The organism is Frigoribacterium sp. VKM Ac-2530, assembly GCF_015350835.1.
Classification (GTDB): domain Bacteria; phylum Actinomycetota; class Actinomycetes; order Actinomycetales; family Microbacteriaceae; genus Frigoribacterium.
This window is the reverse complement of sequence record NZ_JADKSE010000001.1, coordinates 1,048,295-1,269,686: the sequence shown is the minus strand read 5'-3', so window position 1 is coordinate 1,269,686 and position 221,392 is coordinate 1,048,295. Positions and strand designations below refer to the sequence as shown.

Sequence of the window (221,392 nt, the reverse complement as noted above, 5' to 3'; positions counted from 1 at the left end):
GCCCATCCACATGGTGACCGCGAGGATGTACTTCGCCGAGTCCGGCAGCCGGTCGGTGAGCCCCGTGCTGAGGCCGGACGTCGCGAAGGCCGAGATGCACTCGAAGAGCACGTGGTCGAGCGGCTCCTTCGTGATGTGCATGATGAGGATGCTCGAGACGGCCACGATCGTCGCGCCCCAGAGCACGACGCTGACCGCGAGGCGCAGCACGTCGCTGGGGATGCGGCGGCCGAAGGCCTCCATCGAGCGCTGGCCGCGGGCCTCGGCGAAGGCAGCGAGGAACAGCACCGCCAGGGTCGTGACCTTGATGCCGCCGGCCGTCGAGGCCGAGCCGCCGCCGATGAACATGAGCATGTCGGTGACGAGCAGCGACGAGCCGTTGAGGTCCGAGATCTGGATCGTCGAGAAGCCGCCCGACCTCGTCATCATGCTGAGGAACAGCGACTGGAACACGGTCGGCCCGGCCTCGATCGCGCCGAACGTCTTCGGGTTGTCGAACTCGAGCACGATGTAGAGCACCATGCCGAAGACGATCAGGATCGCCGTCGTCAGCAGGGTCAGCTTGACGTGCACCGACCAGCGGCGGGGGTTCCGCGGGTTGCGGGCCAGGGCGTAGATCACGGGGAACCCGATGCTGCCGAGGAACACCCCGACCATGATCAGGCTGAGGAACCAGTAGTCGTTCTCGAAGGCGGCCAGGCCGTCGGCGTTGGGCGTGAACCCGGTGTTGGTGAAGGCCATCGCCGAGTAGTAGAAGCTGTCGAGCACGGCGTCGCCGAGGGCGATCCCGTCGATGACCATCCGGGGGATCATCAGCAGCGCGATCACGAGCTGGATCACGAACGAGCTGAGGGCGACGGTCGTCAGCAGGCCGCCGATCTCGCCGAGGCGAACCGCCTGGCCCTCCGGCACCGGGCCCGCGTGGGCCCGCAGCGGGTTGCTGTCCCCGGCGGCCATCAGCCGCGCCCGGAGGCCGAGCTTCCGCGACACGACGAGGCCCATGATCGAGGCGAGGGTCAGCACCCCGATGGCGCCGATCTGCACGCCGACGAAGATCACGACGTGGCCGAAGAGCGACCAGTGCGTCGCCATGTCGACGGTCGCCAGGCCCGTCACGCAGATCACGGACACCGCGGTGAAGAGCGAGTCGGCGAGCGGGGTCACCGTCCGGTCCGCGGACGAGACGGGCAGCGAGAAGACGACCGTGAAGACGAGGATCAGCCCGGTGAAGATGAGGATCGCGAACCGTGCGGGCGACTTGCGGCCGATGTCGTCGACCCAGTCGGACAGGCGGTGGAACACGCTGCGGGGGCCGGGGGAGGGTCCGCGCCGCGGCGCGACGGAGGCGCGCGTCACAGCCGACATGGTACATCCGGCCGGTCGTCGTTACTGTGGCTGCATGCCCGACATCTTCGCCGTGATCGCCGACGGCACGCGCCGGGACATCCTCACGGTCCTGCTCGACGCCCACGTCTCCGCCGACTCACGCACCGGCGACGTCAGCGTCGGCGAGATGGTGACGTCGCTCGGGCTGAGCCAGCCGACGGTCTCGAAGCACCTCCGGGTCCTCCGCGACGCGGGGCTCGTGCACGTGCGCGAGGACGGGCAGCACCGCTACTACGGCATCGAGACCGGACCGCTCGAGGCGGTCGACGACTGGCTCGTGCCGTTCCTCGGGGCGGACCTCGCCGGGGGCCTCGACGCCGCGTCGGGGGCCTTCGCCGCCTGGGCGGGCGCGAGCGTGCCCGCGCCCATCCGGCGGGCCGCCGAGTCGCTGCCCGACGCGACCGACGTCGCGAGCGGGCTGGGACGGGCCGTGGCCGATGCGCAGCACCGCGCCTCCTCGGCGCTGCACGACGCCCAGAGCGCCCTGGATGAGCGCGTGATCGACCCGGTCCGCAAGCGCCTCGGGCGCTGAGCCCCAGACCCCGGCCCGCACCGGCGGCAGGACGGCCGACGCGTCGTCCCCAGGCGGTGCCCGCGACCGTTGCATGCGCGGCACACGCGCCCCTAGAGTGACCACGAGTCACAGGAACACCTCCTGTCGCTCCTGCACCGGCGTCGTCGTCGGGCTCTCCCGACCACCAGCCCCAGGAGGCGACGTGACCCACGATCTCTCGGACGTGAGGTTCCTCACCGTCGCCGAGGTGGCCGGCATGATGCGCGTCTCGAAGATGACCGTCTACCGGATGGTGCACTCGGGCGAGCTCCCCGCGATCCGCTTCGGCCGGTCGTTCCGCGTGCCCGAGTCGGCCGTCGCGGCGGTCCTGCAGAACGGCGTCGCCGACGTCGGCTGACGCGCTTTCGACAATCACGGGTCGCCCTAGTACACTGACCCGAGGCATTTTTCCGCGGTTCTGTTTCGGACCCGGTCGTCCGATCCATGAATCAGTGAGGTCCTCTATGGGTTCTGTCATCAAGAAGCGTCGCAAGCGCATGGCGAAGAAGAAGCACCGCAAGCTGCTTCGCAAGACTCGTCACCAGCGTCGCAACAAGAAGTAGACGTTGCACGAAGTGGCCCTCGACCGTTCGGTCGGGGGCCACTTCTCGTTGAGGGCAGATCGTCGAGGCCAGCCGCTAGGGTCGAGGGCGTGCCCGTTCCCCGCATCTCCCTGCTGACGAAGCCCGGCTGCCACCTCTGCGACGAGGCGCGCACCGCCCTGGACGCCGTGCTGGCCGAGCCCGAGTTCGCGGCGGCCGAGCTCGGCTACGCCGAGACGGACATCCTCGGCGACGAGGCCCTGCGTGCCGAGTACGCAGAAGAGATCCCGGTCGTCCTGCTCGACGACCGTGTGCACACCATCTGGCGCGTCGAGCCCGAGCGCCTCCGCACCGCCCTCCGGAAGGCCCTCGCATGACCGTCAAGCACATCGTCATCTGGAACCTCGTCGCCACCGACGACGCGTCGCGAGAGCACGCCGCCGCGCGCATCGACGAGCTGCTGACCGGCCTGGTCGGCACCGTCGAGTCGATCCGCTCGCTCGAGGTCGTCCGCAACGTCGCCTATCCCGAGACGAACGGCGACGTGGCGGTCGTCGCCGAGTTCGACGACGCCGCTGGCCTCGACGCGTACGTCGTGCACCCGGCCCACCAGGAGGCGGCGGCCGAGATCCGCACGCTCGTCACGGGCCGCGGCGCCATCGACTACGAGGCCTGACGCCACAGAGCGAAGGAGGCGCGGTGCAGGTCATGCCTGCACCGCGCCTCCTTCGACGTCAGGCCCTCGGGCCCCAGGGCCCTACGGCGTGAGGCGGGTCGGTCCGCGGAACAGGAACGTGACCTCGCGGAGGTTCGGCTGGTGCAGCATGAGCATCAGCACGCGGGCCAGGCCCATGCCGAAGCCGCCGTGCGAGGGGGCCCCGTAGCGGAAGAAGTCGAGGTAGCCGCCGAGCTCCTCGGGCTTCATGCCCTTCTCGCGGATCTGGGCCTCGAGCACGTCGACGCGGTGCTCGCGCTGGGCGCCGGTGGTGATCTCGGTGCCGTTGTAGATGAGGTCGTAGCTCTTCGTGAGCTGCGGGTCGTCCTCGTGGCGCATGTGGTAGAACGGCCGGATCGACGCGTCGTAGTCGGTGAGGAACACGAAGTCGTGGTCGAACGTCTCCTTGACGTAGGCCGCGATCTGGCGCTCGCCCTCGGGGTCCATGTCGGCGTCCGCACGCGGCACGACGTAGCCGCGGTCGGCGACGATCTGCTTCGCCTCGGCGAGGGGGATGCGGGGGAACGGGGTCGTCGGCACCGTCAGGTCGACGTCGAAGAGCTCCTTGATCGCCGCACCGTGCTTCTCGACGACGGCGGTGAACGCGGCGACGAGCAGCTCCTCCTGCATCTGCATGACGTCCTCGTGGCTGTCCACGTAGCTGATCTCGGCGTCGACGCTCGTGTACTCCGTCGCGTGGCGCGAGGTGAACGAGGGGTCGGCGCGGAACACCGGGGCGATCTCGAAGATCTTGCCGAAGCCGGCCGACTGGGCCATCTGCTTGAAGAACTGGGGGCTCTGCGCGAGGAACGCGCTGCCCTCGAAGTACTCCACCTTGAACAGCTCGGCGTTGGACTCGCTCGCCGACGCCATGATCTTGGGGGTGTGCACCTCGACGTAGCCGCGCTCGACCCAGTAGGTGCGCATGGCGTGCTCGAAGGTGGTCTGGACACGGAAGATCAGGGCGTTGCGGGGGACGCGCAGGTCGAGGAACCGCCAGTCCATCCGCTTGTCGATGCCGCTGTCGGCGGCGATCGGCGTCTCGGGGTCGGCGAGGCTGTCGACGACGAGGCCGTCGATCTTCACCTCGATGCCGCCGAGCTTGACGCGCTCGTCGTGCTTGAGCTGACCCGTGACCGTCACGAAGCTGCCCTGCGAGAGGCCCGAGATCGCGTCGGCGATGTCGTCGGTCTCGCCCGCCTCGGCGAGCACGTCGGCGGCCGTGCGGGGACGGACGAGCTGGACGGCGCCGGACTCGTCGCGGAGGACGACGAACTGCACCTTCTTCTGGTCACGGACCGTGTCGACCCAACCGGACACCGTCACGGGGCCGTCGGGGAGGGGCGAGAGGTCGCTGATGAGGGTGCGTTCGATCACGGGGCCAGAGTTTACCGCGACGTCGAGCTTTCGGCCTCCCGTGAGGGAGGTGGGAGTGCAGGCCCGATCTAGACTGGTGGCCATGCCCGCCCAGCAGATCCACCTCGTGCGCCACGGCGAGGTGCACAACCCCGACCACGTGCTCTACGGCCGACTCGAGGGCTTCGGGCTCAGCGAGCTCGGCCACCGGATGGCCGCCTCCTCGGCCGCGATGCTGCAGGCGCAGGGCGCCCCCGTCGCCGCCGTCGTCGCGAGCCCGCTGCAGCGCACCCGCGAGAGCGCCGCGCCCTGGGCCGCCGCGTTCGACCTCGACGTGCAGGTCGACGAGCGCCTGATCGAGCCGACGAACAAGTACGAGGGCCGCCGCTCGGACTTCACCGTCGCGAAGCAGCTCGCGGTGCCGGCCGAGTGGCCGTGGATCGTGAACCCGCTCAAGCCGAGCTGGGGCGAGGCCTACGTCAGCATCGCGGCGCGCATGCTCGCCGCGGTCGACGAGGCCTGGTCGAGCGTCGACTCGGGCGACGTCGTGCTGGTCAGCCACCAGCTGCCGATCTGGATGGTGCACCGCAGCGTGACGGGTGCGCGCCTCTTCCACGACCCCCGTCGCCGTCGCTGCTCCCTCTCGAGCATCACGACGCTCGAGCGGCACGGCGGGCGCTTCGTCGAGGTCGGCTACCAGGACCCCGCGGCCGACCTGCTCGAGCGCGCCGTCGACCTCGGGGCGGTCTGATGCGCCGCGCCTCCTTCGTCGTCGGCGCCGTCGCGGCTGCCTCGGCCCTCGCCCTCGTGCTCACCGGCTGCACCTCGCAGTCCGACCCCCTCGCCGAGCAGTACCGCGCGGGCGGCACCGAGAACTACATCAGCGGCGCCGGCACGGTCACCGAGGTGCCCGAGGCCGACCGTGACGAGCCGGTCGAGTTCACCGGCACGACCGACGAGGGCGACGAGTTCTCGCGGGCCGACCACGACGGCGAGGTCGTCGTCCTGAACTTCTGGTACGCCAGCTGCCCGCCCTGCCGCAAGGAGGCGCCCGACCTGCAGCAGCTCAGCACCGACTTCGCCGACCAGGGCGTCCAGTTCGTCGGCGTCAACGTGCGCGACCAGGCCGACACCGCCCGCGCCTTCGCCGAGAAGTTCGACATCACCTACCCGTCGATCGTCGACACGAACGACGGCGCGGTCCAGCTCGCCCTCGCCGGAACCATCGCGCCGAACGCGGTGCCGACGACGATCGTCCTCGACAAGCAGGGCCGGATCGCCGCCCGCGTGCTCGGCGGCCTCGACGGCCCCAGCACGCTGAAGACGCTGATCAGCGACGCCGTCGCCGAGCAGGCCTAGAGGTGTACCAGGGCAACCCATTCTTCGAGGCGGTCGCGGGCGGCCAGCTCGCCGTCGCGCTGCCGGTGGCGTTGCTCGCCGGCCTGATCTCGTTCCTCTCGCCCTGCGTGCTGCCGCTCGTGCCGGGCTACCTCGGCTACGTCGGGGGCCTCGCCGGGGGCGGTCGTCGCGCCGCAGCCGCGACTCCCACGGCCACCGCCTCCTCGACCGCCTCCCGCGACCGTCGGCGGATGGTGATCGGCGTCCTCCTCTTCATCGCCGGCTTCTCGCTCGTCTTCGTCGGCGGCAGCCTCGCCTTCTCGGCCGCGGGCTTCTGGCTGATCCAGTGGCGCGACCTGATCGTCCGCCTGATGGGCCTCGTGGTCATCGCGCTCGGCCTCGTCTTCGTGGGCCAGTTCACGTTCCTGCAGCGCACGATCAAGCCCGGGTTCGCCCCGGCGACCGGCCTGGCGGGCGCCCCGTTGCTCGGCATCGTGTTCGGCATCGGGTGGACGCCGTGCATCGGCCCCACCCTCACCGCGATCTACGCCCTGTCGTTCACGAGCGGCTCGGCCACGTCGAGCGTGCTGCTCGGGCTCGCCTACTGCGTCGGACTCGGCGTGCCCTTCCTGCTCGTCGCCCTCGGCTTCGGCTGGGCGACGCGCTCCATCTCGTTCGTCAAGCGCCACATGCGCGCCGTCAACATCGTCGGAGGCTCGATCCTGATCGCCATCGGTCTGCTCATGGTCACCGGGCTCTGGTCGACCCTCATGTCGCACCTCGGGGCGGTGATCGCGAGCTATGGCACGATCGTCTGACCCCGTGAGCCGCCGCCCGGCCGACGCCGACGCCGACCAGCAGGACGTGACCGACGTCTCGTCCGACCCGCTCCGCCCGAGCGACCACTACGACTCCGCTCCCGCCCGCACGCCGGGCGACCAGGGCGCGGGCTCCGCCGACATCGTCCAGCCGCGCCTGGGGCTCGTCGGCTACCTCCGCTTCTTCTGGCGGCAGCTGACGAGCATGAAGACGGCGCTGTTCCTCCTCATGCTGCTCGCCGTCGCGGCGATCCCCGGGTCGCTCGTGCCGCAGCGCACCTCCGACCCCAACGGCGTCGTCCAGTACCGCGCCGAGCACCCCGACCTGTTCCCGGTGCTCGACAAGATCGGCGTCTTCGACACCTACTCGTCGCCGTGGTTCTCCGCGGTCTACCTGCTGCTCTTCATCTCGCTGATCGGCTGCATCGTGCCGCGCACGAAGCACCACTTCGAGGCCCTGCGCTCGAAGCCGCCGAGGACGCCGGCGAGGCTCTCGCGGCTGGCGGGCTACCGCTCCGTGACGCTGCAGACCGCAGGAGGCGCCACGGACGCCGCCCTCGCCCCCGCCTCCGTCGTCGAGCAGGCCCGCGCGCAGCTGAGGCGCGCCGGGTACCGCACGCAGGTGTTCGGCGACTCGGTCAGCGCCGAGCGCGGCTACCTGCGCGAGACCGGCAACCTCGTCTTCCACACGGCGCTGGTCGGCGTGCTCCTCACGGTCGGGATCGGCGGCGGCTTCGGCTACACGGGTCAGCGCGTGGTCGTCGAGGGCCAGACCTTCACGAACGCCCTCGTCTCGTACGACTCGTTCAACCCGGGCCGCTGGTTCAGCGACTCCCAGCTCTCGCCGTACAACATCACGCTCGACAAGTTCACGACGACCTACGAGGAGTCGAACGCCGACGCGCTCGGGCAGCCGCTCGACTACACGGCCGACGTCACGACGACGACCCAGTCGGGCGACACGAGCGAGCACGAGATCAAGGTCAACAGCCCGCTGTCGATCGGCGGCTCGAACGTCTACCTGCTCGGCAACGGCTACGCGGTGGACGTCACGGTCAAGGCTCCGGACGGCTCGGTCGCCTTCCGCGACACCATCCCCTTCCTGCCGCAGGACGCGAACCTCACCTCGCAGGGCGTCGTCAAGGTGCCCGACGGGCTGTCGGACCAGATCGGCATGATCGGCTTCTTCTACCCGTCGGCCGTCGAGACCGGCGACGGGTCGGGCATCCTCGCGTCGAGCTACCCCGACCTGCTGAACCCGGTGCTGAGCCTGAACGTCTACCAGGGCGACCTCGGCCTCGACGCCGGCGTGCCGCAGTCGGTCTACTCGCTGGACACCGACGGCATGACCGAGATCGCGGGCGCCGCCGCCGACCAGTCGGCGCTGCAGCTCTCGCCCGGCACCACGGCCGACCTGCCCGACGGCCTCGGCACGGTGACTCTCTCCGACGTCAAGCGCTTCGCCTCCCTCGACGTGCACCACGACCCGTCGCAGCTCTGGGTGCTGCTCTTCGCCGGGTTCGTCTTCGCCGGTCTGCTCACGGCGCTGTTCGTGCCCCGCCGCCGTGTCTGGGTCAAGGCCAGCACGACCGACGGGGGAGTCCTGCTCGAGTACGCCGGCCTCGCCCGCGGCGAGGACCCGACGCTGGCCCGCGCCGTCCGCGACATCGCCCGGACGCACCTCGCCGGGCTCGGCGTGCCCGCCGACGCGGCGCGTGCCGCGACGAGCGACGACGACGCGAGCGACGACGGCCCGAGCGCCACCGGCGCGAGCACCGACGGCCCGAGCGCCGCCGCGCCCGGCTCGACCTCGAACGACCCTGCCCGCTCGACCGAGGCGCCCAGCCGCGCCGGACGTAGGATGCGACCGTGACCGAAGACCTCGCCAACTTCTCGCTCGTCGCCGTGTACTCGGCGATGGCGATCTACACCATCTCGTTCGTGGCCTTCGCCCTCGACCTCGCCAAGCGCTCGGGCGACGCCCAGCAGGCGCCTGCGTCGGGCGCCGCCGCGACCGCAGGGCCCGATGTGGGCTCGGCCCGCGGGGCAGGTCGCAGCTCCGCCCGCGCCGCGGTCTCGGGCGGCAGCACCATCGTGCTCGACCGTGAGGCCGGGACGACCGTGTCGGCGGGCGAGGGCCGAGGCGACGGTGCGGCTGGCACCTCCGGTCCGGGCTCGACCCGACGCCGTCGCGGCTCGAGCTTCGAGCGCGTCGCCACCGCGATGATGGTGCTCGGCCTGCTCGTGCACGTCTCGAGCGTCGTGACCCGAGGCCTGGCCGCGGACCGCGTGCCGTGGGCCAACATGTTCGAGTTCTCGCTCACGGGCACGGCGATCATCGTCGCGGTCTACCTGGTCGCCGGTCGCTTCGTCGACCTGTCGTTCCTCGGCGCCTACGTCATGGGACTGAACCTCGTGCTGCTCGCGATCGGCAGCGTGAACTACTACGTCGAGGTGGTGCCGCTGCAGCCCGCGCTCCAGTCGGCGTGGCTCGTGATCCACGTTCTCGTGGCGATCCTCGGCACCGGCTTCTTCGCGATCGCGGCCGGTCTCTCGATCGCCCAGCTGATCCAGACGAAGCGCGAGCAGGCCCGGCTCTCCGGCCTCCGCTTCATGGACACCCTGCCCGCCGCGTACCGCCTCGAGGACCTCGCGTACCGCGTCGCCCTCGTCGGCTTCGTGCTGTGGACCTTCACGCTCATCGCGGGCGCCGTCTGGGCCGAGCGCGCCTGGGGCCGCTACTGGGGCTGGGACACCAAGGAGGTCTGGACGTTCATCATCTGGGTCCTCTACGCCGGCTACATCCACGCCCGCGCGACCCGCGGCTGGCGCGGAGCCCGGTCGTCCTGGCTGTCGATCATCGGCTTCGCCGCGGTGCTCTTCAACTTCGGCGTCGTCAACGTCTTCTTCAAGGGCCTGCACGCCTACTCGGGCCTCTGACCCCTCCTCGCCGCCGGGCTACCTGGGTCTCGCCGGCGGTCGCGCCTCAGCGCGCGAGCAGCCCCCAGGAGGCGCGCACCCGGTCCAGCCACCACTCGCGTCGGTCGTCGGGTGCGGCGTGCGCCCGCAGCAGGTCGACGTCGACGTCGACCCGCCGCACATCGATCGACCCGTCCACCGGCACCAGCGGCTCGCGGGTCACGTCGGCGGCCAGCAGGGCGGCCGTCCCGAGACCGCAGTCGTGGCGCAGGTCGGGCAGCGCGGCGGCCAGGTGGGCGCCCATGCTCAGCCCCACCGAGGTGTCGAGTGCACTCGAGACGACGACGGGCAGCCCGGCCTCGGACACGATGCGGAGCGCCGTCCGGATCCCGCCGAGCGGCTGCGCCTTGACGACGAGCAGGTCGGCCGCACCGGCGCGGGCGACGGCGAGCGGGTCGGCGGCCTTCCGGACGCTCTCGTCGGCGGCGATCGGCACGCCGAGGTCGGCCGTGCGGCGTCGCAGCTCGGCGAGCTCGGGCACGGTGGCGCAGGGCTGCTCCGCGTACTCGAGACCGAGCGGGGCCAGGGCTCGCAGCGCCTCCTCGGCTCGGTCGACGGTCCAGCCGCCGTTGGCGTCGACCCTGACGCGGCCCTCGGGGCCGACGTGCTCGCGGGCCGCGGCGACGCGGGCGACGTCGTCGGCGAGCGACTGCCCGCGCTCGGCGACCTTGACCTTGACGGTGCGGCAGCCGGGGAACCGGGCGAGCACCCCCGCGACCTCGCCGGGCCCGACGGCGGGCAGGGTCGCGTTGACGGCCACGCGGGAGGTGCGGGGAGAGAGGGCAGGACCCCAGCCGAACTCGACGGCCGCCGCCAACCAGGCCGCCGCCTCCTCCGGCCCGTAATCGACGAAGGGGCTGAACTCGGTCCAGCCGCGAGGGCCCTCTACGAGGAGCGCCTCGCGCACCTCGATGCCCCGGAACCTCGTGAGGAGGGGCAGCTGCACGACGTGCGCACCGGCCAGCAGGTCGTCGACCGGCGGCAGCTCGGTGCGGGGGAGGAGGGGGTCGGCGGGCGTGGTCACCTCGCCAGTCTCGCACCGCGCCCGCTAGGGTCGGTCTCCATGGCCGCGCCCGATCAGACCCCGTCCGACGACGCCGAGTCCCGTGCCGCCGAGCACGCCGAGCACACCGACGACGTCGAGTCGACGGACGGCGGATCGACCGACGGCGGGTCGCGCGACGCCGAAGGGCTGGCGATCTTCGACGACCAGACCCACGACGACTCGGTCGAGCCGGCCCGCAGCTCGCGGCTGGGCGTGGTCGTCCTCGTGCTCGCCGTGGTCCTGCTCGCCCTCGACGGCGTCGCGATCGCCCTGCTCGCGGCCGACGGCGTCACGGCCGCGGCGTCGATCGCGCTCGTCACGATGCTCGCCTCGATCGGCGTGGGCGTGGTCGCGCTCGTCGCCGTCGCCACGCGTCGGGGCCGCTGGCAGGCCGTGGCCGCGGTTCTGCTGAGCGTCCTCGCCAACCCGTTCGTGTTCGTCTGGCTGCTGGGCAAGCTCGTCCCCTCGCTCTGACCGTCGGCGACCGGCCCCGGTCGTAGGCTGGTGGGCATGTCCGCCGCCGTCTCCGACCTGTTCGATCCCGCTGAGTGGCGAGAGGTGCCGGGCTTCGACGGCCTGACCGACGTCACCTACCACCTGGACGTCGAGGGCCGGGTGGCCCGCGTCGCGATCGACCGGCCCGAGGTCCGCAACGCGTTCCGGCCGCGCACCGTCGACGAGCTGTACCGCGTGCTCGACCACGCGCGGCAGCAGAGCCGCGTGGGCGTCGTCCTGCTCACGGGCAACGGTCCCAGCCCCAAGGACGGCGGCTGGGCCTTCTGCAGCGGCGGCGACCAGCGCATCCGCGGCCGTGACGGCTACAAGGCCGAGGGCACCGAGGCGAACGTGGCCGACCCTGCCTCGGCGGGGCGCCTCCACATCCTCGAGGTGCAGCGGCTGATCCGGTTCATGCCCAAGGTCGTCATCGCGGTCGTGCCGGGCTGGGCGGCGGGCGGCGGCCACTCGCTGCACGTCGTCTGCGACCTCACGATCGCCAGCCGTGAGCACGGCCGGTTCAAGCAGACCGACGCCGACGTCGGCTCGTTCGACGCCGGCTACGGCAGCGCCTACTTCGCCAAGCAGATCGGCCAGAAGCTCGCCCGCGAGGTGTTCTTCCTCGCCGAGGAGTACAGCGCCGACCGCGCCCACGAGATGGGCGCCGTCAACCGCGTCGTCCCCCACGCCGAGCTCGAGAAGGAGGCGCTGGCCATGGCCCGCGTCGTCCTCACCAAGTCGCCCACCGCGATCCGCATGCTCAAGTTCGCGTTCAACGCCACGGACGACGGCATCGTGGGCCAGCAGGTCTTCGCGGGCGAGGCGACCCGCCTCGCCTACGGCACCGACGAGGCCGTCGAGGGGCGCGACTCGTTCCTCGAGAAACGCGAGCCCGACTGGTCGCCCTTCCCGTGGCAGTACTGACGCCGACGGGGCGCGCAGCAGGGCAGGACACGAGGAGGCGCGGCGCGTGACCCGCCCCCTCCTCCCCGTCGACGCGCGACGCCCGCTCGACGTGCTCGACGCCCTCCGCGAGGCGCTCGCGGGCGGTCCCGCAGTCGCCCCGCGCACGGACGGCCACGTCCCCGCCGACCTGCCCGCCACCGTGCCGCAGCCCGTGGCCCTGGTGGTCGAGACGAGCGGGTCGAGCGGCGTGCCCAAGCGCGTGATGCTGCCCGCCGACGCCGTGCTCGCCGGCGCGGCCGCCGCCGACGGCGCGCTGAGCGGACCCGGGCAGTGGGTGCTGGCGCTGCCGGCGCACTACGTCGCGGGCACCAACGTCCTCGTCCGGAGCATCGCCGCCGGCACCGAGCCCGAGGTCCTCGCGCCGGGGCACTTCGACCCGGTCGCCTTCGCCGCTGCCGCGCGCCGCCTCGAGCACCCCGTGCGCTACGCGTCGCTCGTCCCGGCCCAGCTCGCCGCGGTGCTCGACGCCGCCGAGCACGACGTCGACGTGGCCGACGCGGCACGGAGCTTCGCCGCGGTGCTGGTGGGCGGGCAGGCGACGCCCGCGTCCCTCGTCGACCGGGCCCGCGCCTCCGGCGTGGCGGTCGTCCGCACGTACGGCTCGAGCGAGACGAGCGGGGGCTGCGTCTACGACGGGGTGCCCGTCGGCCGCACCCGGGTGGCCGTCGTCGACGGGCAGGTGGAGCTCGCCGGTCCGTCGCTCGCGCTCGGCTACCTGGGCGACGACGCTCGGACGGAGGCGGCCTTCGTCGTCCGCGACGGGGAGCGCTGGTACCGCACGGGCGACGCCGGCACCGTGTCCGACGACGGCGTGCTCGCCGTGAGCGGTCGCCTCGACGACGTCGTCGTCTCGGGCGGCGAGAAGGTGTCGCTCGGGCTGGTCGAGCGAGTGGTCCGCGAGCAGCCCGGTCTCGCCGGCGCCGTGGTCGTCCGGGCACCGCACGAGCGGTGGGGCGAGGTGCCGGTCGTCGTCGTGGGGGAGCCGGGCAGCCCTGCGCCGCACCTGCTGCACGCGACGCCCCGCCTCCCGGAGCTGCCCGAGCTGCGTGCCGTGGTCTGCGCAGCCCTCGGCCGCGCCGCGGCGCCCGACAGGCTCGTCCTGCTCCCCGAGCTGCCGCTCCTCGCGAGCGGCAAGCCCGACCGCCGCGCCCTGGAGGCCCTCGTCGCGGGCGGGGACCCCGCCCGGAACTAGGATCGGTCCCGTGGCACGAGCGACGACATCCCAGAAGAAGAAGCGCGGCGGCCGACCGGGAGGCCGACCGGGAGCCCAGCGCGCCCGCCGCGTCACGCCCGGCGACTGGATCGGCGGCGCCCGCCTCCGCACCCTGCCCCTCGGCGTCGCGCCGGTGGCGCTCGGCACGGGAGTCGCGCGGGCGAACGGCAGCTGGGACCTCCCGCTGGCACTGCTCTGCCTCGCGATCGCCGTGTTCCTCCAGATCGGCGTCAACTACGCCAACGACTACTCCGACGGCATCCGCGGCACCGACGCGCACCGGGTCGGCCCGGCACGCCTGACGGGTTCGGGCAGCGTCCGGCCCAGGACCGTGCTGCGCGTCGCCCTCGTCTTCTTCGGCCTCGCCGCGCTCGCGGGCGTCGTGGTCGTCGTGACGACCGGCTACTGGTGGATGCTCGCGGTCGGGGCCGCTGCCGTGGTCGCCGCCTGGTACTACACGGGCGGCAAGCGCCCCTACGGCTACAACGCCCTCGGCGAGGTCTTCGTCTTCGTGTTCTTCGGGCTGGTCGCCACCGTCGGCACCGCCTTCGTGCAGGTGCACCGGTTCCCCGCCGACGCGTGGGTCGCCGGCATCGCCGCCGGGCTGTTCGCCTGCGCCGTGCTCATGGTCAACAACATCCGCGACATCCCGCAGGACGCGGCGGCGGGCAAGCGCACCCTCGCGGTCGTCGTCGGCGACACCGTGGCACGGGCGCTCTACGCCCTCTTCCTGCTGCTGCCGTTCCTGCTGCTCGTCTACTTCGGCTTCCTGTACTTCAACGCGCCGTACGTCTACTTCGTGCTGATCACGGCGGTGCCGGCAGCGGTCATCGGCGTGACCGGCAAGACGCCGCGCGAGCTGATCCTCGCCCTGCAGCTGTCGTCGCTGACGGCGCTGCTGTTCGGCCTCGGCCTCGGGGCAGCGCTCTTCTTCTGAGCCAGGACGCGCGTCCAGCCTCGGGCGCGTCCCGCATCGGCCCAGGAGGCGCGTGCCACGTCCGGCCTAGGAGGCGCGTCCTGCGTCGCGCTCGTCACGCTCGGCCAGCTCGGCGTCCTCGGCGAGGCTGTCGCCGTCGAGCGGCTCCGGCTTCGACCGTCGCTCGGCGAGCTCCAGCGCGACCTGTCGTCGCAGCGGGGCGAAGAAGAGGTAGGAGACGCAGAACGCCACCACGGCGGCGATGAGCGTCGCGAGGTACGGGTTCGGCAGCAGGAGCACGAGCACGACCAGCGCGACGAGGAACACGCCGAGGCGGACGATCGTGTACTTGACCCAGGGTTTCACGCGGCGAGTCTACGCGCGCACCCTGCGCCTCCTCGTCCCTGCGCGCACCTCCCTGCCGACCATCAGGCGACGCCCTGCCGGCCCGCCTATGCTCGGTCCATGGTGAAGTTCTTGGTCGTGGCGATCGTCGCAGCGTCAGCGTTCATCATCTACGCCCTGATCGACTGCCTCTTCGCCGAGTCGTCGAAGTTCCGGGCCCTCAACAAGCCTCTCTGGGCTCTCGTCATCGTCCTGCTGCCGGTCATCGGTGCCGTCCTCTGGTTCTTGATCGGGCGTGCTCGCAAGTCCGGCCAGTCCGAGTCGCGACGCTTCGTCGCGCCCGACGACGACCCCGAGTTCTCGGGTCGGTCGAGCTCGACGGTCAGCGACCTCGACCGCGAGACGACCGACGAGCGCATCCGCCGCCTCGAAGAAGAGCTGGCCCAGCTCGACGGCGACGACAAGAACGACACGAACGACAAGAACAACGCCTGAGGTCGACGGCGTGACGCTTCCCGCGAGCGACCGGCCCGACACGGCCGAGTCCGAGCTGCCAGAGGGCGCAGCCGTCGCGACCACGACCTCGGGCAGCGTCGCCACCGACTACGCCGTGGCCCTGCTCGCCGGCCTGGTCGACGCCGGGGTCCGTGAGCTGGTCCTCAGCCCGGGTTCCCGATCGCAGGCCATCGCCCTCGCCGCCGCCGAGTTCGAGCGTGCCGGCCGACTGCGGCTCCGGGTGCGGATCGACGAGCGCTCGGCAGGGTTCCTCGCGCTGGGCCTCGCCGTCGAGTCCGGCCTCCCGGCCGTCGTGGTCACCACCTCCGGCACGGCGGTCGCCAACCTCCACCCGGCCGTGCTCGAGGCCCACCACTCCGGCGTCCCGATGATCGTGCTGACGGCCGACCGTCCCGTCGAGCTCCGCGGCATCGGCGCCAACCAGACCACGCAGCAGCCCGGCATGTTCGGCGTCGCCACCCGGGCCGGGCACGACCTCGAGGCGCCGCGCTCGGGCCCGGTCGACCCGACCGCCGTCCGCTCGGTCGCGCGTGCCGCCGTCGCGACGGCCCTCGGCGTCCCGGACGCCGACCGGGCCGAGAGTGCGCCGGCCGTCCCCGGGCCCGTCCACCTCAACGTCGCGTTCCGTGAGCCGCTGTCGGCGGCGCTCGACGCGCTCCCCGCGGCCCGTCCCGAGCCGGTCGAGGCCGCCTCCTGGTCCGACGCCGCCCGGGCTGGAGCCGTGCGCGTCGAGGTCGACGTCGAGCCGGCCACGGTGGTCGTCGCCGGCCACGGGGCCGGTCCCGAGGCGGAGTCGCTCGCCCGCGCCCTGGGCGCACCGCTCGTGGCCGAGGTCTCGAGCGGAGCCCACTTCGGTCCGAACCTCGCCCTCGGCTTCCGCGCGTTGCTCGGCGACGCCGAGCTCGGCGGCGCCGTGCGTCGGGTCGTCGTGCTCGGACACCCGACCCTGACCCGCCAGGTCCCTGCCCTCCTCACGCGCGCGGGCGTCGAGGTCGTCGTCGTGCGCGGCGCGACCGCCGACGCGTACGACCCGGGCCGGTCGGCCACGGTGGTCGACGCCGTCGACGTGGTCGAGACCGCAGGAGGCGTGCCCGACGACCGCGCCCACCGCGCCTGGGTGGGCCGCTGGGTGCACTCCGGACGCCGGGTCGTCGGCGACGACGAGGCCGCGCCCGACCTCGAGGCCGCCACGAGCGACGACGGCTCGGCCCGGGCCGAGTTCCTCCGGGGCGAGGTCGCCCTGCTGCGGCGCTCCGTGACCCGGCGCGCGCTGGCCGAGACCCTCTGGCGCGTGACGTGGCCGCACGACCGGCTGGTCCTCGGCGCCTCCCGCCTCATCCGCGAGGTCGACGAGGTCGTGCCCGGCAAGAAGATCCGCGTCCACGCCAACCGCGGTCTCGCCGGCATCGACGGCACGGTGGCGACGGCCGCCGGCATCGCCCTCGCGAGCCAGGTCGACGACGGGGCGCCCGGCGTCACCCGCGTGCTGGTGGGCGACCTGACCCTGCTGCACGACGTGGGCTCGCTCCTGTTCGGCGACGGCGAGGTGCGGCCCCGGCTGCAGGTCGTGGTCGGCAACGACGGCGGGGGAACGATCTTCGACGGCCTCGAGGTCGCGGCCACGGCCCCGGTCGACGCGATGCGCCGCGTGCAGTTCACGCCGCACGGTGTCCAGCTCGCGGGGCTGGCCGCCGCGTACGGCTGGCACCACGTGCTCGCCTCGACGCGCGCCGAGCTCGACCAGGCGCTCGCGAGGGCCTGGGACGGCCCCGTGCTGATCGAGGTGCCGCTCGCGCGCTGACCGAGCGGCGATCAGGACCCGGCCGTAGGCTCGGGCGCATGGCCAAGACCTGGACGACCCAGCCCACCGAGATCCTCCGTGCCGGCCCCGAGCTGAGCCTCGCCGAGATCGACCCTGCCTCGACCCCCGGCTTCTCCGGCGACAAGCGCTACGCCGCGCAGGTGCTCGAGTCAGGCCGTGACACGCTCGGCGAGCTGCAGGAGAAGCTCTTCGCCGGCAGCCGCACCGGGGGGTCGCAGGGGAACGTCCTGCTGGTGCTCCAGGGCACGGACACCGCGGGCAAGGGCGGGATCGTGCGCCACGTCGTCGGCGCCGTCGACCCGCAGGGCGTCGCGCACCACGCCTTCAAGGCCCCCACCGAGGAGGAGCTCGCCCACGACTTCCTCTGGCGCGTCCGTCGCGAGCTGCCCGGGCCCGGCATGATCGGGGTCTTCGACCGGTCGCACTACGAGGACGTCCTGATCGGCAAGGTCCGGCGGCTGGCCCCGCCGGAGGAGATCGAGCGACGCTACGACGAGATCGTCGAGTTCGAGCGTGAGCTCGTCGACGCCGGCATGACGATCGTGAAGGTGATGCTGCACCTGTCGCGCGACGAGCAGAAAGAGCGCCTCACCGAGCGGCTCGACCGCCCGGACAAGCACTGGAAGTTCAACCCCGGCGACATCGAGGAGCGCCTGGTGTGGGACGACTACCAGGACGCCTACGAGACCGCCCTGCGTCGGACGTCGACGGACGCGGCGCCGTGGTACGTCGTGCCCGCCGACCGCAAGTGGTACGCCCGCGTGGCCGTCCAGCGCCTCCTCGTCGACGCCCTCGAGGCCCGGGGGCTCGGCTGGCCGCCCGCCGGCTTCGACGTCGAGCTCGAGCGCACCCGGCTCGCCTCGACCTAGGCGCGGCTCCGCAGGGAGTCGCCCGCGCCCCGGGGCAGCCGCAGCCCCTCGGGCAGGCTCAGCAGGGCCAGCGCCGCGAGCACGACGAGGGCGACCTGGTAGCCGGTGGCGGCGCCTCCGACGCCCTCGGCCGTGGCGACCGTGTCGGCCACCCGGACCGTGAGGGCGGTCAGCGCGACGCCGAGCCCGACGGCGAGCTGTCCCGTGATCGACGCGATGGCGTTGGCCGGGGCGATCTGGGCTGCCGGCACGTCGGCGAACTGCAGCGTGTTGTACGCCGTGAACCCCACTGAGCGGAACACGCCGCTGACGAGCAGGATCGCGGCCACGAGCACGGGCGACGTGTCCGGCCCGACGACCGCCGCGGCGGCGAAGATCGCGGCGAGCCCGACGGTGGCGACGACGATGATCGGCACGATCCGGAACCGGTGCATCAGGGGAGTCGTGAAGGGCTTGACGCCGAGGTTGCCGACGAAGACCCACATCAGCATCAGGCCGGCCTCGACGGGCGACCAGCTGAAGCCGTCCTGCAGCAGCAGCGGGACGACGAAGGGCACCCCGTTCACGACGGCCCGGTAGAGCGAGCCGCTGAGGTTCGTGACCCGGAAGGTCGGGACGCGGAAGGGCTCGAGGTCGAGGAGGGGGTGCCCGGCTCGACGGAACCACCGGCCGGCCGCGAGCCCGAGGGCCACCGCCACGACGACGAGGAGCGCCCCGAGCAGCACGGTCGCCTCGTCGCCGAGCAGCTCGAACGCGACCACCAGGGCCACGATCGCGCCGACGACGAGCAGCAGCCCCGGCCAGTCGAGCGGGTGCCGGTCGCCGACCTCGGGCGACGGCACGACCCGCCACGCCGCGACGAGCAGCAGGGCGCCGATCGGCACGTTGACGAGGAACACCCACTCCCAGCCGAGGTGCTCGGTGAGGAGGCCGCCGATCAGCGGCGCCACGACGGGCGCCGCGAGGGCCGGCCAGGTCAGGTAGGCGATCGCCTTGATCAGCTCGGACTTCTCGGTGCTGCGCAGCACGATGAGGCGCCCGATCGGCACCATCATCGCGCCCGCGGCGCCCTGCACAACCCTAGCCGTCGTCAGCGCGACGAGGTCGGGGCTGAGCGCGCACGCGAGCGACGCCAGCGTGAACAGCACCACGGCGGCGAGGAACACCCGCCGTGCGCCCCACCTCTCGGCGAGCCAGGCGCCCAGCGGGATGAACGCGGCCACGGCGACCAGGTAGCCGGTGACCGCGATCCCCAGCTGAGCGGGCTGCACCCCGAAGTCGCGAGCCACGGAGGCGGTGGCCGTCGACAGGATCGTGGCGTCGAGGTTCTCCATGAAGAAGGCCGCCGCGACCACCAGCGCCACCGGTCGCGACCAGCGCGGCGCGGCCGCCGCCTCCTCGGCTCCGGGCCCCGGCGCGGGGGTCGACGTCACAGCGAGAACGCCCCGACGACGGGCTGGAACTTCATGGTCGTCTCGGCGACCTCCCGCTCGGGGACGGACTCGGCGACGACCCCGGCGCCGGCGAAGGCGCGGACCGTGCCGTCGGGGTGCACCTGGGCGCAGCGGAGCGCGATCGCCCACTCGCCGTCGCCGTCGGCGCCCACCCAGCCGACCGGCCCGGCGTACCGGCCGCGGTCGAAGGGCTCGAGGCGGCGGATCAGCTCGAGCGCCCGCGGCGTCGGGGTGCCGGCCACGGCGGCGGTCGGGTGCAGGGCAGCGATCAGGTCGAGCGACGACGACCCGTCGGTGAGCCGCCCGCGCACGTCGCTGGCGAGGTGCCACAGGTTCGGGAGCTTCAGCGTGAACGGCTGCTCGCCGGTCACGACGTCGTCCGCGTGCGGGCCGAGCGAGAGGAGCAGGCTCCGCAGTGCGAACGCGTGCTCGTCGAGGTCCTTGGTCGAGGTGGCGAGGGCGTGGGCGGCCTGCTCGTCCGTGGCGGCGTCGACGCCTCGCGCGCTGCTGCCCGCGAGGACGCGTGCGCTGACCTCGCCGCGCTCGGTGCGGACGAGGGTCTCGGGACTGGCCCCGATCAGGCCGTCCACGGCGAACGCGTAGCAGTCGGGATAGGCCGTGAGCAGGGTGGCGGCGACGAGCCGCAGGTCGGCCTCGGCGGGCAGCCTGCCCACGAGGTCGCGCGCGAGCACGACCTTGCTCACCTCGCCGTGCCGGATCGCCTGGACGGCCTGCGCCACGGCGTCCGCGTAGCCGGGCCCGGACAGCTCGCCGTCGACCAGCCGGAGCTTGGCGGCCGCGCCCACGGGCGACGCCGGGGGCAGCTCGGCACCGTCGACCCTGGTGATCCAGGCGACCCCGTCACGTCGCCCGAGGACGATGCGCGGCACGATCAGGACGCTCGTGTCGGACGACTCGTCGTCGAACGCGAACGAGCCGAAGGCCATCAGGCCGGTGCCCGGCACGCCGACCTCGTCGACCACGGCGGCGTGGCTCGCGACCGCGCGCCAGGCGTCGGCGGCGTCGCGCATCCGGTCGGGCCCGGTGAACTCGAGCCGCAGCGCCTCGCCGATGCCGGCCATGCCGGCGCCGCCGCGAACGAAGACGAGCGGGCTGCGCGGGTCGACGACGTCGAGGAGGGGGCTGATGTGGTCGATCTGCGTGGTGCGGACGGACAAGGAGGGGACGTGCAGCGACGAAGGGACCACGTCTCGACCCTACTCGGGCCACGCACGGGGCATGCCGGTAGGATCGACCATCGTGACCAAGGCCGATATGAACAAGCAACCCGACGAGGTCGCGTCCATGTTCGACGGCGTCGCCCGCCACTACGACCGCACGAACGACGTGCTCTCCGCGGGCAACGCCGTCCTGTGGCGCGTCGCGACAGTCAAGGCGATCGGCGCGGGCCCGGCAGACCGGGTCCTCGACATCGCCGCGGGCACCGGCACCAGCTCGGCGGCCATCGCCGCGCGGGGCGCCGAGGTCGTCGCGCTCGACTTCTCGCACGGCATGGTCGAGGTCGGCCGCGAGCGCCACCCCGAGATCGAGTTCGTCGAGGGCGACGCCGAGCAGCTCCCGTTCGACGACGCGACGTTCGACGCCGTCACCGTCTCTTTCGGCCTGCGCAACGTCAACCGGCCGAAGCAGGCGCTCGCCGAGATGTACCGGGTGCTCAAGCCCGGCGGCCGTCTCGTCGTCTGCGAGTTCTCGACGCCCCCGTTCGGCCCCCTCCGCGCCGCCTACGGCACCTACCTGCGGCACGTCATGCCGGTCGTCGCCCGGGCCGTGAGCAGCAACACGCCCGCCTACTCGTACCTCGCCGACTCGATCGACGCGTGGCCCGAGCAGCAGGTGCTGAGCCAGTGGCTGCGCGGCGCGGGGTTCACCCGGGTGGCGCACCGCAACCTGACGCTGGGCATCGTCGCCCTGCACCGGGGCCGCAAGCCGGCCGACCCGTCGACCCGCGCCTCCGCGGCGAAGAAGAAGTAGCCGCCGCCCCCGGGCGGTCGACCAGACCAGACGAAGGTGACCCCTGTGAACCCGAGTGTGCCGCTCACCCGCCGCAGCAGCTCCCTGAGCTCGTCGCTCGGCCTCGGCGAGAAGCTCTTCGCCTCGCCCTCCGACCGGCGCTTCGTGCAGTCGGTCGACGACGGCCTCGAGCTCGTCGAGCAGGGCCTGCTCCGCGAGATCGCGTTCGCCGACGAGATCGCCGACGCGACGACGCGCTACCTGCTCGCCGCCGGCGGCAAGCGCGTGCGCCCGACCCTGACGCTCCTCATCGCGCAGCTCGGCGACGGCGCCACCCCGGGCATCGTCGCGTCCGCGCAGGCGACCGAGATCACGCACCTCGCGTCGCTGTACCACGACGACGTCATGGACGAGGCTCAGATGCGCCGCGGGGTACCCAGCGCCCAGACCGTGTGGGGCAACAACGTCGCGATCCTCGCCGGCGACCTCCTCTTCGCCCGGGCCAGCACCATCGTGTCCGGCCTCGGACAGGAGGCGATCCTGCTGCAGGCCGAGACCTTCGAGCGGCTCTGCCTCGGCCAGCTGCACGAGACCGTCGGGCCGCGCGAGGGCGACGACCCCATCGCGCACTACATCGACGTGCTCGGCGACAAGACGGGCTCGCTGATCTCGACCGCGGCCCGTGCCGGCGTCATGTTCTCGGGCGCGCCCCGCGAGTACCTCGCCCCCGTCGCCGAGTTCGGCGAGAAGATCGGCATCGCGTTCCAGCTGATCGACGACGTGATCGACCTCTCCGACCAGGCCGAGGAGACGGGCAAGCGCGCCGGGACCGACCTGCGTGCGGGGGTCGTCACCCTGCCGCTGCTGTACCTCCGTCAGGAGGCGCAGACCGACATGGAGGCGGCGGCCCTGCTGGGCGTCATCGACCAGGTCGTCGACGCCACCCGTGCGGCGGAAGACGGCGCGGACCCGGTCGACGAGGCCGAGTTCGCCGAGATCGTCCGTCAGCTCCGCGAGCACGAGGTCACCGACCGCACGCGCCGTGAGGCGCACCGGTGGGCGTCGGAGGCGCTGGCCGCCCTCGAGGCACTGCCGGCGGGCCCCGTCAAGAAGGCCCTCACCCGGTTCGCCGACCGTGTCGTCGAGCGGTCCGCCTGACCGGCGACGCACCTCCTCGGCACCGACTGCCCCGCACCTGATCACCACAGACACCGCACCGTCCGCACGGCCGGCACCGCCTGGCCGTACACCAGCAGAGAGAGACAACTCGTGACCACCCTTCGACTGGCCATCGTCGGAGCCGGCCCCGCCGGCATCTACGCCGCCGACATCCTGCTCAAGGCCGAGAAGGCCTTCGACGTGTCGATCGACCTGTTCGAGCAGCTGCCTGCCCCCTACGGCCTCGTCCGCTACGGCGTCGCCCCCGACCACCCGCGGATCAAGGGCATCGTCAACGCGCTGCGCGACGTGCTCGACAGCGGCGACATCCGGGTCTTCGGCAACGTCCGCTACGGCGAGGACATCACCCTCGACGACCTGAAGCAGCACTACAACGCGGTCATCTTCTCGACCGGTGCCATCAAGGACGCCGACCTCGACGTCCCCGGCATCGAGCTCGAGGGCAGCTACGGCGCCGCCGACTTCGTCAGCTGGTTCGACGGCCACCCCGACTTCCCGCGCACCTGGCCGCTCGACGCGCAGTCCGTGGCCGTGGTGGGCGTCGGCAACGTCGCCCTCGACGTCTCGCGCATCCTCGCGAAGCACGCCGACGACCTGCTGCCGACCGAGATCCCCGACAACGTCTACGCCGGGCTCAAGCAGTCGTCGATCACCGACGTGCACGTCTTCGGCCGTCGCGGACCTGCCCAGGTCAAGTTCACGCCCCTCGAGCTGCGCGAGCTCGGCGAGGTGCGCGACGTCGACATGGTCGTGCACGACGAGGACTTCGACCACGACGAGGCCTCGAAGACCGCGATCGCGACGAACAAGCAGGTCTTCGTCATCGACAAGGTGCTGAACCAGTGGCGCCAGCGCGAGGTCGGCACGGCGTCGCGTCGGCTGCACCTGCACTTCTACGCGAAGCCGCTCGAGGTCGTCGGCGACGACGACGGCCGTGTCGCGGCGTTCCGGTACGAGCGCACCCGGCCCGACGGCCAGGGCGGCGTCGAGGGCACGGGCGAGATCCGTGAGGTCCCGGTGCAGGCGATCTACCGCGCCGTCGGCTACTTCGGCTCGCCCCTCGACGGCATCCCCTTCGACGAGCGTCGCGGCGTGATCCCGAACCACGAGGGCCAGGTCATGGACGACGACAACCAGATCATGCCCGGCGTCTACGCGACCGGCTGGATCAAGCGCGGACCCGTCGGCCTCATCGGCCACACGAAGTCCGACGCCATGGAGACCGTCAAGCACGTCATCAACGACCAGGCGAGCTGGTGGCAGCCCGCCGACACGTCCGACGAGGCGATCCCCGCCCTGCTCGAGCAGCGCGGCGTCGAGTACACCGACCTCGAGGGCTGGCACCGCCTCGACGAGCACGAGCAGTCGCTCGGGGCGCAGCACGAGCACGAGCGCGTGCGCGTCAAGGTCGTGCCCCGCGACGAGATGGTCCGCGTCTCGCGGTCCGGCTCCGGTGCGGGCCCGGACGCGGGCTCCGACACCGACTCCGACGCGGCGGTCGTCTCCGTCTGACCTGCCGTCGCCTCCTCTCGGAGGCGATCCGCGCCTCCTGCGTACTGCTCTCGGGCCGATCGCAGGAGGCGCGTCGTCGTCTCCGGGGAGCGCCCCCGGCGATCGCGTCACCGGCCCCGGCGCTCGTGGCTAAGCTGGTCGACATGGCAGACAGCTCTTTCGACGTGGTCAGCAAGGTCGACAAGATGGAGGCGGACAACGCCCTCCACCAGGCGCAGAAGGAGATCGAGCAGCGCTACGACTTCAAGGGCGTGGGCGCGTCGGTCGACTGGAGCGGCGAGAAGCTGCTCCTCAAGGCGTCGACGGAGGAGCGGGTCAAGGCCGTCCTCGACGTCCTGGAGTCGAAGTTCATCAAGCGCAGCATCAGCCTGAAGCACCTCGACGCGGGAGAGCCCTTCGCCAGCGGCAAGGAGTACCGCATCGAGGCCGCCCTCAAGGAGGGCATCGAGCAGGACGCCGCGAAGAAGATCGGCAAGATCATCCGCGACGAGGGCCCCAAGAGCGTCAAGAGCCAGATCCAGGGCGACGAGCTGCGCGTGCAGTCGAAGAGCCGTGACGACCTGCAGGCCACCATGGCCCTGCTCAAGAAGGCCGACCTCGACGTCGACCTCCAGTTCGTCAACTTCCGCTAGCCGCAGGCCCGACCCTGCCCGGCCCGCCGTCTCTGCGCGCGCCGGCCCGCAAATGCCGACCGCAGGCGTCCCCGAGTGGACTCATGTGACCGGATCTCCCACTTTTGTGGCCCCTCCGGTCGGGTTCTGCGGGCGTCCTCGCGCGAGGAGGCGCGAGATGGCTGCCCAGACCGACTCCCAGTCGTCGAAGACCTGGTGGTACGAGACCTCGATCACCACGTAGCCGAGCGCGATCAGCGTGGCGATCCTCACGCGATCCTCGTTGTACTGCTTCGGCGACGAATGGAACTCGTAGCTCGTGCACTCCACGACGAGCCAGCCGTCGAGGAGCAGGTCGACCCGGATCTCGGACGTGAGCCAGACCTGGATCTCCGGACTCAGCCCGTGCTCGATGAGGCGGACCCGGGCGACGGACTCGGTGCCCGACTCGGCGCGTGCGTCCATCAGGACGAGGAGACCGGCGGCCGGCCGTCCGCGGAGGTGACGGTCGACAGCCGCCAGGGACGGGCGCTCTGCGCGGAGTCGAAGGGCGGAGTCGATCACCGCGACGGCCCGATCGACGGGCTCGCTCAGCAGAGCCTGAGCTGCCGCACGGCTCGGCGAGACGGCCAGTCGCTCGCCTGCTGTGAGCTCCGTAGCGTCGCGGAGCACGAGGACGTGAGGGTGGGCGGTGCCGAGTCGTCTCCCTGCGTCGTCGGGATCGCGGAGATCACGGGCGTTGTGCGGCACGGACACGACGAGGCGTTCACCGGGCGGCGCCCACGCGCCTCGGAGCGTCAGTGCGCTGACCCCGGCGAGCACGCCTCCCACCCGGGCGGCCCGGACGGCGCTCACCGGTAGCCCGGGCAGAGCGTAGAGGCCGTGTCGCACGCGCTCGACGTCCCCGCGGCGCCAGGCTTGGTCGAGTTGATCGCGTGTGCACCCGGCCCGGAGCAGCTCGCGGCGGTGCGCCAGCCCCTGGTGGTGTGAACGGATGACGTCGACGACTCTCGGAGGCTCCATGGCGTCTGACCCTGTCGTGGAGCCCACGTGCGTGTCTGCACCAGCGCGCGACCTGGGGACGGCTCGTCGTCCGGGCCCGCGGTGTGGAGGAACCGCGGCTACTCGCCCATGCACAAGCACACCGCGGCCGGGAGTCCGCAAATGCCGACCGCTGACGCCCGTTCGCTCCGCCCATGACGGGAAATCCCCTTCTTGGAGGCCCCGCGGTCGGCATTTGCGGCGACGCAGGAGGGGGAGGGGCGGGGTGGTCAGCGGGAGCCGCCGGAGGCTGTATATTTGTCTGGCGCCTCCGGTCGGTGATTACATTGGCCGGGCGTGCATGGCAAGTTACCCAAGCGGCCAAAGGGATCTGACTGTAAATCAGCTGGCGTAGCCTTCGGGGGTTCGAATCCCTCACTTGCCACAGTTCACCGCTCCTCCGGGAGCAGGCGACACCACGACGGACTCGAGAGATCGGGTCCGTTCGTCGTTTCCCCGGTCGATCGGGCATCACCGCCAGGAGGCCCCATGGACGACACCAGCACGAGCCCCCAGGACGCGGCCGCGCTCCTCGCCGTCGCCGTCGACGTCACCACGGCCGCAGCCCGGCTCGCGGCTGCGCGGCGTGCCGAGGGGGTCGAGGTCGCCGACACGAAGAGCAGCCTCGTGGACGTGGTCACGCACACCGACCGCGAGGTCGAGTCGTTCCTCCGTGCCCGTCTCGCCGAGCTGCGTCCCGGCGACGGCTTCCTCGGCGAGGAGGGTGACCCCGACGACTCCTCCACGGGACTCACCTGGGTCGTCGACCCGATCGACGGCACCGTGAACTTCCTCTACGGGATCCCGCAGTGGGCGGTCAGCGTCGCCGTCGTCGAGGGCGGCCCCGACCCGCTGACCTGGTCGGCCCTCGCCGCCTGCGTCGTGAACCCGCTCTCGGGCGAGGTGTTCACGGCGAGCCGAGGAGGCGGCGCCTGGCTGGGCGAGGAGCGTCTCGTCCCGTCCACCCCCGCCTCGCTCGCCGAGTCGCTGTTCGCGACGGGGTTCTCGTACGAGGCCGACCGGCGGGTCGAGCAGGCCGCCGTGGTCGGCCGCCTGATCGGGCAGGTGCGCGACCTGCGTCGCCTGGGAGCCGCCTCCCTCGATCTCTGCGCCGTCGCGGCCGGTCGCCTCGACGTGTACGCCGAACGTGGCCTCAAACCGTGGGACCACGCCGCGGGCGTGCTCGTCGCGCAGGAGGCCGGCGCAGTGGTGCGCGGCGAGGAGGGCCAGGCGCCGAGCGGCAGGCTCGTGGTCGCGTCGGCACCGAGCGTCGCCCGGGCGGCCGACGTGCTCCTCGAGGATGCACGGTTCTGACCTCCGTCCCGTGAGAAGGCCTCTGATCAGGCATTGCTGCGAGAAGTCCCGCGTCCGCACCACCGTGACACCCGAAGGCGGGTAGCCATCTGGTGAACGAGCGGCTACCCTTGACGAGTTCGTTACTTCTCCGTGACATTCGTCCGGAGTCGTCTCGATGACGACCTCGAGAGCCGATGAGCCCTCTCCCGCCCGAACCCCGAGGATCCATCACCCGTGTCGAAGTCCCACCCCATCGCCGAGCACGAAGGCGACCAGCAGTCGCGTCGTGCACCCGTCGATCAGCGGGACGGCGCGTCCGGAGCCCCGGCGCAGCAGGTCTTCACGACCCGTCGCGAGGCCCGCGAGGCCGAGCGTCGCGCAGCGGCCTCCGTGCCTGCCCCCGTCGCACCTGCTGCTCCTGACGTGTCCGTTCCCGCCGTGTCCGCTCCCGCCGAGCCCGTGACTGCTGCCCCCGCGCCTGCTCGCATCGTGCCTGCTCCCGTCGCGTCGACCGCCGTCGAGACGGCCCCGGCCCACGCGACCAGGGCCGAGCGCCGCGCCGCCGAGGCCGAGGCTGCCCGCCGTCGAGGTCGTCGCCCCGCCGTCTCCGAGACGGCCTCGGCCCCTCGGGTGAGCCGCGCCGCCGCGCGTGCCGCGCAGCGCCCCGCCGCCCCGGCTCCCGTCGCCCGGCGAGCCGCCGCTGCCACGACCGCTCCGGCCTCGGCTCCCCGTCAGCGCAGCGCGTTCCGCAGCGCGGGCAAGCGCGTCACGGTCGTCGGCGCCATGGTCTTCGCCGGCGCCATGCTCGTCTCCACGTCCGTGCCCGCGAACGCCTTCTTCGTCGACACCGCCGAGCGGACGGTGGCCAAGAAGGCCACCGCGAGCCAGACCTTCGTGGCCGGCGCGGCCGCCGACGACGCGGCCTCCCGCGACGGCTACTCCGTCACCGAGATGAAGGTCGCGCCCGTCAGCGAGTACGCCTCGACGAGCTCGAGCACCTTCTCCAACGACGTGGCCGGCACCGTCCAGTGGCCCTTCGCCACCGGGGTGCCGATCAGCAGCGGCTTCGGCGCCCGTCACGTCTCGAACTGCGGCTTCTGCAGCACCTTCCACAACGGCCTCGACTTCGTCCCGGGTGCGGGCTCGCCCATCCAGGCGATCGCCGACGGCACCGTCAGCGCGGTCACGGGCCCCGGGGGTGCGTTCGGCAACCACGTCGAGATCGAGCACGTCATCGACGGCCAGAAGGTCACGTCCACCTACTCGCACATGCAGACCGGCTCCGTCCAGGTCTCCGTCGGCGAGAAGGTCACCGTGGGGCAGCTCGTCGGCAAGGTCGGCAGCACCGGCAACAGCACCGGCGCCCACCTGCACTTCGAGATCCACCTCGGCGGCGTCCCCGTCGACCCGTACCCCTGGCTCACCGCCAACACGAACTGACCCGTCGGAGGTGTCCACCAGCCCGAGCAGGCCGGTGACCGGCCCACGCACGGGCGGTGCTGATCGCCACCGACACGACGAAGCCCCCGACCTCGGTCGGGGGCTTCGTCGTGCGAGATGGCGGGGGCGGGGCGCTCAGCCCACGTCGTCGACCGCAGCGAGCCACACGGCGGCGTTGGGCGGCAGGGCCGGCCCGTCGAGCGCCATCGTCGACAGCAGCACGTCGCCGACCGGCAGCTCGACTGCCACCTCGCCCGTGTTGGCCACCACGGTGACGCCGCCGGTGCGGAAGGCCACGACGCTCTCGTCGTAGCCGTCGATCCAGGTGAGGTGGGCGGCGCCGAGCTCGTGCTCTGCGCGCAGGGCGAGGGCCGAGCGGTAGAGCTCCAGCGTCGAGCCGGCGACGCCCTGCTGCTCGTCACGGGCGTAGGTCGACCAGTCCTCGGGCTGCGGCAGCCAGGAGGCGCCGGTCGCGCTGAAGCCGAAGGCCGGCGCACCCGACTCCCACGGGATGGGCACGCGGCAGCCGTCGCGCCCGTAGCGCTCGCCCTCGGTGCGGAACCACGTCGGGTCCTGGCGGCTCTCGTCGGGCAGGTCGACCGCCTCCGGCAGTCCGAGCTCCTCGCCCTGGTAGAGGTAGGCGCTGCCGGGCAGCGCGAGCATGACGGCGGAGGCTGCCCGGGCACGGGCCAGGCCGAGCTCGGGGATCGGCAGGCCGGCGCTCTTCGGGCCGATGCCGTGGCCCTGCGGGTTCTCGGCCGTGAGGGCCAGCCGGCTGGCGTGGCGCACGACGTCGTGGTTGCTCAGCACCCAGGTGCTCGGGGCGCCGACGCTCGAGAACGTCTCGATCGACTGGTCGACGACCCGGCGGATCGCCGTCGCGGACCAGCCCGTCTCGAGGTAGGCGAAGTTGAAGGCCTGCTGCATCTCGTCGGGACGCACCCACTTCGCGAGCTTCGACAGGGGCTCGACCCACGCCTCCGCGACCATGACCCGGTCGCCGGGGTACTCGGCCAGCACCTGGTGCCACTCGCGGTAGATCTCGTGCACGCCGTCCTGTGCCCAGTAGGGCGGGGTGGCGTCGGCGGTCTCGCCGCCGCCCATGCTGCCGGCGTCGGCGGGCGGCGTGTAGTCGGGAAGGCCGTCGGCCTTGATCATGCCGTGGGCGACGTCGACGCGGAACCCGTCGACGCCCCGGTCGAGCCAGAAGCGCAGCACGTCGACGAAGTCGGAGCGCACGAGCGGGTTCGTCCAGTCGAGGTCGGGCTGGGAGGTGTCGAAGAGGTGCAGGTACCACTGCCCGGGTCGGCCGTCGGGCTCGACGAGGCGCGTCCAGGCCGGTCCGCCGAAGACGGACTGCCAGTTGTTCGGCGGGAGGTCGCCGTCGGGCCCCGTGCCGTCGCGGAACATGTAGCGCGCGCGCTCGGCCGAGCCGGGGGCCGCGGCGACGGCGGCGCGGAACCACGCGTGCTCGGAGGACGTGTGGTTGGGCACGAGGTCGACGATCAGCCGGAGGCCGAGCTCGGTCGCGCGGGCGCGCAGGGCGTCGAAGTCGTCGAGCGTGCCGAAGAGCGGGTCGACGTCGACGTAGTCGGCGACGTCGTAGCCGGCGTCGTGCTGGGGCGACGTGTAGAACGGCGAGAGCCAGACCGCGTCGACGCCGAGGTCGGCGAGGGCGTCGAGCCGCGAGGTGATGCCGGGCAGGTCGCCGACGCCGTCGCCGTCCGCGTCGGCGAACGAGCGCGGGTACACCTGGTAGATGACGGCCGTGCGCCACCACTCGCCGCCGCGCTCGGCGCCGGACGACGGGGTCGACTCGATGTCGGGGACGGTCGTGGTGTCGGTCTCGGAGGGGGAGTCGAGCGTGTCGCCCGTGGTCTCGTGTGAGGACATCCCGCCACGATACGGCAGCGGCAGGGTGGCTCCGCCCGGTAGCGTGGGGCTCCCACGACACGGATCGGCGGACCCCTGGACTCCTTCATCGACCTCGCGAACGGCGACTGGTCCGACGACCCCCGCCCGTTCCCCCTGGCCCTCGGCACGAACGTCTTCGGCTGGACGGTCGGTGCCCCGACGGCGCTCGAGCTGCTCGACCTGTTCGTCGGCGACGGGGGCCGCATCGTCGACACGGCCGACGTGTACTCCGCCTGGTTGCCCGGCAACTCCGGCGGCGAGTCCGAGGCGATCATCGGCCGCTGGCTGGCCCGCCCGGGCAACCGCGACCGCGTCCTCGTGAGCACGAAGTGCGGTCAGCACCCGGCCGCGCCCGGCCTGTCGCGGGCGAGCATCCGCACCGCTGTGGAGGCCTCGCTGACGCGGCTCCGCACCGACCGCATCGACCTGTACTCGGCGCACTTCGACGACGACGAGACGCCGCTCCGCGAGACGGTGACCGCGTTGAGCGAGCTCGTCGACGAGGGGAAGATCCGCTTCGCCGGCGCCTCCAACTACTCCGCCGCGCGGCTGCGCCAGGCCCTCGCCATCGCCGACAGCGACGGCCTGCACCCGTTCGTCGCCGTGCAGCACCCCTACAACCTGGTGAGGAGGGGCGAGTACGAGACCGAGACCGCCCCGGTCGTCGACCACTTCGGCCTCGCCGTCCTCCCGCACTCGTCGCTCGCCAGCGGCCTGCTCACCGGCAAGTACCGGGGCGGCGACGCTCCCCGGTCGTCGCCGCGCGAGGGGCGCGCGGCGAGCTACGCGACCCCGCAGGCCCTCGGGGTCGTCGAGGTCGTGGCCGAGGTCGCGGAACGGCACGGGGTCGCGCCTGCCGCCGTCGCCGTCGCGTGGCTCGCGTCGAGGCCCGGCGTCGTGGGCGCACTGGCCAGCGCCCGCACCGTCGAGCAGCTGGACGACCTGCTGGGCTCGGCGTCGGTCGAGCTCGACGACCGCGACCTGGCGGCCCTCGACGCGGCGTCCGCACCCCAGGCCTCGTAGGCGCACCGCCCGGGCGGGCGGGACCGGCTCCGAGGAGGCGGGCGTCAGCGACCGAGGACGACGATCGTGCGGACGCTCGGGTCCCAACGCCGACCCGAGACGAGGCTGCCGGCCTGGGCCGGGGCCCGAGCGTCCTCGGGGGCCTCGCGCGCCTCCTCGTCCTCGAACGCCTCGACCGCGGCGAGGGCCCGGCCGACCGCCTCGGCGTCGAGCCGGCTCGCCAGCGTGACGTGCGGCACCCAGAGGCCGGGGGAGGAATGCGTCACATCGTCCTCGCCGCCCACGATCGCGTGCACCTCGGCCTGGAGGTCGAGCAGGGCGCGCGTCGCGACGATCGACCGCACGAGCACGTGCCCCCGGCCGTGCCCGAAGACGAGGGGTGCGCCGAGCACGACCGGCAGCGGGAGCAGGCGGTCGAGCAGCTCGGTCAGTGCCGGGTCGGCCGTGCCGTCGATGCCCCGCCGCGCCAGCAGGGTCACGTGCGGGGAGTTCGAGCTGCTCGCGTGGTCGGCTTGCGACGGCAGGCCGGCGTCGGAGAGCGCGGCCCACTGGGCGCGCACCCGGGCGTCGGCGGGCCCGTCGAGCAGGAGTTCGATGCTGTGCACCCGTCGATGATGGCCTCGTGGAGGAGGCGCGCGCACGGTGTCCTCAGAGGGGTCGCGGCTCTGCTACCCTTGTCTGGTGCCGATCGGCAGTCGCCCTCCTGGGCCGGCTGAGCGAGGTCACGCCCCGATAGCTCAGTGGTAGAGCACTTCCATGGTAAGGAAGGGGTCGTCAGTTCAAACCTGACTCGGGGCTCCGGCTGGTCACGGTCACACCGTGCAGACAGCTTGCGGCGGGGTAGCTCAGTTGGTTAGAGCACACGGCTCATAATCGTGGTGTCGCGGGTTCGAGTCCCGCCCTCGCTACCGCAAGGCCCTGGACGTGCACCCGCACGAGCGGGGCCTTTCTCCTTCCTCGAGCTGTGCTTCCTCGGGCTGTACCGCCTCAGGTCGTGCGTCGTCGGGCTGCGTTCCTGATCGTCGTGCGCCGCCGGTCGCCTACGCTCGGGGGATGTCCCCGAGCATCCACAGCATCGGCACGGCCGTTCCCTCGACGATCATCGGGCAGGACCACATCCGTGACGTGTTCCGCAGCCAGCCGGGACTCGGCCGCCTCGCACCGCGGCTGATCGGGGCCGTCTTCGACGGTGCCCAGATCGACACCCGCCACACGGTGATCGACGAGCTCGGCGCCGAGCAGCCCGACCAGCCTGGCCAGTCCGAGCAGCCCGACGCCGCCCCCGTCTTCTACGACCGTGCCGAGGGCCGCATCCTGCGCCCCGGCACCGGCGCCCGCAACGACGTCTACGTCGAACGGAGCCCCGACCTCTTCGTCCGGGCCGCCGAGGAGGCGCTGGCCGGCGCCCCGGGGATCACGGCGGCCGACGTCACCCACGTCGTCACCGTCTCGTGCACCGGCTTCTTCGCGCCGGGCCCCGACTACCTCCTGGTGCGCCGACTCGGGCTCGCGCCCTCGACCCGTCGGCTGCACATCGGGTTCATGGGCTGCTACGGCGCCTTCCCCGCCCTCCGGGCCGCCCGCGACACGTGCCTGGCCGAGCCGGGCGCCGTAGTGCTCGTGGTGTGCGCCGAGCTCTGCACCCTGCACCTGCGGAGCTCGGACGACCCCGACGCGATCATCGCCTCCTCGGTCTTCGCGGACGGCGCCGCGGCGGCCGTCGTGTCGTCCCGGCCGGCCGCCGTGGGGGCTCCGGTGCTCGACCTCGACGTGCTCGAGACCGTGCTCACGCCCGTCGGCGAGGACGACATGGCGTGGAGCATCGGCGACCAGGGCTTCGACATGGTGCTGAGCAGCTACGTGCCGCACATCGTCGAGGAGCACGTCGACTCCGCGCTCGCCCCGCTGCTCGAGGCCGGCGGCGTGGCCGTCGACGAGATCGACGGCTGGGCCGTGCACCCCGGCGGCCGCAGCATCCTCGACCGCGTCGAGTCGCAGGTCGGCCTCAGCGAGGCCCAGATGGCGCCGTCGCGTCGTGTGCTGCGCGACTACGGCAACATGTCCAGCGCGACGGTCTTGTTCATCCTCCGCGAGCACCTCGAGGGGCGTGGAGGCGAGGGCCAGGACGTCGAGGGCCGAGGAGGCGCAGGCGACGCACTGACGCCTCCCGAGGCCCGCAGGGTGTGCGCCATGGCCTTCGGGCCCGGCCTCACCGTCGAGAGCGCGTTGCTCACCCGCCGGGTCGGCGGCTGAGCGTGGTGCTCTCGGCGACGGGCGCGTCGACGGACCCGCGAGGACCCTTCATCGACGTCCGGCAGCGCGACACCGGGCTGCGGGAGCTGATGGACGACCCGGACTGCGACCTCGGCCAGCTCCGGCGCACCTACGCCGTCTTCCCGGTCGTGAACGGGCTGGTCGCGGGCTGGCGGCGTGCGTACCGGGAGCGGATCCGGCCGCTCCTGTCCGCCGACCGGACGTCGACCCTGCTCGACCTCGGATCGGGAGGCGGCGACCTCGCGCGCTCGCTCGCCCGGTGGGCCCGCCGCGACGGGCTGCGCCTGGCGGTGACGGCCGTCGATCCCGACCGGCGTGCGCACGACTTCGCGAGCGCCCGGCCGGCCGACGGCGTCGTCCACCGGTGCGCGTCGAGCGGAGACCTCGTCGAGGCGGGCGAGCGGTTCGACGTCGTCGTCTCGAACCACGTGCTGCACCACCTCGACGATTCGTCCCGGGCCGCCGTCCTGGCCGACAGCCGGGCGCTCGCCCGCCGGCTCGTGCTGCACAGCGACATCCGGCGGTCGCGCGCTGCCTACGCCGGGTACTGGGTGGGGACCCTGCCGCTCGCGCGCACCTCCTTCGTCCGGGTGGACGGGCTGCGCTCGATCCGCCGCAGCTGGACCGACGCGGAGCTGGCCCGTGAACTGCCTGCCGGCTGGGCGGCCGTCCGCCGACCGCCCTTCCGCGTCTGGGCCGTGCTCGACCTCGCCGCCGACGCCGCCGCGACCTCGGGCTCGGTCGAGACCGAGGGCGCAGGCGCAGGCGCGGGCGACGTCGAGCCCGGGCCGCGCTCGTGATCACGCACGACGTGGTCGTGGTCGGCGGGGGTCCGGTCGGCGTGCTGGCCGCGGCCCTGCTCGCCGCGCGCGGCCTCGACGTCGCGGTCTGGGAGCGCCGGGCCGAGGCGCCGAGCCTCTCGCGTGCCATCGGCGTCCACCCGCCGTCCCTCGACGTGCTCGACCGGGTGGGCGCAGCCGAGCCGCTCGTCGCCGACGCGGTGCCCGTGCGTCGCGGCGTCGCCCGCAGCGGCGGCCGCACCCTCGGCACGGTCAGCTTCGACCGGGCGCACCCTCGGTGGCCGTTCGTCGCCGCCCTGCCGCAGCACCGCACCGAGCAGCTGCTGCGCGACAGGCTGGAGTCGCTCGCGCCGGGCTCGCTCCGGCGCGGTCTCTCGCTCGACGGGCTCGAGCAGGAGCCGGACCGGGTGCTGCTCCGCGGCACGTCCGACGACGGACCGGTGGAGGCGGCCGCCCGTTTCGTCCTCGCGGCCGACGGTGCCCGCAGCCCGCTGCGCGACGCCCTCGGGATCGACGCGCCCCTGCGTCGCTACCCCGACCGCTACGTGATGTGCGATGTGGCCGACGACACCGGTCTCGGCGCCGATGCGGTCGTGCACCTCGAGCGACGTGGCGTCGTCGAGTCGTTCCCGTTGCCGGGCGGGGTGCGGCGCTTCGTCGTGCTGCTCGACCCGGATGCCCCCGGCGACGGGCTCGCGGCCGAGGGAGGCGCCGCGCCCGACGCCGAGCTGGTCGCGGGCCTCGTCGCCGAGCGCACCGGCCTCGACATCGACCCCGGCACGGCGACCATGACGAGCGCCTTCGGGGTGCAGCGCCGGCTGGCCCGGCGCACGGTCGCCGGGCGGGTCGTCCTGATCGGCGACGCCGCCCACGAGATCAGCCCGATCGGCGGCCAGGGGATGAACCTCGGCTGGCTCGACGCGGACGCCGTCGCCCCCGTCCTCGCGCGGGCGCTGCGCTCGGCAGGAGGGCGACGCCTCGACCCGACCGTGTTCCGGGCGTACGAGGAGGCGCGTCGCCGGTCGGTCGCCCGCTCGGCCCGGCAGGCGGAGATCAACATGGCCCTCGGCCGTCCCGTCGGGCCCGTGGTCGGCGCGACTCGGCAGGTCGGCCTGTCGGCGGCGCTGCACCTGCCGACCCGCCGGCTCCTCGCGTCGCTCTACTCGATGCGCTTCGTCTGACCTGGAGCTGCTCGCCGGGCCAGGCCCGGGGACCGGTCGGGCCCGTCAGGCGACGAGCGCCGTGCCCGCGAGGGCGAGCGACACGACGAGCACCAGCGCAGCGGCGATCACGAGCCGGAACAAGCCCCGCGTCGCCCCGCCTCGCCGCACCAGCCTCGCCCCGACCACGGACAGCACGAGGGCGGCGGCGGCCCCGACGACGCCCGCCCCGGTGCGGACGGGCGTCAGGGAGCCGTCGAGGAGGAGCCCCCCAGCCGTCACGACCGCCGCCGTCCCCAGGGCGGCGAACGCCACGAGCCCGGCGCGCAGGCGTCCGAGCCGGTGGGGCAGCCCGACGACGCCGGTCCGGGCGTCGTCGTCGAGGTCGGGCAGCACGTTGGTGAAGTGGATCGCGACGCCGAAGGCAGCGCCCACGGCCAGGGCCCAGGCCGCCGGTGCGGCCGGAGGCGCAGCAGCGAGGGTGACCACGGCGGGCAGGGCCCCGAAGCCGACGACGAAGGGAATTGCCGACCACGCCGTGCGCTTGAGCCCCAGGTTGTAGGCCCAGCCGGAGGCGAGGAAGATGAGGTGGGCGACGCCCGCGGCCCAGCCGAGGACGAACGTGAGGCCGATGGCGAGTACGGTCACGACGGTGACGGAGGCCACCGCGGTGCTCGTCGAGACGAGTCCGAGCGCCAGGGGCTTGTCGCGCCGACCGACCTGGCGGTCGCGCGCGGCGTCGACGAGGTCGTTCGAGAGACCGATCGAGAGCTGGCCGGCCAGCACGGCGGCACCGAGCAGCAGGGTGCGGCCGACACCGAGGCCGACCGCCGCCCCGAGGACGACCGAGAGCACGGTCACCGCGACGGTCGGACCGGGGTGCGTGGACCGCGCCAGGGCGACGACGGTCGAGCCGCTCGAGCCGGTCACGGTCGCGACCTGGCCCGACGAGAACTCGCCCGAGCACAGGTCCGAGGCGAAGCCCGGGAGCGGATGCGGGCTGCGGTGACGCGGGAGCATCCACGGAGGTGAGGTCGAGTGAGCACGCCCGGGTCGGGGGAGACCCGGACGTGCCCGTCAGCCGCTCGCAACCTTCGGTGGGACACGTGGATCAGGACCTGTCCCTGGCTGTCGATCGAGGGCTCGCGTCGAGTTACCATCCCAGACGTGGGGGAAGTGTACGACGCGAGCCCTCGCAGCGGTAGAGCCATGGAGCAGACTCGGCTACTGGCCGCGACCGGTCTTCTCCTGGAGGCGGTCGATGTGCTCGCTCGCCTTGGCCTTGCTGAGGTCGGCGGGCAGCTCTTCGCCTGCCTCGCGGGCGAGCGTGTCGAGGTAGCTCTTCTGCGGGCCGGTCATCGGCTCGTCGCCGGTGACCCAGTCCTCAGGGTCCTTGGAGGCGGTGGTGGAGGGGTCGGGACGTTCGCCGCCCAGGGTCTCTCCGGAGCCCGCGTCGGCGCCGGAGGCAGGTGCCCCGCCGCCCTCGGGTGCTGCGGGGTCGACGGGCGTGATGTCAGGGTCGATGTTCGAGTCGCTCATGGGGAGAACGTACGCCGCGCCCCCGACATCGGCCCCGGTTAGACTCGACGCCGTGCCTGTGAACCCCGATCTGCAAGGGCGGGTCCTCCCGCCGGCCCCCGCCTACCTCGTCGGCCGGGAGAAGGTGCGCGAGTTCGCCCGTGCCACCGGCTCGACCAGCGCCCTGTCGCTCGACCCCGAGGCCGCGCGCGCCGCCGGCCACGCCGACGTCGTCGCCCCGCCGACCTTCCCCGTCGTGGTGCAGGAGGCGACCCTCGCGCAGCTCCTCGCCGAGCCCGACGCGGGCATCGACTTCTCCCGGGTGGTGCACGGCGAGCAGCGCTTCCGCTACAGCCGCCCCGTGGTGGCGGGCGACGAGCTCACGGCCACGCTCACGGTGACCAGCGTCAAGTCCCTCGGCGGCAACTCCATGGTGACCGCCTCCTCCGACATGGTCGACCAGGCCGGGGCGCACGTCGTCACCGCGGTGTCCACCCTCGTGGTGCGGGGGGACGACGCGTGAGCGCCCTCGAGGTCGGCCAGGTCGTGGCCCACAAGACCTACCCGCTGACGCGGGACTCGCTAGTCCGCTACGCGGGCGCATCGGGCGACTTCAACCCGATCCACTACCGCGACGACGTCGCCGAGTCGGTCGGCCTGCCGGGCGTGCTCGCCCACGGCATGCTGACCATGGGCACCGCGGTGCAGCCCGTCGTCGAGTGGCTCGACGGGGCGGGCGACGACGCCGGCGTGATCGGCTGGGTCTCCGACTACCAGGTCCGCTTCACGCGCCCGGTGGTCGTGCACCCGGCCGACGGCGCCGAGCTGTCGGTCACCGCGAAGGTCGCCGCGGTCGACGACGAGGCCGGCACGGCACGGGTCGACCTCACGGTGACGGTCGACGAGAAGACCGTGCTCGGCAAGGCCCAGGTCGTGGTGACCCTGGCGTGACCTCCTTCTCCGAGCTGACCACGATGCGCGTCGGCGGCGAGCCCGCGCGGTTCGTCACGGCCGACGGCACGGACGAGCTGATCGACGCCGTCCGCGCGGTCTGGGCCGACGACGAGCCCTGGTTCGTCCTCGGCGGCGGCTCGAACACGGTCGCCTCCGACGAGCCGTTCGAGGGCACCGTCGTCCACGTGCGCACGCGCGGCGTCGAACGGCTGGACGACGTCGACGGCCGGGTCCGCCTGCGGGTCGCCGCGGGCGAGCCCTGGGACGAGCTCGTGGCCCGCACCGTCGACGAGGGCTGGTCCGGCCTCGAGGCGCTGAGCGGCATCCCGGGCTCGACGGGCGCGTCCCCGATCCAGAACATCGGCGCCTACGGGCAAGAAGTGTCGTCGACGGTCGTCTCGGTCGACTTCCTCGACGCCGACACGGGCGAGTTCGTCCGCGTGCCCGCGGCCAACCTCGGCCTCGGCTACCGCACGAGCGTCTTCAAGCAGGGGCGGGCGGGCGTCGTGACCGCGGTCGAGTTCGCGCTCCGCGACGGGGGAGGCGCGAGCGAGCAGGTCGCGTACCCGCAGCTCGCCGGGGCCCTCGGCGTCGACCTCGGGGCCCGGGTCTCGGTCGCCGACGTGCGGTCGAGCGTGCTGGCCCTCCGCGCCTCCAAGGGCATGGTGCTCGACGCCGACGACCGCGACACGTGGTCGAGCGGCTCGTTCTTCACCAACCCCGTGGTGTCCCGTCAGGCGGCCTCGGAGCTGCCCTCGGACGCCCCGCGATGGCCGATCGACCCCGAGCCCGAAGACCAGGTCGTGCCGCTCGGCGAGGCTCCGGCACCGCCGCCTCCGCCGACCAGCGGAGCCGTCAAGCTCAGCGCCGCCTGGCTGATCGAGCACGCGGGCGTCGCGCGCGGCTTCCGCCTGACGGGCTCGGGGGCCGCGATCTCGACGAAGCACACGCTGGCCCTCACCAACCGGGGCAGCGCCTCCGCCGACGACGTGGTCGAGCTCGCCCGCTTCGTGCAGCAGCGGGTCCTGGCCGAGTTCGGCGTCCTGCTCCGCCCCGAGCCGGTGCTGCTCGGCCTCGACCTCTGACCTGACGTCAGCCCCGCTGGGAGGGCAGCCAGCCGCGCTCCATCGCGAGAGTGACCGCGCGGGTGCGGTCGCCCACGCCGAGCTTCTCGAAGACGTGCTGCAGATGGGTCTTGACGGTGGCCTCGCCGACGAAGAGGCGCAGGCCGACCTCGCGGTTCGAGCAGCCCTCGGCGACCAGCACGAGCACCTGGGTCTCGCGTGGGCTCAGCGGCGTCGGTCGCGAACTCACGGAGCCGCCCGCGACGGCAGCACCAGCAACTCCGCCCGCTCCCTCCGACCCGGCGGCGTCCGCTTGCGCCGCCGTCCGACGAGCACGCCCGACCAGCAGCGCGGCCATCGACGGCGCGAGCGCGACCTGCCCGGCGACGACCGAGCGGAGCCCCGCGAGCAGCTCCTCCTCGGGCGCCGCCTTGAGCAGGTACCCGCTGGCCCCCGCTTCGACGGCGCCGAGGATGGCGTCGTCCGACTCGTAGGTGGTCAGCACGACGACGCGGGCGGTCGGCACGTCGCGGAGCACCGCCTCCGTCGCGGCGACGCCGTCGAGCCGCGGCATGCGCAGGTCCATCAGCACGAGGTCCGGCCGCAGCTCGGCGGCGAGCTCGACCGCCTCGACGCCGTCGCAGGCCTGCCCGACGACCTCGAAGTCGGGCGTGGCCGTGAGCATCGCGGTGAGCCCCTGCCGCATGATCGGGTGGTCGTCGACGACCAGGGTGCGGACGCTCACGACGGCTCCCCGCCGGGCAGGTGCGCGGTCACGGTCGTCCCGGCCGCACCGCTGACGACCTCGAGCCGCCCGCCGGCCAGCCGCAGCCGCTCGTCGAGGCCGTCGAGCCCGAAGCCGTGGCGGGCGGCGGCAGGGTCGAACCCGCTGCCCTCGTCCCGCACCGAGAGGACGACACCTGCGACGGCGCCCGAGCCCCGGGAGACGCCCGCGTCCCCGGCGAGGTCGGCCCCGCGGACGAGCGCGACGTGCGCCGAGCGCGACCCGCTGTGCTTGCGGACGTTGGCCAGCGCCTCCTGCGCCGCCCGGATCACGACGACCTGGTGGTCGCGCGGCAGGGCGAGCCCGGGCTCGACGTCGACCGTCACGGCGACGCCGCTCTCGCGCGAGAACCGCCCGGCGAGACGGCGCAGGGCGTCCGCGAGGTCACCGCTGTCCAGTCCCGAGGAGGCGGTGGCCGCGACGAGCGTGCGGGCGTCGGTCAGCGCGTCCCGGGCCGACGACTCGATCAGGTCGAGCTGGGCGAGGCCGGCGGCCGCGTCGCCGGCGGCGACCGACGACCGGGCCTGCTGGCTGAGCATGACGAGCCCGGTGAGGCTCTGCGCGACCGTGTCGTGGATCTCGCGGGCGAGGCGCTCGCGCTCGGCCACGGTGCCGGCCTCGCGGTGCCGGGTGGCCAGCTCGTCCTGGGCGGCGCGCAGCTCGTCGAGCAACCGGCCCCGCTCGGCGCCGGTGTGCGCGATCGACGTGATCCACAGGCCGAGGGCGATGCTGAACAGCAGCGAGAGCCCCTCGCTCGTGGCGGCGGTCGCGAGCGTGTCGGGCGACCAGCCGAGGCTCACGACGAAGCCGGCCGAGATCGAGAGGCAGAGCAGCACGTTGGCGACGATCGCCGAGCGGGGCGTCGGGAGCACCGTCCAGAGCAGCGGCATCAGGAACGCCTGCAGCACGGCCAGCGGCGGTGCACCGGCGACGGCCAGCCCGCCGACGACCACGACCGCCGCGACGACCACGACCTCCGCCCGGCCCACCTGGTCGTCGTCCCTCTGCACCACCGGCCGGGCGAGCAGCAGCCAGGTGAGGACGAACAGCCCGGTCGCGGCGAGGGCGAGCGGGCGGCTGCCGACGGCGCTGCCGACCGCGCTGCCGCCGTCGCCGCCGCTCTCGGAGGCGAGCGCGAGCACGATGAGCACCACGGCGGTCACCCCGGCCCCGACGTCCCACCAGCGCATCGCGACGCGGCTCGTGCCCGGGCGTGCGTCCGCGCCGCGGCTGGCGGTGCGGGCGCCTTCGGCTGCCGTGGTCATGTCCGTCACCGTACCGTCCCGCGCGCCCGCGGTCAGGCGTCCCTCCGGCCCCAGCGGAACGTCAGCCTGGCCGCGATCGCGCCGGCCACGAGCCAGACGGCCAGCCAGAGGGCGATGCCCGGCAGGTCCCAGGTGCCGCCGACCTCGGCGACCGCCGACGACTCGGGCAGGAACACGCTCCGCATGCCCTGGGCGAGCCACTTCAGCGGGAACGCCGAGGCGACCTGCTGCAGCCACGTCGGCAGCTGGGCGAACGGCAGGTAGACGCCCGACACGAACTGCAGCACGAGCGTGATCGGCACGATGACGGCGGACGCGCTGCGTCCGGTGCGGGGGACCCGCGACAGGGCGATCCCGATCAGCGCCGACCCGGCGAGGCCGAGCAGCCACACCCACGCGAACGTCGCCCACGACGACGCCTCGGTCGGCAGCGGCACCCGGAACAGCACCCGGGCGACGACGAGGAGGAGCGCCACCTGCAGCAGGTTCGTCACGACCACCTGCCCCAGCTTCCCGACGAACCACGAGGCGACGGGCAGGGGCGTGCCCGCGAGCCGCTTCAGGGTGCCGTCCGACCGCTCGACGGCGATGTCGATCCCGAGGGCCTGGACCCCCGAGAGCAGGACGCCCGCGGCGATCATCCCCGGCAGGTAGTAGGCGGCGGCGTCGACGGCCGACCCGTCCGGCCGCACCCCGTACGAGCCGGACGCGCTGAAGGCCGTCGAGAAGATCGCGAGCATCACGACGGGGAAGAGGAACGTGAAGAACACCGTGTCGCCGGCGCTGAAGTAGGTCCGCACCTCGTGGCGCACCTGCACGCCGGCGAGAGCGAGCACGCGGCGGAGGCCGGACGTCGAGGAGGCGCCGGTCCCGTCCGAGGGACCACGGGACGAGCGCGTCGTGGTCACGGTCCGCGGAGCCCCGGTCACGACGCCGCCGCCTCGGCGACGAGCTCGAGGTAGACGTCCTCGAGCGACGGGCGCACGACCTCGAGGTCGCGCAGCTCTGCTCCCGCGCCGTGCAGGCGCGCGACGAGTCCGCCCGGGTCGGCCGTCCTCTCCTCGTGTCGCCCTCGCGCGTCCGACCACCGCACCAGCGGGGTCCGGGCCGTGGCGCTGCCGATCTCGTCGGGGCGTCCCTCGGCGACGACGCGCCCCTCCGTGATGACCGCGACCCGGTCGCTCAGCTGGGCGGCCTCGTCGAGGTAGTGGGTGGTGAGCAGGATGCTCGTGCCGTCGTCCGAGAGCGAGCGGATCAGCTCCCAGAACCGACGCCGCGCCTCCGGGTCGAAGCCCGTCGTCGGCTCGTCGAGGAACAGCAGCTCGGGGTCGCCGACGATGCCGAGGGCGACGTCGACCCGCCGCCGCTGGCCGCCCGAGAGCGCCCGCACGCGGGTGCCCGCCTGCGCCTCGAGCCCGACCGCGGCCACGACCTCGTCCACGTCGCGCGACCGCGGGTAGAGGGCGGCCATGTGGGCGACCTGCTCCCGCACGGTCGAGGTGCCCTGCTCGGCCGACGTCTGCAGGACGATGCCGATGCGCGCCTTCCAGTCGAGCCCGCCGTCGCGGGGGTCGGTGCCGAGCACGAGGGCCTCGCCGCCGGTGCGGTCGCGATGCCCCTCGAGGATCTCGATCGTCGTCGACTTGCCGGCGCCGTTCGGGCCGAGCAGGCCGAGCGTCTCGCCGGCCCGGAGGTCGAACGAGACGCCGTGCAGGGCGGTGGCGCGCCCGTAGGTCTTGGTGAGGTCGCGCACTCGCACGACGGGCTCTGAGGTCATGCTCCGAGCCTCGGGCAGGAGGCGCGGGCACGGCACCCCGGACCGGGCTACCCGCATCCCCCGACCGGTGGATGCGGCCGGTGGACCGCCTCGGCGGACGGCGCTGGAGGCCGCGACGGCGAGCCGGTCCGGCCGACCCGGCCCGCGCCTCCTACGAGAAGAGGCGCTGGAGGCGCTGCACGCCCTCGAGCAGCTGGTCGTCGCCGAGGGCGTACGACAGGCGCAGGTAGCCGCTCGGCCCGAAGGCCTCGCCGGGCACCGTCGCGACGTCGGCCTGGTCGAGGACCAGGTCGGCGAGCTCGAGGGAGGTGGTGGGCGTGACCCCGCCCCACTCGCGACCCAGCAGGCCGCTGACGTCGGGGTAGACGTAGAACGCGCCCTCGGGGGTCGGGGCGACGACGCCGTCGATGGCGTTCAGCTCGTCGACGATGCGGCGACGGCGGACGTCGAAGGCCCGGCGCATCGACTCGACCTCGTCCTGCGGGCCGGTGAGGGCGGCGAGGGCGGCGCGCTGCGAGACGTTCGACACGTTCGACGTGAGGTGCGACTGCAGGTTGGAGGCGCCGGCGATGACGTCGGCCGGGCCCACCATCCAGCCCACGCGCCAGCCGGTCATCGCGTAGGTCTTGGCGACGCCGTTGACGAGGATCGTCTGCTCGGCGAGCTCGGGCACGGCCTCGGTGATCGAGACGGCGCGCACGCCGTCGTAGACGAGGCTCTGGTAGATCTCGTCGCTGATCACCCAGGTGCCGGTCTCGAGCGCCCAGCGGCCGATGGCCTCGACCTCGGCGGGGGAGTAGACGGCGCCGGTCGGGTTGGAGGGCGAGCAGAACAGCAGGACCTTGGTGCGGGGGGTGCGAGCGGCCTCGAGCTGCTCCACGGTGACCTTGTAGCCCTGGTCGGCGCCGGCGAAGACCTCGACCGAGACGCCGCCCGCGAGGGAGATCGCCTCGGGGTACGTCGTCCAGTACGGCGCGGGCAGGAGGACCTCGTCGCCCTCGTCGAGCAGCGCCTGGAACGCCTGGTAGACCGCCTGCTTGCCGCCGTTGGTCACGACGACCTGCGTCGGCCGCACCGTGGTGCCGCTGTCGCGCAGGGTCTTCTCGGCGATCGCCTCGCGCAGCTCGGGCAGGCCCGCGCCGGCGGAGTAGCGGTGGTTGCGCGGGTCGCGGGCCGCCGCGACCGCCGCCTCGACGATGTGGTCGGGCGTGGGGAAGTCGGGCTCGCCCGGGCCGTAGCTGATGATCGGTCGGCCCTCGGCCAGGAGCGACTTGGCCTTGGCGTCCACCTTGAGGGTGGCCGACTCGGCGATGGAGGCGATGCGGGACGAGAGGCGGCGTGTCGGCTGGGTCACGACGGCCAGCCTATCCGGCGGCCTGCGGCCCCGACAGGGCTGCACGGCCCGGCCCGGCGCGCCCCGGCTTTGCAACACCGCAGGCCCTCGCCTACACTTGACGAGGCGGTCGGACACCGCGGAGTCGGCGCGCGCCTCAGGGCGAGCACGAGTCGCAGTCCGGCCCGGGGGCTCCGGCCCCATAGGGCGGTGGCTCAATTGGTAGAGCAGCGGTCTCCAAAACCGCAGGTTGCAGGTTCGAGTCCTGTCCGCCCTGCAGCCCGGCCGGGTCGCCCCGACTGGTCCACCAGAGACCAGCGAGGCGGCCCGGATCACGGACCAGGCCCTCGGGTCGACCCTCGGAAGGTAGTACGACAGTGGCGAGAAAAGACCTCGACGTCCCCAGTGAGGACGTCGTCGACAAGGCGAAGTCGGACAGCGCAGCGCGTCGCAGCCCGTTCGCCCGCATCGCCCTGTTCATCCGCCAGGTGATCGCCGAGCTCAAGAAGGTCGTCACCCCGACCCGCAAAGAGCTGCTGAGCTACACCGGCGTCGTGCTGGTCTTCGTCGTCATCATGATGGCGCTGGTCACCGGCCTCGACTCCCTCTTCGGCCTCGTCGTCGGCTACGTCTTCGGCAACGGCCCCACCGGCAGCTGACGCTGCCCGCCGGCTGACGGACCACCCGGTCCGCGCCGTGCCCCTCGACCCCGTGGGATCGGCGAGGGCGACCCGGTCCGCCGGCTCCCTCTCCACACGGCCCCACTCTTCAAACGGAAGTTGAAATCCAGTGCCTGACAACGAGCGCGACGACATCGATCTCGCCCCCGCCGCCGAGCAGTCCTCCGAGGTCGCCGAGACGCAGGAGGGCGACGTCACCGACATCGACTCCGACGGCGACCAGGGCTCGGCCGAGGAGTCCGCGATCACCGTCGTCGACGAGGGCGACGAGGGCACGACCGACACCGACGACCTCGACGGCCTGCTCGACACGCTCGCCGAGGCCAGCGACCCCGAGGCCGACGCCGTCGTCGACGACGCGCTCGACATCGACGACGCCGCCGAGGCCGAGGCCGCCGTCGAGGCGACCGACGACGAGGCCGACTCCGAGGCCGAAGAACTGGCGAACGAGGGCGACGCCGTCGGCGCGAACGCCGTCATCGCCGAGGCCGAGCAGTCCGTGCAGGACGCCGACGCGCAGGTCGCCCAGGACGACGTCGACCTCGACGTCGTCAGCGAGCAGGCCGACGAGGTCGCGACCGAGGACGAGGCCGAGGTCGACCCCTACGAGGCGTTCCGCTACGACCTCCGCGGCAAGCCCGGCAAGTGGTACGTCATCCACAGCTACGCCGGCTTCGAGCGCCGCGTCAAGCAGAACATCGAGAACCGCATGGTCTCCCTGACCATGGAGGACTACATCTACCAGGTCGAGGTCCCCATGGAGGACGTCGTCGAGATCAAGAACGGGCAGCGCAAGCTGGTCACCCGCGTGCGGATCCCCGGCTACGTGCTCGTCCGCATGGACCTCAACGAAGACTCCTGGTCGGTCGTCCGCCACACCCCCGGCGTCACCGGCTTCGTGGGCAACGCCCACAACCCGACGCCCCTCCGCTTCGAGGAGGCCTTCCAGATGCTGAAGAGCCTCGTCCAGGTGCAGGAGGCGGCACCCGCCGCCAAGGGCTCGGCCAAGGGCGGCAAGCAGGCCCAGCGGGTCATCCCCGCCGAGGTCGACTTCGAGATCGGCGAGACGATCACCATCAAGGAGGGCTCGTTCGCCGGTCTTCCCGGTACGATCAACGAGATCAAGCCCGAGAGCGGCAAGCTCACGGTGCTGGTCTCCCTGTTCGAGCGCGAGACTCCCGTCGAGCTCAGCTTCGACCAGGTCACCAAGCTCTAGTCCCCAGGACTTCAGCCCCACAGCTCCCCTAGATCACCGGAGTCCGCACCGCGGACCACCGGGAGAGCGGACCGCGACCGCGGCCAGCTCGAACCCCACGAGAAGGAAAAGAACATGGCACCGAAAAAGAAGGTCACGGGTCTGATCAAGCTTCAGATCAACGCCGGCGCCGCGAACCCGGCCCCGCCCATCGGCCCGGCCCTGGGTCAGCACGGCGTGAACATCATGGAGTTCTGCAAGGCGTACAACGCCGCGACCGAGTCGCAGCGCGGCAACGTCGTCCCCGTCGAGATCACCGTCTACGAGGACCGCTCGTTCACGTTCGTGCTCAAGACCCCGCCCGCCGCGGAGCTCATCAAGAAGGCCGCCGGCGTCGCCAAGGGCTCGTCGACCCCGCACACCGACAAGGTCGGCAAGCTCACCATGGACCAGGTCCGTGAGATCGCCACCACCAAGCAGGCCGACCTGAACGCCAACGACATCGACGCCGCGGCGAAGATCATCGCCGGCACCGCCCGTTCCATGGGCATCACGGTCGACGCCTAGCCACACCCCCTCGTGCAGGCGACCCGCCTGCACGCACCAGACACCAGTGGGAGAGCCGGCCAGGCTCGCTACCACGTCCCCAGTACGAAGAGGTCCAACATGGCTCAGAAGTCCAAGGCGTACCGCGCCGCCGCCGAGAAGATCGAGGCCGGCAAGTTCTACAGCACCAGCGAGGCCGTCGCCGTCGCTCGTGAGACCGGCTCCAAGAAGTTCGACTCCACCGTCGAGGTCGCGCTGAAGCTCGGCGTCGACCCCCGCAAGGCGGACCAGATGGTGCGCGGCACCGTCATCCTCCCGCACGGCACGGGCAAGACCGCCCGCGTCATCGTCTTCGCCACGGGCGCTGCGGCCGAGGCCGCCATCGCCGCCGGTGCGGACGAGGTCGGCGGCGACGAGCTCATCGAGAAGGTCGCGGGCGGCTACACGTCGTTCGACTCCGCCGTCTCGACGCCCGAGCTCATGGGCAAGGTCGGCCGCCTCGGAAAGGTCCTCGGACCCCGCGGCCTCATGCCCAACCCGAAGACGGGCACCGTGACCCCCAACGTCGCGCAGGCCGTCAACGACATCAAGGGCGGAAAGATCGAGTTCCGTGTCGACAAGCACGCCAACGTGCACTTCGTCATCGGCAAGGCCGGCTTCTCGGAAGAGCAGCTGAACACCAACCTCGACGCCGCCCTCGACGAGGTCGTCCGTCTGAAGCCGTCCTCCTCCAAGGGCCGCTACATCACCAAGGGCACGCTGTCGACGACCTTCGGTCCCGGCATCCCCCTCGACATCAACGTCTTCTAGGCCGCAGCTGCTCCGGCAGCGCACCTCGATCACCTGATCGTCACGACAGGCCGTCCCGCTCTCGAGCGGGGCGGCCTTCGTCGTCCCCGGCGCCGGCACCCGTCCTTCCCGCGCGCACCCGTGAGCGTGCGCGAGGGTGTGCGCGGGTTCGGCGGGTGCGGCACCATGGAGGCGTGACCGTCACCGCCCGCCCCGCCACCGCCTCCGACGCCCCGGCCCTCGCCTCCGTGGCGGCCCTCACGTTCCCCCTGGCCTGTCCGCCCGGCACCGCCCTGGCGGATATGGCCCGATTCGTCACGACGGTGCTGAGCGAGGCGCGGTTCGACGAGTACCTCGCCGACCCGACGCGACATGTGCTCGCCCTCGAGGACGACGCGGCCACCCCGGGCACCCCGCTGCTCGGCTATGCGATGCTCGTCACGGGCGATCCTGCCGACGCTGACGTGGCCGCCGTGGTCGAGGCGCGACCGGCCGTCGAGCTGAGCAAGGTGTACGTGGCGTCCGGCGCCCACGGGCAGGGTGCTGCGCGGGTGCTCATGGAGGCCGCGCTGGCGACGGCCACGGCGACCGGCGCCTCCTCGATCTGGCTGGGCGTCAACCAGCAGAACGCCCGCGCCCAGGCCTTCTACGCCAAGCACGGCTTCGAGCGGGCCGGCACCAAGCAGTTCACCGTGGGCACGGAGACGCACGACGACTTCGTCCTCGTGCGCGCGCTCTAGGCCCGGCTCGAGGCCCTCCTCGGCCGCGTCACTCGTCGGCCACCCTCAGCACGAGCTTGCCGCGCGTGTGGCTCTGCTCGAGGCGGCTGTGCGCGTCGGCGGCGTCGGCGAGGTCGTAGATGTCGTCGACGTGCACGCGGAGATCGCCCGAGTCGATCAGGCGCGAGAGGACCGCGAGGGTCGACGCGTCGGGGCAGACGGCGAACCCCGTCGAGCGGATGCCCCTCGCCTCGGCCTTCTCGGCGAAGGCGCGCCACGAGCGGAGCGGGGCGTGGACCGCGAGGCCGCCCGGCCGCAGCACCGCCAGCGACTGCTCGGCGACGTCGTCGTCGTCGACCAGCCCGATGACGACGTCGACGTCGCGCACGCTGCGGGCCAGTTCCGCCGAGCCGTAGTCGACGACCTCGTCCGCGCCCAGGTCGCGCAGCCAGCCGCTGTTGCGCTGCGACCCGGTGGCGACGACGTGCGCGCCGAAGTACGACGCGAGCTGGACGGCGAAGTGCCCGACGCCTCCTGCGCCGGCCTGGACGAGCACGCGCTGGCCCTCGTGCGCCTTGGCGACCTCGACGACCATGCCCCAGGCGGTGAGGGCGGCGAGCGGGACGCCGGCGGCCTCGACGTGCGAGAGCGTCGCGGGCTTGCGAGCAAGGGAGGTGGCAGGCACGCTGATGTACTCGGCGTACGTCCCGCTCGTGTGCGGGAACGCAGCCATGCCGAAGACCTCGTCGCCGGGGCGGAGCGGGTGGGCGGCGTAGGGAGCCTCGACGACGACGCCGCTGAAGTCGTGGCCGAGCACAGCAGGCCAGGTGCGGACGGCGCTGCTGTCGGCGCGGCCGGCACGAGCCTCGGCGTCGACGCGGTTGACGCCCGCGGCGTGCACCTTGACCAGGACGTCCGAGCCGACGCGGCAGGGCCACGGCACGTCGGCTGCGATGAGCTCCTCGGGCCCGCCGGTCTTCTCGATCACCATGGCACGCATCGTCGTGTGCGTCATCGGGCTCCCCTGTCCGTCCGCGGCGCCCGACAGGGGCGTCCGTCTCCCCAGTGTCGACAGCAGATGAGTCGGTCGTGTTTCGCGGGTGTCACCGTCTGGCGAAACCTCGCTACGGTGACGGGATGAGACCGTCGACCACCACCGTGCCCGCCCTCGTGCCCGCCGCGCTCCGCCTGCTCGCGGCCCTGGCCGTGGTCGCGGCGGTCGTCGGCCAGTGGGTGCGCAGCGTCGAGAGCCCCGTGTACCAGTTCGCCAACTTCTTCGGCTACTTCACGATCCAGTCGAACCTGATCGCGGCCGTCGCGTTCGTCGTCGGGGCAGTGTTCCTGCTGCGGCGCGAGGCAGCGCCTGAGTGGAGCGTCGTTCTCCGCGGTGCCGCCGCGACCTACATGGTCACGACCGGCATCGTCTACAACGTGCTGCTGACGAACGTCGCCCTCGACAACTCGTTCAACGTGCAGTGGTCGAACGACGTCCTGCACAAGTGGATCCCGCTGTTCGCGCTGCTGGATTGGGTGCTGGTGGGCGACCGGGGGCGCATCGCATGGCGGCGGCTCCCGGTGTTCCTGGTCTACCCGCTGGTCTGGCTCGTCGTGGTGCTGCTGCGCGGGCAGTCGTTCGTGCCGTACCCGTTCCTCGACGTGGAGCGCCTCGGCGCGGGCGGGGTCGCGGTCTGGTGCCTGGTCATCGCCGTGGTCATCGCCGGGCTGAGCGCGGTCGTGATCGGGCTGAGCCGGGTGCGGGTCCTCGGGGTCGACCACCGGAACGCCGGCCACGGCAGCTCTGACCGCGGTGGGGAAGACCACGGTGGGGCAGGGCGCGGCAGGTCGGGCCGCGGCGAGGCTCAGCGCAGCGGGTCGTAGGGCGGCGGCTCGTAGGCCCGGACGCCGGGGGCGAACGGGTCGACGGGAGCCTGGCGGGCCAGCGTGTCGAGCACGGTGTCGGCGAGGCCCACGAGGCGGTGGATCTCGTCGTCGTCGCGGTCGACCCACCGGCACTGCGGCACGGAGTCGACGGGGACGAAGTCGAGGTGCTGCTCCCACACGACGAGGGTGCGCTCGGCCCCGAGCACGTACTGCTGCCAGAACACCTGCCGCAGGTACGAACGCGGGATGCTCGTCCAGGCCTTCTTCGTGGTCTTGATCTCGCAGAGCTCGACGGTCCCGTCGTCACGCACGGCCACGCCGTCGGGCGTGGCGAGGTGGCGCTGCTGCTCGTGGGCGTGGAACAGCTTCGAGCTCGGCGCGATGCGGTGCTCGGACAGCACCCAGCGGGCGATCTCGGGCTCGCGGGCGCGCCCGTGGTCGGTGTAGGCGTTGCCGCCGAAGCCGTTGCCGTACAGCTTGTCGAGCACGACGGCCTGCACGGCCCGCGGGCTCGAGAGGCGCGCCACGTCGGTGGCCGTGATGCCCCGGCTGCGGGCCCGCAGCCACGCGATGCGGTCGGTCGAGTCGGCGAGCACGCGGAGCTCGTGCGCCGGACGGCGCGGAGCCGGGGGAGGCGCGGCGAGGGTCTCGTCGTCGTCCCAGAGCGAGAGCATGGGCTGGACGACGGACATGCCTCCATTGTCGCTCGTGACCGGGGCAGGTCGCGACAGGGCGCCTCCTCGTGTCGGCCGCACGGAGGCGAGACGGAGGCGAGGCGGAGGCGAGACGAAGCCGCGGTCGGCGCCGGTCGGGCGTCAGACGGCGGCGGCGAGCTCGTCGATGGCCGCGGGGGAGAGGGCGTGGTGGATCGCGAGCATGCTCGCGCCGATCACGGCCGCCTTCTCGCCCGACCGCGACTGGACGATGCTGAGGTGCTCGGTGGCCAGCGGCATCGAGCGGGAGTAGACGACCTCCCGCACCCCGGCGATGAGGTGCTCGCCGGCCTGGGCCATCGAGCCGCCGATCGCGATCGTCGACGGGTTGATCATGTTGACGCAGGCCGTGAGCACCTCGCCGATGTCGCGTCCCGCCTGGCGGACGGCCTGGATGGCATCGATGTCGCCGGCGCGCACCAGGTCGATCACCTCGGCGCCGCCGGCGACGTCGTGGCCCTCTCGCCGCAGGGCGGCGGCGATCGCCGGGCCGGAGGCGACGGCCTCGAGGCAGCCGACGTTGCCGCAGTGGCAGGCGATGCCGGCGCCGCGCGGCACCTGCACGTGGCCGATGTCGCCCGCGATGCCCTGGGCGCCGCGCTGCAGCCGACCGCCCGAGATGATGCCCGAGCCGATGCCGGTGGCCACCTTGACGAACAGGAAGTGGTCGACGCCCGGCCAGGCGAAGCTGCGCTCGCCGAGGGCCATGATGTTGACGTCGTTGTCGACGAGGACCGGCACGTCGAGGTGCCCGCGCACCCAGCCGGGCACGTCGAAGCCGTCCCAGCCGGGCATGATCGGCGGGTTCACGGGCCGACCGGTGCTGAACTGCACGGGGCCGGGGAGCCCGATGCCGACCCCGATCAGGTCGCGGCGGGTGCGCCCCAGCTCGGCGAGCAGGGCGTCGGCCTCGGCGACCATCGTCGTGAGCACGCGCTCGGGCCCGTCGGCGATGTCGAGCAGCGAGCGTCGCCCGATGAGCGTCTCGCCGACGAGGTCGGTGAGCACGAGGTTGAGGTGGCCGGCGCCGAAGTCGGCCCCGAGCACGACCCGGGCCGACGGCACGAGGGCGACGCGGGAGGGCGGGCGACCGCCGGTCGAGACGGCGTCGGCGAAGGGGCCGACGAGCCCGAGCTCGACGAGGGCGTCGAGCCGCAGCCCGACGGTCGACCGGGCGAGGCCGGTCATCGCGGCCAGCTCGGCGCGGGTGCGCGGGCGGCCGTCGCGCAGCAGCTGGAAGAGCTCGCTGGCGCCGGTGCTGCCGAGCGCGGACGACCGCGTCGTGTCGGACATGGTGAGCAGTAAAGCACAGGGCGAGGCGACTGCCGAGACAAGGCTGCCGATCGGTGACGACTTTTGCTTGCGCTCCGACAGAAGTGGTCCTATGGTCGGTCTCGATCAGCGGTGATCGACTCCCCACGAGGGGCAGCGACGCCGTACTCGCCCCACTCGAAGAGGAGTCCCCCTGGTGACATCACCGATCTCGGTCCAGCTCTACACGGTCAGGGACGCCATCGCGGCCGACCTGCCCGGCACCCTCCAGCGCCTCGCCGACATCGGCTACACGCAGGTCGAGCCGTGGGGCTTCGTCGAGCGCGTCGAGGAGTACGCCGAGGCGCTGCCCGCCGCCGGCCTCACCGCGCCGAGCGCCCACGCCAAGCTCGTCGGCCAGGACCTCGAGCCGATCTTCGCCGCGGCCGTCCGGCTCGGCGTCGGCACCGTCATCGATCCGCACATCGACGAGACGCGCTGGGTCACCCGCGAGGACGTCGAGGCGATCGCCGCCGAGTTCGTCGCGATCTCCGACGCCGCAGCGGCCCACGGCCTCTCGGTCGGCTACCACAACCACGAGTTCGAGCTCGAGTCCGTCATCGACGGAACCCCCGCCCTCGAGATCTTCGCCGCGGCCCTGCCGGCCGGCGTCGTCCTCGAGGTCGACACCTACTGGGTCGAGGTCGGCGGCGTCGACGCGGCCGAGCTGATCGCGCGTCTCGGCGACCAGGTGCAGTTCCTGCACGTCAAGGACGGCCCGAAGAGCAAGGACGACTCCGAGCAGGTCGCCGTCGGGAAGGGCGTCATGCCCGTCCGCGACATCCTGCGGGCCGCCCCGCAGGCCCTCGCCGTCGTCGAGCTCGACGACACCCGCGGCGACGTGTTCACCGCCCTGACCGACAGCTACGAGTTCCTGCAGGGAGTCCGCGCATGACCGACACCGCCACGACCGCCGACACCGTCGCCGCCCGCGACGCCCGCACCGGCCCCGTCGGGGTCGGCGTGATCGGCGCCGGCGTGATCAGCGACCAGTACCTCGGCAACCTGACGAAGTTCCCCGACCTCGAGGTGCTCTTCGTCGCCGACATCGACGAGCCCCGCGCCGCGGCCCAGGCCGAGAAGTGGGGCGTGCCCGGCAGCGGCTCGGTCGACGAGCTGCTCGCCCACGACGGCGTCGAGATCGTCGTCAACCTCACGATCCCCGCCGCCCACGTCGAGGTCGCGCTCAAGGCCGTCGCGGCCGGCAAGCACGTCTGGGGCGAGAAGCCCTACGCCCTCGACCGCGAGAGCGGCGCCCGTCTGCTGCAGGCCGCGAAGGAGGCGGGGGTGCGGGTCGCCGTCGCTCCCGACACGTTCCTCGGGTCGGGCATCCAGACCGGGCTCCGCGTCGTCCGCCGCGGCGACATCGGCACGCCCCTCACCGGGCTGACGCTGTTCCAGGTGCCCGGCCCCGAGTCGTGGCACCCGAGCCCCGAGTTCCTGTTCGCCTACGGTGCCGGCCCCATGTTCGACGTCGGCCCGTACTACCTCACGACCCTCGTGCAGGTCTTCGGCCCGGTCGCGAAGGTGACCGCCACCTCCTCGAAGGCCCGCGAGACGCGCGTCATCGGCTCCGGCCCCAAGGCGGGCACCGAGTTCCCCGTCGAGGTGCCCACGCACATCAGCGCCCTGCTGCAGTTCGAGAACGGCGCGAGCGCGCAGGCCGTCTTCAGCTTCGACTCGAAGCTGGCCCGTGCCGGGTTCGTCGAGATCGCGGGCACCGAGGGCACGGCCGTGTTCCCCGACCCGAACGAGTTCGAGGGCGACACCGTCGTGCACACCGGCGGCGAGGAGCCGACCGTCGTGCCCGCCTCCGGCTCGACGTTCACCCGCGGCACCGGCGTGGCCGAGCTCGCCCAGGCGATCCGCGAGGGCCGTCGCGAGCGCGTCCCCGGCGAGCTGGCGTTCCACGTGCTCGACGTCATGGTCTCGCTGGCCGAGTCGGCCGAGCGCGGCGAGGGCGTCGTCGTCGAGTCGTCGCTCGAGCCCACGCCCGAGCTGCCCGAGGACTGGGACCCGTCGGTCCCGACCCTGGGCTGATCCGTCGGCGGGCCGGCCTCGACGACGAGGCCGGCCCGCCACCGGGACACCGTCCCCCTCCACTTTCCCTCCCACAGCACCACAGCACCACCGCAGCACTGCACCGAAGCAGCTCAGCACCATCGCACCACCGCCACACAGCACTTCCCCCGCTCGATGAAGAGACCTCTCGAAGATGAGAAACCAGGAGAAGACATGAACACGAAGAAGTTCCGCTGGGTCGCCGCCCTCGCCGTCGGCGTCGTCGCGGCAGGGTCGATGACCGCCTGCTCCGCCTCCGGCGGCAGCGGCGACAGCGACACGATCACCTACTGGGCCAGCAACCAGGCCCCCACGGTCGAGCGCGACGCCGAGATCCTGCAGGAGTCGATCGATCGCTACACCGAGGAGACCGGGGTGAAGGTCGACCTCGAGGTCATCCCGTGGTCCGACCTCTACAACCGCATCCTCACCGCCGTCTCGAGCGGCGAGGGCCCCGACGTGCTCAACATCGGCAACACCTGGGCGGTGTCGCTCCAGTCGAGCGGCGCGTTCGTGCCCTGGGAGGGCGAGGCCCTCGACGAGATCGGCGGCCAGGACCGCTTCGTCCAGTCGAGCTTCGCCACCGGCGGCGCCGAGGGCCAGGCCCCCACGTCCGTGCCGATCTACGGCCTGTCGTACTCGCTGTACTACAACACCGCCATGTTCGAGGCCGCCGGCATCACCACGCCGCCCGCAACGTGGGACGAGTTCGTCGAGGACGCCAAGAAGCTGACGATCGACACCGACGGGGACGGCCAGATCGACCAGTGGGGCGTCACCATGGCCGGCTCGAGCATCACGAACAACGCCCACCAGGCGTTCGTCCGCGGCCTGCAGAACGGCGGCTCGCTCTACGACGACGACGGCAACCCCGACTTCGGCAACGACGGCGTCGTGACCGGCGTCAAGGAGTGGGTCGACCTGATGGCCGTCGACAAGGTCGTCTCGCCGTCCGACGCCGAGAGCGTCAACGGCTCCGACATGGCCGCCACCTTCGCCGACGGCCAGGCCGCGATGTTCTTCGACCAGGCCCCCGGCGACAACCTGAAGTCGCGTGACTTCACGGACTACGCCGCGGCCCCCGTGCCGATGGAGAGCGCGGACGCCACCGGCCTCGAGGGCACCCAGAGCCACGTCGCCGGCATCAACGTCAGCGTCTTCGAGAACTCGGGCAACAAGGAGGCGGCGATCGACTTCGTCAAGCACCTCACGAGCGACGACGAGCAGAAGTACCTCAACGAGTCGTTCGGCTCGCTGCCCGTGGTCACCACCGCGTACGACGACCCGGCGTTCCAGACGGACGTCATCGAGCTGAAGCAGACGATCCTCGCGGACCACGCCCAGCCCATGCCCCTCTACCCCTCCGAGGGACAGATGGAGACCCTGGTCGGGACCGCGATCAAGGACCTCCTCGCCACCGCGGCCCAGGGCGGCTCCGTCAGCGAGGCCGACGTCAAGTCGGCCCTCGAGGACGCGAACAGCCAGATGACCACGGGTCAGTAGCCCCGTCCCACCGTGCGGGGACCCGTCCGGCCGCCAGCGCCAGCGCTGTCGGCCGGGCGGGCCCCCCTGCCCCGCCCGAGAGGACCGTCATGACCGTCAACGTTCTGCCCCCCGCCACCGCCGAGAAAGAGTCGGCCCCGGATCCGCACCAGCAGGCTCCGATCGAGCCCGCGAAGCGCAAGAAGCACCGCTCGCCGCTCGCCTACTTCCTGGTCGCCCCTGCGGCCCTGGCCGAGCTCCTCGTCCACATCGTCCCCATGGTGCTCGGCATCTGGATCGCGTTCATCACGCTGAACCAGCTCAGCATCGCCAACTGGGTCAACGCGCCCTTCGTCGGCCTGCAGAACTTCGTCACGGCCCTCGACCCCAGCTCGCCCATCGCGGGGCAGCTCTACGGGGCCCTCGGCCGCACCCTGCTCTTCACCGTGATCGTCGTCGCGATCGCGTGGAGCATGGGCATGCTCGGCGCCGTGCTGCTCACCAGCTCGTTCAAGGGACGCGGCCTGCTCCGCACGCTGTTCCTCGTGCCCTACGCGCTGCCCTCGTACGTCGGCACCATCGCCTGGGCCTTCATGTTCAACCAGCGCGACGGGGCCATCAACCGGTTCCTGGTCGACGACCTCGGGATCCTGCAGGACCGGCCCTTCTGGCTGCTCGGCGGGAACTCGTTCTGGGCGATCGTCATCGTGACCGCGTGGCAGTTCTGGCCCTTCGCGTTCCTGATGCTGCTCGCGGCGCTGCAGAACATCCCGGGCGACGTCTACGAGGCCGCCAGCCTCGACGGCGCCAGCCTCTGGAAGCAGTTCACGAACATCACGCTGCCGATGGTCAAGCCGGCCAACGCCGTGCTGCTGCTCATCATGAGCCTCTGGATCTTCAACCAGTTCAACGTGCCCTACGTGCTCTTCGGCCCGGCCTCGCCCGAGCAGGCGACGCTCATCTCGCCGCTGATCTACCAGCAGAGCTTCAACAACTGGAACTTCGGCCTCGGCGGTGCCATGAGCGTCATGCTCCTGGTCGTGCTGCTGATCGCGTCGGCGTTCTACATCCGGATGGTCCTCCCGAAGGGGCAGAACGACAATGATTGAGACCCGCGGCTTCAAGATCTTCCGCTTCTTCGGGCTGGCGTTCCTGTCGCTGGTCGTGATCATCCCGCTCTACGTGGTGCTCACGACCTCGATCAAGCCGCTGGCCGACGTGCAGGGCCTCTTCACCTGGATCCCCTCGCGCGTCACCCTCGAGCCGTACGTGCAGATCTGGCAGACGGTGCCCCTGGCGTCGTACTTCAAGAACAGCCTGATCGTGACCATCTCGGCGACGATCCTGTCGGTGGCGATGGCCGTGCTGGCCGCCTACGCGCTGGCTCGCCTGCGCTTCAAGGGCCAGCGCAGCTTCAGCCTCGTGGTGCTCTCGACCCAGATGTTCCCCGGCATCCTGTTCCTCCTGCCGCTGTTCCTGATCTTCGTGCAGATCCAGCGCACGGTCGGGGTGCAGCTGACGGGCAGCTACCTGGGCCTGATCATCACCTACATGACGTTCAGCCTGCCGTTCTCGATCTGGATGCTGACGGGCTACTTCGCCTCCATCCCGAAGGAGCTCGAGGAGGCGTCGATGATCGACGGCACGGGTCGCCTCGGCGCCCTGTTCCGCGTGATCATCCCCGTCGCGAAGCCCGGCATCATCGCCGTCGCGGTCTACGCCTTCATCACGGCCTGGGGCGAGGTGCTGTTCGCCTCGGTGCTCACGAGCAAGGACACCCGCACCCTGTCGATCGGCCTGCGGGCGTACGCCTCGCAGCAGGACGTCTACTGGAACCAGCTGATGGCGGCCTCGGTCGTCGTCTCGCTGCCCGTGCTGATCGGCTTCATGCTCGTGCAGAAGCACCTCATCACCGGTCTGTCCTCCGGTGCAGTCAAGTGACGCCGACCGGCCGGGCCTGACGGAGGTCGAGCGGTGACCGACGTGGAGGAGGCGGCGCCTCGCCTCGTGGAGGTCGCCCCGACCCGGAGGGGCGCGGCCTCCGTCGCGCCCCTCCGGGTCGGCGTGGTGGGCGGCGGGTTCATGGGCCGGGTGCACACGGCGGCGGCCCGGGCGGCCGGCGCGCAGGTGGTGGCGGTCGCGTCCTCGAGCCCGGCCAGCGCCTCCTCAGCGGCCGCCGCCCTGGGCGTGCCGACCGCCCACGACAGCGTGCAGGACCTGCTCGACGACCCCGGCGTCGACGTCGTCCACCTCTGCGCCCCGAACGCCGTGCACGCGGGGCTCGCCCTCGCCGCCCTGGCGGCCGGCAAGCACGTGGTCTGCGAGAAGCCGCTGGCCACCTCGACGGCCGAGGCCGACGAGCTCGTGCGGGCAGCCCGGGCGGCAGGCGCGACGGCCGCGGTCCCGTTCGTGTACCGGTACCACCCGATGGTGCGGGAGGCGCGGGCCCGGGTGGCCTCGGGCGTCACGGGACGCGTGCTCAGCGTCCGCGGCAGCTACCTGCAGGACTGGCTGCTCGACCGCGACGACGTCGACTGGCGCGTCGACTCGGCCTCGGGCGGCCCCTCGCGCGCCTTCGCCGACATCGGCAGCCACCTCGTCGACCTGGTCGAGTTCGTCCTCGGCGACCGCGTCGCCGCCCTCTCGGCCGTCGTCGACCGGGTCCACGACGAACGCGGCGGACGCCCGGTCGACACCGAGGACGAGGCGGCGGTCGTCTTCGAGACGGCCGCCGGGGTCATCGGCACCCTCTTCGTGTCGCAGGTGGCGCCGGGGCGGAAGAACCGCCTCCTCGTCGACGTCGCCGGCACGGCGGAGAGCCTCGAGTTCTCGCAGGAGGAGCCCGACCGGCTCTGGATCGGGCGTCGCGCCGCGTCCGAGGTCGTGTCGCGCGACGCGGCCCGGCTGGTGCCGGACGCGGCCCGCCTCTCGACGCTCCCGGCCGGGCACCCGATGGGCTACCACGACGCCTTCGCCTCGTTCGTCCGCGACGTGCACGACGCCGTGCGCGGCGGGCGGCCGGAGGGGCTGCCGACCTTCGAGGACGGCCGCCGCGCCGTCGTCGTCACCGAGAGCGTCCTGCTAGCCGCCGTCGAGCGGCGCTGGGTGGACGTCCCCTCGTGAACGACCGCCCCGTGGACCGCCGCGGAGTGGACCAGGATGGAGCTGCGCCGCGCGCCGACGCACCGACGACGAGAGAGGCCGACATGGGCGAGAGCTCGCACCCCGTCACGCTGTTCACCGGCCAGTGGGCCGACCTGCCGCTCGAGGAGGTGGCGGCGCTCGCCGCGGGCTGGGGCTACGACGGCCTCGAGATCGCCGCGTCGGGCGACCACCTCGACCTCGAGCGCGCGGACGAGGACGACGCCTACCTCCGCGGCCGGCTCGACGTGCTCGAGCGGCACGGCCTCGGCGTCTGGGCCATCTCGAACCACCTCACGGGGCAGGCCGTCTGCGACGACCCGATCGACTTCCGGCACCAGGCGATCGTGCGGCCGAGCACGTGGGGCGACGGCGAGCCCGAGGGCGTCCGTCAGCGCGCGGCCGAGGACATGAAGCGGGCGGCCAGGGTCGCCCGGCGGATGGGCGTCGACACAGTGGTCGGGTTCACCGGCTCGTCGATCTGGCCGTACGTCGCGATGTTCCCGCCCGTGCCCGAGAGCGTCATCGACGCCGGCTACGAGGACTTCGCCGCCCGCTGGAACCCCATCCTCGACGTCTTCGACGGCGAGGGCGTGCGGTTCGCCCACGAGGTGCACCCCTCCGAGATCGCCTACGACCACTGGACGAGCGTGCGCGCCCTCGACGCGATCGAGCACCGCGAGGCCTTCGGCTTCAACTGGGACCCGTCGCACATGCTCTGGCAGGGCGTCGACACGATCGGGTTCATCGTCGACTTCGCCGACCGGATCTACCACGTCGACTGCAAGGACACGCGCGTCCGGCCGAGCAGCGGCCGCGCCGGGGTGCTCGGCTCGCACCTGCCCTGGGGCGACCCGCGCCGCGGCTGGGACTTCGTCTCGACCGGGCACGGCGACGTCGACTGGGAGTCGGCGTTCCGCACCCTCGACGCCGTGGGCTACGCCGGGCCGATCTCGATCGAGTGGGAGGACGCCGGCATGGACCGGCTGCACGGGGCGCCCGAGGCGCTGGCCCACGTGCGCTCGCTGCTCTGGCCCCGGCCGACCGCCTCCTTCGACGCGGCTTTCTCGAACCAGTAGCCGCCCCGCCCACGAACAGGGAGAACCCCGTGCCCCGCACCCTCCAGCCCGGACAGTCGAGCCGTGTGCTCGTCGTCGACCCTGCGACCGGCGACGTCGAGGTCGCCCTCGAGAGCTCGAGCGTCCTCGTCGAGGCGCCCAACTGGAGCCCCGACGGCCGTTGGCTCGTCGTCAACGCGGACGGGCTGCTCTGGCGGCTGCCCGCCGAGGCGCGCGGCGTCGACGAGACGGCCCTGGTGCCCGTGCCGATGGGCGACGTGCCCGAGATCAACAACGACCACGTGATCGCGCCCGACCAGGGCAGCGTGTTCGTCAGCTCGCGCGACGGCCACCTGTACGAGGTCCCGTGGGACGGCGTCGCGCCCGGCGGCGAGGCACGCCGCGTCACGCGCGAGCACCCTGCCGGCCGAAACCACAAGAACTACCTGCACGGCGTCTCGCCCGACGGCGCGACGCTCAGCGTGATCGTCGGCGCCCTGCCCGAGGCAGTGGCCGATCCCGACGACGAGGAGGCGCGGGCCGGCTGGCAGACGAACGTCGTGCTGGTCTCGGTGGCCGACGGCGCCCCGACCTCCGTCACCGCGGACGGCCACCCCGACGACGGTGCGGAGTTCTCGCCGGACGGTCGGCACGTCTGGTTCAACTCGGAGCGGGCGTCGGGCGGCGTGGCGGGACACGCGCAGCTGTTCCGCGCCCGGCCGGACGGCGGCGAGCTCGTGCAGGTGACCGACGACGAGCTCGTGAACTGGTTCCCGCACGTCTCGCCCGACGGGTCGGCCCTGCTCTGGCTCGGCTACCCGACGGGCACCCTCGGCCACCCCGAGGACCGCGACGTGGTGCTCCGCACCCTGCCGCTCGGCACCGACGGGCTGCCGACGCCGGGGGAGCAGCCGCACGAGGTGCTGCGGCTGCTCGGCGGCCAGGGCACGATCAACGTGCCGTGCTGGGCACCCGACTCGACTCGCTTCGCCTGCGTGGACTACCCGCGCAGCTGAGCAGCAGCCACGACGGGAGCCGCCGAGGGCGGGACCCGGCGCCGAGCTGGGTCCCGCCCTCGCGCTTGAACGTCAGGCCGTCGGCAGCAGCTCGGCGACCTTCCCGCCCGCGATGCGCAGGCGCCGCTCGGCGCGCCGGGCCACGGCCGAGTCGTGCGTGACGATCACGAGGGTCAGCCCGCGGTCGCGCCAGACGCCCTCGAGCAGGTCCATGATCTCGTCCCGGGTGGCCTCGTCGAGCGATCCCGTCGGCTCGTCCGCCAGCAGCACGGTCGGCTCCTTCACCAGGGCGCGCGCGATGGCGACCCTCTGCTGCTGACCGCCGCTGAGCTCGCCCGGCAGGTGGTCGGCCCGCTCCGCGAGCCCGACCGAGGCCAGCGCCTCCTTCGCCCTCGTCCGCCGCTCGGGGCGCGGTACCGAGTCGTCCGCGAACGCCGTCTGGACGTTCTCCGCCGCCGTCAGCGTCGGGATCAGGTTGAAGCCCTGGAACACGAAGCCGACGTCGCGGGCCCGCACCGCGGCCAGCGCCCCGTCGCCCGCCGCCGAGAGGTCGTAGTCGCCGAGCCGCACCGTGCCGCTCGTCGGCCGGTCGAGCGCCCCGAGCATCTGCAGCAGGGTCGACTTGCCGCCTCCGGTCGGGCCCTGGATCGCGACCATCTGGCCGGCGGGGATCTCGAGGTCGATCCCGTCGAGGGCGGTGACGGTCTTCTTCCCCTGCGAGTAGGTCTTGGTGACGGCGGTGAGCGTGTACATGGGCGTGGTGCCTCCGGAGGCGCTGGTCGGGTCGGTGAGTCCGGCGGGTGCCGGCAGGGCGGTGGCGCGGACGTCGGTGCCGGTCGGCTCCGGGGCCGCCCCGGTCACGCGACGCTCCTCAGCGCCTCGGCCGGGCGCAGCCGCGACGCGCGCCACCCGCCCACGGCACCGGCGAGCAGCCCGCCGACGACGGCCAGGCCGACCGCGAGCAGCACGACGGAGACCGTCACCGGGGCGTGCAGGACGACGTCCGTCGTGGCCGCGGCCACCTGCTGGCCGAAGCCGCCGCCGCCTGCCGCGGCCGCGCCTCCTGCGTCGGCTGCCGCCCCGGGCCCGCCGGCACCCCCGCCGGGACCTGCCGCGGTGGTCGTGGCCGCAGCCGACAGGGTCGGGGCCACGAGGTTCACCACGAGCAGCCCGACGAGGCCTGCCGCGACGCCGACGACGCCGCCGACGAGGCCCTGCACGAGCGACTCGCCCGCCACCTGGCGGGTGATCCGCGCGTTGCTCCAGCCGATCGCCTTGAGGGTGCCGAACTCGCGGGTGCGCCGTCCGACGCCCGAGACGGTGAAGAGGATCGCGATGAGGAACGCCGCGGCGAGCACGATCACCGAGAGCCAGGTGCCGAGCTCGCCGATCAGGTCGGAGGCGGTCGTCAGCGAGCCGGAGACGCTCGACGCGAGGTCCGACTGCGTGCTCACGGTCGCGTCGGGCAGGGCGGCCTGCAGGTCGGCCTTGAGCGCGTCGACGCCGCTGGCGCTCGCCGCGGTCACGTACACGTCGCTGATCTGGTCGGTCAGCCCGCTGAGCGCCTGCGCCGTGTCGAGAGGGACGTAGGCGTCGGAGGCGGTGGCCGCGTCGGACGACGTGGACGCGACGATCCCGACCACGGTGAAGTCGGTGCCGCCGATCGCCAGCGTGTCGCCGACCGCGAGCTCGGCGCTGGTCGCGTAGGTCTGGTCGAGCACGACGACGTCGGTGCCCGCGTCGTCGGCGGCGAGGGGCCGGCCGTCGACGAGGGAGGCGCTGGTCAGGGGACCGACCGCGGCCGCGCTCGGGTCGAGGCCCGTGACCGAGAACTGGTCGACGTCGAACGCGCTGCCGCCGGCGCCGTCCGCCCCGCCCGTGGGAGGTGCGGGCTGGCTGCTGGAGTCGGTCCCGTCCGTGCCGGTCCCGGTGCCGCCGCCGGTCGTGCCGTCGGTGCCGGCGCCTCCTGCGCCCTGGGAGAAGTCGGGCAGCGTGCCCGAGAAGCTGGAGTTCTCGAGGCTCAACGTGGCCGTCGCGGCGGACACGCCGTCGACGCCCTCCACCGTCGTCAGTGCCGAGGAGGCGAAGGTCGCCGTGCCGCGGGCGGCCGAGAGGGTGCTCTGCGCGACCTCGGTGCTGCCGTCGTCGGTGGTCGTGCCGTCGCCCGAGCCGAAGGCGAACTGCTGCCCCGGGCCGCCGCCGTCGGCGCCCGGCTCCGCGGTCTGCGTGATCGTGACGTCGGTGCCGACGCCGTAGACGGACTCGAGCACGGACGACTGGGCGTTCCGCACGCCGGCCGCCACGCCGCTGACGACGATGACGAGCGCGATCGCGAGCGCCATGCCGGCCGCGATCACCACGGTCTGCTTGCGTCTGTTGCTCAGCTCTCTGAGCAGGTAGGTCAGGAACATCGGGGGTCTCCTCGGTGCAGGGGGATCCGCGGGGGATCAGGTCGGAGGCGACGCTAGGGAGGCGGTCTCGCAGCACCCGATGGGCCGTCCATGAGGTTCCTATGAGAGACGCGCAGGCAACGCATCGGAGCAGCACAGTCCGTTCATAGGAACCGGCTCGAAGCTGAGTGCGTGACCACGACGACCCCCACCCCCGCGCAGGCCCCCCGACTCACCCGGGCCGACGGCTCGCCCCTCCGAGTCCTCGTCGTCGACGACGAGAACAGCCTCACCGACCTCCTCTCGATGGCCCTCCGCTACGAGGGGTGGGACGTCAAGGCCGCCGCCGACGGGCAGGGCGCCCTCGCGCTGGCCCGCGAGTTCCAGCCCGACGCGATCGTGCTCGACTGGATGCTGCCCGACATCGACGGCATCCAGGTGCTCGGCCGCCTGCGGGCCGGGGGCGACGACACCCCGATCCTGTTCCTCACCGCGAAGGACTCCGTCGAGGACCGCGTCTCCGGCCTGACGGCGGGCGGCGACGACTACGTCACCAAGCCGTTCTCCCTCGAGGAGGTAGTGGCCAGGCTCCGCGGCCTCATCCGTCGGTCCGCGTCGGCCGTGAGCGAGGCCGGCGACAGCCGCATCGTCGTCGGCGACCTGGTGCTCGACGAGGAGAGCTACGAGGTGCACCGCGGCGACCGCGAGGTCGAGCTGACCGCCACCGAGTTCGAGCTGCTGCGCTTCCTGATGCGCAACCCGCGCCGGGTGCTCAGCAAGGCGCAGATCCTCGACCGCGTCTGGAGCTACGACTTCGGCGGCAAGTCGAGCGTCGTCGAGATCTACATCTCGTACCTCCGCAAGAAGATCGACGCGGGCGAAGAGGCGATGATCCACACCGTGCGCGGCGTGGGCTACGTCATCAAGCCCACGTCGTGAGCGCGGCCGCACCCGGAGGGTCCCGTCTCGGCGGGCTCCTCGGGCGCGTGCCCCGCGCCTCCGCCCCCCTCACCCTGCGGAACCGCCTGATCCTCAGCATCGTCGCGATCGTGGTGCTCCTGACCGTCGTCATCGGCACCGTGAGCGTCGTCGCGCTGCGCGGCTCGCTGATGAACCAGCTCGACGACGACCTCACGGGCGCGACGAACAGGGCCTTGACGGCGGCCTCGATCGGCGGCTCGTCGGGTCGCCCGAGCCTCAGCCCCGACAGCGACGCCCTCGGCGCGCCCCGGCAGGCGCCCGGCACGTTCACCGCCGTGCTCGTCGGCGACGTCGTGCAGCAGGCCTTCACCGTCACCGAGGCGGGCGAGCTCGAGGATCCCCTCACCGACGAGATCACCTCGGCGCTCGCGACCGTGCCCGACGCGGGCGGCCCGGTCACCGTGTCGCTCGGCCCGGACCTCGGCGGCTACCGGGTCGAGGCCGTCCCGGTGACCCTCGGTTCCCGGAGCGGCGGCACCGTGTCGTCGGGCTACCTCGTCGTGGGCCTGCCCACCGACAGCGTGACCCAGACGGTCGCCGGGATGATCGCCTCCATCGCCTTCGTCACCCTGCTCGGCCTCGTCGTCGCCATCCTCATCGCGTACGCCGTCGTGCGGCGGGCGCTCCGCCCCCTGGAGCGGCTCTCGGACACCGCGCTGCGCGTGGCCGAGCTGCCCCTCGACCGCGGCGAGGTGGCCCTCGCCGAGCGGGTCGACGATCAGGACACCGACACGCGCACCGAGGTCGGCCGGGTGGGAGCCTCGCTCAACCACATGCTCGGCCACGTCGCGGCGGCGCTGGAGGCGCGGCAGCAGAGCGAGAACAAGGTGCGGCAGTTCGTCGCCGACGCCTCGCACGAGCTGCGCACCCCCCTGGCGTCGGTGCGCGGCTACGCCGAGCTGACCCGGCGGATGGGCACGGGCCTGCCCGATGACGTCGTCTACGCGATGGGACGCATCGAGTCGGAGTCGCTCCGCATGACGTCGCTCGTCGAGGACCTGCTGCTCCTCGCCCGCCTCGACGAGGGTCGCGACATCGTCGTGGCCGACGTCGACCTCACCCGCGTGGTGCTCGACGCCGTCAACGACGCGGGGGTGGCCGACCCGGCCCACGACGTCGACGTCGTGCTGCCCGACGAGCCGGTCGTCGTGCCCGGGGACGCGATGCGCCTGCACCAGATCGTCGCGAACCTGCTCACCAACTCGCGGACCCACACGCCGGAGGGCACGCCGGTGCACGTCGCCCTGGGCGTCGACGAGGCGGCGCGACGTGCCGTCGTCACGGTGTCCGACGAGGGCCCGGGGATCGATCCGGCGGTGCTGCCCGTGCTGTTCGAGCGCTTCGCCCGGGCCGACAGCTCGCGTTCGCGCAAGGCCGGCTCGACCGGCCTCGGGCTCGCCATCGTCGAGGCCGTCGCGCACGCCCACGGCGGCGACGTCTCGGTCGCCAGCAGTGCCGACGGCGCCGTCTTCACGGTGCGCCTGCCGCTCGCCGCGCCGCCCGTCGCTGCCGCCTGACGCTCGCAGCGTCGGGTGCCGACCGGCCGCCGCCCGACCGCAGGAGGCGCGACTTGCGTCGACGCGCCTCCTGCGTCTACTGTGTACCCAGCCCAAGACCGCCGGTTGTCCCTGTCTGCTCGCAGACGGAGACCGAAGGTTCTCGAGAGAGAGCGACCAGCGCAGGTGTGTGAAGTCGTTCCTCGCTTCTGCGAGATCCAGCTCCGTGCGCCAGCGCCGGAGCTTTTTCCATGCCCCGTCCTCGGACGAGACGTGAGCGAGTGCCCGGGGGCTGCCGGCACACCCACGTTTTAGGAGAGCCATGGCGAACAAGGAAGCATCGGTCGCCGAGCTCACGGAGAACTTCCGTAGCTCGACCGCCGTTCTGCTCACCGAGTACCGCGGTCTCACTGTGGCAGAGCTCAAGGAGCTCCGCACCGCCATCAGTGCAGACGCGACGTACGCCGTGGTGAAGAACACGCTCAGCAAGATCGCGGCGAACAACGCCGGCATCAGCTCGTTCGACGACGAGCTCGTCGGCCCGTCTGCGATCGCCTTCGTGCACGGAGACCCTGTCGCCGTCGCCAAGAGCATGCGTGACTTCGCCAAGGCACACCCCGCGCTGATCGTGAAGGGCGGTTACTTCGACGGTAACGCCCTGACCGCAGCCGAGGTCACCAAGCTCGCCGACCTCGAGTCGCGGGAGGTGCTGCTGGGCAAGCTGGCCGGCGCCTTCAAGGCCTCGCTGTTCGGCGCTGCTTACCTGTTCAACGCTCCGCTGTCGCAGGCCGTTCGCACGGTCGAGGCGCTGCGCGCGAAGCAGGAAGCCGACAGCTAACAGCTGTCGCAGCAACCACCACCACTTACAGAACACAACAAGGAGAACACCATGGCGAAGCTCACGCAGGACGAACTGATCGAGGCCTTCAAGGAGCTCACGCTCATCGAGCTCAGCGACTTCGTGAAGAAGTTCGAAGAGGTCTTCGAGGTCACCGCTGCTGCCCCCGTGGCCGCTGCCGGTGCCGCTGGCCCCGCCGCCCCCGCCGAGGAGGTCGAGGAGAAGGACAGCTTCGACGTCGTCCTCGAGGCTGCCGGCGACAAGAAGATCCAGGTCATCAAGGAGGTCCGCGCGCTCACGAGCCTCGGCCTCGGCGAGGCGAAGGCCGTCGTCGACGGTGCCCCCAACACCGTCATCGAGGGTGCGAACAAAGAGACGGCCGAGAAGGCCAAGGCTCAGCTCGAGGCTGCCGGCGCCACCGTCACCCTCAAGTAGTCTGCGGGGCCCACGGCCCCTCGCGACCTCGGTCGCACAGCACTGCCTGCTCTCACGAGCACAGGAGGCGCTGCTCCCCACGGGGAGCGGCGCCTTCGTCGTTCCCGGGTGCGGTCCGCGGCAGGGTCGGCGGGTCGCCGTCACCCACGGCGGGTCAGCGCGGACCCGCCGCGGGCGACGCGGACCCGCCGCATGCCGCTCTGGCCCGGCTCGGGCGGCCTCAGCCGCAGAAGGCCTCAGCCGCGCGCGACGACCGAGTGGCGGCGGCCGTAGAGCGCGTACACCGCGACCCCGACGCCCATCCACACGGCGAACGCGGCCCAGGTGATCCCGCCGAGGGTGACCATGAGCAGCACGCACGTCGCGAAGCCGAGCAGCGGGACGACCGGGTACAGCGGCACGCGGAACGTGCGCTCGAGCTCGGGCCGGTTGCGGCGCAGCCAGATGACCGACAGGTTGACGAGCGCGAACGCGAAGAGCGTGCCGATGCTCGTCGCGTCGGCGAGGGCCCCGAGGGGGATGAACGCCGCGGTGAGCGCGACCGCGCCGCCGACGATCAGGGTGCCGGCCACGGGCGTGCGCGTCCGCGGCGAGATCCGGCCGAGGACCGACGGCACGAGGCCGTCCCGGGCCATGGACAGGAAGATGCGCGTCTGCCCGTAGAGCACGGTCAGGACGACGGAGGCGATGGCCGCGACCGCGGTCACCGCGAAGAGGAAGGCCACCCAGGGCTGGCCCGTGATGTCGGCGACGATCGTCACGAGGGTCGCCTCGCCGTCGGTGAAGTCCTGCCAGGGGCGGGCTCCGACCGCGGCCACGGCGACGAGGATGTACAGCACCGTGATGATGACGATGGAGGCGACGATCGCCCGCGGCAGGTCCCGCTTGGCGTCCCGCGCCTCCTCGCCGGCCGTGGACGCCGCGTCGAAGCCGATGTACGAGAAGAACAGGCGGGAGGCGGCGGCCGAGACGCCGGCCGCCCCCATCGGCGCGAGGGGCTCGAAGTTGCCAGCGCTGAATGCCGTGAACGCGACGGCGACGAAGAAGACGAGCAGGCCGACCTTGACCACGACCAGGACGGTGTTGACCCAGGCGCTCTCGCGGGCCCCGGGCACGAGCACGAGGGTGGCCAGCAGGACGAGCGCGGCGGCGGGCAGGTTCAGCAGGCCTCCCTCGGCGGGCGGGCCCGCGACGACGTCGGGCAGCGAGAGGCCGAAGACGCGCAGGGCCTCGTCGACGTACTGGCCGGCGCCCACCGCGACGGCCGCGACCGACACGGCGTACTCGAGCACGAGGCACCAGCCGCAGACCCACGCGACGCCCTCGCCGAGGGTCGCGTAGGCGTAGCTGTAGCTCGAGCCGGAGACGGGCACGCTGCCCGCCATCTCGGCGTACGACAGGGCCGAGAGCAGGGCGGCGACGCCGGCGAGGACGAACGCGAGGAACACGGCGGGACCGGCGAGGGGCACGGCGGTGCCCAGCACCACCAGGATGCCCGTGCCGAGCGTGGCCCCGATGCTGATGGCGGTCAGGTGCCAGACGCCGAGGGTGCGCCGGAGGCCCCGGGCGTCGGACGCCTCGGCCTCACGCGCGAACGCCTCGAGGGGCTTGCGACGCAGCAGCTGCTCGCCGAGCGGAGGACGGGCGGGAGCCGGGGCAGGGGCAGAGGCAGAGGAGGCGGGGGTCAGGTCGTCGGGCACCGCGAGAGGCTACCGCCTCCGCTCAGTCCTCGTCGACGTGCAGCCCGAGCTGTCGCACCCGGGCGATGGCCTCGCGGCGGGACGTCGCCTGCAGCTTCCGGTAGATGCTCCGGACGTGGCTCTTCACCGTGTTGACCGAGATGAACAGCTGGCTGCCGATCTGGCCGAGGGTCTGGCCGGTGGCCAGGTGGCGCACGATGACGAGCTCGCGGTCGCTCAGCGGCTCCGCGAGGGGCGCCACGTCGGGTCCCTCGGCCGAGTGCAGGCGGGCGAGCACCCCGAGGGTGGCCTGCGGCTGGTCGCGCTGCACGGCGCGGGCGACGAGGTGGTCGAGGAGGGGCTCCGGCAGGGTGCCGAAGACCCAGCCGGCGCCCGAGTGGCCGGCCTCGAGCAGGGCACGGTCGAAGGCGATGTCGGCCTGGGCGGTGTCGCCCTGGGCCAGGTGGGCGGCCGCGGCGACGGCGTGCACGTGCCCGATGGTCCGCTCCGAGTGCAGGTCGCCGAGCGCGAGGCACGCCTCGAGGTCGTCGAGCGCGGCCTGCGGCTCGCCGGTCGAGAGGTGGATGAGGGCGAGCACGCGGGCCGGGCACTCGATGTGGCGGTCGCCGGGCGAGAGGGGCTGGGCCAGGCGTCGCGCCTCCTGCGCCTGTCCGAGCTGGAGCATCGTCTCGGCGCGGAGGGCCGTGGCCGAGCGGCCGAGGACGACGGCGCCCGTGAACCCCTGCACGAGGCGCGAGATGCGGCCGAGGTGGTCGAGCACCTCGATCGACCGGCCCTGGGCGAGCAGGACGCTGGCCTCGGCGAACCAGCCGAGCGCCTCCCAGTCGCTGCCGCGCGCCGCCAGGTGCACGCGCGCGACGAGGTCGTCGTGCCCGCCGGGGGACTCGTCGCGCTCGAGGGCGAGGTGCAGCCGCGCGATCTGGGCGAGGGCGCCGAACGAGCTGGCGAGCAGGTCGGTGCCGTCGGCGAGCTCGGCGGCGTTCTCGAGGTGCTCGTCGGCGAGCGCGAACTCGCCGAGCAGCACGGCGACGTAGGCGAGGGCGGAGAGGCACTCGACGCGCTCGGCGATGCTGAGGTGCTCCTCGCCGAGGCCCGAGGCGAGCCCCAGCGCGAACTGGGCCTGGTCGTACTCGCCGTAGTGCAGCCGGATGAGGCCGAGCTGCAGGGAGAAGGAGGCGCTGAGGCTGATGCGCGCCGTGATCGACTCGGAGAGGTCGCTCTCGATCATCGTGCGCGCGACCTCGAGGTGCTCGTGGGCGACGACGAGGTTGCCGAGGGTCCGCAGCGCGGCGCCGAGGTGCACGTGGTAGCCGGCCCGCACCTCGAGGGGCAGCCCGGGGTCGGCGTCGATGGCCTTGGCGACGCCGCGGAACCACGGGAGCGCGGCGCTGCGCGAGCGCGAGCCGACCGAGCGGTAGCTGGCGGCGAGGGCGAGCAGGATGAGCGGCCTGCCGCTCCACTCGGCCTCGGGAGCCGAGCGGACGGCCTCGCGCAGGCGGGCTCCCTGCAGGGGGGCTATCTGCGTCCAGGCCTGCTCGATGGCGTCGAGCGAGGCCCGCGCGTCGGCGGGCTGGAGCTCGACCCCGGTCGGGTCGGGTGATGCATCGTCAAGGGTGCGCACGGGTCCTACCTCTGCCGCATCGGGTAGTTCCCCGTCGGGTAGGGGAATGCGGCGCCAGGGTGTGGTCAGGCACCCTGAGCTCCTAGCATAAATGAGCGATGTTCCCGTCTGCTCGTCTGGCGGCCAGATTGCCCCAGGAGTGGGGGGACGCGCCGCGGGCGTAGCCTCGCTCCATGAGCAGGATGGACTCCGTCGCCGCGGGCGGCGGCATGCGCGGCGCGGGCGGCACCGGAGGCGGCGGAGGCGGTGGCGCGGCCGGCGGGGCGGGCGGCGGCCGGCCGGGCGGCGGCGGCGGCGGAGGCGGCGGTCGTGGCGGCCGCGTCTCGAGCGGCGACGCGGCGGCCCAGAAGGCGGCCAACGCCGCCGCGCCCAAGATCCCCGACCTGTTCCGACGGATCCGCGGCCTCTTCTCTCCCCACCGCAAGGCCCTCGTGGTCACCGTGGTGCTCGTGCTCGTCGGCGCGGCGATCAGCGTCGCGCCCCCGTTGCTCACGAAGCAGGCCTTCGACCGCGGGCTCTTCCCGGCGGGCGGCCCCGACGTCCCGGTGCTGATGGAGCTCGTCGGCCTCATGATCGGGCTGTGGGTGCTGTCGGCCGGCATCGGCGTCTGGCAGACCTACCTCACCGCCACTGTGGGGAACAGCGTGATGGGCGCCCTCCGCATCCGGCTGTTCGGGCACCTCCAGCGCATGGAGCTCGCGTTCTTCACCCGGACGAAGACGGGCGTCATCCAGTCCCGCCTGCAGAACGACGTCGGCGGCGTCGCGAACGTGCTGAGCAACACGATCTCGAGCGTGCTCGGCAACACCGTCACGGTGATCGCCGCGTTCATCTCGATGCTCGTGCTCAGCTGGCAGATGACCGTCGTCACCGTCATCCTGCTGCCGCTGCTCGTCGTGGCGCAGCGCCGCGTCGGCCAGGTGCGCGCACGCATCGCGACCAAGACGCAGGAGTCGCTGTCGGACATGACGGCGATCACGCAGGAGGCGCTGAGCGTCAGCGGCATCCTGCTCGCGAAGAGCTTCAACCAGCAGCGCAGCGAGGTCGAGCGCTACTCGGCCGAGAACCGCACGCAGATCGGCCTGCAGGTGCGCCAGCAGATGAGCGGCCAGTGGTTCTTCGCCGTCGTCCAGATCTTCCTGTCCGTGATCCCGGCGCTGATCTACCTGGTGGCCGCCTGGCTCATCCTCCGTGACGTGCCCGTCACCGCCGGCACGATCGTCGCCTTCACCACGGTGCAGGCGCGGCTGACCTTCCCGCTGATGGGGCTCCTCCGGGTGGCGCTCGACCTGCAGACCTCCGGTGCGCTGTTCGCTCGCATCTTCGAGTACCTCGACCTGCGGCCCGCCATCACCGACGGCGGGGCGTCGGCGACGGTCGACGACGAGCAACTCGGCCGCGTCGAGTTCGACGACGTCGAGTTCGCCTACCCCGACGCCGAGCCGGGGCAGCGGACCCTCCGCGGCGTCTCGTTCGACATCGAGCCGGGCCAGTTCGCCGCGTTCGTCGGGCCGAGCGGCGCCGGCAAGACGACGGTCTCGTACCTCATCCCGCGCTTCTACGAGGCGACGGGCGGCAGCGTCCGCTTCGCCGGCACCGACGTCCGCGACCTGCGGCAGGAGTCGCTGGTCGAGAACATCGGCATCGTCAGCCAGGAGACGTACTTGTTCCACGCGACGATCGGCGACAACCTGCGCTACGCGCGTCCGGACGCCACCGACGAGCAGCTGGTCGACGCCGCCCGGCAGGCGAACATCCACGAGACGATCGCGTCGTTCCCCGACGGCTACGACACGGTGGTCGGCGAGCGCGGCTACCGCCTCTCCGGGGGCGAGAAGCAGCGCATCGCCATCGCCCGCGTGCTTCTCAAGGACCCGGCCGTGCTGGTGCTCGACGAGGCGACGAGCGCTCTCGACACCGTGTCCGAGCGGGTCGTGCAGGAGGCGCTCGACACGGCCACGAGAGGGCGCACGACGATCGCCATCGCCCACCGCCTCTCCACCGTCCGCCACGCGGACGTCGTCTTCGTCGTCGACGGCGGCCGGATCGTCGAGCGCGGCACGCACGACGAGCTCGTCGCCCTCGGCGGCGTGTACGCCGACCTCTACGGGCAGCAGGTGGCGTCGACCACGTGACCGGCGCCTCCTCGACGGCCGACGAACGCCGGGGACTCGCTCGGGGGACAGCGCATGTGACGAACTCGTGACGGATCGTGCACCGGTCGCCTTCGTCGTGATATCTGTTGGGGGACGAGTTGAGACTGCGTCAGGTCCCTCACGGGGCCGGCGCCGGGGGAACGAGGGCACGCGTGTCGAGCAGCACCACCACCACCCGTGACGACGAGACCACCACCACACGGCGGCGCTCGCCGCTTCGGGCCCTGTTCGGGCGCGGCTCGCTCGACATCCAGTCGACCCTGCTCGTCATGCTGCTCGCCGTCAGCTTCCTGGCCGCGATCGTCATCGGCAGCGTCGGCTACGTCAACGGGCGGGACTCGCTCCGTGCGGCGGCGTTCGACCAGGTCACGAGCATCCGCGAGTCGCGGGCCCGTGACGTCGAGCGCACCCTCGCGGGCGTCCAGCAGGCCGTCGTGCTCGACAGCCGCAACGACAGCGCCGTGCAGGCCTCGCTCGACTTCAACGCCGGCTTCGCCGCACTCGACGAGCAGCCCGTCGACCCCGCGCGGCAGCAGGCGGTGACCGCGTACTACGAGGACACGTTCGTGCCCCGGCTCGACGAGGCCACCGGCTCGACGACCGACCCGTCGCTGATCGAGCCGACCTCGTCGGCCCAGGCGTACCTGCAGTCGCTCTACACGGTGCCCTTCGACGACGACTTCGACGCCTCGCTCGCGCTTGACGCCGCCGACGACGGCAGCGCGTGGTCGCAGGCCCGGGCCGACCACCACGACTACTTCCGCGAGATGGTCGACCAGCTCGGCTACGAGGACGTCCTGCTGCTCGACCTCGACGGCAACGTCGTCTACTCGGCCTTCTCCGGCACCGACCTCGGCACGAACGTCGAGGACGGCCCCTACTCGCGGACGGCGCTCGCCGACGTCTGGGCCACGGCGCTCGAGTCGAACACGGTCGACTCGTCGTTCACGACTGACTTCCAGCCGTACGCGCCGTCGCTCGGCGACCCGACCGCGTGGATCGCCTCGCCCGTCGGCTCGGGCGCCGACGTGACCGGCGTGCTCGCCGTGCAGGTGCCGATCGAGACCATCGACTCGGTCATGACGGGCGACAGGGGCTGGGCCGACCAGGGCCTCGGCCGGACGGGCGAGGCCTACCTCGCCGGGCCGGACGAGACGATGCGCTCGACCTCGCGCGAGCTGATCGAGCACCCCGACACGTTCGCCGCCGACGTCGTCGACCACGGCACCCCGACCGACGTCGCCGAGCGCCAGGTGGCGACCGGCAGCTCTGTGCTGCTGCAGCCGGTGGCGACCACCGCCGTGGACGCGGCCCTGCAGGGCCGCACCGCGACGACGGTCAACACCGACTACCTCGGCCACGAGGTGCTGGCGGCCTACGCGCCCATCGACGTCGACGGCCTGAACTGGGTGATCGTCGCGAAGGTCGACACGTCGGAGGCGTTCGCGCCGGTCGACGTCTTCACCCGCAACCTGCTGCTCTCGACGGCGGCGATCATCGTCGTGGTGTCGCTGCTCTCGCTGCTGCTGGCGCAGGTCTTCGTCCGGCCGGTGCGGCGCCTCCAGCACGCGGTCAACCGCGTCAGCGGGGGCGAGATCGGCGTCGAGGTGCCCGTCAAGGGGCACGACGAGTTCAGCGAGCTGGGCGGCGCCTTCAACGACATGAGCCGCAGCCTCCGGGTCAAGCAGGACCTGATCGACGAGCAGCGGCGCGAGAACGACCGCCTGCTGCTGACCCTCATGCCGGAGGCGATGGCCAAGCGCTACAAGGAGGGCGAGGAGACGATCGCCGAGGACCACACCGACGTCGCCGTCGTCTACGCCGACGTCGCCGGGTTCGACGACTTCAGCCGCGGGATGCGCTCGGGCGAGCGGCTCGCCCTGCTCAACGGGCTCTGGCGGTCGTTCGACGAGGCGGCGGAGCGGCTCGGCGTCGAGAAGGTGCGGAGCAGCCAGCAGGGCTACCTCGCCAGCTGCGGGCTCACGGTGCCCCGCATCGACAACGCCCGCCGGGTCGTCGACTTCACCCTCGAGCTGCAGGGGATCATCGAGCGCTTCAACGCGACCAACTCGTCCCGCGTCGCGCTGCGGGCCGGCATCGACACCGGCCAGGTGACCAGCGGCCTCGTCGGCCGCACGAGCATGGTCTACGACATGTGGGGCGACGCCGTCACGCTGGCCCACCGGGTGCAGGACGTCTCGTCGCAGGCGGGCATCTACGCGACCGAGAGGGTCGTGCAGAAGATCGGTGACGGGGTGCCGGCGGTCGACTCGGGCACGGTCACGACCCAGTCGGGCGAGCAGCGCGTCTTCCGCCTCGAGCGGCCGGCCGCCTGATGACGTCGCTCTGGCAGCAGCCCTGGTTCTGGCCGGTGCTCGCCGTGGTGGTCGGGCTGCCGGTGCTGCTCATCGTGCTCACCGAGATCGCGAGCGTCCTGCAGCGCCGCGGCAACCCCGGCGCACGGGTCGTGCGGCTGCTCCGCACCTACGTGGTGCCGACGGCAGCGGTGTCGATCCTGGTCGCCCAGGTGACGATCGCCGTCGACTCGGAGGACTTCACCTGGACGCGCGTCGCCGCGACGGCCTTCGGGTTCCTCGTGATCGTCGCCGTGCTGAACGCCGTCAACCTCGCGCTCTTCACGAACGCCGAGAAGGGCAGCTGGCGCGACCGCCTCCCCTCGATCTTCGTCGACATCGGCCGCATCGTGCTCATCGCCATCGGGCTCGCCGTGCTGTTCAGCACGGTCTGGGGCACGGACGTCGCCGGGCTGTTCACGGCCCTGGGCGTCACCTCCATCGTCCTCGGCCTCGCGCTGCAGGGCGCGATCGGCAGCGTCGTCTCCGGGCTGCTGCTGCTGTTCGAGCAGCCGTTCCGCCTGGGCGACTGGCTCGACGCCGGCGGCGTGCGCGGCCGCGTGGTGCAGGTCAACTGGCGCGCGGTGCACATCGACACGGGCAACGGCATCCAGATCACCCCGAACGCGTCGCTCGCCGGCTCGTCGTTCACCAACCTCAGCCGCGGCGACGGCAGCTACACCGTCACCGCCCCCGTGGCCTTCACCACCGACGACCCGCCCGCCGAGGTCGTCGCGCTGCTGCAGAGGGTCGCGGGCAGCCTGCCCGAGCTGTGGCCCGGCACGACGCCGGTCGCCGTCCCGCTCGGCGGCGCGGCCTACGAGGTCTCGTACGAGGTGCGCGGGCCCGCCCACGAGGGCTCGTCGCTCGCGACGCTGCGCAGCTGGCTCTGGTACGCCTCGCGCCGTGCAGGGCTCGGCCTCGACGGCGACACCACCGACGCGTTCGTGACTCCCGAGCGGATCGAGCAGGCCGTCGCGGCCGTCGCCCCGACCCTGCAGGTGACGGCGGACGACGTGCCTGCCCTCGTGCCCTCGGTGCGCCTCGAGCGGTACGCCGCGGGCGAGGTGGTGCTGCCGCTCGGCGTCGTGCCGGAGGCCCTGCGCTTCGTGCTCAGCGGCGCGGTGGCCCTCGGGGTCCCGACGCCGGGCGACGCGGTCCTGCCCGTGTCGCGCGTCGAGCGGGGCGACTTCGTGGGGCAGACGGTGCTCACGCGCCAGCCGACCACGACCCGGGCCGTCGCGGTCTCCGAGGTCGCGGTGCTCGTCGTCCCGGGCGACACGCTCGACGCGCTCGTGCGGGTGAGGCCTCGCCTGGCGCGGGAGCTGGGCGAGGTCATCGACCGGCGCGGCGCCGCGGCGCGCGAGGTCGCGGAGGCGTCGGGCGAGGGCGGGGGGACCCGGGGACAGCTGGCGAGCTAGGACCTCAGGGCGAGCATCGCCCGCATCGCGTCGACGTCGCTCTGCTGCGTCATGATCATGCCGGTCGCGAAGGCGTCGACCTGGGGGTCGTCGCTGCGGGCGAGGACGGCCTGGGCCATCTCGATGCCGCCCAGGTGGTGGTCGATCATCAGGGTGAGGAACAGCCGCTCGGCGTCGACGCCGTCGGCGGCCCGCAGCTCGGCCATCTGCTCGGGCGTCGCCAGGCCGGGCATCGGCTCGCCGGGGACGTGGCTCGGCGCGGGGGAGCCGGACGCGGCGCCGCCGTGCTCGTGCCCGGACAGCTGCCCGTCGAGCGTCGGCTGCGTCATCCAGGTCATCACGGGCTGGGAGGGAGCCTGCGGCACGCCCCACACCTCGAGCCAGGCGTACATCTGGCCGGCCTGCTGCGACTGGGTCGCGGCGATGTCGTAGGCGATGGTGCGCACGTCGTCCGAGGTCGAGCGGTCGCGGATCGCGAACGACATCTCGACGGCCTGTTCGTGGTGCACCTGCATGTCGCGGGCGAACCCGGCCTCGACGCTGTTCGTGCCGGGCACGACGGGAGCCGACGAGGTGAGGCGGCCCACGGCGACGCCCGTGCCGAGCACGAGCAGCAGCGCGACCGCGGCGGCGATCACGAGTCGCAGGCGACGACCCGAGGAGGCGCCGGCAGCGCCCGCCTCGGTCGTCACGTCGTCGAGGTCGTCGCGCGGCTCGTCGCGGTCGGGGGCCCTGCGGAGGTCGTGGGTCACGACACCTTGCCGGGGCCGTCGACCCCGCCGGTGCAGGGCGCGCCGGGCTCGGGGGCGTCGGCCGACTTCCAGTACTTGGTGACGAAGTCGGAGACGGCGTCGGCCTCGGGGTCGTCGAAGGCCAGCTGGGCGCCCCAGGCGCTGACGGCCATGGGACTGTCCATGCCCTCGTAGGGCGAGACGACCGAGTAGGTGGAGGGCGCCAGGTCGGTGATCTGCTCGATCTGCTCGTCGGTGACCTGGGCCGGGTCGTAGGTGAACCAGATCGCACCGTGCTCGAGGTCGTGCACGGCGTTCTCGTTCGGCACCTGCTCGGTGTACACGCCGCAGTTCATCCAGACCGCGGCGTGGTCCCCGCCGGCCGGGGGAGTCATCTCGTAGTCGACGGCCCCCGTGACGTGGTTCGCGGTCAGGTCGTCCCAGGTCTGCACGCCGGCGACGTCGATCTCGCTGCGGTCGGCCCGGGGCGTGCCGCTCGTCACGACGACGGTGACGATCAGGGCCACCGCGGCGGCGCCCGCGACGGAGGCGGTCACGATGCCGATCGTCCGGTTGCGCCTCGACCTGGCCTGCTCGCGCTTCAGCGCGGCGACCTTCTCCTGCCGGCGCGCGTCCCGCTGCTGCTTCACGCTCATCGAGCTCGGATCGGGCGTCGCGCCCGGGTTCTTCTTGTCGCTGCTGGCCACGGATGGGGTCCTCTGGTGTCGGGGATCTCGGGGTCTGTCGGTGCCCGCCCAGTCTGCCCCGGCGGGTCCCCCCCGGCGACAGCGCGCGCCGTGCGGCGGCAGGACGTCGGGGATGTGTCACCGATTTGTCCCACACCTGTCTGGGAAGACCGTCACAGCCGGCCTGACTCGCCCCGTCATCTGCCGGGGGCCGCCGGTAGAGTCGTGGGGCCGGGGCGACACGTCCCTGCCCCACCCGCCACCGCCTCCTGGTGCCGCACGACGGCCCACGAGGTGCGGAGCAACCGCGAGGGAGCGATCCCGACCGTGAAGGAGCACCCGTGAAGTACGCCGAGACCGTCCTCGACCTGGTGGGCGACACCCCCCTGGTGAAGCTCAACAAGGTCACCGAGGGCATCACGGCCACGGTGCTCGTCAAGGTCGAGTACCTCAACCCCGGCGGCTCCTCGAAAGACCGGATCGCGACGCGGATCATCGACGCGGCGGAGCGCGACGGCCTCCTCCTGCCCGGCGGCACCATCGTCGAGCCGACGAGCGGCAACACCGGCGTGGGCCTCGCGCTCGTCGCCCAGCAGCGCGGCTACCGCTGCGTCTTCGTGCTGCCCGACAAGGTCGGCGACGACAAGCGGAACGTGCTCAAGGCCTACGGCGCCGAGATCGTCGTCACCCCGACCGCCGTCGAGCCGTCGAGCCCCGAGTCGTACTACAGCGTGAGCGACCGGCTCGTCCGGGAGATCCCCGGGGCCTTCAAGCCGAACCAGTACGCGAACCCCGCCGGCCCGCAGAGCCACTACGAGACGACCGGTCCGGAGATCTGGCGCGACACCGAGGGCCAGGTGACCCACTTCGTGGCCGGCGTCGGCACCGGCGGCACGATCAGCGGCACGGGTCGCTACCTGAAGGAGGTGTCCGGAGGATCGGTCCAGATCATCGGCGCCGACCCCGAGGGCAGCGTCTACAGCGGCGGCACCGGCCGCCCCTACCTCGTCGAGGGCGTCGGCGAGGACTTCTGGCCCTCGGCCTACGACCCCACCGTCGTCGACCGCATCATCGCGGCGTCCGACGCCCGGTCGTTCGAGCTGACCCGCCGTCTCGCCCGCGAGGAGGGCCTGCTGGTCGGCGGGTCGTCCGGCCTCGCCGTCGCCGCGGCGCTCGACGTGGCCCGCGAGCTCGGTCCGGACGACGTCGTCGTCGTGCTGCTGCCCGACGGCGGACGCGGCTACCTGGGCAAGATCTTCAACGACGCCTGGATGCGCTCGTACGGCTTCGCCGACAGCGTCGACGGGCGCACGGTGCGCGACCTGCTCGCCTCCAAGACCGGCTCGCTGCCGGCCCTGGTGCACGCACACCCGTCCGACACCCTGCACGACGTGATCGGCATCATGACGACGTACGGCGTCTCGCAGATGCCGGTCCTCTCGGCCGAGCCCCCCGTCGTGATCGGCGAGGTCGTCGGCGCGGTCGAGGAGAAGACGCTGCTCGAGGCGGTCTTCGCGGGGGGAGCGAGCATGGGCGACGCGCTGTCGACCGTGGTCGGCGCCCCGCTGCCCCTGATCGGCATCAACGAGTCGGTCGAGAGCGCGCGCGCCGCCCTCGAGACCACCGACGCGCTGCTCGTCACCGCCGACGGCAAGCCCGCCGGGGTCGTCACCCGCCACGACGTCCTGGCCTTCCTCTCCGCCTGACGCGCGCTCCGCGCCGCACCTCGCGTCAGACTCCCCGTACCTGCTTCCCCGCATCACCGAAGGACACCCCATGAGCACCTCCGACCACGGCTTCTCGACCAGGGCCATCCACGCCGGCCAGGAGCCCGACGCGCGCACGGGCGCGGTCGTGCCGCCGATCTACCAGACGTCCACCTTCGTGCAGGACGGCATCGGCGGCTTCCGCGACGGCTACGAGTACGCCCGCTCGGCGAACCCCACCCGTGACTCGCTGCAGGAACTGCTGGCGTCGCTCGAGGGCGGCACCGCGGCCTTCAGCTTCGCGTCGGGCCTCGCGGCCGAGGACGCGCTGCTGCGCTCGGTCCTCCGCCCGGGCTCGCGCGTCGTGATGGGCAACGACGTCTACGGCGGCACGCACCGGCTGGTGAACCGGGTCTGGACGCCCTGGGGTGTCACCCTCGAGACGGTCGAGATGACCGACCTCGACGCCGTCCGTGCGGCGGTGCGTCCCGGCGAGACCGACGTGCTCTGGGTCGAGACCCCGAGCAACCCGCTGATGAAGGTCAGCGACGTCACGGCGCTCGCCGAGATCGGCCACGCGGCGGGGGCCCTCGTCGTCGTCGACAACACCTTCGCCTCGCCGGCGCTGCAGCAGCCCCTGGCCCTCGGCGCCGACGTCGTCGTGCACTCGACGACGAAGTACATCGGCGGGCACTCCGACGTCGTCGGCGGCGCCGTGGTCGTGCGCGACGACGAGCTCGCCGAGAAGATCGGCTTCGTGCAGTTCGGCGCGGGCGCGGTCTCGGCCCCGATGGAGGCCTGGCTCACGGTGCGCGGCATCAAGACGCTCGCGGTGCGCGTCGAGCGGCACTCGTCGAACGCCCTCGCGATCGCGCGGGAGCTCGAGGGGCACCCCGCGATCGAGCGCGTCTTCTACCCCGGCCTCGAGTCGCACCCGGGGCACGAGCTGGCCGCCCGCCAGATGAGCGCCTTCGGCGGGATGCTCTCCGTCTCGTTGACGGCGGGGGCCGCCGCGGCCCGCCGCTTCGCCGAGTCGACCGAGATCTTCCAGCTGGCGGAGTCGCTCGGCGGCGTCGAGTCGCTGATCGGCTACCCGACCGAGATGACGCACGCGTCCGTGCGCGGCACCGAGCTCGAGGTGCCCGACACCGTCGTCCGCCTGTCGGTCGGCATCGAGGACGTCGCCGACCTGCTCGCCGACGTGCGCCAGGCGCTCGACCGCGCGCAGGCCTGATCCCGAGGGGCGCCTCGACGGGGCGCCTCCTGGCAGGACCCGGCGTCGGAGGCGGCACCTAGGGTGAGAGCATGACGACGGCCCCCGAGAGCACCCTGCCCGCGGGCGGCGTGCTCTCGCCGGCGTACCGGCTGGCCACGCTCGGCATGGTGGCGCTGATCGGCATCGCGGCGTTCGAGTCGCTGGCGATCACCACGGTGATGCCGATCATCGCGCGCGAGCTCGACGGCGAGGCGCTCTACTCGGTCGCGTTCGCCGCCCCGCTGGCGTCGGGGGTCGTCGGCATGGTGGTGGCCGGCAACTGGGCCGACCGCAGCGGTCCCCGGGTCGTGGTCACCGCCTCCATGGTCCTCTTCGCGATCGGCCTCGCCATCGTCGGGACCGCGCCCGACATGGTCGTGCTGCTGCTCGGCCGTCTCGTGCAGGGGCTCGGCAGCGGCGCCGTCATCGTCGGCCTCTACGTCATGGTGTCGAAGCTGTACCCGCCGGCGCTGCACCCGTCGATCTTCGCCGGGTTCGCGGCGGCCTGGGTGGTGCCCGGCCTCGTCGGCCCCGTGGTCGCCGGCACCGTCGCCGAGCTGGCCAGCTGGCACTGGGTGTTCCTCGGCGCGGTCGTCGTCGCCCTGCCCGCCTTCGCCATGATCCTCCCGAGCCTCCGGCGCATCCCGCCCACCGTCCCTGCGCCAGGTGAGCCTCGCGTGCCCTGGAGCGGGGGGCGCATCGCGTGGTCGGTCGCCGCCGCGCTCGCCGTGATGGCTCTCAACCTGCTCTCCGAGCTGCCCCTCGCGGCGGCGGCCGCCGTCCTCGCCATGGCCGTGGTCGTGCTCGTCGTGGCGCTCCGCCCCTTGCTGCCGACGGGGGCCCTCGTGGCCGCCACCGGGGTGCCGGCCCTCGTGCTGCTGCGCGGCCTCGTGGGCGCCGCGTTCCTCGGCAGCGACGTGTACCTGCCCTACATGCTGTCGGCGCAGTACGGCTTCGCACCGGCCGCCTCCGGCATCACCCTCACGCTCGGCGCCGTCGCCTGGGCCGCCGCGAGCTGGGCTCAGGGGCGGCTCGGCGACCGGGTCGCCCAGCGGACCGGCATCCGCGTCGGCATCGTGCTGGTGCTCGTCGGCGTCCTCTCCGCCGGTGCGTCGGCCCTGGGGCACCTGCACCCGGCCGTCGTCATCACCGGCTGGGCCCTCGCCGGCGCGGGGATGGGCTTCATGTACCCGCGCTTCTCCGTCCTCGTGCTGCGCTGGTCGCGCGACGACGAGAAGGGCTTCAACAGCTCGGCCCTGACGATCGCCGACTCGTCGGGCTCGGCGATCGCGCTCGCCGTGACCGGGGCCGCGTTCCTCCAGCTCGGCGGCGCCGACGAGCCCGCCGCCTTCGTCGCGTGCTTCGCCGTCGCCGCGGTCGTGGCGCTCACCGCGCTGCTGGTGAGCGGTCGCGGGGCGCCGCGCGGTCGCTGAGCGCGGCTCCTCGCCCCTCGGTCGAGGGGTGCCCGTCGAAGTCTGCATAATGGTCTGCAGCGCGCGATGTGTACGGTCACATCGCCGATCAGCGATGGAGCGACGTGAAGCACGAGGTCGAGAAGGTGCGCGCGCCGAACATCCGCGACGTCGCGGCCCTCGCGGGCGTCTCGTACCAGACGGTGTCGCGGGTCCTCAACGACAGCCCGAGCATCCGCCCCGCGACGCGGCAGCGCGTGCTCGACGTCATCGACCAGATCGGCTACCGCCCGAACCAGGCCGCCCGGGCGCTGTCGACGAGCCGGTCGAAGGCCATCGGCGTGCTCACCCTGCAGAACGTCCACTTCGGGCCGCAGACCATGGTCAACGCCATCGAGGTGGAGGCGCGGGCGGCCGGGTACCGGCTCAGCATCGCCAGCACGTCGCGCGCCGACGACGACGTGCGGGCGAGCGTCGACCTGCTGAGCAACCAGGCGGTGGAGGCGATCATCGTCATCGCGCCGCAGCGCAAGTTCTTCGCCGTGCTCGACGAGCTCGAGCTGAGGGTGCCGATCGTCGCGCTCGACTCGTCGCCGCGCACCAACGCGCACAGCCTCGCCGTCGACCAGCACGCCGGCGCCCGACTGGCCACGCGTCACCTGATCGACCTCGGGCACAAGCACATCGTCCACGTCGCGGGCCCCCAGGACTGGATCGAGGCCGACGAGCGGATGCAGGGCTTCCTCTACGAGATGGCCGAGGCCGACCTCTCCGTCGAGCCGCCGATCCTCGGCGACCTGACGGCCGACTTCGGCTACCTCGCCGGGCGAGAGCTGCTGAGGCGACGTGACTTCACCGCCGTCTTCTCGGCGAACGACCTCATGGCGGTCGGGCTGCTGCACGCGTTCCGCGAGGCCGGGGTCGACGTGCCGCGGGAGGTCAGCGTCGTCGGGTTCGACGACTCGCCGACCGCTCCCCACCTCTGGCCGCCGCTCACGACGGTCCGCCAGGACTTCGCGCTGATCGGTCGCCGCGCCGTCGAGCTCGTCGTCGCCGAGCTCGACGGCAAGCCCGTCGAGGGGCGCACCCTGATCGCGCCAGAGCTCGTGGTCCGGGGCTCGACGGATCGTCCCTGGTTCCTCTAGGAGGAGGCCTCGCACTCCTGTCGGGCGGCGGCCGGGCATCCTCCCGAGGGCGCGGCGACACGCGGTGGACCGAGGCATTTGACAGGGACCCCCGCCGGGATTAGCTTTGCTCCAGTCGCGGTGTGAACGGTCACATCCCGAGTCTCACAGGCCCTCCCGAAGGGCCTGGACCGGGGCGACGAGAGAAGACGATGGTTCCCGCCGGCCCTGGCCGACGGTGACGACGACGAAGTCGATACATGGAGGTCAGCGTGCGCGCAGCACAGATCACGATGAGCGGGAGCCGCGGGGGTGCCGGCCGTGGCCGTTGACTCTCCCGTCATCCTCGAGATGCGCTCCATCACGAAGGAGTTCCCGGGCGTCAAGGCGCTCGACGACGTGTCGATGCAGGTGCGCGCCGGCGAGGTCCACGCGATCTGCGGCGAGAACGGCGCCGGCAAGTCGACGCTGATGAAGGTCCTCTCGGGGGTCTACCCCTTCGGCACCTACGCCGGCGACATCGTCTACCAGGGCGACGTGATGAAGTTCCGCGACATCAAGTCCAGCGAGTCGTCCGGCATCGTCATCATCCACCAGGAGCTCGCGCTGATCCCCGAGCTGTCGATCACCGAGAACATCTTCCTCGGCAACGAGCCGACCCGCTTCGGCGCCATCGACTGGCCCGCCGCCAAGACCCGCGCCGTCGACCTGCTCGCGCGCGTCGGCCTGAAGGACGACCCCGACACGGCGATCAAGAACCTCGGCGTCGGCAAGCAGCAGCTCGTCGAGATCGCCAAGGCACTGAACAAGAACGTCAAGCTGCTCATCCTCGACGAGCCCACCGCGGCCCTCAACGAGGCCGACTCGCAGCACCTGCTCGACCTCATCCGCGGCCTGAAGGGCCGCGGCATCGCGTCGATCATGATCAGCCACAAGCTCAACGAGATCGAGGCCATCGCCGACTCGATCACGATCATCCGCGACGGCAAGACGATCGAGACCCTCGACGTCCAGGCCGACGGCGTCAACGAGGACCGCATCATCCGCGGCATGGTGGGTCGCAACCTCGCGAGCCGCTTCCCGGACCGCACCCCCTCGATCGGCGAGGTGTTCTTCGAGGTCAAGGACTGGTGGGTCCGCCACCCGCAGACCGCCGAGCGCTTCGTCTGCAAGGGCTCGTCGATCACCGTCCGCAAGGGCGAGATCGTCGGCCTCGCCGGCCTCATGGGCGCCGGCCGCACCGAGCTGGCCATGAGCATCTTCGGCCGGTCGTACGGACAGTTCGTCTCCGGCGAGATCGTCAAGGACGGCGAGCGCATCGAGATCAAGAACGTCCGCGACGCCATCGACCACGGGCTCGCTTACGTCTCCGAGGACCGGAAGGTGCTCGGCCTCAACCTGCTCGACGACATCAAGCGCTCGACCGTGGCGGCCAAGCTCGGCAAGATCTCGCGCGCCTCCGTCGTGAACACCTATGAGGAGCACTCGATCGCCGAGGAGTACCGCAAGAGCCTCCGCGTCAAGACGCCCACCGTCGACGAGGGGGTCGCGAAGCTCTCCGGCGGCAACCAGCAGAAGGTCGTGCTGGCGAAGTGGATGTTCACCGACCCCGACCTGCTCATCCTGGACGAGCCGACCCGCGGCATCGACGTGGGCGCCAAGTTCGAGATCTACAACATCATCAACCAGCTCGCAGCCCAGGGGAAAGGCGTGATCGTCATCTCGTCCGAGCTCCCCGAGCTGCTGGGGCTCTCCGACCGGATCTACACGATCTTCGAGGGCACCGTCACCAACGAGATCGACGCGGCGGACGCCGACGCCGAGACGCTCATGCGCACCATGACGTCGAAGAAGAAGGAGCAGGCCGCATGAGCGGAATCAAGGACCTGAAGAAGGTGTTCGGCGGCAACACGTCGAACGCCCGGCAGTTCGGCATGATCGCGACGCTCGTCGTGGCCATCCTGATCTTCCAGATCCTCACGGGCGGGCTCACGCTGAACCCGACCAACCTGATCGCCCTGGTCAGCCAGTACTCGTACATCCTGATCCTCGCCATCGGCATGGTCATGGTCATCGTCGCCGGCCACATCGACCTCTCGGTCGGCTCGGTCGCCGCGTTCTCGGGGATCATGGTCGCGACGTCGATGACGAGCTGGAACTTCCCCTGGCCCGTCGCCATCGTCTTCGGCCTCGTCGTCGGCGCGGCCATCGGCGCCTGGCAGGGCTTCTGGGTCGCCTACGTCGGCGTGCCCGCCTTCATCGTGACGCTGGCCGGCATGCTGCTCTTCCGCGGCGCGAACCAGTTCGTCGGCAACGCCGACACGCTGCCCGTGCCCGAGGGCTTCACCGTCATCGGCGCCGGCTACCTGCCCGAGTGGGGCCCGAACACGGGCTACAACAACTCGACCCTGCTGCTCGGCGTCCTGCTGGCCGCGGTCGTGGTCTGGCGCGAGTTCCGCCTCCGCCGGGTGCAGCGCACCATGGGCTCCGACATGGCGCCCGTGTGGGTCAGCCTCGTCAAGGTCGCCGTGCTCGTCGCGATCATCATCTACGCCGCGACCCTGTTCGGCGGCGGCCGCCCCGGCACCTCGTTCCCGATCTCGGGCATCATCCTCGGCGTGCTCGTGCTGGTCTACGGCTTCGTGACGCAGAACACGATCTTCGGCCGCCACATCTACGCGGTCGGCGGCAACGCCCACGCCGCCGAGCTGTCGGGCGTCAATGCGAAGCGCGTCAACTTCTTCGTGATGATGAACATGTCGATCCTGGCCGCGCTGGCGGGCATGATCTACGTCGCCCGGGCCGGCGCCTCCGGCCCCCAGGACGGCCTGAACTGGGAGCTCGACGCGATCGCCTCCGTCTTCATCGGCGGCGCGGCCGTCGCCGGCGGCATCGGGACCGTGACGGGCTCGATCGTCGGTGGTTTCGTGATCGCCGTGCTGAACAACGGCCTGCAGCTCATGGGCGTCGGCTCGGACAAGGTGCAGATGATCAAGGGCCTCGTGCTGCTGATCGCCGTGGCCGTCGACGTCTACAACAAGAGCCAGGGCCGACCGTCCATCACGGGCTTCCTGACCCGCGGCCTCCGTCGCGACAAGGACGGCATCGCCGCACCTGCCGCGTCGGTCGAGACCTCGACCGCCGGCCGCCAGTCCGGCGTCGGCTCGACGACCGACGCCCCCGCCGGCGCCGTGCACCCGAACGGCGACCTGACCGACGTGCAGCGACCCAAGTCGACCACGCCCAACTAGACCCGCACCGCCGCGTGCCCGTCCACCGACGGCCGGGCTCGCATTCCCCGGGAGCACCAGTTCCCACACCTGCAACCCCCCTACAAGAAAGTAGACACAGCATGCGCAAAATCGCGCTGGCGACCATGGCGGTCGCCGCAGCAACGACGCTGATCCTGAGCGGCTGCTCGAACTCGGCTCGCACCGACCCCGGTGCGTCTGACGCGGCCTCCGGCTTCGAGCAGGGCTCGACCATCGGCGTGGCCCTGCCCGCGAAGACCAGCGAGAACTGGGTCCTCGCCGGCGACCTGTTCACCGACGGCCTCACCGAGGCGGGCTTCAAGCCCGACGTGCAGTACGCGGCCGCCTCCGGCACCGTCGCGAACCAGCAGGAAGAGATCCAGTCGATGGTGACCAAGGGCGCGAAGGTGATCATCATCGGCGCGGCCGACGGTGCTCAGCTCGGCACCCAGGTCAAGGCCGCGCACGACGCCGGCGCCGTCGTCATCGCCTACGACCGCCTCATCCTCAACACCGAGGACGTCGACTACTACGTCGCCTACGACAACTTCAAGGTCGGCGAGCTCCAGGGCCAGGCCCTGCTCGACGGCATGGCGGCCAAGAAGCCCGAGGGCCCGTACAACGTCGAGCTGTTCTCCGGCTCGTCCGACGACGCCAACTCGAAGGTCTTCTTCGACGGCGCGATGAGCGTCCTGCAGCCGGCCATCGACGACGGCACCGTCGTCGTCGCCTCCGGCCAGACCGACATCAAGCAGACGGCGACCGACGGCTGGAAGGCCGAGAACGCCCAGCGCCGCATGGACTCGCTGCTCACCAGCACCTACACGGACAAGGAGCTCGACGGCGTCCTGAGCCCCAACGACACCCTGGCCCGCGCCATCATCACCTCGGTGCAGGGCGCCGGCAAGGACGTCCCGGTCGTCACCGGTCAGGACTCCGAGGTCGAGTCGGTGAAGTCGATCATGGAGGGCGTGCAGTACTCCACCATCAACAAGGACACCCGCGCGCTGGTCACGCAGGCCATCGACATGGTGACCTCGCTGTCCGAGGGCGACAAGGCCGAGACGAACGACGACGAGTCGTACGACAACGGCTCGAAGATCGTGCCCGCGTTCCTGCTGCCCCCGCAGATCGTCACCAAGGAGAACGCCGCTGAGGCGTACGCCAACGACCCCACCCTGGGCCCGCTGACGAAGTAGCACCACCCGCACCACCCGCACCACCACGAGAGCCGATCGCCCTGCACCGGGGCGGTCGGCTCTCGCCGTTCCCGACCAGTACGGTGGTGCCGTGACGGCAGGGGACGAGGAGGCGACGGTCGCGACCCCGCACCCGGTCACGATCGAGCTGCTGCTCGCGTCGCCCCGCTCCCGCTACGTCGGCCGCCCCGCCGACGGGCCCGAGCCGCCTCCGGCCGGGCCCGAGCTGCACGAGAGCATCGAGCTCCGCGCCGGCCTCGGGATCGTCGGCGACCGCTACTTCGCGAAGCCCGCGCACCGGGGCGCGTCGGTGACGCTGTTCGCGGCCGAGTCCCTCGAGACGGTCGCGCGCCTCCTCGGCCTCGACGAGCCGCTCGACGCGGCCGCCACCCGGCGCAACGTCGTCACGCGCGGTCTCGACGTCGACGCGCTGCGGGGACGCACGATCAGTCTCGACACCGGCGACGGCCCGGTCCTTCTGCGCGTGAACCGGCCGGCGAACCCGTGCGCCTGGATGGACCACGTGCTCGCTCCCGGAGCGTTCCGGGCCATGCGGGGGCTCGGCGGGATGCGCTGCGAGCCGCTGACGGACGGCGTGCTGCGGCTCGGCCCTGCCCTGGTCGAGATCGACCCGAGAGACCCGCGAGACCGGCCAGGCCTGCGCGCTTCCTAGCCGCGCGAGGAGGCGGCGGTCACTGCCACCAGGACGGCGTCATGGCGGCCATCGTGTCGAGCAGCGCCTTGCGGCTGGTGCGCTTGCCCCGCAGCCAGGCCTCGATGGCCCCGACGAGGGCGTGGGCGAACCAGCCGGCGGCGATGTGGACCGACAGCCCCTCGGGCAGCGAGCCCTCGGGGAGCCGCTCGATGTGCTGCAGGGACGAGGTCTCGAAGTGGCCGGCGAGCGCCTGGTGGATCGACGCGTCCAGCGCGTCGGGCAGCGCGAGCCGGTACATGTCGCGGTAGCGGACGACGTGGTCGACGACGCGCTCGATGGCCCGGCTGGTGAACTCCGCGCCGTCGGCACCGGACGAGGCCGCGCGGGCGGCCTGGTCGTCGAGCCGGATCTGGTCGAGCTCCGGCGTGATGACGTCGGTCAGCAGGCCGCCCGGCGACGTCGCGTGGCTGTAGAACGTCGCACGGTTGATCCCTGCGGCCCGCGTGACGTCGGCCACCGTGATGGTCGACACGGGCTGCTTCGACGCGAGCTCGACGATGGCGCCGTGCAGCGCCTTGGTCGTCTGGACGATGCGGGCGTCGACCATGGAGGCCTCCTGGATGTCGTGCCGTGGCCGCGGCGGGGGCCCCGGCTGAGCCGATCCTAGTGGTGCTCGACAGCCGTCGGCCTCGGCGACGCCGTGTCGCGAAGTCGGACTCCGTCGCGAGGCGGAGGCCGGGACGGAGGCCCTGTCGGCGGGGCCGAGGCGGGGCTACGATCGATGTCGACCACGCCCGTCGTCCGTGCGCAGCGTCACCCCTCCCACCCACCACCACGTCCAGGTCGCACGGTGTCGGATCGAACCGATTCGAGCGCGCCTGGCCGGCCCTGTCGTGAGGACACCCCCGTGAGCATCGTCGTCCACCCCGGTGACGCCCTGACCCGCCGCCAGAGGCTCGTCTACGTGATCGTCCTGGGCGCGCTGACCGCGCTCGGCCCGCTCACGATCGACCTCTACCTGCCGGCCTTCCCGTCGCTCGAGGACGACCTGGGCGTCACCGCGGGCCTCGTGCAGCTCACCCTCACGGCGACGACGATCGGCTTCGGGGTCGGGCAGCTGCTCGTCGGCCCCTGGAGCGACAAGGTCGGTCGCCGCCTGCCCCTCATCGTGGCCACCGCCGTCCACATCGGCGCCAGCATCGGTGCCGCCGCCGCACCCGACATCACGTGGCTCGCGGTCTTCCGCGTCCTGCAGGGCATGGGCGCCGCGGCCGGCGGCGTCGTCGCCATGGCGACCGTGCGCGACCTGTTCGGCGGCCTGCCGCTCGTGCGCATGCTGTCCCGCCTCGCGCTCGTCACCGGCCTCGCGCCCGTGCTCGCCCCGGTCGTCGGCTCGCAGCTGCTCCGGTTCACCGACTGGCGCGGCATCTTCTGGTTCCTCGTCGCCTACGGCGTGCTCATCCTGCTCGCGGCGATCTTCCTCATCGTCGAGACCCTGCCCGAGTCGGCCCGCCACGGCGCCGGCCACACGACCCTCCGGCAGCGCTACAAGGCGCTCTTCAGCGACCGCGTCTTCGTCGGCGTCGCGCTGATCGGCGCCATGGTCTTCTCGGGCCTCTTCACGTACCTGTCGGCCTCGTCGTTCCTCTTCCAGGACGTCTACGGCCTCGACGCCCAGCAGTACGGCTACCTCTTCGCGGTCAACTCGCTCGGCATCGTCGTCGGCGTCCAGGTCAGCTCGCGTCTCGCCCGTCGGGTTCCCCCGGCGTACATCCTCGCGGGGTCGACGACCGTGCTGATCGTCAGCGCCGGGCTGATCGTGCTGCTCGACTCGCTGCACGTGGGGCTGCTCGGCATCCTCGTGCCGCTCTGGTTCTTCATCGCGGCGTGCGGCTTCACGTTCCCGCAGGTGCAGGTGCTGGGCCTCGCGAACCACGGTGCCGAGGCCGGCACGGCGGCGTCCCTGCTCGGGGCCCTCAACTTCGGCCTCGCCGGCATCATCTCGCCGGTCGTCGGGTTCCTCGGGATCGACACCGCCGTGCCGATGGGCAGCGTGATGATGGTCACCTCGGCGGTGGCGATCCTCAGCCTGTGGCTGCTGGTGCGGCCACGCAGCGTCCCGGCGCTCGCGCACTAGGCCGGGCCGAGGAGGCGCGGAGCAGCCCCAGGAGGCGCCGGCCGACCCGGCCGGGCCGCGCGGCACCTCCGTCGGTACTGTCGGCGGATGGACACCTCGCCCCTCGCCCCCAAGCCGGCCACCCCGCGGGAGGCGACCGTCGCGCGTCGCGTGCAGCGCCGGTGGTGGGTCTTCAGCGCGCTCGGCGCGATCGGGATCGTGCTGCTGATCGGCGTGGTCGTGACGGCGAGGGCGGGGCGTCTCGGCATCGACGAACGGTTCATGAACGAGCTCGTCGAGCACCGCAGCGACTTCTGGATCGCCCCGGCCCTCGTCTTCGACACGGTCGGGGCAGGGCTGATCGGCGTCTTCGTCGTGCCGATCGGCGTCGCCGTGGTCTTCCTGCTCCGGCGGCGCCCGTGGGCGGCGCTGTACTGGATCTGCGCCTGCGCCCTGAGCGCCGGTGTCGTCCAGGTGATCAAGCACACCTTCGGGCGGGCGCGGCCGACCGAGATCCTCGTGGTGAGCGACTACGGCTCGTTCCCGTCGGGCCACACCGCCAACGCGGCGACCCTCGCCTTCGTGCTCGGCGTCGTGCTCCGCCGTGTCTGGGTCTGGGCGGCCGGCGTCGTCTGGACCGTGCTGATGCTGCTCAGCCGCACGTACCTCGGGGCGCACTGGCTGACCGACACGATCGGCGGACTGCTGATCGGCGCCGGCGTCGCGGTCGTCCTCTGGGCCCCGGTCGCCCACCGGCTGCTCGACGAGCAGGAGCGGGTCAGGGGCCGCGGCTGGGCGTGGCAGACGCGCGTCGGTGCGGGTGCCTAGGCTGACCCCATGACCGACCCCCTCGACCAGGCCAGGGCGGAGGCCGCCGCGGCGGTCGCCGCCGCCGAGCAGGCGAAGCGCGACGCGGAGGCGGCGCTGGCGCGGGCCGAGCAGCTCGCGGCCGAGGCCGAGGCGGCGGCGCAGGAGGCGGGCGAAGCCGAGCGGGACGCACCGGCAGCAGCGGCAGCGCCGGGGGCAGGGGCGACCGATCCGGTCGACGACGCCCGTCCCGCCGATGTGACGACCGCCTCCTCGAGTCCGCTCTCGTCCGGTGCCGTCGACGCGGTGCGGGCCGGCTACGCCACCGAGGGCCCGGCCCTCGAGATCGGCTCGCTCGTCAACGGCGACGCGCTCGCCGACGTCCCCGTGCGGATCCCGCTCGGCATGCTGAACCGGCACGGCCTGATCGCGGGCGCGACGGGCACGGGCAAGACGAAGACGCTGCAGGTGCTCGCCGAGCAGCTGTCCGCGGCGGGCGTGCCCGTCTTCGCGGCCGACGTGAAGGGCGACCTCTCCGGCCTCGCCGCCCCCGGCGAGTCGAGCGAGAAGCTGCTCGCGCGCACCCGCGGCATCGGCCAGGACTGGACGCCCCTCGCGGCCCCGGCCGAGTTCTTCTCGCTCGGCGACGGCGGCCCGGGCGTCCCGGTGCGGGCGACGGTGAGCGGCTTCGGGCCGATCCTCCTCAGCAAGGTGCTCGGCCTGAACGACACGCAGGAGTCGAGCCTCGGCCTCGTCTTCCACTACGCCGAGCAGGCGGGGCTGCCGCTGCTCGACCTCGCCGACCTGCGCAGCGTGCTCACCTACTTGACGAGCGACGACGGCAAGGCCGAGCTCGCCGAGCTCGGCGGCCTCAGCAAGGCGACCGTCGGGGTGGTGCTGCGCGAGCTGATCACCTTCGCCGACCAGGGCGCCGACGCCTTCTTCGGCGAGCCCGAGATCGACACGGCCGTGTTCCTCCGCACCGCGGCCGACGGTCGCGGCGTCGTCAGCCTGCTCGAGCTGCCCGGCGTCCACGACCGGCCGGCGTTGTTCTCGACGTTCCTGATGTGGCTGCTGGCCGACCTGTACAACGACCTCCCCGAGGTGGGCGACCTCGACCGGCCGAAGCTCGTGTTCTTCTTCGACGAGGCCCATCTGCTCTTCTCGGGTGCCTCGGACGCGTTCCTCGACCAGGTGACGCGCACCGTGCGGCTGATCCGGTCGAAGGGCGTCGGCATCGTCTTCGTCACGCAGACCCCGAAGGACGTGCCCGGCGACGTCCTCGCGCAGCTCGGCTCACGGATCCAGCACCAGCTGCGGGCCTTCACGCCCGACGACGCCAAGGCGCTGCGGGCCACCGTCTCGACCTACCCGACGAGCGACTACGACCTCGGGGCCGTGCTGACCAGCCTGGGAACGGGGGAGGCGGTCGTCACCGTGATGAACGAGAAGGGCGCGCCCAGCCCGGTCGCGTGGACGCGGGTCCGGGCGCCCCAGGGTTCCATGTCGCCGTTGCCGGCCGACGAGATGGCCGCCCAGGTGGCTGCCTCGCCGCTCTGGCCCGTCTACGGCACGCCGGTCGACCGCGACTCCGCGCGCGAGATGCTGGCCCGCAAGCTCGAGGCCGCCGCGCTGCGTCGTCGCGAGCTCGACGAGGCGACCGCGCGCGACGAGGCCCTCGTGCTCCAGGCGAAGGAGGCGGCGGCCCGGGAGAAGCACGACGCCGCAGCCCTCAAGGCGGCCGAGAAGGAGCGGAGGGCCGCCCAGGCCGAGTACGAGCGACAGCAGCGCGAGTTCGAGAAGGCCGAGCGGGCCGCCGCGTCGACGAGGGCGCGGCGGGCTGGTGGCTCGACCCGCTCCTCCTCGGGTTCGTCATCGGGGCGGGGGCGTGCGGGCGGCGGCGGCGCCGGCGGCGTGCTCGGCGACGTGCTCGGCTCGAGCGCGGGCAAGACGATCGTGCGCGAGGTCGTCAAGGGGATCTTCGGGACCCTGCGCCGGCGCTGAGCCCGGCGGGGCGCGGTCCTCGGCAGCGCGACGGTCCCGGAGCGCTGCCGCGAGGAGGGAGCGCTCAGCCCGTGAAGGCCTGCCAGACGAGCGCCAGCAGGCCCGTCGCGACGGCGAAGGCGACCACGACGAGCGTGGTGCTGAGCCACCGGCGACCCTCGTACCACGATCGGCTCTCGGGCCAGGTGCGGTAGAACTCGGCACCCGACATCGGCCGCGAGACGGTCGTCACGGCGCTGCCGAGCGCATCGGTGACGGCGGTGATCGCCTCGTCGGGCCAGTAGCCGCCCCGCATGCGGAAGAGGACCTCGCCGTCGTGGCCGAGGGCGATCAGCTGCGGCAGGGTCTCCGTCGAGGCGCCGCGGTAGGTGCGCGCGACGAGGACGGTCGCGACGGCGTCGCGGGGGAGCCGCACGCTGCCCGGCAGCCAGCCGCGCTTGAAGAACTCGGTCGAGCTGACGCCGGCGTAGGAGACCCGGAAGCGCCAGTACATGAGGAGCCCCACGACGACCGCGACGTCGGCGACCCACAGCACGGCCGGCCACCGGCCCGTCGGCCAGGTCAGCCAGAGCAGGGCGCCGAGCACGGGCACGAGGCTGAAGACGGCGGTGAGCACGGCTGTCCGGGCGATCGTGCGCCGGGGCACGGCGATCACCTCGAAGTCGTCGCGCGCGACGCCAGTCACCATGTCAGCCCCCTCGGCCGTCGGCTGCCTCCCCCCTCAGAGAGGACGGCCGTCTCCCGACGGCCTGCCGTGGCACCGATCATAAGGGAGGCGCCCCACGGGCCGGACCGCTCTGTCCGGTCCGCGAAAGCGCGGCGCGGCGTCCTCCCGGCGTCGGTGGCCGGTGTGTGCCCGACTGCCGCGTCAGCGGTCGCGCAGCTTCTCGAGGTCGCGGCGTTCGCGCTTCGTCGGCCGACCGGCACCCCTGTCCCGGACCGCCACCACGGCGGTCTCCTCGCGCGGGGGAGGAGGGGGCGTCAGGTCGTTCATCGCCTCAGCGGCGACGGAGGCGCCGACCCGCTTCACGAGGCAGGTGCGGACCACGAGGATCCGGTCGAACCCGGCCACGCGCACCCGGACCTCGTCGCCGGGCCGGACCGACTGCGACGCCTTGACCCGCTCGCCGTTCACCCGGACGTGCCCGGCGCGGCAGCCCGCCGTCGCCGCCGAGCGCGTCTTGTAGACGCGGACCGCCCACAGCCAGCTGTCGACGCGGGCGGAGGCGGGGGAGTCCATCCGACGATGCTACGTCGGGCCGGCCGCGCGCCGCGTGCCCGCCGCCGCCTCTTCGGTCCGCCGCCCGTCGTCGGTGCGTCCGCAGGACCCCGTGCGGTCCGCTACCATGGACGAGGTCGTGCGCCAGTGATGCTGTCGCTCGCCCTGGAGGATTCGCCTAGTGGCCTATGGCGCACGCTTGGAAAGCGTGTTGGGTGCAAGCCCTCAGGGGTTCGAATCCCCTATCCTCCGCGTCGCGATGGCCCTCCCCTTCGGGAGGGCCATCGCTCGTCCTCCTCTGGTTCGCCCTGCGGGCGACACGAGAAAGGCCCTCCCCTCCGGGAGGGCCGGTAGTGCGTTCGTGTCTGTAGGCGGCCGTTGGCACCCCTCGGACCCGCGCGCACCCGGGCGCGCGCTCGAGGGTGTGCGCGGGTTCCGAGGGTCCCGACGCGTCCGCGGGCGGGACGGGCCTAGGAGGCGGCGGTGCCGTCCAGCATCAGGGTCATGTACCGCAGGTCGAGCCAGCGGCCGAACTTCACGCCGACCTCGCGCAGCAGCCCCGCGTCCTCGAAGCCGAGCGACCGGTGCAGGCGCACCGAGCCCTCGTTGCCGGCCTCGACGAGGGCGACCATGACGTGGTGACCGGCCTCCGCGGCCCCGGCGACCAGCGCCTCCAGCAGGCTGCGGCCGATGCCGGCCCCCTGGTGCCCCTCGCGCACGTAGACGCTGTTCTCGACCGTGTGGCGGTAGCCGTCCTTGGCGTGGAACGGGCCGAAGCTCGCGTACCCGACGACGAGGTCGCCCTCGACGGCGACGATCGCGGCCGTGCCCGGGCGGCTGTGGGCGGCGAGCCAGTCGCGGCGGCCCTGCAGGTCGGGCTCCACGTCGGTCCAGATGGCGGTCGAGCGGGCGACGGCGTCGGCGTGGATCTCGAGGACCCCCGGCAGGTCGGACTCGGCGGCAGGGCGGATGATCACGGCACGATCATAGGAGGGGCCGAGCCCTGCGAGGACCCGGGCGCGTGCGGACCGACCCTGTGAACCGTCGGAGGCGCCGGACCGACCCGAGGACGCCCGCGTAGGTTCTGGTCATGACTGACGACACCTACACCGCGTCCTTCCTCGGCGACGACGGCCAGGAGGCCCGCACCGAGCAGCTCGAGTCGATCGGCGGCCAGCCGCAGAAGAGCCTCGTCCGTCCCGCGGCCGACGGCGGCGACGACGTCAACTGGGAGCTCGACCCCGACACCTCGACCGAGGGCAACGCGGTGTACCGCTCGCTCGGCGTCGCGCAGCACGACTACTCCTGAGTCGTCGAGCCACGGGGACCGGATGACCAGGTCCCACCGAAGGCCGCCGCGGGCGTAACATATCGCCACGGCGCGCCCGCGCCTCGACAGCAGACCGCGCACGACGGCGTGCGCACAGGAGGCGCTCGTGACCACACGACGTGACGGATCCCGCTCGGTGCTCCGCAAGAAGCCCGTGCAGCAGATCGAGGACGAGACCGGGGGCACCGGCCTCTTCAAGAGCCTGGGCCTGTGGCAGCTGACGGCCATCGGCGTCGGCGGCATCATCGGCGTCGGCATCTTCTCCCTGGCGGGGCTCGTCGCCCACGGCGACGACGCGAACCCGGGCGTCGGCCCGGCCGTGCTGTTCTCGTTCCTGATCGCCGGCCTCGCGAGCGCCGCGGCAGCCCTCTCCTACGCCGAGTTCGCCGGGATGATCCCGCGGGCCGGCTCCGCCTACACCTACGGCTACGTCGCCCTCGGCGAGATCATCGGCTGGTTCATCGGCTGGGACCTGCTGCTCGAGTACGTCGCGATCGTGGCCGTTGTCGCGATCGGCATCTCGGGGTACTTCGACGCGTTCCTCTCGGGGCTCGGGCTGCACCTCCCCGACGCGATCGCCTCGACGCCCGACGCGGGGCAGGGCGGCGTCGTCAACCTGCCGGCGATCGTCGTCTGCCTGGTCGTCACCTTCATCCTCAGCCGGGGCTCGAAGGCGTTCGGCCGCTTCGAGATCGTCGCCGTCGGCATCAAGGTGCTGCTCGTGCTGTTCATCATCGGCATCGGCCTGTTCCACCTGAGCGCCGAGAACTTCTCGCCCTTCGTGCCGAACGGCTTCGGCCCGGTCTTCACCGGGGCCGCGACCGTCTTCTTCGCCGTCTTCGGCTACGACGCGATGAGCACCGCGGCCGAGGAGAGCGTCGACGGCAAGAAGCACATGCCGAAGGCGATCATCCTGTCGCTGATCATCGCGATGATCCTCTACGTCGCCGCGACCCTGGTGCTCACCGGCATGCAGGACTACCGCGAGATCGACCCGGCCGCGGGCTTCGCCTCGGCGTTCAGCAGCGTGGGCCTGCCGGTGGTGGCGACGATCATCTCGGTGTTCGCCGTCATCTCGATCCTCACCGTCATGCTGACGTTCCTGCTCGGCGTCACGCGCGTCTGGTTCTCGATGAGCCGCGACGGCCTGCTGCCCGGCTGGTTCGCGCGCACCGACCGCAAGGGCGTCCCGCAGCGAGTGACGTGGATCGCCGGCATCGCCTCAGCGCTGCTCGCCGGGGTGTTCCCCATCCGCGCCGTCGCCGACCTGACGAACATCGGCATCCTCGCCGCGTTCGTCGTCGTCTGCGTCGCGGTCATCGTGTTCCGCTACCGGAAGCCCGACGAGCCGCGCACGTTCCGCCTGCCGTTCATGCCCTTCGTCCCGGCCTTCGGGGTGCTGGCGAGCGGGTTCCTCATCTCGCAGCTGCACTGGGAGACCTGGCTGCGCTTCGGCATCTGGCTGGTCGTCGGCCTCGCCCTCTACTTCGGCTACGGCAGGAAGCACTCGCTGCTGGACCCGGACAGCCCACGCCTGCCGCGCTGACCTCCCCGGCGCCTCCGAGCCCGCCGGACGTAGGCTGGGCGACGTGTCCACCCGCATCTACATCACGTCCGCAGAAGGCCACACCGGCAAGTCGACGATCGCCCTCGGCGTCCTCGACACCCTGAGCCACGAGGTCGGCCGGGTGGGGGTGTTCCGTCCCGTGGCGCGGTCGACGCGCGAGCGCGACTACGTCCTGGAGCTGCTGCTCGCCCACGACAGCGTCGACCTCGACTACGAGGAGTGCGTCGGCGTCACCTACGACGACGTGCACCGCGACCCCGACGCGGCGCTCGCCGCCATCGTCAGCCGGTTCTCCGCCGTCGAGCGGCAGTGCGACGCGGTCGTCGTGATCGGCTCCGACTACACCGACGTCGGCAGCCCCACCGAGCTGTCGTTCAACGCCCGGGTGGCCGCCAACCTCGGCGCCCCCGTGCTGCTCGTCCTCGGCGGCCGCAGCGCCGCCGACGGCACGACCCCGCGTACCGGCGCGGACATGCGCCAGGTGGCCGAGGTCACGACGGCCGAGCTGCGCAACGAGCACGCCAGCCTGCTCGCCGTCGTCGCGAACCGGGTCGAGCCCGACCACCTCGACGACGTCGTCCGGGGCATCGGCCAGGCGCTGGCGGCGAGCCCCTCGGGTGCCGTGCCCGTCTGGGCGCTGCCGGAGGACCGCCTCCTCGTGGCCCCCACCGTGCGCGCCGTGCTCGAGGCGACCGGCTCGACCTTCGTGCGCGGCGACGAGGCCCTGCTCGACCGCGAGGTCGAGGGCGTCGTCGTCGCCGCCATGTCGATGGAGAACGTGCTGCCCCGCCTGATCGAGGGCGCCGTCGTCGTCGTGCCGGGGGACAGGTCGGACGTGCTGGTGGCGACGGTGCTCGCTCACGCGTCCGAGACGTTCCCCTCGCTCGCGGCCGTCGTGCTGAACGGCGGCTTCGCCCTGGCGCCCCAGGTCGACCGGCTCGTCGAGGGACTCGGCAGCACGCTGCCGATCGCCCACAACGAGCTCGGCACCTACGACACGGCGCTCGCCATCACCCAGACCCGCGGGCGTCTCGCCGCCGACTCGCCCCGCAAGTACGACCTCGCCCTCTCGCTGTTCGAGACGCACGTCGACGGGGCCGAGCTGCTGCGGCTGCTCGAGGTCAGCCCGTCGGGGGTCGTCACGCCCCTGATGTTCGAGCACCAGCTGCTCGAGCGGGCGCGCAGCGTGAAGAAGCACATCGTGCTGCCCGAGGGCGGTGACGACCGCATCCTCCGTGCGGCGTCGACCCTGCTGCAGCGCGGCGTGGCCGATCTCACGCTCCTCGGCGACGAGACCGTCATCCGGGCACGCGGCGCCGAGCTCGGCCTCGACCTGGCCGACGCCCGCGTGCTCGACCCCTTCGACGCCAGCCTGCAGGTGCAGTTCGCCGCCGAGTACGCGAAGCTGCGGGCGCACAAGGGCATCTCCGCGAGCATGGCGATGGACACGGTCACCGACGTCTCGTACTTCGGCACGATGATGGTCAAGCTCGGCCTCGCCGACGGCATGGTCTCGGGCGCGGCGCACACGACGGCCCACACCATCCGTCCCGCGTTCGAGGTGATCAAGACGGTGCCGGGCGTCGGCGTCGTCTCGAGCGTGTTCCTCATGGCGCTCGCCGACCGGGTGCTGGTCTACGGCGACTGCGCCGTCATCCCCGACCCGACCGCCGAGCAGCTCGCCGACATCGCGATCTCGTCGGCCGAGACCGCCGTGCAGTTCGGCATCGAGCCCCGCGTGGCCATGCTCAGCTACAGCACGGGCGACAGCGGCTCGGGCGCCGACGTCGAGAAGGTCCGCGCCGCGACGGCGCTGGTGCGCGAGCGCCGCCCCGACCTGCTCGTCGAGGGACCAATCCAGTACGACGCCGCGGCCGACCCGGTCGTGGCCGCCGCGAAGATGCCCGACTCCGCGGTCGCGGGCCGGGCGACCGTGTTCATCTTCCCCGACCTGAACACGGGCAACAACACGTACAAGGCCGTGCAGCGGAGCGCGGGAGCGGTCGCGATCGGGCCCATCCTGCAGGGCCTCCGCAAGCCGATCAACGACCTCTCGCGCGGCGCGCTCGTGGGCGACATCGTCAACACCGTGGCCATCACCGCCATCCAGGCAGGCACCGAGGCCGCCGCCGCCGAGACCTCCACCACCACCGAAGGGAACACCCCGTGAGCGCAGTGCTCGTCGTCAACTCCGGCTCGTCGTCGTTCAAGTACCAGCTGATCGAGCTGGACGACGAGACGACGCTCGCGTCGGGGCTGGTCGAGCGGATCGGGGAGGCGGTGGGCCAGACCCGGCACCGCAACCACCTGACGGGTGCCGAGAGCAGCAACGACTCGCAGCCGATCGCCGACCACGCGGCCGGCTTCGAGGCGATGATGGCCGCCTTCGCCGCGCAGGGCCCCTCCTTCGACGAGCACCCGCCGACGGCCGTCGGCCACCGGGTCGTGCACGGGGGAGTGGACTTCGACCGGGCCACCCTCGTCACCGACGAGGTGGAGAAGGCCATCGATCGCCTCTCCGCGCTGGCGCCGCTCCACAATCCCGCGAACCTGCAGGGCATCAAGGCCGCGAAGGAGGCGTTCGCCGACGTGCCCCACGTGGCGGTGTTCGACACGGCGTTCCACCAGACGCTGGCCCCTGCCGCGTACACCTACGCGATCGACGCAGAGCTGGCCGAGAAGCACCACGTGCGCCGGTTCGGCTTCCACGGCACCTCGCACAAGTACGTGTCCGAGAAGACCGCCGAGTTCCTCGACCGCCCGCTGGCCGAGCTCAAGATCATCGTCCTCCACCTCGGCAACGGCGCCTCCGCCGCGGCGATCGACGGCGGCCGCTCGATCGAGACGAGCATGGGCATGACGCCCCTCGAGGGGCTCGTCATGGGCACGCGGTCCGGCGACATCGACCCGGCAGCCGTCTTCCACCTGCACCGCGAGGCGGGCCTCGACTTCGACGAGCTCGAGACCCTGCTCAACAAGGGCAGCGGCCTGCTCGGCCTCACCGGCAGCGGCGACATGCGCGACGTGCAGGACAGCGCCTCGCGCGGCGACGCCGTGTCCGAGTCGGCGCTGGCCGTCTACCGCCACCGCATCCGCCACTACGTCGGCGCCTACGTCGCGCAGCTCGGCGGCCTCGACGCGGTCGTCTTCACCGCGGGGGTCGGCGAGAACAACGCGCTGCTGCGGCGCCGCACGCTGGCCGGGCTCGACTTCTTCGGCATCCGGGTCGACGACGACCGCAACGAGCTGGCCTCGCGCGACGCCCGACGCATCTCGCCCGAGGGAGCGTCCGTCGACGTGCTCGTCGTCCCCACGAACGAGGAACTCGAGATCGCCCGGCAGGCCGCCGCGCTCCGCTGAGCCCGGCGCCGGCGATCACGGTCTCCGTGCCGGACGACGAGAGAGGCCCCGGAGGCGCACGTCGCGCCTCCGGGGCCTCTCTCGTCGCCGGAGGGGCAGCCCCCTGCGTCGACCTCAGTACTTGATCGTGGCGAGCGCGTCCGAGACCGGGGTCTCGCCCGAGACGAGCTCGAACTGTGTCTTCACCGCCGTGCCCTCGATGATCGCGGTGGCGATCACCTCCGCCACGTCGGCGCGGGAGACCGTGCCGCGCTCGACGGACTGGCCCACCGTGACCTGTCCGGTGCCCGGGTTGTCGGTGAGGCCGCCGGGGCGCACGACGGTCCAGTCGAGGCCGTCACGCGCGCGCAGGTCGGCGTCGGCCTCGCTCTTCGCGCGCATGTACACCTGGTAGACCGCGTCGTCGTCCTCGGCGGGCAGCTGGGCCTTCTCGGGGTCGAAGTCGTCCGTGCCGATGGCCGACACCATCACGTAGCGGGCGACGCCCGCCTTCTCCGCCGCGTCGGCGAGCAGGATCGCGCCGTCACGGTCGATGGTGAGCTTGCGCTCCGCACCGCTGCCGCCCCCGCCGCCGGCCGCGAACACCACGGCGTCGGCACCGTCGAGGTGGCCCGCGAGGGTCTCGACGTCGGTCTGCTCCAGGTCGAGGACGAGCGCACGGGCACCCGCAGTCTCGAGGTCGGACGTGTGGTCGGGGTTGCGGACGATGCCCACCGGGTCGTGCCCGGCGTCGGCGAGTCGGCGTTCGAGGAGCTGGGCGATCTTGCCGTGTCCTCCGGCGATGACGATTCTCATGCATCCAGGGAACACCCCGTGTCGCGCAGACCACCCAGGAGCCGCTAAACTTCTCGAGGCTCCTCACGTGGCGCCATCCAGGCCAACTCCCCCAGGGCGGAAACGCAGCAAGGGCAACCGGGCTCTGGCGGGTGCGTGAGGGGTCTTTCCTTTTGCGCGCCGCCGCCCCTGCGGCGCTTCGGCGCGGCGTCCTGCCTGGTGCGGACGGGACCAGCCGGTCACCTTCCCGAGACGGCGCGCCGCTGCCCCCGCGGCGCTTCGGCGTGGCCTCACGCCTGGTGGCGACGGGACCAGCCGGTCACGTTCCCGAGACGGTCGCCGCCGCCCCTGCGGCGCTTCGGCGCGGCCTCGTGCCTGGTGCGGACGGGATCAGCCGGTCACCTCATCGAGACCGCGCGCCGCTGACCGCTCGGCGCCGGGGTGCGGCGTGGTCACGGCGGCGACGGGTCAGGACGCTGTGCTGCAGGTGACGCCCAGGAGGCCGAAGTTCACGGTCTTGGTCGCCGAGAGCGGCGACACCCACGGTGCTGTGCCGGCCGTCCCCTGCACACGGTAGGTGGCGCTGCTGATGCCGAGGATCTCCGCGGGTACCTGGTAGCTCTTCGTCGTGACCGTGTCGACCGGCGACGTGACGCCGATCCGGTACACGTTCCATGACGTCGGCTCGGCTGCACCCGCGGGTAGCGGATTGGGGACGTCCCATGTCAGCACGGGGGCGCCGAGGAGGCCACCGCCGTTGCACCCGATCGTCGACGCACCGACCAGGGTCCCCGTGCTGGCCGTGGCGCTGGCGGTCGCTCTGTCGGCGAAGGCGGCGAGGGTGGGCTCGGGGGGAACGGCCGTCAGGGCGGCGGCGAGGGCGAGCACGACGACGGTCGAGACGACGGCTGTGCCGGCTGTGCCGGAGGTGCGGTGCCGACCGGCCGCGTGGCGTGGCCCGTCCTCGTGACCGGCACTCGCCTCCTCGGCTCGACCGTCGTCGGCGGGTCCCGGCTCGGGGGCGGTCGCGGCCAGGTCCTCCGCACGCGGGCGACGGAAGCCGATCATGGCGAGCATGCCGAAGAGCGTGCCGACGACGAACACCCAGCCGGGGGCCAGCGCCTGGTCGACCCACTCGCCGAGGCGCGGGGTCGACCAGAAGACGCGGTCGGCCTCCGCGACGACGACGGGGTCGGGGTCGGTCACCGGGTTCGCGTCGCCCTTGAGGACGAGGGACCGGGAGGCGCCGCCCGCGTCGTCCGTCTCGACCACGCGGTGGGTGACGCGGACGCCGTCCGCGCGGGGGACGCTCACGACGTCGCCGACGGCCACCTCCGCCGCGGGCACCGTCCGCGCGAGCGCGAGCGCGCCGGTGGGGATGTCCGGGGACATGGAGCCGGACCGGAAGATGAGAGGGGTGACGCCGGCGAAGACGGCGAGGGCCGCGGCCGTGAGGCAGACCACGCCGGTGAGGGCCCCGGCCCACAGCACGACCTCGCGGGCGAAGAACCGCGCCCGGGCGTTGCGGCGGGCGTGGTCGACCGGCGGCCGGTCGTGCCGCGCGCGTCCGGGGGAGGACGCCATGCGTGGCTCCCCTCGTCGTGCGTCGGGCAGGTGGATCGTGAGGGGAACGGCGGAGTCGGGCACCCGACGCCGGACTCCGCCGTTCCCGTGTCCGGGCCGCGTCCGCCACGGGTGGCGGGGGCCTCGGGACGCCCGCCCTGGGAGGCGGGGGCTGGGAGGAGCTGCGGGGCAGCTACTGCTGGGTGGCGGTCACCGTCATGGTGGCGGTCACGGTCTTGCCCTGCACCCCGTTGGGGGCGTCGGCGGCCACCTCGGCGCGGACGCAGAGGTACTCGACCTGGTTGACCGCCAGGGGCCGGGCGGCCGCCGTCGCCGGTCCGGCGCTGAGCTTCGTCGTGCTCGCCGTGACCACGGTCGCGGGGGCCGCGGCGAACGTCGCCGAGCTGCACGTCGGAGGAGTGCCGACGCTGTAGGTGCCCGTGCCGAGGCTCGAGACGCCGAAGTTCAGCACCGGCCCGAGCAGGGCGGCGTCCGTGCCGCCGGCGACCGTCGTGTAGGCGTAGTTGAAGGGCAGGTTGCCGCCGTTCCGCACGGTGAGCAGCGAGTACGTCGAGTCGCCCGGCTTCGCGGTGGTCATCGCCAGGCCGGTGAGGGCCGTCGTGACGTCCTGGTCGTTCAGCTTGAGGTCGACGGTGCCCGTGCTGAAGCTGCTGGTCGCGGTGACGCTGTCGGTGAACGCCGCGAGGGTCGCGACGGTCCCGAGCCCGAGCACGGTGCCGAGGGCGAGGACCGCCCTGACCTTGCCCGAGACGGAGAGGCGGTGGGCGCGTGAGGACGCCGTGGCTGCAGACATGCGGGTGTCTCCTGATCCTGATCCTGACCGGTCTGCCGCGAGGGTGGGTCGCGGCCGGTGCGTCTCCGCTGGTGAGGCGGTTCGGCACGAGCTGGTGAGGCTCGTCCGGTGGGTCGAAGATACCAAGGAGGCGCGGCTCGCGCCAGGGGTCGCACCCACCCCCGATGGGGGGCCGAGACCACCCCCTCCCGGCGCGGACGTCGGTGGCCCCGACTACTCTTGTCCCGTGGTCACAGCCCTGTATCGCCGTTACCGGCCAGAGAACTTCGCCGAGCTGATCGGACAGTCGCAGGTGACCGATCCGCTCCGCACGGCGCTGCGCGCCGACCGCGTCAACCACGCCTACCTGTTCAGCGGCCCCCGGGGCTGCGGCAAGACGACGTCGGCCCGCATCCTGGCGCGCTGCCTCAACTGCGCCCAGGGCCCCACCGACACGCCGTGCGGCGTCTGCGACTCGTGCGTCGAGCTCGCGCGCGACGGGGGCGGCTCGCTCGACGTCATCGAGATCGACGCCGCCAGCCACAACGGCGTCGACGACGCTCGCGACATCCGCGACCGCGCCGTGTTCGCCCCGGCGCGCGACCGGTTCAAGATCTTCATCCTCGACGAGGCCCACATGGTCACGCCGCAGGGCTTCAACGCGCTGCTGAAGGTCGTCGAAGAGCCGCCGGAGCACGTCAAGTTCATCTTCGCGACGACCGAGCCCGACAAGGTGATCGGCACGATCCGGTCGCGCACCCACCACTACCCGTTCCGGCTGGTCCCGCCCGCGCAGATGCTCGAGTACGTCCAGCAGCTCGCCGAGAGCGAGGGCGTCGCCGCCGCCCCCGGCGTCCTGCCCCTCGTGGTCCGGGCCGGCGGCGGGTCGGTGCGCGACACCCTCTCGCTGCTCGACCAGCTCATGGCCGGCAGCGAGAGCGGCGGCATCGAGTACGAGCGCGCCGTCGCCCTGCTCGGCTACACGCACGCAGCCCTCCTCGACGACGTCGTGGTCGCCCTGGGGCAGCGCGACGGCGCGGCCGCCTTCGCGGCCGTCGACCGGGTCGTCCAGACGGGCCAGGACCCGAGGCGCTTCGTCGAGGACCTGCTCGAACGGCTCCGCGACCTCATCGTGGTCGGCGCGACCGTCGAGGGCGCCTCCGCCGTGCTGCGCGGCGTCACGCCGGAAGAGCTCGACCGGCTCGTGCAGCAGTCGCACGCCTTCGGCGCCGCCGAGCTCTCGCGCTCGGCCGACGTGGTGAACCGGGCCCTGACCGACATGACGGGCGCCACGTCGCCGCGCCTCCACCTCGAGCTGATGATCGCCCGGGTGCTCGTGCCCGAGGCCGACGAGACGACCCGGGGCGCGCTGGCCCGTGTCGAGCGGCTGGAGCGCCGCGTCGGCGTCGACGGCGCCGCGGGCGACTCAGCCCACCCTGCACGCCCCGTGCAGGCGGCCGTGGCCGCGTCGGCTGCCCCGGCCCGAGGGGCAGGTGCCGCGGGTCAGCAGGCGGGCGGCGGGTCGTCCGCCTCGCAGACGACGGCCGCCGGCCCGGCGGCGACGTCGTCGGACCCCGCCGCGGCCTCGGCGGCCTGGGGCGCCGTCGCCCCCGACGTGCCGAGCACGCCCGCTGCTGATGGCCCTGACGTGTCCCCGGCCGCCTCCGACGGTCCAGCCGCCGCCGACGGTCCGGCCGCCGCCGAGTCGCCCGCGACCGAGCCGGCGACGCCCACGGCCGCGCACTCGGCCGCCTGGGCGCAGACGCCTGCGGTCGAGGGAGCCGTCCCGCCCGGTGCCGGTACGGGCTCCGACGGCTCCGCCTCTCCCGTCGGCCCGGTCTCGCTGCAGCAGATGCGTGACGCCTGGCCCGAGATCGTCGAGGCCGTCGAGAAGGCGCGTCGCACCGCGTGGATGGTCGTGGTCACCGCCTCCGTGCAGGGCTACGCCGACGAGGTGCTCACCCTTGCGTTCCCCAGCTCGCACGACGTCGACGAGTTCAAGAAGCCCCAGGGCGCCGGTGAGGGCGTCAGCGAGTACCTCCGCCGCGCGATCCAGCAGGTGCTCGGCGTCCGGGTCAAGTACATCGCCCGGGTGGAGGGCCCGGCCGACGGCCCGGCCCCGGCGGCCGCCGCGGCCGTGGCTCCGACCGAGCCGGCCCCGGCCCGCGACGAGCCGGGGCCGGTCGTCCCGGACGACAGGGCGACCTCGTCCGCCCTGGCCCCCGAGCCGCAGGCAGCGCCCGCATCCGCTCCGGCTCCGGCCCCGGCGCCTGTGTCGACCCCCTCCACGGCCGCCCCTGCCCCCCGGGAGTCGCGCCCGGCATCGCGGCCTGCGCAGCCCGAGGCGCGGCCGACCGGCCCCGTCACCGGCTGGGACGTCGCGACGATCCCGCAGACGCCCCCGCCCGAGCCCGACGAGCCCGAGTTCATCACGGAGGAGCCGCCCGGCGGCGCCCCCACGGTCGACGCGACGCCGCCGCCCTCCGACGCGGCCCCGGCCGCACCGGCGACGGCGTCGGCCGCTGCCGCAGCACCTGCCTCGGCACCCTCGCCGGCGCAGGGCCCGAGCGCGAGCCAGCGCCGCGCCGCCGCGGGTGACCCCCGACGGGGCATCCCGGCCGGGTCGCGCTACGGCGAGGCCGTCGTCCGCGAGATCCTCGGCGCCCAGTTCATCGAAGAAGAGACGATCGCTCCCCGCGTCACGCCTCAGAGAAGCGAGTAGTCCGTGTACGAGGGCATCGTCCAAGAGCTGATCGACGAGTTCGGCCGCCTCCCGGGCATCGGGCCGAAGTCGGCGCAGCGCATCGCGTTCCACATCCTGCAGACCGAGACGTACGACACGACGCGGCTGTCCGAGCTGCTCGTGGACGTGCGCACCAAGGTCCGGTTCTGTGAGGTCTGCGGCAACGTCACCGAGCAGGAGCGCTGCTCCATCTGCCGCGACCCCCGTCGCTCGCCGGCCACCATCTGCGTGGTCGAGGAGGCGAAGGACGTCCAGGCCATCGAGCGGACCCGCGAGTTCCGCGGCCTCTACCACGTGCTCGGCGGGGCCATCAGCCCGATCGACGGCGTCGGTCCGGACGACCTGCGCATCCGCCAGCTCGTCCAGCGCCTCGCCGACGACACGGTGCAGGAGGTCATCATCGCGACCGACCCCAACCTCGAGGGCGAGGCCACGGCGACCTACCTGTCGCGGATGCTCGCGCCGTTCGGCCTGCGCGTGACGCGTCTCGCGTCGGGACTGCCGGTCGGCGGCGACCTCGAGTACGCCGACGAGGTCACCCTCGGGCGCGCCTTCGAGGGGCGCCGGCTCGTCTCCGAGTAGTCGAGGGGCTCAGGGTCGAGCGGCCCAGGTCCGCCGGTTCAGGGCCGCCGGTTCAGGGCCGGGCGGCTCAGAGCCGTGCGCGGCGGGCGCGGACGAAGCTGTAGAGGCCGAAGGCGATCAGCCCGATCGCCACGACCGACAGCACCACCACACCGGCCGGCAGGCCCGCGAGCGCCTTGAGGGCCCCGTCCAGCCCGCTCGCCTCCTCGGGGTCCGCGGTGATCGCCGCGACGGCGAACAGCACTCCGACGACCGCGATCGCGACGCCCTTCGCGACGTACCCGACGACGCCGAGGGCCACGGACACGCGGCCGGCCGTCCCGGGCGGCACGACGAGGTCCTCACGGAACTCCTGCCGAAGGCCCTTGACGACGAAGTAGACGCCGATCGCGACGACGGCCAGGGCGAGGACGACGAGCAGGACGACCCCGCCGGGCGTCGCGATGAGGCGCGAACTGAGGCTCTGGGTCTGGTCCGAGCTGTCCGACGACCCGCCTCGGGCGAAAGTGAACGCAGTGACGCCGACGGCGAGGTAGGCGACGCCCTTGCCGCCCTCCTTCGCCCGGTCGGCCCACGCCTCCTTGTCGGCGCCCCGCACCAAGGCGGCCTCGAGCAGCTGGAACAGGCCGAGGGCCCACAGCCCGATGACGACCACCCAGAGCACGACGGCTCCGCCCGGGCGGGAGGCGAGCTGGCCGAGGGCACCGCCCTGGTCGGCCTCGCCGCCGCCGCCCGCCGCGACGCCGAGGGCGATGCCGCCGATCAGCACGTGGAGCAGCCCGTTCATCGCGAAGCCCACCCGCGCGAGCGTGCGGAGGGCGCGGCTGTCCTGGAGGCGGCTGGCGGATCCGCGGGCGTCCGCGACGGCGTCGGTCATGCCCCCACGCTAGAGGTCGCGAGAGCCGTCACTCCGGCCGACCCTGGGGACGAGGAGGCGGTCGTCCCCCTGCTGGTCGCGACCGGTCGTCACACGGGCCGGGCACCTCCTAGAATCGTCGGACGCAGGCGCCGCCAGCCCGACCGCGAGCGCCTCCTCGTCCTGTCCGCCCCGTTCCGTCCACCTCCTGGAGTCGCCACCGTGAGCTTGATCGTGCAGAAATTCGGCGGGTCCTCGGTCGCCGACGCCGAGAGCATCAAGCGCGTCGCCAAGCGCATCGTCGAGACGCGCAAGGCCGGCAACGACGTCGTCGTGGCGGTGAGCGCCATGGGCGACACGACCGACGAGCTGCTCGACCTCGCGGCCGAGGTGACCCCGATGCCCGGCGGGCGCGAGCTCGACATGCTGCTCACCGCGGGCGAGCGCATCAGCATGGCCCTGCTCGCCATGGCGATCCGCAGCCAGGGCGTCGAGGCCCGGTCGTACACGGGCAGCCAGGCCGGCATGATCACGGACGCCCAGCACGGCAGGGCGCGCATCGTCGACGTCACGCCGGGCCGCATCCGCGAGGCGCTGGACGCCGGGTCGGTCGCGATCGTCGCCGGCTTCCAGGGCTTCAACAGGAGCACCGGCGACATCACGACGCTCGGGCGGGGCGGCTCCGACACGACCGCCGTGGCCCTCGCCGCGGCCCTCGACGCCGACGTCTGCGAGATCTACACCGACGTCGACGGCATCTTCACGGCCGACCCCCGCGTCGTGCCCCGCGCCCGCAAGCTCGACCGCATCACGAGCGAGGAGATGCTCGAGCTCGCCGCCGCCGGTTCGAAGGTCCTCTACATCCGTGCCGTCGAGTACGCCCGACGCCACGGCGTCACCCTGCACGTCCGCTCGTCGTTCCACAACGGCGAGGGCACCTTGGTCGTCAACCCGAAAGAGGGAGAGAACGTGGAAGAGCCCATCATCAGCGGTGTCGCGGGCGACCTGAGCGAGGCCAAGGTCACGGTCGTCGGCGTCCCCGACGTCCCCGGCAAGGCCGCCCAGATCTTCCGCACCGTCGCCAAGACGAGCGCGAACATCGACATGATCGTGCAGAACGTCTCGGCGGCGTCGACCAGCCGCACCGACATCTCGTTCACGCTGCCGAAGTCCGAGGGGTCGGTCGTCCTCAACGCGCTCGAGTCCGACCGTGCCGAGATCGGCTTCGAGTCGCTCCAGTACGACGACCAGATCGGCAAGCTGGCCCTCGTCGGTGCCGGCATGCGCACGAACGCCGGCGTCTCCGCCCGCCTCTTCACCGCCCTGTTCGAGGCCGGGATCAACATCGAGATGATCTCGACCAGCGAGATCCGCATCTCGGTCGTGACGCGCGCCGACACCCTCGCCGAGGCCCTCCGGGTCGTCCACACGGCCTTCGAGCTCGACGCCGACGTCGAGGCCGTCGTCTGGGGCGGCACCGGTCGCTGACCGGCGCGTCCGCGACGACCCTCCCCGGTCACCATCCCCCACCCTCACCACCCCCAGGAGCACGAGATGTCTGAAGGTCTGCGCGTCGGCGTGGTCGGCGCCACCGGCCAGGTCGGCAAGGTCATGCGGAAGCTGCTCGCCGAGCGCGAGTTCCCGATCGCCGAGATCCGCTTCTTCGCCACGGCGCGCTCGGCAGGGACGACCCTGCCGTTCCGCGGCGTCGACGTCGTCGTCGAGGACGTCGAGACGGCCGACCCGAGAGGGCTCGACATCGCGCTCTTCTCGGCCGGCGCCACCGGCAGCCGGGCGCACGCCCCCCGCTTCGCCGAGGCCGGCGTGCTCGTCATCGACAACTCGAGCGCCTGGCGGATGGACCCGGAGGTGCCGCTCGTCGTCAGCGAGGTCAACCCCCACGCGATCGACCAGGCCGTCAAGGGCATCGTCGCCAACCCGAACTGCACCACCATGGCCGCGATGCCGGTGCTCAAGGTCCTCGACGCCGAGGCGACGCTCGAGCGTCTGATCGTCAGCACGTACCAGGCCGTCAGCGGCAGCGGCCTCGCGGGCGCCGACGAGCTGCTCGGCCAGGCACGCGCGGCTCTCGAGGGCGACGCCGCGGGCCTCGTCCACGACGGAGGCGCGGTGCAGATGCCGCAGCCGGCGGTCTACGTGCGCCCCATCGCCTTCGACGTCATCCCGCTCGCCGGCTCGATCGTCGACGACGGCCTCGACGAGACCGACGAGGAGAAGAAGCTCCGCAACGAGAGCCGCAAGATCCTCGAGCGGCCCGACCTGCTCGTCAGCGGCACCTGCGTGCGCGTCCCCGTCTTCACGGGCCACTCCCTGTCGATCAACGCCGAGTTCGCGACCGAGCTCACTGCCGCCCGGGCGCGTGAGCTGCTGGCGGACGCCCCCGGCGTCGTCCTCACCGACGTGCCCACGCCCCTCGAGGCCGCGGGCAAGGACCCGTCGTTCGTCGGACGCGTCCGTCAGGACGAGGGCGTTCCCGGCAACCGCGGCATCGCCCTCTTCATCAGCAACGACAACCTCCGCAAGGGCGCTGCGCTGAACGCCGTGCAGATCGCCGAGATCGTCGCGGCGAGTCGTCTCGCGACGGCGTAGGTCCCGCCACCGAACCTGCGCCTCCGTCGCTCCGAAGACCGGGCATGACCCGTCTCGTGCCCGGCCTCGTCGCCCTGTTCGCCGCTGCAGCCGCCGTCCTGACGGGCTGCGCCGGGCCCGTCACGGACGGCCCGGCCGCCTCGTCGGCGGTCCCGGAGGGCGACGGCCCGGTCGTGGCCTTCTACGGCGACTCGTACACCCTCGGCACGGGAGCGTCCGATGAGTCGCACCGCTGGTCGACGATCGTCAGCGAGGAGCGCGGCTGGCGCGAGTACAACCCGAGCGTCAACGGGCTCGGCTTCGTCAACCACCGCACGTCGTTCGAGGGCGGCGACCTGCCCGGCCTCGTCATCGACGCCGAGCCGGACATCGTGTTCGTCACGATGGGGCTGAACGACTCCTTCTCGTACGACGCCCGCGCCGACGAGATCTACGCCCAGATCGGCGACGACCTCGACCGCATCGCGTCCGCCCTGCCCGATGCGCGCCTCGTCGTCGTCGAGCCGTTCTGGTACACCGACGATCGACCGGCGAGCGTCGACGTCATCGGCGGCTGGGTCCACGACGCGGCCGACGAGGTCGACGCGGACTGGGTGCCGGGCGCCTCCCGGTGGCTCGAGGGGCACCCCGAGTGGATGGCCGCGGACGGGCTGCACCCGAACGACCAGGGCTACGCGGAGATGGCGCGGCGGATGGACGCCGAGCTGACGACCCTCGGGCTCTGAGCGGTCGGGCTGGCCGTCGCCGTCGCCGTCGCTGTCTCGCTGAGCTCGTCGTCGAGCCGGGCGCCGGTCCGCACCCAGACGCCGCGCCTAGACTGCACCTCGTGACCGAAGCATCGAAGGCAACGAAGCCCGTCGACGTCGCCCTCATCGGGGCCGGCGTCATGAGCGCCACGTTGGGCGCCATGATCAAGCAGCTCGAGCCCACCTGGACGATCCAGGTCTACGAGGCTCTGGGCGACGTCGCCCAGGAGTCGAGCAACCCCTGGAACAACGCGGGCACCGGCCACTCCGCCCTCTGCGAGCTCAACTACACGCCCGAGCGCGCCGACGGCACGATCGACACGAGCAGCGCGGTCAAGGTCAACGAGCAGTTCCAGGTCTCACGCCAGTTCTGGTCGTTCCTCGTCGCCGAGGGCGCCCTGCCCGAGCCGTCCGCCTTCATCAACTCGACGCCGCACATGAGCTTCGTCTGGGGCGAGGCCAACGTCGAGTACCTGCGCAAGCGGCACGAGGCGCTGCGGGGCCACCCGCTGTTCGCCGGCATGGAGTTCAGCACCGACGCCTCCGTCATCCGCTCGTGGGCCCCGTCCCTCATCCTGGGCCGCGCGAAGGACCAGCCGATCGCCGCGACCCGCATCGAGGCCGGCACCGACGTCGACTTCGGCAGCCTCACGCGCCTCCTGCTCACCTACCTCGAGGAGAACGAGGCGCGCATCGAGCTCGACCACCGGGTCACCGGCCTGACGAAGCTCGCCGACGGCACGTGGCGGGTCGCGATGCGCCGTCAGGTCGGCGGCACGCCCACGAGCGTCGACGCCCGGTTCGTCTTCGTCGGCGCCGGGGGAGGCGCGCTGCACCTGCTGCAGAAGTCGGGCATCGACGAGATCAAGGGCTTCGGCGGGTTCCCCGTCAGCGGCGAGTTCCTCCGGACCGACGACCCGGCCGTCGTGGCGAAGCACGCCGCGAAGGTCTACGGCAAGGCCGCCGTCGGCTCGCCCCCGATGTCGGTCCCGCACCTCGACACCCGCGTCGTGGACGGGCAGGCGAGCCTGATGTTCGGGCCGTACGCCGGCTTCAGTCCGAAGTTCCTCAAGAACGGCTCGTGGTTCGACCTCTTCGCCTCGATCCGGCCGCACAACCTGTACCCGATGATCCGGGCCGGGCTGGCGAACCTCTCGCTCGTCAAGTACCTGGTCGGCCAGCTGATGGCGAGCAGCGACAGCAAGTTCGAGTCGCTGCGGGAGTTCATGCCCGACGCCGACCCGGCCGACTGGTACCGCATCACCGCGGGCCAGCGCGTGCAGGTGATCAAGAAAGACCGGAAGAAGGGCGGGGTGCTGCAGTTCGGCACCGAGGTCGTCTCGGCGGCGGACGGCACGATCGCGGGCCTCCTCGGGGCCTCGCCGGGCGCCTCCACCGCCGTCCCGATCATGCTGTCGGTGCTCGAGCGCTGCTTCCCCGACCGGATCGCCGGGTGGACCCCGACGCTCCGCCGCATGGTCCCGACCTACGGCGACCAGCTCGCCGACGACGAGGCGCGCGCCGCCGCGACGCTCGGGGCCACCGCCGAGGCCCTGCGCATCCACGCGTAGCGGCTCGATCCGCCGCGCGGCCTGCCGAGCCGAGCTGAGGAGGCGCGGACCGCTCCCGGCTTGACGTCCGATCGAACATGTGTTCGACTCTCGTCATGAGGTGGAGCGAACAGGCGACGACGGCGACCGACTCGTCGGCGCTGCCCGGCCTGGCCAAGCTGTCGAACCTGGTCGCCTCGGTCACGACGCCCGAGTTCGCGGGGGTGACGTTCCACGAGATCCTCGCGAGGAGCGCCCTGAACCGCGTGCCGGGCAGCGACTCCGCCTTGCCCTTCGGCTGGACGATCAACCCCTACCGCGGCTGCAGCCACGCCTGCGTCTACTGCTTCGCCCGTCCGACGCACGAGTACCTCGACCTCGACGGTGGCGACGACTTCGACCGGCAGATCGTCGTCAAGGTGAACGTCGCCGAGGTGCTGTCCCGAGAGCTGCGTCGCCCGACGTGGCAGCGCCACCCCGTCGCGCTCGGCACGAACACCGACCCGTACCAGCGCGCCGAGGGCAAGTACCGGCTCATGCCGGGCATCATCGCGGCCCTGGCCGACTCGGGCACCCCGTTCAGCATCCTGACCAAGGGCACCCTGCTGAGGCGTGACCTGCCGCTCCTCGTCGAGGCGGCCCAGCACGTGCCGGTCGACATCGCGATGTCGATCGCGATCCACGACGACGACCTCCAGCAGTCGGTCGAGCCGGGCACGCCGACCACGGCCGCGCGTCTCGCGACCGTCCGCGCGGCGACCGACGCGGGGCTCCGCTGCTCCGTCTTCATGATGCCCGTCCTGCCGTGGCTGACCGACGACCTCGACCACCTGCACCGGGCCCTGGCGGCCGTGCGCGCCTCCGGGGCGACGAGCCTGCTGTACTCGGCCCTGCACCTCAAGCCCGGCGTCAAGGAGTGGTGGTCCGCCTGGCTCGAGCGCGAGCACCCCGAGCTCGTCACGCGGTACCGCGACATGTACGCGACGAGCACCTACGCGCCCCTCGGCTACCGCAAGTGGCTCGCAGCCCGCATGCGGCCCCTCCTGGCCGAGCACGGGCTCGAGCACGGCACGGCCGACCCAGCGACGGGCTCCACCCGCTCGAGCGCCCTCGACGACGCGGCGGCGGCCCGGGGCACGCTCGGGTTCGGCTCGGACGGACGGCCGCGGTCGCTCATCGCCCACGAGCTGCCGGGCGGTGCGCGGTCGTCTCAGCCACGTCTGTTCTGACCGCGGCAGAGCTCGTCGTCCGTCCGTCCCCGGGGTCGGGGCACAGCCGCCCCGGTGGCTCGGCCCCGTCCCGCGGGGTGACCCTAGATAACGGGGTACAGGACGAGTCCTCGTTCTGGCATGATCGTCCTGCCCGACACGTCGACCAGGAGGGGGCCGCCATGCTGCTCGGCCTCCCCGCACACCTCGTCCCGCCGACCGTGGGCCGGGCGCTGTCCCGTGCCTGCCACGTCATCGCGAGCGTCGTCCTCGCGAGTGCCGGCCTGCTCCTGATCGTGAACCAGGTCGCCGAGCCGTCGTACCTGCTCTGGCCTGCCCTCGTGGCGTTGTTGCCGATGCTCGGCATGCTCTTCGTCGTCGAGAAGTTCCGCAGCACGACCGCCGTGCTCGCGTACCTCGCCATCGGCTCGGCGTGCCTCTACTGGTACGCCGTGACCCTGTTCGCGCAGATACCGTCGGTCCAGGCGTCCGACGCCTTCTCGCTCTCCCTGCCGAAGATCGCCCTCGTCATGGTCGGCGGCAGCGGGCTGCGTTCGCGGGGCAGCCTGCTCTGGGCCACCGCCGGCTTCGCCCTGGGGGAGCTCGTCACACAGCTGGCGACCTGGCAGACCGGCGCGACGCCGCGTCTCGACGTCGCGGTCCTCTTCGCGTGGCTCCTCGTGTCCGTGACGGCGGCGTCGTCCCTGCTCGCACGGGGACGGGTCGCCCGTGCACAGCCGAGCCTGCACCGGGCGGCATTCGACCAGCAGAAGCAGGCCATCCGTCACGACGTCGAGCAGCAGGCGTCGGCACTGCTGCACGACACGGTGCTGAACCACCTCGCCTCCATCGCGGCCGGTGGGCCCGGCCCGCTCGACCCGGCGACCGCGGCCTCGATGGCCACCGACCTCGAGGTGCTCGTCGGCCAGGAGTGGCTCGTCGACGATCCCGGCACCCCGGCCTCGGCGACGACCGGGCCGGGCGACTGGACGACCACCGAGCTGGGCCACGCCGTCGCACGGGCGCGCGAGGGCGGGCTCGAGGTCGGCGTCACGGGAGACCTCGGGGCCGTGACGCGGTTGGCGCCCGCGGTCTGCCGCGCCCTGGGCCTCGCCGTGGCCCAGTGCCTGACGAACGTCGCCGTGCACAGCGGCACCGAGCGTGCCGAGGTGGTCGTGTACGGCGACGGCGTCGACCTGACGGTGATGATCATCGACGACGGGATCGGCTTCGACGCCGCGACGACCGCGCCCGACAGGCTCGGGCTCAAGAACTCGGTCGAGGCCAGGACGGCCAGGGTCGGCGGGTCGGCTCAGATCTGGTCGTCTCCCGGCAGCGGCACGTCGGTCATGCTCCGCGTCCCGGTCGCACCGGCCGCGCCGGCCGCGCCGGCCGCGCCGGCCGTCCCGATCGCACCGGCCGCACCGGCCGAACCGGTCGTCCCGGTCGTCCCGCCCGGTGCGGGGACGGGGGCTGCCCCGGTCATCGCCGATCCCGGCCCCGTCGACCTGGCGCCGCGCGCCGCCGGCGGGGGAGCACCGTGAACCGCCGCAGCCCGCAGCAGGTCGATCCGCTCGGCGCCCTCAGCTCCCGTCCCGTCACGGCGCTCGCCGCGGTGGCGGCCGTCGTCTACGCGACGGTGTCGACCGTGATCACGCGCGACGAGATCGTGATGCCCGTCGCCGCCGTCGGGGCCCTCACGGCGCTCGGGGCGGCCGGCGTCGTCCTGGTGCTCGCGTCGAGCCCGCTCCGGGCCCCGCTCACCCGCTCCTCGGTCGCGGGAGTGGTCGTGCTGGGCTCGATCGCTGCCGTCCTCGCCGCCGTCGCCTCCGCCGGCCACAACTCCATGGTCCGCGACGACTGGGCCTCCCTCGCCGTCGGGCTCCTCCTCGTCGGCCTGGCGCCGTACCGGCCCGCGCTCGACCTCGTGGTCGCCGGGCTGGTCTCCGCCGCGGTCCTCACGGCGATCGTGCTCGTCGAGAGCGAGGCGTTCCTCACCGACGTCCCCGTCCTGGTGTTCGTCGTGGTCGCCGTGACCCCGGTGCTGGCGCTCTCGCTCGCCGGGGCGTCGTTCTCGGCCGCCTTCACGACCCTGGTGGAGCGCTGGATCGCGGGCGCCTCCTCGGCTCGTCAGGCCAGCGCCGACGAGTTCCGCTCGAGCGTCGCCCGGAGCGTGCAGCAGGACCGGGTGACCATCCTCAACCGCGACGTCGCGCCGTTCTTCGGCGAGGTCGTCGCCGCGGGCGTCGTGACGGAGGCGGACGTCGAGCGGGCTCGGCACATCAGCGCCGACCTCCGCAGCACCATGGTCGCCGAGGCGGACCGGAGCTGGCTCGAGCAGGTGCTGGCCGATCCCTCCACCCGCGTGTCCGGGGTCGTCGTCGACGTCGGTCGGGCAGCTGGTCGGATGACGTCCGCGCACCGCACGTCGCTGCGTGCCCTGCTCGTCGCCTTCGGCGAGAGCGACGCCGTGCAGCCCGACACCGTCCGCATCGAGCTCGAGCAGGGGCTGGACGCCGAGGAGGAGCGGGTCGAGGCCCGCATCAGCGTCGCCACCGCCTCGTCCGAGTCCGCAGTCCGCCACCGTTTCGCGCCCTACCTCGCCGTCGTGCGGATCGTCTTCGACGACCTGCAGGTCGATCCCGCCCCGCCCCTCCTGACACTAAGGTTTTCTTATGACCAGCACTGAGCCGAGCGGCCGCTCGTCCCTCCGTCCGGGCTTCGGCCGGCCAGCCGCCGCCCCGTCGTGGAGCACGGTCGGGCCTGGTTCCGAGGGGCCCGCCACCCGTCGCGTCCGCCTCGCCATCCTCGACGACCACGAGGTCCTGCTCGACAGCCTGTCGAGCTGGATCAACGTCAACGCCTACGACTTCGACCTTGTCCTCACGGCGCACACCTGGCTCCAGCTCGTGCACAGCGACAACTTTCCCACCGACCTCGTCTTCCTCGACTTCCAGCTGAAGGAGCCGGTCTCCATCGAGGCCCGGGTCCGCACCTGCCGGGCGGCCGGCGCCAAGGTGATCGTGCTGTCGAGCCTCGACACGCGCGAGTCGCGCGAGCGCGCGCTCGACGCGGGTGCGTCGGCGTTCCTCTCGAAGGCGCTGCCGATGCGCGAGGTCATGGACGCAGCCCGCCAGGTCATGGGCGTGGCTCGTGACGCGTCGCCCCAGCGCGACTGGCGCCCGTTGCCGGTGGGTGCCGCGAACCAGAGCCGCCCGAAGCTCAGCGCAGGCGAGTCGGAGGCGTTCCGCCTCTACGTGTCCGGCTTCAGCACCAACGAGGTCGCAGCCCAGATGAACGTGCAGTACGAGACGGCGAAGACCTACCTCCGTCGCGTCCGCGAGAAGTACGCGAAGGCGAACAGGCCTGCGAGCAAGAAGTCAGAGCTGATCCGTCGTGCGGCGGAGGACGGCTACCTCCAGTAGTGGCGAAGCTGTACTTCCGCTACGGCGCGATGAACAGCGGCAAGAGCACCGCGTTGCTCCAGGCCGCGTACAACTACGAGGAACGCGGCCAGCGCGTCCTGCTGGCGAAGCCGCGCGTCGACACCAAGGGAGACGACGCGATCGTCTCCCGGCTGGGCGTCACCCGGCCCGTGGACGTCACGTTCGGTCCTGACGACGACGTGCGCGAGGTGTTCTGCCGCTCGCGTGAGCGCGTCCGGGCCGAGACGGGGACCGACCTGTCGTGCCTGCTCGTCGACGAGGTGCAGTTCCTCGCTCCGGTCCAGGTGGACGACCTGCTGCGCATCGCCGTCCTCGAGGGAGTCCCCGTCCTCGCGTACGGGATCAGGACGGACTTCCGGACGATCGCCTTCCCGGGCAGTCGCCGGCTCCTGGAGGTGGCGCACTCGCTCGAGGAGCTCAAGACCATCTGTCGGTGCGGCCGCAAGGCGGTCTTCAACGCGCGCAAGGTGGGCGACCGCTTCGTCTTCGACGGTGACCAGGTCGCCATCGACGGGCGGGAGGTCACGTACGAGTCGCTCTGCGCCGCCTGCTACCTCGCCGAGAGCGACGGCCGTCTCGCCTGACCCCGGGGGCGCAGACGTGGTCGTGGGGCGGGCGGGGACCGCCCCACCGAGAGGCACAGGAGAAAGGCCAGACCTGAAGGGTCTGGCCTTTTCGTACGGTGTGGGGCGGGCGGGGACCGCCCCACCAGCAGGCACAAGAAAAATGGCCGGACCCGAAGGGTCCAGCCATTTTTCGTCGGGGTAGCGGGATTCGAACCCACGACCTCCTCGTCCCGAACGAGGCGCGCTACCAAGCTGCGCCACACCCCGAGGTGTCGCTCGGCCCGAGGGCCGAGTGGAGCAACCTGACAAGGATAGCGGATCTTTGGACCCGCTCGCACCACCCGACCCCGTGAGCCCTCGTCAGGCCGTGAGCGTCAGGACGACCGCCTCAGGGCGGCAGTCGAAGCGGACTGGTGCGTAGATCGACGTCCCGAGGCCGGCAGAGATCTCGAGGTGGGCGGTCTTGCGCGCGTGGCTCCAGGTGCTGAGCCCGCTGACCTTGCCACGGGGCACGTCACAGTTCGTGACGAGCGCGCCGTAGCCGGGCACCCGGACCTGGCCGCCGTGCGTGTGCCCTCCGAAGATGACGTCGGCCCCGTTGTTGACGAACGAGTTGAGGACGCGCTGGTAGGGCGCGTGGGTGACTCCGATGCTGATGGGGTCAGGTCCTCGTCGGTCGTCGTGCCAGCGCACGTTCTCGCGCAGGTCGTCGAGCGCCCCGGGGAGGCGGTCGAGACGATCCCAGCCACGGTGGGCGTCGTTCACGCCGAACAGCTCGAGACGGGACCCCCTGATCTCGATCGCCCGGGCGGCGTTGTTGAGGTCGAGCCACCCGAGGTCGGCGAAGAACGACTCCATCCGGCCGATGTCGAGGGGAGTGGGGGCCCGGGTCACGCCGCTGGGACCGCCGAAGTAGGCGAACGGGTTCTTGGGGACCGGCCCGTAGTAGTCGTTCGAGCCGTTGACGAAGACACCGGCCACGCCGCGGAACGGCTCGAGGGTGTGCTCCAGGGCTGCGTGGGCGTCGACGTGCCCGATGTTGTCGCCCGTGTTGACGACGAGGTCCGGCTCGTACACGGCCAGTCCACGGACCCATTCCTGCTTTTCGGTCTGCCACGGAGCCAGGTGCAGATCGCTCAGGTGCAGGATCGTCAGCGGGCGGGAGCCGGCCTCGAGGACGTTGAGCACCTCGTGCCGGACGGTGAAGCGGTTGCGCTCGACGAGGCTGCCCCAGGCGAGGGCACCCAGGCCGACGGCCGCGCCCGCCAGTGCGGTCGCGGCCGTCGCCCTGCCGAGGGGGAGAGGCGTCACTTGCAGCCGCCCGGGTCGGCGCCCTGCGGGTTGCCGTAGAGGGTGAGCCCGATCGCGGAGTCCTTCGCGACGGAGGTCCCGGCGGCGGGGTCCGTTGCTGCCACGCGACACTGGTTCTTCCCGTCGCCCGCGGCGAACCCGGTCACGGCGACCTTGTCGGCCGAGAAGCCGGCCGCGGCGATCGCCGTCTTGGAGTTGGCGATGCTCTGCCCCCGGACGTCGGGGATCGCGGCGGCGCCGGACCCGTCGCTCGTGAACACCGTCACCGTGGCTCCCTTGGACAGCACCGTCCCGGGGACCGGGTCGCTCGCCACCACCTGGCCGGCAGGCAGCGCAGACGGCTGCGTGCCGCCGTCGGCGTAGACGAGGTTGAGTCCCTTGAGCATGGTCTGTGCCGCGCTCACGCTGCTGCCGGAGAGCTCGGGGACCGAGACGCCGGATCCGCGCACGAGCCGCGAGTTGGCCTCAGGGAAGTCGGTGCCCGGGTACACCGTGTTGTTCACCGTCTGCACCGCCTTGAAGAGCTGCGCTCGGGTGGCGGCGTAGTTGCCTCCCTTGATCGGCGACCCGATGGAACGCAGGTTGACCTTGGGGCCGGTCCAGTTGCCCTGCCAGATCGCGGTCGCGAGCTTCGTCGTCGCGCCGATGATCCAGATGGACTCCTTCTTGTCGGTCGTGCCGGTCTTGCCGATCTCCTCGATGCCGTCGCCGGGGAGGGCGCCTCGTCCGGTCCCGTTCGACCACAGGCCGGACATCGCCTTCGCGGCGGCCGCGGCCACCTCGGGCTCGACGGCCTGCGAGCACTCCTGGGCCTGCCCGCCGAGGGCAACGCCGTCGTCGTTCACGATGTTGTCGACCACGATCGGCGCGCAGTACTTGCCGCCGGCCGCGATGGCTGCATAGGCCGTGGCCATCGTCAGCGGGGCGATCTCGTCGGCCGTGCCGAGGATGGACGACGGGAAGTTGCTGATCTCGCCGCCGTCTGCACGGTGGACGCCCAGGCGCTGTGCCACGTCGCGGATGTCGTTCAGGTCGAGCTTGGACGCCATCGACGCGTACGCGGTGTTGACCGACTGTGCCGTAGCGGTCGTGACTGCCATCTGACCGGGCTTGGAGCCGTCGTCGTTCTTGGGCGCCCAGCCAGCCTGCCGCTGGCCGTCGGCCTTGAGGTAGAAGGTCCGGGGTGTGGCGTCGACGGACTCGGTGATGCCGTGACCCTGCTCGATCCAGTCGATCAGCGTGAAGGGCTTGAAGGTCGAGCCGGGCTGGAACCCGGTGGACCCGCCGTAGTCGCGGTCGGTGCTGAAGTTCACCGAGGTCTGCGTGCGGTCGCCGTTGTCGAGCTCGGAGAAGGTCGTGTTCTGCGTCATGACGACGACGCGACCGGTCCCCGCCTCGACGGAGTCGACGACGCTGCCGAGACGGACGCGGGTCTCGCTGGCAGGTGCCCACTGGTCGAGCTGGCTCTTGGCGTTCGACGTCAGGTCGAGGTCGAGCGTCGTGTAGACGTTCAGCCCGCCCGTGTTCCAGTTGGAGAGACGTTCTTCCTCGGTGGAGCCGAGGACGGCCAGGTTCTTGATGTTCTTCTTGACGAAGTCGCAGAAGTACTGGGCACCGGGTGCCGTGACCGCCGCGCAGCCCTGGGTGGGTGCCGTGAGCACCACGTAGCTCGCGACGTCGGTCGCCAGCGACACCTCTTCCGTCTCCTTGTCGATGAAGCCCTCGGCGTACATGGACTTGAGGATCACGTCGCGACGCGCCTTGTTGCCCTCGTACTTCTCCGGCGTCGAGAGGTTGCGGGTGTCCGGGTACTGGACGATGGCGATGAGGCTCGCGGCCTCCTGGTTCGAGAGGTCGCTCGCGTCCTTGTTGTAGTAGTGCTGTGCGGCGGCCTGCACGCCGTAGGTCTGGTCGCCGAAGTAGGCGATGTTGAGGTACGCGAGGAGGATCTCGTCCTTCGTGTACTTCTTCTCGAGCCCGATCGCGAACTTCATCTCCTCGAGCTTGCGATCGATCGTGGTCTTGATCGCGTCCTTGTAGGCAGCGTCCCGCTCGTCGGGGTCCGCGATCAGCTGCGACTGCGCGATGCGGATGTTGCGCACGAGCTGCATCGTGAGCGTCGAGCCACCGCCGCTCGCGCCGAGCTCGCCGCCGCCCAGTGAGCCGACCCCGGCACGGACGAGCGAGGTGACGTCGACGCCGCCGTGCTCGTAGAACCGACGGTCCTCACCGGCCACGACCGCGTCCTTGAGCGACTGCGAGACCTGGTCCCACTTGAGCTCGACGCGGTTCTCGCTGTAGAGCGTGGCGAAGGGGACGTCCTGCCCGCCCTGCTTCGCGTAGAGCGTGTTCCGCTGCTGCAGCTTGCCGATCTCGATGTACTCGGGGATCGACTCGAAGACCCCGATCGTGCTCGAGGCCGTCATGCCGGCGACCGCGATGGCGGGGGTCACGCCGATGGTGACGAGGAGGCCGGCCAGGACGCTGAAGCCGACGAACCCGAAGAGCGCCCCGATGACGGACGTGGGCTTCGATTTTTGGGCAGACATAAGATCAGGGTAAGTGACACCGCCGACATCCGAGCTGACAGGAACCACAAATGGTCCTTTGGGAGTACATGACCACGCCGCTCATGGTGCACAACAGCACCGCGATCCTGAACAACTGGGGGAGCGACGGCTGGGAACTGGTCCAGGTGACGCAGGGCCCAGAGGGCGGCCCCGTCGCCTGGTTGAAGCGCCAGAAGCAGGAGGCCTAGTGGCCCGCGTCGACGACCGCCTCGCCGAGCTCGGCCTGGTCCTCCCCACCGTGGCGGCCCCTGCGGGCGTCTACGTGCCGGCGGTCCGGGTCGGGACGTCCGTCTACACGGCGGGCCAGCTGCCGTTCGTTGACGGCGCCTTGCCCGTGGTCGGCAAGGTGGGCGACGGTCCGGGGCTCGTCGCCCCTGCCCTCGCCCGTGAGCTCGCCGCGACCTGCGTCCTCAACGCCCTCGCCGCCGCCGCCTCGGTGCTCGGTTCGCTCGACGACGTGGTACGGGTCGTGAAGGTCACCGGCTTCGTCTCGTCCGACCCGGCGTTCTCGGGGCAGCCGGGCGTCCTCAACGGGGCGTCCGAGCTGCTGGGCGAGATCTTCGGCGACGTCGGCGTCCACGCGCGGAGCGCCGTCGGCGTCGCCGTCCTGCCCCTCGACTCCCCGGTCGAGGTGGAGCTCCTGCTCGAGGTCGCACCGACCTCCTGATCGCGGGCGGGCACGAGGCCCCGGGACGACCGCCGGGCCGGCGTCGCGTCGCGGGGCCTCGTCCGTCAGCGCATCTCTGCCGAGATCACCGTCATGACGGCCGAGTCGGCGAGCGTGGTCGTGTCGCCGACCTCGCGTCCCTCGGCGACGTCGCGGAGGAGGCGCCGCATGATCTTGCCGGAGCGCGTCTTGGGCAGCTCGTCCACGAGCACGATCGAGCGGGGCCGGGCGATCGCGCCGATCTGGTGCGCGACGTGCGCCTTGAGGGCGACTGCCGCCTCCTCGGGGGTGAGTGTCTTCTTCTTCTTGTTGCGCAGCACGACGAAGGCCACGACGGCCTGGCCCGTGGTCTCGTCCGCCGCGCCCACCACGGCCGACTCGGCGACGATGGGGTGCGAGACGAGCGCCGACTCGATCTCCGCCGTCGAGAGCCTGTGGCCCGACACGTTCATGACGTCGTCCACGCGCCCGAGGAGCCAGATGTCCCCGTCCTCGTCCCGGCGTGCGCCGTCGCCGGCGAAGTAGCGGTCGCCGAACCGGCTCCAGTACGTCTCCGCGTAGCGCTCCGGGTCGCCCCAGATGCCCCGCAGCATCGACGGCCAGGGCTCGGCGACGACGAGCAGGCCGCTCTCCCCGTCGGCCACCGGGGTGCCGTGGTCGTCGACGACGTCCACCGTGACGCCCGGCAGCGGCGTCTGCGCCGCACCCGGCTTGGTCGACGTGAGCCCGGGCAGCGGGGAGATCATGATCGCCCCCGTCTCCGTCTGCCACCAGGTGTCGACGATCGGCGTCCGGCCCGCGCCGATGACCTCCCGGTACCAGAGCCACGCCTCCGGGTTGATCGGCTCGCCCACCGACCCGAGCAGGCGCAGGGACGACAGGTCGCGTGCCTGGGGGATCTCGCGGCCCGCCTTCATGAAGCCGCGGATCGCGGTGGGCGCCGTGTAGAAGAGCGAGACGCCGTACTTCTCGACGATGTCCCACCACCGGCCCGGCGCGGGGGAGTCGGGCGTGCCCTCGTAGAGCACCTGGGTGGCGCCGTTGGCGAGCGGCCCGTAGACGACGTAGCTGTGGCCCGTGATCCAGCCCACGTCCGCGGTGCACCACCACACGTCGGTCTCCGGACGGAGGTCGAAGACGGTCGCGTGGGTGGTCGCGACCTGGGTCAGGTAGCCGCCGGAGGTGTGCAGGATGCCCTTGGGCTTGCCGGTGGTCCCGCTCGTGTACAGGATGAAGAGGGGGTGCTCCGCCTCGAACGACTCGGGCTCGTGCTGGTCGGAGGCGCCCTCGAGCGCCTCGTGCCACCACCGGTCACGCCCGTCGATCCACTCGACGTGGTTCCCGCCGCGGCGGACGACGAGCACGTCGCGGACGCTGGACTCGCCCCCGACGGCGAGCGCGGCGTCGACGGCGGGCTTGAGGGGGGCAACGGAGCCCTTCCGCCACCCGCCGTCGGCGGTGATGACGAGGACGGCCTGCGCGTCGTCGATGCGGGCTCGGAGGCTCTCGGCGCTGAATCCGCCGAAGACCACGCTGTGGACGGCGCCGAGCCGGGCCACGGCGAGCATGGCGACCACCGCCTCCGGCACCTGGGGCAGGTAGATGACGACGCGGTCGCCGGCCACGACGCCCATCGAGGTGAGGACGTTGGCGGCCCTGCTCACCTCGGCGGTGAGCTCGGCGTAGGTGACCGACCTGCTGTCGCCCGGCTCGCCCTCCCAGTGGAGCGCGACGCGGTCGCCGTGCCCGGCCTCGACGTGCCGGTCGAGGCAGTTGTACGCGACGTTGAGGCGGCCGTCGGCGAACCAGCGGGCCACGGGGGCTCCCGACCAGTCGAGGGTCTCCGTCGGCTCGACGTCCCACGACAGCCGCCGGCGCGCCTGGTCGCCCCAGAAGAGGAGCCGGTCGGCGGCGGCGGCCTCGACGAGCTCCGGTCCGGCCACGGCACGAGCGGCGAACTCGGGCGACGGCGGGAAGGCGGCCGGGGAGGGGGACTGCGCCACCTCCTCGTCCGTGGCGGTGCGGGTGGGGGTGTCCTGGCGGTCGACCATCGTCGTCCTCTCGCGTCGTTGCGGCTGCGGGCGCCTCGCGCCCCGAGCGAGACTACTCCGGGCCGCGTCGTCGCTCGGGCGGGGGCCTGGCCGGAGAGCGAAGCGCGCGGACCGGACACGGTCGCGACGCTGGCACCGGTCTGCCTCCGTGGGGTACAGTGGACGAGTCCGGATTCAACCCCGGTGTGCAGCGCGAGCGATTCCCCCCGATCCAGCGCTGCCGTGGCGGCACCAGTTCCCCCCAACTGGTGCCGCCCCTCTTTTTTCGCCCGTCGATCGTGCGACGACCATCCGGGTGATCCCTCCCCGGAGCGCACTGCCTGGTCCCCGTTCCCCAAGAACGCACAGCCCTGTCTGTCTCGTTCGTGCCGCGTGGCTAGTGTCCGGGCATGACCGGACCCCCTGCTGCCCCCGCCCCGGGCCTCACCCCCGACCACCCGTTCGTCACCCTCCCCTCGGAGCCCGGCCGCTTCGTGGCGGCGGTACCGCCGGGCGCCTCCGCGCGGTGGGGTACAGGGGGCGCGAACGGGGTACACGGATCGTCGGTCGACAGATCGTGGCTGGGGGCGCTCGCCCCTCTCTTGGACGACCCCGACGTGACGGACGTCTTCGTCACCGGCGGGGCGGGCACATGGGTCGACCGGGGAGGCGGCGCGCGCCCCGAGGCGAGGGTCCACCTCTCGGAGGCGGCCGTGCGCGACCTCGCCGTGAGGCTCGTCGCCCGAGGCGGGCGCCACGTGGACGAAGCGAGCCCGTGCGTCGACGTGCGGCTCCCGGGCGGCGTGCGCGTGCACGTCGTCCTGCCGCCGATCTCGACGTCGGGCACGGCGCTGTCCATCCGCTTCCCGCGGGTCGTGCCCCCGACGCTCGACGACCTGAGCCGGGCCGGCTTCTTCGCCGACGCCGACGAGGGCGTCGTCCGGTCGTGCGTGGACCGACGAGCCAACGTGCTCGTCACGGGCGCGGGAGGGACCGGCAAGACCACGTTCCTGGCGGCCATGCTGTCGGCGGCGTCGCCCGGCGACCGCATCGTCACCGTCGAGGACGTGGCCGAGCTCCGCGTCGTCCATCCCCACGTGGTCTCGCTCGAGGCCCGCCAGCCGAACCTCGAGGGGGTGGGCGGCGTCGACCTCGCACGGCTGCTGCGGGAGGCGCTCCGCATGCGTCCCGACCGCCTCGTCGTGGGGGAGGTCCGGGGGGTCGAGGTCCGCGACCTCCTGTCGGCGCTGAACACCGGACACGACGGCGGGGCCGGGACCCTGCACGCGAACGGCCTGGCGGACGTCCCTGCCCGCCTCGAGGCGCTCGGGGCGGTCGCCGGCCTCGCGCCGGCGGCCCTGGCCCGCCAGGCCGTCAGCGCACTCGACGCCGTGTTCCACCTCGACAGGGCGGGCGGGCGGCGGCGGCTGGCCGTCATCGGCAGCCTCGGCACGTCGGCGTCGGGCGAGCTCACGGCCCGGGAGGGCCTCGTCCGCGCCGACGCCGGCGGCCGACGGGGCCGATGACCGGGCGGGGCCGTCGTCGGCCTCCGCCCACCCCCGCGGCGACCGTGGTCGATCGGCTCGCCGTCCTCCTCTCGGCCGGCGTCACGCCGGCGTCCGCCTGGAGGCACGTGGGCGAGGCCGAGCCCGACGGGGCCGTCCGTGCCGTGGCCTCGCACGTCGGCCGCTCCGCGGACGAGGGCGTCCCCGTGTCGGCGTCGCTGCGGCAGGCCCTCGAGCACCGGCCGTTCGGCACGGCCGGGGACGGGGAACGGCACGCGGTCGAGTGGGCCCAGGTCGCCTGCGCCTGGTACGTGGCGGAACGGAGCGGAGCTCCGCTCTCCGAGTGCCTGGGCAGCTTCGTGGCCGCCCTCCGCCAGGCCGACGCCGCTCGACGCGAGGTGGAGGTGGCGCTGAGCGGCCCGCGCTCGACAGGGCGGATCGTCCTCGCCCTCCCCCCGGTCGGTCTCCTCTTCTCCCTGGGGCTCGGCTTCGACACCGCCTCGGTGCTCTTCGGCAGCCCGGTGGGGTGGGGCTGTCTCGGGACCGGAGGAGCGCTCGTGCTCGCCGCTCGTGCCTGGAACGGTCGCTTGGTCCGCTCGGCCGTCCCCAGCGCCTCCGTGCCGGGTCTCCGCCTCGAGCTCCTGGCCGTGGCCGTCTCCGGGGGCGGGTCCTGGCAGGGCGGACTCGACCTCGTCGACGAGGCCTGTCGGGAGTGTCCGGGAGCCGGCGCCGAGGACGACGGGGGCGGGGAGGCGGTCCTGGAGCTCTCGCGGCGGGCGGGAGCCCCGGCGGGCGCGCTGCTGCGCGCGGCGGCCGCGGAGCGCCGTCTCGACGCGACCACGGCGGCGCGGTCCGCGGCGTCCAGGCTGGGATCGACCCTGATGCTGCCTCTGGGGATCTGCGTGCTGCCCGCGTTCCTCGTGGTGGGAGTCGTCCCTCTCGTCGTCGCGCTCCTCTCCTCCACAGCGGAGGTCCTCTGACCGTCCGTGCCCAGGAGGCGCGGTGCGGTCGGCGGCGGCGCTCCCCGTCGACGGAGACTCGCTCCCGACCACGACACGTGGTCGCCATCGACCAGAGAGAGCAGCACATGAACACGATCCCCACGACCACGACCACGACCACGACCGCCGTCCGCACCTTCCCGGCCGTCCCCATCCCCGCTGCCGGGCGGGCCGACCGCACCTCCTCGACCAGGAGGCGGTGGCTGTCGGAGGACGGCGCGGCCACGGCGGAGTACGCGATCGTGATCATGGCCGCCGTGGGCTTCGCGGGGCTCCTGGTCGTTATCATGCGCTCCGACGAGGTGCGCGGGGTCCTGAGCGACCTCGTGCGCTCGGCCTTGTCGGTCGGCTGAGACACGATGAGAAGGGTCTTCCCCGACACCGGGAGCGTCACGGCCGAGTTCGCGGTCGTCCTGCCCGCCGTCCTCGTGGTCGTCGCGCTGGCCGTCGGCGCGGTCGGAGCCTCAGCGCAGTCCGTCCGGCTGGCCGACGCCGCCGCGGTGGCCGCCCGGCAGACGGCGAGGGGCGACGTCGACTCCGTCCCGGGGACGCTGGCCGCGCTGGCGCCGGGCGCCGAGAGCAGCTCGTCCGTCGAGGGCTCGATCGTCTGCCTCACGGTGGACAGGGCCGTCTCCCTGGGGCCCCTGTCCGGCGTCGTCACCCTGCGGGCCCGCAGCTGCGCGCCGACGGCCGGCGGATGAGGCCGAGAGAAGACATGGGGCGGAGAGAAGAAACGAGGCGGAGAGAAGGGACGGCCGCGGCGGGCCGGACCGACCCCGGCGACGCGGGCAGCGCCTCCGTCCTCTCGGTCTCGGTCGTCGTCCTGACCGCTGTCCTGGCCGCGGCGGCCCTCGCGGGGACCCAGGCGCTCGCCGAGCGCAGCAGGGTGGCGGGCGCCGCGGACGCGTCCGCCCTGGCCGCCGCGGACGCTGCTGCCGGGCTGGTCACGGGCGGAGGCGGGCCGTGCTCCCTGGCGGCGTCGCTGGCTCGGGCGAACACCGTCGAGCTCTCCTCCTGCCACGTCGACGGGCTCGTCGTGACGGTCGTCGTGACGGGGTCGGCGCCCCTCCTCGGGGTCGCCGTTCGCGCCTCGGCGACGGCGGGACCGCCGCCGTCCGCACCGGGCCTGACGGGTCCCGGGCCGTGAGCCGGTGCGCCGGAGGGTGTGTGTATGGTGTGCCTGTCGGCAGCGCACGATCCGTCGGTCCCGTGTCAGGGACGCCGGGAGAACCGCCCGCCGCCGACCACCTGACCGGTCCTCGTGACCGGGTCCAGACGTTCCCCCGAAGCAAGGAGTCCCGTGCCAGGCACGAAGAAACTGGTCATCGTCGAGTCGCCCGCGAAGGCCAAGACGATCGGGCAGTACCTCGGCAGCGGCTACGAGGTGCTCGCCTCCGTCGGGCACATCCGTGACCTCGTCGAGCCCAAGAACCTTCCCCCCGAGCTCAAGAAGGGGTCGCTCGGCAAGTTCTCCGTCGACGTCGAGAACGGCTTCGAGCCCTACTACGTCGTCTCCGACGCGAAGAAGAAGACGGTCTCCGAGCTCAAGCGGGCCCTCAAGGGCGCGGACGAGCTCTACCTCGCGACTGATGAGGACCGCGAGGGCGAGGCCATCGCGTGGCACCTGCTGCAGGAGCTCAAGCCGAAGGTCCCCGTCAAGAGGATGGTCTTCCACGAGATCACGAAGGACGCGATCCAGAAGGCCCAGGAGAACACCCGCGAGCTCGACACGGCTCTCGTGGACGCCCAGGAGACCCGCCGCATCCTCGACCGCCTCTACGGCTACGAGGTCTCGCCGGTCCTGTGGCGCAAGGTGGGTCCGGGCCTCTCGGCCGGTCGCGTGCAGTCGGCGGCCACCCGCCTCGTCGTCGACCGTGAACGCGAGCGGCTCGCGTTCGTCTCCGCGTCCTACTGGGACCTCACCGCCACCTTCGAGCCCGCCGCCGACGCGGTGCCCTTCTCCTCCCGCCTCGTGCGGGTCGACGGCACCAGGGTCGCGAGCGGGCGGGACTTCGACGACCGAGGCCAGCCCAAGGGGCAGGCCGTCGCGCTCGACGAGGCCTCGGCCGGTGTGCTCTCCCGTGCGCTGCAGGCGTCCGGCGTCGACATCGTCGTCTCGTCGGTCGAGTCGAAGCCGTACACGCGCCGTCCCGCCGCCCCGTTCACGACGTCGACCCTGCAGCAGGAGGCGGCGCGCAAGCTGCGCTTCTCCGCCCGCCAGACGATGAGCGTCGCCCAGTCGCTCTACGAGAACGGGCACATCACCTACATGCGCACCGACTCGCCCTCGCTCTCGCAGCAGGCGACGAACGCCGCGCGGTCCCAGGCCGCCTCGCTCTACGGCGCCGACACGGTGCCCGAGAAGCCCCGCGTGTACACGGGCAAGAGCAAGAACGCCCAGGAGGCGCACGAGGCGATCCGCCCTTCCGGCGACACGTTCCGCACGCCGAGCGACATGCAGTCGACCCTGAGGGGCAACGACTGGAAGCTCTACGACCTGATCTGGAAGCGCACCGTCGCCTCGCAGATGGCCGACGCCAAGGGCTCGACGGCCTCCGTCGTCGTGACGGCGACGACCGAGACCGCCGTCGCGGGCGTCTCCGCCGAGGGTGCCGCCCGCACGGCGGCCGAGTTCGTCGCCACCGGCACCGTCATCACCTTCCGTGGCTTCCTGAACGCGTACGAGGAGGGGCGTGACGAAGACCGGCACGGCGCCGCCGACAGTGCCGAGGCCAAGCTCCCGCCGCTGACGGAGGGCCAGCAGCTCACCCTCGACGAGATCGAGGCGAAGGGCCACGACACGAGCGCGCCGCCGCGGTACACCGAGGCGAGCCTCGTTAAGACCCTCGAAGAGCTGGGGATCGGGCGTCCGTCGACCTACGCCGCCATCATGTCGACGATCGTCGACCGCGGCTACGTCACGCCCCGGGGCACGGCCCTCGTGCCGAACTGGATCGCGTTCTCCGTCGTCCGGCTGCTCGAGGAGTACTTCGGCGACCTCGTCCAGTACGACTTCACGGCCAGCATGGAGGACGACCTCGACCTCATCGCCGGCGGCGACGCCGACCGGGTCGACTGGCTCAACGGCTTCTACTTCGGCAACGACACGCATCGTGGTCTCCGCAAGGTGATCGACAACCTGGGCGAGATCGACGCGAGGGACATCAACTCCATCCCGCTCGGCGAGGGGCTCACGCTGCGCATCGGGCGCTACGGCCCCTACCTGGAGGCTCCCGGCGACGACCCCGAGACCCCCCGCCGGGTCAACGTCCCCGAGGACATGGCGCCGGACGAGCTGACGCCCGCCCGTGCCCGCGAGCTCATCGACGCTCCCGTCATCGGCGACCGCGTCGTCGGGGTCAACCCCGGGTCCGGCAAGGAGGTGCTCGCCAAGGACGGCCGTTTCGGTCCGTACGTGACGGAGCGCACCCCGGAAGAGATCGCTGCGGACCCCGCCACCGGCGAGGTCGTCGAGGCGGGGACCGCCACCGCCACGCCTGCCGCCACGGACGGCACGGAGACGAAGAAGGCGCCGGCCAAGAAGGCGCCGGCCAAGAAGGCCGCGCCCAAGGAGCGGACGGCGTCGCTGTTCAAGAGCATGAGCGTCGACACCATCGACCTCGAGACCGCCCTCGCGCTGCTCGACCTGCCGCGGACGGTCGGGGTCGACCCGGAGACGGGCGACGAGATCCAGGCGCAGAACGGCCGCTACGGTCCGTACCTGAAGAAGGGCACCGACACGCGGTCGCTCACCAGCGAGGACCAGATCTTCGAGATCGACCTGCCCGGCGCCCTCGAGCTCTACGCCCAGCCCAAGTACGGGGCGAAGCGCGCCAGCAGCGCCCTCGCCGAGTTCGAGGCCGACCCGGTCAGCGGCAAGCCGATCAAGATCAAGGACGGCCGTTTCGGGGCCTACGTGACGGACGGCGAGACGAACGCCACCATCCCCCGCGGGGAGACCGTCGAGGAAGTCGACTTCGAGCGCGCGATCCAGCTGCTCGCCGACAAGCGCGCCAAGGGCCCGGCCAAGAAGCCGGCCGCGAAGAAGCCCGCTGCCAAGAAGCCGGCTGCCAAGAAACCGGCTGCCAAGAAGCCTGCGGTCGCGAAGAAGCCCGCCGCCGCGAAGCCCGCTGCTGCCGGGGCCGCCGCCGCGAAGCCGGCTGCCGTCAAGAAGCCGGCTGCCGTGAGGAAGCCCCCCGCCGCGAAGGCCGCCGTCACAGCGACGGCCACGGACGGCGACGCGCCGGAGGCCTCGTAGTGCCCGGTCTGTTCATCACCCTCGAGGGCGGCGACGGATCGGGCAAGACCACGCAGGCGGCCCTGCTCGAGGAGTGGCTCGGCGAGCAGGGGCGCAGCGTCGTGCGCACCCGGGAGCCGGGCGGCACCGACCTGGGCCTCGAGCTGCGGCAGATCGTGCTGCACCGCCGGGGACACATCGCTCCGCGTGCCGAGGCGCTGCTCTACGCCGCGGACCGCGCACACCACGTGGAGACGCTCGTGCGTCCGGCCCTCGACCGCGGCGAGGTCGTCCTGCAAGACAGGTACGTCGACTCGTCCGTCGCCTACCAGGGTGCCGGTCGGGTCCTCGGCGGCGACGAGGTCCGCGAGCTGTCGACCTGGGCGACCGGCGGGCTGACGCCCGACCTGACCGTGCTGCTCGACCTCGACCCTCGGGTCGGCCGTTCGCGACTCGACGCGGCCGAGAAGTCGTACGACCGGCTCGAGTCCGAGGCCGCGGCGTTCCACGGCCGTGTCCGGGACGCCTACCTCGAGATCGCCCGCGCCGAGCCCGCGAGGTTCGTCGTGGTCGACGCCACGCGGCCCGTCGCCGACGTCGCGGCGACGGTGCGGGCCAGGGTCGCCGACCTCCTGACCGCGCAGTGAGCGGCGAGCGATGAGCAGCTGGGACGGCCTCACCGGCCAGGCCGACGCCGTCGAGCTCCTCAAGGCGGCCGCCTCCGCCGATCCCTCCCGCTCGGCGATGACGCACTCGTGGCTGATCACCGGCCCGCCCGGTTCCGGCCGCTCGAACCTCGCCTACGCCTTCGCGACCGCGTTGCTGTCCCGGGGCCACGACGACGAGGCGACGAGCCGCCAGGTCGACGCCCGGTCGCACCCCGACCTCGCCGTGCTGAGCACCGAGCGGATCATCATCACCATCGACGAGGTCCGCTCGCTGGTCGCGTCGTCCCAGTTCTCTCCCTCGGTCGGGCGCTACCGCGTCGTCGTCATCGAGGACGCCGACCGGATGACCGAGCGCACCAGCAACCTCCTGCTGAAGGCCCTCGAGGAGCCGCCGCCCCGCACGGTGTGGATCCTCTGCGCCCCGAGCGAGGCCGACCTCATCCCCACGATCCGGTCCCGCGTCCGCAGCATCCGCCTCCGCACCCCGAGCGTGGCCGACGTGGCCGACCTGCTCGTTCGTCGCGACGGCATCGACCGCGAGACGGCCGTCACGGCGGCCCGAGAGGCACAGAGCCACATCGGCATGGCGCTCCGTCTCGCGACGGACCAGGAGGCGCGCGAGCGCCGCCGACGGACGCTCGAGGCCGCGCTGGCCATCCGCAGCGTGTCCGACGCCGTGAACGCGGCCACCACCATGCTCGCCGTCGCCGGGGACGACGCCAAGGCCATCACCGAGCAGCGTGACGCCCAGGAACGCGCGAGCGCCCTCCGCTCGCTCGGCGTCGAGCCGGGCGGGACCGTGCCCCCTGCCCTCCGCAGCCAGCTCCGAGCGCTGGAGGACGACCAGAAGCGCCGGGCGACCCGCAGCCTCCGCGACGGCATCGACCGCATCCTCGTCGACCTGCTCTCGCTGTACCGCGACGTCCTCCTGATGCACCTCGGAGTCGCGGAGGAGCCCATCAACCAGGCGGTCCGTGGCCGGCTCGACGAGGCGACAGCGGCATCGACGCCGGCGAGCACGCTCGCGGTCATGGACGCGATCGCCGTCGCGCGTCGACGGATCGAGTCGAACGTGGCCCCGGCGCTGGCGCTCGAGGCCATGCTGGTGGCCGTCAGCCGACACGCGGTCAGGTGAGGCAAGATGGCGGCATGACCGACCCGACTGCCGCCCCGGGCCTGCGTGAGCGCAAGCGCCTGGCCACCCGACGGGCCATCCAGCTCTCCGTCCTCGACCTGATCGGCGAGGAGGGACTCGAGGCCGTCACCGTCGACATGATCAGCCGCCGCGCCGACGTGTCGCCCCGCACGTTCTTCAACTACTTCACGTCGAAAGAAGAAGCGGTCGTCGGCGACCTCCCCGACCTGCCCGAGGGGGAGTCCCTCGACAGGTTCCTGGGGGCGCACGACGAGCCGATCATCGACGGCCTCATCCGCCTCCTCGACGAGGCCGTCGTGACCGCGACGTTCGACCGCGACCTGGTGCAGCGTCGACGCATGGTGCTGCGCAGCCACCCCGACCTGCTCGCCCGCCGGATCGCCTCCACCCGCGTGCTCGAGGAGCGCCTCACCGGCATCGTCGCGCGCCGGCTGGCCACGGCCCCCGGCCGTGCGGACGACGCCACGGAGGAGTCGGACCTCAGCAGCGCCCATCTGCTCACCCTCGTGGCCATCGCCGCGCTCCGGCACGCCTGGGGCGAGTGGATCGACGACGACGACGCCGACCACGCGACCGATCACCGCTACGGCCTGAGGGCACGCATGGAGGGGTCGTTCGCCGAGCTCGGCCGCGTCGTGACGCGACAGGTCTGAGAATCCGCTACAGTTGGTGATCGTGCCGAGAGGCACGGGTTCTCGATCTGATCGAGATCCGCCGCTTTAGCTCAGTCGGCAGAGCGTCTCACTCGTAATGAGAAGGTCTGGGGTTCGATTCCCCAAAGCGGCTCACTGAAACCCCCGAATCCACACGGATCGGGGGTTTCGTCATTGTGCCACGTGTAGCCGCTGGTGTAGCCGCGCCCCAGAAGTGGGGCCATTGTCGGCCGTCGAGGGAAGGATGCCGTCATGGCTGTGCAACCAGACAAGCGTGCGTGGGCGGCTCAGGTCGCCGAGTGGGGCGGGAACCTGACCGAGCGCTTTCGGATCGGCGAGTGGACACTGCAGGCCCGGCAGCGCGACACGAACCCGTCGAGCTACTTCCTCCGACGCGACCGCCCGGGCTTCCCAAACGGGACAGGCGTTTCACGGAACCCGCACGACGGGTGGACGATCTACGACGGGGACGCCAAGTACTCAAGCCACGTCAGCCCCGAAGATTGTCTCCGCTGGTGGGTCGCCGGGCACACCCGAAGCGGCTAAGCACATCTCTGCAGCATGAGCAGCGGTCAGCTACTCTGATCAGGCTGCGCCAGCTGAGCTGGCCGCAGAATCACCGGGGGGATCACGTGCCATCACAGCGCGCGCACATCGCAGGACTCGACATCGTCCGCGGTATCGCCATCGCCCTCGTCATGCTCCGCCACGCCGCCCCCGACATATTCGACGGAGCAGGCATCGTCGGCGTCGTCATGTTCTTCGCCCTCAGCGGCTACCTCATCACTGGCACCCTCATGGGCAACATCGAACGTCGAGGCCGTGTCGACTACAAGCGCTTCTACACGAACCGCGCTCTCCGACTCCTACCCGCCATGTTCTCGATGCTGCTGATCTTCGTGATCGTCGAGCTCATCATCGGACCTACGGGCAGCGTCGGACGTCTCCTCGTCGGGGCCCTCGTTGGCGGCCTCTACCTGCAGGACCTCTTGCCGATGCTGTCCTACCCCGGCATTAATCACCTCTGGACCCTCGCTGTCGAGGAACAGTTCTATCTCCTGTGGCCCGCGCTCCTGGTCTTTCTGTTCCGCCGGAAAGTCCTCACGAAAGGCATCCGCGTCGCGGTTGTCGGGCTCGTGGCGATCTGCGCGCTGAGCGTCGTCGCGGCTACCGCCGTCCTCGATGTCGTCGTCATCTACCCACTGCCGACGACCTGGGCTGTAGCGCTCGTGCTCGGTGGTGCTGCCTACATCCACCGCGACCGCCTCGAGCGCACGCGTGCCAGCATTCCCCTCGCCATCACTGCAGCGGTCATCCTTGCCGGCTTCAGCGTCATGCCCGACGCGAAGGAGCAGGCCATCACCTACCTGCTCGGCGGTGCCCTCGTCGCGCTCTGCACGATCGCCATCATCGCCGTGACCCGCACCTGGCAGGCCTCGCCCACACGAGCTCTCGAGCCCCTCCGCGCACTCGGCGTCATCTCCTACGGCGCGTACCTCTGGAACGGCCCTGCGACCCACTGGACCGTCGACAGCCTCGGCCTCAGCGGCTGGCTCTCCATCCCCGTCACGCTCGTCCTCGCCGTCGCCAGCTGGTACCTCGTCGAGCGCCGATTCCTTTCCATCAAGGACCGTCTCGCGCTCCAAGCACGGCAGAGGCGCGAGCAGGAGATCCAGAGTGTCTGAGATCGGGCGCAACTACCGCCCTGCCCCCGGGTGGCTCTTCCTCGTCGCGGCCTTCAGCGCGGTGACCGTTGTCGCCCTCGGCGTCCTCTTGCTGCCCGCGCCCTGGAACTATGCCGGCAGCCTCGCCGTGGCCGGTGGAACCGTCGCCTTCCTCATACCTCTGAGGCACCTGATCTTCATCTGGGGTGCGCTGCTTCCGATCTGGTCAGTAGCCACCCTCGACCCGATCATCTTCGACGCCCTCCGCTTCAGCATCGCTGCGGTGGTCCTCGTCCGCAGCGCCCGTCTTCCCCGCAACCTTTGGACTCGACCCGCCGCGCGCATCGCCGTCACCCTGGCGATCGTCGGCGTGCTCGTTGCGGTCATTGGATACAGCCGGCCCGAGCAGACCGCAATCAACACCGGAATCAGCATGATCATCGGCAGCATCGTTAGCTGGATCATTTTGACTCGACTCGACAACCCCTGGACGCTCTTCAATGGCTACCTACTCGGAACAGCAGCCAGCGCGGCCGTCCTTATCGCAGCCGCAGCCGGCTACCAGACCATCACCCCGCTTGCCTTCGCCGGGTACTCGCGACTGTCCGGACTGTCTCCGTCAGCCACCCTCGTCACCTACCAAATGGCACTCGGCGTTGTCATCGCACTCGCAGGCATGGCGCGCAGAAAGAACCGTCTCAGCTACGCACTCGTCGGCCTAGCTAGTCTTCTCGCGCTCCTGCTCAGTGGCGGTCGCGGCGGCGTCGTCGCGCTGCTCCTCGTGGGGATCCTCGCAGTCCGCTGGCGCTGGGTTCGAATTGGGCCAGCGATCCTTGCCGCCGCCGCGGTGGCGGCGCTGCTCGCCTACGCGAGTAGCCGCGGCCTCGTCCTGAACACCCTGCTACGACTCAATGCCGAGACAGGCGAAGCCGATCCTCGCGCCACGCTCCTGCGAGGAGGACTCGCTGCAATCCAAGAAAACCCATGGATTGGTGTCGGATTCGAGGCCTTCCGGTCGGCCTATCGCGCCGTGCCTCACTTTGCCCTGGTCACCTTCTTCGTCATCGGAGGCGTCGCCTGCGGAATCCCCATTGTCTGGGCCTTCCTCGTCCTACTCCGCCGCATCATGCTCGTCGATCCCAAGCCCTTTGGAGCGGAGGGCCAGGCCGGCCACATGATCATCGCCGTCCTGATCGCCACGATCTTCCTCGAGCCCTCCGGTCCGTTCGTCGGGTCCGCGTTCCAGACTCTGCTCCTACTCGGATTGAGTCTGACTGAACTCCGGAGAACGAGGGACGAGCCCGCACACGAAGCGGTACTTCTCAGCGACGCCCGCTGAGACGACGAAGCGACCCCCTGCCTGACTCTCGAGAGTCAGGCAGGGGGTCTTCGTGTCAGGTGGCGGCCACCCAGGCATCACTGGGTGCAGATCCGCTGGCGTAACGGGGCGAAGTGCCCACCATCACGCGCGCCCCGGGCTTCTTGCCGACCACGTTGACGTACGCGACCGCATCTGCCAGCTCTGCAGAAGTCGGAGACCAGTCCACGAGGGCGGGCCGCTCGAGCCCTTGGGCCCAAGCTGTGTGACGCTGGGTCTGCGCCTCAGAAGCAGTCCCGCCAGGTACGAAGATGACGGGTCGGATACCTGCCTGCTGGCATCGGTAGATCAGAGTCAGAAGGTTCTGACGCCACCGCAGCATCGCCTGGTCGAGCGACAGGCCTGCGGGCCACAGCGGCTTGGTCGAACCGTCCGGGGCCGTGTAGGTCAGCTGTGTCTGGTTCGCGTCGTTTGTGAAGAAGTGGATCCAGCACTCGTCCGGCTTTTCGGCGAGAACGTACGTGTCGAACCAGTCGAGAGCCCAGTCGGTGGTCGTCCCTCCAAGCGCCCGGGTCACGACTGTCGAGCCGGTCTTAGCAGCGACAGCCTTTCCGAGCGCACCGTCGTAGAACGCTCCCCACGAATCACCAAGAAGTACGACCTTGCCGCGCCCGACCTTGCCTGACGTTCCTGCCTCACGGACAAGGAGGTTCGACATGAACAGGTTGTAGATGGTGTCGGTGCTGTTCGCGTTTGTGACGCTGACGACGATCTTGTCGAAGCCGGTGACGGGCACGTTGACCCTTGTCATGAACGCGTCGTGCGTCTGGTCGTAGAGGGTCACGCCGTCACCAGTCACGGTCACCTTGATCGTGTACGCGATGCCGCTCTCGGACGCTCGGTAAGCGGCCGTGTAGAACTCGAGCGCGGCAGGCTTCCGCCCGGTGTAGATGGTCGCTTCCGAACCGTGCCCTGCCTTGTGGGTTCCGGTCATCACGCCGGACGCTGCGACGCACGGGTGCAGCTCCACAAAATCGACCGGGCTGATGACGTTGTGGGTTGCCTGCACCCCCTGCTCGGTGCGGACGATGGGAGCCGCCGAGTTGACCTTCCCGAAAGCGACGAGGGCCGCGTTTGGCTGCCAGGCCTGGTTGTAGGTCGGCGGCTGGGCGTCCCAAGTGCCGGACAGAATGCCGCCTCGAGCCGAAGTCGCCCCGTTGGCCCTCAGCGCGTGCTGGGCGTAGGCGCGAGTGGCAGCCTGGGTCAGGTGCTGCCCTGACACTGCGTCGTACTTCGCCGACAGGGTCCCCGTGAAGTCGGCAGCGAGCGCACGCCTGAGGGTGATGGCGCTCGCCCCGTCGTTGCCCATGACGGTGACGAAGAAGTCGTCCGTGCCGCTTGCCCGGTTGAGAACAGCAGCGAACCGGTTCGTTCCGAGACCTGCCACTTTGGAAGGCTCGCTCGACGTCAGGGTCTTGCTGCCCTTCGTTCCTGTTACTGCGATCGACATCTCTGACGCGTAACCACCGCCCGTCGCCGTGGTCGTGGGCAGCCCGGTGCGAAGGTTGTCGGGGGACTTGACTGCGAGGCCAGTGTCGCGGGCCTCGATGTACACCGGCGCGAGGTCTGCGGACCCGGCTCCACCACTACCGCCGCCCGAGCCGATGGGCGCGAATAGGGAATCGGACTGCGCCTTTGTGTACGCATCTACCTTGAACGCGGCTCCCATCGCCGTGCGGACGGCTCCTTCTTCGGGCAGCAGTGTGGTGTCGTCGAACGTGGGGATGAAACCCATGCGGGGTACCTGCTTTCGTGTCAGGCCCCACGGGGCCGCTAAACGGGAAAGGCCACCCGCAGGTGGCCGTGATGTTGGGGTGGCGTCTGAGGTGCTGCTACTCGGTGACTGCAGCCTTGGGGACAGAACCCAGGCCGATGGTCACCAGCCAGCCGTTCACGGCAGGGATCGCCATGACCCGGGCGAGAGCGCCAGCGACGGCCGTGACGCCGGCCGCGACCGCGAGGAGCCAGAGCCGGACCCCGTTGTCGACCGGGAGGCCGAGGGCGTCGATGACCTGGGGCAGGACCGTGGCGAAGACGATGAACGTCGGGACTCCGGTCTGGACGATCGTGCGTAGGACCCGCTGGCTGCGGTACCAGATCGGCTGGACGTCGGTGGATGCGTGGCTCATTTGGTGTCCTTCTTGTCGTGATGGATGAACGAGTTCAGGTCGACCTCTTCCGTGTCGCGGAGGATCGCAACGAGCGCCAGAACAAGCCGGATTACCGAGAACAGCAACCCCGAGTAGACGGCGATGCGGACGAACTCCACGCCCGGGTAGGGGGCGAACGCGAGGTGCAGAGTGTTCATCGCGAGAACGCCAGCCAGAGACAGGACGGCGTACATCAGCGAGCGCCCGGGACTGGTCTTCCGCCAGTTCGAGAACGAGGCGTAGATGACGACGAACAGGATGGCTGCGACACAGGCTGCCCCTGCGATCGCGTTGGGGATGACATCGAGCCAGACGATGCCGTTGCTGATGGGTTTCACTTGCGAGCCTCCATGGCGATGACCAGAGCGTCACCGAAGTTGTTCTTCATCCGGCGGCGCTCAAGAGAGTCGACTAGCTGACGGACCTCAGCCCTCTGGCTATCGACCTTCTCGAGGTCGTCCGTCGCCGCACGCCTGGCTTCCTGCGCTTCGAAGACGTCTGTCCGGGGTGGTGCTTTGCGCCTAAACGGCCACATCTGAACCTCCCGACATGTGCGGGATCGTTGTGTCGTCGGGGACGGGCGGCAGGAAGTCGCGGTAGAACTTGTCCGCAATCCTCACGCCGGCCAGGAGCGCACCGTTCTGCTCGAGTGCAGCTCGCCGGCCTTGCTCAGAAGTCCCGTGGGCTTCTTTCCACTCGTCGCCGCGGAGACGTTCACGCTCGAGCTCGCGACGGTGAGCGGCGATCGGGACCAGCTTGCCGGTCAGGATGAGGATGACGACACCGACGAGAATCGCGCCAGCGCCGACATCGGAGTAGCTGCTAATGAAAGCAAGCGGATCCATGGTGCCCCCCAGGGTCAGGTTCAGACGCCGTTCAGTCGGCGGATGGTCGCGAGCTGCGCCGAGTTGACAGGGTGGCGGCTGCCGTAGAGGGCCTCGTACGTCCCGCCCTCGCCCTCGGGGATCTCGAAGTAGACGCCGGGGCCGACGACGACCCACGCATTGTTGTCGACGTTCGCGTAGACCTGGTTCGGGTGCTGGTGCAGGAAGACCTCGCGGAGGCCGTTGAAGATGTGGTCCTCGACGCGCTGCAGCGGAAGCCCGGACGCAGCCACGAGAAGGTCGCCCTTCCCCTTCTCGATAGGGTCGAAGTGGCCTTTCTGAGCGACGGCCCAGACGTCTGTCTTGAGGTTGGCGAACACGATCATGTCTGGCTCCTTGGGGAGTGAGGTGGCGGGCGGCAGTCCACCGGGGATGACGACGGCTCCGCCGGAACTGGCGGGACCAGCAAGCGGGGGCACCTCGGCGTCGTAGCCGCCGTTGAAGTGCCAGGACTCAGGGGTGGGGCGGAAGTCCGCGCCGGTCCATCGGATGCCGCGCTGCTGGCCACGCTTGACGACCCAGGACTGCTCGGACATCGTCATGGCGCGGTTGCGGCCGTCCGCCATGGTGACGCCGAAGTCGAGAGCCGAGCCTCGGGACTCGTCATGGGTGGACGTGAAGAGCGGGCTGGCGGCCAGTGGTGCCCAGGGGCCACCGCGCTGGTACCGCTGCCACGCGGCGAGCTTCGCGGCCTGGTCGTCGCGAGACCGGACACCCTCGTTGACGGAGAGCACCGCACCGCCAGCGAAGACACCAGCGGACTCGGCGATGAGGGACCGGACCTGCGCAGCAGTCGTGGCGCTCGTGACGTACTGCGTGCGGCCGTGATGCTCACCGTACGAGGAGACGCCTACTGGGTAGAGGGCCATGGCGTCAGTCCCATCCCAGCGCACGGACGAGGAACAGCGGGACGATGGCGGGCTCGCCCGGCCATGCCCACTCGACGTAGTCGCCTGTGTAGTTGCTCTTGTTGATGACTGGGTTCTTGGCGGAGCCCTCGAGGGTCTGCGCGCTGGCGTACAGCAGGCCGCCGCGGAACGGGAACCGGAACGGCGCGTTGAGCACCCCGAACTCGTTGGTTCGCAGGCCCGTGAAGAACTGGATCTTCTCGTAGATGACGGCGTCAGCAGGGGGCGCGGTGCGGCCCGGGGGCATCTGCAGAACTTGGACGGGCGCGCTCTCCGGCATCCACCCCTTTGTCGTGCTGCGCCACACGTACGGACGTGCGTCCGCTGAGACGAAGCGGCGACGGCCGAGCCAGTTGCCGCTCGCCGGGAGGTCATCGACGGTCGCCACCGCGGACTCAACCTCGTCTCGGACCCACTCTCCGAGCTTGTTGTGGTCGGCTCGGATGGTCGGGGACGGGTTACCCGCGATGAGCGGCACGCCCTTAGTTGGTTCGGGTGTGGTTGCCATGTGCACCTCCGGGCGCGAGAAAGACCGCCCTGGTGGGGCGGTGGTGTGAGGGGTGGATCAGGTGGTGAAGGTGATCTCGAGCGCGCCTGACTCGCTGTCCTTCTGCTTGCCTGCCCAGATGACGTAGCCGGCACCGTCAGCGCCGACACCGAGCTGCGCACCTGTTTTGAGCAGGTCGCCGAAAGACGTCGGGAGGTCCTGCCATCCGGCAGGGTTTGGGACAGACGTCAGGTTGTTGATCGCGGGTGCGCCGCCGGGACGGCTGCCGTATCCGTGCGTTCCGATCCGAGGCCTGTTGCCTGCCCGGTCAGAGAGCAGCGGCAGGTAGATGCGGACCCGTTCGATGGTTGCGCCGTCTGGGATGTTGTCGGCGATCTTCGGGCCGTACACCCACAGCGACTTCTTGGAAGCGGACGCGTAGACATCGTCGATCCACATGCCGCCGCCGAACGATCCGGAGCCGAGGGCGGTGAACTTCTGCACCTGACGTCCGCCGCTCGCAGGGGGAGGGGGAGGCGGCGGTTCCGTTGGTGACGACAGGCCAGCAGCTGTCGTCACGATCTGATCGACAGTGCCACCCGATCCCCAGTCGATGAGGACGATGTCGCCCACGACGGGCTCAGCGCCCTTGGGGTACCCCATGAGCTGGGTGACGCCGGAACCGGGCGGGAACTCCACTGTGCACCGGGGTGACCCCGTGGCAGTGACGCGGCCGACCCGGTAGTTGGGGCTCGTGATGTCGAGGGCGACGAGGCTCTTCTTCACGCGGAGGAGTCGCACCGTCTCGCCTGGCATGGGCCAGTACCGGCCAAGCAGGGTCACCAGTTGGCGCTCACCGTCGATGTCGACGAGTGCGAGACCGTCTTCTACCCCGGCGAAGGTGCCAGTGATGGCGAGCTCGACGCTCGGGATCTGCCCCAGCTGATCGCGGATCGCATCAGTCGACGTTAATGGCACGGCTCAGCACATCCCCTCGGATCGTCATCGTGGGCGCAGCCGACAGGTTGTAGGTCGCGATGCGGACGACCCATGTGAAGGTGCCGTCGTCAACCGTCCTGACGTCACCTACCTGCACTGTCGGGTCAGCGATGCACTGGATCTCGAGGGACGCAGCCCGGGGCTGGGAGTACATCTCCAGCAGGCCGGGTGCCGCGGCTCGCGCCTGGGCCTCGGTCTCGATCTGCGGGTTGGAGTAGAAGCGGGGCACGTTGTGGAACGGGGTGCGCGTCCCGACCGCCGCCGTAGCCCGCAGCGGTCCTCGCTCCACCCACAGTTCGGCGAGGACGCCCCCTTCGGCCCCATCGAGGCGAATGACGATGCCGTTGTAAACACCCTCCGCGTCAAGCGAGGAACCGATCTGCGTGATGGTCCCGTTGGGCCCGACCTTGAGTTCGCCCACGGGGCCTGCCGGCGCGTTGGGGCGGGCGGTCAGGGTGCCGTCCCACTCCATGTAGGGGCTTGCGTCGAGCAGCGCCATGAGGTCGATGACGGCCGAGACCCGTGACTCCTCGTACGTGACCGACCTGGTCAGAGCCTTGTCAGGCACCGACCTGGTCACCTGCAGGCCCGTCATCTGCTTGATCTCGTCCCAGACGGAGATGAGGCTCTGCGGGGAGGACAGCCGAGTGAAGCGGTCCCGCTGCACCTCCACCATGCGGTCCTTGAGCTCGAGCTGGATGCGCGAACCGACAGTGACCCGTGTCTCGCCGAACATGAACACCGAATCGTCCGCCGATGGAACAGCGGTGATCGTGTAGTCACCGAGCTGCACACGCTCGCGGAACACGTTGCCCACCGACACAACCGCGAAGAGGACGACACGGGCACCGTACGGAGCCAGCCAGTCCTGCGGGTCGCTCGGCTTGAGCGACGAGCCTTGGTCGTCCGTCCACACCACGGTGACCGTTCCCGATTCCTCGACCTCGCCCGAAGCGTCACCGCGAAGCGAGGCATCTTCGATGGGAAGTCCTTTGAAGAGGCGCTCCCCGTCGTAGAAGAGGTCGGCCTCGTACTCGAGGGTGAAGGACCCAGTCAGGGCTTCGCGGAGTGCGCGCGTGGACGGTCTCATGCGGCGCTCCCTGCAAGATCGAAGTCGGACTCGGCATCGAAGTAGGTCAGGTACGCCGCCTCGAGGTCCGCGTACGTGGCGTATGCGGTCTCGAGGTCCTCGTAGGTGAGGAGCGCGACGACGATGGCTTCGATCGGTGGTGCTGCTTCGTCGCCGGCCATCTGCCAGACGATCGTCTCGCCCCCGTTGCGAGCATCCGCAGGCACCCTCTTCGGGCTCTTGACGAGCGCGAAAAACGGCTGCGGAAGACCGAGGTCGAGGGAGGACCGTAGGCAGACGACGGGCAGCTGCTCGTCGCCGTACCCACCGAAGACCGAGTCCAGGCGGCTCGCATCGTCTTTCGTCAGGGTGATGACGGTCAGGTTGACGCCGGTGATTCCTGTCCTGCCCGTACCGACGTAGACCGGCACGCTGCGACCGATGGGGCGGATGAGCGTTCCCTCGAACGGGCGCTCGATGGACTCAGCCATGGACATCTCCGCGATGACCTGCACGGCACGTGATGGCGCAACAGGCTGCTGCAGCACCGTGCCGACGAAGTCGACCGTCGTCGTTGCAGCGTCACTGAAACCGAGGTCGAGGCCCGCCGCATCGAACATCTGCGCCCGGTACGTCACCTCAGGGCCCATGGGGGCACCAAACGGCGGCTCGGTGTCGATGCCGGAGAACCCGCCTGCCGCGTACACGTCGATCGCGCCCCGCACACGTTGGGTGCGCTCGGCAGTCACGCGGAACACGGTCGCTGTCTCCGTGCCGGGGGCCAAGTCCGTGAACTTGAACTCCACCCTCGGGACTGGTGCCATGTCGGGGATAGGGTTCAGCTCGGGCTCCGTGTAGATCCGGTAGGACGGCGAGGCGTTCACCGCGCCGGACCAGTACGACGACGTCGAGGCCCCATCGAACGGCTCCAACGGTCGCTTACTCGTCGTCGTGGTCAAGGTCGGCAGCAGCACAGTGACCGTGTCGCCAGCAGCCGACTGCGACGTTTGCTCCCGGACCACCTCGAACACGACTTTGGCTGTGTTCGCCGGGGCCACACCGGTCACCTGGAAGTACCCGGACAGCCACGAATCGTCAGCAGCGGGCGGCACGAAACGCGTAGTCGATCCCGCGACAGGCAGGAGCCCGACCGTCGAAACACGTGTGTCGGACACCATCGGCTGTTGCCCTGCCCGATACCGGTCAGAACCAGCCGGCGACTCGAACAGGCCCGCGGGAGCCTCGAACCGGACCAGCTGGGACACGACCCGTAGTTCCGCACCGGCCGAGCTCATGAACCGCATGCGCACCCGAACCTGTCGGCTGCCCACCGTCTCTGCGCCCACCTGCAGCGAGCCCATCGCAAACCAGGGCTGTCCGGCTTCTGCAACCGGGTTCTCCTCGTCCCGCAGTCGAACGCCTCCCTCGGCCGCGCCCGTCATGGTCGCCTTGACCGGTCGCCCGATCGGCGAGACCGATGCGGCCAGCCCGGTGAAGGACTGCACCGCACCGATCCCTCGAGGGTTCCGCACGTAGTTCGTGACGCGCATTACGCCCCCTTCTTGCCGTTCGAGATGGTCAGGCGTTTCTGCTGATCGTCCTGGCGGAGAACGCCACGCACGACCCCCATGAACTCGCCCGAATCGAGGTAGAGATTGCCCTGGTACTCGATGAGCTCGGGGCCGCGGTCAGTGCGGCCCTCGAGCGCATCCTTGAACCCAGGCGACAGGGGCACCACGGCTTCGTCGTAGCGTCCCTCCCCGACGTTCACCAGCGACCCGCCAGGGGTGCTCTTGATGAACGCGCCGGCAGCGAGCTGCGGGACACCCTTGAAGTCGAAGTGCCACGGCTCGCGCTGCGAGAACCCGAGGCCGGTCGGGTACCAACCGAACTTCGGACCGTTCGACGCCAGCCAGCCCCGGGCCGAGGCACCGAAGTCACCCGCCAGCCCCAACCCGTGGTTGGACGTGCCAGGTGCGGCAGCGAGGTTGCCCTTGCCGGCCTTGTACTGGGCCCAGCGCATCTGCTGGCTTGCGAGGTCGCGGTAGCCCTCGGTGAGGGACAGGCCCGTGCCGGTCGCAGCCCTTGCTGCCTGATCCGCTGCGATAGCGGCCAGGGCAGCGTCGCGTCGAAGCATTCCGCCCGAAGCGCCCACACCCGGCCCACCCGTGGCGAACGGAACCGACATGAGCTGGCCCTGCGGGAGCTGGCCGTTGTTCCCGCTACCCGCGACCGACGCGAACGTCCCCGCGAGCGCCTGAATCTTCTCGACCGCGCTGCTGACGAGCTTATTCCCGAGGCCCTTAGCCAGGTCGACCATCCCGCCGGCACCGGGAATCTGCTTGATGAGCCCATCGATCAGGCCGCTCATTGCCGACTTCGGGTCCGACACGAACCGGGCCGCGGCACCGGCCGCATCCTTCACCCAGTCGATCGCACCGTCGATGATGCCGCCGTTGGCGTACCCGCCTCCCATGAGGGAAGCGAAGCCGATGCCGCGACGGCCGGCGGCGTTGGCTGCCAGGAATGCGCTCCGGTCAGCGGCAGTCCGAAGACCCTCCGAGACGAGAACACCTTCTCCCTTGCGCATCGGCACGAGCTGGTCGTCGCCGTCACGCATCCGGGACTGACCCGGCAGGATGCCACCTGTCCGGAATCCCTTCGGCAGGCTGATCTCGGGAATTTTTGACGACCCGAAGAAGTCCGCGACCTTGTTGAAGTTCTTGATGATGCCGTCGTTGATGACGGTATCGACCACGAACTTGATGGGGATCTTCGCGAGCTCCTTGAGGCCATCCCAGGCGGTGCCAACTGCGTCACGTCCGGTCTCGAACGCCTTCGGCAGGGTGTCCTTCACGAACCCTGCGAGGGCGTCGAAGATCGGCTTGATGCCGCTGTTCCATACGGTCGAGATGACGCTCGAGATCCCGTCGAACGCGGGCTTGATGATCGTCTGCCACAGCCAGGTGAAGATCGGTGCGAGCTTCGTCTGCACGAACGCGACGATGGCCGCGAAGATGATCTGCGCCCCTAGCTGGAACAGGGCGAATCGGTCGCTGATCCAGGTGAAGACCGGCGAGATGACGTTGGTCCACAGCCAGGTGAAGATCGCACCAAGGGTGTCTCGGACGAAGGACACGACCGCGTTGAAGACGATCTGTGTGCCTGCCCACCAAACCGAGACGAGGAGACCGATGAGGGCGAAGACGGGCTTGAAGATTGTCTCGTACAGCCAGGTGACCGCTGCACCGACGACGAAGACGAGGATGTGGACGAGGAGGTCGAAGACGGCGAACACCGCGGTGCCGACCCAGGAGATGACAGCCCAGATGCCCTGGAAGGCCGGGGCGAGGATGTTCTGCCAGAGCCAGGTCGCTGCCGTCGCTACGGCCTGGAAGATCGAGACCCAGAAGCCGATGTAGAGCTGCACGGCCCCGCCGACCACCTGCACGGCGAGGGCGATGCCGTCAAAGGCGGGCTTGAGGGCGTTCTCGTACAGCCAGGTCGCCCCGGCCGAGATCGCGTCCCATGCCGGCTTGATGGCGTTCTCCCACAGCCAGGTGAAGCCCTGGCCAAGAGCTGCGACCGCGACCTGGAGCGCCGCGAAGACGTTCTCGACGATGCCCTGGCCAAGCTCCGTCTGGGTGAAGAACCAGATGAGCCCCGCCACGAGGAGACCGACGATCGTGATGATGATGCCGATCGGGCCCATCGCGAACCGGACGGCGGCACCGAGGACCCGCATGCCACCAGCGGCGATCCCCGATGCAACGGCGCTGACCCGACTCGCAGCCGACTGCACGTTTAGAGCAACAGTCGCAGCCGTGATGGAGCCGGTAGCCGCGATCCGAGTGCCGATGCTGGCCCGCTCGATGCCCATCGAGAGGAGGGTTGCCCGCGTTGAGTTGTTCAGCGCCACGGTCCGGGCGATGTCAGCAGCGGTCGAAGCGACCCGCAGGGGCAGCCCAGCGACCATGGCGGCGTTGGCTGCAGTCTGGCTGGCGCGGTAGAGCAGGAAGCCGGCCGCAAGCGCCACGATCAGCGGCGTCACGTACTCGGTGTTGTCGCCGAGGAATCTGAGAATGCTGGCGAAGGAATCGATGATCGGGGACAGCAGGGGGAGCCCTGCGGCAAACAAGCCCCCCACAGAGCCCGCGATCTGCCCCAGGCCCTGCCAGACCTGGCCCAGAACGGGAAGCATGGGGGAGCCAGCGGACACAAGCTCGGTGAACGATGTACCGACCTCGGACAGGTTGGCGTCAGATGCGCCAGACGCGATGCTGGAGAAGACGTCCTTGACCTGCCCGCCGAACGACGAGACACCTTCGATGACTGCGGCGAAGTCGATCCGGTCAATCCACCCAGCCAGAGTGGACATGCCAGCAGCGACCTTCTCGCTGAGGATGTCCGCGTAGGGCTGCAGCGCAGCACCGGCCCGGTCAGTCGCGGCCGTGATCGACCCGAAGAGGGCAGGTGCGCCAGCCACAGCGCCACCAAGGAACATCGCACCGATGCGCCCAAGCGCCGCGCCCACGTTCGCGAGCGAGCCGCGGACGGTCTGTCCCGAGGCAAGAGCCGCGCCACCGATGTTCTCCTCGATGACCTTGCGGAACGTGGCCGAGTCGACCTCGCCGTTGCTGACCATCTTGGACAGCTCTTCGGCCGTGACGCCGTACTCGTCCTGCAGCCACTGGAAGATCGGGATGCCGCGGTCGGCCAGCTGGTTCAGGCTGTCCGTGTAGACCTTGCCACTTGTCGTGGTCTTGTTGATGATGCTGCCCATCTCGCCCAGCGAGACGCCTGCGATGGTCGCAGCGTCAGCGGTGAGGGAGAGGTACTTCGTGAGGTCCTGGCCGGGCTTGATGCCAGCGGCTACGGCGGAAGCGGCGACACCAGCGGCGTCACCGAGCCCGAAGGCGGTGCCCTTGACCGAGGCCAGGGCGCTGTCCATGATCGCGGCGATGCCCTGGACGTCGTGCCCGAGGCCCTTGAGCTTGCCCTTGGCGTCGTCGATGTCGAGGAGCCGGTCAAGCCCCTTCTTCGCAGCGACCGCGGCGATCGTTGCCCCGATGGCCGTGACAGCCCCACCCACGATCTTGGTGGTCTGCACGGCCATCGAGCCGACTGACTTGAGGAAGCTGCCCGACATCTTCGAGCCGACAGACGCACCCAGGCCGGCCGGGTCGATCTGCTGCTCGATGAGCTTCCCGGCACCCTTGGCCTGAGGCACAACGCTGACGTATGCGATCGCGGACTCGGTGGCCATGGGTCATCCCCTGTTCTTTCGCAGCACCTCCCGCGCATCAGCAGGAGAGAGGGACGTTTTGCCCAGACGGTTCTTGTTGATGTCAGGCCACGGACGCGGGTACGGCTTGAGCCGTTGCTTGCTGCCCGCGGTGACCTTGATGAGATGGTTGATGGCGTCGAACAGGTCCGCTTGCTGGATTCCTTCGCGTGACAAGGGGTAGTCCCAGCCAGCACGCGCGGCGAATAGGTGCGACGTCGTCTCACGGGTCGCGACACGAAGAAGGCGGTCGACCTTCACGTGGTCGACCGCCTTGCCTCGTGCGTCACGGATGACGCCGTGACCGTCTAGGTCAAGCCCGAGCTGGTGCAGTTCCCAGACGAGCTCATCGGGGTAGGACTCCGCTACTTCCCGGAGTCCTTGGATTCCCCCAGGCCCACGTGCCCCGACCACGCCTCGAAGACCGCGCTGAGGTCTTCCATGTCGAGGGTGGCCTTGAAGTCGGCCGGCACGACGAGGTCGTAGAAGCGATCGATGACCGCGACGCCGAGCTCACGCTGGTACGCCTCCTGGACGTCCTTCGCGGGGTTCTTCGGGGCCTTGTGCTGCGCCTGGATGGTCATGATCTCGGACGGGACACGGCCCGGGAGGGTGTACTCGGCCCCGTCGTACTCGACGACGAGTGCGGGGCGGGCCTTGGCCTTGATCTGCAGTGCCTTCACGGCGGTGGTTTCACTCATGGGTTTCTCCTAGCTCGGTGGAGTGCTCGGTGATCTGGAGCGGCATGCCGGGGCCCGAGCGCCCCGGCATGCCGGTGGGTTACTTCTTGGGCGCGGTGGCCTTCGAAGTGGTCTTGGTGTCGGCGCTGCCGTCGCCCTCGGTGGGCTCAGGGGTGGCGTCGGGGCCGGTGGGCACGTCGGCGGGCTTCGTCTCCTCGACGTCGCCCGTGACGCGCACCCAGTAGTTCTTCTCCTGGGCGGCGCGCTGCTCCTCAGTGACCTTCTTGATCTGACCGGTCTGCACGTGACGGACGGACATCGTCTTGGCGTCGCTCATGGTCACTCCCCGTCCGTGGTGTCGAGAGCGGAGTACCACTTGACGGCCGAATAGGTCTCGTCACCGACCGTGACCTCGTAGCCGGTGAAGGTGACCTCGTAGCCGATGGGCTCGCCGTTGGAGTAGACCTGGTCGCCGACCGCGGTGACCTCGCCGTCCGGGACGTCGATGCGGATGATGTCGTCGTCGTCGATCACGTCGATGACGAACTTCTGCCGGCCGCCGGTCTTCGACGGGTTGACCTTGAGCGAACCGTTCGCCGCGACCTTCGAGCCGTAGTAGAGCTCGATGTTCTCCTTCTTGGTCTCGAGGAGGACGAGCTGGTAGCTGATCGAGGACTCGGTGACGACCTCGCGGACGAGGGCACCGTTCTGCCAGCCGCGGATCTGGTTCGTGGAGCGGTCACGGGTCTCCGTGACACCACCGTCCCCGACGTAGCCGAGGTCGATGTAGCCGGTGAGGGCGCTCGTGGCGCTGGTGGGGCTGGTCGCGGTCTTGGGAGCGTTGTACACCGCGCCCGTGACCGCGACGCGAACGTTGGAACTGTCGAGACTCAAGAGAGTCACCTTTCGTCGGTGGTTGTGGGCGCGGTGGCCCTTGGGATCCCGGCTCGGTGGGAAGAGGCCCGGCGTTCCGGGCACGAAGAAAGCCCCGCCTGTCGGCAGGGCTAGGAGTCGAGTGGGCTAGACGAGGTTGCGGCCGCGGTGCCCGACTTCGAGCTCAGCGGTCTGCTTGAACCAGCCGTCTGCGGCGGGGTCGGGGTTGGGGCCGCCGTTGACGGCAGCGCGGGTGAACGGCTTGCCGTCGACCATGCCACCAGGACCCCGTGTTGTGCTGAGGGCGAGAACGAGGTTCATGAGGTCGACAGCGTCACCCTCATCGCGGCAGATGACGTCGACTGTGACGTACCCGGTCTGGAGCGTGTCCGCTCCACCGCCCCCGGGCGAGACCGTCAACACGACGGCGTTTGCAGTGCTCGAGGTCTTCCTGTTCGAGACCAAAGACGACTGCGCGTATGCCTCGGGACGAGACGACAGGATGAGGGCTAGGCGTCGGATGAGGGCGGCCAGGAAGTCGCTGTAGATGATGCCGTCCATTGCGTCTCCTACCTTGCTTGGGCTCGTCCGACGACGGAGCGGATGGCGTCGACTAGCTGCTGTCGCGTCTGCTGCTCGCGCGTGTGCGGGGCCTCGATGCGCCAGCGGCCGCGAGTGCCGCCTCCGGCTGCCTGGGTGATGACCCAGCGGATCGTCGAGCCAGGCACGCGTGCCGCGACTGCTTCGGCGGCGGGGCGGGTCTGTGCGGCCATGCCGGCGGAGGACATGACTTGCTCGCCGAACCCTCGGCGGTTCAGGACGACACGGGATCCACTAGCCATCGACGTACTCCGTTCGCTCGAGCTTGACGACGATGCCTGGGCGGTGGTTTGTGTAGAACGAGCGCCAGTCGTTGGGGTCCCCGATGACGCTGTACCTCACGCCCCGGACGGTGAACTCGTCGGTGTCGGTCACGGTGCTGTTGGCGGGCATGTAGAGCGTGAGCCGTCGCGAGTTGGTGTCGTCGCTCGTAGCCGCGTTCTCATCGCCGGTGTCGGGAGCGACCCCTACCCCGTCGACTTTGCGGGTGTTCTCGCTGTGTGTGGGCTTGCCGTAGCGGTCCGGAGGCCCGGGTGTGCGGGTGTGCTGTTGAACTGCTTCAGCCATCAGAGGAGCCCGGATCGGATGCGAAAGCTTCGGATGCCTGAGCGACGTTCTTGGGGGAACAGGTCTACGACGTCTGTCGCAGCGATGTAGATCGCTCCTGATGAGGCAGAAGTATCGATGGTGCCGGACTCCGTGAAGGGGCCAGTTGTGCTTGAGGACTGGCGGAGTGCCTTGGGGTTCAGCAGGACACGGCGGACGGCGTTCACGACGGCGTCGCGAGCTGCGTTCTTGGCGAGCGCGTCCTTGGCGATGAGGCTGTCGAGGTCGATGTGTCGTCGGCGCGCCATGCTTCGGAGCTTGGTGGAGGCCTGGTCAATCCAGGCCTCCACCTTGCGGGTTTCTTCGACCGTGAGGTCTCCCCACACTTCTTCGACGTCAGACGGGTCTGCCAGCGGGTCCATGCGGGGGTCCTTCTACTCGACGGGGACGCCGGCCTCGGCCAGGGCGTCGCGGATCTCGCTGGCCTTCGCGGTCTCGTCGACCTCGTAGCCCTTGGACAGCCCGTAGGCCGCCCACGCCTTGGCGGACGATCCGGCTCCGGACTTCGGGGGGATGGGTACTTCGCCGGCCGGGAGGGCCTCTGGCTCCTTCGGTGCCTTCGGCTCCTTGGGTTCCGCGGGCTCCTTGGGTGCCTTCGGCTCCTTGGGCTCTTCGGCCCAGACGCCGGGGGTGGTGATCTTGTCGACCGCCCACTTGGGGACGTCCTGTCCGGGGACGAAGACGTGGGTGATGAACTTGTCGTCTCGCACGACGACGGTCGCTCTGAGTTTTGCCATGGTGGTCTCCGTTCTGGGCGAGGGGGGCGGGGTGGTCCCCGCCCCCCTCGCTGGGTCAGAGAACCTTCGCCGAGAGGCTCAGGTTCGCGTTGGCCAGGACGGGGAGCGCGATGGCGTCCGAGATGACCTCGGCGATCATCGGGGGCTTCTCGTTGCGGTAGACGCCCGCGACGATGCCGGGCTGGTCGGCGTCCTCGATCTGGTAGGAGTCGTCTGTGGAGGTCAGCGTCTGCCCCCAGAACGTCGCCCCGAGCTGGGTGCCTTCCCAGTCGTCCGTCTCGACCGGCTCCGGCAGCAGGAGCAGCCGGTCGTCCGAGAGCACACGTCCGCCGCTGGTGCGGCGGTCGTGACGGAAGATCGGGGGGAGGCCGGCTCCGGTGACGACGGCCTGCACGTCAGCATCCGTCGCGGGGCGGGACACGCCGTTGAGAAGCTGCGTCTGGAACTGCTTGCCGGAGGACAGAGCCCGGAAGACGCGGTTGGTCAGGACGATCGCGCCGGGGTCGACGCCGTTGGTCTCGCGGTAGACGTCGACGATCGACTCGAGGAAGCCGAGGCGGTCCGCGTCGATGCTGCTCCAGAGGGTCGGGGCGGTGACGTTGTGCGAGGCGGAGCGGCCGAAGTCGTCGTCGGACGTGAAGTTGTCCTGGGCGATGGTTGCCTTGCCGCTGTCGAGGACGGTGCCGCGGAGCCGCTCGATGCGGTCCGAGACGGCCTGGACGACCTGCCGCGTGGTGCCGAGGACTTCGCGGAGGATCGCGTCGTCGGAAGCGTTCCGGCTGCGGAGCTGCTGGTACTCGCTGACCGGGATCTCCTGGCCGAGGGCCGGAAGTTCGAGGGTGACACGGCGGCCGCCGCGAGCCTTGCCGACCTCGGGCTCGGCGTCGTAGGTGCGGAACTTCGCCTCGGTGACGAGGCCGTTCTGGCCCATGACGAAGCGCACGACGGTGTCGGCGACGTCGCGGTTGGGGAGCCAGCGGGCGAGGGTGCCTCGGCGTGCCTCGATATCGGCCAGGGACTCGCGGGCGTAGCCCGTCAGGGTCGCCGGGTCGATGACGTCAGTCCAGAGAGCCATCAGGCGTCACCTCCTACGAAGACGAAGCCGGCAGCGCCAGCGGTGGGTGCGGTGAACGTGCCGGGGAGGTTGGCGACGTTGATGATGCCGTGTCGGAGGACGGCCACGGGTGCGGCCTCCCCGTTGACGACGGGAGAGTCGGTGAGGACGAACCCGAGCTGCTCGCCCTCGGCACCGGTGAAGGGCGTGAGCGCCTTCTCGTTGCTGGCGTCGACTCGAGTGCCGGACGGGATGAAGCCGTCCGGGTAGTGGGTTGCGGGGGTGAAGTCGGTGAGCGACAGGGTCCCGGTTCGCGCGTTCGCGATTCCGTGGGTGGACCCGAGCCACGACTGGTCGCCGCCGCCGAACGTCTCCGTGCGGAGCTTGGGCATGCTGGTTCCCTTCTAGGAGGTGGTGGTGGACTTCTTGCTGCCCGAGAAGAGGTCCCGGCCTGCGCCGACACCCTTGTTGGGTGTCGTGGTGCCGCGGCCGCGGCCCTGTCCGAGGTCGACGGTTCGACGCGTCGTCTCGGTGGTCTTCTCGGTGGAGTGCTCTTCGACCCACGCCTTGATGGCGTCGGCATCGGCCTGGTCGCCCTTGACGTACTTGGAGCGGTCGAGGTCGAGCAGCGCGCCGGCATCCGGCACACGCCCGGCGAGGGCAGTGGTGAAGGCGCTCTTAACCCGCTCAGCAGCGAGGATGCTGCGCACTTCGGCCCTTCCGGCCTCCCGTGCTTCCTCGATCGCTTTCTCGGAGTCCGTCTGGCCAGCCGCCACGAGCCTGTCGCGCTCTGCCTGCAGCTCGGCGACCTGCTCAGGACTGAGCTGACCGAAGGCCCTGACGCGGTCCTCGTTCTGGCGTGAGCGGTGCTGCCAGTAAGCGGCCCGCTGCTCTGGCTCCATGTCCTTCGGGGCCGTGTTCGACGGGAAGCCGAGTTCACTGTCCTTCTGAGCCTCGCCGTCACCGCCAGCACCGGCACCCGCACCCGCACCGAGGTCGTTGTCGACAGGGGCGAAGAAGCGGAGCCGCGAGGGCGAGGTTGCGATGGCGTAGTACGGGGTCTTGAGCATTGCTGTTCTCCCATTTCGGGTCGGGTGTCCCCATTGCGGGGTGGTTCCGCGCCGAGGCGCGAAGATCAGAGGTCGACTGGGCCGGTGAACTGGTCACCGCGCCAGGCGAGGACGGGGCCGAGTTCCCCGTGGTTCTGCGTGACGACGAGCTCGGTGAAGTCGGCGAGACGCGAGGTGTCGCCATAGTCGACGGTCTTGCCGAGGCCCAGATCCCGCGCCTGCGGGTCGGTGAGCCCGAGTCGGCGGGCGATCTCGTCGTGGGTGGACGAGAGGAGCTGCGGGTTGATGACCTGTCGCTCGGGGTCGCCGCGGAACCCCTTGATCCCGCAGTCGCACCCAGGGTGGATCGGGAGGAGTTCGCCGACCCGGTAGCGCTGCGTCGAGGCGATGACGCAGAGACCGCAGTTCTCGCGGCCGGTGAGGACGCGCTGGTACTGCTCCACACCCGACCGCTCGAGCGCCCGGCTAGCTGCGTGCGTCTTCGCTAGCTGGGAGCCCGTGGTGACGAGGGACCGTAGCCGGTCTCTGCCTGCGTTGATGGCCGCCGTGACCGTTGAGCCCCGCGCCAACTCGTTGTGGACGGTAGCGAAGGGCCTGCGGAAGAGGTCCTCACCAGCGATGCCACGGAGCGCGAGGGTGGTCGCGTACGACACAGTGCCGCGTACGACCGCCTTGGCGAGCATCTCGCCCGCAGACCGCGCCAGGTAGGCATCCGTGAGGAGGGCCATCTGCCGTTGGCCGGACTCGATGCGTGGGACGACCTGCACCGCGAAGCGGTTCGCGTCCGCGTCGCGGTACGCCTCGAGGCCCATGAACATGCCGATGGCGTAGACCGCCATTTGCCGCCTTAGGGCCTCCGACTGAACGTCGTAGGCGAGGTCAAGCTTGGTCGGCACCGGGGATCTCCTGCATCAGGAGCAGCTCGTCGGCTGCCTCGGCTTCGGCCTGGTCGATTTGCGGCGGCGTCATCTGGTAGATCTCGCGCATGATGGTGCGCTTCGGGAGCACGCCCACGGACTGCGCAGCCGACGAGCCCTTGTCGGTGATCGAGTACCGCTCGCCCGGCTTCCAGCCGATGATGATGCCCGACCGGTCGGCCCGGTCTGCGTCTCCGAGGGTGAGGAAGATGAGGTGGAACAGCTCGACGAGACCCTGGCCGGCTCGGACCTGCTTGTCCTCGACAGCGAACGTCAGGCCCTCGCGGGAGAATCCAGCTCCTGCGGCCGACTGGTTGTCGGGCGAGAAGATGTCCATCGGCCGGCGGGTGACAGCGGCCAGGAGCCGGATGTCGTCTTTGGTTGCAGACAGGATGCCCTGCAGGTCGGCTTGGGATGACTCCCAGACCTTCGAGTTGAAGGGCAGCTGGATCCACGAGCCGGGGTCGGACGTCAGGACGTCGTCGAGGTTCTCGAGCGGGTCACCCTTGCCGTCGACGGCCTCGTCGGTGTCGTCGACCTGGATGGCGCGCTGCTTGTACGCCTGGTAGAGGGCGATGACGACGCGCGTGTAGACGTCGTTGTTGATGCGGTCGAGGATCGACAGGTGCGGCTCGAACTCGCCGACGCCGCGGCGGTTTCGGAATCGGATCACGGGCACCCTGGGGTGCTGCAGTTCCTCGCCTTCTGCACCCCCACGGTCTTCGTCCCACTCGAACGAACCGGCGGAGAAGACGATGCCGGCGCGCTTGTTCTTGCGTGCTCGGACGGCCACGTAGCGACGCGCGTTGCCGAGGACACCTTCTAGGTCTCGCTCTCCGGGGAGGTATAAGTAGACGTAGTCCTTCTGCTCGTCGGGGTCGTGGAAGACCTTGACCGCGGCCCGAATCTCGGACTGACGGACGGGGTTGTGGATGGTGACCACCTGGCGAGGGTCTTCACCGGTGACGGCGATCTCGTCGGTGTCGGGGTCCTGTCCGACGATCATGTAGCCGTCGCCCATGGCGAGCATGTTCTCAAGGACGTCCGCGAACTCGACGTCGAGGCCGTTCTCGACCCAGATGCGCCATGCGTCGTCGTCGATCTGGTCCCCGCTCGAGGCGGTCCGTACGTCCCGGACCGTGATTCGCTCGCGGAGCGAGCCCACGATCAGCTCGGCCATATTCGTGCAGGAGTCCTTCTGGACTCGCTTGAAGGCGTCCGTCACAGCCTTGTTGTTCGTCGGGAGCGGCGGATTGCCGTCGAAGTAGTCCGCGAGCTTCTGCAAGCGGGGCAGACGCCCCTCGCGCTTACGGCAGGCCTTGAGCATCCACCAGCCGGGCGTGTTGGGGGTCTTGACGTCGATCAAGGCGACCTCCTAGGCGAGTCGGCGGATGACGGGTTTCTTCTTGGTGCGGGGCTTCGCCCCGGACTTGCGGGCGTCGAGGAAGGCTTTCCCGGAGAGGGTTGCTGCCATGGCGGCATCGAACTTGAGCTCGAGCTTCTGCTTCTGCATGACCCAGAGGGGCTGGCCCTCGTCGTCGCGGATTCGAAGGTCCTTGCGGCCGGCGTTGCCCATGTGGCGGGCGAAGTCGCCGCCGTTGTGGTGCTCCGGGTTCCAGCCGATGCTTCCGGTGTCCATCGCTTCGACGTACTCGCGGATCGTGTAGGCCATGCGGCCGTACTGCTGTGTGAAGAACTCTTCGATCTGGTCGGGCCAGCGGAGCGCCCAGGAGCCGATGGTCTCGGTCCAGTGGGGAGGGTCTGCGTAGACCTTCCAGACTGAGTAGTTCTGCATGACCCACTCGAGCGTCTGAGTGACTTCTGCTTCGGGGACCTCCCAGTCCTCGACGTCATCGGGTCGCTCCCAGAGGCCCACCAGCTCTTGGAGACCGGTGGCGATCTCCGTGATGACGAGCGCGGTCGCGTCTCGGAAGCGAGCGCCGTCGAAACCTCCCGTGACGAAGGCCCCCTTGGGGATGACTTCGCCGGGTCGGGCCAAGCCTTGAGCGACACCGTCCGGCGCTTCTTCGCCTTCTGGGAGGTAGGCGGGTGCGTTGCGGTTCCACCGGATGATGTCGAAGGCCTGGGATCCGGACTTCTTCCATCGGTTGAGCCACACGCGTTCGAGGTAGGCCTTGTCTGCTTTCGGGCGATCCCATTGCTTGGCGATTGACTCGAACTGCCCGGGGCCGTACTCGCCGGCAGGTCCCGTCGCATCCGAGATGGCTGCGATGCGCTGGTCGAGTGTGGTGAGTTCGGCGTGGTCATCTCCGGCCCAGCGCGCGAAGAAGAAAAGCGCAGGGTCGTCGATCTCGCCGCGGTTGATCATCTCGGCTTCGGCACGAACGTCTTCTTCGATGCTGTTCTGACCGGGCTGACCTGCAGTCGAGGTGTAGAGCGCCCACGGGTCCTCCATGGGGCGCTTCGTGAGGTTGGCGGACATGGTCTCGTGGGCGTTCTTCGCGCTCGGCAGGTAGAGCCGGTGAGGCTCGTCGAAGTGCTGGAAGGTGGTCAGCGCCCCGTCTCGGCTGCCAGGTGAGTTCGAGACCGGGACAACCTTGCCCTCGGAGCCGCCGCGCGTACCGATGCGGAGGATTCGGTCGAGGGATGCATCGAAGAAGTCCGAGTCCGGGCCGTGCTCGACCACGTACTTGAGGACGCCGTAGGCAAGCTCGGAGACCTGCTCTTCTGTGACCGCCATCATGGGGATGTAAGGGAAGGCGACGGGTTTGCCCACCGGGTTGCCGCGGCCGTCGAAGCCGTCGCAGCGGACGGGAGCCTCGGCGTGCAGCTCCGCGAAAGCGACCCAGGCTGCGAACTCAGTCTTGGCCATGCCCTTGCGCCACTCGATGGCACCGCGCTGGAAGCGCCGTCGCCCTTCGAGGTGGTGCCCCTTGGGGAAGATCTCGTAGAGGCGGTAGAGCGCTGCGCGCTTCTCGGCGTCGAGGATGGCCGGCTGGCCAGCGAGGGAGCCCGGTCCGAAGACGCAACGGTCTTCGATGAAGTCGGCCAGCGCCGGCCCGAGGGTGGGGTAGCTGAGGTCGAGTGGCGGCACGATCAGGACCGCCATGGCTCACCTACTGGACTAGGGCGAGTCGCGGGTCTGCGCGCTGGCTCGGCTGCTTGCTCGTCTGCCCGCGCCGTGCGGTGCCGCGGTCCTTGGCTTCCTCCGTGGTCTCGATCGTCCACTCGAGGCGACGGCGGTCGTACGGAGTCAGGCCGAAGGCGACGCGCTGCAGGCGTATCTCGGCAGCGAGCTTGGTCGAAGGGGCGCGCCAGAAGTCGTCGACGAGGACGGCGAGGAGGAAGAGCGCGTGACGGTCTGACGAGTGGTACTCGTTGGCCATGGGGCTGGCCCAGAGGTCGGCCCACCATTGCGTCGTGGCTTCGTGCCAGTCGCTCGCGACCACCTCACCCTCCTCGCCGTAGACAACCGGGCGGGCAGGCAGCTCAGGCACGATGGCGCTGCCACCGTCCGAGAGGGTGGCAGCGGTCGAAGCCGTGTTCTTCCTCGCGCGGGCGGAGGGATGCTTCTTCGCAGCGGGCACAAGACCCCCCTTTCCCTATAGTTACAGGGCTAGAACCGTTACACTGAGGTATGCCTAGGACGTGTGCGTGGTGCGGTTCATCGACTGTGATGCGCAACCGACAGGCTCGGTTCTGCTCGAGCAAGTGCCGCGTCTACGCGCACCGTGCGAAGTTGCCTCGCGAGCTCACTGACCGTGATCGGTGGGTGCGGCGCGATGAGCGCAAGCGGCCCCTCACGGTTCACGGAGACCCAGCCAGCTCGACCGACCAGGCGACATGGTCGACCTACGCCTTGGCGAAGGCCTCTGCGGTGGGGTCCGGTCTCGGCTTCGTGCTGGGCGACGGAGTGGGCTGCATCGACCTTGACCACTGCCTCGTCGATGGGGTCCCAACCTCTGCTGCAGGCGAGGTCCTCAGGGCCTACCCCGGCAACTACGTCGAAGTCAGCCCGAGCGGGGATGGGCTGCACATCTGGGGCACTGCTGATCCCGCGCCGGGCACACGCCGCGTCGAGGACGGTCTGGCCATCGAGCGCTACAGCACCGGCAGGTACATCACCGTGACCGGCAACGTGTTTCGCGCCGGCACTCTTCTTCCGCTGTAACGCTTTCGAACGCCTCGCGCCCATCTGCGGCGGCAGTAAGCGTCGACCTCATTCGGCCCGAACTGCCTGCATTCGGCCCGCCCGGTGCGGCCTGGCACCGGGCGGGCCCACGAAACGTGGGGAACCGTAGGCAACAAAATGAGCAGCACCTCTCCGGTGTCCGCCCCGAGGGGCGGGGAGGGGGATGACCCCCTCCCCACCTCGGCAAAGCCGAGACGGTCACTGCGCCGCGGCTGCCCTCCGGGCTGCCGCGGCTTCTCGCTGCGTCTTCACGCCGTGGCACGGATGGCACAGGCCTTGGTGGTTCGCGATGTCGTCGCTGCCGCCGCTCGTGACGTTGACGATGTGGTCGTCGTCGGTGCTTGGTCGATCGCATCCTGTCGCCGTGCAGCGTCGACAGCCGCTGCACTTGCAGACAGGATCGCGTCGAAGCACCTGCTCGCGCAGCGTGCGTGACTGTCGCGTGCTGCCCGGCCGCGACTTGGTCCGCCAAGCGAGTGGCTTGTGTTCGTCGCAGTAGGTGGTCGCGACGACGCGCACCTCGCACTGAGGTGCGCCGCACTTCTTCGGTGCGCGTGGCATGGCGACTCCCTTGCGCCCTTGACCTGGATCACTAGGGACAGCACGCTCTATGCATGAAGTCCAGGGCGGAACGGTTGGCTGAGTTCGAGGCGCGAGAGGCGGTGCGCAAGGTGAAGCGCGCAGAGCAGCTCGAGCGTGAGGCGGCTAGGCGGGGGGAGTTGGACGAGCGCCGGGCGGATCTTGCTAGGAGGCGGGCTGCCCTCAAGGCCGGCCCGGACATGAGCAAGTGGAACGCCATGAGCGAAGAAGAACGGGACGCGATCCGGAAGCGCTCGCTTGCCGCATCCGAGGCCGTGAGCTTTGGAGGGGCTGTGAGCGAGTCAGCACTGGGAGGGCTGCTCTTCCCGTGGCAGGTTCGCTCTGCCCGCCGCCAGGAGAAGGCGCAACGGTTGCTGCGCGAAGACGACGAGTGAGCGGCCCGCGCTAGGGGGCTGGTTGAAGTCGGTCGACGGCCACGCATGCCACTCGCTTGCCGTCGAGGCTCAACAGTGTGCGCGTGCCGGACCGGACAGCGATCACTTGCCACGCCTCCTTGAGGTGTAGCGCTGCACTCCCGACGCCTAGGCGATCCGACATCGTTCTCCTTGGTTGGCTCCGCGTCCTGCCCCCGTCTCCGAGGTGCGGAGGTTCGGCGGGGTACGGCGGAAGAATGATCCCCGATCGACGCCCCGGTAGCAGTCAGGTGCGTGTGGGCGGTCGGGGAAGTCAGGCTGGCGTCACGCAGCGGCGTGACGTTTCCCCGGTTCCTCCAACCGGACCAGCTACCTCGGATTAGCGTGACGAGGCGTGCACAGCGCGGAGCCTAGGGCGCGCTGCCGAGGCTCTACGACTTTCCCCGTATGCGTCTCCGGGGCCACGAGCGCTTGTTCAGCCGGGCAAGGCCTCGGCCTACCCCGGCATTGCCGCGCGGGGCGCTTAAACGACGAAGGGCCCCCGCGCTCGCGGAGGCCCTTCGTCTGAAACTGCAACGAGCCGCCTACCCGGTTGGGCACACGACTCGACTCTTGTTACAGATCATCCGGGCTTTCCGGACTTTCCGCAAGCTCTACCGCTTCTGGCGTGTCGGGGTTCCTTCCGGCCGGCCGCGGCGGACGTTGGCTTCGGCCTGGACGACGTCGAGGCCGTGGACCTCGAGCACCCCGGTCGCGCTGCGGCGTGAGCGGACCACTCCCCGCTTGACCCAGGTGTAGACAACGGTCTTCCCACGGTGCGCGAGAACGGTGGCGTCCTTCACGGACACCCATGCTGACTCGCTCATGGGGCACCGACCTTCATGGACCAGCCCTGCTCCTTGTCGAAGGCGTCCTGGTCGAGGACGAAGCCGCACTCGGGGTTGCGGCAGTCGATACGGACCGAGTCGCCAGCGAGAACTGGCGGCCGCCACATGAGCGATAGGAGCTCGCACTGAGGGCAGCGCACTCGCGGCACCCGGTGCGGATCCTCCGTGGTGGGGAACGACCGGAGGGCTCCGCGGACGGCTCGCGTGAACCGGACCGCTTCCTCTGCACCCTCGGGTCTCGACACCCAGGCATCGAGGTCGATGGTCTCTGCCGTACCGCGGTACGAGCTGATCTCGTTCAGCGCGATCTTCGTGCCGGACAGCGGGATGCGCGCCTTCTCGCCCCCTCCGCCCCCGTCGCCGATTGGGACGACCAGAACGTCGAACTCCTCGAGCAGCTCGGCGAGGGGGCCGTAGGCGTTCTCGGCGGACTGCAGCGATTCCCAGCACGGACGGCAGAGGAGCCCGTTCGAGGCGAGCCGGGGTAGGCACCCGTGGCACTCCTTGCCGGTGGCGACGTAGCGTCTGTGCTCTTCGGCCCAGCGGTACTCGTACCCGTCGCAGATGTCGCTGTGCTCGCCTCGAATCGTGCAGGGCCTTGAGTCGTGCATGTCGTTAGTGACGCAGACGGCATCAGTCACAGTCATCGGTCGGATCCGCCTCTCTGGCCTCCGCGAGCGCGGTGGTCTTGGTGTGGGGTGTTCGGGGGTGGGTGAGCTTGTCGTGTGTGGGGGTGAAGGGGATGGTGGGGCGTCGGGGTGGGGTGGCGTTGTCGATGGCTGCTTGGCTGGCCATGTAGCGCCGCCAGGACTCCGCGTCGCGCCGGTAGGTGTCTCGTTCCTCGGTTAGGTGGCGTACCTCTGAGACGAGGGCGGGGATGTCTTCGCGGGCGTGGGCGATGAAGTCGGCGTCGGTGACTTCCCCTGATCGGCGGTCGACTGATGCGACGTCGCTGTTCGTGGTCTCTGAGCCGATGCGGTGCACTTCCTGCCCGTGCGTTGTGGTGTCTGCGACGTGTCCCCATGGTCCGGGGGTGGCGTGGCAGGCGCGGGCGATGATGGCGTTGAGGTCGAGGGTGGTCATCACGGGTTGCTCCCTTCCTGGTTGTCGCTGATCTGCGGGCCGCCGAGGGCTTCCCTGATCTGCTGTCCGAGGAACGTGGCGCGGGCGCGAGCGTTGTCGCCGTCGGCGATTTCGGGGTGGCGGGCGATGACCGCGCGGTTATTGGCCTGTGCTGCGAGGAGGTTCGCGATGCGGGCCTGCTCTGCGACGGCGAGGGTCGCCCGCACCTGCGCTACGGCGATGATCTCGGCCGGGACCTCGCCGCCGTTGTTCCGGCGGCCGATTGCGGCCCGGGCTTCGGTGACGTGGTTGTCGTAGACGGTTGGGGTGGCATCGGTCATGGTGCGTCTCCTGACAGAGGTGGTGTCGGGTCGGGGATGAGGTGCAGCCGGCGCTCCTCGGGGGTGAGCGCGTCGATGTGCTTGCTGCGGTAGTGCAGGTGGATGAGGGCTGGCAGGTCATCGAGGCGTACCCCTGCGACTGCGAGCTGCAGCGCCATCAGTCGGACGTCACGCCGGCCGATCTCGCTGAGGCCGACTGCCTGCATCTGGCTGGTCACGTCGTCGGCCGCGACCGCGTCGATGACGGTGATGCCGGTCCTGATCTCGTGGGCACGCAGCTCGAGCGCAGCAGAGGCGGCGTCGACGCCGGTGCTCAGCGCTCGCAGGATGCGGCGAGCGCCGTTCATTCGGTCACCTGCTCTCCGAGGATGGCTGTGGCGAGTTCGTGGGCATGGGCGATGAACTGGCTGCCGCGTCCGACTTGGAGGTCTCCGTAGTCGATGGCGAGCTTGAGGAGTTCGATCTGGGCATCGATGGTGGCGTGGAGGGTCACGAGGAGGTTGGCGTCGGGCTGGTTGAAGGGGTAGCCGACCTCGCTGTCCTCGCCGTCAGCCCAGATGCCGGGGGTGGGTGCGCCCCAGTAGTTCAGCGCGATGTGCCGCCATGGCCCTTTCATGGCGGCGTCGCGCTGCTCTGTCAGCTTCGCGATCGCGGCTCGCAGTGTCTCGGCGGTGGTCATCGTGTGCTCCGTTCGCGCCAGGGGTGTCCCTTGGGGATGCGGACCCGCTTGTTGTGGGTGATGAAGTCGCCGAACCGGGTGAAGCCGTCGACGATGGTGAGCTGGGCGTACTGGCGGTTGATGCGCCGCACGCCGCCCTCGGTGACGATGGGGCCCTTGCCGTAGCTGTTCAGGCCGATGGTCTGGCGGATGAGGTCGGTGGCGTTGTCGTACTCGGGGTCACCGCGCCCCTCGATGGGCAGGTGACGCTGCCGGCGGCTCACTCGTCGTCCCCCTTGGCGGTGACGAACATCATGGGTTCGATGCCTTCGAGGGCGAGGCCCGCCAGGGCCCGCGCCACGGCCTCGACGGTTCGCGTGAGCAGCTCGGGGGTGTCCGCCGTAGCGAGCAGGGTGACCTCGATCTTGTTCATGCTGACTCCTCGGTGATGATGATCTGGGCTGCGTCGAGGCAGGCCTGGCAGACGGGGAAGCGCTGCGGGTCGCGCTGGGGGATCCACTTGTGCCCGCAGAGGGCCGTGACCTCAAGTCCGAAGACACGGGCTTCGGTGAGCCACGCCTCGGTGGACTCCTTGTCGTCGGGACAGCTGACGATGTGGGTGCGGGTTGTGCTGTCGTGGTCGGTGGGTGCGAGCTGGGGGCGCTCGAGAGTGTCGGCGCTCATGCGGCGGTCCCGACTCGGATGCTCTCGTCAAGGCGGGTGGGCTGGAAGCCGGCCCAGTGGACCTCGTCGCCGGGGGTGCCCTGGGAGACGATGACGACGGGGGCGGCGAGGTGGCCGAGGGCCTTCGCTGCGGCGAGGTTGCCGTCCTCGGTGATGTCCGCGATCTGGAAGTCGACGTCGCGAGCGATGAGCCATCTCTTGGTCATCTCGCACTGCTGACAGTTGGGCTTCGTGTAGACGGTGACCGTCTGCTTCTGGGTCATGGGTGTTCCTTTCAGGGAGTGAGTGGGGTCGTCTGGCCCGGAGGCAGACGTGAGAATCGCTAGGGTTGCGAGGTGGACGACTTCTGGGCAGTGGTGTGGGGCGCGACCATCGCGCTCTTCGCGTCGGTAATTGGTGGCTTCATGACCTCCGTCCTCGGACCCCTGCTTGCAAGGCGTGCGGACGAGCGCGCGCGGGCCAAGGCCATCGCCGAGGAACGACGCGCCGTCCTACGACAGGCAATTTGGGACGCGAGCATCGCTTTGCGTAACTACGCAGTCACGCCCGACAGCCAGGCGGCGGAGAAGTACGAGGCGATGAACACCGTCGAGACACACATGGTGAAGATCCGCCTCTGGACTACGCACGAGGAAGGTGCCGTCGCCGACACCCTCGGCATCGTCATGTCCAAAGACGAGCACGCTGAAGTCATGGCCTACGCGCCGGTCTGGGAGAAGGCGGCCGCGCAGTGGTTCCGAGGCCAGATCGCTGACGCCGACTTCAAAGAAAGGTTTGATCGCGCCGGCGCTCGGGCAATAGCGAACAGCCGCACCAAGGCATCACAGCAGGCGGCCGAAGCGGCCTCGGACACGACGCCGGCCGATCCAAGCGACGGGCAGCAAGCTCAGTAGCGCCGAGTCAGAACGGCGTCTCGTCGTTATACGTGCCGCCACCAGGCGTGTTCCACACGTCAGGGGTGGGAGCGCTCGCCGTGTCCTGCGACCAGGCCTCGGTCGCCTGCTGCTGTGCGCCGGCCTGCTGCCCGCCGAACGAGCCGCCCGAGTTGCCGCCGTCGCGTGACGACGAGGCCCGGGTGACCTGTGCGGTGGCGTAGCGGAGGGAGGGGCCGATGTCGTCGACGTCGAGCTCGAAGCTGGTGCGCTTCTCGCCCTCCTTCGTCTCGTAGGACCGCTGCTTGAGGCGGCCCTGCACAATGACGCGGCTGCCCTTGGTGAGGGACGAGGCGACGTGCTCGGCGAACTCGCGCCAGACGCTGGCGCGGAGGAACAGGGCCTCGCCGTCCTTCCACTCGTTGGACTGCCGGTCAAGGGTGCGCGGGGTCGACGCGATCGTGAAGTTCGCGACCGCGAGACCGTTCTGCGTGTATCGCAGCTCGGGGTCGGAGGTGAGGTTGCCGATGACGGTGATGACCGTCTCGCCCGCCATCAGCGCGCTCCCTTGGTGTGCTCGACGACAGCCTCGATCTGGACGGGGTTGATCGTCAGCGGTCGCGGACGGCAGCTGTTCCCCCAGGTGATCCGGCTGACCTCACCGTTGGTCGTACCGACCGAGAAGTCCTCGCCGACTTCGAGATCGATCTGGTTGCCGCTCTTCATGTAGATGCTGACTTTGGTCACGGGTTCTTCTTTCGATCAGTGGCGACGTGGAAGACGCCTGGTCTGGTGGGGCAGGGGTAGGTGATGAACGGGCCTCCGTGTCGCACGTGGCGGCGCATGACGGCCTTGAGGGCGGCGTCCTTCGACTTGTGCTGCGTCTTGGGCTTGCCGAGGTGGTTGCGACACCGGCACTGGGGCGTCTTGCCGCGGCCCATGAACTGGTCGATGGCTTGCTTGGCGTCGCCATGGGCTTGCTCGGGGGAGTAGCGCTTCGCCATCAGGGTCAGCTGCTCACGGTGTGGCCGGCCCACCTGCTGGCGAAGTTGCGGGTGAGGCCGAGCGCTCGGCGATGGTTGTTGATGGTGGAGCTGCTGACTCCCATGCGCTTCGAGATCTCGTGGTCGGCCATGCCGGCCTTGTTGAGCGCGATCACGATCTCGTCGTGCTCGGGTGACCATCGCCGGGCCCCGATCTCGGCTGGCGGCAGGTCCGCCAGGCTGCGGGCCGATAGTGCGGCGGGTGCGCCTTCCAGCTGCCGGCGCACGGCTTCCGCGATCAGTGCGCCGATGGTGGTCTTGTTCTGCTCAGCGAGCTGGAAGAGCGCCGCGTAGTGCTTCTGCGGCAGCTCCGTGTGCGCAGGGACCCGGAAGCCGGTCATGCTGCCGACCGTCGTGCGTTGTGGGCGTAAATCCCGCGGAGGTTGCTCTCGAGCGCCTTCTCGGGATCGGACCAGAACTGCCGGGCAGGCTTCGTCACGGGTGGGATCCCGAGCACCTTGCGGCGGCGCTCGACGGTGCGCTGGCTGAGGCCGGTGTAGACGGCGATCTGACTGTCGGAGTGGTCAGAGGTCTTGAGAGTCCGGATCAGCCCGTTGGTGTAGTCGCGCATCTCGGCCTTGGTCATCTCGAGGACGTCGAGGCAGTCGCCGCAGAGCATCCCGCGGGCGGCGACCTCGATGCCGCACCGGTCGCAAGGGGCGTTCATTGGAGCCACTCCGCGAGGGGCCTGATGTCGAGGCCGATTTCCTTCCCGACTTGCTGCTCGAGGCGGGCACCGCGGGAGGTGTCCGCGCCGTCGAGGAGGGCGATGCCGTCTGCCTGGGTGACCATGCGGAGGGCGTGACGCATGTACCAGTCCCAGGTCTCGGGTCCGCCGGAGTGGTTCTCTTCTTCGGAGTCGACGGGGTTGAGGACCCGGTAGCCGGTGTCGCGGAGCATCTGCGCGGCCTCGTTGAATGCCGGGTAGTTGAAGTCCGGCAGACCACTCATGGGGCCGGCGACGTAGACGGTGGCGCGCGTGGAGCCCTCGGCAGCATCGGTGACGGGGATCTGCTTGACGTGTAGCTCGAGGCGGGGTGTGCCGGCGATCTCGTACTCGATGCGGGGCATGAGCTTGTCCATGAACCGAGGCACGTCGTCAGGAACGACCCCGGCGTCGACGAGTCCGTCGCACATGGCCTTGAGCGTGGGAACGACGTTGTCGGCGTCGCGGCGGGTCCGCGTGTGGACGTACCAGACGAGGGTGACGCGGCAAGCTCCAAGGTCGCGGAGGCCCGCGGCTCGGGCTTGGAACGAAGCGGCGGCCCTGACCTTCTTGGTCAGGGCCGCCTTGGCGCGCCATCCGAGGCGCTGGTTGGAGGTGAGTGGTGGTCGGCTGAATTGCTCGAACACCAGGGTCGCTTCGGCGAGCGCCGTGGGTCTCGTGTCGGTCATGCGGTGGGTTCCTGGTTCGTGAGGGTGGCGGTGGCGATCTCTGCGCCGCCTCCGTGGGGCTCGAGGGTGCGCCAGATGCCGTCGTTGTAGGTGCGGTCGTCGAGGGCGGAGAAGACGAAGCCGCGGAGGTGGGCGGGGACGTGCTCCTTGATCCAGAGGGCCTGGGCCTTCCGGTCGGGGAGGTCGAGGTCGTCGAGATCGATGTGGGCGTCGTAGACGGCCCGGGCAACGTCGACGAACTGCCCCATGAGGGCTTGGGCCGTGCGCTCGGACCAGGTATGGAACTCGTCGGGGAGCGCGACGACGAAGGCGTCGTAGGTGCCGGCGCGCAGCTGTCGCCAGACCTCCTTGACGGTGAGGTTCGAGATGACGCGGTGCAGGGCGAGGTAGTCGTCCTGCTTGAACTTCACCGCCGTGTGCTCGTCGATCCAGGCGACGAAGCCTTCCGCGTTGACACGGGGCGGCACAGCGAGCACCTCCCGCAGCGTCGACCCGGCCGAGGCCCCAGCCCAGTTCCATGACGCCGGGATCCGGTATGCCCCCGTGGCGATGTCCACCTCGCCGAGGAAGACGAGCTCGTCGCGGTCGCCGTAGTTGAGGACGATGCGGTTGTCGGGGTAGATGATCTCGAAGAGGGGCGTCGCGCCGATGTTCTGCCACGCGTGGGCGACGGTGGCCCAGTCACCGATGTTCTCGGTGGCGTGGCGGGCCTGCTCGCTGTCGAAGCTGCCCCGGGTGGCTATCGCGAAGCGACCGTCCGGTCGCATGTAGCCGATGCCGAGCGACCCGTCGAACTTGTTGAACGCTCCGAGGATGGGGGCGTCGAGGTCGTACTCGACGCCGGCCTCCTGCCCGTAGTTGAAGAACTTCTCGAAGGGGCGGGCGAGCACCTCGAGGGTGTCGGTGCGGTAGATGATGCCGCGGGCCGCTCGGACGGTCGGGGTCCAGTGGTTGTCGTACTGGGCCCGGTCGCTGTAACCGATGAGGGCGAGCTCGGGGAACTCGGGGTGGAGCCGCCGGTTGATATAGCCAGCCGCGATCTCCTGCTCGAGGACGCGGGGGTCGAGGATCTGGTCGAGGGTGGTGGTGGTCATGGTCAGAACGCCCCTTCGGCGACTTGGTAGGTGGTGAGGCCGAGCGCGCGCCACATGGCGACGACGCGGTCCCGGTCGTCGAAGACGCCGAAGACGTTGAACCGGTGGCGGACGTGAGCGTCGAAGAGCTCGGCCTTGACGACCTGGTCCTTGCGGGTGTCGCCCTCGGGCCGCATGTGCAGCTCGTCGTACTGGACGCGGTTGGCCTCGAGCCAGTCGACGGTCGCGGCCTGGTACTTCGCGTCCCGGCCGGACATGACGATCAGGTAGTGGTCTGCGGCGAGCGCCCGCATGACGTGGGCGACGTTGTCGTCGAGGACGTCTTCGTGGACTCGGGTGCCGTCGTACGGGGAACGCCCGCCCTCTGGGATGTGGGCGAGCGTTCCGTCGATGTCGAAGATGTAGGCCTGGGTCTTGTCCGGGAGGGGGACGTAGGGCACGAGGCCGGCGTGCTTGTCGGGCTCGGGCTCGGTGGGCACCTCTGGGAGGACTCCCTTGCGGGTGAAGCGGTCGTAGATGCCCGCCAGGGCGGCGGCCCCGACCGGGTGCTCCCGCAGGACGTCGCGGGCGATGGCGTCGCCGAGCTCGATGGGGAAGTCGTGGATCTCGACGGTGGCACCAACGGCCTCGGCGAGGGCGAGCCAGGCGCGGACGTAGCGGGCGCGGAGGTTCATGTCGTCGACGACGACGTCGAAGCCGCGGGCGAGTGCTTCACGGGCCGTGTCGTGCTGGACCGTGGTGATTCGCTCTTCGTCGACCCAGAGGAGGCCGGAGCGGCGGCCCTTGAGCATCTGGCGGAGGTCGTCTCGGTTGAGGCGGATCCGGTCGTCACCGTTTTCGAGGCCCTCTGCGAGCCAGGCCTTGGCCCAGGTGGTCTTGCCGGAGGCGGGGATGCCGCGAGTGAGGTGCAGGGTGGTCACGTGGTGGTCTCCTGTTCGGTGCGTGCTAGTGGTGGGTTGTCGGTCAGATGCCGATGAGTGAGCGCCAGGTTCCGGTGATCCACACGACGACACCGGACAGGATCAGCACGGTGAGGGCGACACCGGAGATGAAGACGACGGCATTCCCGATGCGGGATCTCGTGGACGGGGCGTTCATGCGGTGGGGTCCTGTTCGGTGAGGGTGACGGTGGTGCGGGGTGCGTACTGCTGGTGCAGTGCCGTGGCGATCTCCTCGAAGTCGCTCGAGTCGTTCGCGCGGACTGGGTTGCGGGACCAGCCCTTGCCCTGTGGGGCGACGATGAAGAGGGACGCCTGCCGGGTCCACCCCTCGATGCCGGGTGACCACTCGTAGACGAGCTCGGCCTTGACGAGGGCACCCTCGAACACCTGGGTGCCGCGGCGGCCGCCGTAGCGGATGACGTTCATGCGGGGCCCGGCACCGGGTGCCCAACCGAGCGTCATGGTCCGCTTGACGCTCGCGTGGTCCCTGCTCGACTGCTCCGCCGGGACCGCGATCACTGCGTGACCGCCGACGCGCGTTCGCCGGGGTGCCACTGCGGCGTCTCATCCCCGAGGGCGTCGGCGTAGTTCCGCATCAGAACCCACGTGCGCTTGCCACACGTGCCGCACTCGGCTGAAGCGCTCAGTGACGTTCCGAGCTCGTGCATCTGCAGCGGGGTCCCGGTGGGGAGCATGCGCTCGCAGCGGGCGCAGGTCGGGACGATGTACGAACCGCCCCAGGCCCACTCGTAGAACTCGGCCGGCTGGTGCATCGGGCACGGCGTCGTTGTGATGTCGTACTCGTCGGTGTCCAGCAGGTAGCCACTGACCGGGTCGCACTGGGTGTCACCGCGACCGCCGAACGCCGACCAGAGGAACCAGACCGGGCACGTGACTTCGGCTGGCGGTTCCTCGCGGTTAAGAGCCACCAGGTACGGGTCGCGTTCGAGAGCCCGGACGCTGCCCTGGTAGGCCTGCACCATCTCGTTGATGGCTCGGGCCATCTGGTCGGCGTGCATGCCTGTCGCCTGCGCAGTTGAGCTGACGAGGTCGGCGAAGTCTCCGAACAGGTTCGTGAGGTTGGTCTGCGAGAAGAGGCGACGCTCGTGCCGGCGTCTCTTGCCGCGGAGCTTCATCCGGGGGAAGTGCTGGCGGGTGCGGGGGAGCGTGCTCATCGTGTTCCTGTTCCGGGGCGCGCCAAGCAGCGCACCCTCTTGGGTGTGTGATGCCGCAGGGTCAGCTGACGGCGGCGATGTCGAGGCGGTCGTAGTCGTCCCGGACCTCGTCGGGAGACTTGCGGCAGGCGCGGGCGAAGTAGGCGTCGACGTTCTTGACCTCGTCGCGTGCCCGCTTCGTGGTCTCCTGCACCAGCTCGATCGCGCCGGCCTCGGTGACGGTGATGCCGACGTGCGATCGCAGCAGACGAAGCACCTCCGGGAGGTCCTTGATCCCCACCGCCCTGGCCCTCAGTGACACGACTTCTCCTCCGTCGAGTCCCTTCGGTGACCCATCACCTTCTGGACTTGACTGTGGTTCGTGAGTGGTGTCTGTCAAGGGGGACGGGACGGGATCGGGACGGGACGGGACGGGGTCTCCGGACACCGGATCACTTCCGCCCGGAGTCCCATCGGGTGTCCCAGTGGGACTCCGCCTGGACTGACGTTGGGCTGCCTTCCGGACGCGTTCCTTCTCCCGGTCGGCCATGACCTGCTCGCGAGAGAAGTTGTAGTCGAGGAAGTCGTGCACGACGACGCCGCCGGCTGGCGGCCGAGCGCACGCGCTACAGCGGTGTGAGGACCCGTGCCAGAGGCCGACCCGGACCAGCTCGGCGACGTCGGTGTCCTTCGCGTCGAGTTCCTCGAGTTCGTGTTCCTCGATGATTCCGTCCGTGAGGGCCCTCACGGCGTAGTTGTTGGCGAGGGTCCAGAGGCCGATGACTTGCTGTCTCCGCTTGCGGGGGATGCGGATGACCTTCTGGGAGACGCCGAACTGGTCGTCTATCCGTTGCCAGACCATGTGTGCTCCTTCCTGGTCATGCGGCGAGCGCCACGTCATTGCCGAGGGACTCGACGGTGATGGCGATGAGGTCTCGGGCGGCCGGCGGGGTGACGGCGTTCCCTGCGGCTTTGACGAGGTCGCGGTTCGAGACGGGGCGGGCCCGGTCGGCGGGCTGCCACTTGTAGTCGGCCGGGAATGCCATGCCGGCGGCGACCTCGTGGGGCTGGAACATGCGGAACAGCACCTCGGGGACCATCTCCTCGGCAGCCTTCATGTCGGCCGGGGTGATGCGGGGTGCGTCCGGCCTCCGCAGCACGGCCTGGTGGCCAGCTGTCGTCAGCGTCCGCAGCTCCTCCGAGGAGGGCGTCGTCATCTCGGCACCGCCCGTGTTCATGCGGTGGATGAGCGCGTAGCGGTCGACCGTCGTCAGCGTTCCGAGCGGTGACGTGGCCGGGCGAGCCTCGCGGGTCGTCCCGTAGTACGGCTGCACGAGCGCGTTGGCATCACGCGTTGTGAGCGTGCGGAGCGGCAGATCGGTAGGCCGCGTCTCGTCGTTCCAAGAGCCGCCAGCTGTCGTGACGAGACCGTGGTGGTTCCCACCCGCCGTAAAGGTGCCCGCAGGCTCCGTGACCGGACGGGCTGTCGACGTGCCGTACATCTCAGCGATGAACGGCACGTGAGCCAGCGCGGTCTCGGCCCGCGTCGTCTGCGTCCGCATCGGTCCCGTCACCGGCAACGCCTCCTTGCCGTCACGACCTTCGGTGGGCACCGCGAGCGCCTTCGAGTTCGTGGTGTGAAGCGCTCGCAGCGGGTTGCTCACGGGCCAGGTCCGGTAGTAACCGTCCACCGACCCGTGCTGCGGATGCTGCGGCGACGTCGCGTCGTACGTGTTCCCTGCCGCCTCGAGCGTCACCGGGCCCCAGTACCGGGCGATCCCCGCAGCGATGCGGGCCCGGGTCTTGGGCTTGAGGCGATCCCCGATGCGCTCGCCGGGGAGTGACCAGTCGATGGCTGCGGCGGCGGGGAGCCATCCGGGTTCGACGATCTTGGAGCAGCGGGAGCAGCAGTAGAGGTAGGCCTGGCGGTAGCGACCGACTGTGCGGCCGTTCTTCCAGGACTGGACGGACTCGACGGTGGTGCCGCAGCGGTCGCACCAGGCCGTGGGCCGCAGGATGCGGTCGAGGTCGGGTGCCTGTGCGCCTTCGGGCCACGCGACGACGTAGATGCGGTCTCGGGACTGCGGGGCGGGCGCTCCGTACGCCTGGGCGTGCATGGAGTTGAGCGAGACGACTCGGAAGCGGTAGCCGAGGGCCCGAAGTTCGGATCGCCAGATGTCCCAGGCGGTGCGGTACTTGGCCTGGGTGGCGATGTCGACCACGTTCTCGACGATGACGAGTCGGTAGCGGTGGTGCTCGATGAAGCGGAGCACGTCGAACATCAGGAGGCGCGACCGGTTCTTCGCGTCGTCGGACAGAGGGTCCTCGAAGAGGCCTTCTTCGATGGCGGGCATCTTGGCCCCGTTGGCCTGTGACCACTTCGTGCACTCGGGGGAGGCCCAGAGCATGTCGGTGCGGGGGAAGAACGAGGGTCGCTCCTGGTGGAGGTCGACGACGGCGTGGTCGGTGTTCGGGTGGTTGAGGGCGTGGATGTCGCAGACGAGCTGCCAGTGGTTCGCGGCGATGCTCACCTTGACGCCCGGGACCTGCAGCGCACCCGTGGACGAGCCGCCCGCGCCGGCGAAGAGGTCGGTGAGGGTGATGTCGCTCATGCTGCTGCTCCTCGGAGAAGGTCGAGCGCGTGGTCGACGATGTCCTCGGGCGTCGGGGGCTCGCCGAGGCGGGTGACGGCGAGGGCGGCCTGTGTGCGCTCGAGGTAGAGGCGCAGGTCGTGGAGGCGGGCGATCGCGTCGTGGCGTTGCGGGGAGAGGGCGTCGAGGATGTCGACGCGGTCGTCGAAGTACCGGTAGATGGTGCCGATGGAGACGCCGGCCGCAGCCGCGAGGTCGTCGGTGGTGAACCGGTCGGGCCCGTTACGGCTGATCATCGCGTCCGCGGTCACCAGAATCGTGCGGAGCGTGTCCAACGATCTTGCCTGCAGGGGCGGGTGCCGCAGCTGCGGGAGGATGCGGCCGATGACGACGCCGTAGGGGTCCGCTTCGGGCAGGGCAGGGGCGGTGGTGGTGGTGCTCATGGGGTTCCTTCCTGCTCGGGCAGGGTGCTCGCGGTCACGCGGGGCTTGGTGGCATCGGCCAGGTAGTCGCTGACCACACCGACGACGTAGAGGACGGCGAAGAGAAGAGCAGTCCCGACGAGCGCGATGACAATCAGGGGGTGGGCGACGAGCCAGGTCGAGGCCAGGCCGAAGACGTAGAGAGCGGCTACCAGGAACGAGAACCTGGTAGCCGCTCTGACGGTGGTGCGAAGCAGCTGCCTACGCGGCATCCGCCTCGTCCTCTTCTGCGATCGCCGCTCTCATGGCCCGCTTGCCGGTCCTAGTCGCACCGACGAGCGCGTCCTGATGGATCAGGGTTCCGGCGAGCGCCAGGTTCGCGTGGAGGGTGGCGAGGGCGATGAGGTCGTCGGCCTGTGCGAGGCGTCCGGAGGTGCGGAGCTGGACGATCTGGGGGACGAGGGCGTTGGCGGTGTTGTAGTGCTCCTTGGGGGTCAGCATCAGGCTTCCTTGTCGCGTGCTTCGATCTCGGCCCGGATGGGGTCGTCGATGGGGTGGGGGAGGTAGTGCCAGGAGACGTAGTCGCCGTTCCAGGTGAGGGCGACGTGTCCTGCGCGAGCTCCGGTGGGTTCGCCGTCGTACAGCTCCCACAGCTCGGCCTCGTCGTTCTCGAGGAAGAGCAGGGGGTTGCAGTCGCCGCCGTCGATGAGGGTGTGCCGGCGGGTGAGGGCGGCGCGTTCTTGCTCGGGGAGGGGCTGCAGCCAGTCGCGGTCGTCGCCGAGGGTCTCGGTGAGGTGGCTGCCGACGCTGAACTCTTCGCACCCGTCTGGGCAGACGAGCCTGCAGTTGGCTCCCTCTGGGGCGATGCACCGGAACTTGTGGCTGATGCCGTGCCGGTGGTCGATGGTGAGTTCGAGGGTGTGCGGCTCGAACGGTGCGTCCGCGCCTTGGTCGGTCACGAGGTCTGATCCTGGAGGTACTTGCGACCCTTGGCGGAAAGCGCGTAGATGCGCTCGGGGGTCCCGTTCTCTCCGGTCTGCTTGCCGACGACCTCGAGGAGGCCGCGTGTGGGGGCGGCGAGCTCTCCGGCGCGCTTGCGGGGCGAGTCGGGCGCGGTCTTGGGCCAGCCGGACGTGGGTCGGTTGAACTCGTAGAGCGCGTTGACCTCGGATCCGCTGAGGCCAGGTCCACCGATGTGGTCGAAGAGCTCGAGTACAGCGAGGCGGACACCACGAAGGGTGCCAGCGGTTACTGCAGCTGCTTCGTGGCTCGTGTCGGGGTCGGACTCGCGCACGATGGTGTCGGCGAGCGTTCTTGCGCCCATTCCTAGCCGCGTCCGATGGCGCGGGCGGCCGCGCGACCGATGCGCTCCATGAGCGGGGTCTTGGCCTCGGGCCGGGCGAGGTTCCAACGGTGTCGCCAGTTGGCGTAAGCCTGGTCGTCCATGCCCGCTCTCTTCGCGCGCGGGGTGACGCTCTTGGCGGGGTGCTGGAAGCGGTACTGCTCGGCGACGCCGGTCATGCCGGCCTCGAGGAGGGTGCGGCGGGTGCGCTTGCGGTTCTTGCGGGCGGTCGTGCTCATCGCGGTCCGTTCTGTTGCTGTGGGAGTGGAAGGGGTGGCCACGTACAAGCTCGGGTCGAGTACGTGGCCACTAGACGGCCTACGCGGGCCGCTCTATTGCGTTGTGTCAGGGGGTATTACGGGAGCCGAATACGGTCACGGCGTGCTGGCCTCAGCGGTGGTGCCGCTGACGTCTGCAGTGGTGGGCTTCTTGCCGGTGGTGATGAAGGTGAGGTAGTCGGCGGCGACGTTGAGGACGTCGCTCCCGTCTGTCTCTCTCTCCACACCGATGCGGCCGGCGGAGAGCGTCCTCTCTGCGAGGACGAGGGCCTCGAGGCGGATTCGCCGGGTGCTCTCGATCTCGTGGAAGGGACGCGACGGGCGGGCGTCGGCGGGGTGGGTCGAATCGGTCATGTGCTTCTCCTTTGTCGGGCTGCGTGAGCAGCTGTGCCGGCCGAGGACTCGAACCCTCGGTGTGTGCCGCTTCTTAGGGCGGCCCTGCGCTCCGGCTGTCGTGGTGCACCGCGTATCTCGCGGCCTTCCACGGGGTCACGTCGCGCCCTCCGCCTGAGTGGCGGATGCTCCGGTGGTGCTGAGCCGGGGTGCGCGTGGATCGTTTCGGTGACTGGTCGACAGCGCCTACCGGTCCGCCTTGCCCGCGATGCGGGTTGAGACTGGGGTCCCGTGTGCGTTACTCGGCGCTGCGTGCAGCCCTCTGTGGAGTTCTCAAGTTGCGGGGCCCGGTTTCGGGCGCGCCGAAGAGACCCAGCAACGGGCCTGTTCAGCGAGATCGGGGGTAGCGGGTAGCTACGGTCTTTCGGGTGGGAGGCTTTCCCACCAGCGCAGGGCCTCTTCGGGGCTGACGAGCGCTTTGCGGCCGAACCAGCGGGCGGCCATGCGGTTGTCGTTGATCGCGTTGCGGATGCTCTGCTCACCGAGACCGGTGATCTTCGCGAGCTCCTGCACCGAGTACGACAGCCGACTCATATCGAACTTCGTGGTGGCGGTGTCGGTCATGCGGTTCCTGCCATCAGGGCGTCCGGGCGGATACCAAAAAAGGCACCGACACTCCACAGCTCGGACCACGTGAAGTCCGACTGGTTGTCCAGTCGGTCACGCAGCACGGGCGACGGAATGTCGGTGCCTTGGGAGAGGGTGTCGATGGACACCCCGGTGTGGGTCATCGCGTTGGCCACCGAGGCGGCGACCGTTGCGGCGGTTCTTCTGAGGTCCATACGGACCACAGTAGGGTCCGTACGGACCCAATGCAAGCCCATGGGGCCAATTGGACCTATTTAGTTCCCATACGGGCCGTAGTGTTCATGATGTGAACAACAAGAAGTCCGCCATGAATGGTGCCCTCGCGAGCCAGATCCACCGCGAGCGCGTGTCTCTCGACCACAAGCTGTCGGTGCGCGCGCTCGGCGTGAAGGCCGGCATCAGCCCGGACACGCTTAAGCGTCAGCTGAACAACGATCGCGACATGACCATGACGCAGATCGCGCAGCTCGCGCGTGCTCTTGACCTTGCTCCCGAGGAGCTGGTGCGCCGGGCAATTGAGAACGCTGGCGGGATGGACGCGCTCACTGCGGATAGTGAGGGCGTGTCAGAGGCGTCGGGTACGAATGTGACATCGATCACTCGGGGCCCGATGAAGCCGCTTACCACCGAGCAGATAGACGAGACAGAGAAGCGGGCTGCTACCAACGACCCGGAGATGGACACCGACGAGCAGTTCGACTGACGTCAGTCAAGGGGGAACGTGTACGACCCGTACGAACACGCGGAGCAGCTGGGGATCACAGTCCTGCATCGCCCAATCCGAACCGCCCACGAGCTGTGGCTACCCGACCACCGCACCATCGTCATTCGCTCCGGGCTGCGGGCCATCCACGACCGATCAGCTCTCGCGCACGGGGTGGCACACGCCGAGTACGGGCACGAGTCATCGGGGCCGAAGGAAGAGACGCAGGCCGACCGACTCGCGGCGTCGCGACTCATCGACCTGGGTCAGTGCCTCGAGCTAATGAAGTGGACTCCCGACTGTCATGTCCTCGCCCGAGAACTCGGCGTCACAACCCGCCTCACGCGCGTCTTCCTGAACGTCAACGGCTTGGCGGCTTAGCTCGACGCGTCGGAGCTTCGCCATGTCCGTCTGGCGGCCGACGAGGTGCCGCGAGCAAGCTGTGACCATGACTTCATTTCGGCAGGGCCGCGCGTTGGTGGAACCGAGCAAGGCCCACGGCGGCAAGTGGTGGGTTTCCGTGGAAGGTCGCCGGCTAGGTGCTATCTGGTCTGGTGCCGTGGCAAGCCAGTACCAGGCGAAGACCATCGAGGACATCGACCTGGGAACGTTCGCGACCCTCGAGCGCGCAGTCGACGCGCTCCTCGACAACTAAGCCGGGCACCAGCGTCAGACAGGTGGCTTCTGCGGCTTCATGGGTGAGCCCCCGGGTGGGGGTGCGACTGCCCAGGCGAAGTGCCATATGCTCACGTTATGTCGATCGGGGGAAGCGCTGCGGCCTTCGACTTCGCAGCACCAGTAGGCGTTCGGACTTCCCGCAACGTTGGTCGCATCTCGGCTGACACGCCTCACGAGTGGTTGAACGAAGACATCTCGTCCTACGTGGAGGAAGAGAACGACCTCCGAAGCAACAGGCTCCATCCGGCAATGACGCGACCGCAGCACCTCGATGCCCTGGCCAAAGTCGAGAGCTTGAAGCGCAGGGCAGCGAACGGGCAGCTGACCGTGGGGTATGAAGCAACGCACCTGGCCCGGCAGATGCGTCGATGTGACTACATCATCGAGTTGCGGCCAGGCATGCAGCGTGACGCGGAGCGGGTTGTGCGTCTCTACTACGCCGAGCCCGAAGCGCGCGCGAACACCCTGTTGCCCCTTCTGCTAGACACGAAGCCCAGCGGTGGTGACCCAGGTGGTGAGCAGAACGATTCCATAGACTTGGCCGAAAGTCGCAGCCAAACCTGGACCTTGATGAAGCAGCCCGAACGGAGTGAAAAGTGACCGAACCTACCTTTGGCCTGACGCCCCACCCCTTCTCGCAGAGTGAACTGCTTCTCGCTGCCGAGAACTACGAGTCGCAGGAAGCTCTCCTCACCCGTCTTCGACAGGCCTTCCTGGCGTCCGAAATGGCCGTGGAAGATCTCGCTGCGCTTCTCGAGGTCGAGCCCCAGGAAGCAGCGGACTGGATTTCAGGCGACGTCGATCTTCACCTGTCCGAGCTCCGGTATCTGGCGAACGCCTTGGACGCGAAAATCACCTGGAACGTCAAGTGCGCGTACACGACCTACCCGCAGCGCTTCCAGAAGATGCACGACGCTGGCCTTTGGCAGGAAATGCCGGGCTGGAACTGGAACACGGCTGACGACTTGAGCGTCGCGACGAAGCGATGAACCGCGTCGACCCGGAGATTAACTTCCAGCTGAGCCGTATTGAAGTCTTAGGTGTGCCAACGCCGGAGGAACATCGCGAAGACGGCGTGACCTGGGCGGCTCAGGGTCACCGCGGAGATGACCACAACCTGATTGTCATCGGGTACCTGCGTCGCTCAGGCGAGGAAGGCTACGGACAGGCGCAATCCGTCGCCTCGTTCCTCGTGACCTCCGCCCTCCACGATCTCAGCGACGAAAAGCTCAATGCCTGGTTGCAGGCATTCGTGGTCGAGCACCTCTATGACATCTGTCGGAGGGCTCTGCAGTCGCAGGCCGCGGCCATGGACTTCCACTTCGACCTTCCCCTCGCTGCGCCCGAGATCGAGGATTTCACCGTCGAGCTCGCTAACGTCACCGAGGTAGACGAAGACGACGCGTAGTCCTTTTCGGGCACCGCGCTAGGCAGATACCTGCTGATCTCCGTCACGGGCCGTCACGTGTCCACTGAACTGGGTCATTGCGGCCCGCAGGCGGGCAACGTCTCGCGAAGCGTAGGCGCGGGTCATCGATACGTTCGAGTGGCCGACCAGCTGCACTATGACGTCCTCGGGGACGCCAGCGGCGTAGAGCAAGTCAACGGCCGTGTGGCGAAGGTCGTGGAGACGGACGTTCTTCTTGATGCCCGTCGACGCCAGAATCATTCGCCAGTCTCGCGAGTCCCTGTCGGGGTCGACGGGGTTGCCGCCGTGGGTGAACACGAGCCCATCCCGGCCGGGCGGGTTCCGCCCGAGGTGGCTCTTAATGATCGACTTGAGCGGTTCAACGAGCGGGATGATGCGGGACCCGGCCCGGGACTTCGGACGGGTCAGGTAGATGCCGTCAGTAAGCATCCGGTACTCATAGTCGGCGGGGGACTCGAAGCGGCGCTCGTGGCACTTGATCGGCTGCGCCTGCCCGCACGGGTATGACCGCCGCTTGGCGGTCTTGATGGCGGGACCGCAGCCGTGCTCCCAGGGCACGCGCTGCAGCTGCCATGACAGGTCGATGACGTCGGTGATTCGGTCGACCTCGAGCCCCAGGATCTCTCCTCGGCGAGCGCCGGTGAGCAGTGCGACAGCCCAGCGCGCTCCGTAGTCGGGGTCATGGCTGACATGTTCGATGACGAGCCGTGCTTCGTCGCGGGTGAGGACCTCGAGCTTGGTGACGCCCCTGCGTGGGGCGGTCATCATCTTGCAGGGGTTCCGGGTGAGGGCACCTTCGCGGATGGCTGCCTCGAAGGAGGCCGACATCACACGGTGGGTCTTGAGCATGGACGAGGGCGCGGCACCCTTGTGGGCCATTGCGTCGAGGACGCGGCGGAGGGTGGTGGGGGTGACCTTGTTGAGCTTGGTGTTCCCGATCTGGGGGATGACCTGCTGGTAGATGATGTTCTTGTAGCCGGCGGCGGTCTTGGGGCGGACTTCGTTGACGACGATCTGGGTGTACCAGTAGCCGAACCACTGGGCGACGGTGCGGTCGGCGGTGGGGAGGTCGCCGCGGTCTTCGAGCTCGCGCTGCATCTGGTGGAGTCGGGTGATGACCTCGGCCTTGACCTTCCCGCGGATGGTCTTGCGACGGCGCTTCCCGTCCCGGGGCGGGAGTTCGATGACGGCATTCCACAGTCCACGGGCGTCCTTGAAGAGCGCACCCTCGCCCTTGCCGCGCGTCTTAGTCGCCACGGGACTCCTCGCGCATCACGGGGGCGCGGGCATCATCGGCGAGGCAGTGCAGCCACGAACGGATCGAACCGCGGGTGGACGGCATCAGCCCCGAGTCGGCGGCGTACTCGTGGGCCTGCGCTTTCACCTCGGCGTCGTGCTGCGCCAGCCATGCGTCGAACATGGGGCCATACAAGCCCTCGTGCTCCGGGTGGAAGTCTTCGGTGTCCTCGACTTGAGAGCGAACGTCTTCGGTCGTGGGAATCGACATGCGGTGTCCGTTGACCGTGATGTAGTCCGACCGGTCGGCGTGCGGCACCTCGGGGGCGGTCACAGCGCGGCCGCCTCTCCGGTGTCGGGGTCGGTGAGGTGCCAGTCGGGGTGGCGGTGGCGCATGTGCTCGCGGACGTTCGAAAAGTGCTGCCCGCAGTCGGGTGCGGGGCAGACGCCGGCGGCGATCTTGTTCCGGGCGCGGGTGAGGTGGCCCTTGAGTGCAATCTTGCTGCGGCGCTCCATCTCGTAGGCGTCCTCGGCCTGCGCCCGGCCAGCCTCCGCGCGGATGCGCCGCTGGCGCTCGAGTTCGATCTCCGACTTGCCCGTGTAGTGCTGAGCGTGGCCAGCGGGGCAGTAGAAGTTCCGGTGGTCGTTCCGGCGCGCGTCATAGAGGGCACGGGTGATCCCGAAGGTGACGCTGCAGGAGCAGCAGACCTCGACGACGAGGGTGTCGGTAAACGTCTGCGTGGTCACTGGTCGGCACCGTCCTCGAGGGCCGGAGCCTGCCGAGGCCGTCGAGTTGCTGCGAGCGCCGTGATCGCGCTCGCGGCTGCGTGGCGGACTTCGGGGCGCTTGGTGAAGTCGAGGATGCGGTGGACGAGGTCGAGGCCAGCTTCGATGGTCTCGGTGCTGACCCTAGAGGGTGCTGCGGATTTGCTCATTAGTCGGCCCTTTCGATGTTGCTGACGGTGACCGTGAAGCCGACTGTGAGGCCGAGGTCGGTTGTGCCGTAGGCGGTGAAGGTGCCGTGGGTGCCGGCCTCGGTCTCGGTGACGTTGACGTGCTCTGAGAACCCTCCGTGAAGTCCGGATGCGACCTGACTGGCGATCTGCGTGGCGGTGGGCACGGTTCGCTTGGCTGCGTCGGCGGCGGAGAGAACGAGCACGACGTCGTCGGGGGACTCCCAGTCCTGGCTGTTCCAGTTGGACATGCCGGAGGCCCAGTACTCGCCTTCCTTCTCACGAACGTCGGCTGGGGCTGGATTGACGTCGTCAAGCTCGTAGATGGTGGAGCCGCCCTTCTCTCGGACGAGGTCACCCTCGCGGAAGGTGTGCGGCTTGGTGCTGTCTGGCTTGGACATCAGATCTGCCTCCATGGGGCGGTCAAAGCGGGCCTGTTGGTGTCGCACTTGCCGCAGAGGAGCAGTGCGTTCTGCTGGCGTGCGGCACGGAGGTGCGCGTCGCAGCAGAGGAAGTCGTGCCCGCAAGGGAGCGGGGCGGTCCAGGCGATGGGCTGGCCGCAGGTCGCGTGCTTCTTCGTCTGCGTGTCGAGGCGCACCATGCGGCACGGCATCTCGGACTCATGGAAGAGCTGCTCGAGCGGGTCGAGGGTGATGGCGTTGCCGTTGGCGGAGACTCCGTTGTCTCCTGCGTGTCTTCTGGCGGGGCGTAGCATTGTGGTTCCTTTCGCTGGTCTGTTCAGTGATGGGGCTGACGGTCGTTCCCCTGCATGGGAGCGGCCGTCTCTTGGTTCAGGAGGCGGTGAACCAGGTCCGGGTCTCGACGCCGTCGCCATTGGTCGTGCGCCGGCCGTTCTTGTAGGCGTTGAAGCTCGGCAGCGTCTTCCAGTGCTTGACGGCTTCCTCGGGTGATGACCAGCCGTGGGTCGTCGACTCATAGCTGATCCCGCTGTCGCTCTTGGAGTGGAGAACGAGGGTGGGGGCCGAGGTGGTCATCTTCTTCTCCTGGTTGGTGTCGCCATGTGTGGGCCTTTCGTGTTGCCATTCGCCCTAGGGCGTATTGGCCCTGTGGGCCGTATGGCTACAGTATTGGTCTGCATGAGCCCTAGTCAAGCCCAAATGGACCTAAAGCGCATCACTCGTAATGAGAAGGTCTGGGGTTCGATTCCCCAAAGCGGCTCCCACCAAGGCCCGGTCCGTCAGGATCGGGCCTTCTGCCGTCCTCGGCGTCCCCGGAGCCCCCTCCTCCGCAGCCCCGCCGACCAGCCTGCCTGGTAGACAGGTCGCATGAGCATCCGATGGGGCATCCTCGGCGCCGGCGGCATCGCCGACACCTTCGTGAACGACCTGACCGCCGCGGGCATCGCCGTCGCGGCCGTCGGGTCGCGTGACGCCGACAAGGCGAGGCGCTTCGCCGACGACCACGGCATCACGACCGCGCACGGCAGCTACGACGACCTCGTGGCCGATCCGGAGGTCGACGCGGTGTACGTCGCGACGCCGCACGTGTTCCACGAACGGAACGCCCTCCTCGCGATCCGCTCAGGCAAGCACGTCCTCGTCGAGAAGCCCTTCACCGTCAGCGCCGACGAGGCGGGGCGCGTGCTGGCCGCTGCTCGTGAGGCCGGCGTCGTGGCCCTCGAGGCCATGTGGACCCGGTACCTGCCGCAGCAGGCGCGCCTCCGTGAGGTCGTCCGCAGCGGCGTGATCGGCGAGCCGCGCCTCCTCACGGCCGCCCACATGCAGTCGTTGCCGACCGATCCGCACCACCGTCTCAACGACCCGGCCCTCGGCGGCGGCGCCCTGCTCGACCTCGGCGTCTACCCGGTCTCGTTCGCCCACGACCTGCTCGGGCCGGTCGACGCCGTCGCGGCGACGGCCGTGCTCAGCGACCAGGGCGTCGACGTGCGCACGGGCATCACCCTGCGCCACGCGAACGGCGCGACGTCGACCCTGTTCTGCGCCCTCGACACGGCCGGCCGCAACGACGCCGTCGTGCACGGCAGCGCAGGCCGCGTCGAGATCGACCACACCTTCTACGCGCCCGGCGGGTTCACCGTCCTCGACGCGGACGGCGAGGTCGTCGAGCGGTTCGACTCGGACGAGGGCGACCTCCGCGGGATGCACCACCAGGCGCTCGAGCTGGCCCGTCTGGTCGAGGCCGGTGACCTCGAGAGCCCGGCGCTCACCTCCGACGGGATCGTGGCCGTGATGGCCACCATGGACGAGGTCCGCCGCCAGGTCGGCGTGCAGTACCCCGAGCGCTGAGCCGGCCCGCCGAGCTGGCCCGTCGAGATCCGGAGCCGAGGAGGCGCGGACGCGGCCCCCGGAGGAGGCACACGTTTCGTAGGATGTCCTCGATGAGCGAGCAGGACGCGACCCCCGACGACCGCCCCTCCGACGACGACGCCCGCGAGCTGCACGCGGAGGCGGCCGAGACGCGGGCCGAGGACACGGCCGTGTCCGCCGGGGGAGGCGGGCCGCGGGACGTGCGCGCGTCGGCCGCGCGCCTCCTGCGGGAGCACCCCCGCACCGCACTCGTCACCGCCGGCGTCCTCGCGTTCGCCCTGCTCGGCGGCGGTGCGGTCGCCGCCGGCGCCGCGACCGCTCCCGACGCTCCCGCTGCGTCGAGTGCCCTGTCCGGAGCGGACGGCGACGGCAGTGCTGGACCGACCGACGTCGTGACCGTGACGCCCGACCCGACGGAGGCAGCCGATCCCCAGCGCGTCGCGCCCGCGGTCGTCCCGCCCGCGACCAAGCTGCGCACCTGCTCGGTCGCCGCCGCCGCGTCCGATCCTCGCCTCGCCCAGTTCGAGGGCTCGGTCGTCAACGCCGCGACGGGCGAGGTCCTGTTCGACCGGAACGGGTCGACCCCGGCCCGGACCGGCAGCGTGCTCAAGACCCTGACGAGCGCCGTCGCACTGGCGGTCCTGGGCGGTGACCACCGCCTCACGACCCGGGTCACGGGCGACCCCGGCAGCGGGGCCGTCGCCCTCGTGGGCGGAGGCGACGCCACCCTCAGCGCGACGGGCCGCAGCGTGTACTCCGGCGCCCCGACGCTCAGCGACCTGGCAGGGCAGGTCGCCGCCTCGCTGGGCGGCCAGCCGGTCTCGCAGATCACGCTCGACGCCACCTGGTGGAGCCAGGCCGACAAGTGGGACCCGTCGTGGAAGCGCACCGAGCAGACCATCGGGTACCACAGCGAGGTCACCGCGTTGATGGTCGACGGCGACCGGGCCGACCCGGCCGCCGTCACGAGCCCGCGCAGCACCGACCCGGTCGGTCGGGCAGGCGAGGCGTTCCGCTCGGCGCTCGTCGCGGCGGGCGTCTCGGGGGCGGCGTCGGCGTCGATCTCGCAGGGCACGGCGAGCAGCGCGACGGTGCTCGGCTCCGTGCAGTCGCAGCCCGTCTCGACGCTGATCGGCCAGATGCTGCCGAACTCGGACAACACGCTGGCCGAGATGCTCGCGCGGGCCTCGTCACGGGAGTCCGGTGCGGACGGGTCCGCCGCCTCCTTGACGGCCCTGTACCGGTCGGCGCTGAGCGGCACCTACGGGCTGGACGCCTCCGCCGTGACGATCGTGGACGGCTCCGGGCTCAGTGAGAACAACGCGGTGCCGTCGACCTTCGTGGCTCGCCTGATGATCCAGGTGCGTGACCGCGCCCACGGCCTCGGGGCCGTCTACGACGCCCTGCCGATCTCCGGCCAGACAGGGACGCTCGCGTCGCGCTTCACCGGCTCGAACGCCGCCGCGCGCGGTGCCGTCCACGCCAAGACCGGCTGGATCGACACCGCGTACACGCTCGCCGGCTCGATCGACTCGGCCGACGGCACGCCCCTGACCTTCGCCTTCTACGCCATCGGCCCGGTGAGGGACAACGCCCGCAGCGCGCTCGACACCCTCACGGCGTCGGTGTGGCGCTGCGGGAACTCGCTCGCGAACAGCTGACCGGGACAGCCCGGCACCGGCACCGGCACCGCGCCGGTACCGCACCGGCACAGCACCAGCACCAGCACCAGCACCAGCACCAGCACCAGCACAGCACCAGGCCACAGAGGGAGGATGGGAGCATGACCACCGCGCTCTTCGTCATCGACGTCCAGAACGACTTCACCGAGGGAGGCGCCCTCGCCGTCACCGGGGGCGCAGGCGTCGCCGCCCGGGTGACGGAGCACCTCCGTGGCGACCGGGCGCGCTGGGACGTCGTCGTCGCCAGCCGCGACTGGCACGACGACCAGGGCGACAACGGCGGCCACTTCTCGGCCGACCCGGACTTCGTCGACACGTGGCCGCCGCACTGCGTCCGGGGCACGGCGGGCGCCGAGTACCACCCCGACCTCGACGTCTCGCTCGTCGACGAGCACGTGCGGAAGGGGACGGGCAGCCCGGCCTACTCGATCTTCGAGGCCGCCACCGAGCAGGGCGAGTCCTTGGCCGACCTGGTCGCCCGGCACGGCGTCACCGAGGTCGACGTCGTGGGCCTGGCCACCGACCACTGCGTCCGCGCGTCCGCGCTCGACGCGGCGCGGGCCGGGCTCCGCGTGAGGGTCCTCACCGACCTCGTCGCCGGCGTCGCCGAGGGGCCGAGCGCGGCCGCCCTCGACGAGCTGCGCGCCGCCGGCGTCGAGACGGCGCGCTCGTGAGCGCCGCCGACGAGGCTCGCGTCCTCGCCGCCGTGCCCACCGGCCTCCACGTCGACGGGGCGTGGGCTCCGGCGACCTCGGGCCGCACCTTCGACGTGCGCGACCCGTCGACGGGCGACGTGATCGCGACGGTCGCGGACGGCGACGCCTCCGACGGGCTCCGCGCCCTCGACGCCGCCGTCGCCGCCCAGGCGGCCTGGGCGGCGACGCCGCCCCGCACCCGCTCCGACATCCTGCGGCGGGCCTTCGACCTGCTGCGCGAGCGCGCCGACGACCTCGCGCTGCTCATGACGCTCGAGATGGGCAAGCCGCTCGCCGAGTCGCGCGGCGAGGTCGCCTACGGCTCGGAGTTCGTCCGGTGGGCCAGCGAGGAGGCGGTGCGCGTCTCGGGCCGCTACGGCACGAACCCGGAGGGGACCGGCCGGACCGTGGTGCTGAAGCGCCCCGTCGGCCCGTGCCTGCTGATCACGCCCTGGAACTTCCCCCTCGCGATGGCGACGCGCAAGATCGCCCCTGCCCTCGCGGCCGGCTGCACCGTGGTCGTGAAGCCCGCCGACCTCACACCGCTCACGACGCTCGCCCTCGTCGGGATCCTCGCCGAGGCCGGGGTGCCGCACGGCGTGGTGAACGTGGTGACGACGACCTCGGCCGGCGACGTCTGCGAGCCCCTCATCCGCGACCCGCGCCTCCGCAAGCTCAGCTTCACGGGGTCGACGCCGGTCGGCTCGACCCTGCTCGCCCAGGCGTCCGAGCGCGTCCTGCGCACCTCGATGGAGCTCGGCGGCAACGCGCCGTTCCTCGTCTTCGACGACGCGGATCTCGACGCGGCCGTCGAGGGCGCCCTGCTGGCCAAGTTCCGCAACGTCGGGCAGGCCTGCACCGCGGCCAACCGGTTCCTCGTGCACGAGGCGGTCGCGGACGAGTTCGTCCGCCGGGTGACCGAGCGCGTCGCGGCGATGACGCTCGGCCGCGGCACCGACGACGGCGTCGACGTCGGCCCCCTGATCGACGACCGCGCGGTCGAGAAGGCCGAGCGCCTCGTCGGGGACGCCGTCGCCCGCGGCGCCGTCGTGCGGACGGGCGGCGCGCGCGTCGACGGCACGGGCACGTTCTACGAGGCGACCGTCCTCGACGGGGTGCGGCCGGGCAGCGAGCTGCTCACGACGGAGATCTTCGGCCCCGTGCTGGCCGTCTCGACCTTCGCCGACGAGGAGGAGGCGGTGCGGCTGGCGAACGACACCGAGTTCGGTCTCGTGGCCTACGCGTTCACCCGTGACCTCGCCCGCGGCCAGCGACTGGCCGAGACCCTCGAGACCGGCATGCTCGGGCTCAACGTCGGCGTGGTGTCGAACGCCTCCGCCCCGTTCGGCGGCGTCAAGGCGTCCGGCCTCGGCCGCGAAGGCGGCCTCGAGGGCATCCAGGAGTACCTCGAGACCGTGTACCTGATGACCCCCGACCCGTTCGCCGCATGAGCGCCCCGGCCCCGCAGCAGTCCGAGCGAGCCCCGGAGCCGCAGCGGCCCCGCCTCCGGGTCGGCATCGTCGGCTACGGCCTCGCCGGCCGGGTGTTCCACGCGCCGCTCGTGGCCGCCGACGACTCGTACGACCTCGTCGCCGTGGTCACGCGCGACGCGGACCGCGCCGACCAGGCCCGGACGTCGCACCCCGGGGTCGAGATCGTCCCGCGCGCGGGCGACCTCGACGCGCTCGGCCTCGACCTGGTGATCGTCGCGACGCCGAACGCGACGCACGCCGACGTGGCCGCGGACGCCCTGCGGGCCGGGTCCGCGGTCGTCGTCGACAAGCCCGTCGCGACCACCGCCTCCTCGGCTCGTCAGCTGATCGAGCTCGCCGAGTCGCTCGGTCGGTCGCTGACGGTGTACCAGAACCGTCGCTGGGACGGCGACTACCTCACGGCCTCGCGCCTGGTGCGGGACGGCGCGCTCGGCGACGTCCACACCTTCGAGTCGCGCTTCGAGCCGTGGAAGACCGCGAACCGTGCGGGCTGGAAGTCGGAGGCGACGGCTGCCGAAGGAGGCGGGATCCTGTTCGACCTCGGTCCGCACCTCGTCGACCAGGCCCTGCACCTGTTCGGCCCGGTCGTCGACGTGCACGCGGAGATCGCGCGGCGACGCCCGTCGGGAGCCGCCGACGACGACGTGTTCGTGTCCCTCCGGCACCAGGGCGGTGTCCGGTCGCGGCTCTGGATGAGCCACGTCGCGGCGCAGCCTGGCGCGCGCCTCCGCGTGCTCGGCACGGCCGGTGCCTACGTCGTCGACGGGCTCGACCCGCAGGAGGCGCAGCTCGCGTCGGGCACGTCGCCCCGTGACCCCGGGTACGGTCGCGTCCCCGACGAGCGACACGGCCTCCTCGGGATCGGAGCGGAGGCCCGGCCCGAGCCGACCGACCGGGGCCGGTACCCGCTGTTCTACGAGCAGCTCGCCCGCGCCCTCCGCGAGGCCGGGCCGCTGCCGGTCGACCCGCGCGACGCGCTCGCGGCGCTCGAGGTCATCGAGGCGGCACGGGAGTCGGCCGGCGCGGCCTGACACCGGCCCGTGGCGGATCAGAGGCGCGTTTCCCAGTCGACGCGGGCGAGCACCGCGGCGGCGTCGACGTCGGCCAAGCGGGCGGGCGACCAGCGCGGCGACCTGTCCTTGTCGACCACCCGGGCGCGGATCCCCTCGACGAGGTCGGGGGAGTCGGCCAGGGCGGTGACGAGCCCCAGCTCCTGGCCGAGCACGGCCTCGAGGTCGGGCAGGCCGCGTGCCCGGCGCTGGGCGGCCAGGGTGAGCACGACAGAGGTGGGGGAGGCGGCCTCGAGGTCGTCGGCCGCCCGGCCGGCCGCGGCGACCCCGTCCCGCTCCAGCTCCCGGAGCCGGGCGAGCACACGTCGGGCGTCGTCGCCCTGGTAGGCGTCGTCGATCCAGCTGCGCTCGGCGGCGAGCGGCGCCGGGGGAGGCTCGATCGCGAGGGCCCGGACCGCGTCGGGGCCGCCCGTCGCGAGCGCGTCCAGCACGAGGTCGCCGCCGGCCTCGCCCTCGTCGGCGACGAGGACGTCGGCGAAGCCCGTGAGCAGCGCGTCCGAGGCGGTCATCGCGACCCCGGTCAGCGCCAGGTGGGTGCCCAGCTCGCCGGGCGCCCTCGAGAGCAGGTAGCTGCCGCCCGCGTCGGGCGTCAGGCCGATCAGCGTCTCCGGCATGCCGACGCGGCTGCGCGGCGTCACGACCCGCAGGGACACGTGGCCGCCGAGCCCGACGCCGGCGCCCATGGCGATGCCGTCGAGGTACGAGACGACCGGACGGTCCCACCGGGCCAGCCGCAGCGCGCCCCGGTACTCCCGGCGCCACATCGCCACGCTGCGGGCAGGGTCCGCCGTCGCGTCGCGGTGGATCGCGGTGATGTCGCCGCCGGCGCAGAAGCCCCGGGGGCCGGCTCCGCGAAGCAGCAGGGCCTCGACCGCGTCGTCGTCCTGCCAGGCGTCGAGGGCGCGCTCGACCAGGCCGAGCATGCCCTCGGTCACCGCGTTGATCTTGCCGGGCCGGTTCAGCGTGACGACCCCCACGCCCCGGTCGACGTGGAACATGACCTCGGGCTCGCGGGCGTCGGCGCTCATCGGGCCAGGCTAGGCGACCCGGCCTCCTGGCGGGCCAGCGGTGCCGAGGCTCCGCCGACCCCGCGCCCCCGCGCCCCACGACCCCCAGGCGGCGATCAGACGAGCAGCTGGTGCTTCGCGAGGTCCTTGTAGAGCGGCGTGCTCTCGACCAGCTCGGAGTGCGTGCCGACGCCGACGACCCGTCCGTCGTCGACGACGACGATCTGGTCGCTGTCCACGACGGTCGAGAGCCGGTGAGCGATGACGATCAGGGTGCGACCCTCGGCGACGGCGTCGATGGCCTCACGGAGGCGCTGCTCGTTGAGCCCGTCGAGGCTCGACGTCGACTCGTCGAGCAGCAGCAGCGGGGGCGCCGAGAGCAGCGTGCGCGCGATGGCGAGGCGCTGGCGCTCGCCGCCCGAGAGCAGGACGCCGTCCTCGCCGACCTGGGCGTCGAGGCCGAGCTCGCCGCGCTCGAGCACGGCGGTGAGGTTGACCGCCTCGAGCACCCGGCGGCAGTCGTCGTCGGTGGCCTCGGGCGAGCCGAGGGTGAGGTTGTCGCGCAGGGTGCCCGCCAGGACAGCGGCGTCCTGCTCGACGTAGCCGATCTGCGCGCGCAGGTCGACACGGTCGAGCGCGCGGACGTCCACGCCGCCCAGACGGACGACGCCGGAGGTGGGGTCGTAGAAGCGCTCGATCAGGGCGAGGATGGTGCTCTTGCCGGCCCCGGACGGGCCCACCAGGGCGGTGCGCTTGCCCACGGGAGCCGAGAACGAGACGCCGCGGAGCACCGTGAGGTCGTCGTCGGAGGTCGCGCGCGCCTCCTCCACGGCCGTCGTGCCGTCGGCGGCAGGGGGCGAGTCGGGGTAGCGGAAGTGCACGTCGTCGAAGCGGATCGCGGCGTCGGTCTCGACCCTGGCGTCGCCGCCGAGGCCCGCGGCGACGACGTCGTCGCCCTCCGTCTCGCGCGGCAGGTCGAGGATCTCCTGGATGCGGCCGAGCGCCCCGAGCGCCTGGTTGACGCTGAGGACGGCGCCCATGGCCTGGCCGAGCGGCATGATCATCAGGAAGAGGAACAGGATGAACGACACGAGCGAGGCGATGTCGATCGTGCCGTTCGCGACGCGGAAGCCGCCGACGCCCAGCACGACGAGGAACGACGCCTGCAGCGCGACGGAGGCGATGGGCACGACGAGCGCCGAGATGCGCGCGACCTCGAGGCCCCGCCGGTAGGCGCCCTCGGCGTCGGCCTGGACGCCGGTGATCTCGCGTTCGGTGGCGCCGCTGGCGCGGATCGTCCGGACCGAGCTGATCGACCGCTCGACGGCGGCGGTCAGGTCGCCGACCTTCTCCTGTGCGCGGCGGCTGGCGACGCGGATGCGTCCCGAGAGCAGCACGACGACCGTCACCGAGACGGCGACCACGAGCACGGTGAGGCCGAGCAGCACGGGGTCGATCAGGAACATGCCGACGAGGGCCCCGACGAAGGTCAGGGAGCCGCCGATCGCCTCGACCAGGCCCTGGGTCAGCACGGCCCGCAGCAGGGTCGTGTCGCTGCCGACGCGCGACACGAGGTCGCCCGTGCGCCGACGGTCGAACTCGCTGACCGGCAGGTGCAGCAGGCTCGACACGAGCCGGCGGCGGCTCGAGAGCACGACGCCCTCGCCGGTGCGCTGAAGCAGGTAGTGCTGGAACCCGCTCAGCAGGCCGGCCACGACGACGAGGGCGACGAGCGCCCAGACGAGCCTGCCGAGCGTCTCGCCCTGCTGCACGAGGGTGATGACCTGGCTGACGAGGAGGGGCTGGCCGAGCGAGGCGGCGGCGCCCAGCACGCTGAGCACGATGATGACGACCATCACCTTCTTGTGCTCGAAGAGGTACGGCAGCAGCTGGCGGAACGTCGCGCGGGGCCCGTCCGCCTCTCGGCGGCCTGTCCGACCTGCCCGTCCTCGTCGAGCGGGTGCGGGTGCGGGGGCGGGGGACGACGCGGATCGAGTGCTCGGGTCGGAGCGGCTCGTGTCGGAGCTCATGGTGCCTCTCGGGGAAGGTCGCGGCGGATCGCCGGGACCACGGTACTTCGTCCCGTCCCGAGCCACCTGCGCCTCCGCTGGGACCGGACGGGGGTCAGACGTCGCCGTGCAGCTGCCCGGGCAGCTCGTGGCCCATGCGATCGCGCTTGGTGTCGAGGTAGCCCTCGTTGAAGGCCCCCACGCCGACGACGAGGGGCACGGACTCGAGCACCTCGATGCCGTGCTGCACGAGCTGGCGGCGCTTCTCGGGGTTGTTGCTGAGCAGGCGGACCGACGTCACGCCGAGGTCGCGCAGCATGTCGGCCGCCGCGCCGTACTGGCGGGAGTCGGCGGGCAGGCCGAGCGCCAGGTTGGCGTCGAGGGTGTCGAGGCCGTCCTCCTGCAGCCGGTAGGCCCGCAGCTTGTTGATCAGCCCGATGCCTCGGCCTTCGTGGCCGCGCAGGTAGACGACGACGCCGCCGTGGTCGCGGATCGTGTCGAGGGCGGCGTCGAGCTGGGGGCCGCACTCGCACTTGAGCGAGCCGAAGGCCTCGCCCGTCAGGCACTCGGAGTGGACCCGCACGAGCGCGCCGTCGGAGGGGGCGGCGCCGTCGGGCCCGGAGGCGACGATCGCGATGTGGTCGGCGCCGGTCTCGACGTCGGTGTACGCGCGCATCCGGAACGTGCCGTGCGAGGTGGGGACGGTGGTCTCGACCTCGAAGGTCACGTGCGAGACGCGGGGGGAGTCGGGGGAGTGGGCGTCGGTCATGGGGTGCTCCGGGTGTCGTCGCGGGCCACGACCAGCAGGTCGGTGCCGAGCAGGGTGACGTCGGCGACGCGGAGGCGTCGCTGGTCGTCGATCGTGGCGACGCCGAGGTCGTCGAGCGCCGTGCGGGCGCCGCCGATCAGCGTCGGGGCGAGGTAGACGAGGTAGTCGTCGACGAGGCCGGCGCGGACGAAGGCGCTGGCCACGGTCGGGCCGCCCTCGACGAGCACGCTGCGGACGCCGAGCCGCCAGAGGGCGTCGAGTGCGGCGGCGGGGTCGTGCCCCGCGAGCTGCACGAGCTCTCGGGGGTGGGTCCGGAGGCGGGCCTCGGTCGGGACGGCGCGGTCGCCCACGACCACCGGCACGGGCTGGTCGGCGAGCAGCTCGCCGCCGTCGCCCCGCGCCGTGAGGCTCGGGTCGTCGGCGAGCACGGTGCCGGTGCCCACGAGGATCGCGTCGTGGTCGGCACGCACCTCGTGCACGTGCTGCCGCGCGGCCGTGCCCGTGATCCAGCGGCTCGTGCCGTCGGCGGCCGCGGCGCGGCCGTCGAGGCTCGAGGCCCACTTCACGGTGACGAACGGACGGTGGTGGCGGGCCGGGACGAGCCACCGGCGCACCAGCTCCGTCGCCTCGTCGACGAGGAGCCCCCTCTCGACCGCGACGCCGGCCTCGAGGAGGCGGGCGCCGCCTCCCGAGGACTGCTCGCCCGGGTCGTCGACGGCGTACACGACGCGAGCCACGCCCGCGGCGATCAGGGCGGTGCTGCACGGCCCGGTGCGGCCGGTGTGGTCGCACGGCTCGAGGGTGACGACGGCGGTGAGGCCGGCGGCGCCGGCGTCCCCGAGCTCCGCCAGGGCGTCGATCTCGGCGTGCGGGGTGCCCGCGCCGCGGTGCCAGCCCTCCGCCGCGGTGCTGCCGTCCGGCCGGAGGAGCACGCAGCCCACCTGCGGGTTGGCGCCCCGGGCAGGGCCGCGAGCAGCCAGCTCGAGCGCACGCCGCATGGCGGCCTCGACGACGAGGTCGTCCGGGCCGTCCGACGGCGCGGGCGCGGTGTTCGGGTCGGTCACGAGTCCTCCGGGAGACGGGGCGTGCCCGGCGTCTGCGGGCCTCTGTGGTCAACGTCGTCGACCCGCGGCCATTCCCGGGAGCGGTCGCGGTCGTGTCGATCTGCCTCGGCGTCGGCGTCGGCGGCACTGGCGGTGTGGTCCCGGGCGGCACCGCCGGAGAGGTCGGGCCAGCCCGGCTTCGGGAGGCGGTCGTCGCCGGGGCGCAGCCGCGCCTTCCAGCAGAGGGGCCGTGCGCCGTCGCGGCCGGGGTGCATGCCCGGCCCGGCGCCCGTGTAGGTGAAGCCGCAGCGGCGCGCGACGGCGGCGGAGGCGTCGTTCCCGACATAGCCCTCCCAGTGCAGCTGGTCGAGGCCGGCCTCGCCCAGGGCCCAGTCGGCGACGAGGCGCACCGCCGCGGTCATCAGGCCGCGGCCGCGGGCCTCCGGCGCCGTCCAGAACCCGATGTCGCGGGTGCCGAGCCGGACGCTGACGACTCCGAGCAGCAGCGACGAGCCGGGGCCGCGCAGGCCCCAGGTGGCCTCGCGTCCCGTCACCCAGCCGTGGTCGACGATGCGCTCGAGGAAGAACGCCGCGTCCGACCGCGCGTAGGGCTCAGGGACGGTCGTGAAGCGCTGCAGCACCGGGTCCTGGCAGGCGTCGACGATCGCCTCGACGTCGGCCGGGCCCGGCACCTCGAGACGGACGGCCGGCGACTCGAGCACGAACGGCTGCACGGTCAGGCCCTGCGGACGAACCCGATGCGGTCGTACACGGTGTCGAGCGTCGCCTGGGCGATGGCGTCGGCGCGCTCGGCGTTGCCGGCGAGCACGCGGTCGAGCTCGGCCGGGTCGTCCAGGAGCTCGAGCGTCCGGGCGCGGATCGGTGTGAAGGTCTCGACGACGACCTCGGCCACGTCCTTCTTCAGGTCGCCGTAGCCGCGCCCCTCGTACTGCTGCTCGAGCGCGCCGACGGTCGTGCCGGAGAAGGCGGAGAGGATTGTCAACAGGTTGGACACGCCGGCCTTGGCCCCGCGGTCGAAACGGATCTCGCGCTCCGTGTCGGTGACGGCCGACTTGATCTTCTTCGCCGTGCGCGACGGCTCGTCCAGCATCCAGACGATGCCGGAGTCGGTCGCGGCCGACTTGCTCATCTTCGACTCGGGCGTCTGCAGGTCGTAGATGCGCGCGGTCTCCTTGAGGATGGCCGCCTCGGGCACGACGAAGGTCTGGCCGTACCGGGAGTTGAAGCGCCCCGCGAGGTCGCGGGTGAGCTCGACGTGCTGGCGCTGGTCGTCGCCGACCGGCACGGACTCGGCCTGGTAGAGCAGGATGTCGGCCGCCATGAGCGTCGGGTAGGCGAAGAGGCCGAGGGTGGCCGCGTCGGCGCCCTGCTTGGCCGACTTGTCCTTGAACTGGGTCATCCGGCTGGCCTCGCCGAAGCCCGTCAGCGTGTTCAGCACCCAGGCCAGCTGCGCGTGCGCGGGCACGTGCGACTGGATGAAGAGCGTCGACTTCTCGGGATCGATGCCCGCGGCGATGTACTGGGCGGCGGTGCGGCGGGTCTGCTCGCGGAGCGTCGCCGGGTCTTGCGGGACGGTGATGGCGTGCATGTCGACCACGCAGAACAGGGCGTCGTGGCTGGACTGCAGCTCACGCCACTGCAGCAGGGCGCCGACGTAGTTGCCGACGTGCAGGGAGTCGGAGGTCGGCTGCATGCCGGAGAAGAGGCGGGGCCGGGCGGCGGCCGGGGCGGTGCTGGTCATGGTGTCCTTGGGGAAGAGAGCCGGGGGAGGAGGCCCGGAGTCGGCGGTGCGGGGTCAGATGTCGTAGTCGACGACGACGGGCGCGTGGTCGGACCAGCGCTTGTCGTACGAGGCGGCGCGGTCGACGACGAGGCCGGACGCGCGCTCGGCGAGGGCGGGCGTCGCCACGTGGTAGTCGATGCGCCAGCCGGTGTCGTTGTCGAAGGCCTGGCCGCGCCACGACCACCACGAGTAGGGCCCCTCGACCTCGCCGGCCAGGCGGCGGCCGACGTCGACCCAGCCGAGGCCCGTGCCGCCCTCGCCGTCGGCGGTCTCGACGGGCTCGCCCTCGGGCCCGAAGAACCGGTCGAAGTAGGCGCGCTCGCGCGGCAGGAAGCCGGCGCGCTTGACGTTGCCCTTCCAGTTCTTGATGTCGAGCTCGCGGTGCCCGACGTTGAGGTCGCCGGTGACGACGGCGAGCTCGGAGTGCGCGGCGAGCTGGGGCAGCCGCTCGCTCATCGCGTCGAGGAACTTCCACTTCTCGTCCTGCTTCTCGGTGCCGACCTCGCCCGAGTGCACGTAGGTGCTGACGACCGTGACGATCGTGCCGTCGACGTCGTAGTCGGCCTCGATCCAGCGGCCGGCGCTGTCGAAGTCGTCGGGGCCGAGCTCGACCCGGTGGATGTGGGCGGCGCCCCGGGAGGCGATCGCCACGCCCGCGCGGCCCTTGGCCGTGGCGGGGTGGTGCAGCACGTTCCACTCGGGGCCGAGCAGGCCCTCGAGGTCGTCGGTCGAGGCCCGCACCTCCTGCAGGGTGAGGACGTCGACGTCGCGGTCGGCGAGCCACTCGCCCATGCCCTTGCGGTACGCGGCACGGATGCCGTTGACGTTGACCGAGGCGAGACGCAGACGAGAACCCATGCCAGAGAGACTAGCGGCGGCCGCCCCTCGGCAGCCGCGAGGCGAGGGCGCGCAGCCGCCCGGCCGCGCGCGTCCTGCGGGAGCCGAGCTGCGCCTCCTCGGCCAGCCGCGCCTCCTCGAGCAGCCGCAGCCGCTCGGCCTCGGCGTGCGGGTCGGCCAGCACCCCGATGTCGTCCATGCCGGTCGCGATCCAGCCCGCGGCGAGGAGCAGCACCTGGCAGAGCAGGTTGATGACGAGCAGGAGCCCGACGATCGCGGCGAACGACGCGAGCAGCGGGTTCGAGCCGGCGGCCCGCAGCAGGGTTCCGCCGACGAAGGTGATGAGCACGAAGCCGGCGCCGCCGATCGCCGAGCCGGCGAGGAGGCGGCGGGTCGGGATGTGCAGGCCGGCCAGCACCCGGAACAGCACGGCGAGCACGGCCGTGTCGAAGAGGAACACCAGCACCAGCCCGACGAGCCGGAGCAGCGCGGCGGAGGCGTCGGAGTCGGTGGAGAGCCCGACGAGCCGCAGGCCCCAGGTCACGGCCGTCGTGCTCAGCAGCGAGATCGACGCCGAGACGAGCACCGTCGCGCCGAATGCGAGCGCGAGCACGAGGTCCCGCGCGATCAGCCGGAGGAGCGGCGTCGCGGGCTGCGGCGCCCGGAACACGGTGCGCACGGAGTCGCGCATGCTGCCGAAGAGCCGGATCGACGAGAACAGCAGCCCGACGAGGGCGACCGTGCCGGTCCAGCCGAAGACCGAGGCGTTCATCAGGGCGCCGGGCTCGACGACGCCGGCGCCCGTGTCGTCCTTGATGACGCCGGGCACGGCCGACTGGATGAAGGCGACCAGCTCGTCGCGCACGACGTCGTTGCCCGCGACCACGAAGCCCGCGACGCTGAAGCCGACCCAGAGGGCCGAGAAGAGGGCGAAGAGCGCCTGGTACGTGAGCCCGGCGGCCAGCAGCGGGCCCTTCTGCACGACGTGCCGGCCGACGACGCGGACCGCCCTCGACGACGCGAGCCGGGAACCGGCGGCACGGGCGGAGGCGGCGGCGGAGGGGGCGACCGGAGCGGCGTCGCCCTGGTCGGTGTCGTCGGGGCGGCGGCGCATGCACCCAGGGTACGGGCGCGTGCACGGGGCGCCCGCCACCGCTCGCGTACGATGTCGCTGACCCCGCGGCGCCGCCGATCAGCGTGCCCGCCGCAGACACCGCGAGCACGAAGAGGTACACAGTGGCACTACAGGGCGTTGGCGTCGGACGTGGAGTGGCCGTCGGCCCCGTCCTGAGGATGCCCGAGCCGCTTCCCGAGCCCGGCACCGAGGGTCGCACCGCGGACGCCGCCGCCGAGTCGGCCGCCGTGGCGACGGCGCTCGCCGCCGTCGCCACCGACCTGACCGCGCGGGGCGAGAAGGCAGGAGGCGAGGCGAAGGACGTCCTGGACGCCCAGGCCCTGATGGCCCAGGACCCGACCCTCGTCGAGGACGTCGACCAGCGCATCGCCGACGGCTCCACGGGCGAGCGCGCGGTCTTCGACGCCTTCGCCGCCTTCCAGGAGATGCTCGTCGGCATGGGCGGCTACATGGCCGAGCGCGCGACCGACCTGGGCGACGTCGCCCAGCGCGTCATCGCCTCCCTGCGCGGCGTCGCCGCCCCGGGCGTGCCCGAGAGCGACACCCCCTTCGTGCTGGTCGCCCCCGACCTGGCACCGGCCGACACGGCCCTGCTCGACCTCGAGAAGGTCCTCGCCCTGATCACGCGCGACGGCGGCCCGACCTCGCACACCGCGATCCTCGCCCGTTCGAAGTCGATCCCCGCGATCGTCGGCGTCGGCGACGCGCTCGACCTCGCCGACGGCACCGTCGTCGTCGCCGACGCCGTGACCGGCGTCGTCACCGTCGACCCGTCCGCCGACGAGGTCGCCGACGCCGAGCGGCGCATCGCCGACCGTGCCGCCGCGGCCGCCGCGCCCCTGACCGACGGCGCCCTCGCCGACGGGCACGCGGTGCCGCTGCTCGCGAACCTCGGCTCGCCCGACGAGGCCGCGGGTGCCGTCGCGCTCGGCGCCGAGGGCGTCGGCCTGTTCCGCACCGAGTTCCTGTTCCTCGGCAACAGCACCGCCCCGACCGTCGAGAGCCAGACCGCGAGCTACACGGCGCTGCTCGAGGCGTTCCCCGGCCGCAAGGTCGTCGTGCGCGCCCTCGACGCCGGCGCCGACAAGCCCCTGAGCTTCCTCAACGACGCCCACGAGGAGAACCCGGCCCTCGGTCTTCGCGGCCTGCGCGCGCTCCGCGTCAAGGAGCAGATCCTCCGCGACCAGCTGAGCGCGCTCGCCGCCGCGCAGGCCGCGACCACGGCCGACCTCTGGGTGATGGCGCCCATGGTCAGCGACGCCGAGGAGACGGAGTACTTCGTGGCCCTCGGGCGTGAGCTCGGGCTGAGGACCGTCGGCGTGATGGCCGAGGTGCCCTCGCTCGCCGTGCTGGCCGACCAGATCTTCTCCTCGGCCGACTTCGTCAGCGTCGGCACCAACGACCTGACGCAGTACACCCTCGCCGCCGACCGCATGCTCGGCTCGGTCGCCAGCTACCAGGACCCCTGGCACCCTGCCGTCCTGCGCCTCGTCAAGGCCCTCGGCGACGCCGGTGCGGCCGCGGGCAAGCCCGTCGGCATCTGCGGCGAGGCCGCGGCCGACCCGCTGCTGGCCGTCGTGCTCGTCGGCCTCGGCGCGACCACGCTGTCGATGACGCCCGCGGCGCTCGCCGACGTCCGCCTCGAGCTGGGCGCCCACACGCTCGAGCAGGCCCGCGCCCTGGCGACCGCGGCGATCGCGGCGACCACCGCCTCCGGCGCCCGCCAGGCCGCCGAGGCCGTCGCCGCCGGCTGACCCGCCTGCGGGCCGAGGGGGGAGGGTCGTGGACGTCGGCGTCGTCGAGGAGAAGCAGAAGGAGGCGGCACTCGTCGTCTTCCGGGCGGTCTCGCGGTCGTCCCGAGTCGAGTGGGCGCGGGCACGTCTCTTCTGGTCCGAGGTCGGCGGGAGCATCGGCTCGCACCTGGCCGTCTGGGACGTCGAGGAGGCCAAGTCGGGCGTGCCGGTGCCGGACGAGGTAGACGGGCCCCTGGCCCTCCTCCGGCGCGAGACGGAACGTCCGGGCGCGGGCGCGTGGCTCAGCGCCTTCGTGACGGTCACGACCGAGGGCCGGTACTCCTTCGAGTACAACTACGACCAGCGTCCCTCGTGGACGAACTCCCGGGATCCGCTCTCAGGCGGTCCTGGCAGCGCTCCCTCGGACGAGTCCCTCCTCGCCGACCTCGCCCGGCACCCACGACGCCCCGAGGCGTTGCCCGCGTGGTATCCGGTCCGGCCGCCGGCGGGCCTCGACGCCGGACTCGGCGAGCGGGTGCTCGACGCCGACGCGCCGCGGAGGCCGAGCGGGGCCTAGTCGAGGGCGCGCCTCGGCGTCGCGCCCTCAGCACTGGTCATGCATCCGGGCGTCCGCGTCCTTCCTGTCCTGCACCGTCGCGAGGTCCGCGACGGCGACGAGGAACGGTCGGAAGGCGGCGAGGTCGTCGTGGGCCGGGCGGGGCAGCCCGAGCTCGACGACGACGAGGGTGCCCGTGCTCGAGAGCACGGCGAGCGAGGAGCCGGGCGTGGCGGTCGCGCCGTGCCGGGGCAGCACCTCGAGGTGGACGCGTCGCAGGTGTCGCGTCACGACGGCGCGAGCCCCGAGCGTGTCCGACAGCAGCTGGGCCAAGGCGTCGTCTCGGGCCGCCGGGACGACGCGCGTCCATCCTCGTGCCTCCAGTGCCCGCCGCGTCTCGGCGACGCGGGCGTGGGCGAGCAGCACGGGCGAGTCGGGCTCGGAACCCGGCCCGAAGCCGAGACGAGCGCTCAGGGCCTGCTCGACGATCCCGCGCACCGGGTCCGGCGTCCCCGTGACGGCTGCGGACGGCAGGCGCCGGAGCACGTCGCCGACCACGGCGGTGAGGGCGGCAGGCCACCCGCTGACCGCCCGGTCGTCGAGGAGGTCGTCGTGGTCGCCCGTGGAGAAGGCCGCCGCCACGGCCTCGTCGAGGGACGCCAGCCGGCGGGTCGTCGGGCGGTCCAGGTCGGGCGGCAGCACCAGACGTGGGCGCAGGAGGCGGGACACGGCACGCTGCCGCTCGGCTGCGTCCCTCGACCCCGTCCTCCCCATGTGCCCGATCCTAGGACGCTCCGAGCTCGGGCAGATCAGGCGACGACGGCCTGCAGGTGCTGGGCGACGATCGCGTCCACGACGCTGTCGACGGCCGCCTCGACGGCCGGGACGACCTCGGGGGAGGCGACGCGCGCCTCCTCGAGTCCCAGCTCGGGGTCGACCGACTCGACCGCGTCCACGGCGGGCAGCACGCCGGCGCCGACGGCCTCGGCGTGCAGCCGGAGGAGCGTCGCGACCCGGTGCGGCGCGATCACGTCGAGGACGACGGCGTCGCGCACGCGGAGCGCGAGCTGGCCGAGCGAGAGCTCGGGTGCGTCGGACTCGTCGGTCGGCGTGGCGTCCGGCGAGGACGCCACCGGGGAGGCCGCGGTCTGCTGGGCCACGCTCGCGAGCACCCCGGGCCAGCCCCAGCGGCCGTCGAGCGAGGACAGGGAGGCGGGCAGGGCCGCGGCGGGCGGGGTGGATGACGGCGCCGTCGTCGACCCTTCCGCAGCGGAGCTCGCAGTCGCGGCGTCGCCCGGCAGCCACTCGGGCCGGTACTTCTCCGCGCGAGGGAAGCGGGCGAGGTCGGCGGCGTAGTCCGCGTCGGTCGGGACGACCTCGTCGCCGGTGGCCTCGAACGGCGACGCGGCGTCGTCGAAGACGCGACGTTCTCCGTTGAAGCGCGCGGTGAACGAGCCGTCGGACGACAGGGTCAGCACCAGCGAGAACCAGGTGCCGCGCTCCGGATCGGCCATGGCCTCGCGGAGCTGCGCACCCAGTGCCTCGACGTCGGGCGTCGGGAGGTCCTGCTTCGTGCTGCCGGCCGCGTCGAGGGCGTCGACCCAGGTGCGGCTGACGTCGCCGACCTGCAGGAGGAACAGCGTCGCCTCCGCCCAGTCGACGTCCACCAGCGACTCGGCGACGCGGGCGGCGATCTGGTTCTGCAGGTCCTGCTGTCGGGCGACGTCCATGTCGGAGCCTCTCGGTCGTGATCGGGGATCGGGAGCGGTGCTGACGTCGCGGGCGTCGCGGACGGCACCGACAGACTATTCGCACGGTCCGCCTCCTGCCCTCTTCGGGGCGAACGGGGTCGTGGACCGGTCACCGTCCAGGGGCCGGGAGCAGACTTGTCGTCGTGGGCACCCCTATCCGACACCCGTTGATCGATGCCGTGACGCCGCGCGTCGTCCGGGTCGACAGCCGGGCCCGCGTCGTCAGGCTGAGCGCACCGCTCGCCGACCTCCTGGCCCGCCGCCGGGGTCGACGCCGGATCGTGCTCGTGACGGGGGAGTCCTCCCGCCTGACCGTGGGCACGCGGGCCGCCCTCGTGCACGCGGGTGCCGCGTGGGCCGTGCGTGACGGGCGCGGCGACCTCCGCGACGGGCTGACGGGCTCGCCCTACGCCGACCTCGACGCGGCGGGCTGGCCGCCGATCGCCGCAGACGACCTGAGCGACCAGGAGGTCGCCTCCGAGTCGGTCGTCCAGGAGGCGGTCGACACCACCGCGCAGCTCTCGGTCGACCTCACGGTGCTGCACCGCCCCGACCACGACACGACCCTGGGCGGGGCCGTCGAGGTGCTCGCCGAGGCCGTGGCCGGTGCAGGGCCCGACCGGTGGGGCGAGACCGAGCCCCTGCGGCGGCCCTGGGACCGCTGGGTGCTCACGCAGAGCGCACGGCACGCCGCACCCGAGCTCGTCCGCGTGGTCGTCGAGGGCCCCGGCCTGTCGGGGACGCTCACGGCACGCGTCACGGAGAACGGCATCGAGGAGACGACAGCCCTCACGATCGCCGTGCCCGCCGCCCCTTCCGGCGATGATGAGGTCGACCCCGTCGACGCTGCGGTCGACCGCCTCACGGAGGCGCTGTCCGAGATCGCCCGCACCTCCGTCCCGACCTTCGCGCTCGTCGTCGCGCGCGAGGGCGAGCCCGACCGCAGCGTCCGGGCCGTCACGTACCCGCCGCCGAACCCCGTCGTGCTCCTGATCGGCGCACCGTCCGTGCAGCGGCTGGGCCTGACGGTCTCGACGATCCCCGTGCCGAAGCCGGTGACCGTCGTCGGTCGCCCGCGCCTCCCCGCCTACGTGGTGTCGCTCGGCGACGCAGCCACGTCCGGCTGGGACGCCCTGCACGACACCCTCGACGCCGTCGGGCCCGAGCGACTGGCCGAGATGGTCTCGCCGCCGCTCCTGGAGGCCTGGGAGGACGACCTCGACGACCACGACCTCCTGCACGAGCACCGGCTCACCGGCACCGACACCGACACCGACACCGACGAGGAGGCGCCCCCCGGTGCCCCGTGACATCACCATCCTGAGTCCGCACGTCGTCGACGCCCTGGACCTCGCCACGGCAGCCAGGACGGTCGACGACTCCTTGGGCGTCCGCGAGATCGACGGCGGAGCCGCCCTCCAGGTCTTCGGCGGGTCCGGGGACGCCGTCCTCACCGTCTTCAGCTCCGACGAGGTCACGGTCGAGGGCGAGATCGAGCGCTTGCTCGCCGACCCGCCGGCCGTCCGCCTGCCCGTCTGGTGGGTCGACGCCGTGGCGCCCCACGGCGCCGAGGGCGAGCGCGGGGTCTCCGTGGCCCTCCGGCTGGCGCTCGGCCTCGAGGCCGTCTGCATCGTCGAGGACGACTGACGACCGAGACGACCGACTGCCGACGATCGACATGCAGGAGGGCCCGGCACCACCGAGGTGGTGCCGGGCCCTTCGTCGTGTCGCCGAGTGGTCAGCTCACGGGGGCGACGCTGCCGCGCAGCACGGCGTTCTTGACCTCGGCGATGGCCTTGGTCACCTGGATGCCGCGCGGGCAGGCCTCGGTGCAGTTGAAGGTCGTGCGGCAGCGCCACACGCCCTCCTTGTCGTTGAGGATGTCGAGGCGGACCTGGGCGCCCTCGTCGCGCGAGTCGAAGATGAAGCGGTGGGCGTTGACGATGGCGGCCGGGCCGAAGTACTGGCCGTCGGTCCAGAACACGGGGCAGCTCGACGTGCACGCGGCGCACAGGATGCACTTGGTCGTGTCGTCGAAGCGCTCGCGCTGGGTCGCGCTCTGGATGCGCTCCTTCTCGGGCTTCGAGGAGGCCATGAGGAACGGCTGGATCTCGCGGTACGACTGGAAGAACGGCTCCATGTCGACGACGAGGTCCTTCTCGAGGGGCAGCCCCTTGATGGCCTCGACGTAGATCGGCTGCGAGAGGTCGAGGTCCTTGATCAGGGTCTTGCAGGCGAGCCTGTTGCGACCGTTGATGCGCATCGCGTCCGAGCCGCAGACGCCGTGCGCGCACGAGCGGCGGAACGTGAGCGAGCCGTCCTGCTCCCACTTGATCTGGTGCAGGGCGTCCAGCACGCGGTCGGTGGGCAGCACCTGCACGTCGAAGTCCTGCCAGCGCGGCTCGTCGTCCACCTCGGGGTCGAAGCGGCGGATGATCAGCGTCGCCGTGAAGGTGGGGACGGCGTCGGAGGCGGTGGGGGCGTTCTCGAGGACTGCGGAGCTCATGCTCAGTACTTCCGTTCCATCGGCTGGTAGTTCGTGATCACGACGGGCTTCGTGTCGAGTCGGATGTGGTCGCCGGCGAGCGACGAGTGCGGGTCGCCCGTCAGGTAGGCCATCGTGTGGACCAGCCAGTTCTCGTCGTCGCGCGTCGGGTAGTCCTCGCGGAAGTGGCCTCCGCGGCTCTCCTGGCGCGAGCGCGCCGAGTACACGACGACCTCGGCCAGGTCGAGCAGGAACCCGAGCTCGATGGCCTCGAGCAGGTCCGTGTTGAAGCGCTTGCCCTTGTCCTGGACCGAGATGTTCTTGAACCGGTCGCGCAGGTCGGCGATCACGTGGGTCACCTCGTCGAGGGTCTCCTCGGTGCGGAACACCTGGGCGTTGCGGTCCATGCTGTCCTGCAGCTCCTTGCGGAGCGTCGCGATGCGCTCCGTGCCGGTGGCGTTGCGGACGTCGGCGACGAGCCCGCGCACGAAGCCGGCAGGGTCCTCGGGCAGCGGGACGAACTCGGCGGTCCTGGCGAACTCGACGGCGTTGTTGCCGGCGCGCTTGCCGAAGACGTTGATGTCGAGCAGCGAGTTGGTGCCGAGCCGGTTCGAGCCGTGCACGCTCACGCACGCGCACTCGCCGGCGGCGTAGAGCCCGGGCACCACCGTGGTGTTGTCGCTGAGGACCTCGGCGTGGACGTTCGTGGGGATGCCGCCCATGGCGTAGTGGGCGGTCGGCAGCACCGGCACCGGCTCCGTGTACGGCTCGACGCCGAGGTAGGTGCGGGCGAACTCGGTGATGTCGGGCAGCTTGGCGTCGATGACGGCGGGGTCGAGGTGCGTGATGTCGAGGTAGACGTACTCCTTGTGGGGTCCGCCGCCGCGCCCCTCGCGGATCTCCGTCGCCATGCAGCGGGCGACGATGTCGCGCGGCGCCAGGTCCTTGATGGTGGGGGCGTAGCGCTCCATGAAGCGCTCGCCCTCGCTGTTGCGGAGGATCGCTCCCTCGCCGCGCGCGGCCTCGGAGAGGAGGATGCCGAGCCCGGCGAGGCCGGTCGGGTGGAACTGGAAGAACTCCATGTCCTCGAGGGGCAGGCCCTTGCGCCAGATGATGCCGACCCCGTCGCCCGTGAGGGTGTGGGCGTTCGACGTCGTCTTGTAGATCTTGCCGAAGCCGCCCGTGGCGAAGACCACGGACTTGCCCTGGAACACGTGCAGCTCGCCGGTCGCGAGCTCGAGCGCCACGACGCCGGCCGGACGTGCCACGCCGTCGACCTCGCCCATGATCAGGTCGAGCACGTAGAACTCGTTGTAGAAGTCGATGCCGAGCTTGACGCAGTTCTGGTACAGCGTCTGGAGGATCATGTGACCCGTGCGGTCGGCGGCGTAGCAGGCCCGGCGGACCGGGGCCTTGCCGTGCTCGGCCGTGTGGCCGCCGAAGCGGCGCTGGTCGATCTTGCCCTCGGGGGTGCGGTTGAAGGGCAGCCCCATGTTCTCGAGGTCGAGGACGGCGTCGATCGCCTCCTTCGCCAGGATCTCGGCGGCGTCCTGGTCGACCAGGTAGTCGCCGCCCTTGACCGTGTCGAACGTGTGCCACTCCCAGTTGTCGTCCTCGACGTTGGCCAGTGCCGCGGCCATGCCGCCCTGGGCCGCGCCGGTGTGCGAGCGGGTCGGGTAGAGCTTCGAGATGACGGCCGTGCGGGCGTTCGGCCCGGCCTCGATCGCGGCACGCATCCCCGCGCCCCCGGCGCCGACGATGACGACGTCGTGCTGGTGGTAGTGGATGCCGTCGACGACGGAGTCCTGGTCGGACGAGGCGGGAGCGGAGGGAGTGGTCACAGTTCTTTCCGGGGGACGGTGGTGCCGGCGGCGGGACAGGTCGAGGAGGCGGAGGTCGTCACGCCGAGGAGGTCAGGCCGAGCAGATGGACGGGAGCATGTCGGCCGGCGCGTTGGCCGGGCACGGGTCGAACGTCCAGACCACGAGCGTGCCGAGGAGGAGCAGGACGGCAGCCGAGACCACGAGCGTCCCCAGCAGCACCCGGCGGACGGCAGGGCGGCCGACGTAGTCGTTGACGATGGTGCGCATGCCGTTCGAGCCGTGGATCAGAGCGAGCCAGAGGAGCAGCGTGTCGTAGACCTGCCAGAACGGGTTCGCCCACTTGCCCGCGACGAAGCCCCAGTCGATCGCCTTGACCCCGCCCTCGCCGGCGAGCAGGTTGACGAAGAGGTGGCCGAAGATCAGCACGACCAGCACGGCGCCGCTGACGCGCATGTAGATCCAGCCCCACTTCTCCCAGTTGGTGCTGCGGCGGGCGGTGCGCGCGCTGCGCGGGGCCTCGACGGTCTCAGTGGTCATCGCGTTACTCCGAGAAGACGTTCATCAGGTGGCGGGGGGCGAAGCCGGCGAACAGCACGACGGCCACGCCGATCACGATCCAGAAGAGGAGTCGCTGGTGCTTGGTCGCCGGGGCCCAGAAGTCGATGAGGATGATGCGCAGGCCGTTGAGGGCGTGGAAGAGGATGGCGGCCACGAGGCCGGTCTCGCCGAGGCCCATGATCGGGTTCTTGTACGTGCCGATGACCGCGTCGTACGCCTCGGGGCTGATCCGCACGAGAGCCGTGTCGAGGATGTGCACCAGGAGGAAGAAGTAGATGCTCACGCCGGTGATGCGGTGGAGCACCCAGGACCACATGCCCTCGCGGCCTCGGTACAGCGTGCCGGCGAAGCGGCCGCCCTTGCGAGGCTCGGGCACGCGCGACGACGACCCGCCCGACCTGCCTGCCGGTGACGCCAGTGTTCCCGTCGACTGCTCAGCCATGAGCGGCCCTCCTCGCGGACGAGGCGGTCGGCTGCGATCCGGGGGAGGACAGCCGCGTCCGCCGTGTGCGTTCATAGAACTGTCCCAGCATACGAGCGGGGCACCTGCTCCCGCCGCTTAGGCGGGCCTAAGAACGACCGATCTACTTCGATGTCGAGAGAAGGTCGACCCCCGCGGCCCCGTGGGCGACCGCGGCACCCCGGACGCCGGCGCGTGCGGCCTCGTAGTGGTCCAGCAGGTCGTCGCCCACGCTCTCCCACGTGCGGCCGACGACGGCCCGTCGGCCCGCCTCGCCGAAGCGGGCCCTCAGCGCCCCGTCCGCCACGAGGCTGCCGACCGACCGCCTGAGCGAGTGGTCGTGGCGGGGATCGAACAGGTACCCGTCGACGCCGTGGTGCACGAGGTCGAGAGGCCCGCCGGCCGCGGGCGCGACCACCGGGACCCCCGCGGCGTGCGCCTCCTGGACCGTCTGTCCGAACGTCTCCGTCGTGCCCGTGTGGACGAAGACGTCGAGCGCGGCGTAGGCGTCGGCGAGCTCGTCGCCGTGCAGCGGGCCGGTGAAGAGCGGGTCCAGGTGCCGCAGCCGACGACGGAGCGAGGGCAGCGAGGGACCGCCCCCGACGACGACGAGGCGGACGCCGTCCTGGCGGCGCAGGGCCGCGAGGCGCTCGACCTGCTTCTCGGCCGCGAGCCTGCCCACGTAGCCGACGAGCACGTCGTCCGGCCCTGCGCCGGCCCGGGAACGGAGCAGCGACGCGCCCGCGCCCGCACGGCGGTTCGGATGGTACCGGCGGGCGTCGACGCCGCGGCCCCACGTCGCCAGGCGCTGCACCCCGGCCCGTTCTAGGTCCCGCAGGGAGGCGGTCGACGGCACGAGCGTGACGGTCGCCTGGTCGTGGATGCGGCGCACCAGCCGCCACGCCACGGCCTCGGTGACCGTGCCGAGCCCGCTCGCGGCCGCGTAGCGGGCGACGTCCGTCTGGAAGACCGCGACGCTCGGCAGGCCGAGCCTGGCCGCCGCCGAGATCGCCTGGGCGCCGAGCAGGAACGGCGAGGCGACGTGGACGACGTCCGGGGCGAAGGACGCGATCGCGCCGGCGACCTGGGGCCCGGGCAGGCCGACGGGGAACTGGCGGTACGCGACGGACGGGACGCGGTGGACGCGGGCACCCGCGTAGGAGTCGTGCCCGCGGCCCGCCGGGGCGATGACGAGGGCCTCGTGGCCACGTCGCTCGAGGTGGTCGAGGACCCGCAGCACGCTGGTGGTCACGCCGTTCACGGTGGGCAGGAAACTCTCGGTCACGATGGCGACCCGCATGGGCACTCCTCGACTCGGCGTGCTGCCAGGCTGCCGGGCGGTCGTGGCCGGACGGAGCCGGTGCCGTGACGGGCGGGTGTCGGGGTGGTGAACGAGTGCCCCGTGGCTCGCAGCGCGGCATCGCTAAGGTGGCCGACATGACCCCCCAGGACGCCTCCGACCGCTTCTACAGCATCATCCCCGCCGGGGGCATCGGCTCCCGCCTGTGGCCGCTCAGCCGCGCGGACGCGCCGAAGTTCCTGCACGACCTCACCGGCAGCGGATCCACCCTGCTCCGCGGCACCTGGGACCGCCTCGCGCCGCTCGCGGGGGAGCAGCGGATCATGGTCGTGACCGGTCGCGCCCACCGAGCCGCCGTCGAGGCTCAGCTCCCTGCCCTCGCGGACCACAACGTCGTCCTCGAGAGCGAGCCGAAGGACTCGACGGCCGCCATCGGCCTCGCCGCGGCCATCCTGCGTCGACGCGAGCCGGACGTCATCATCGGCTCGTTCGCGGCCGACCACGTGATCGCCGACGTCCGGGGCTTCGGACGTGCCGTGCGCGAGGCCATCGCGCTCGCCGACGCGGGTTGGATCGCGACCATCGGCATCACCCCGACCGAGCCCGCGATCGGCTTCGGCTACATCCACGTGGGGGAGGGCCTCGACGTCCAGGGCGCCCCGAGCGCCCGCAGGGTCGAGTCGTTCGTCGAGAAGCCCGACCTCCCCACCGCCGAGGGCTACGTCGCCGGGGGTGACCACCTCTGGAACGGGGGCATGTTCATCTCCCGTGCCGACCGCCTCCTCGAGCAGCTCGGCGAGACGCGGCCCGAGCTCCTCGCGGGCCTCGAGGAACTGGCCGAGGCGTGGGACACGTCGCGTCGCGGCGCCGTCGTCGACGCCGTCTGGCCGGGCCTCGAGAAGATCGCCATCGACTACACGGTCGCCGAGCCGGCGGCCGCGGCAGGTCGCCTCGCCGTCGTGCCCGGCGACTTCGACTGGGACGACGTCGGCGACTTCGCGTCGATCGCCAAGCTGCACTCGGGCGGCCGCAAGAGCGACCTCGCCATCCTCGGCGAGAACGCCCGCGTGCTGTCCGACGCGTCGAGCGGCATCGTCGTGGGCCACAGCGGCCGGCTCATCTCGCTGATCGGCGTGAACGACATCATCGTGGTCGACACCCCGGACGCCCTCCTCGTCACGACGACGGCGAACGCCCAGCGGGTCAAGAGCGTCGTCGACGCCCTCAAGCTCAGCGGCCGGAGCGACGTCCTCTGACGGGTCGGCGAGGCGTCCCGGGGCCGCCCGGGCGGTCCCCGTTGTTACGGCGCCGTTACGAGGTGGTCGCGTTCGTGTAACGCCTCCGCATCGGTCCGCCTCCGCGGTCCGGCCCGCTCGTCACAGTAGGTAACCTGTCGCCATACGTGCCCGGCTTCCCGTGTCGGGCTGCATCTTGGAGGACACCTTGACTACAACTGCGCGCAGGGCCGCCTACAGCGGCCTCGCCCTGGCGAGCACCGTCGCCATCCTGGCCGGCTGCGCCTCGGCCCCCGAGGCCGACGGCGACGCTGCCGGCGGCTCCGGCACCAGCGACTTCGTGCCCTGCATGGTCTCCGACGCGGGCGGGTTCGACGACAAGTCGTTCAACCAGCTCGGCTACGAGGGCCTCACCGAGGCGGCGAAGGCCGAGGGCGCCAAGGCCAACACGGTCGAGTCTGCCGACGAGACGGTCTACGACGCCAACCTGTCGAACCTCGCCGACCAGGGCTGCAACCTGATCGTGACGGTGGGCTTCGCGCTCGCCGACGCGACCAAGACCGCCGCCGAGACGAACCCGAACATCGACTACGCCACCATCGACGACGCGTCCATCACGGCCGACAACGTCAAGCCCATCACCTTCAACACGTCCGAGGCGGCGTTCCTCGCGGGCTACGCGGCGGCGAGCTACTCGAAGACGGGTACCGTCGGCACCTTCGGCGGCATGCAGTTCCCGACCGTCACCATCTTCATGGACGGCTTCGTCGACGGCGTCGAGTACTACAACGAGCAGAAGAGCGGCGACGTCAAGGTCGTCGGCTGGGACGTCGCGTCGCAGACCGGCACCTTCACGGGCGGCTTCGAGGCCGGCACCGTGGCCAAGCAGAGCGCGCAGACGCTGATCGACCAGGGAGCCGACGTGATCCTGCCGGTCGGCGGACCGATCTACCAGAGCGCCGCCGAGGCGATCCGCGACTCCGGCTCGGAGATCGTCCTCGTCGGCGCCGACTCCGACACCTACGAGACGGACAGCGCCAACAGCGACCTGTTCCTCACCTCGGTGCTCAAGGGCATCAAGCAGGCGACTGACGACGTCACCACGCAGGCCTCCTCGGGCGACTTCTCCAACGAGCCCTACGTCGGCACGCTGGAGAACGACGGCGTCGGCATCGCTCCGTTCCACGACTACGAGGACAAGGTCGACGCCGGCCTCTCGGACGAGCTGGACACCATCAAGGCGGGCATCATCGACGGTTCGATCCCCGTCGAGTCGCCCTCCTCGCTGACGAACTGACACCAGTCCGCAGCAGGTCAGGCATCGATTAGCATGGCCTGATCGAGGGCCCGGGCAGGACGGTCTCCACCGTTCGTCCCGGGCCCTTCCCACGCCTACACCGAGGTAGATTGACGAGATGAAGCTCGAGCTCAAGGGCATCACCAAGCGATTCGGCGCACTGACCGCCAACGACCACATCAGCCTCACCGTCGAGCCAGGAGAGATCCACGCTCTCCTGGGCGAGAACGGTGCCGGCAAGTCGACCCTGATGAACGTCCTCTACGGCCTGTACCAGGCCGACGAGGGCGAGATCCTGCTGGACGACGTCGTCCAGCAGTTCGCAGGACCCGGCGACGCCATGGCTGCCGGCATCGGCATGGTGCACCAGCACTTCATGCTCGTACCCGTGTTCACCGTCGCCGAGAACGTCATGCTCGGCCACGAGGAGACCAAGGGCGGCGGTCGCCTCGACCTGGCGGCCGCGCGCGCCAAGGTGCGGGACATCTCCCGTCGCTTCGGCTTCGACATCGACCCCGACGCCGTCGTCGAGGAGCTCCCGGTCGGCGTCCAGCAGCGCGTCGAGATCGTCAAGGCCCTGTCGCGCGACGCGAAGGTCCTCGTCTTCGACGAGCCCACCGCCGTGTTGACCCCGCAGGAGACGGACGAGCTGATGGGCATCATGCGCCAGCTCCGCGACGCGGGCACGGGCATCGTCTTCATCACCCACAAGCTCCGCGAGGTCCGCGAGGTCGCGTCGCGCATCACGGTCATCCGGCTCGGCAAGGTCGTCGGCGAGGCCGAGCCCACCGCCAGCAACGCCGAGCTCGCCTCGCTCATGGTCGGCCGCGCGGTCGAGCTCACCGTGCAGAAGGGGCCTGCCGACCCCGGCGAGGCCGCCCTCGTGGTCGAGTCGCTCCGCGTGGTCGACCCGATCGGACAGGTCGTCGTCGACGACGTGTCGTTCGAGGTGCGCCGCGGCGAGGTGCTGGCGATCGCGGGCGTCCAGGGCAACGGCCAGACCGAGCTGACCGAGGCGATCCTCGGCCTGCAGCCGCGCGTCCAGGGCCGCGTCTCGCTCGACGGCCGCGACATCACCGGGCACAGCGTCCGCCGTGTTCTCGACGCGGGCGTCGGCTTCGTCCCGGAGGACCGCAACGAGGACGGCCTCGTCGGCGAGTTCACCGTCGCCGAGAACTTGATGCTCGACCGCTCGCAGTCCGGTCCCTTCGTGCGTCGGGGCTCGCTCCGGCTCGCCGAGCTCGCGGCGTTCGCCGTCGAGAAGGTGCGCGAGTTCGACATCCGCACCCAGGGCATCGCCACGCCTGCCGGTCGCCTCTCCGGCGGCAACCAGCAGAAGGTCGTCCTGGCGCGCGAGCTGAGCCGCGACCTGCGGCTCTTCGTGGCGGCCCAGCCGACGCGGGGCATCGACGTCGGCTCGATCGAGTTCGTGCACAAGCGCATCGTCGCGACGCGCGACTCGGGCGTGCCCGTCATCGTCGTCTCCACAGAGCTCGACGAGGTCGTCGCGCTCGCCGACCGCATCGCGGTGATGTACCGCGGAACGATCATCGGCATCGTCCCGGCCGACACCCCGCGCGACGTGCTCGGGCTCATGATGGCCGGCGAGGCCCCCCAGGCTAAGGAGACCGCGGCGTGAGCGACGCGACCACCACGACCACCCCGGCGCCCCAGGGCCCCCCGACCGGCGGCGGCCCCGAGGGCGGCGACTCGCGCGGCTCGCGCCTGCTGCGCGAGATCACCACGGGCAACGCGGCGATCTCCGTGCTCGCCGTCGTGCTCGCCCTCGTCGTCTCGGGCCTCCTCATCGGCTTCACCGACCCCGACGTCCAGGCGACCACCGGCTACTTCTTCTCCCGCCCCTCCGACTTCTTCCAGGACTTCTGGGCGTCCGTCGGCGGTTCGTACTCCTCGCTCTTCCAGGGCGCGGTCTACAACTTCCGGGTCGACGGCTTCGCGGCCGGCATCCGGCCGCTGACCGAGACGCTCAACTACTCGGTGCCGCTGATCGCCGCCGGCCTCGGCGTGGCCCTCGCGTTCCGCGTCGGCCTCTTCAACATCGGCGCCCGCGGCCAGATGCTGATCGCGGCCGGCGCGGCCGGCTGGGTCGGCTTCTCGTTCGACCTGCCCCTCGCCGTGCACCTCCCGCTCGCCCTGCTCGCGGGCATCGCGGGCGGCGCCGTCTGGGGCGGGATCGTCGGCCTGCTCAAGGCACGCACCGGCGCTCACGAGGTGATCCTCACGATCATGCTCAACTACGTCGCCTTCTACCTGATCGCGTACGCGCTGCGCACCCCCGGCCTGCTCCAGGCGCCCGGCAGCCCGAACCCGAAGTCGCCGGCCACGCTCCCGAGCGCGATCCTCCCCGACCTGTTCGGCGCGCGGTACAACCTCAACTGGGGCTTCCTGCTCGTCATCGTCATCACGGCCGTCGTCTGGTGGCTGATCAACCGGTCGACGCTCGGCTTCCGCTTCCGGGCGGTCGGCGAGAACCCGCACGCGGCGCGCACCGCCGGCATGAACGTCAAGAACATCTACCTCTACGCGATGCTCATCTCGGGTGCCCTGGCCGGCGTGGCCGGGTCGACCCAGGTGCTCGGCACGCTCACGACCGGCTTCACCTCCGGCATCGACGCCGGCATCGGCTTCGACGCCATCACCGTCGCCCTCCTCGGTCGTTCGCGCCCCTGGGGCGTCTTCGGCGCGGGCATCCTCTTCGGGGCGCTCAAGGCCGGCGGCTACTCCATGCAGGCGGCGAACGGCGTCCCCATCGACATCGTCCTCGTCGTCCAGTCCCTGATCGTGCTGTTCGTGGCGGCCCCGCCGCTCGTCCGCAGCATCTTCCGTCTGCCCGCGCCGGGCGCCCGTCGGGTGCCCCGCGGCTCGAAGAAGGAGGCGGTGGTCACCAAGTGAGCACCCTGACCCCCGACACGGCGGTCCCCGCCGCGCCGACCCCCGGCCTCGCCCGCACCGCCACGCGCAGCTACAAGGCGCCGATCGCGTTCACGGTCTTCACCGTGATCGCGGTGATCCTGTTCGTCGCGAACCCTCGCGAGGGGTCCAGCACGTTCCGCCTCGCGACCGCGACCGACTTCTTCGCGCTGCCCGACGCGGTTCTGCCCTCGGCAGCCACAGGCATCGCCCTCACGGTCGTGCTCGCCGCGGTGACGGTCGGGGCCTTCGTGCGCGCCCGCAGCGCACGGCGGGTGCCGATCTGGCTCGTCGCCGTCTTCGGCGTCCTCTTCCTCGTCGCGTTCCTGACCTGGACCAGCGCCGACGCCACGATCCCCGTCCCCGGCCTCCTGCTCGGCGCGCTCGCCCTGAGCACCCCGCTGATCTTCGGCGCCCTCGGCGGCGTCATCAGCGAGCGGGTCGGCGTCGTGAACGTCGCCATCGAGGGCCAGCTGCTGGCGGGCGCCTTCGTCTCGGCCGTCGTCGCGTCCGCGACCGGGTCCGCGTACGTGGGCCTCGCCTCCGCCATGGTGGCGGGCGTGCTCGTGTCGATGGTCCTGGCCGTCTTCAGCATCCGCTACATCGTCGACCAGGTGATCGTGGGCGTCGTGCTCAACGTGCTCGTCACGGGGCTCACGAGCTTCCTGTACTCGCAGGTGCTCACGAAGTCGGACGCCCTCAACCAGGGCGTCCGGTTCCCGCAGCTGCCGATCCCGGGCCTCAGCCAGATCCCGATCGTCGGGCCGGTGTTCTTCCGGCAGACGATCATCGTGTACCTGATGTACATCGCGATCGCCGTGGTCTTCTACGGCCTCTTCCGCACCCGCTGGGGCCTGCGCCTCCGCGCGGTCGGCGAGCACCCGCAGGCCGCCGACACCGTGGGCATCAAGGTCAACGCGACCCGCTTCTGGAACGTCTCGCTGGCGGGGGCCATCGCCGGTCTCGGCGGCGCGTACTTCACGCTCGGCTCGCTCGGCAACTTCCAGAAGGAGATGACGGCGGGCGCCGGCTTCATCGCCCTCGCAGCGGTCATCTTCGGCCGGTGGGACCCGATCAGGGCCACGCTCGCCGCGCTGCTCTTCGGCTTCGCCTCGAACCTGCAGAACGTGCTCGGGGCCATCGGCTCGCCGGTGCCGAGCGAGTTCATGCTCATGCTGCCGTACGTCGTCACGATCTTCGCCGTCGCCGGCCTCGTCGGCCAGTCCCGGGGCCCGGCCGCGTCCGGCAAGCCCTACGTCAAGTCGTGAGCGTCGCCGAGACGACCGACTGGGAGGCGCTGCGCCAGGCCGCCCGGGAGGCGATGACCAAGGCGTACGTGCCGTACTCAGGGTTCCCCGTGGGGGCCGCCGCGCTGACCGCCGACGGCCGTCTCGTCACCGGCTGCAACATCGAGAACGCGTCGTACGGCATCACCCTCTGCGCCGAGTGCTCGCTCGTCACCGACCTCGTCATGGGAGGCGGCGGCCAGCTCGTCGCGTTCGCCTGCGTCGACGGCAACGGCGGCGTGCTGATGCCGTGCGGCCGGTGCCGCCAGCTGCTCTACGAGCACTCCCACGAGACGATGGTGCTCGACACCGTCTCCGGCCTCAAGACCATCGACGAGGTGATCCCGGACGCGTTCGGGCCCCGTCAACTCGAGCAGTACCGCGACTCGCAGTCGTAGCTAGGAGCACCGCCATGACCACCACCACAGCAGCCGTCGAGCCCTTCGACACCGTCGACCTCATCCGCGTGAAGCGTCGCGGCGACGCCCTCGAGACCCCCCAGATCGACTGGCTCATCGACGCGTACACGCGCGGGTACGTCGCCGACGAGCAGATGGCCGCGCTCACCATGGCGATCTTCCTCAACGGCATGGAGCGTCGGGAGATCCGCGACATGACGCTGGCGATGATCCGCAGCGGCGAGACGATGGACTTCACGGGCCTCGGCAAGACGACCGTCGACAAGCACTCGACCGGGGGAGTGGGCGACAAGATCACCCTGCCCCTGGCGCCCTTGGTCGCCTCCTTCGGGGTCGCCGTGCCCCAGCTCTCGGGCCGCGGCCTCGGGCACACGGGCGGCACGCTCGACAAGCTCGAGTCGATCCCCGGCTGGCAGGCGTCGATCTCGAACGAGCGCATGCGCGAGATCATGGCCGACTCGGGTGCCGTCGTCTGCGCGGCGGGCTCGGGCCTCGCCCCCGCCGACGGCAAGCTCTACGCGCTCCGCGACATCACGGGGACGGTCGAGGCGATCCCGCTCATCGCCTCGTCGATCATGAGCAAGAAGATCGCCGAGGGCACGGCCGCGCTCGTGCTCGACGTCAAGTTCGGCTCGGGCGCCTTCATCCAGGACATCGAGCAGTCGCGCCTGCTGGCGCAGACCATGGTCGACCTAGGCAAGGACGCGGGCGTCGCGACGACCGCCCTGCTCACCGACATGAACGTCCCCCTCGGCCTCACGATCGGCAACGCGCTCGAGGTGCGGGAGTCGGTCGAGACCCTCGCCGGAGGCGGTCCGTCCGACATCCGGGAGCTCACGGTCGCGCTCGCTCGCGAGATGCTCACGCTGGCGGGTCAGCCCGACGCCGACGTCGAGGCCGCCCTCGACGACGGCCGGGCGATGGACGCCTGGAAGACCATGATCCGGGCCCAGGGCGGCGACCCCGACGCGGCCCTGCCCACCGCCCGCGAGACCCACGTGGTCACGGCGGCGCGCAGCGGCTTCGTCACCGACCAGCAGGCGCTGCCCTTCGGCATCGGTGCCTGGCGCCTCGGCGCGGGCCGTGCCCGCAAGCAGGACCCCGTGCAGGCCGCCGCCGGCATCGAGCTGCACGCCAAGCTCGGCGACGCCGTCGTCGAGGGCCAGCCGCTCTTCACCCTGCACGCCGACGAGCCCGCTCGCTTCGAGCGTGCGCTCGAGGCCGTCGAGGGCGCCTGGACCATCGGCGACGAGCGCGTCGAGCGCGGCCCCCTGGTCGCCGGCCGCGTCTCCTGACCGACAGGCGGCGACCCCCAGCGGCGTGACGGTCGGCGGCGGTAGCCTTGTCCCATGAGCGCACCGGACAAGGACTACCGCCTGCCTGACGGCGGACCCCGCATCGCCCCCCTGCCGAAGGTGTCGTTGCACGACCACCTCGACGGCGGGCTGCGGCCCCAGACCATCGTCGAGCTGGCCGACGAGATCGGCTACGAGCTGCCCGTCACGGGCGGGGCCGACGAGCTGGGGCGATGGTTCGTCGACAGCGCCGACTCCGGCAACCTGCCCGACTACCTGAAGACGTTCGACGTCACGACCGCGGTCATGCAGACCGAGGCCGGCCTCGAGCGGGTGGCCCGCGAGTTCGTGCTCGACCTGGCCGCCGACGGCGTCGTCCACGGCGAGGTCCGCTGGGCTCCCGAACAGCACCTGCAGGGCGGACTGAGCCTCGACCAGACCGTCGAGGCGGTCCAGCGCGGCATCGAGCAGGCGATCGACCAGCTCGACGGCGAGGGCCACGTCATCTCCGTCGGCCAGCTGGTCACCGCGATGCGGCACGCCGACCGCGGCCTCGAGATCGCGCAGCTCGCGATCAAGCACCGCGAGGCAGGCGTGATCGGGTTCGACATCGCCGGGGCCGAGGCGGGGTTCCCCGCGTCGAACCAGCGGCCGGCCTTCGACCTGCTGGCCCGTGAGTTCATGCCGGTCACCGTGCACGCGGGCGAGGCCGACGGCCTCGAGAGCATCCGCAGCGCACTCCTCGACGGCCGGGCCCTGCGCCTCGGGCACGGCGTGCGCCTCGCCGAGGACATCCGGGTCGTCGCGTCCGCGGGCGACCAGACGACGGTCGAGCTCGGCCCGATCGCCGCGTGGGTCCGCGACCGCGAGATCGCCCTCGAGCTGTCGCCGCAGTCGAACCTCCAGACCGGCGCGATCGCCGCGTGGGGCCGCGACCTCGACGACCACCCGTTCGACCTGCTCTACCAGCTCGGCTACTGCGTCACGGTCAACACGGACAACCGCCTGATGAGCGACACCAGCCTCACGAAAGAGCTGGCGCTGCTCGCCCAGGCGTTCGACTACGGCGTGTCCGACCTCGAGACGTTCCAGCTCAACGCCGCGGCGTCGAGCTTCCTGCCCCTCGAGGACCGCGAGGCGCTGGCCGACCGCATCACGGCAGGCTTCGGGGAGGTCTGACCGTGGCGCTCCCGTCCCTGCCGGACTCGGCGGTCGTCATCGCCGCCGACGCCCCCGACTGGCGTGCCGCCGTCCTGCGGGCGGGCGACGCGCTCAGCGCCTCGGGCTCCACGCGTGACGGCTACGGCGACGAGATGGTCCGCATGATCGAGGAGCACGGCCCGTACGCCGTCATCGCGCCGGGCCTCGTGCTCGCGCACGCCCGCCCCGACGAGAGCGTCCTGCAGGACGGCCTCGCGGTGGTGACCCTCGCCGAGCCGGTGCCGTTCGGCCACCCGCACAACGACCCCGTGAGCGTCGTCCTCGGCCTCGCGGTGGAGTCCGTGGGCGGCCACCTCGAGTCCATCGCCGACCTGGCGAACGTCTTCAACGACTCCACGGTGATCCCGGCGCTGGCGGCCGCCACGAGCGCCGACGAGGTACGCCGGCTGATGGGGATGACCGCGTGAAGATCGTGACCATCTGCGGCGCCGGCATCGGCAGCAGCGGGATCCTGAAGGTCAACGCCGAGCGCGTCCTGGCACGGCTCGACATCGAGGCCGACGTGGTCGCCGCCGACGTCGCCTCCATCGGCACGGTCGCGGACGACGCCCAGGTGATCCTCACGTCGCAGGAGTTCGTCGAGGCGATCGGGGCGACCTTCGCGGACGTCATCGTCATCCAGAACCACTTCGACCAGGCCGAGCTCACCGAGAAGCTGCAGCGCTCGCTCGGCTGAGCAGGGGCGCCCACCTGGGCACACCACGAGGAGGGGCCAGGACGCACGACGTGCGACCTGGCCCCTCCTGTGGTCCGCGAGCCCGCCGGCCCGCGGTCTCGGTCAGCTCAGCAGCTCGCGCATCCCCGCGTCGAGGTCGGCGACGGCCGCCTCCGCGGCGACGCGGCGGTCGCGAGCGTCGCCCTCGGTGCTCGACGCGTCGATGTAGACCTTGAGCTTCGGCTCGGTCCCGCTGGGGCGCACGATGACCCGTGACCCGTCGGTGAACCAGTAGCGCAGCACGTCGCCGGCGGGGAACCCGCCGAAGCCGTCGCGGAAGTCGTCGACACGGTCGACGCGATGCGAGCCCACGGTCGCGGGAGGCGCCTCCCGCAGTCGGCTCGTCAGCCGTCCGATCTCGGCGAGGTCGTCGACCCGCAGCGAGATCTGCGACGACGCGTACGCGCCGAAGCGCTCGTCGAAGGCGACGAGGTGCTCGGCGACGGTCGAGCCGGCGGCGCTGAGCTCGGCCGCCAGTGCGAGGAAGTCGACGGCGGCGGAGATGCCGTCCTTGTCGCGGACCTTCTCGGGGTCGACGAGGTAGCCGAGGGCCTCCTCGTAGCCGTACAGCAGCCCGCCCACGCGGGACACCCACTTGAAGCCGGTGAGGGTGTCGACGTAGTCCAGGTCGTAGCGGCGGGCGACCTCCCGGAGGGCCGGCGACGAGACGATGCTCGCGGCGAGGGTGCCGTCGACGTCGTCCCGCCGGGCGCGCTCGGCGGCGCGCCAGCCGAGCAGCGCTCCGACCTCGTTGCCCGAGAGGCGGCGCCAGCCGTCGGCCGACGGCACGGCGACGGCGAGCCGGTCGGCGTCGGGGTCGTTGGCGATCACCAGGTCGGCCGAGACGCGGTCGGCGGTGGCGAAGGCGAGGTCGAGCGCGCCCGGCTCCTCGGGGTTGGGGAACGCCACGGTCGGGAAGTCGGGGTCGGGCGCGGACTGCTCGGCGACGGGGATCGGCTCGACGAAGCCGGCCTGGGCGAAGACCCGACGGGCGACCTCCCACCCGACGCCGTGCATCGCCGTGTAGACGACGCGGGGCTGCGTGCCGGAGGCGGCGGTGCCGGCGAGCGCGGCCGTGCGGCGGACGTACTCGCCGACGAGGTCGTCGCCGGCCTCGGACCAGTCGTCCGACCGGGGCAGGTCGCTCACGGGGCGGGTGGCGGCGTCGTCGATGTGGGCCGCGATCTCGGCGTCGACCGGCGCGACGATCTGCGACCCCGCGTCGACCCCGCCGAGGTACACCTTGTAGCCGTTGTCCCGTGCGGGGTTGTGGCTCGCGGTCACCATGACGCCGGCGCTGACGTCGAGGTGGCGGACGGCGAAGGCCAGCACGGGAGTGGGCAGGGCGCGGGGGAGGATCGTGGTGCGGACGCCGGCCGCGGCCATGATCTCGGCCGTGTCCCGGGCGAAGACGGCGCTGTTCTTGCGTCCGTCGTAGCCGATCACGATCGAGGGGGCGCTCTCGCGACCGGTGAGGAACGCCGCGAACCCGGCCGCGGCCTGGGCGACGAGCACGCGGTTCATCCGCGCCGAGCCTGCTCCGAGGGCACCGCGCAGCCCGGCGGTGCCGAACGCGAGGCGCGAGTCGAAGCGGTCGTGCAGGTCGGCCACGGCGGCGGCGTCGCCCGACTCGACGGCCGCGAGGACGGCGTCGAGCTCGTCGCGCGTCTCGGCGTCCGGGTCCTGGTCACGCCACGAGCGGGCGGCGGCGACCAGTGCGGCCTCGTCGACCCGTGCCGCGTGGTCGGTCACAGGGCCGCCACGATGCGAGCCAGCAGCTGGCTGATGGCGGCCTCGGCGTCCTTGCCTGCCTGCAGCACCTCCTGGTGGCTCAGCGGCGTCTTCTGGATCCCGGCGGCGAGGTTCGTGATGAGCGACATGCCGAGCACCTCCATGCCGGCCTCGCGGGCGGCGATGGCCTCGAGGGCGGTCGACATGCCCACGATGTGGCCGCCCATGGCCTTCGCCATCTGGACCTCGGCGGGCGTCTCGTAGTGCGGCCCGCGGAACTGCGTGTAGACGCCCTCGTCGAGGGTCGGGTCGATGCCCTTGGCGAGCTCGCGCAGGCGTGCCGAGTAGAGGTCGGTGAGGTCGATGAAGGTGGCGCCCTCGAGGGGGCTGTCGGCCGTGAGGTTGATGTGGTCGCTGATCAGGACGGGGCTGCCGGGCGTCCAGGTCTCCTTGATGCCGCCGGCGCCGTTCGTGAGGATCATCGTGCGGGCGCCCGTGGCGGCGGCGGTGCGGACGCTGTGCACCACGCGGCGGACGCCGTGGCCCTCGTAGTAGTGCGTGCGGGCACCGATGACGAGGGCGTTCTTCCCGCTCGGCAGCGCGATGCTGCGGATCGAGCCCGTGTGGCCGACGACCGCCGAGGCGCTGAAGCCCGTGATCTCGGTCGCCGGGATCTCGGCGGTGGTCTCGCCGATCAGGTCGGCGGCCTTCGCCCAGCCGCTGCCCAGGGTGAGGGCGACGTCGTGGTGGGCTACGCCGGTCGCCTCGGCGATCTGGGCGGCGGCGGTGCGGGCGACCTCGAAGGGGTCGGCGGCACCGTCGAGGGGGTGCGTGGGTGTCTCGGACATGCCGTCCACTCTAGGTCCCGCGCCCCGGCTCGCTCCGCTCCGACGCACACGCCCGGCTGGGCGACGCGGGCGGGCTAGTCGATGCTGAGGAGGACGTGGCCCGACGAGACCGTCTCGCCCACGGCGGCCGAGATGCCCGAGACGACCCCGTCGCGGTGGGCCGCGACCGGCTGCTCCATCTTCATGGCCTCGAGCACGAGCACGAGGTCGCCCTTGACGACCTGCTGGCCCTCCTCGACGGCGACCTTGACGACCGTCGCCTGCATCGGCGACTTCACCTCGGCACCCGTGGCGGTGACCACGGCACCGCGACCGGAGCCGCGGCGGCGGGGGGCAGCCGCAGGAGGCGCGGTGCGCGCACCGAGACCGGCGGGCAACGAGACCTCGACGCGCTTGCCGCCGACCTCGACGACGACGGTGGTGCGCTCGTCGTCGGGACGGGGCGCCTCGGCCTCGCCGCTCCACGCGGGGATGTCGTTGACGAAGTCGGTCTCGATCCAGCGGGTGTAGATCGAGAACGGCTCGTCGCCCACGGGCGCGAAGGCAGGGTCGCGCACGATCGCGCGGTGGAACGGCAGCACGGTCGGCAGGCCCGCGACCTCGAACTCGTCGAGGGCACGGCGCGAGCGCTCGAGGGCGTCCTCGCGGGACGAACCGGTGACGATCAGCTTGGCGAGCAGCGAGTCGAACGAGCCGCTGATCTCGTCGCCGGCCTGGACGCCGCTGTCGACGCGGACGCCGGGGCCGCCCGGCGCCTTGAAGACGTGCACGGGGCCGGGTGCGGGCATGAAGCCACGGCCCGCGTCCTCGCCGTTGATGCG

The 221,392-nt window shown here is 71.3% G+C and carries 236 protein-coding genes, 8 tRNA genes, 1 other RNA gene and 1 pseudogene (2 of these 246 cut by a window edge); 125 read left to right on the top strand and 121 right to left on the bottom strand.

Annotation, left to right across the window (positions count from 1 at the left end):
• Positions 1-1,365, bottom strand: the 5' portion of a protein-coding gene (locus tag ITJ48_RS05970; protein ID WP_194612777.1) for a TrkH family potassium uptake protein. Its footprint begins 93 nt before the window's first position; only the first 1,365 of its 1,458 coding nucleotides appear in the window; the start codon lies at positions 1,363-1,365; the stop codon falls past the left edge of the window.
• A gap of 34 nt (positions 1,366-1,399) precedes the next feature.
• Between ITJ48_RS05970 and ITJ48_RS05965 the strand changes: the two genes are divergently transcribed.
• The 5 genes from ITJ48_RS05965 to ITJ48_RS05945 all read left to right on the top strand — a co-directional run bounded on the left by ITJ48_RS05965 (position 1,400) and on the right by ITJ48_RS05945 (position 3,157).
• The gene (locus ITJ48_RS05965) at positions 1,400-1,918 is read left to right on the top strand and encodes a helix-turn-helix transcriptional regulator (RefSeq protein WP_192042195.1); all 519 of its coding nucleotides are present in this window, start codon (positions 1,400-1,402) and stop codon (positions 1,916-1,918) included.
• A 184-nt stretch (positions 1,919-2,102) separates the two neighbouring features.
• Complete coding sequence (locus tag ITJ48_RS05960; protein ID WP_123546729.1) at positions 2,103-2,297, top strand: helix-turn-helix domain-containing protein; 195 nt, start codon at positions 2,103-2,105, stop codon at positions 2,295-2,297.
• 106 nt (positions 2,298-2,403) lie between these two features.
• Positions 2,404-2,502, top strand: coding sequence for a 30S ribosomal protein bS22 (locus ITJ48_RS05955; protein WP_003792170.1), 99 nt, complete (start codon positions 2,404-2,406; stop codon positions 2,500-2,502).
• Between the two features lie 89 nt (positions 2,503-2,591).
• Positions 2,592-2,858, top strand: coding sequence for a glutaredoxin family protein (locus ITJ48_RS05950; protein WP_194612776.1), 267 nt, complete (start codon positions 2,592-2,594; stop codon positions 2,856-2,858).
• Positions 2,855-3,157, top strand: a complete 303-nt coding sequence (locus ITJ48_RS05945; RefSeq protein WP_194612775.1) for a Dabb family protein — start codon at positions 2,855-2,857, stop codon at positions 3,155-3,157. The genes ITJ48_RS05950 and ITJ48_RS05945 overlap by 4 nt, the downstream gene beginning before the upstream one ends.
• An 81-nt stretch (positions 3,158-3,238) precedes the next feature.
• Here ITJ48_RS05945 and aspS read toward each other — a convergent pair whose 3' ends face one another.
• Positions 3,239-4,573: an aspartate--tRNA(Asn) ligase gene (gene aspS / locus ITJ48_RS05940; RefSeq protein WP_194612774.1), complete on the bottom strand. Its 1,335-nt coding sequence runs from the start codon at positions 4,571-4,573 to the stop codon at positions 3,239-3,241.
• Positions 4,574-4,655: 82 nt separating this feature from the next.
• Between aspS and ITJ48_RS05935 the strand changes: the two genes are divergently transcribed.
• From ITJ48_RS05935 to ccsB, 5 genes are read left to right on the top strand one after another with little or no spacing between them, the layout of a single operon-like run.
• Positions 4,656-5,303 carry a histidine phosphatase family protein gene (locus tag ITJ48_RS05935; protein ID WP_133737894.1) on the top strand — a complete coding sequence of 216 codons (648 nt, stop codon included), beginning with the start codon at positions 4,656-4,658 and terminating at the stop codon, positions 5,301-5,303.
• Positions 5,303-5,911, top strand: coding sequence for a TlpA disulfide reductase family protein (locus ITJ48_RS05930; protein ID WP_194612773.1), 609 nt, complete (start codon positions 5,303-5,305; stop codon positions 5,909-5,911). The genes ITJ48_RS05935 and ITJ48_RS05930 overlap by 1 nt, the downstream gene beginning before the upstream one ends.
• Before the next feature lie 2 nt (positions 5,912-5,913).
• Positions 5,914-6,708, top strand: a complete 795-nt coding sequence (locus ITJ48_RS05925; RefSeq protein ID WP_194612772.1) for a cytochrome c biogenesis protein CcdA — start codon at positions 5,914-5,916, stop codon at positions 6,706-6,708.
• Positions 6,692-8,581, top strand: coding sequence for a cytochrome c biogenesis protein ResB (locus tag ITJ48_RS05920; RefSeq protein WP_194612771.1), 1,890 nt, complete (start codon positions 6,692-6,694; stop codon positions 8,579-8,581). Before ITJ48_RS05925 ends, ITJ48_RS05920 begins: the two co-directional genes overlap by 17 nt.
• The gene (gene ccsB / locus ITJ48_RS05915) at positions 8,578-9,648 is read left to right on the top strand and encodes a c-type cytochrome biogenesis protein CcsB (protein WP_370544799.1); all 1,071 of its coding nucleotides are present in this window, start codon (positions 8,578-8,580) and stop codon (positions 9,646-9,648) included. Before ITJ48_RS05920 ends, ccsB begins: the two co-directional genes overlap by 4 nt.
• A 46-nt stretch (positions 9,649-9,694) precedes the next feature.
• Here ccsB and ITJ48_RS05910 read toward each other — a convergent pair whose 3' ends face one another.
• Positions 9,695-10,711, bottom strand: a complete 1,017-nt coding sequence (locus tag ITJ48_RS05910; RefSeq protein ID WP_370544798.1) for an o-succinylbenzoate synthase — start codon at positions 10,709-10,711, stop codon at positions 9,695-9,697.
• Positions 10,712-10,750: 39 nt separating this feature from the next.
• Between ITJ48_RS05910 and ITJ48_RS05905 the strand changes: the two genes are divergently transcribed.
• The 4 genes from ITJ48_RS05905 to ITJ48_RS05890 are packed head-to-tail and all read left to right on the top strand — an operon-like array spanning position 10,751 to position 14,343.
• On the top strand, positions 10,751-11,206 hold the full coding sequence (locus ITJ48_RS05905) for a hypothetical protein (RefSeq protein WP_194612770.1): 456 nt from the start codon (positions 10,751-10,753) through the stop codon (positions 11,204-11,206).
• Between the two features lie 36 nt (positions 11,207-11,242).
• A complete protein-coding gene (locus ITJ48_RS05900) occupies positions 11,243-12,151 on the top strand; it encodes a 1,4-dihydroxy-2-naphthoyl-CoA synthase (protein WP_194612769.1) in 909 nt (302 codons plus the stop codon).
• Positions 12,152-12,197: 46 nt separating this feature from the next.
• Positions 12,198-13,385, top strand: coding sequence for an AMP-binding protein (locus ITJ48_RS05895; protein ID WP_194612768.1), 1,188 nt, complete (start codon positions 12,198-12,200; stop codon positions 13,383-13,385).
• A 10-nt stretch (positions 13,386-13,395) separates the two neighbouring features.
• Positions 13,396-14,343 carry a 1,4-dihydroxy-2-naphthoate polyprenyltransferase gene (locus ITJ48_RS05890; RefSeq protein WP_370544797.1) on the top strand — a complete coding sequence of 316 codons (948 nt, stop codon included), beginning with the start codon at positions 13,396-13,398 and terminating at the stop codon, positions 14,341-14,343.
• A 66-nt stretch (positions 14,344-14,409) separates the two neighbouring features.
• Here ITJ48_RS05890 and ITJ48_RS05885 read toward each other — a convergent pair whose 3' ends face one another.
• Positions 14,410-14,688: a DUF4229 domain-containing protein gene (locus ITJ48_RS05885; protein WP_194612767.1), complete on the bottom strand. Its 279-nt coding sequence runs from the start codon at positions 14,686-14,688 to the stop codon at positions 14,410-14,412.
• A 99-nt stretch (positions 14,689-14,787) separates the two neighbouring features.
• On the opposite strand from ITJ48_RS05885, the gene ITJ48_RS05880 reads away from it, so the two are divergent.
• Genes ITJ48_RS05880 through ITJ48_RS05870 form a run of 3 tightly spaced genes read left to right on the top strand, consistent with a single transcriptional unit; the run spans position 14,788 to position 17,874 of the window.
• The gene (locus ITJ48_RS05880; protein WP_194612766.1) at positions 14,788-15,162 is read left to right on the top strand and encodes a PLD nuclease N-terminal domain-containing protein; all 375 of its coding nucleotides are present in this window, start codon (positions 14,788-14,790) and stop codon (positions 15,160-15,162) included.
• Positions 15,163-15,172: 10 nt separating this feature from the next.
• Positions 15,173-16,984: a 2-succinyl-5-enolpyruvyl-6-hydroxy-3-cyclohexene-1-carboxylic-acid synthase gene (gene menD, locus ITJ48_RS05875; protein WP_370544796.1), complete on the top strand. Its 1,812-nt coding sequence runs from the start codon at positions 15,173-15,175 to the stop codon at positions 16,982-16,984.
• A 38-nt stretch (positions 16,985-17,022) separates the two neighbouring features.
• On the top strand, positions 17,023-17,874 hold the full coding sequence (locus ITJ48_RS05870) for a PPK2 family polyphosphate kinase (RefSeq protein WP_194612765.1): 852 nt from the start codon (positions 17,023-17,025) through the stop codon (positions 17,872-17,874).
• Here the strand turns inward: ITJ48_RS05870 and ITJ48_RS05865 are convergent.
• Both ITJ48_RS05865 and ITJ48_RS05860 read right to left on the bottom strand, forming a co-directional pair.
• Positions 17,871-19,307 (bottom strand): MFS transporter, encoded by a 1,437-nt coding sequence (locus ITJ48_RS05865; RefSeq protein ID WP_370544795.1) that lies wholly within the window; start codon positions 19,305-19,307, stop codon positions 17,871-17,873. The genes ITJ48_RS05870 and ITJ48_RS05865 overlap by 4 nt on opposite strands.
• Complete coding sequence (locus ITJ48_RS05860) at positions 19,304-20,536, bottom strand: isochorismate synthase MenF (RefSeq protein ID WP_370544794.1); 1,233 nt, start codon at positions 20,534-20,536, stop codon at positions 19,304-19,306. Before ITJ48_RS05860 ends, ITJ48_RS05865 begins: the two co-directional genes overlap by 4 nt.
• A gap of 52 nt (positions 20,537-20,588) precedes the next feature.
• On the opposite strand from ITJ48_RS05860, the gene ITJ48_RS05855 reads away from it, so the two are divergent.
• The 4 genes from ITJ48_RS05855 to ITJ48_RS05840 all read left to right on the top strand — a co-directional run bounded on the left by ITJ48_RS05855 (position 20,589) and on the right by ITJ48_RS05840 (position 24,622).
• Entirely contained in the window at positions 20,589-21,320 is a 732-nt protein-coding gene (locus tag ITJ48_RS05855) for a demethylmenaquinone methyltransferase (protein ID WP_370544793.1), read from the top strand.
• A 45-nt stretch (positions 21,321-21,365) separates the two neighbouring features.
• Positions 21,366-22,457, top strand: coding sequence for a polyprenyl synthetase family protein (locus ITJ48_RS05850; RefSeq protein ID WP_194612764.1), 1,092 nt, complete (start codon positions 21,366-21,368; stop codon positions 22,455-22,457).
• A 111-nt stretch (positions 22,458-22,568) separates the two neighbouring features.
• On the top strand, positions 22,569-23,990 hold the full coding sequence (locus ITJ48_RS05845; RefSeq protein WP_194612763.1) for an FAD-dependent oxidoreductase: 1,422 nt from the start codon (positions 22,569-22,571) through the stop codon (positions 23,988-23,990).
• Positions 23,991-24,133: 143 nt separating this feature from the next.
• The gene (locus tag ITJ48_RS05840) at positions 24,134-24,622 is read left to right on the top strand and encodes a YajQ family cyclic di-GMP-binding protein (protein WP_123546714.1); all 489 of its coding nucleotides are present in this window, start codon (positions 24,134-24,136) and stop codon (positions 24,620-24,622) included.
• A gap of 81 nt (positions 24,623-24,703) precedes the next feature.
• Here the strand turns inward: ITJ48_RS05840 and ITJ48_RS05835 are convergent, their stop codons facing one another.
• Positions 24,704-25,624 (bottom strand): type IV toxin-antitoxin system AbiEi family antitoxin domain-containing protein, encoded by a 921-nt coding sequence (locus tag ITJ48_RS05835; RefSeq protein WP_194612762.1) that lies wholly within the window; start codon positions 25,622-25,624, stop codon positions 24,704-24,706.
• 321 nt (positions 25,625-25,945) lie between these two features.
• Here ITJ48_RS05835 and ITJ48_RS05830 point away from each other — a divergent pair.
• From ITJ48_RS05830 to ITJ48_RS16630, 3 genes are all read left to right on the top strand, one after another.
• Positions 25,946-26,027 (top strand) — tRNA-Tyr (locus tag ITJ48_RS05830).
• A gap of 104 nt (positions 26,028-26,131) precedes the next feature.
• On the top strand, positions 26,132-26,956 hold the full coding sequence (locus ITJ48_RS05825; RefSeq protein WP_194612761.1) for an inositol monophosphatase family protein: 825 nt from the start codon (positions 26,132-26,134) through the stop codon (positions 26,954-26,956).
• Positions 26,957-27,172: 216 nt separating this feature from the next.
• On the top strand, positions 27,173-28,378 hold the full coding sequence (locus ITJ48_RS16630; protein ID WP_194612760.1) for a M23 family metallopeptidase: 1,206 nt from the start codon (positions 27,173-27,175) through the stop codon (positions 28,376-28,378).
• A 135-nt stretch (positions 28,379-28,513) separates the two neighbouring features.
• Here the strand turns inward: ITJ48_RS16630 and ITJ48_RS05815 are convergent, their stop codons facing one another.
• Positions 28,514-30,271, bottom strand: coding sequence for a glycoside hydrolase family 13 protein (locus ITJ48_RS05815; protein ID WP_194612759.1), 1,758 nt, complete (start codon positions 30,269-30,271; stop codon positions 28,514-28,516).
• A 63-nt stretch (positions 30,272-30,334) separates the two neighbouring features.
• Between ITJ48_RS05815 and ITJ48_RS05810 the strand changes: the two genes are divergently transcribed.
• Positions 30,335-31,315 carry an aldo/keto reductase gene (locus ITJ48_RS05810; RefSeq protein WP_370544853.1) on the top strand — a complete coding sequence of 327 codons (981 nt, stop codon included), beginning with the start codon at positions 30,335-30,337 and terminating at the stop codon, positions 31,313-31,315.
• Positions 31,316-31,359: 44 nt separating this feature from the next.
• On the opposite strand, the gene ITJ48_RS05805 is transcribed toward ITJ48_RS05810, so the two are convergent.
• A complete protein-coding gene (locus tag ITJ48_RS05805; RefSeq protein ID WP_194612758.1) occupies positions 31,360-31,920 on the bottom strand; it encodes a 2'-5' RNA ligase family protein in 561 nt (186 codons plus the stop codon).
• 121 nt (positions 31,921-32,041) lie between these two features.
• On the opposite strand from ITJ48_RS05805, the gene ITJ48_RS05800 reads away from it, so the two are divergent.
• The 5 genes from ITJ48_RS05800 to ITJ48_RS05780 all read left to right on the top strand — a co-directional run bounded on the left by ITJ48_RS05800 (position 32,042) and on the right by ITJ48_RS05780 (position 35,570).
• Positions 32,042-32,113, top strand: a tRNA-Thr gene (locus tag ITJ48_RS05800).
• 36 nt (positions 32,114-32,149) lie between these two features.
• Positions 32,150-32,223, top strand: a tRNA-Met gene (locus ITJ48_RS05795).
• Positions 32,224-32,368: 145 nt separating this feature from the next.
• Positions 32,369-33,568: a type III polyketide synthase gene (locus ITJ48_RS05790; protein ID WP_194612757.1), complete on the top strand. Its 1,200-nt coding sequence runs from the start codon at positions 32,369-32,371 to the stop codon at positions 33,566-33,568.
• Positions 33,569-33,573: 5 nt separating this feature from the next.
• Complete coding sequence (locus ITJ48_RS05785; protein WP_370544852.1) at positions 33,574-34,389, top strand: class I SAM-dependent methyltransferase; 816 nt, start codon at positions 33,574-33,576, stop codon at positions 34,387-34,389.
• A complete protein-coding gene (locus ITJ48_RS05780) occupies positions 34,386-35,570 on the top strand; it encodes an FAD-dependent oxidoreductase (RefSeq protein WP_370544792.1) in 1,185 nt (394 codons plus the stop codon). Before ITJ48_RS05785 ends, ITJ48_RS05780 begins: the two co-directional genes overlap by 4 nt.
• 45 nt (positions 35,571-35,615) lie before the next feature.
• Here the strand turns inward: ITJ48_RS05780 and ITJ48_RS05775 are convergent, their stop codons facing one another.
• Together ITJ48_RS05775 and ITJ48_RS05770 are read right to left on the bottom strand one after the other, a co-directional pair.
• Entirely contained in the window at positions 35,616-36,569 is a 954-nt protein-coding gene (locus ITJ48_RS05775; protein ID WP_194612756.1) for a UbiA family prenyltransferase, read from the bottom strand.
• A 204-nt stretch (positions 36,570-36,773) separates the two neighbouring features.
• Entirely contained in the window at positions 36,774-37,088 is a 315-nt protein-coding gene (locus tag ITJ48_RS05770; protein WP_192042170.1) for a DUF3072 domain-containing protein, read from the bottom strand.
• Positions 37,089-37,140: 52 nt separating this feature from the next.
• Here ITJ48_RS05770 and ITJ48_RS05765 point away from each other — a divergent pair, with 52 nt between their 5' ends.
• Genes ITJ48_RS05765 through ITJ48_RS05755 form a run of 3 tightly spaced genes read left to right on the top strand, consistent with a single transcriptional unit; the run spans position 37,141 to position 39,106 of the window.
• A complete protein-coding gene (locus ITJ48_RS05765; protein WP_133737874.1) occupies positions 37,141-37,590 on the top strand; it encodes a MaoC family dehydratase N-terminal domain-containing protein in 450 nt (149 codons plus the stop codon).
• Positions 37,587-38,018 (top strand): MaoC/PaaZ C-terminal domain-containing protein, encoded by a 432-nt coding sequence (locus tag ITJ48_RS05760; RefSeq protein ID WP_194612755.1) that lies wholly within the window; start codon positions 37,587-37,589, stop codon positions 38,016-38,018. The genes ITJ48_RS05765 and ITJ48_RS05760 overlap by 4 nt, the downstream gene beginning before the upstream one ends.
• Positions 38,015-39,106, top strand: a complete 1,092-nt coding sequence (locus tag ITJ48_RS05755; RefSeq protein WP_370544791.1) for a UDP-N-acetylmuramate dehydrogenase — start codon at positions 38,015-38,017, stop codon at positions 39,104-39,106. The genes ITJ48_RS05760 and ITJ48_RS05755 overlap by 4 nt, the downstream gene beginning before the upstream one ends.
• 7 nt (positions 39,107-39,113) lie before the next feature.
• Here the strand turns inward: ITJ48_RS05755 and ITJ48_RS05750 are convergent, their stop codons facing one another.
• The 5 genes from ITJ48_RS05750 to ITJ48_RS05730 all read right to left on the bottom strand — a co-directional run bounded on the left by ITJ48_RS05750 (position 39,114) and on the right by ITJ48_RS05730 (position 44,265).
• A complete protein-coding gene (locus ITJ48_RS05750; protein WP_194613359.1) occupies positions 39,114-39,791 on the bottom strand; it encodes a response regulator transcription factor in 678 nt (225 codons plus the stop codon).
• Positions 39,792-39,826: 35 nt separating this feature from the next.
• Positions 39,827-41,134, bottom strand: a complete 1,308-nt coding sequence (locus tag ITJ48_RS05745) for a sensor histidine kinase (RefSeq protein ID WP_194612754.1) — start codon at positions 41,132-41,134, stop codon at positions 39,827-39,829.
• A gap of 32 nt (positions 41,135-41,166) precedes the next feature.
• The gene (locus tag ITJ48_RS05740) at positions 41,167-42,042 is read right to left on the bottom strand and encodes an ABC transporter permease (protein WP_370544790.1); all 876 of its coding nucleotides are present in this window, start codon (positions 42,040-42,042) and stop codon (positions 41,167-41,169) included.
• 17 nt (positions 42,043-42,059) lie between these two features.
• Positions 42,060-42,911: an ABC transporter ATP-binding protein gene (locus ITJ48_RS05735; RefSeq protein ID WP_194612753.1), complete on the bottom strand. Its 852-nt coding sequence runs from the start codon at positions 42,909-42,911 to the stop codon at positions 42,060-42,062.
• A 151-nt stretch (positions 42,912-43,062) separates the two neighbouring features.
• Positions 43,063-44,265 carry a pyridoxal phosphate-dependent aminotransferase gene (locus ITJ48_RS05730; RefSeq protein ID WP_194612752.1) on the bottom strand — a complete coding sequence of 401 codons (1,203 nt, stop codon included), beginning with the start codon at positions 44,263-44,265 and terminating at the stop codon, positions 43,063-43,065.
• Between the two features lie 183 nt (positions 44,266-44,448).
• Between ITJ48_RS05730 and ITJ48_RS05725 the strand changes: the two genes are divergently transcribed.
• The 6 genes from ITJ48_RS05725 (at position 44,449) to ITJ48_RS05700 (ending at position 48,194) form a co-directional block, all read left to right on the top strand.
• Positions 44,449-44,521, top strand: a tRNA-Trp gene (locus tag ITJ48_RS05725).
• A gap of 100 nt (positions 44,522-44,621) precedes the next feature.
• A complete protein-coding gene (secE, locus tag ITJ48_RS05720) occupies positions 44,622-44,903 on the top strand; it encodes a preprotein translocase subunit SecE (RefSeq protein WP_123546700.1) in 282 nt (93 codons plus the stop codon).
• A 130-nt stretch (positions 44,904-45,033) separates the two neighbouring features.
• Complete coding sequence (gene nusG, locus ITJ48_RS05715) at positions 45,034-46,140, top strand: transcription termination/antitermination protein NusG (protein WP_194612751.1); 1,107 nt, start codon at positions 45,034-45,036, stop codon at positions 46,138-46,140.
• A 114-nt stretch (positions 46,141-46,254) separates the two neighbouring features.
• Positions 46,255-46,686: a 50S ribosomal protein L11 gene (rplK, locus tag ITJ48_RS05710; RefSeq protein WP_123546698.1), complete on the top strand. Its 432-nt coding sequence runs from the start codon at positions 46,255-46,257 to the stop codon at positions 46,684-46,686.
• Positions 46,687-46,785: 99 nt separating this feature from the next.
• On the top strand, positions 46,786-47,475 hold the full coding sequence (gene rplA / locus ITJ48_RS05705; protein WP_123546697.1) for a 50S ribosomal protein L1: 690 nt from the start codon (positions 46,786-46,788) through the stop codon (positions 47,473-47,475).
• A 173-nt stretch (positions 47,476-47,648) separates the two neighbouring features.
• Positions 47,649-48,194, top strand: a complete 546-nt coding sequence (locus tag ITJ48_RS05700) for an N-acetyltransferase family protein (protein WP_370544789.1) — start codon at positions 47,649-47,651, stop codon at positions 48,192-48,194.
• Positions 48,195-48,222: 28 nt separating this feature from the next.
• Here ITJ48_RS05700 and ITJ48_RS05695 read toward each other — a convergent pair whose 3' ends face one another.
• On the bottom strand, positions 48,223-49,188 hold the full coding sequence (locus ITJ48_RS05695; protein WP_228506208.1) for an NADP-dependent oxidoreductase: 966 nt from the start codon (positions 49,186-49,188) through the stop codon (positions 48,223-48,225).
• 122 nt (positions 49,189-49,310) lie between these two features.
• Between ITJ48_RS05695 and ITJ48_RS05690 the strand changes: the two genes are divergently transcribed.
• Entirely contained in the window at positions 49,311-50,051 is a 741-nt protein-coding gene (locus tag ITJ48_RS05690; RefSeq protein WP_194612750.1) for a Pr6Pr family membrane protein, read from the top strand.
• Here ITJ48_RS05690 and ITJ48_RS05685 read toward each other — a convergent pair.
• Together ITJ48_RS05685 and ITJ48_RS05680 are read right to left on the bottom strand one after the other, a co-directional pair.
• Entirely contained in the window at positions 50,033-50,746 is a 714-nt protein-coding gene (locus tag ITJ48_RS05685; protein ID WP_223269320.1) for a YqaJ viral recombinase family protein, read from the bottom strand. The two genes, ITJ48_RS05690 and ITJ48_RS05685, sit on opposite strands and share 19 nt — an antisense overlap.
• A 123-nt stretch (positions 50,747-50,869) precedes the next feature.
• Entirely contained in the window at positions 50,870-52,060 is a 1,191-nt protein-coding gene (locus tag ITJ48_RS05680) for an ROK family transcriptional regulator (protein WP_192042161.1), read from the bottom strand.
• Positions 52,061-52,235: 175 nt separating this feature from the next.
• Here ITJ48_RS05680 and ITJ48_RS05675 point away from each other — a divergent pair, with 175 nt between their 5' ends.
• From ITJ48_RS05675 to ITJ48_RS05640, 8 genes are all read left to right on the top strand, one after another.
• Positions 52,236-52,973: a sugar phosphate isomerase/epimerase gene (locus ITJ48_RS05675; protein WP_194612749.1), complete on the top strand. Its 738-nt coding sequence runs from the start codon at positions 52,236-52,238 to the stop codon at positions 52,971-52,973.
• A complete protein-coding gene (locus ITJ48_RS05670; protein WP_123546693.1) occupies positions 52,970-54,118 on the top strand; it encodes a Gfo/Idh/MocA family protein in 1,149 nt (382 codons plus the stop codon). Before ITJ48_RS05675 ends, ITJ48_RS05670 begins: the two co-directional genes overlap by 4 nt.
• 195 nt (positions 54,119-54,313) lie before the next feature.
• Positions 54,314-55,642, top strand: a complete 1,329-nt coding sequence (locus tag ITJ48_RS05665; protein WP_194612748.1) for a sugar ABC transporter substrate-binding protein — start codon at positions 54,314-54,316, stop codon at positions 55,640-55,642.
• An 89-nt stretch (positions 55,643-55,731) separates the two neighbouring features.
• Positions 55,732-56,730, top strand: a complete 999-nt coding sequence (locus ITJ48_RS05660) for a carbohydrate ABC transporter permease (protein ID WP_194612747.1) — start codon at positions 55,732-55,734, stop codon at positions 56,728-56,730.
• The gene (locus ITJ48_RS05655) at positions 56,723-57,562 is read left to right on the top strand and encodes a carbohydrate ABC transporter permease (RefSeq protein WP_194612746.1); all 840 of its coding nucleotides are present in this window, start codon (positions 56,723-56,725) and stop codon (positions 57,560-57,562) included. Before ITJ48_RS05660 ends, ITJ48_RS05655 begins: the two co-directional genes overlap by 8 nt.
• A 33-nt stretch (positions 57,563-57,595) precedes the next feature.
• Positions 57,596-58,744: a Gfo/Idh/MocA family protein gene (locus ITJ48_RS05650; RefSeq protein ID WP_370544788.1), complete on the top strand. Its 1,149-nt coding sequence runs from the start codon at positions 57,596-57,598 to the stop codon at positions 58,742-58,744.
• Positions 58,745-58,827: 83 nt separating this feature from the next.
• Positions 58,828-59,841 carry a sugar phosphate isomerase/epimerase gene (locus ITJ48_RS05645; RefSeq protein WP_194612745.1) on the top strand — a complete coding sequence of 338 codons (1,014 nt, stop codon included), beginning with the start codon at positions 58,828-58,830 and terminating at the stop codon, positions 59,839-59,841.
• 29 nt (positions 59,842-59,870) lie between these two features.
• Positions 59,871-60,836 (top strand): PD40 domain-containing protein, encoded by a 966-nt coding sequence (locus tag ITJ48_RS05640; RefSeq protein WP_194612744.1) that lies wholly within the window; start codon positions 59,871-59,873, stop codon positions 60,834-60,836.
• Positions 60,837-60,908: 72 nt separating this feature from the next.
• Here the strand turns inward: ITJ48_RS05640 and ITJ48_RS05635 are convergent, their stop codons facing one another.
• The gene (locus ITJ48_RS05635; RefSeq protein ID WP_194613354.1) at positions 60,909-61,589 is read right to left on the bottom strand and encodes an ABC transporter ATP-binding protein; all 681 of its coding nucleotides are present in this window, start codon (positions 61,587-61,589) and stop codon (positions 60,909-60,911) included.
• Positions 61,590-61,693: 104 nt separating this feature from the next.
• Positions 61,694-63,247, bottom strand: a complete 1,554-nt coding sequence (locus ITJ48_RS05630; protein WP_194612743.1) for an ABC transporter permease — start codon at positions 63,245-63,247, stop codon at positions 61,694-61,696.
• A gap of 171 nt (positions 63,248-63,418) precedes the next feature.
• On the opposite strand from ITJ48_RS05630, the gene ITJ48_RS05625 reads away from it, so the two are divergent.
• The 4 genes from ITJ48_RS05625 (at position 63,419) to rplL (ending at position 66,976) form a co-directional block, all read left to right on the top strand.
• Entirely contained in the window at positions 63,419-64,165 is a 747-nt protein-coding gene (locus tag ITJ48_RS05625) for a response regulator transcription factor (RefSeq protein ID WP_123546686.1), read from the top strand.
• Between the two features lie 47 nt (positions 64,166-64,212).
• Complete coding sequence (locus ITJ48_RS16080; protein ID WP_194612742.1) at positions 64,213-65,724, top strand: HAMP domain-containing sensor histidine kinase; 1,512 nt, start codon at positions 64,213-64,215, stop codon at positions 65,722-65,724.
• Between the two features lie 301 nt (positions 65,725-66,025).
• Positions 66,026-66,541 (top strand): 50S ribosomal protein L10, encoded by a 516-nt coding sequence (gene rplJ / locus ITJ48_RS05615; RefSeq protein ID WP_123546685.1) that lies wholly within the window; start codon positions 66,026-66,028, stop codon positions 66,539-66,541.
• 51 nt (positions 66,542-66,592) lie between these two features.
• Positions 66,593-66,976, top strand: a complete 384-nt coding sequence (rplL, locus tag ITJ48_RS05610; RefSeq protein ID WP_123546684.1) for a 50S ribosomal protein L7/L12 — start codon at positions 66,593-66,595, stop codon at positions 66,974-66,976.
• Positions 66,977-67,212: 236 nt separating this feature from the next.
• Here the strand turns inward: rplL and ITJ48_RS05605 are convergent, their stop codons facing one another.
• Both ITJ48_RS05605 and ITJ48_RS16625 read right to left on the bottom strand, forming a co-directional pair.
• On the bottom strand, positions 67,213-68,676 hold the full coding sequence (locus ITJ48_RS05605) for an APC family permease (RefSeq protein ID WP_370544787.1): 1,464 nt from the start codon (positions 68,674-68,676) through the stop codon (positions 67,213-67,215).
• Between the two features lie 22 nt (positions 68,677-68,698).
• Positions 68,699-70,297 (bottom strand): LuxR C-terminal-related transcriptional regulator, encoded by a 1,599-nt coding sequence (locus ITJ48_RS16625; RefSeq protein ID WP_194612741.1) that lies wholly within the window; start codon positions 70,295-70,297, stop codon positions 68,699-68,701.
• A 173-nt stretch (positions 70,298-70,470) separates the two neighbouring features.
• On the opposite strand from ITJ48_RS16625, the gene ITJ48_RS05595 reads away from it, so the two are divergent.
• The 3 genes from ITJ48_RS05595 to ITJ48_RS05585 all read left to right on the top strand — a co-directional run bounded on the left by ITJ48_RS05595 (position 70,471) and on the right by ITJ48_RS05585 (position 76,228).
• Positions 70,471-72,432, top strand: a complete 1,962-nt coding sequence (locus tag ITJ48_RS05595) for an ABC transporter ATP-binding protein (RefSeq protein ID WP_228506207.1) — start codon at positions 70,471-70,473, stop codon at positions 72,430-72,432.
• Between the two features lie 173 nt (positions 72,433-72,605).
• Positions 72,606-74,789: an adenylate/guanylate cyclase domain-containing protein gene (locus tag ITJ48_RS16620; protein WP_370544786.1), complete on the top strand. Its 2,184-nt coding sequence runs from the start codon at positions 72,606-72,608 to the stop codon at positions 74,787-74,789.
• On the top strand, positions 74,789-76,228 hold the full coding sequence (locus ITJ48_RS05585) for a mechanosensitive ion channel domain-containing protein (protein WP_194612740.1): 1,440 nt from the start codon (positions 74,789-74,791) through the stop codon (positions 76,226-76,228). Before ITJ48_RS16620 ends, ITJ48_RS05585 begins: the two co-directional genes overlap by 1 nt.
• On the opposite strand, the gene ITJ48_RS05580 is transcribed toward ITJ48_RS05585, so the two are convergent.
• Positions 76,225-76,980, bottom strand: a complete 756-nt coding sequence (locus tag ITJ48_RS05580; protein WP_370544785.1) for a DUF305 domain-containing protein — start codon at positions 76,978-76,980, stop codon at positions 76,225-76,227. The genes ITJ48_RS05585 and ITJ48_RS05580 overlap by 4 nt on opposite strands.
• The gene (locus ITJ48_RS05575; RefSeq protein ID WP_370544784.1) at positions 76,977-77,666 is read right to left on the bottom strand and encodes a DUF3105 domain-containing protein; all 690 of its coding nucleotides are present in this window, start codon (positions 77,664-77,666) and stop codon (positions 76,977-76,979) included. The genes ITJ48_RS05580 and ITJ48_RS05575 overlap by 4 nt, the downstream gene beginning before the upstream one ends.
• 320 nt (positions 77,667-77,986) lie before the next feature.
• Here ITJ48_RS05575 and ITJ48_RS05570 point away from each other — a divergent pair, with 320 nt between their 5' ends.
• The 8 genes from ITJ48_RS05570 (at position 77,987) to ITJ48_RS05535 (ending at position 88,265) form a co-directional block, all read left to right on the top strand.
• Complete coding sequence (locus tag ITJ48_RS05570; RefSeq protein ID WP_194612739.1) at positions 77,987-79,351, top strand: cystathionine beta-synthase; 1,365 nt, start codon at positions 77,987-77,989, stop codon at positions 79,349-79,351.
• A gap of 70 nt (positions 79,352-79,421) precedes the next feature.
• Positions 79,422-80,585: a cystathionine gamma-synthase gene (locus tag ITJ48_RS05565; RefSeq protein WP_194612738.1), complete on the top strand. Its 1,164-nt coding sequence runs from the start codon at positions 79,422-79,424 to the stop codon at positions 80,583-80,585.
• Between the two features lie 71 nt (positions 80,586-80,656).
• Positions 80,657-82,039: an MFS transporter gene (locus ITJ48_RS05560; RefSeq protein WP_194612737.1), complete on the top strand. Its 1,383-nt coding sequence runs from the start codon at positions 80,657-80,659 to the stop codon at positions 82,037-82,039.
• Between the two features lie 104 nt (positions 82,040-82,143).
• Positions 82,144-83,163 carry a LacI family DNA-binding transcriptional regulator gene (locus ITJ48_RS05555; protein ID WP_194612736.1) on the top strand — a complete coding sequence of 340 codons (1,020 nt, stop codon included), beginning with the start codon at positions 82,144-82,146 and terminating at the stop codon, positions 83,161-83,163.
• A 330-nt stretch (positions 83,164-83,493) separates the two neighbouring features.
• A complete protein-coding gene (mmsA, locus tag ITJ48_RS05550; protein WP_192169509.1) occupies positions 83,494-85,014 on the top strand; it encodes a multiple monosaccharide ABC transporter ATP-binding protein in 1,521 nt (506 codons plus the stop codon).
• 5 nt (positions 85,015-85,019) lie between these two features.
• Positions 85,020-86,393: a multiple monosaccharide ABC transporter permease gene (mmsB, locus tag ITJ48_RS05545; protein WP_370544851.1), complete on the top strand. Its 1,374-nt coding sequence runs from the start codon at positions 85,020-85,022 to the stop codon at positions 86,391-86,393.
• Positions 86,394-86,494: 101 nt separating this feature from the next.
• Positions 86,495-87,592 (top strand): sugar-binding protein, encoded by a 1,098-nt coding sequence (locus tag ITJ48_RS05540; RefSeq protein ID WP_194612734.1) that lies wholly within the window; start codon positions 86,495-86,497, stop codon positions 87,590-87,592.
• A gap of 91 nt (positions 87,593-87,683) precedes the next feature.
• Positions 87,684-88,265 carry an MOSC domain-containing protein gene (locus tag ITJ48_RS05535; protein ID WP_370544783.1) on the top strand — a complete coding sequence of 194 codons (582 nt, stop codon included), beginning with the start codon at positions 87,684-87,686 and terminating at the stop codon, positions 88,263-88,265.
• 19 nt (positions 88,266-88,284) lie between these two features.
• On the opposite strand, the gene ITJ48_RS05530 is transcribed toward ITJ48_RS05535, so the two are convergent.
• Positions 88,285-88,854 (bottom strand): TetR/AcrR family transcriptional regulator, encoded by a 570-nt coding sequence (locus tag ITJ48_RS05530; protein WP_194612733.1) that lies wholly within the window; start codon positions 88,852-88,854, stop codon positions 88,285-88,287.
• A gap of 300 nt (positions 88,855-89,154) precedes the next feature.
• Between ITJ48_RS05530 and ITJ48_RS05525 the strand changes: the two genes are divergently transcribed.
• The 3 genes from ITJ48_RS05525 to ITJ48_RS05515 all read left to right on the top strand — a co-directional run bounded on the left by ITJ48_RS05525 (position 89,155) and on the right by ITJ48_RS05515 (position 93,174).
• Entirely contained in the window at positions 89,155-90,384 is a 1,230-nt protein-coding gene (locus ITJ48_RS05525; protein WP_370544782.1) for a multidrug effflux MFS transporter, read from the top strand.
• 87 nt (positions 90,385-90,471) lie between these two features.
• Entirely contained in the window at positions 90,472-91,191 is a 720-nt protein-coding gene (locus tag ITJ48_RS05520) for a phosphatase PAP2 family protein (RefSeq protein WP_194612732.1), read from the top strand.
• 9 nt (positions 91,192-91,200) lie between these two features.
• Positions 91,201-93,174 (top strand): helicase HerA-like domain-containing protein, encoded by a 1,974-nt coding sequence (locus tag ITJ48_RS05515; RefSeq protein WP_194612731.1) that lies wholly within the window; start codon positions 91,201-91,203, stop codon positions 93,172-93,174.
• A 64-nt stretch (positions 93,175-93,238) separates the two neighbouring features.
• Here the strand turns inward: ITJ48_RS05515 and ITJ48_RS05510 are convergent, their stop codons facing one another.
• Together ITJ48_RS05510 and ITJ48_RS05505 are read right to left on the bottom strand one after the other, a co-directional pair.
• Positions 93,239-93,862: a hypothetical protein gene (locus tag ITJ48_RS05510; RefSeq protein WP_194612730.1), complete on the bottom strand. Its 624-nt coding sequence runs from the start codon at positions 93,860-93,862 to the stop codon at positions 93,239-93,241.
• Positions 93,863-94,042: 180 nt separating this feature from the next.
• Complete coding sequence (locus ITJ48_RS05505; RefSeq protein ID WP_194612729.1) at positions 94,043-94,414, bottom strand: RNA-binding S4 domain-containing protein; 372 nt, start codon at positions 94,412-94,414, stop codon at positions 94,043-94,045.
• 146 nt (positions 94,415-94,560) lie between these two features.
• Here ITJ48_RS05505 and ITJ48_RS05500 point away from each other — a divergent pair.
• Positions 94,561-94,645 (top strand) — tRNA-Ser (locus ITJ48_RS05500).
• Positions 94,646-94,863: 218 nt separating this feature from the next.
• Here ITJ48_RS05500 and ITJ48_RS05495 read toward each other — a convergent pair.
• On the bottom strand, positions 94,864-95,370 hold the full coding sequence (locus ITJ48_RS05495; RefSeq protein ID WP_192042139.1) for a GNAT family N-acetyltransferase: 507 nt from the start codon (positions 95,368-95,370) through the stop codon (positions 94,864-94,866).
• A gap of 113 nt (positions 95,371-95,483) precedes the next feature.
• On the opposite strand from ITJ48_RS05495, the gene ITJ48_RS05490 reads away from it, so the two are divergent.
• From ITJ48_RS05490 to ITJ48_RS05475, 4 genes are all read left to right on the top strand, one after another.
• Complete coding sequence (locus tag ITJ48_RS05490; protein ID WP_192169332.1) at positions 95,484-95,702, top strand: hypothetical protein; 219 nt, start codon at positions 95,484-95,486, stop codon at positions 95,700-95,702.
• Between the two features lie 127 nt (positions 95,703-95,829).
• Positions 95,830-97,269: an amino acid permease gene (locus tag ITJ48_RS05485; protein WP_194612728.1), complete on the top strand. Its 1,440-nt coding sequence runs from the start codon at positions 95,830-95,832 to the stop codon at positions 97,267-97,269.
• 43 nt (positions 97,270-97,312) lie between these two features.
• The gene (pta, locus tag ITJ48_RS05480; RefSeq protein WP_194612727.1) at positions 97,313-99,460 is read left to right on the top strand and encodes a phosphate acetyltransferase; all 2,148 of its coding nucleotides are present in this window, start codon (positions 97,313-97,315) and stop codon (positions 99,458-99,460) included.
• Entirely contained in the window at positions 99,457-100,650 is a 1,194-nt protein-coding gene (locus ITJ48_RS05475; protein WP_194612726.1) for an acetate kinase, read from the top strand. Before pta ends, ITJ48_RS05475 begins: the two co-directional genes overlap by 4 nt.
• A 114-nt stretch (positions 100,651-100,764) precedes the next feature.
• Here ITJ48_RS05475 and ITJ48_RS05470 read toward each other — a convergent pair whose 3' ends face one another.
• On the bottom strand, positions 100,765-101,445 hold the full coding sequence (locus ITJ48_RS05470) for an SDR family oxidoreductase (RefSeq protein ID WP_194612725.1): 681 nt from the start codon (positions 101,443-101,445) through the stop codon (positions 100,765-100,767).
• A 54-nt stretch (positions 101,446-101,499) separates the two neighbouring features.
• Here ITJ48_RS05470 and ffs point away from each other — a divergent pair.
• An RNA gene (ffs, locus tag ITJ48_RS05465) (signal recognition particle sRNA small type) lies at positions 101,500-101,596 on the top strand.
• A gap of 296 nt (positions 101,597-101,892) precedes the next feature.
• On the opposite strand, the gene ITJ48_RS05460 is transcribed toward ffs, so the two are convergent.
• Positions 101,893-103,008 (bottom strand): signal peptidase I, encoded by a 1,116-nt coding sequence (locus ITJ48_RS05460; RefSeq protein ID WP_194612724.1) that lies wholly within the window; start codon positions 103,006-103,008, stop codon positions 101,893-101,895.
• A gap of 172 nt (positions 103,009-103,180) precedes the next feature.
• Positions 103,181-103,801, bottom strand: coding sequence for a TasA family protein (locus ITJ48_RS05455; RefSeq protein WP_194612723.1), 621 nt, complete (start codon positions 103,799-103,801; stop codon positions 103,181-103,183).
• A gap of 226 nt (positions 103,802-104,027) precedes the next feature.
• Between ITJ48_RS05455 and ITJ48_RS05450 the strand changes: the two genes are divergently transcribed.
• Together ITJ48_RS05450 and recR are read left to right on the top strand one after the other, a co-directional pair.
• The gene (locus ITJ48_RS05450; protein WP_194612722.1) at positions 104,028-106,502 is read left to right on the top strand and encodes a DNA polymerase III subunit gamma and tau; all 2,475 of its coding nucleotides are present in this window, start codon (positions 104,028-104,030) and stop codon (positions 106,500-106,502) included.
• A 3-nt stretch (positions 106,503-106,505) separates the two neighbouring features.
• A complete protein-coding gene (gene recR / locus ITJ48_RS05445; RefSeq protein ID WP_133737854.1) occupies positions 106,506-107,105 on the top strand; it encodes a recombination mediator RecR in 600 nt (199 codons plus the stop codon).
• Between the two features lie 67 nt (positions 107,106-107,172).
• On the opposite strand, the gene ITJ48_RS05440 is transcribed toward recR, so the two are convergent.
• The gene (locus ITJ48_RS05440) at positions 107,173-107,982 is read right to left on the bottom strand and encodes a DUF1206 domain-containing protein (protein WP_194612721.1); all 810 of its coding nucleotides are present in this window, start codon (positions 107,980-107,982) and stop codon (positions 107,173-107,175) included.
• A 201-nt stretch (positions 107,983-108,183) separates the two neighbouring features.
• Here ITJ48_RS05440 and ITJ48_RS05435 point away from each other — a divergent pair, with 201 nt between their 5' ends.
• From ITJ48_RS05435 to ITJ48_RS05395, 9 genes are all read left to right on the top strand, one after another.
• Entirely contained in the window at positions 108,184-109,449 is a 1,266-nt protein-coding gene (locus ITJ48_RS05435; protein WP_194612720.1) for an aspartate kinase, read from the top strand.
• Between the two features lie 66 nt (positions 109,450-109,515).
• On the top strand, positions 109,516-110,571 hold the full coding sequence (locus tag ITJ48_RS05430) for an aspartate-semialdehyde dehydrogenase (protein ID WP_194612719.1): 1,056 nt from the start codon (positions 109,516-109,518) through the stop codon (positions 110,569-110,571).
• Positions 110,572-110,615: 44 nt separating this feature from the next.
• Positions 110,616-111,296, top strand: coding sequence for an SGNH/GDSL hydrolase family protein (locus ITJ48_RS05425; protein ID WP_194612718.1), 681 nt, complete (start codon positions 110,616-110,618; stop codon positions 111,294-111,296).
• Positions 111,297-111,397: 101 nt separating this feature from the next.
• The gene (locus ITJ48_RS05420) at positions 111,398-112,888 is read left to right on the top strand and encodes a malate:quinone oxidoreductase (protein ID WP_194612717.1); all 1,491 of its coding nucleotides are present in this window, start codon (positions 111,398-111,400) and stop codon (positions 112,886-112,888) included.
• A gap of 95 nt (positions 112,889-112,983) precedes the next feature.
• A complete protein-coding gene (locus ITJ48_RS05415) occupies positions 112,984-114,096 on the top strand; it encodes an Rv2578c family radical SAM protein (protein WP_194612716.1) in 1,113 nt (370 codons plus the stop codon).
• 161 nt (positions 114,097-114,257) lie between these two features.
• Positions 114,258-115,619 (top strand): sensor histidine kinase, encoded by a 1,362-nt coding sequence (locus ITJ48_RS05410; RefSeq protein WP_194612715.1) that lies wholly within the window; start codon positions 114,258-114,260, stop codon positions 115,617-115,619.
• Positions 115,616-116,764 (top strand): hypothetical protein, encoded by a 1,149-nt coding sequence (locus ITJ48_RS05405; RefSeq protein WP_194612714.1) that lies wholly within the window; start codon positions 115,616-115,618, stop codon positions 116,762-116,764. Before ITJ48_RS05410 ends, ITJ48_RS05405 begins: the two co-directional genes overlap by 4 nt.
• Positions 116,751-117,500: a response regulator gene (locus ITJ48_RS05400; protein ID WP_123546650.1), complete on the top strand. Its 750-nt coding sequence runs from the start codon at positions 116,751-116,753 to the stop codon at positions 117,498-117,500. Before ITJ48_RS05405 ends, ITJ48_RS05400 begins: the two co-directional genes overlap by 14 nt.
• Positions 117,500-118,105: a thymidine kinase gene (locus ITJ48_RS05395; RefSeq protein ID WP_194612713.1), complete on the top strand. Its 606-nt coding sequence runs from the start codon at positions 117,500-117,502 to the stop codon at positions 118,103-118,105. The genes ITJ48_RS05400 and ITJ48_RS05395 overlap by 1 nt, the downstream gene beginning before the upstream one ends.
• Before the next feature lie 175 nt (positions 118,106-118,280).
• On the opposite strand, the gene ITJ48_RS05390 is transcribed toward ITJ48_RS05395, so the two are convergent.
• The 3 genes from ITJ48_RS05390 to ITJ48_RS05380 form a co-directional block, all read right to left on the bottom strand.
• A tRNA-Pro gene (locus ITJ48_RS05390) sits at positions 118,281-118,354 on the bottom strand.
• Between the two features lie 93 nt (positions 118,355-118,447).
• The gene (locus ITJ48_RS05385) at positions 118,448-119,398 is read right to left on the bottom strand and encodes a metallophosphoesterase (RefSeq protein WP_194612712.1); all 951 of its coding nucleotides are present in this window, start codon (positions 119,396-119,398) and stop codon (positions 118,448-118,450) included.
• A complete protein-coding gene (locus tag ITJ48_RS05380; RefSeq protein ID WP_194612711.1) occupies positions 119,395-121,947 on the bottom strand; it encodes a transglycosylase domain-containing protein in 2,553 nt (850 codons plus the stop codon). Before ITJ48_RS05380 ends, ITJ48_RS05385 begins: the two co-directional genes overlap by 4 nt.
• Before the next feature lie 50 nt (positions 121,948-121,997).
• Between ITJ48_RS05380 and ITJ48_RS05375 the strand changes: the two genes are divergently transcribed.
• Together ITJ48_RS05375 and ITJ48_RS05370 are read left to right on the top strand one after the other, a co-directional pair.
• Complete coding sequence (locus ITJ48_RS05375; protein ID WP_166644750.1) at positions 121,998-122,156, top strand: hypothetical protein; 159 nt, start codon at positions 121,998-122,000, stop codon at positions 122,154-122,156.
• The gene (locus tag ITJ48_RS05370) at positions 122,156-122,635 is read left to right on the top strand and encodes a RidA family protein (protein ID WP_194612710.1); all 480 of its coding nucleotides are present in this window, start codon (positions 122,156-122,158) and stop codon (positions 122,633-122,635) included. Before ITJ48_RS05375 ends, ITJ48_RS05370 begins: the two co-directional genes overlap by 1 nt.
• A 65-nt stretch (positions 122,636-122,700) precedes the next feature.
• Here the strand turns inward: ITJ48_RS05370 and acs are convergent, their stop codons facing one another.
• Positions 122,701-124,686: an acetate--CoA ligase gene (gene acs / locus ITJ48_RS05365; protein ID WP_194612709.1), complete on the bottom strand. Its 1,986-nt coding sequence runs from the start codon at positions 124,684-124,686 to the stop codon at positions 122,701-122,703.
• A 389-nt stretch (positions 124,687-125,075) separates the two neighbouring features.
• Between acs and ITJ48_RS05360 the strand changes: the two genes are divergently transcribed.
• The 12 genes from ITJ48_RS05360 to ITJ48_RS16610 all read left to right on the top strand — a co-directional run bounded on the left by ITJ48_RS05360 (position 125,076) and on the right by ITJ48_RS16610 (position 136,888).
• The gene (locus ITJ48_RS05360) at positions 125,076-126,191 is read left to right on the top strand and encodes a TadA family conjugal transfer-associated ATPase (RefSeq protein WP_194612708.1); all 1,116 of its coding nucleotides are present in this window, start codon (positions 125,076-125,078) and stop codon (positions 126,189-126,191) included.
• Entirely contained in the window at positions 126,188-127,150 is a 963-nt protein-coding gene (locus tag ITJ48_RS05355) for a type II secretion system F family protein (protein ID WP_194612707.1), read from the top strand. Before ITJ48_RS05360 ends, ITJ48_RS05355 begins: the two co-directional genes overlap by 4 nt.
• 107 nt (positions 127,151-127,257) lie before the next feature.
• On the top strand, positions 127,258-127,524 hold the full coding sequence (locus ITJ48_RS16615; RefSeq protein WP_194612706.1) for a DUF4244 domain-containing protein: 267 nt from the start codon (positions 127,258-127,260) through the stop codon (positions 127,522-127,524).
• 6 nt (positions 127,525-127,530) lie between these two features.
• Entirely contained in the window at positions 127,531-127,872 is a 342-nt protein-coding gene (locus tag ITJ48_RS05345; RefSeq protein ID WP_194612705.1) for a TadE family type IV pilus minor pilin, read from the top strand.
• Positions 127,869-128,318: an Rv3654c family TadE-like protein gene (locus tag ITJ48_RS05340; protein WP_228506206.1), complete on the top strand. Its 450-nt coding sequence runs from the start codon at positions 127,869-127,871 to the stop codon at positions 128,316-128,318. Before ITJ48_RS05345 ends, ITJ48_RS05340 begins: the two co-directional genes overlap by 4 nt.
• 153 nt (positions 128,319-128,471) lie before the next feature.
• The gene (gene topA / locus ITJ48_RS05335) at positions 128,472-131,429 is read left to right on the top strand and encodes a type I DNA topoisomerase (protein ID WP_194612704.1); all 2,958 of its coding nucleotides are present in this window, start codon (positions 128,472-128,474) and stop codon (positions 131,427-131,429) included.
• Positions 131,429-132,055, top strand: a complete 627-nt coding sequence (gene tmk / locus ITJ48_RS05330) for a dTMP kinase (protein WP_194612703.1) — start codon at positions 131,429-131,431, stop codon at positions 132,053-132,055. Before topA ends, tmk begins: the two co-directional genes overlap by 1 nt.
• Positions 132,056-132,065: 10 nt before the next feature.
• Entirely contained in the window at positions 132,066-133,211 is a 1,146-nt protein-coding gene (locus ITJ48_RS05325; RefSeq protein ID WP_194612702.1) for a DNA polymerase III subunit delta', read from the top strand.
• A 14-nt stretch (positions 133,212-133,225) separates the two neighbouring features.
• A complete protein-coding gene (locus tag ITJ48_RS05320) occupies positions 133,226-133,885 on the top strand; it encodes a TetR/AcrR family transcriptional regulator (protein ID WP_192042112.1) in 660 nt (219 codons plus the stop codon).
• Between the two features lie 60 nt (positions 133,886-133,945).
• Positions 133,946-134,018: transfer RNA gene (locus ITJ48_RS05315), tRNA-Thr, on the top strand.
• 499 nt (positions 134,019-134,517) lie between these two features.
• On the top strand, positions 134,518-135,570 hold the full coding sequence (locus ITJ48_RS05310) for an acyltransferase (protein ID WP_194612701.1): 1,053 nt from the start codon (positions 134,518-134,520) through the stop codon (positions 135,568-135,570).
• Complete coding sequence (locus tag ITJ48_RS16610) at positions 135,563-136,888, top strand: O-antigen ligase family protein (protein WP_194612700.1); 1,326 nt, start codon at positions 135,563-135,565, stop codon at positions 136,886-136,888. Before ITJ48_RS05310 ends, ITJ48_RS16610 begins: the two co-directional genes overlap by 8 nt.
• Positions 136,889-136,943: 55 nt before the next feature.
• Here the strand turns inward: ITJ48_RS16610 and ITJ48_RS05300 are convergent, their stop codons facing one another.
• The 26 genes from ITJ48_RS05300 to ITJ48_RS05175 all read right to left on the bottom strand — a co-directional run bounded on the left by ITJ48_RS05300 (position 136,944) and on the right by ITJ48_RS05175 (position 158,655).
• Positions 136,944-138,662 carry a hypothetical protein gene (locus tag ITJ48_RS05300; RefSeq protein ID WP_194612699.1) on the bottom strand — a complete coding sequence of 573 codons (1,719 nt, stop codon included), beginning with the start codon at positions 138,660-138,662 and terminating at the stop codon, positions 136,944-136,946.
• Between the two features lie 97 nt (positions 138,663-138,759).
• Positions 138,760-139,056 carry a hypothetical protein gene (locus ITJ48_RS05295; protein ID WP_228506204.1) on the bottom strand — a complete coding sequence of 99 codons (297 nt, stop codon included), beginning with the start codon at positions 139,054-139,056 and terminating at the stop codon, positions 138,760-138,762.
• Complete coding sequence (locus ITJ48_RS05290; RefSeq protein WP_194612698.1) at positions 139,053-139,415, bottom strand: hypothetical protein; 363 nt, start codon at positions 139,413-139,415, stop codon at positions 139,053-139,055. Before ITJ48_RS05290 ends, ITJ48_RS05295 begins: the two co-directional genes overlap by 4 nt.
• 183 nt (positions 139,416-139,598) lie before the next feature.
• On the bottom strand, positions 139,599-139,922 hold the full coding sequence (locus ITJ48_RS05285; protein ID WP_194612697.1) for a hypothetical protein: 324 nt from the start codon (positions 139,920-139,922) through the stop codon (positions 139,599-139,601).
• A 20-nt stretch (positions 139,923-139,942) separates the two neighbouring features.
• Positions 139,943-140,830: a hypothetical protein gene (locus tag ITJ48_RS05280; RefSeq protein ID WP_194612696.1), complete on the bottom strand. Its 888-nt coding sequence runs from the start codon at positions 140,828-140,830 to the stop codon at positions 139,943-139,945.
• Between the two features lie 4 nt (positions 140,831-140,834).
• The gene (locus ITJ48_RS05275) at positions 140,835-141,377 is read right to left on the bottom strand and encodes a hypothetical protein (RefSeq protein ID WP_194612695.1); all 543 of its coding nucleotides are present in this window, start codon (positions 141,375-141,377) and stop codon (positions 140,835-140,837) included.
• 57 nt (positions 141,378-141,434) lie between these two features.
• Positions 141,435-142,334, bottom strand: coding sequence for a hypothetical protein (locus tag ITJ48_RS05270; protein WP_194612694.1), 900 nt, complete (start codon positions 142,332-142,334; stop codon positions 141,435-141,437).
• Positions 142,315-143,445, bottom strand: a complete 1,131-nt coding sequence (locus ITJ48_RS05265; RefSeq protein ID WP_194612693.1) for a hypothetical protein — start codon at positions 143,443-143,445, stop codon at positions 142,315-142,317. Before ITJ48_RS05265 ends, ITJ48_RS05270 begins: the two co-directional genes overlap by 20 nt.
• Entirely contained in the window at positions 143,442-144,974 is a 1,533-nt protein-coding gene (locus ITJ48_RS05260; RefSeq protein WP_194612692.1) for a hypothetical protein, read from the bottom strand. Before ITJ48_RS05260 ends, ITJ48_RS05265 begins: the two co-directional genes overlap by 4 nt.
• Positions 144,974-148,690 (bottom strand): tape measure protein, encoded by a 3,717-nt coding sequence (locus ITJ48_RS05255; RefSeq protein ID WP_194612691.1) that lies wholly within the window; start codon positions 148,688-148,690, stop codon positions 144,974-144,976. The genes ITJ48_RS05260 and ITJ48_RS05255 overlap by 1 nt, the downstream gene beginning before the upstream one ends.
• Before the next feature lie 3 nt (positions 148,691-148,693).
• Complete coding sequence (locus ITJ48_RS05250; RefSeq protein WP_194612690.1) at positions 148,694-148,969, bottom strand: hypothetical protein; 276 nt, start codon at positions 148,967-148,969, stop codon at positions 148,694-148,696.
• Between the two features lie 104 nt (positions 148,970-149,073).
• Positions 149,074-149,409 (bottom strand): hypothetical protein, encoded by a 336-nt coding sequence (locus ITJ48_RS05245; RefSeq protein WP_194612689.1) that lies wholly within the window; start codon positions 149,407-149,409, stop codon positions 149,074-149,076.
• A 79-nt stretch (positions 149,410-149,488) separates the two neighbouring features.
• Entirely contained in the window at positions 149,489-149,725 is a 237-nt protein-coding gene (locus tag ITJ48_RS05240) for a hypothetical protein (protein WP_194612688.1), read from the bottom strand.
• Positions 149,726-149,727: 2 nt separating this feature from the next.
• Positions 149,728-150,282, bottom strand: a complete 555-nt coding sequence (locus ITJ48_RS05235) for a hypothetical protein (protein ID WP_194612687.1) — start codon at positions 150,280-150,282, stop codon at positions 149,728-149,730.
• A 126-nt stretch (positions 150,283-150,408) separates the two neighbouring features.
• Entirely contained in the window at positions 150,409-150,822 is a 414-nt protein-coding gene (locus ITJ48_RS05230; protein WP_194612686.1) for a hypothetical protein, read from the bottom strand.
• A gap of 8 nt (positions 150,823-150,830) precedes the next feature.
• Positions 150,831-151,034: a hypothetical protein gene (locus ITJ48_RS05225; RefSeq protein WP_194612685.1), complete on the bottom strand. Its 204-nt coding sequence runs from the start codon at positions 151,032-151,034 to the stop codon at positions 150,831-150,833.
• A gap of 61 nt (positions 151,035-151,095) precedes the next feature.
• Positions 151,096-151,428: a hypothetical protein gene (locus tag ITJ48_RS05220; RefSeq protein ID WP_194612684.1), complete on the bottom strand. Its 333-nt coding sequence runs from the start codon at positions 151,426-151,428 to the stop codon at positions 151,096-151,098.
• The gene (locus ITJ48_RS05215) at positions 151,428-151,829 is read right to left on the bottom strand and encodes a Gp19/Gp15/Gp42 family protein (RefSeq protein WP_194612683.1); all 402 of its coding nucleotides are present in this window, start codon (positions 151,827-151,829) and stop codon (positions 151,428-151,430) included. Before ITJ48_RS05215 ends, ITJ48_RS05220 begins: the two co-directional genes overlap by 1 nt.
• Before the next feature lie 12 nt (positions 151,830-151,841).
• Positions 151,842-152,204 carry a hypothetical protein gene (locus tag ITJ48_RS05210; RefSeq protein WP_194612682.1) on the bottom strand — a complete coding sequence of 121 codons (363 nt, stop codon included), beginning with the start codon at positions 152,202-152,204 and terminating at the stop codon, positions 151,842-151,844.
• Between the two features lie 55 nt (positions 152,205-152,259).
• Complete coding sequence (locus ITJ48_RS05205) at positions 152,260-153,279, bottom strand: major capsid protein (RefSeq protein WP_194612681.1); 1,020 nt, start codon at positions 153,277-153,279, stop codon at positions 152,260-152,262.
• The gene (locus tag ITJ48_RS05200; RefSeq protein WP_194612680.1) at positions 153,279-153,650 is read right to left on the bottom strand and encodes a hypothetical protein; all 372 of its coding nucleotides are present in this window, start codon (positions 153,648-153,650) and stop codon (positions 153,279-153,281) included. Before ITJ48_RS05200 ends, ITJ48_RS05205 begins: the two co-directional genes overlap by 1 nt.
• 12 nt (positions 153,651-153,662) lie before the next feature.
• A complete protein-coding gene (locus ITJ48_RS05195; protein WP_194612679.1) occupies positions 153,663-154,328 on the bottom strand; it encodes a hypothetical protein in 666 nt (221 codons plus the stop codon).
• 65 nt (positions 154,329-154,393) lie between these two features.
• Positions 154,394-155,167 carry a hypothetical protein gene (locus ITJ48_RS05190; RefSeq protein ID WP_194612678.1) on the bottom strand — a complete coding sequence of 258 codons (774 nt, stop codon included), beginning with the start codon at positions 155,165-155,167 and terminating at the stop codon, positions 154,394-154,396.
• Between the two features lie 40 nt (positions 155,168-155,207).
• Entirely contained in the window at positions 155,208-156,611 is a 1,404-nt protein-coding gene (locus tag ITJ48_RS05185; RefSeq protein ID WP_194612677.1) for a phage portal protein, read from the bottom strand.
• 9 nt (positions 156,612-156,620) lie between these two features.
• Positions 156,621-158,315, bottom strand: coding sequence for a large terminase (locus ITJ48_RS05180; RefSeq protein WP_194612676.1), 1,695 nt, complete (start codon positions 158,313-158,315; stop codon positions 156,621-156,623).
• Between the two features lie 7 nt (positions 158,316-158,322).
• Positions 158,323-158,655: a hypothetical protein gene (locus ITJ48_RS05175; RefSeq protein WP_228506203.1), complete on the bottom strand. Its 333-nt coding sequence runs from the start codon at positions 158,653-158,655 to the stop codon at positions 158,323-158,325.
• 428 nt (positions 158,656-159,083) lie between these two features.
• On the opposite strand from ITJ48_RS05175, the gene ITJ48_RS16055 reads away from it, so the two are divergent.
• The gene (locus tag ITJ48_RS16055) at positions 159,084-159,377 is read left to right on the top strand and encodes a hypothetical protein (protein WP_228506202.1); all 294 of its coding nucleotides are present in this window, start codon (positions 159,084-159,086) and stop codon (positions 159,375-159,377) included.
• Between the two features lie 219 nt (positions 159,378-159,596).
• Here ITJ48_RS16055 and ITJ48_RS16605 read toward each other — a convergent pair whose 3' ends face one another.
• A complete protein-coding gene (locus ITJ48_RS16605) occupies positions 159,597-159,959 on the bottom strand; it encodes an HNH endonuclease signature motif containing protein (protein WP_194612673.1) in 363 nt (120 codons plus the stop codon).
• A 53-nt stretch (positions 159,960-160,012) separates the two neighbouring features.
• Here ITJ48_RS16605 and ITJ48_RS05160 point away from each other — a divergent pair, with 53 nt between their 5' ends.
• Entirely contained in the window at positions 160,013-160,372 is a 360-nt protein-coding gene (locus tag ITJ48_RS05160) for a hypothetical protein (RefSeq protein WP_194612672.1), read from the top strand.
• A 632-nt stretch (positions 160,373-161,004) separates the two neighbouring features.
• On the opposite strand, the gene ITJ48_RS05155 is transcribed toward ITJ48_RS05160, so the two are convergent.
• From ITJ48_RS05155 to ITJ48_RS05110, 10 genes are read right to left on the bottom strand one after another with little or no spacing between them, the layout of a single operon-like run.
• On the bottom strand, positions 161,005-161,217 hold the full coding sequence (locus ITJ48_RS05155; protein WP_194612671.1) for a hypothetical protein: 213 nt from the start codon (positions 161,215-161,217) through the stop codon (positions 161,005-161,007).
• The gene (locus ITJ48_RS05150) at positions 161,214-161,885 is read right to left on the bottom strand and encodes a hypothetical protein (protein WP_194612670.1); all 672 of its coding nucleotides are present in this window, start codon (positions 161,883-161,885) and stop codon (positions 161,214-161,216) included. Before ITJ48_RS05150 ends, ITJ48_RS05155 begins: the two co-directional genes overlap by 4 nt.
• The gene (locus ITJ48_RS05145; RefSeq protein WP_194612669.1) at positions 161,872-162,321 is read right to left on the bottom strand and encodes a hypothetical protein; all 450 of its coding nucleotides are present in this window, start codon (positions 162,319-162,321) and stop codon (positions 161,872-161,874) included. Before ITJ48_RS05145 ends, ITJ48_RS05150 begins: the two co-directional genes overlap by 14 nt.
• Positions 162,321-162,641 carry a hypothetical protein gene (locus tag ITJ48_RS05140; protein ID WP_194612668.1) on the bottom strand — a complete coding sequence of 107 codons (321 nt, stop codon included), beginning with the start codon at positions 162,639-162,641 and terminating at the stop codon, positions 162,321-162,323. Before ITJ48_RS05140 ends, ITJ48_RS05145 begins: the two co-directional genes overlap by 1 nt.
• Positions 162,638-162,988, bottom strand: a complete 351-nt coding sequence (locus ITJ48_RS05135) for a hypothetical protein (protein WP_194612667.1) — start codon at positions 162,986-162,988, stop codon at positions 162,638-162,640. Before ITJ48_RS05135 ends, ITJ48_RS05140 begins: the two co-directional genes overlap by 4 nt.
• Positions 162,985-163,320: a hypothetical protein gene (locus tag ITJ48_RS05130; RefSeq protein WP_194612666.1), complete on the bottom strand. Its 336-nt coding sequence runs from the start codon at positions 163,318-163,320 to the stop codon at positions 162,985-162,987. Before ITJ48_RS05130 ends, ITJ48_RS05135 begins: the two co-directional genes overlap by 4 nt.
• The gene (locus ITJ48_RS05125; RefSeq protein ID WP_194612665.1) at positions 163,317-163,583 is read right to left on the bottom strand and encodes a hypothetical protein; all 267 of its coding nucleotides are present in this window, start codon (positions 163,581-163,583) and stop codon (positions 163,317-163,319) included. Before ITJ48_RS05125 ends, ITJ48_RS05130 begins: the two co-directional genes overlap by 4 nt.
• Positions 163,580-163,732, bottom strand: a complete 153-nt coding sequence (locus ITJ48_RS05120) for a hypothetical protein (RefSeq protein ID WP_194612664.1) — start codon at positions 163,730-163,732, stop codon at positions 163,580-163,582. Before ITJ48_RS05120 ends, ITJ48_RS05125 begins: the two co-directional genes overlap by 4 nt.
• On the bottom strand, positions 163,729-163,983 hold the full coding sequence (locus ITJ48_RS05115; protein ID WP_194612663.1) for a DUF3039 domain-containing protein: 255 nt from the start codon (positions 163,981-163,983) through the stop codon (positions 163,729-163,731). The genes ITJ48_RS05120 and ITJ48_RS05115 overlap by 4 nt, the downstream gene beginning before the upstream one ends.
• Positions 163,980-164,246 (bottom strand): glutaredoxin domain-containing protein, encoded by a 267-nt coding sequence (locus ITJ48_RS05110; RefSeq protein ID WP_194612662.1) that lies wholly within the window; start codon positions 164,244-164,246, stop codon positions 163,980-163,982. The genes ITJ48_RS05115 and ITJ48_RS05110 overlap by 4 nt, the downstream gene beginning before the upstream one ends.
• 72 nt (positions 164,247-164,318) lie before the next feature.
• On the opposite strand from ITJ48_RS05110, the gene ITJ48_RS05105 reads away from it, so the two are divergent.
• A complete protein-coding gene (locus tag ITJ48_RS05105) occupies positions 164,319-164,876 on the top strand; it encodes a hypothetical protein (RefSeq protein ID WP_194612661.1) in 558 nt (185 codons plus the stop codon).
• Between the two features lie 7 nt (positions 164,877-164,883).
• On the opposite strand, the gene ITJ48_RS05100 is transcribed toward ITJ48_RS05105, so the two are convergent.
• The 22 genes from ITJ48_RS05100 to ITJ48_RS05000 all read right to left on the bottom strand — a co-directional run bounded on the left by ITJ48_RS05100 (position 164,884) and on the right by ITJ48_RS05000 (position 176,290).
• Complete coding sequence (locus ITJ48_RS05100) at positions 164,884-165,411, bottom strand: single-stranded DNA-binding protein (RefSeq protein ID WP_194612660.1); 528 nt, start codon at positions 165,409-165,411, stop codon at positions 164,884-164,886.
• Positions 165,411-165,602, bottom strand: a complete 192-nt coding sequence (locus tag ITJ48_RS05095) for a hypothetical protein (RefSeq protein WP_194612659.1) — start codon at positions 165,600-165,602, stop codon at positions 165,411-165,413. Before ITJ48_RS05095 ends, ITJ48_RS05100 begins: the two co-directional genes overlap by 1 nt.
• Positions 165,599-165,892 (bottom strand): hypothetical protein, encoded by a 294-nt coding sequence (locus ITJ48_RS05090; protein ID WP_194612658.1) that lies wholly within the window; start codon positions 165,890-165,892, stop codon positions 165,599-165,601. Before ITJ48_RS05090 ends, ITJ48_RS05095 begins: the two co-directional genes overlap by 4 nt.
• Positions 165,865-166,239 carry a hypothetical protein gene (locus ITJ48_RS05085; protein ID WP_194612657.1) on the bottom strand — a complete coding sequence of 125 codons (375 nt, stop codon included), beginning with the start codon at positions 166,237-166,239 and terminating at the stop codon, positions 165,865-165,867. Before ITJ48_RS05085 ends, ITJ48_RS05090 begins: the two co-directional genes overlap by 28 nt.
• Positions 166,236-166,565, bottom strand: coding sequence for a hypothetical protein (locus tag ITJ48_RS05080; protein ID WP_194612656.1), 330 nt, complete (start codon positions 166,563-166,565; stop codon positions 166,236-166,238). The genes ITJ48_RS05085 and ITJ48_RS05080 overlap by 4 nt, the downstream gene beginning before the upstream one ends.
• The gene (locus ITJ48_RS05075; RefSeq protein WP_194612655.1) at positions 166,562-167,293 is read right to left on the bottom strand and encodes a DUF4406 domain-containing protein; all 732 of its coding nucleotides are present in this window, start codon (positions 167,291-167,293) and stop codon (positions 166,562-166,564) included. The genes ITJ48_RS05080 and ITJ48_RS05075 overlap by 4 nt, the downstream gene beginning before the upstream one ends.
• The gene (locus tag ITJ48_RS05070; protein WP_194612654.1) at positions 167,290-168,387 is read right to left on the bottom strand and encodes an RNA ligase; all 1,098 of its coding nucleotides are present in this window, start codon (positions 168,385-168,387) and stop codon (positions 167,290-167,292) included. Before ITJ48_RS05070 ends, ITJ48_RS05075 begins: the two co-directional genes overlap by 4 nt.
• A gap of 2 nt (positions 168,388-168,389) precedes the next feature.
• Positions 168,390-169,307, bottom strand: a complete 918-nt coding sequence (locus tag ITJ48_RS05065) for an AAA family ATPase (protein ID WP_194612653.1) — start codon at positions 169,305-169,307, stop codon at positions 168,390-168,392.
• 43 nt (positions 169,308-169,350) lie between these two features.
• Positions 169,351-169,485 carry a hypothetical protein gene (locus ITJ48_RS16400; protein ID WP_255524490.1) on the bottom strand — a complete coding sequence of 45 codons (135 nt, stop codon included), beginning with the start codon at positions 169,483-169,485 and terminating at the stop codon, positions 169,351-169,353.
• A complete protein-coding gene (locus ITJ48_RS05060) occupies positions 169,482-169,790 on the bottom strand; it encodes a hypothetical protein (RefSeq protein ID WP_194612652.1) in 309 nt (102 codons plus the stop codon). Before ITJ48_RS05060 ends, ITJ48_RS16400 begins: the two co-directional genes overlap by 4 nt.
• Positions 169,791-169,843: 53 nt before the next feature.
• Complete coding sequence (locus ITJ48_RS05055) at positions 169,844-170,503, bottom strand: hypothetical protein (RefSeq protein ID WP_194612651.1); 660 nt, start codon at positions 170,501-170,503, stop codon at positions 169,844-169,846.
• Between the two features lie 61 nt (positions 170,504-170,564).
• Positions 170,565-171,344, bottom strand: a complete 780-nt coding sequence (locus ITJ48_RS05050; protein WP_194612650.1) for a hypothetical protein — start codon at positions 171,342-171,344, stop codon at positions 170,565-170,567.
• Positions 171,345-171,360: 16 nt separating this feature from the next.
• The gene (locus ITJ48_RS05045) at positions 171,361-173,094 is read right to left on the bottom strand and encodes a DNA cytosine methyltransferase (RefSeq protein ID WP_194612649.1); all 1,734 of its coding nucleotides are present in this window, start codon (positions 173,092-173,094) and stop codon (positions 171,361-171,363) included.
• The gene (locus ITJ48_RS05040) at positions 173,091-173,516 is read right to left on the bottom strand and encodes a helix-turn-helix domain-containing protein (protein WP_194612648.1); all 426 of its coding nucleotides are present in this window, start codon (positions 173,514-173,516) and stop codon (positions 173,091-173,093) included. The genes ITJ48_RS05045 and ITJ48_RS05040 overlap by 4 nt, the downstream gene beginning before the upstream one ends.
• Positions 173,513-173,767, bottom strand: coding sequence for a hypothetical protein (locus ITJ48_RS05035; protein ID WP_194612647.1), 255 nt, complete (start codon positions 173,765-173,767; stop codon positions 173,513-173,515). The genes ITJ48_RS05040 and ITJ48_RS05035 overlap by 4 nt, the downstream gene beginning before the upstream one ends.
• Complete coding sequence (locus ITJ48_RS05030; protein WP_194612646.1) at positions 173,757-173,996, bottom strand: hypothetical protein; 240 nt, start codon at positions 173,994-173,996, stop codon at positions 173,757-173,759. Before ITJ48_RS05030 ends, ITJ48_RS05035 begins: the two co-directional genes overlap by 11 nt.
• Complete coding sequence (locus tag ITJ48_RS05025; RefSeq protein ID WP_194612645.1) at positions 173,996-174,454, bottom strand: hypothetical protein; 459 nt, start codon at positions 174,452-174,454, stop codon at positions 173,996-173,998. Before ITJ48_RS05025 ends, ITJ48_RS05030 begins: the two co-directional genes overlap by 1 nt.
• Positions 174,451-174,819, bottom strand: a complete 369-nt coding sequence (locus tag ITJ48_RS05020) for a hypothetical protein (protein WP_194612644.1) — start codon at positions 174,817-174,819, stop codon at positions 174,451-174,453. The genes ITJ48_RS05025 and ITJ48_RS05020 overlap by 4 nt, the downstream gene beginning before the upstream one ends.
• A gap of 2 nt (positions 174,820-174,821) precedes the next feature.
• A complete protein-coding gene (locus ITJ48_RS05015; protein WP_194612643.1) occupies positions 174,822-175,076 on the bottom strand; it encodes a hypothetical protein in 255 nt (84 codons plus the stop codon).
• Positions 175,077-175,211: 135 nt separating this feature from the next.
• Positions 175,212-175,469 carry a hypothetical protein gene (locus ITJ48_RS05010; RefSeq protein ID WP_194612642.1) on the bottom strand — a complete coding sequence of 86 codons (258 nt, stop codon included), beginning with the start codon at positions 175,467-175,469 and terminating at the stop codon, positions 175,212-175,214.
• A 393-nt stretch (positions 175,470-175,862) separates the two neighbouring features.
• The gene (locus tag ITJ48_RS05005) at positions 175,863-176,072 is read right to left on the bottom strand and encodes a helix-turn-helix domain-containing protein (RefSeq protein WP_194612641.1); all 210 of its coding nucleotides are present in this window, start codon (positions 176,070-176,072) and stop codon (positions 175,863-175,865) included.
• The gene (locus tag ITJ48_RS05000; RefSeq protein WP_194612640.1) at positions 176,069-176,290 is read right to left on the bottom strand and encodes a hypothetical protein; all 222 of its coding nucleotides are present in this window, start codon (positions 176,288-176,290) and stop codon (positions 176,069-176,071) included. Before ITJ48_RS05000 ends, ITJ48_RS05005 begins: the two co-directional genes overlap by 4 nt.
• A 92-nt stretch (positions 176,291-176,382) precedes the next feature.
• Here ITJ48_RS05000 and ITJ48_RS04995 point away from each other — a divergent pair, with 92 nt between their 5' ends.
• From ITJ48_RS04995 to ITJ48_RS04975, 5 genes are all read left to right on the top strand, one after another.
• Entirely contained in the window at positions 176,383-176,799 is a 417-nt protein-coding gene (locus ITJ48_RS04995; RefSeq protein ID WP_194612639.1) for a helix-turn-helix transcriptional regulator, read from the top strand.
• Between the two features lie 18 nt (positions 176,800-176,817).
• Positions 176,818-177,180 carry an ImmA/IrrE family metallo-endopeptidase gene (locus ITJ48_RS04990; RefSeq protein WP_370544781.1) on the top strand — a complete coding sequence of 121 codons (363 nt, stop codon included), beginning with the start codon at positions 176,818-176,820 and terminating at the stop codon, positions 177,178-177,180.
• Between the two features lie 372 nt (positions 177,181-177,552).
• Positions 177,553-178,077: a hypothetical protein gene (locus ITJ48_RS04985; protein WP_194612638.1), complete on the top strand. Its 525-nt coding sequence runs from the start codon at positions 177,553-177,555 to the stop codon at positions 178,075-178,077.
• Positions 178,074-178,466 carry a helix-turn-helix transcriptional regulator gene (locus ITJ48_RS04980; protein ID WP_194612637.1) on the top strand — a complete coding sequence of 131 codons (393 nt, stop codon included), beginning with the start codon at positions 178,074-178,076 and terminating at the stop codon, positions 178,464-178,466. Before ITJ48_RS04985 ends, ITJ48_RS04980 begins: the two co-directional genes overlap by 4 nt.
• Positions 178,463-178,885, top strand: coding sequence for a hypothetical protein (locus ITJ48_RS04975; protein WP_194612636.1), 423 nt, complete (start codon positions 178,463-178,465; stop codon positions 178,883-178,885). The genes ITJ48_RS04980 and ITJ48_RS04975 overlap by 4 nt, the downstream gene beginning before the upstream one ends.
• 18 nt (positions 178,886-178,903) lie before the next feature.
• Here ITJ48_RS04975 and ITJ48_RS04970 read toward each other — a convergent pair whose 3' ends face one another.
• The 7 genes from ITJ48_RS04970 to ITJ48_RS04940 all read right to left on the bottom strand — a co-directional run bounded on the left by ITJ48_RS04970 (position 178,904) and on the right by ITJ48_RS04940 (position 182,090).
• Entirely contained in the window at positions 178,904-180,163 is a 1,260-nt protein-coding gene (locus ITJ48_RS04970; protein WP_194612635.1) for a site-specific integrase, read from the bottom strand.
• Positions 180,153-180,476: a hypothetical protein gene (locus ITJ48_RS04965; RefSeq protein ID WP_194612634.1), complete on the bottom strand. Its 324-nt coding sequence runs from the start codon at positions 180,474-180,476 to the stop codon at positions 180,153-180,155. The genes ITJ48_RS04970 and ITJ48_RS04965 overlap by 11 nt, the downstream gene beginning before the upstream one ends.
• A complete protein-coding gene (locus ITJ48_RS04960) occupies positions 180,473-180,889 on the bottom strand; it encodes a hypothetical protein (protein ID WP_194612633.1) in 417 nt (138 codons plus the stop codon). Before ITJ48_RS04960 ends, ITJ48_RS04965 begins: the two co-directional genes overlap by 4 nt.
• Positions 180,886-181,077, bottom strand: a complete 192-nt coding sequence (locus ITJ48_RS04955; protein ID WP_194612632.1) for a hypothetical protein — start codon at positions 181,075-181,077, stop codon at positions 180,886-180,888. Before ITJ48_RS04955 ends, ITJ48_RS04960 begins: the two co-directional genes overlap by 4 nt.
• The gene (locus ITJ48_RS04950) at positions 181,077-181,496 is read right to left on the bottom strand and encodes a hypothetical protein (RefSeq protein WP_194612631.1); all 420 of its coding nucleotides are present in this window, start codon (positions 181,494-181,496) and stop codon (positions 181,077-181,079) included. Before ITJ48_RS04950 ends, ITJ48_RS04955 begins: the two co-directional genes overlap by 1 nt.
• On the bottom strand, positions 181,496-181,810 hold the full coding sequence (locus tag ITJ48_RS04945; RefSeq protein WP_194612630.1) for a hypothetical protein: 315 nt from the start codon (positions 181,808-181,810) through the stop codon (positions 181,496-181,498). The genes ITJ48_RS04950 and ITJ48_RS04945 overlap by 1 nt, the downstream gene beginning before the upstream one ends.
• A gap of 76 nt (positions 181,811-181,886) precedes the next feature.
• Complete coding sequence (locus ITJ48_RS04940; RefSeq protein WP_194612629.1) at positions 181,887-182,090, bottom strand: hypothetical protein; 204 nt, start codon at positions 182,088-182,090, stop codon at positions 181,887-181,889.
• A 116-nt stretch (positions 182,091-182,206) separates the two neighbouring features.
• On the opposite strand from ITJ48_RS04940, the gene ITJ48_RS04935 reads away from it, so the two are divergent.
• From ITJ48_RS04935 to ITJ48_RS04910, 6 genes are all read left to right on the top strand, one after another.
• Positions 182,207-182,271, top strand: a tRNA-Thr gene (locus ITJ48_RS04935).
• Positions 182,272-182,381: 110 nt separating this feature from the next.
• A complete protein-coding gene (locus ITJ48_RS04930; protein ID WP_194612628.1) occupies positions 182,382-183,362 on the top strand; it encodes a Gfo/Idh/MocA family protein in 981 nt (326 codons plus the stop codon).
• A 92-nt stretch (positions 183,363-183,454) separates the two neighbouring features.
• Positions 183,455-185,044, top strand: a complete 1,590-nt coding sequence (gene dacB, locus ITJ48_RS04925; RefSeq protein ID WP_194612627.1) for a D-alanyl-D-alanine carboxypeptidase/D-alanyl-D-alanine-endopeptidase — start codon at positions 183,455-183,457, stop codon at positions 185,042-185,044.
• A 122-nt stretch (positions 185,045-185,166) separates the two neighbouring features.
• On the top strand, positions 185,167-185,739 hold the full coding sequence (locus tag ITJ48_RS04920) for an isochorismatase family protein (protein WP_194612626.1): 573 nt from the start codon (positions 185,167-185,169) through the stop codon (positions 185,737-185,739).
• Positions 185,736-187,211 (top strand): NAD-dependent succinate-semialdehyde dehydrogenase, encoded by a 1,476-nt coding sequence (locus ITJ48_RS04915; RefSeq protein WP_194612625.1) that lies wholly within the window; start codon positions 185,736-185,738, stop codon positions 187,209-187,211. The genes ITJ48_RS04920 and ITJ48_RS04915 overlap by 4 nt, the downstream gene beginning before the upstream one ends.
• Entirely contained in the window at positions 187,208-188,284 is a 1,077-nt protein-coding gene (locus tag ITJ48_RS04910) for a Gfo/Idh/MocA family oxidoreductase (protein ID WP_194612624.1), read from the top strand. Before ITJ48_RS04915 ends, ITJ48_RS04910 begins: the two co-directional genes overlap by 4 nt.
• A 17-nt stretch (positions 188,285-188,301) precedes the next feature.
• Here the strand turns inward: ITJ48_RS04910 and ITJ48_RS04905 are convergent, their stop codons facing one another.
• The 8 genes and pseudogenes from ITJ48_RS04905 to ITJ48_RS04870 form a co-directional block, all read right to left on the bottom strand.
• Entirely contained in the window at positions 188,302-189,351 is a 1,050-nt protein-coding gene (locus tag ITJ48_RS04905) for an enoyl-CoA hydratase/isomerase family protein (RefSeq protein ID WP_194612623.1), read from the bottom strand.
• 95 nt (positions 189,352-189,446) lie between these two features.
• A complete protein-coding gene (locus tag ITJ48_RS04900; protein WP_194612622.1) occupies positions 189,447-191,360 on the bottom strand; it encodes an ABC transporter ATP-binding protein in 1,914 nt (637 codons plus the stop codon).
• Between the two features lie 94 nt (positions 191,361-191,454).
• A pseudogene (gene ribA / locus ITJ48_RS04895) lies at positions 191,455-192,081 on the bottom strand (GTP cyclohydrolase II); the annotation flags it as partial.
• Positions 192,082-192,104: 23 nt separating this feature from the next.
• On the bottom strand, positions 192,105-193,106 hold the full coding sequence (gene ribD / locus ITJ48_RS04890) for a bifunctional diaminohydroxyphosphoribosylaminopyrimidine deaminase/5-amino-6-(5-phosphoribosylamino)uracil reductase RibD (protein WP_194613344.1): 1,002 nt from the start codon (positions 193,104-193,106) through the stop codon (positions 192,105-192,107).
• A 62-nt stretch (positions 193,107-193,168) separates the two neighbouring features.
• Positions 193,169-193,885, bottom strand: coding sequence for a GNAT family N-acetyltransferase (locus ITJ48_RS04885; protein ID WP_194612620.1), 717 nt, complete (start codon positions 193,883-193,885; stop codon positions 193,169-193,171).
• A 2-nt stretch (positions 193,886-193,887) separates the two neighbouring features.
• Entirely contained in the window at positions 193,888-194,913 is a 1,026-nt protein-coding gene (gene trpS, locus ITJ48_RS04880) for a tryptophan--tRNA ligase (RefSeq protein WP_194612619.1), read from the bottom strand.
• Between the two features lie 54 nt (positions 194,914-194,967).
• Positions 194,968-195,813, bottom strand: a complete 846-nt coding sequence (locus tag ITJ48_RS04875) for an exodeoxyribonuclease III (protein WP_194612618.1) — start codon at positions 195,811-195,813, stop codon at positions 194,968-194,970.
• A 10-nt stretch (positions 195,814-195,823) separates the two neighbouring features.
• Entirely contained in the window at positions 195,824-196,906 is a 1,083-nt protein-coding gene (locus tag ITJ48_RS04870) for a YihY/virulence factor BrkB family protein (RefSeq protein WP_194612617.1), read from the bottom strand.
• A gap of 122 nt (positions 196,907-197,028) precedes the next feature.
• Here ITJ48_RS04870 and ptsP point away from each other — a divergent pair, with 122 nt between their 5' ends.
• A complete protein-coding gene (gene ptsP, locus ITJ48_RS04865; RefSeq protein WP_194612616.1) occupies positions 197,029-198,681 on the top strand; it encodes a phosphoenolpyruvate--protein phosphotransferase in 1,653 nt (550 codons plus the stop codon).
• Between the two features lie 28 nt (positions 198,682-198,709).
• Positions 198,710-199,237 carry a hypothetical protein gene (locus tag ITJ48_RS04860; protein ID WP_194612615.1) on the top strand — a complete coding sequence of 176 codons (528 nt, stop codon included), beginning with the start codon at positions 198,710-198,712 and terminating at the stop codon, positions 199,235-199,237.
• A 27-nt stretch (positions 199,238-199,264) separates the two neighbouring features.
• Here the strand turns inward: ITJ48_RS04860 and ITJ48_RS04855 are convergent, their stop codons facing one another.
• Positions 199,265-199,990: a hypothetical protein gene (locus ITJ48_RS04855; protein ID WP_194612614.1), complete on the bottom strand. Its 726-nt coding sequence runs from the start codon at positions 199,988-199,990 to the stop codon at positions 199,265-199,267.
• A gap of 35 nt (positions 199,991-200,025) precedes the next feature.
• Entirely contained in the window at positions 200,026-200,946 is a 921-nt protein-coding gene (locus ITJ48_RS04850) for a hypothetical protein (protein ID WP_194612613.1), read from the bottom strand.
• A 164-nt stretch (positions 200,947-201,110) separates the two neighbouring features.
• Here ITJ48_RS04850 and ITJ48_RS04845 point away from each other — a divergent pair, with 164 nt between their 5' ends.
• Both ITJ48_RS04845 and ITJ48_RS04840 read left to right on the top strand, forming a co-directional pair.
• Positions 201,111-202,277: a DUF6177 family protein gene (locus tag ITJ48_RS04845; protein ID WP_194612612.1), complete on the top strand. Its 1,167-nt coding sequence runs from the start codon at positions 201,111-201,113 to the stop codon at positions 202,275-202,277.
• Positions 202,267-202,614 (top strand): hypothetical protein, encoded by a 348-nt coding sequence (locus tag ITJ48_RS04840; RefSeq protein ID WP_194612611.1) that lies wholly within the window; start codon positions 202,267-202,269, stop codon positions 202,612-202,614. Before ITJ48_RS04845 ends, ITJ48_RS04840 begins: the two co-directional genes overlap by 11 nt.
• Before the next feature lie 91 nt (positions 202,615-202,705).
• On the opposite strand, the gene ITJ48_RS04835 is transcribed toward ITJ48_RS04840, so the two are convergent.
• The 5 genes from ITJ48_RS04835 to ITJ48_RS04815 form a co-directional block, all read right to left on the bottom strand.
• Positions 202,706-203,473 carry a succinate dehydrogenase iron-sulfur subunit gene (locus ITJ48_RS04835; protein WP_123546571.1) on the bottom strand — a complete coding sequence of 256 codons (768 nt, stop codon included), beginning with the start codon at positions 203,471-203,473 and terminating at the stop codon, positions 202,706-202,708.
• 2 nt (positions 203,474-203,475) lie between these two features.
• Complete coding sequence (sdhA, locus tag ITJ48_RS04830) at positions 203,476-205,293, bottom strand: succinate dehydrogenase flavoprotein subunit (protein WP_123546570.1); 1,818 nt, start codon at positions 205,291-205,293, stop codon at positions 203,476-203,478.
• Positions 205,294-205,365: 72 nt separating this feature from the next.
• Complete coding sequence (sdhD, locus tag ITJ48_RS04825) at positions 205,366-205,812, bottom strand: succinate dehydrogenase, hydrophobic membrane anchor protein (RefSeq protein ID WP_123546569.1); 447 nt, start codon at positions 205,810-205,812, stop codon at positions 205,366-205,368.
• Positions 205,813-205,816: 4 nt separating this feature from the next.
• Positions 205,817-206,275 (bottom strand): succinate dehydrogenase, cytochrome b556 subunit, encoded by a 459-nt coding sequence (sdhC, locus tag ITJ48_RS04820; RefSeq protein WP_123546568.1) that lies wholly within the window; start codon positions 206,273-206,275, stop codon positions 205,817-205,819.
• A 142-nt stretch (positions 206,276-206,417) separates the two neighbouring features.
• On the bottom strand, positions 206,418-207,593 hold the full coding sequence (locus ITJ48_RS04815) for a glycosyltransferase family 1 protein (protein WP_194612610.1): 1,176 nt from the start codon (positions 207,591-207,593) through the stop codon (positions 206,418-206,420).
• 137 nt (positions 207,594-207,730) lie between these two features.
• Between ITJ48_RS04815 and ITJ48_RS04810 the strand changes: the two genes are divergently transcribed.
• From ITJ48_RS04810 to ITJ48_RS04765, 10 genes are all read left to right on the top strand, one after another.
• Positions 207,731-208,849, top strand: coding sequence for a mannose-1-phosphate guanylyltransferase (locus tag ITJ48_RS04810; RefSeq protein WP_194612609.1), 1,119 nt, complete (start codon positions 207,731-207,733; stop codon positions 208,847-208,849).
• 187 nt (positions 208,850-209,036) lie between these two features.
• On the top strand, positions 209,037-210,125 hold the full coding sequence (locus ITJ48_RS04805; RefSeq protein WP_194612608.1) for a BMP family protein: 1,089 nt from the start codon (positions 209,037-209,039) through the stop codon (positions 210,123-210,125).
• Between the two features lie 118 nt (positions 210,126-210,243).
• Positions 210,244-211,764, top strand: coding sequence for an ABC transporter ATP-binding protein (locus tag ITJ48_RS04800; protein ID WP_194612607.1), 1,521 nt, complete (start codon positions 210,244-210,246; stop codon positions 211,762-211,764).
• Positions 211,761-213,038, top strand: coding sequence for an ABC transporter permease (locus ITJ48_RS04795; RefSeq protein WP_194612606.1), 1,278 nt, complete (start codon positions 211,761-211,763; stop codon positions 213,036-213,038). The genes ITJ48_RS04800 and ITJ48_RS04795 overlap by 4 nt, the downstream gene beginning before the upstream one ends.
• Positions 213,035-214,324, top strand: coding sequence for an ABC transporter permease (locus ITJ48_RS04790; protein ID WP_194612605.1), 1,290 nt, complete (start codon positions 213,035-213,037; stop codon positions 214,322-214,324). The genes ITJ48_RS04795 and ITJ48_RS04790 overlap by 4 nt, the downstream gene beginning before the upstream one ends.
• Entirely contained in the window at positions 214,321-214,740 is a 420-nt protein-coding gene (locus ITJ48_RS04785) for a cytidine deaminase (RefSeq protein WP_314100563.1), read from the top strand. Before ITJ48_RS04790 ends, ITJ48_RS04785 begins: the two co-directional genes overlap by 4 nt.
• 14 nt (positions 214,741-214,754) lie before the next feature.
• Positions 214,755-216,056 carry a thymidine phosphorylase gene (locus ITJ48_RS04780; RefSeq protein ID WP_194612604.1) on the top strand — a complete coding sequence of 434 codons (1,302 nt, stop codon included), beginning with the start codon at positions 214,755-214,757 and terminating at the stop codon, positions 216,054-216,056.
• 54 nt (positions 216,057-216,110) lie between these two features.
• Complete coding sequence (locus tag ITJ48_RS04775; RefSeq protein ID WP_192042087.1) at positions 216,111-217,235, top strand: adenosine deaminase; 1,125 nt, start codon at positions 216,111-216,113, stop codon at positions 217,233-217,235.
• A 2-nt stretch (positions 217,236-217,237) separates the two neighbouring features.
• Complete coding sequence (locus ITJ48_RS04770; RefSeq protein WP_194612603.1) at positions 217,238-217,684, top strand: PTS sugar transporter subunit IIA; 447 nt, start codon at positions 217,238-217,240, stop codon at positions 217,682-217,684.
• Complete coding sequence (locus ITJ48_RS04765) at positions 217,681-217,953, top strand: PTS sugar transporter subunit IIB (RefSeq protein WP_123546558.1); 273 nt, start codon at positions 217,681-217,683, stop codon at positions 217,951-217,953. Before ITJ48_RS04770 ends, ITJ48_RS04765 begins: the two co-directional genes overlap by 4 nt.
• Before the next feature lie 102 nt (positions 217,954-218,055).
• Here ITJ48_RS04765 and ITJ48_RS04760 read toward each other — a convergent pair whose 3' ends face one another.
• The 3 genes from ITJ48_RS04760 to ITJ48_RS04750 all read right to left on the bottom strand — a co-directional run.
• Positions 218,056-219,744 (bottom strand): phospho-sugar mutase, encoded by a 1,689-nt coding sequence (locus ITJ48_RS04760; RefSeq protein ID WP_194612602.1) that lies wholly within the window; start codon positions 219,742-219,744, stop codon positions 218,056-218,058.
• Positions 219,741-220,571, bottom strand: coding sequence for a purine-nucleoside phosphorylase (locus tag ITJ48_RS04755; RefSeq protein WP_123546556.1), 831 nt, complete (start codon positions 220,569-220,571; stop codon positions 219,741-219,743). Before ITJ48_RS04755 ends, ITJ48_RS04760 begins: the two co-directional genes overlap by 4 nt.
• A gap of 74 nt (positions 220,572-220,645) precedes the next feature.
• Positions 220,646-221,392, bottom strand: partial view of a biotin carboxylase N-terminal domain-containing protein gene (locus ITJ48_RS04750; RefSeq protein WP_194612601.1) — the final stretch only. The gene runs 1,011 nt beyond the window's last position; only the last 747 of its 1,758 coding nucleotides appear in the window; its start codon lies beyond the right edge, outside the window — the gene reads right to left on this strand; its stop codon occupies positions 220,646-220,648.

Excerpts from the sequence above, each read along its gene's own strand:
- ITJ48_RS05965 (WP_192042195.1), top strand. The coding sequence starts at position 1,400 with ATGCCCGACATCTTCGCCGTGATCGCCGACGGCACGCGCCGGGACATC.
- ITJ48_RS05955 (WP_003792170.1), top strand. The coding sequence starts at position 2,404 with ATGGGTTCTGTCATCAAGAAGCGTCGCAAGCGCATGGCGAAGAAGAAG.
- ITJ48_RS05945 (WP_194612775.1), top strand. The coding sequence starts at position 2,855 with ATGACCGTCAAGCACATCGTCATCTGGAACCTCGTCGCCACCGACGAC.
- ITJ48_RS05935 (WP_133737894.1), top strand. The coding sequence starts at position 4,656 with ATGCCCGCCCAGCAGATCCACCTCGTGCGCCACGGCGAGGTGCACAAC.
- ITJ48_RS05930 (WP_194612773.1), top strand. The coding sequence starts at position 5,303 with ATGCGCCGCGCCTCCTTCGTCGTCGGCGCCGTCGCGGCTGCCTCGGCC.
- ITJ48_RS05920 (WP_194612771.1), top strand. The coding sequence starts at position 6,692 with ATGGCACGATCGTCTGACCCCGTGAGCCGCCGCCCGGCCGACGCCGAC.
- ITJ48_RS05905 (WP_194612770.1), top strand. The coding sequence starts at position 10,751 with ATGGCCGCGCCCGATCAGACCCCGTCCGACGACGCCGAGTCCCGTGCC.
- ITJ48_RS05900 (WP_194612769.1), top strand. The coding sequence starts at position 11,243 with ATGTCCGCCGCCGTCTCCGACCTGTTCGATCCCGCTGAGTGGCGAGAG.
- ITJ48_RS05880 (WP_194612766.1), top strand. The coding sequence starts at position 14,788 with ATGGTGAAGTTCTTGGTCGTGGCGATCGTCGCAGCGTCAGCGTTCATC.
- ITJ48_RS05870 (WP_194612765.1), top strand. The coding sequence starts at position 17,023 with ATGGCCAAGACCTGGACGACCCAGCCCACCGAGATCCTCCGTGCCGGC.
- ITJ48_RS05840 (WP_123546714.1), top strand. The coding sequence starts at position 24,134 with ATGGCAGACAGCTCTTTCGACGTGGTCAGCAAGGTCGACAAGATGGAG.
- ITJ48_RS05835 (WP_194612762.1), bottom strand. The coding sequence starts at position 25,624 with ATGGAGCCTCCGAGAGTCGTCGACGTCATCCGTTCACACCACCAGGGG.
- ITJ48_RS05825 (WP_194612761.1), top strand. The coding sequence starts at position 26,132 with ATGGACGACACCAGCACGAGCCCCCAGGACGCGGCCGCGCTCCTCGCC.
- ITJ48_RS05815 (WP_194612759.1), bottom strand. The coding sequence starts at position 30,271 with ATGTCCTCACACGAGACCACGGGCGACACGCTCGACTCCCCCTCCGAG.
- ITJ48_RS05790 (WP_194612757.1), top strand. The coding sequence starts at position 32,369 with ATGTCCCCGAGCATCCACAGCATCGGCACGGCCGTTCCCTCGACGATC.
- ITJ48_RS05775 (WP_194612756.1), bottom strand. The coding sequence starts at position 36,569 with ATGCTCCCGCGTCACCGCAGCCCGCATCCGCTCCCGGGCTTCGCCTCG.
- ITJ48_RS05770 (WP_192042170.1), bottom strand. The coding sequence starts at position 37,088 with ATGAGCGACTCGAACATCGACCCTGACATCACGCCCGTCGACCCCGCA.
- ITJ48_RS05750 (WP_194613359.1), bottom strand. The coding sequence starts at position 39,791 with ATGCGGCAGGGGCTCACCGCGATGCTCACGGCCACGCCCGACTTCGAG.
- ITJ48_RS05745 (WP_194612754.1), bottom strand. The coding sequence starts at position 41,134 with ATGACCACGGCAGCCGAAGGCGCCCGCACCGCCAGCCGCGGCGCGGAC.
- ITJ48_RS05735 (WP_194612753.1), bottom strand. The coding sequence starts at position 42,911 with ATGACCTCAGAGCCCGTCGTGCGAGTGCGCGACCTCACCAAGACCTAC.
- rplK (WP_123546698.1), top strand. The coding sequence starts at position 46,255 with ATGGCACCGAAAAAGAAGGTCACGGGTCTGATCAAGCTTCAGATCAAC.
- rplA (WP_123546697.1), top strand. The coding sequence starts at position 46,786 with ATGGCTCAGAAGTCCAAGGCGTACCGCGCCGCCGCCGAGAAGATCGAG.
- ITJ48_RS05695 (WP_228506208.1), bottom strand. The coding sequence starts at position 49,188 with ATGACGCACACGACGATGCGTGCCATGGTGATCGAGAAGACCGGCGGG.
- ITJ48_RS05690 (WP_194612750.1), top strand. The coding sequence starts at position 49,311 with ATGAGACCGTCGACCACCACCGTGCCCGCCCTCGTGCCCGCCGCGCTC.
- ITJ48_RS05685 (WP_223269320.1), bottom strand. The coding sequence starts at position 50,746 with ATGTCCGTCGTCCAGCCCATGCTCTCGCTCTGGGACGACGACGAGACC.
- ITJ48_RS05680 (WP_192042161.1), bottom strand. The coding sequence starts at position 52,060 with ATGTCCGACACGACGCGGTCGTCCGCGCTCGGCAGCACCGGCGCCAGC.
- ITJ48_RS05670 (WP_123546693.1), top strand. The coding sequence starts at position 52,970 with ATGACCGACACCGCCACGACCGCCGACACCGTCGCCGCCCGCGACGCC.
- ITJ48_RS05665 (WP_194612748.1), top strand. The coding sequence starts at position 54,314 with ATGAACACGAAGAAGTTCCGCTGGGTCGCCGCCCTCGCCGTCGGCGTC.
- ITJ48_RS05660 (WP_194612747.1), top strand. The coding sequence starts at position 55,732 with ATGACCGTCAACGTTCTGCCCCCCGCCACCGCCGAGAAAGAGTCGGCC.
- ITJ48_RS05655 (WP_194612746.1), top strand. The coding sequence starts at position 56,723 with ATGATTGAGACCCGCGGCTTCAAGATCTTCCGCTTCTTCGGGCTGGCG.
- ITJ48_RS05645 (WP_194612745.1), top strand. The coding sequence starts at position 58,828 with ATGGGCGAGAGCTCGCACCCCGTCACGCTGTTCACCGGCCAGTGGGCC.
- ITJ48_RS05635 (WP_194613354.1), bottom strand. The coding sequence starts at position 61,589 with ATGTACACGCTCACCGCCGTCACCAAGACCTACTCGCAGGGGAAGAAG.
- ITJ48_RS05630 (WP_194612743.1), bottom strand. The coding sequence starts at position 63,247 with ATGTTCCTGACCTACCTGCTCAGAGAGCTGAGCAACAGACGCAAGCAG.
- rplJ (WP_123546685.1), top strand. The coding sequence starts at position 66,026 with ATGGCGAACAAGGAAGCATCGGTCGCCGAGCTCACGGAGAACTTCCGT.
- rplL (WP_123546684.1), top strand. The coding sequence starts at position 66,593 with ATGGCGAAGCTCACGCAGGACGAACTGATCGAGGCCTTCAAGGAGCTC.
- ITJ48_RS05595 (WP_228506207.1), top strand. The coding sequence starts at position 70,471 with ATGAGCAGGATGGACTCCGTCGCCGCGGGCGGCGGCATGCGCGGCGCG.
- ITJ48_RS05585 (WP_194612740.1), top strand. The coding sequence starts at position 74,789 with ATGACGTCGCTCTGGCAGCAGCCCTGGTTCTGGCCGGTGCTCGCCGTG.
- ITJ48_RS05565 (WP_194612738.1), top strand. The coding sequence starts at position 79,422 with ATGAGCACCTCCGACCACGGCTTCTCGACCAGGGCCATCCACGCCGGC.
- ITJ48_RS05560 (WP_194612737.1), top strand. The coding sequence starts at position 80,657 with ATGACGACGGCCCCCGAGAGCACCCTGCCCGCGGGCGGCGTGCTCTCG.
- mmsA (WP_192169509.1), top strand. The coding sequence starts at position 83,494 with ATGCGCTCCATCACGAAGGAGTTCCCGGGCGTCAAGGCGCTCGACGAC.
- ITJ48_RS05540 (WP_194612734.1), top strand. The coding sequence starts at position 86,495 with ATGCGCAAAATCGCGCTGGCGACCATGGCGGTCGCCGCAGCAACGACG.
- ITJ48_RS05530 (WP_194612733.1), bottom strand. The coding sequence starts at position 88,854 with ATGGTCGACGCCCGCATCGTCCAGACGACCAAGGCGCTGCACGGCGCC.
- ITJ48_RS05520 (WP_194612732.1), top strand. The coding sequence starts at position 90,472 with ATGGACACCTCGCCCCTCGCCCCCAAGCCGGCCACCCCGCGGGAGGCG.
- ITJ48_RS05515 (WP_194612731.1), top strand. The coding sequence starts at position 91,201 with ATGACCGACCCCCTCGACCAGGCCAGGGCGGAGGCCGCCGCGGCGGTC.
- ITJ48_RS05510 (WP_194612730.1), bottom strand. The coding sequence starts at position 93,862 with ATGGTGACTGGCGTCGCGCGCGACGACTTCGAGGTGATCGCCGTGCCC.
- ITJ48_RS05505 (WP_194612729.1), bottom strand. The coding sequence starts at position 94,414 with ATGGACTCCCCCGCCTCCGCCCGCGTCGACAGCTGGCTGTGGGCGGTC.
- ITJ48_RS05490 (WP_192169332.1), top strand. The coding sequence starts at position 95,484 with ATGACTGACGACACCTACACCGCGTCCTTCCTCGGCGACGACGGCCAG.
- ITJ48_RS05470 (WP_194612725.1), bottom strand. The coding sequence starts at position 101,445 with ATGAGAATCGTCATCGCCGGAGGACACGGCAAGATCGCCCAGCTCCTC.
- ITJ48_RS05460 (WP_194612724.1), bottom strand. The coding sequence starts at position 103,008 with ATGGCGTCCTCCCCCGGACGCGCGCGGCACGACCGGCCGCCGGTCGAC.
- ITJ48_RS05455 (WP_194612723.1), bottom strand. The coding sequence starts at position 103,801 with ATGTCTGCAGCCACGGCGTCCTCACGCGCCCACCGCCTCTCCGTCTCG.
- ITJ48_RS05440 (WP_194612721.1), bottom strand. The coding sequence starts at position 107,982 with ATGACCGACGCCGTCGCGGACGCCCGCGGATCCGCCAGCCGCCTCCAG.
- ITJ48_RS05430 (WP_194612719.1), top strand. The coding sequence starts at position 109,516 with ATGTCTGAAGGTCTGCGCGTCGGCGTGGTCGGCGCCACCGGCCAGGTC.
- ITJ48_RS05425 (WP_194612718.1), top strand. The coding sequence starts at position 110,616 with ATGACCCGTCTCGTGCCCGGCCTCGTCGCCCTGTTCGCCGCTGCAGCC.
- ITJ48_RS05415 (WP_194612716.1), top strand. The coding sequence starts at position 112,984 with ATGAGGTGGAGCGAACAGGCGACGACGGCGACCGACTCGTCGGCGCTG.
- ITJ48_RS05410 (WP_194612715.1), top strand. The coding sequence starts at position 114,258 with ATGCTGCTCGGCCTCCCCGCACACCTCGTCCCGCCGACCGTGGGCCGG.
- ITJ48_RS05400 (WP_123546650.1), top strand. The coding sequence starts at position 116,751 with ATGACCAGCACTGAGCCGAGCGGCCGCTCGTCCCTCCGTCCGGGCTTC.
- ITJ48_RS05380 (WP_194612711.1), bottom strand. The coding sequence starts at position 121,947 with ATGTCTGCCCAAAAATCGAAGCCCACGTCCGTCATCGGGGCGCTCTTC.
- ITJ48_RS05375 (WP_166644750.1), top strand. The coding sequence starts at position 121,998 with ATGGTCCTTTGGGAGTACATGACCACGCCGCTCATGGTGCACAACAGC.
- acs (WP_194612709.1), bottom strand. The coding sequence starts at position 124,686 with ATGGTCGACCGCCAGGACACCCCCACCCGCACCGCCACGGACGAGGAG.
- ITJ48_RS05360 (WP_194612708.1), top strand. The coding sequence starts at position 125,076 with ATGACCGGACCCCCTGCTGCCCCCGCCCCGGGCCTCACCCCCGACCAC.
- ITJ48_RS05355 (WP_194612707.1), top strand. The coding sequence starts at position 126,188 with ATGACCGGGCGGGGCCGTCGTCGGCCTCCGCCCACCCCCGCGGCGACC.
- ITJ48_RS16615 (WP_194612706.1), top strand. The coding sequence starts at position 127,258 with ATGAACACGATCCCCACGACCACGACCACGACCACGACCGCCGTCCGC.
- ITJ48_RS05345 (WP_194612705.1), top strand. The coding sequence starts at position 127,531 with ATGAGAAGGGTCTTCCCCGACACCGGGAGCGTCACGGCCGAGTTCGCG.
- ITJ48_RS05340 (WP_228506206.1), top strand. The coding sequence starts at position 127,869 with ATGAGGCCGAGAGAAGACATGGGGCGGAGAGAAGAAACGAGGCGGAGA.
- ITJ48_RS05325 (WP_194612702.1), top strand. The coding sequence starts at position 132,066 with ATGAGCAGCTGGGACGGCCTCACCGGCCAGGCCGACGCCGTCGAGCTC.
- ITJ48_RS05320 (WP_192042112.1), top strand. The coding sequence starts at position 133,226 with ATGACCGACCCGACTGCCGCCCCGGGCCTGCGTGAGCGCAAGCGCCTG.
- ITJ48_RS05300 (WP_194612699.1), bottom strand. The coding sequence starts at position 138,662 with ATGGGTTTCATCCCCACGTTCGACGACACCACACTGCTGCCCGAAGAA.
- ITJ48_RS05295 (WP_228506204.1), bottom strand. The coding sequence starts at position 139,056 with ATGAGCCACGCATCCACCGACGTCCAGCCGATCTGGTACCGCAGCCAG.
- ITJ48_RS05285 (WP_194612697.1), bottom strand. The coding sequence starts at position 139,922 with ATGGATCCGCTTGCTTTCATTAGCAGCTACTCCGATGTCGGCGCTGGC.
- ITJ48_RS05280 (WP_194612696.1), bottom strand. The coding sequence starts at position 140,830 with ATGGCCCTCTACCCAGTAGGCGTCTCCTCGTACGGTGAGCATCACGGC.
- ITJ48_RS05275 (WP_194612695.1), bottom strand. The coding sequence starts at position 141,377 with ATGGCAACCACACCCGAACCAACTAAGGGCGTGCCGCTCATCGCGGGT.
- ITJ48_RS05265 (WP_194612693.1), bottom strand. The coding sequence starts at position 143,445 with ATGAGACCGTCCACGCGCGCACTCCGCGAAGCCCTGACTGGGTCCTTC.
- ITJ48_RS05260 (WP_194612692.1), bottom strand. The coding sequence starts at position 144,974 with ATGCGCGTCACGAACTACGTGCGGAACCCTCGAGGGATCGGTGCGGTG.
- ITJ48_RS05255 (WP_194612691.1), bottom strand. The coding sequence starts at position 148,690 with ATGGCCACCGAGTCCGCGATCGCATACGTCAGCGTTGTGCCTCAGGCC.
- ITJ48_RS05245 (WP_194612689.1), bottom strand. The coding sequence starts at position 149,409 with ATGAGTGAAACCACCGCCGTGAAGGCACTGCAGATCAAGGCCAAGGCC.
- ITJ48_RS05240 (WP_194612688.1), bottom strand. The coding sequence starts at position 149,725 with ATGAGCGACGCCAAGACGATGTCCGTCCGTCACGTGCAGACCGGTCAG.
- ITJ48_RS05230 (WP_194612686.1), bottom strand. The coding sequence starts at position 150,822 with ATGGACGGCATCATCTACAGCGACTTCCTGGCCGCCCTCATCCGACGC.
- ITJ48_RS05225 (WP_194612685.1), bottom strand. The coding sequence starts at position 151,034 with ATGGCCGCACAGACCCGCCCCGCCGCCGAAGCAGTCGCGGCACGCGTG.
- ITJ48_RS05220 (WP_194612684.1), bottom strand. The coding sequence starts at position 151,428 with ATGGCTGAAGCAGTTCAACAGCACACCCGCACACCCGGGCCTCCGGAC.
- ITJ48_RS05215 (WP_194612683.1), bottom strand. The coding sequence starts at position 151,829 with ATGGACCCGCTGGCAGACCCGTCTGACGTCGAAGAAGTGTGGGGAGAC.
- ITJ48_RS05210 (WP_194612682.1), bottom strand. The coding sequence starts at position 152,204 with ATGGCAAAACTCAGAGCGACCGTCGTCGTGCGAGACGACAAGTTCATC.
- ITJ48_RS05205 (WP_194612681.1), bottom strand. The coding sequence starts at position 153,279 with ATGGCTCTCTGGACTGACGTCATCGACCCGGCGACCCTGACGGGCTAC.
- ITJ48_RS05200 (WP_194612680.1), bottom strand. The coding sequence starts at position 153,650 with ATGCCCAAGCTCCGCACGGAGACGTTCGGCGGCGGCGACCAGTCGTGG.
- ITJ48_RS05195 (WP_194612679.1), bottom strand. The coding sequence starts at position 154,328 with ATGCTCAAGACCCCGTACTACGCCATCGCAACCTCGCCCTCGCGGCTC.
- ITJ48_RS05190 (WP_194612678.1), bottom strand. The coding sequence starts at position 155,167 with ATGGCGGTCTACGCCATCGGCATGTTCATGGGCCTCGAGGCGTACCGC.
- ITJ48_RS05180 (WP_194612676.1), bottom strand. The coding sequence starts at position 158,315 with ATGGCGGTCCTGATCGTGCCGCCACTCGACCTCAGCTACCCCACCCTC.
- ITJ48_RS16605 (WP_194612673.1), bottom strand. The coding sequence starts at position 159,959 with ATGCCACGCGCACCGAAGAAGTGCGGCGCACCTCAGTGCGAGGTGCGC.
- ITJ48_RS05160 (WP_194612672.1), top strand. The coding sequence starts at position 160,013 with ATGAAGTCCAGGGCGGAACGGTTGGCTGAGTTCGAGGCGCGAGAGGCG.
- ITJ48_RS05155 (WP_194612671.1), bottom strand. The coding sequence starts at position 161,217 with ATGAGCGAGTCAGCATGGGTGTCCGTGAAGGACGCCACCGTTCTCGCG.
- ITJ48_RS05150 (WP_194612670.1), bottom strand. The coding sequence starts at position 161,885 with ATGACTGTGACTGATGCCGTCTGCGTCACTAACGACATGCACGACTCA.
- ITJ48_RS05145 (WP_194612669.1), bottom strand. The coding sequence starts at position 162,321 with ATGACCACCCTCGACCTCAACGCCATCATCGCCCGCGCCTGCCACGCC.
- ITJ48_RS05140 (WP_194612668.1), bottom strand. The coding sequence starts at position 162,641 with ATGACCGATGCCACCCCAACCGTCTACGACAACCACGTCACCGAAGCC.
- ITJ48_RS05135 (WP_194612667.1), bottom strand. The coding sequence starts at position 162,988 with ATGAACGGCGCTCGCCGCATCCTGCGAGCGCTGAGCACCGGCGTCGAC.
- ITJ48_RS05130 (WP_194612666.1), bottom strand. The coding sequence starts at position 163,320 with ATGACCACCGCCGAGACACTGCGAGCCGCGATCGCGAAGCTGACAGAG.
- ITJ48_RS05120 (WP_194612664.1), bottom strand. The coding sequence starts at position 163,732 with ATGAACAAGATCGAGGTCACCCTGCTCGCTACGGCGGACACCCCCGAG.
- ITJ48_RS05115 (WP_194612663.1), bottom strand. The coding sequence starts at position 163,983 with ATGAGCGCCGACACTCTCGAGCGCCCCCAGCTCGCACCCACCGACCAC.
- ITJ48_RS05110 (WP_194612662.1), bottom strand. The coding sequence starts at position 164,246 with ATGACCCAGAAGCAGACGGTCACCGTCTACACGAAGCCCAACTGTCAG.
- ITJ48_RS05100 (WP_194612660.1), bottom strand. The coding sequence starts at position 165,411 with ATGGCGGGCGAGACGGTCATCACCGTCATCGGCAACCTCACCTCCGAC.
- ITJ48_RS05085 (WP_194612657.1), bottom strand. The coding sequence starts at position 166,239 with ATGACCGGCTTCCGGGTCCCTGCGCACACGGAGCTGCCGCAGAAGCAC.
- ITJ48_RS05080 (WP_194612656.1), bottom strand. The coding sequence starts at position 166,565 with ATGAACGCCCCTTGCGACCGGTGCGGCATCGAGGTCGCCGCCCGCGGG.
- ITJ48_RS05075 (WP_194612655.1), bottom strand. The coding sequence starts at position 167,293 with ATGACCGACACGAGACCCACGGCGCTCGCCGAAGCGACCCTGGTGTTC.
- ITJ48_RS05070 (WP_194612654.1), bottom strand. The coding sequence starts at position 168,387 with ATGACCACCACCACCCTCGACCAGATCCTCGACCCCCGCGTCCTCGAG.
- ITJ48_RS16400 (WP_255524490.1), bottom strand. The coding sequence starts at position 169,485 with ATGAACGCCCCGTCCACGAGATCCCGCATCGGGAATGCCGTCGTCTTC.
- ITJ48_RS05060 (WP_194612652.1), bottom strand. The coding sequence starts at position 169,790 with ATGACGCTCGGTTGGGCACCCGGTGCCGGGCCCCGCATGAACGTCATC.
- ITJ48_RS05055 (WP_194612651.1), bottom strand. The coding sequence starts at position 170,503 with ATGAGCACGCTCCCCCGCACCCGCCAGCACTTCCCCCGGATGAAGCTC.
- ITJ48_RS05050 (WP_194612650.1), bottom strand. The coding sequence starts at position 171,344 with ATGGTCTGGCAACGGATAGACGACCAGTTCGGCGTCTCCCAGAAGGTC.
- ITJ48_RS05045 (WP_194612649.1), bottom strand. The coding sequence starts at position 173,094 with ATGAGCGACATCACCCTCACCGACCTCTTCGCCGGCGCGGGCGGCTCG.
- ITJ48_RS05040 (WP_194612648.1), bottom strand. The coding sequence starts at position 173,516 with ATGAGCACCACCACCACCGCCCCTGCCCTGCCCGAAGCGGACCCCTAC.
- ITJ48_RS05035 (WP_194612647.1), bottom strand. The coding sequence starts at position 173,767 with ATGCCGCGTAGGCAGCTGCTTCGCACCACCGTCAGAGCGGCTACCAGG.
- ITJ48_RS05030 (WP_194612646.1), bottom strand. The coding sequence starts at position 173,996 with ATGCTGACCCCCAAGGAGCACTACAACACCGCCAACGCCCTCGTCCCC.
- ITJ48_RS05020 (WP_194612644.1), bottom strand. The coding sequence starts at position 174,819 with ATGGGCGCAAGAACGCTCGCCGACACCATCGTGCGCGAGTCCGACCCC.
- ITJ48_RS05015 (WP_194612643.1), bottom strand. The coding sequence starts at position 175,076 with ATGAGCACGACCGCCCGCAAGAACCGCAAGCGCACCCGCCGCACCCTC.
- ITJ48_RS05010 (WP_194612642.1), bottom strand. The coding sequence starts at position 175,469 with ATGACCGATTCGACCCACCCCGCCGACGCCCGCCCGTCGCGTCCCTTC.
- ITJ48_RS05005 (WP_194612641.1), bottom strand. The coding sequence starts at position 176,072 with ATGACCGACACCGCCACCACGAAGTTCGATATGAGTCGGCTGTCGTAC.
- ITJ48_RS05000 (WP_194612640.1), bottom strand. The coding sequence starts at position 176,290 with ATGGACCTCAGAAGAACCGCCGCAACGGTCGCCGCCTCGGTGGCCAAC.
- ITJ48_RS04985 (WP_194612638.1), top strand. The coding sequence starts at position 177,553 with ATGTCGATCGGGGGAAGCGCTGCGGCCTTCGACTTCGCAGCACCAGTA.
- ITJ48_RS04975 (WP_194612636.1), top strand. The coding sequence starts at position 178,463 with ATGAACCGCGTCGACCCGGAGATTAACTTCCAGCTGAGCCGTATTGAA.
- ITJ48_RS04955 (WP_194612632.1), bottom strand. The coding sequence starts at position 181,077 with ATGAGCAAATCCGCAGCACCCTCTAGGGTCAGCACCGAGACCATCGAA.
- ITJ48_RS04950 (WP_194612631.1), bottom strand. The coding sequence starts at position 181,496 with ATGTCCAAGCCAGACAGCACCAAGCCGCACACCTTCCGCGAGGGTGAC.
- ITJ48_RS04945 (WP_194612630.1), bottom strand. The coding sequence starts at position 181,810 with ATGCTACGCCCCGCCAGAAGACACGCAGGAGACAACGGAGTCTCCGCC.
- ITJ48_RS04940 (WP_194612629.1), bottom strand. The coding sequence starts at position 182,090 with ATGACCACCTCGGCCCCCACCCTCGTTCTCCACTCCAAGAGCGACAGC.
- ITJ48_RS04930 (WP_194612628.1), top strand. The coding sequence starts at position 182,382 with ATGAGCATCCGATGGGGCATCCTCGGCGCCGGCGGCATCGCCGACACC.
- dacB (WP_194612627.1), top strand. The coding sequence starts at position 183,455 with ATGAGCGAGCAGGACGCGACCCCCGACGACCGCCCCTCCGACGACGAC.
- ITJ48_RS04920 (WP_194612626.1), top strand. The coding sequence starts at position 185,167 with ATGACCACCGCGCTCTTCGTCATCGACGTCCAGAACGACTTCACCGAG.
- ITJ48_RS04910 (WP_194612624.1), top strand. The coding sequence starts at position 187,208 with ATGAGCGCCCCGGCCCCGCAGCAGTCCGAGCGAGCCCCGGAGCCGCAG.
- ITJ48_RS04905 (WP_194612623.1), bottom strand. The coding sequence starts at position 189,351 with ATGAGCGCCGACGCCCGCGAGCCCGAGGTCATGTTCCACGTCGACCGG.
- ITJ48_RS04900 (WP_194612622.1), bottom strand. The coding sequence starts at position 191,360 with ATGAGCTCCGACACGAGCCGCTCCGACCCGAGCACTCGATCCGCGTCG.
- ribD (WP_194613344.1), bottom strand. The coding sequence starts at position 193,106 with ATGCGGCGTGCGCTCGAGCTGGCTGCTCGCGGCCCTGCCCGGGGCGCC.
- trpS (WP_194612619.1), bottom strand. The coding sequence starts at position 194,913 with ATGACCAGCACCGCCCCGGCCGCCGCCCGGCCCCGCCTCTTCTCCGGC.
- ITJ48_RS04875 (WP_194612618.1), bottom strand. The coding sequence starts at position 195,813 with ATGGGTTCTCGTCTGCGTCTCGCCTCGGTCAACGTCAACGGCATCCGT.
- ITJ48_RS04870 (WP_194612617.1), bottom strand. The coding sequence starts at position 196,906 with ATGCGCCGCCGCCCCGACGACACCGACCAGGGCGACGCCGCTCCGGTC.
- ITJ48_RS04855 (WP_194612614.1), bottom strand. The coding sequence starts at position 199,990 with ATGGGGAGGACGGGGTCGAGGGACGCAGCCGAGCGGCAGCGTGCCGTG.
- ITJ48_RS04850 (WP_194612613.1), bottom strand. The coding sequence starts at position 200,946 with ATGGACGTCGCCCGACAGCAGGACCTGCAGAACCAGATCGCCGCCCGC.
- ITJ48_RS04835 (WP_123546571.1), bottom strand. The coding sequence starts at position 203,473 with ATGAGCTCCGCAGTCCTCGAGAACGCCCCCACCGCCTCCGACGCCGTC.
- sdhD (WP_123546569.1), bottom strand. The coding sequence starts at position 205,812 with ATGACCACTGAGACCGTCGAGGCCCCGCGCAGCGCGCGCACCGCCCGC.
- sdhC (WP_123546568.1), bottom strand. The coding sequence starts at position 206,275 with ATGGCTGAGCAGTCGACGGGAACACTGGCGTCACCGGCAGGCAGGTCG.
- ITJ48_RS04815 (WP_194612610.1), bottom strand. The coding sequence starts at position 207,593 with ATGCGGGTCGCCATCGTGACCGAGAGTTTCCTGCCCACCGTGAACGGC.
- ITJ48_RS04810 (WP_194612609.1), top strand. The coding sequence starts at position 207,731 with ATGACCCCCCAGGACGCCTCCGACCGCTTCTACAGCATCATCCCCGCC.
- ITJ48_RS04800 (WP_194612607.1), top strand. The coding sequence starts at position 210,244 with ATGAAGCTCGAGCTCAAGGGCATCACCAAGCGATTCGGCGCACTGACC.
- ITJ48_RS04780 (WP_194612604.1), top strand. The coding sequence starts at position 214,755 with ATGACCACCACCACAGCAGCCGTCGAGCCCTTCGACACCGTCGACCTC.
- ITJ48_RS04775 (WP_192042087.1), top strand. The coding sequence starts at position 216,111 with ATGAGCGCACCGGACAAGGACTACCGCCTGCCTGACGGCGGACCCCGC.
- ITJ48_RS04755 (WP_123546556.1), bottom strand. The coding sequence starts at position 220,571 with ATGTCCGAGACACCCACGCACCCCCTCGACGGTGCCGCCGACCCCTTC.